Origin of the sequence: Paenibacillus sp. FSL K6-3182 (assembly GCF_037976325.1) — a bacterium.
In the GTDB taxonomy this organism is placed as follows: Bacteria; Bacillota; Bacilli; order Paenibacillales; family Paenibacillaceae; genus Pristimantibacillus.
Genome location: NZ_CP150265.1, coordinates 5,345,001 through 5,575,686 on the forward strand (window position 1 = coordinate 5,345,001; position 230,686 = coordinate 5,575,686).

The window sequence follows — 230,686 nt, forward strand, 5'->3', positions numbered from 1 at the left end:
TTGTTTATGATCCAAGGTCCTTTGAAGCCCTTCTTCTGCATCTTTAAGATCTGCATCATCAATCAGTATCGTACCGCAAGAGGAGCATTCCACAACCATTTGCCTGTTCGCGTCGACATCATTTTGGTTTCCACATTTGGGGCAAAGGGTAATAGTCATACATCCCACCTCCTTGATATAACTAATAATACTCTCCATCCCCTAAAATAGTTGCAATAAGGTTTGCGTATATCAGTAATAGTGTGCCATGCAGACGTTTAACCTGATTCACTCAGCATGCCATTATTAAGTTGCCCATTAACAAGCGAGCTGTAAAAGCCTTTTTGCATAAGGAGCTGTGAATGAGATCCTTTCTCCAAAATGGCACCGTCACGCAGCACTACAATCTGATCCGCTTGTTGAATGGTGTTCAGACGATGGGCAATGACAAAGCTCGTTCTCCCTTTCATAAGCCGCTGCAGCGCTTCCTGGATTTTTATTTCAGTGACCGTATCGATACTGCTTGTCGCTTCATCTAATACAAGGATTGAAGGATCTGCTAGAATCGCTCTGGCAATGGCAAGCAGCTGCTTCTGTCCTTGGCTAATTCCACTGCCGTCTGATTTGAGTACGGTCCCATAGCCGTCCTTCAGACGAGAAATAAAGGAATGTGCGTTTGCGAGTTTAGCAGCCTGTTGGACTTCTAAATCCGTTGCATCCAGCTTGCCGTAACGGATATTTTCATAGATGGTCCCCTCGAACAGAAATGGGTCCTGCAGTACAAACGCCATATGCGAGCGCAAATTTTCACGTTTGAGCGTACGTGTATCGTGCCCATCAATCAAGATGCTGCCAGAGCTCGGATCATAGAATCGGCACAAAAGCTGGATGAGTGTTGTTTTACCCGCTCCGGTTGGACCTACTAGAGCAATCGTCTCCCCTGGCGTAGCTTCAAAGCTTACCTCGCTTATCGTAGCTGTCCTTCCTTCATAAGCAAATGTTACTTTATCAAAAACGACTTTTCCGCTTACTTCTGCCAGTTCGCGAGCTGCTCCCTCATCTTTTCGTTCCTCGTCTTCGCTTAGCACATCAAATACACGTTCAGCACCAGCGACAGCAGACAATAGCGTATTCCACTGGTTAGCAAGGTCATTAAGCGGTCTTGTGAACTGCCTTGAATATTCCACAAATATAATAATTGTACCGACCGTTATTTGATCATTTAAAACAAATATCGCACCTATTCCTGCAATGATCGTAAAACTTAAGTTGTTTAACGCGTTCATCAGCTTCGGAATGAAACCAGAAATCGTCTGCGCCCAGAAGCCAGAAACTCGAATACGCTCGTTGCGCTCCTTGAAGGCGGAGATGACTGTTTTTTCCTGAGAAAAGGCCTTTACTATGCGTTGTCCTGACAATGTTTCTTCTATATAACCATTTAAGTCGCCAAGATTGCGCTGCTGAGCTTTGAACAATCGGCCGGTTTGCTTTGTGATCCATTTCATCCCCAGCACCATAAGCGGCACAACGAGGAAGGTTAATAGAGTCAAAAGCGGACTAAGGGACAACATAACGCTTACGGTTCCAACAAGTAGAAGGATGCTTGAAAACACTTGGATCACAGAGCTATTTAAAGATGAGCTTACGTTTTCTATGTCATTCGTAACGCGGCTCATTAGTTCTCCATGCTGACGCTTGCTGAAAAAAGGGATCGGCAGCCTGTGCAAATGATCAAACAATTCAACCCGCATGCGATAGACCGTTTTTTGCGAAATGGTTATCATCCAAATACTTTGGAGCCACATCGTGATCGAGTGCAGCGCATAAACGAGAGCCATCAATAGTAGAAAAACAATAATTCCGCTATCTCTATTCATCAAAAAGCGATCGATTGCGGTACCTGCCATATAGGGTCCCAGCAATGAGAACGCAGAGCTTAATATAACCATTACGATTACAGCTGCAAGTCTGCCCTTATAGACGATCAGGTAACTCCACATTTGCTTCAGCGTTTGACTCATATTTTGCGCGCGTGGTTTGCGTTTACCTTTGCCTGCTGCAGTGGATTCGACCGCTTCCCCAGATCTTTGGTACTGAAAAGGCTCCTTTAATTGTCTAAGCACGGGACACACCTTCCTTCCCGAACTGTGACTCGTATATTTTCTGATACAAACTGGATTCACGGATCAACTGCTCATGCTTGCCTTGTGCCAGCAATTGGCCTTCATCAAGCAGAAGAATTGAATCCGCAGCTACGGTTGAGCTTATTTTTTGCGTGATGAGGAATGTCGTACAGCTCATATTTTTAAGTGCTTGCAGAAGAGCAGCCTCAGTCTGTACATCGAGTGCACTTGTGCTGTCATCAAGCAGCAGCACAACTGGCTTTCTAACTAATGCCCTCGCAATCGTTAGACGCTGCTTCTGTCCACCTGAGAGATTTACTCCTTTTTGCCCCACTATCGTATCGTATTGTTCCGGCAGCTTCATAATGGTGTCATGGATTTGAGCTAGTTTGGCAGCCTCTATGATTTCTTCGATGCTGGCTTTCTCCTTGCCCCAGCGAATATTATCCGCCACCGTACCTGTAAACAGCATGATTTCTTGCGGAACATACCCAATCTGCTTGCGAAGCTGCTCAAGCTTCATTAAGCGATTGTCTTTGCCATCCACGCGAATCACGCCCGTCTGTACATCGTACAGTCTAGGAATCAGTTGAATGAGCGATGTTTTGCCAGAACCGGTCGCACCCATTATGGCAATCGTCTCACCCGGTAATACCGAGAAGGATATATCTCGCAATACATGCAGATCGGAATCCGGATATTCAAAAGACACGTTCTCAAAGGAAACGTAGCCATCGCGAAGCTTCACCGCTTCATCGCTGTCAACTGTATCTGTTAAATCGATATCCGTTAGCACAACCTCTTCAATTCTTTGAGCTGATGCGCGCGCTCTCGAGAAATTGACCACGATCATCGACATGATGGATAAAGCACCAATCGTCCTCATTGCATAGTTGACAATAGCAACAACTTCACCAACGGATGCTCCATTCCGATCGAGCTCGATTCTGCCAAACCACAGTACGGCTATAACAATTGCATTCATAAATAACAGCACGATAGGCATCGTAACTTCCGTTAAACGAAGAGCGGATACCGTACGATCCATCAGCTGCTCGCTGGAAAATGCAAAACGCTTCGATTCATGCTTCATCCGAACGAATACACGCACGATTCTCATGCCGATTAAATTTTGCTGCATCACGCTATTCACTTGATCCAACTGCTTCTGAACAGAACGAAAAAGCTTTTCTCCCTTTTTAAGCACCCAAAGCAGAAATACACCAAGAAACGGAATGACCGCAGCAAGCCATATGGCCAGCTTAGGCTGAACGATAAAGGCCATTACGATACTTCCGATTACGAGCAATGGGGCTCGAAGCATAATACGCAGTCCCATGAACACTGTATTTTGCAGCTGTGAAACGTCATTCGTTAATCTAGTAATAAGCGATGATTCCGGAAAACGATTAAAATTGGCAAATGAGAACGATTGCACTTTTTCATAAAGACGCTCTCTTAAATCAAATCCGAAACTCTGACTTACGTGTGAAGCATAGAAAGAGCTAAGTATCCCTACAATGAAAGCGATAACAGAGCAACCAATTAGAAAACCGCCCCATTGCAGCACAACCGATAAATTATTATTATCAATACCATCATCAATGATTTTTGAAATAATATACGGTTGAAGCAGCTCCACTACGAGCTCCACCAGCATAAGCAGCAGAGCAACGTAAGCAGCAAAACGATATTTTTTGAGAAAAGTGAACATAGTCAGCATCTTTGTTCCTCCGAGTAATAATGGCTTAGATTAGCTATCCTACTCATTATATCTTTTTGAACAGAAAATGGTATGCACGATTATAAACTCGGGGCATTCTGAGGGAGGGGACTTTCGCCTGCTTAAGGCAGTCAAGCTGCCTTAAACACTACGCGCATCTTCATAAAACACTCGGAACATAATATCGTGATTATAGTTGCCAAAGCCCTTGCCGTATAAGGTTAGCCCGCCTACGTTAACAGCATCTTCCTTCACGGCAATGCGGAATGTCCAGAAATTACGCTCCAGACCTATTTCACCGATACTAGTTGATGACATATGCTGTCCATCAATTAGCGTCCCGTCCTCTTGAATGCGTATCACTTTGAGCAGTCCGTATTGATTGACCCGCTCTCCCCACCAAGCTGGTGAGAAACGTCCTCTTACATCTCCATAATCACCAGGGCTCGTCCACATGCCGATATCCATTCCATTTAGAGAAAAATTAATGTCAGATGGCCAGTTATCGTTTACGCCTGGCGCTTCTGAGCCAAGCTCCAGTGTAATTTCAAGTGCTACAGGACGTTGTCCCGCTAGCAAATAATTCGGCACCTTGTATTCCACATAACCTTTGCCGAACCAAAGAATGCCTGCATTCATTCGCTCAGGCTCCAAGAAGAAACGCGGATCGTCAAATTGCCCAATCAGCTTCTCCGTTGTAGCAATGCCGCAAGTCGGAAAAACTTCAAATTCTGTAAAATGCCCAACTGGCACGCTAACGTCATGCACCTTCTTCACATCCAGCGCCTTAGGAGGCAGTTCAATCGTTATAGTACGTTCAGCAAGCGAGCAAATTTTATGTGTGCCTCCATGTTTACGAACCATCTTCGTCTCTACAATGCCAGCCTTCTCCAGCTTCCGAATATGCATCGTTACAATCGCGCTGCTTAGACCGATAGCTTCAGCAAGCTCCTTTACGTTCATCATATTTGTTGCAAGCAAATTAATAATGGAGAGCCTGACAGGACTAGCCAATGCCTCATATAAGGGCAGCCATGCTTCATCCGTATTCGCATTTATCATCACGATCTCCTCCTCTCTCTATACTATAATAATAGAAGGGCATCCCAAAAGCCGCAATCGCGGCTTCCGGATCCCCTTATTGATTTCATTATAGTTTAATACGAATAACGTTCCACGATGCTTTGCTAAGCGTCGCGGCAATTTTTCCACCGTCTTCAATCGCAGCATTACCTGCCGTGTGCGGCGTTACGCGATTAGGCGCGTCTGCTGTGTTCGTCATTTTCAAATCATCAGACTCAAGCACGATATGCTCAATGATTTGAAAAGCACCGAAGCTGCGCAAGTCGATTTCGAATGGAAGCGATTCTTCCGTGTTGCGATTAACCGCAAAAATCGTTACTTCCTCTTTCTCTTCATTATGAACGGCTACCGTTTCCAAGTATGGCACGTCTGTAAAATCCTTTGTATCATGCTTCGGCGATTTCACTAGCGGTACTAGCACTGTGCCACGACCGAAAATGCTTGCGTGCATGTATGGATAATAAATCGTTTGCTTCCATGCAGGTCCGCCATTTTGCGTCATGATTGGTGCGATCACGTTAACCAGCTGTGCAATACAAGCCATCTTTACACGATCTGCTCGTTTAAGCATACTGATCAGCATACAGCCAACAACAAGTGCATCTTCATGATTATACACGTCCTCAAGCTGTGGCGGAGCAATTTGCCATGGATCAAGCTTACGGTCTTGTACATTGGAATGGTACCACACATTCCACTCGTCAAAGGAAAGGTTTATTTGCTTCTTGCCACGTTTTTTTGCTTGCACATAATCACAGGTTGAAATGACTGTATTAATGTAGGAATCCATGCTCATAGACTGTGCAAGGAAGTTTTTCGTATCGTTATGAGGGTTCCCATAATATTGATGAATCGACACATAATCAATCGTATCATAAGCAAGATCAAGTACGGTAGCTTCCCATTCAGGGAACGTCGGCATTCCGATATGCGAGCTTCCACATGCGACTAGCTCAATCGTCGGATCAACCCATCGCATCGCTTTTCCCGCTTCGTTAGCAAGGCGACCATATTCTACAGAAGTTTTGTGTCCGATTTGCCAAGGTCCATCCATTTCATTGCCGAGACACCATGTCTTTACATTATGGGGATCTTTATAACCATGCTGGATTCGAAGATCGCTCCAATATGAACCTGATTTATGATTGGAGTATTCAATCAAGTTGCGTGCATCATCAATCCCGCGAGTACCAAGATTGACGGCCATCATAGCGTCTGTATTCACCTTTTTGCACCAGTCCATAAATTCATTAAAACCGATCCAGTTGGGCTCAACCGTTCGCCATGCAAGCTCAAGCCTCTTCGGACGCTGATCTACGGGTCCGACACCATCCTCCCAGTTGTAACCGGATACAAAATTACCGCCAGGATAACGGACGATCGGCACATCAAGTCCCTTTACAAGCTCAAGAACATCAGAACGAAAACCCTGCTCATCTGCTTGCGGATGATCCGCCTCATAAATGCCGCCATAAACCGCACGCCCAAGATGCTCTATGAATGATCCATATATACGTTTATCCACTTCCCCAACTTGAAAATCCTTATCCACTATCATTGTCGCTTTGTTTGTCATTATTATCCACCTCAATTAAATTAATAATAGTTATTTAGTCGTTAATAGTGATTTATACTACCATTTAACTACATGCTCGTAATTAATTCAAGTATTAATTTTAATGGTCTTGAATTTATATTAACATTAATTCAAAGGGACTTGGAACCGATTCTTTGTTCGATACGGGGGGAAGGTTTACAAAGTCACAAATTTATAGTTCAATTTGCCTAGTTATTATCAATTGTTTCTTGAGTTAGTACTCTTTTTAGACTACTATGGGACTATAAGGTAATTCCTTTGTTTCAACACTACGGCAGGAGTTGAGAGCATGAGCAGTACTATACGCTCACTAGAAGATGCAGCCGACCATATTATTGACACCTTGAAGCACTTTCTACAGGTTGACACTTTATTGATAGCTACAATTGATCATAATGGAAGCAGAATCATACGAGCGCTCAACCGACAAGAAAATGAAGGAACCAATAGCTTACCGTTACATTTGCTGCAAAGTTATTGCAATCTTGTTCTAGAGCAGGATTGTTCCATTCTTAATATCACCAATACACTCGTTGATCCGCGTACAGCCTCGTTACCTATTACCCAACAACTTGGAGCACAAGCTTTGGTCGGAATCGCAGTAAGAACAGCTGACCAGACAGCAGTTGGTACCCTATGCGCTATAAATAAAGAACCGATTCATCTAGATGAAAGGCAGCTCGGATTTCTCCAATCGATGGCCGCTTTTTTCGGATATATATTGGATTTAGAAAACGCAAGTGTTACGGACAGCTTGACCGGTCTTTACAATCGACGTTATTTATCTCATTTGGATCATGCTGGCTCGGACAAGCAGTTTAGTGTGATGTTCATCGACATCGATGATTTTAAAGAGGTTAATGATTCGTTTGGTCATGATTTTGGTGATTTGCTGCTGCTTCAAATTTCCAAGAGACTGAAACAAGACGTCAGAAAAACCGACATCCTCGTTAGATACGGTGGAGACGAATTCGTCATTTGCTTTCAGCATTTGGTGGACAACCAAGATATCGATTTTGTAGCCAGTAAAATAAAAAAATCGATTGACGAGCCATTCACAATCAATGGTCATATCATTCATATTTCCGCTAGCATAGGCATTAGTTCAACGCACGGCACGGCTAGCACGCTAAAAGAATTGATAAGCAACGCTGACCTAGCGATGTACGACAATAAGCAAAATGAAAAAAAACTTTGAGATCGTCTGATTCCACTTTGAGTATTTACTCGAAAAGGCAGACGTCCAAGGTTTTTTCTTTTTTTGATCGCCACCTACGCTGAGTCCATCCTGCACACTTCGTCATAACCTTGACCACCTGCTCATACACATGGTATGAATCGTATTTTCGCATGCGGAGGGATGACGGATGAGACAAGATGAAATTCGTGCACTGGAGCGATCCATTGATGAAATAACAGAAATAGCTACCGGCTTTGGATTAGACTTTTATCAAATGCGCTATGAGATTTGCCCGGCAGAAATTATTTATACCTTTGGCGCGTATGGCATGCCAACAAGGTTTAGCCACTGGAGCTTTGGAAAAACGTTCAACAAAATGAAGCTCCAATACGATTTCGGCTTAAGCAAAATTTATGAGCTCGTCATTAACTCCAACCCCTGCTATGCGTTTCTTCTAGAGGGCAATTCTCTAATTCAAAATAAACTCATCGTCGCCCATGTGCTCGCTCACTGTGATTTTTTCAAAAACAACGCTCGCTTTGGTGTAACCAACCGCAATATGGTTGAGAGCATGTCTGCTACAGCGGATCGTATTCATCAATATGAAATGGATCATGGCACAGAAGCAGTCGAGAAGTTTATCGATGCAATACTCGCCATTCAAGAGCATGTCGATCCAACGCTCATTAAGCCTTATCAATTAGATAAGAAACGTTATATCGAAATGGTGCAAAAGGACAGCGAGCGCTCGGAGTGGAATATCCCTTCCTCCTCTTACGATGACTTGTGGAATCTGGACCCGGATCGGACGGCTGCCGCCGCATCAGCCGCTCAATCACAGGCCGCTGACGCCAAACGGTTTCCGCCACGGCCAGAAAAAGATCTCGTCTGGTTCATTGAGGAGTACTCCCCTACTCTTGAGGATTGGCAGCGCGACATTCTATCTATGCTTCGCGATGAGATGCTCTATTTCTGGCCGCAAATTGAGACCAAGATTATGAACGAAGGCTGGGCTTCGTACTGGCATCAGCGAATCATACGCGAGCTTGATCTGACTAGCGATGAAACAATTGAGTTTGCTAAGCTAAACTCCTCTGTCGTGCAGCCATCCCGGCACACCTTGAATCCCTATTATTTAGGCTTGAAAATATTCGAGGATATCGAGCGCCGATTCGATAACCCAACGAAGGAAGAACAAGCACGCTTCGGGCGCGTCCCCGGCAAGGGCAGGGAAAAAATGTTTGAGGTACGCGAGCTCGATTCAGATATTTCATTCATCCGCAACTACCTGACGAAGGATCTGGTTAATGATCTCGATCTGTACATTTTCGAGAAAAAAGGCCCTGAGTGGAAAATTACCGATAAGTCGTGGGAGAAAATTCGCGATCAGCTTGTTTATTCAAAAGTAAACGGCGGTTTCCCTAGCTTGATGGTTAAGGATGGGGATTTTAATCGTGTGGGTGAGCTTTATCTAATTCATGAGTATGAGGGGATGGAGCTCGATCTGAAGTATGTGGAGCGTACGCTGCCTCATGTCGTTCAGCTTTGGGGGAAAAACGTTCATTTAGAGACGTTTGTTGAGGATAAGAAGATTGTGTTTAGCTGTGATGGGAAGAAGACGAGTAGGAAATTTGTTTGATAATAAGGATATTGCTTATTAACTCTTCATTGAATGCTATCATGCATAATGCTAAAAAACCCGATCTCATTCGATCGGGTTTTCTATTTCCGGCCAGAGGGGGCGAGGGGTGCGCCTCCCATTAAATACGGAATATATTCATGATCAATTTCAACAACCAATAAGCTGTAGTTTCCCTTTAGCACAATGAACATTTAAATTAATCCAAAGGTTGTCATCTGAGAGATGTAAAAACTAACTCATTTTTTTTATAACAACTGAAGCGTTTACGTTTGTTTGTGTGCCACCAGCCAAAGTCTGAAGGGTAACCGCTGCTGCTGAACTATGATTTCGCAGAGTAAGAATATCCCCCATTTCTAGAGCGATTGTAGCTTGACCTTTATTTTGCTGAGTGCCGGCACCTGAACCGTAAACGGTTCCCGTAGCCAGGACGCCATTTACAAATAGTGCGAATTGGTTAGGTTCAACTCCTGACACGGAAAAAGTAACCTCATAGTTTCCCGAATTGATAACTGCAATCTGAGTAGTTCCGAGGGTATGTGTAATTCCAGGTCTAAGAATACCATTTGAATCGAATGTAACATCAGTCTCTACAAGAACAGTTTGAGCACTTACATTGTAAACATATCCAGAAACTATGGGAGGAAAAATTGGATATATGATTGCCATTTTATATTCACTCCCCTATATTTCTTTTAATTTTGGAGAATATGTACGAGTACGTACAGATATACAACAATAGTCATTTATTTTGACTATGCCGACAATCCAATACAAATAAGGATTGTCGGCATCACGTCAATTTAGTAAATTAGTTTACAACAAATTCGATTACAATTGGAGTCGCAGGGTCGAGCGTATCACCATTTGGAATGGTAATAGCAGTAGTTGTAGCGGTTGAAGTATCAGCTGTTTGAATCTGTGGATTGATATAAAGATTATATGGAGTATTGACTGGTCCCCTGGGTCCTTGTATGCCTTGTGGGCCTTGTGGACCTTGTGGACCTTGTGGACCTTGTGGACCTTGCAGAGCAGTTACATTAATTACTGGCTTTAGACGGATTAATATTTTTCTTTTTGAAATAACCCTATTACGTTTATTTCTTTTCACAGGACAAGCAATAATCGTATTCTTTTTACAAATTTTACTTCGGCAGATATAAGAGCTCCTCAATTCTTGTTTAGCGGTTACACGAGTGCTCTTTTTTTTGACAATACATTTCTTTTTAAGTAGTGGTCTATTTCTTACTGGAGTCATTCGATTTTTTTATTGGTATTATCACACCACAAACTAAACACCTCCCTATTAACAACTTATATTATGATTTTGCTCCATTGGAGGTATGGACTTTAGTCTAACCACTTGTATACGATAAACTATTTTTATTGAAAATGGGTTTAATATTTTATAGATTTTCACCAGTCTATTGGATACACTTCGGCAGCCAAACACTCATTTGGACGGGCGGGTCCACAAAAGTTTGCAAGTTTGCCACTATCGTGTTCTAAAGAACATTTTCACAAAGGCAGTTGAATGGATAGTATTCACCACAATCCTATGATTGGCATCAGGTAACCTTAGACGATCTAATCTGAACGGTCCAGCGCCATCCAATGCAAATGTTTGTTTTATTTCATCACAAACATTACGTTCGTTTTCATACTTGATAGCTGAATAAGCTGCCGAATTATCGGCGGCAGCCTGTTATTATTGTACTGTCGTTATCTGTTAGATCAAGGGCATTGGTTGAATGAGAAAATTGTTCAGCGAATCATAAATCTCTTTCAGCTTGTGTTGCCAAGGTAGCCGATCTTTTTGTAAAAGATTGATCCTAAGAGAGTTGAATAGACACCTCATTACATACTACAAATCCATAAAAAAATCACAGTTCATACATAGGTTTAGCGAAATCGAGTGCGAAACATGTGTATTTTGAAAAAACTTATTATCTCTCAAGAACGAGAGAGATAATAAGCATATTCCAATGGTCTACTATAAATTAGATTTTTGTGTTTAAAACGCTTATGGTCTTTGTATATATTTTTTTGTGGTTTTCCGTTAAGTTCAATAATCCATAGCTTACTTTGTTCGTCTAATGCGAAATCCACACTCAATTCTCCCAATGAACCCATATGAGCTTCTGCTTCTTGCGCAGCCGTAATGCTTAACTCATGGAGAGATTGGAAAATCTCATCTATTTTGTCCTGACAAAATAAAAAGGGGAGAATTTCTCCAGCATTAAAGATGAATTCACACATACTCGTGTTGAAATAATGTTCATAGGCCACTCTGCATGCAATGTTGGAAACCGTCCACTCCCCCAATATATCTTTTTGAACAAGGACACGAATATCAAAATATCGGTGATTAAGCTGCTGAATACAAATCCCCTGCTGAACCATGTAGTTCTCTGAGCCGAGAAGCTCATCCAGTTTTTCCTGATAGCTTTCATTTTTTCTGCATATATACCTCGGAGCCAAACAATGCAAAGAAATATTGACATCCCCATGAGTCATTTGTTCAAGCCGGTATACAGACTTCCCCTTAAACCCATAAGTAGGCTTAATATATATGACATGATATTTCTCTAGTAGTTCTGATACATTTGCTTGTTCGTATAAAAATGTGTCTGGTACATAAGGTTTAAGCTCTGACTGTTTTAATAAGTTGTAAAGGCCCCATTTATTGAAAAAGTTGATATTATTGAAGCATTTGTTTTTGCCGATCACTTTTTCAAGACGTTGTATCGTTATTGTTTTTTTGTTAAAACAGCGGTTATAGACGACATGAGGAAAAGCGAAAGAGCTTTGTTTCCATACGCCCTTATTCATGCTGAGTCCGTTAATGCGTTGTTTCTCCCAAATAATATCCGCCGGAGTAAAGACGAATAGCTTTAAGTTTAAATGATCATATCGCTGATAAAGCTTCAAAACACTCTTTCTATTGCTTCTTTTGGCTACTAAAATCCCTACTAATGGCCGTTTCTCCAATCTCTTCACTCCTTGGCCTTCGATCTCTTTTATTATCTAATGCCAGCACAGACTTAATGGTATGGGACAATAACACAGCAGAGCATTTATTCAGCGTATATACTGGCTCTATTAGCCTTTTTTTCAGTTTGATAGGTACCTGCTGTGATTCTCTTAATAGGCTTTTAATATGATGGATAAGTCTAATAAAAAGGAGATGAGATTATGGGTAGATGTAATTGTCCTCCTGGACCTCCCGGACCTGAAGGACCGCGCGGGCCCCAAGGACCTCCAGCAGAAGGACAACAATTACTTCAAGCACTTGCAGGAGCAATCGGGGCAGCTGGACCAGCGGGACTTGCAGGAACACTTGGACCAGCTGGATTAGCAGGACTTGCAGGAGCAATCGGAGCAGCGGGACCAGCGGGACTTGCGGGACTTGCAGGAGCACTTGGTGCAGCTGGACTTGCAGGACTAACTGGAGCGACAGGTGCGACAGGTGCAATAGGACCAGCTGGTTCATCAGGGTTGCCAGGACCTCAAGGTCAACCTGGTCAGATAGGGCCAACTGGATCAACTGGACCAGCCGGAGCTGGAGGATTAATTCCATTTTCAACTGGGATCATCCTTAGTGGTGCTACAGTAGTATCCGCTGCTCCAATTTTAATGGGTTTTGGTAATCACACGGTCGAAGTTATTGACGGTTCTGGGGAATCAACTATGCCACCCGAAGCAGGTGGTTTTGCTTTCCCAATTCCCTTTGCGGGTACCGTTCAAAATTTACAAATAAGTGTAGATCTATTGGTTGCTTCTGTCGTTTCTATAAATACTCTCGGTCTTCAATATGATTTCACAGTATTCCGCGCTTCGTCCGTTCCTAATAATGGGATTGATCATAGTACTTCAGCTTACTTGACAACTCCATTAACTAGTTCAGTTAGATTCGGATTTCCGAATAATATTATTACAGCTGGTACTTTCCGAACCGCAACGAATATTAATGTTGGGGGATCGTTAGTAGTTGCAGCGGGAGATCGAATTGGTATTCGTATAAGGACACTTATGTCGACGGATCCCTCAGCAGCAGATATCACCCAACTCTCATTTAGCGCTAGTCTATCTTATACTCCTTCTTAATAGCCACATAATTTACTGAATTAATCCGGTCGTTAGTTGAGTATAGGGCTGCCACACGGCAGCCCTTTGCATTGAACTATCGTTACCAATCCCTCGGTTTTAAGGGTTTATCTCACATATACTCACTCATTCGCGGGATTTCATCACCTTGAATTAGGTCAATTTTAAGAAACAGCTCAGGTGATACCCGTTGAGGTGGTGGGCTGGGCATGCGGAAATAGAGGAACTATTAGGAAATATTCCCCAGGTAGTTTCTACTGCACGCATACTCCACAATCCCTTGGAGGTTCACCCTACCAAATCTCAACGGGTCACTGCCCATACATTCCTTCGTTATACCTGTCCAAGGTGTGGAGACCGATAGCGTTTAGCGGATGGGTCTGAGCCCTTATGGGTAACGAACTCGGTCCTCCGTGCTTTCTTTTTGAAATCCTGCGAATGAGTCAATATACGTGATTTCTACTTAATTTAAGCTGCTTCTGCCCATGCAAGGACGGTTTTCTCTGGCGTGAACTTTTCTCCTCGTTGTATAATACCAACTAGAATTCGTGCCAGCTTTCCTATTAACTTAAATATGGATTGCTGCTTTTTCATCTTCTTTTCTTGCACATTATGCTCATGCAGATGGCGGAACACGGGGTTATTCCAAACGAGCTGAACCGTCGCGAGATAGAGATATTCTTCCCGAGACCTTTTATGGTGCGAAGCTGCTGTGCCATAGGAATCTCAGAAAGCAGAGCTTCGATGTCCTCTTCAATCTGTTCAAGCATGGTGGTAACTCGTTCATATTCTTCAATGAGCCGTATTAAATCTGCCTTCGATTCTTCTACAGCGGTTCGATCTCCGACACTGCGTTTAGCATGCGCGATGAGCTGTGCAGCCTTCTCAATCCCCGTAGAACCCCCCGCGCGCTGCATATGGGCTCTCCAAGCTTTGATTACATCCGGTACTGCATACGTCTCCAAATCCTGTGGGCAAGGGAATATCTTGAGGGTCGCCAATGACCGCTTACAGGTCCAGTCTTTGAATACCGATGGATATTCAGGAAAACGGATGTCGAGCCAACGCACAATGCGGTTCTGCAGTCGAACACTGTTCGCGACCCAGAATTCTCGGTCACTCATTATGGTCCGTAAGCGTTGAAACACAAGCGATTGTCGCGTGTACTCATAGTAGAAGCCCCGACTTACTGAATCTGCGATGACAAGTGCATCTTTGGGGTCGTTCTTTGATGGACTGTTATCTCGATTTTCTTTATTTCGCGTTATTTTGAACATTATTGCCGTTAGTTTAATGAAATTTGAAGGCCACCGCAGCGCCTGGTATTACGGATACAACATTACTCTAATAAGGATAACGGTTTGGAGAAATACTATAGGGATAACACAGGAGGTGAACTATAAAATGAGTACTAAATCCAAACCAGATAAAAACAACCCAAAGAATAGCCCGTCACGATCTAACGACCCGAACGATCAAGGAAAACCTAGAGTGCAAAATAATGCGAAGTAAAGCTGACATGCTCAGATAATTATTATGAAAGCATCAACAAACCTGGTCTACATGACAGGGTTCTTTATTCAGGGATTTTTTCCGCATATTGAAATGACCTCCTAAAGTAAGTATAGTTTTTCTTTAAGGAGTATATCTCCTAATACAGAGTAAGACTACTTAGATTCAGAAAGAACTTTTCCCCATTAACCTTCCCGTTAGCTCAACGAGGTTGCCGATTTATACCGGCAGCCTCGTTCTGGTGGCAACCTTTGATTAGCTCTTGGGATGAGGATTTTAAAGTTGATGAAAGTGGAGAAAAAGTTAGCATTAACGGAATTGATGCAAGGTTTATACCTTGGGCTAATCATACCCATTGAGGATATTTAAGGTGGATACAAGGTGGAACGTATGTAGAAATGGACAGTGGAGAATTAACTAATGGAATGATGATTGAGCTTGCAAAAGGGCTTTGCTTCCTTGAATTCCTGAATAAAAAGCAAATATAAGGTTAATAATTGCCTAGAAAAGAAATCTACTCTTAAGGAGCCTTGCAATGACTGAAAACAACCAGCTTGATGAAGTCGAAGACTTCATGGGCTTTAAAGCCATGTCAGATATAACTTCTGCTGAGATGCCAGATAAAAGCGAAAACCCTGATGATCATGATCCAAAGAAAGATAATCAATTCTTATATCCGCCGATTAATCCGCATCCCCGAAATGACTTAGAATAGTGTCATCTATCAATGTACCCCGACTAATAAGTATCCGATGAAGTTTGGTTCTCGTCAAAGGGAACAATAGCTCGATTGAGCCTGCCGACACTGTGATATGCTACCCAAATAGTGGACAGGTGAAATAATAAAAACCTGCTGCTATGAGGGGAGCATTTTCATGTCTAGAGTTCAATATCATGCGAAAGAGAAACTCGCCATTCTTGAAGAGATCGAGAGTGGCGAACTTGGCCTTATGACTGCTTCGTATAAACATGGGGAGTAGCCGCCTTCTCAAGGAGCTTATTGAGTTATCGTTTCCCGTTAGAATTCCTGTAAAACCAATATTTTGGACTTTACATGAAAAAGAGCGCCTCTGTTATATGGGAGTTGGAAACGGGTCTACAGCCCTTTAATCTCACCATCAGGAGGTCTCTCTACTATGAAGTTTAAATCACAGGATAAACAAAATCAACGCATTGAAAACATCTCCTCATTCCATCTTGTTGTCGGAGTAGATATTGCCCAGGGAAATCATGTCGCTCGTGCAGTCAGCTATCGTGGTGTTGCTCTGGGATCGTCGCTAGAATTCGGCAGTCATGATGAAGGGTTTGGGCGGTTCGGCCTATGGATTCAAGATCTACTCAAATCATTCAAGCTGAGCAAAGTTATCGTCGGTATGGAGCCTACCGGCCACTATTGGTTCAGCCTGGCTCGCTGGCTTTCATCAAAAGGAATTGAGGCTGTTCTCGTAAATCCCCATCTCGTCAAAAAGAACAAGGAAAACCGCGACAATACCCCTTCCAAAAGCGACCACAAAGACGCACTCGTCATCGCAGATATGGTCAAAAATGGCTACTATTCCCCTGTCCGGTTCAACCCAAAAGCCTATGAGGAACTCCGGATTCTCATGGCCAACCGGGACAAGGTTACCAAACAACTTAACAGCACTGTTAATCAGATTCATCGATGGGTAGATATTGTCTTCCCTGAAGTCATTGCCGGCTGGAAGCAATACGTGAAACGCCATGCAGGATTGCATCGAGCCGAGCAGCTCATTCTGCTGGCTAAACGCAGCGTTGGCGCTACGCAGGCACTTCACGCCTACAAGCTGCATTTAGCCCATTTACTCGAAGAATACGACTTGGCGCAGCACCAGCTTGAGCAAATTGAACATGAGCTTCATCATATCTGGGGCGTATTCCATACGCGCAGAAACTGCTTGAGATTAGCGGTGTAAATGCGACCAGTTTAGCCAATGTGCTGGGCGAAGCTGGTGACTTGAGTGGATATACGCATGGAAACGCCTTGCTTCGCCACGCCGGTCTTAACCTAACGGAAGCCAGCTCAGGTAAATGGCGTGGAAAAATGGCGCTAAGCAAACGTGGCCGCCCTCGTCTCCGGCGTTTTCTCTTTCTCATAACCATGTGTATGGTCATGACCAATTCGGATATTAGAGCGCTACACTACCATAATGTCGAAGTGAACATGATGAAAAAAATGAAATCTATTATGAAATTATGCGGTAAAGTTGCCCGAATGCTTGTCAGTCTGGCCAAGAACATCGAAACTTACGACTCTAGTAAAGTGTTTCCGCAAGCAGCTTAAGCAGCCTTTTCTCACCAGCACATGCATTCGCAGGATGACAAGAAGCACGGATTATCGGGAGACATTACGCAAAAGGGCTCGGACCCGTTCCGTTAGAAAGACCGACCTCCACCCCTTAGTTAGATGTGACGAAGGAATGATAGCGCTTAGAATGTTGAGACATGGGAGTGAGAATCGCTAAGGGCAAATTGGAGACGTGCTTGATATGGATCACAATGCACGCAGAAGGTAGCATCATACCTATCATAGTAGAAAAGTCCGTTTTCATACGTATCACAATCAAAAGTAATCATCAATAATATTTTGCCTTTCATTCCTCAACAAGAACAAAGTATTATTGTCACAGCGCGAAATGGATCAACAAGGAATAAACAAAAATATTTGTGCTAAGTTTCCGCTCTCGTTTTGAGAGGGGTAAGGGCTTTACTGCGTGACACACCCATAATAAAAATTGGGTACGGTTGGTCTATGAATGACCGTCGCGCCCCGTTCTTTATATTATTATACTGTTTTCTTTTTCTGACTAATAGCGTGTATATATTTAATAGTAAGCTTCCATAAGACTTTCCCAAGCCAAAACATTAACACACCAATCACAATAGAAATTGGCAAGAACTGCATTGTGCTTGGTGTAAATGCTCCCATTTCGATTGTTATTCCGGCAATATCATATCCCATAAGATACCCGATAGATTTAACAATTCCGCCTATCGGCGTAATAACTCCACCAATCATTAAAGCAATGGAAAGAGTACTGATGAACGGCAAAAGTAACATACCGTTGATACCTGCAAAGCTGCTACAAAATGCAAATATTGCGCCAAATTTACGCCAACTAAATTTACTGTTCTTTGAAATGGCTTCACCTAAGTATGCTTTCGCTAATTCTTTTGGGTTTCCTAACCGTTCGATGATTTGCTCAGAAGATACACCATTATATTGCAATTCAAGCATTACACTTTTGATTTCTTTTACAATGTCAATACGCTCAGAATCGGACACAGATTTCAAATACTTTTCAATTTTTATAAGATAGTCATTTATAATTTTATCCATAATTTAACTCTCCTTTAATTTCTGATATAGCTGTTAATAAATTATCCCATTCTAAGGACATTGCGTTTAAGTATTCGTTCTCTTTTTCTGTAAGGGTATAATATTTTCTCGGTGGCAAGCCCTCTGTACTTCTTGCCAAAATGAAGATATGTATTTTTCTTTTGCAGCAACAATAGGATACTGCTCTAACTTACTTATGATTTCATACCCATAATATGGTCGTTGCTTTATTAGCAATAAATTGCGCGGGTTTTCCGGGCGCGTTTTGAGGGGGCAAGGTTTAAAAAGTTACACAATTCCAAAAAGCCCCAAATTTATTATTAGAAGTAAGTTGGGGCTTTTGAACCAGAAAGGTATATTTTTAACTATAAAAACTATGACAAAATTTATCCGTATTTTCCGTTTTTCCTACTTGCTAAATTCAGCAAGTAAAATATTTTTAAAAGGATTAGGACTGTTATCTCTTCCCAAACTGTTCAAACTGACGGCGAACGTATGCTTGCCTCCAGGTGTACCTCCAGCGAAAGTAGAAAACCCTAGAATGCCACCTGTGTGTCCCCATATCGAGACACCGTTTGGAAGCTTAGTTTCAAAGATTCCAAGACCCCATCTATCCATTCCTGCTCTTCCTGTAGGAACTGTAGTAAGCATTTGTTTTAGTTGCTGTTTCTTCAGTAACTTGCCACCGAGCAAGGAAGAGAAGAATTTATTTAAGTCGTCAGCAGTAGAAATCATATCTCCAGCCGAGCTACCTGCACTTGGGTTATAATAAGTAACGTCTTTTATCTCACTGGCTTCGTCTGGTTGGGAATATCCCTTAGCATGCTTGGTGCCTGGAATAACGCTTGAATTGCCAGGTAGGAATGTATCCGACAATTCAAGCGGTTCAATAATCCGATTTTCAATCTCTTCCGCGTAGCTGTTTCCGGTTGCTTTTTCAATAAGAATACCCAGTAATACATATCCTGTGTTTGAATAAGACCATCCCTTTCCCGGGTCAAAGTCTGGGGGCAGAGAAATCCCCATCTTCACTATTTCTTCAGCCGTATACGATTTTTTTGTATCCATAAAATCAGCGCCTTTGAATCTTGAGTATTCAGCGATACCACTTGTATGGTTCAATATCTGCCGGATGGTAATCTGTTTAGCATTATATCCGTTTCCTTGAATGACACCAGGCAACCATTTTTCGATGGAGTCGTCTAGATTCAAGCGGTTCTCTCCAGCTAATTGAAGTACAACCGTTGCGGTGAACGTCTTCGTCACGCTGCCAATGCGAAAGCGAAAATCTGTTTCCATTGGTTTCTTGGTGCTCAGATTCGCTACCCCAGCCGCATAACCCCACGTTTTTCCATCCACAGAATTTTTAGCAAGTATCCCAGGGAATCCAAGTTGCAATGAATCCCGCATTGCTTGCTTGACGGAATTATGATCTCGTTGAGTGCTTGTTTGTAACGAACTAGATACATTTTGAGTGGGCTCTGCTTTTACAATTGGGGTTGGCGATGTGTATACCAGGGAACTTCCAGTTATTAAAAGGGCCAGACTTGCAAATGTAATTTGACTACGTATTTTCATAAGGCATTCCTCTTCTCTATTAATATTGTAAGTTTGTAATCATCTTCCTAAAGTTGAGTAGTCTATTTATTCTTCAAATTAACTTTAAATACATCGCCCTCATTACCACCAAAAACGATCATTCCACCTTCAGGTAGTACTACCGAATGATTACTCGTTGCCTTTGAAAAGTTCAAAGCCATTCCATTCGCGTCATAAACGGCAAATCCCCCATTTACCGGAGTTTCAACGTTCATGACTTGATTGGCTGAGTTTTCATCAATTTTATACCATTTAGCCTGACCACCCGTTGGTATGGTGCAAAATGAATCATTCCCTGCATAAATGGGTTGAATCGCATCTTCACTTATATAGAATTCTCCATCGATCATTAATTGCTCTGTATGGTCCATGGTATAGAAATTTAAATCAAAAGCATCTCTTCCGCTAAAAATAGGAATATCAAATACATTTACTGCTTTATTCTTATCAACAATTTGAGTGCCGGATGCATATCCATGGTTGACATCAACGGATAAATTCAAGGCCAAAAACGCTTTATTCATATACTTGAATGAAGTTATCTTTTCATCCAGAGCGTAGTAATTTTTTCCATTTCTTTGTTCCCATACCGTTTGAGTTGACTGATTTAGAGGATTGGAATCTAACTTTTGATACTCATACGTAACCATAACCGTTTGACCTAATCCCGGAAAATTCAAATAATTGCTAAGTTTTAAATAGGTTTTTCCATTCTTCGGTTGGTCAAAGCTTATAGTTACATTCCCATCGTTGTTTTTGAATTGTCCTTTGCCTACATATACATATTTTTGAGACGGTATCAATCCGCTTAGAGCGGGTAAATTAATCTCTCCGTTCTTGAACTCCAGATTTACCGATTTACCTACGTTACCGTATAATCCAGAGTAAGCAAGCAAATCCGACGGCATATCCACTTTCAATGGAGGTTCAAATGTTTTTTCAGGCAGGATCTCTTTAATGATGCCTTTGACTCTTATATATTCCAATAAAACATTGGATGCAAAAATACCATTGTAGATAGATTTCCCTCCAGATGAAAGTATAGCTATAGAAATATCATGTTCGGGTAGAGTAGTCAAAACAGCGTGATACAGTTGCGTATCTCCACCTTTGGATAACGCGGTTATTCCGTGATCACTAAACGGTTCTAAACGAACGGCATCCCAACCAAGACCATAATTAATGCTGTTTGTCTCTTCAGAAACCCACACTCCCTTTCTATACTCATGACTTTGCATAGCCTTTGCTGACTTCTCAGATAAAATATCCGTTCGATTTCCGATTAATACTTCAGCGAACTTACTTAATTCTTCGGCCGTGGAGTAGAGGCCTCCTGACCCAATGAGATTGACATTCTCAACGGGTAAAGCCTGATCTATCGCAGGAAAATAAGTTTTTGCGAGCTTTTCTCTATCAAATGAATCACGTGGTGTTTTAGTAGAGCTTAAATGAAGAGGCTTGCTAATAAAGGTTTCAATGAATTCGCTGTAACTTAACCCGCTTACTCGTTCGATCAAGATTTCAAGCAGTTGAAAACCATCGTTACAATATACCGAGGATTCGCCTGGGTTTGACTTTAACCTTTCTGTTTGTAGTTTGACCAATAATTCATCATGATTTTTCGTATCATTGTCATCGAGCAAAAAGCTATTCTCGTAGTGACTACCATAAAGTCCTGAAGAATGATTCATCAACATGCGCGGTGTAATCTTTGTGTATCTTTCGTCTGCCATTTTAAAGTCCTTGATATACGTGGTTAGTGGTTTATCAATATCAATTTTATTAGAATCAGCTAGCATCATCGCTGCAGCAGTTACATACACTTTACTTACCGAGCCTATTCCAAACATCGTGTCTTTGTTTATCGGATTCTTGGTCGCTTTATCGTATACACCAGCGCTACCCGATAAAACAATAGATCCATGGTCCATAATTGCATACTGCAATCCACTTACACCATAATCGGACACGATCTTCGAAGCCAGCCCCTGTGCCTTTTCTTTTACAGTATCAGGATTCGTTTGAGCAAAAGCAGAGGTAACCGGTATTGCAATAAGCATAGTGGTCATTAATATAGAAACCATCTTCTTCATTATTTGTTCCTCCTCGTATTCTAACTAGACTTTACTTGCTGAATTCATCATACAAGGAAGAGGTCTGTTATATTAAAAAATCACCCTGAAACGAAAAAAACAATCCCTAAACAACATGTTGTTTAGGAATTGTTGGTATAAAATGGTACTAGTGCCATATTATTAAATACTTTATGTTTCATTTCAATGGTCATATGACCACCGTACTTGTCGCAGATTCTAGCTATGTTCGTTAATCCAATACCATGAAATTCCGGGTTTGATTTTTGGCTGTTTAAGTGGGCAACTTCATTCTCCATATGATTCATGATGTGAATGAGAAGGGTAGACTCGGTAGAATGTATTTTTATAAGAATGTACCTATCTTCTGCGATTTTCAACTTTTTAGAAGCCTCTATTGCGTTATCTAGCATATTTCCAATGACAACACATAAGTCATAACGGTCAATATGGACTACTTGTGAACATAAGTTAATCTTTGTATCTATTCTTATGCCATTGGCTTGTCCAATACTAAGCGTATTAGTGACAAGGGCATCTATAACGAGATTCCCCGTATTAACCCGTTGATAGGCTCCTTCGACTTTATTTAATGTCGTCTTAATATGTTCCAGTGCAGTTGTTAACTCATTTCGCTTAATACACTCTTCAATATACAAAAACTGCTGATTCGTATCATGAATGATTCTTTTAATGGATTTGAAGCTGTGAACGACTTTTTCGTAATTCGCATCCTGATAGTCCATCTGATGTTGCAACTGAGTATTCTCATGCATGAATTGAAATTTATCAATGATCGTATCAAAAATATAGAAAATCATAACGTTTAAAAATAGTAATACGATGACGGATATGAAAGAATAGGCGTCCTTATAAGTTAGAATATTCAGTTGGTTTATACTTACGATAGGAATAACCGAAAAAAATATGTAGTAACGATAATGCAAAGAGTAACTTCTACGTTTTGCAAGCAGTCGTATGATCTGAATGATAGCAAACATGATCATGCAACTGAGTAAAATAGCTTTCGTGTAGGCTATTTGATCATTTTCATTTACAGGGTAAAAGCTAAACTCAACTGAATATAGGGTATAAAAAATATAAAGGGATATAAAATTAACGAGAGATATTAAAACACCGTAAAACATAGAAAAAATGATCTTTTCTTTAATTTCTACTTGATAAGATTGTGCAAAACTAAAAATCATGAGCAAGGGTAGAATCAAAGATAAAATAGGAGAGATGGGAATAACCAGATAGAGGTAATTAAGCAACCCAAAGATAAGGAAGTAAATGAATCGGTTATGTTTTTTAGCTGATTTATCAAATACCGAGTTGAAGAAAAAATTAATTTGAACGCCCATCACAACTACAATGCTAAAGACAATAGGAAAATTATTTTGAATCATATCAATCGACCTTCATAATCATAAATTTGGTGTAAACATCTTTAACCTCTTTAATTTTAGAACGGCCTATGGGTAATTCCATACCATTGGACATGAGGACCACTCCGCTAGCAAATTTCTTCACATGAAGCAGATTAATAATAATAGAACGATGGATTTGCAAGAAGTTAAAGTCTTTTAAGGCCAAAGCATAATCTGAAATGATGCCTTTGCTTTCATAGGTTTGATTAGTAGTCGTAAAATGTAGTTTGCTTTTTATAGTTAAGCTTTTGGCAGCTTCAATACTAATGAGGTCATCATATTTTAAAACGATTTCTTCATAGTTTGACTTGATAACCATAAACTTTTTATCAAGTGCTTGAAAGTATTGGCATATCTTGATCATTTTCTCCTCCAAGATCGAAGGAGCAATGGGTTTTATCAAATACTGGAATGTCATGACATCAAAACTTTCCACCATATATTCAGGATAGCTTGTCAGAAAAATAATTTGTTCATCCAAGTTATTTAACCCTCTTATTTTTCGGGCTGTTTGAATCCCGTTCATCCCCCCCATTTCAATATCCAAAATTAAAATATGGAATGGAGTTTCATGGCGCTCATAATCGGATACCAATTGCTCTCCCGAGCCGAATAATTCAATTTCAAAATCTATATTTGTCTTTATCGACAAAGTAATCAGGATGCTTTTAACAAGCTCTCTTTGTTTTTCCTCATCATCGCAAATAGCCACTCTATACAAAAATGATACACCTCTCATTTCCAATGCCTTTATTCTAACTCTATATAAGCATGATACAACCTTTTGACTTTGTATAGATAGCTTTTGGATGAAATGCAAATTAAAATCCCTCAACACCAAAATACTTATCCCCCTAAATATTTCCTTGACTGTACCTTACCAATTTTCGTAGATAGCATAAACCCTAAGGGTAAACCTCCAATTAGAAGGAAGTATTAAACAATGTATGTAAAAATGGTTATGCAGGAGCTTGAAGCTCTCGGCAAGGAACGAACCAAGAAAATGTATGGATCCGATGACGCGCACGAACCGCTTTTTGGCGTGGCTACAGCCGATATGAAGCCCATCGCCAAGAAAGTAAAATAAATCAACGTTTGGCTAAGCAGCTTTACACCACAGGGAACTACGATGCAATGTACTTTGCCGGCATAATTGCAGACCCAAATGCAATGACTGAAGCGGATTTTGAGCGTTGGATGGATGCGGTTTCCTGCCCGTTACTTCAACAAGTTATTTCACTCATAAACATAGAAAAAATAATTGTTAGGATTCTTTTCATCATTAATCCCTTTTTCAACAGATACTTCTTTCCATTCATCAAAATCAACTACTGGGAAAAATGTATCTCCTTCGAACTCATAATGAATTATTGTGACGTACATTTCCTCGCCATATGGCAAGAACATATCATAAATCTGTTCTCCACCGAAAATAAAAATCTCTACTTCATTTTCACACAACTTAAATACATCTTCGATTGAATGGGTAATTTCACAACCCTCAAAGTTAAAGTCCTTATCTCTAGTCAAAATAATATTCCTTCTGTTAGGTAAAGCCCTTCCGATTGATTGAAGGTTTTTTCTACCTAATATGATGGGATGTCCTTTTGTAGTTTTTTAACATGTTCCCAATCACTGGGTATTCTCCAAGGAATGTCGTTGCCCTTGCCGATTACTCTATTCTTATCCATCGCGCTCCCATGTCCTTCCGTCTTCAAGAATAATCCTAAACAACCACTGGACATAATATCCTACGGAGGTGAGCTATGCCATGAGATGTGTATATTGTGAAAACTTGAAGCAATTAAAAGGAAGAAAACATAAATGCTACGTATGTTCCATCGTCAAGACCCGTTAACAGGCTATCAAACAACAATTTAATTCCATCGGACCCGTGCCTAAAAATATGGATCCTGTTGTAGGTTATCATCACTAAAGTTCTAATATTGGTATGATTATTAAAAAATTGTACAACTGGATATAATAAGCCAGTTCAAAATTTAAAAAATGAAGGAGCGAATTACATGGGAATTTTAAGCGGTAATCCTAAAGATGAACCAATGCACTATGGCGAAATATTTAGTGTATGGCAAGCTTCAACAGTAGCTAAAGGAGCAATATCCTGTTACCAAGCATACTTAAACCACTCCGGTGATAAAGAGCTAAAAAAGATACTTGAAGCTCTCATTGATCAAGCAGAACTAGAAATAAAAGAATGTGATACATTGCTTACCGATAATGGCATTGCGTCCGCACCTATGATGCCTGAAAGACCACCAGTAAAACTCGAAGACATTCCTGTAGGTGCAAGATTTACTGACGCTGAAATAGCTGCAAAAATTGCGAGTGACGCTTCATTAGAACTGGTTGCTTGTAGCCAAGTTATGGGTCAATCTGTTAGAGAGGATATTGGTGCTTTATTTGCTAAATACCATCTCACTAAAACTGCATTAGGCTTAAAAATACTCCAGTTGAGCAAGGAGAAGGGTTGGCTTATCCCACCACCACTTCAAGTAAAGAGACCTGAGTCAATTAACGCATAAATTTTAATTTAATCCTGCCCCTCGGGCGGAATTTTTTTACTTAATTTTAAGCCAATCAGATAGAGCTCATGAGAATGACCTGATACCAACAATTTATATTAGTGCAACCATGATTACTTTCGCCCAGGCTTTTGCAGACAATGGTGGGACGATCGCTCTTAACACGCTTATCACCTTCCATAAGCCGTAACCTGCGTGGCCAGGATCCTATCTCTGATAAAATAACAAATTGTCCACGTTATTGATTTTCCAGACGAGCTTATTATTCAAGAGTGGAACGAGTGTGTTATTTCGCTTTACGATTTGGGTAGTACCAACAAAGCTGAGGGCAGCCTTGTTTTCAAAATTGTAAAAAAAGCCTTTCCTTGGTAAAAAGGGAATGAACGACGACATATTTACCTCAGCCTATCCTGGTGGTGATCGAGATAGCTAAATCCCAAAATGTTGACGAAAGTCATCATCTACGCCCCGTCAAATCGCTAAGGCGGATTGCAAAAACATCATGTTTATGTGGATTGCAGGCCAGCAACGACTATCTTGAGCATTACTTTGTCGATGGTACGAATATTGAAGCGAATGCTAACCGCAATACGTTTGTTTGGGGAAACGTGGTTTTTGAAGTAGCTTTAGAGGAACAGTGAGGGGAGCGGCAACCTAGGACTTTATTTCTCAGACCATAGCTGCGCTGTTTTTATAGTAAGTCTAGTCTAAATAGCCTTGTGAGGTCGTTATGGCGATGAATTTCCTACATCCTGAGGTAGCCCCCATATCGATCAATAGGGATTTGTATATCTGAAACTCAACTCCACCAAAGAATTCGTTGCAATTTTTTCGGCCCTGTTGACTGTAAAGAATCCCGTATCTGACCGACCATGATAGCCTACATCGAATCGATCTAGGACCGGTATGTGAATCTAAACATGTCGTCCATATACTATAAGGGATGCTTACTGTTATAAAACATCCCTTTTCCTTACACATAGGTTTGTCGAATGTTCTATATGCAGAACATCCTGTTTCAGAGGTGATAGTGCATGCGACTCGTCGATATAAATAAAAGCATCGTACCTTTGCGAGATGATAGAAGGAACGTAGTTACCCCGATCATGCCATGAATTGTACACCACGCCAATCGCCCGATGTCCGACTGGTTCAACAAAGAGAGACTCCTCTCGGTCAAAAAGAAGCATTTTATCAAAGGCGCCCGCACGATGCATTATATCCTCCCAGCTGTTCTGTTGGGCATCCGGCACCTTCATGGTCTTGATTTCCCCGCCCCATCGGTCGGACGCGGTAACGGTTCCCCGATGCGTACCGAAACCGACCACATATACTCGCTCTTCACCGTACTTCTCCCGAACCAACTGTCCTACGTTTATCATTCCATCTGCGTTCATATCCGTTGCCCGAGCGTCGCCGATATGCGTATTATGCTCCCATACAATGGCCTTGGCTGCTTGACCGTGATATGATTTAATCCTTTCCAACGCTTCGACCATATGATGGTCCCGTACGTTCCATGAATCGGGTCCTCCTCGCACCATCGACCGGAAGTATCGTTCGGCATTCACCGCGACCAAAGCATTCAGCTCATCGCTGAGCAACGCATCATCAACGTTATCGCATCGCTGTCTTCTGGTCTGAAGATTGCCCAGTAGCTTCACAACCTCTTCCTCGCAGCTTTCGGATAAAAATGCGGCGGATACCCCATAATTTTGCGGCTCTCGGCCATAAGGATCAAAGCAGGCAAAAGCTTTGCGAGCTGCATCCAGTTCCGGAGAACCCGTCTTTTCCAAATGCTTTAAAATTTCATCAATGGATTCCCACAAGCTATACACGTCGATGCCATAAAAACCGACCTTATTCTTTACTAATTGAGGCTTATTGTAATCATAAAGCCATTGCGTAAACTGCAAAATTTCTTCGTTTGCCCACATCCAGGTCGGCCAGCGGGTATAATTGCGAAGCGCCTCTCGGGCGTTTGACGCAGACCCGACATATTGTTTCACATAACGATTCAGTGTATAACAAGACGGCCAGTCCCCCTCCACTGCGATAAAGGAGAATCCTTTCTCGGCAATCAACTTCTTGGATAACTCTGCTCTCCATGTATAAAATTCAGACGTGCCGTGAGATGCTTCTCCTAGCAATACAAAATCCGCATCCCCGATCGCTTGAACTAATGCGTCAAGATCGTCCACGCCTTCCAATGGAACCATGGTGTCTTCAATTTTCCCCACTGCATTCTCGCTATTCATTCATGATCATGCCCCTATCCATCAGTGTCGCAGTACGATTTGCCATCATTATATCGTTTCCTGAAAAAACTTCATTATGTAGACAAAAGTGACTGATCAGAAAACCTTAATTTACGTCATCACTCGACCGGTTTGGAAGTCTTAACTCACTTCTTACATGTGCACACATCGGTCTAACACCTAGGGTAGTTTGTTAAATACGTAGCTTGTCAAAGACAAATGAACGTCATAGAACCGTGCCATTGCGAAAAACCAAGGAGCTAGAAAGGACGAGCTATTCAGAAGGGAGCGAATTGAATCAAAAGAAAGAGGGGTGGCTACTTGCATTATTCGGGTTAGGATCTATAACCGGTACAGGATCAGGATTTATTTCTGCTTGGTCTAGTTTAGTAATCGAAAAAAAGCGGTTCTCAGTTATTTCTAATTTCTTCCTTGCATCTGTTGGTACTTTTTTAAGTTTTTCAAGCCTTAACGAAAACGTATGCCGAACACTCGGAGAAGGAATCATTCCTTATGTATTCCAAGCTAGCTCATCCATGGTCGGTTATATTGGGTTATCCGAAATGCATATTCTCGGTAGCCAATTGACAGACATCGGTATATTTGCAAAATTCAGTTCCTAAATATTCCGCTATGGTTACTAACAAGTGATACGCAGCTCCAGGCGTTGGGGTCATTTTGCTACCGCCTGTTTTGATAAATCCGTTAATATATTAGCCATCGTCAAATTGGCGGCCTCCGAGGATCATTTAACTGTAAGGGAGAGCGTATTGTATTTTTGAAACTCTCCGCGCCTGTATAGGTGAGTATGAAGCCACCGAACTGCATATGAATTGCGAGGAAAAGGCTGTCGACAATCGACAGCCTTACGAAAGTTACCTAAATCGAAATTCATTCCTATTCTGTTTCTTTCTTGGTTTCCTGATATGATCGATTAGCAGCTTGGTTGATGTTTTCATCGATCTCGGATTCACCTTGAATTTCGACAGCTGCCCCAATTTGATTATTCAACTGCTCTTCGGTTTGCCCTATTCCATGCGCTCCTTGATGGTTTCTGCTTGTTGTCATTTTTTATTTCCTCCAATTTTTAGTAGGCCTATATAAGCCTTAACCTTACAATAAACAAAATGACAGTTGAATATGCGTCTGCCTCAATGGAGAGCTTCTACTCGCATTTGAAGACAGAAGCGCTCTACCCTTATGTTAGTAGAAGAACAAAGCTGAATTGAAGAATATATACACTTTTACAACAATAAGCGTCCGCAAAGAAAACTAAACAAGCTGGCTCCGATTCAGTACCGGCTCCAGCTTGTTAGGTAGGGTCTTTTATTCAGTGTCCACTATATGGAATCTTGACCAGCATCATCGGTTTTCCATATGGGTTTTACCAATGTCTACTATAAGGGAGGCACTTCACTTGCTGTGAAGGTTCTTTAGCATCCCTAATTTTAGTATACTGCCTTCGCCAAATAAATTTAAGAGAAAAATGTAAACTTCAATCCCATACCTTTGGCCGCTTTAATCCGGCTACTCTTAAATAATCTAAAAGTTGACCTGAATGGACTGCTTCATGGTATGCAATTCTTAAAAGCATGTCGCCTAATGATCGAATGTAGCCTACGTCTTTTCTATCAATCTGGATTCTTGTTAAATCCTCTTGTGTATAGGATTTTACTGTATTCATAAATTCATTCCGATAGGTTTCTGAAAAGATGAGTTCCTCTTTGAGCGTTGTAAAAGTACGAGCCTCGTAAGGGGATTCATAAGCGGTTAGACTTCCTTCATTCAACAAGGCAAGATGGTAATAATGCTCACTATCCAGGACGTGGCGGATCATCTCTTTTATGCTCATTGCTTCTGAATCAGGCCTCCAGTCCAAAAACTCATGCGGAATACTTCCCCAAATAATCATGCTTCTGCGTCGAATCTCATTTAAATTCTGAATTATGGCTTCTATAGCGTTCATAGCTGCTTCCTTTGAACAGTCGTTATCTGCGGTGGGTTGCTCAGACTTGAAACCGCTCGAGAACTGCTTAAATTGCTTGGCTTAACGGACTTAATCGGATTAAGAAGCCGAGACCGAGAACGTACTTAAAAACGTTTTTCATGAACCCCTGCATTAATTGGGGGTTCCTTTGAGTTGCGAAATTGTTTTAATCTAGAACTCCCACTATTTTTCCAATTATCTCAGTGTTTACAAGTATTTTTGAGAATAAGCGGTAATCCAAAGGATGAACCAATGCACTACTGTGAAATATTTAGTGTTTGGCTGGCTTCAACTGTAACAAAAGGTATCGTTTTCTGTTACCAAGCATACTTAAACCACGCTGGAGACAAAGACTAAACAAATACTCATTGAACAAGCAAAGATGGAGATTAAAGAATGTGATACATTGCTTACTGATACGGAATTACTTCCGTACCTATGATGCCTGAAAGACCTCCTGTTAAACTTAATGTAAGATTCACTGATCCTGAAATTGTTGCTAAAATTGCCTCTGACACATCACTTGGACTTGTTGCGTGTAGCCAAAGTTATGGGTCAGTCTATTAGAGAGGATATTGGAGTTTCATTCGCGAAATATCATCTCACTAAAACTGCATTAGGCGTTAAAATACTCGAACTTAGCAAAGAAAAAGGCTGGCTTTTTAATACCAATTAATATTGAGTATAAATTTAAGCTTTACTACAAAATATATAATTGTATTAAAATCAAAACTAGAGCGAGGTAATCAAATGAAAAAGATTTTATTAATTGGCTTTATCAGCTGTTTAATGATGTTCAACTCAATTTCTGTATCAGCGGAAAGTAACGCTATTACACCGGGACAGGAGCTTCGTTACGATGTCAATCTCGTTACTAATGACACTAATCGTGCATTAAATACAGATGACTATCAAAATTATCGAATCAATAATTACAATACACCTTTGAATGCTAACAACTATAGAACAACTGCAACATCAGATAATCGTGGTTCAAATTGGGGTTGGCTTGGTCTTTTAGGTCTTCTTGGACTAGCAGGTATGAGAAGCCGAGCAACTGATCGTGACCGTGATCGAGCATAAATACTTATCCCCCTTTGTTAGTCAAAGGGGTTTTCTTTTTATTTTACATTCGAGCTTTAGCAAGATATGGGCTTAGTTTTGCTGTAATTACGAATGAAATAGACTTGATTTCCATTTAGCGGAACAGGTAGTTAGCACTTGTGTTTTTTTGGGTTTAGGCATTTGCGTTAGAATTAGCAATACCCGATCTCTATCAGTCTTTTAAGAATGTCAAAAACTTATCACATTTTCTTCATATTTATTGTTATTTGATAAAACGTTCAACAAAATGAAGCTCCAATACGACTTCGGCTTAAGCAAAATTTATGAGCTCGTCATTAACTCCAACCCCTGCTATGCGTTTCTTCTAGAGGGCAATTCTCTAATTCAAAATAAACTCATCGTCGCCCATGTGCTCGCTCACTGTGATTTTTTCAAAAACAACGCTCGCTTTGGTGTAACCAACCGCAATATGGTTGAGAGCATGTCTGCTACAGCGGATCGTATTCATCAATATGAAATGGATCATGGCACAGAAGCAGTCGAGAAGTTTATCGATGCAATACTCGCCATTCAAGAGCATGTCGATCCAACGCTCATTAAGCCTTATCAATTAGATAAGAAACGTTATATCGAAATGGTGCAAAAGGACAGCGAGCGCTCGGAGTGGAATATCCCTTCCTCCTCTTACGATGACTTGTGGAATCTGGACCCGGATCGGACGGCTGCCGCCGCATCAGCCGCTCAATCACAGGCCGCTGACGCCAAACGGTTTCCGCCACGGCCAGAAAAAGATCTCGTCTGGTTCATTGAGGAGTACTCCCCTACTCTTGAGGATTGGCAGCGCGACATTATATCTATGCTTCGCGATGAGATGCTCTATTTCTGGCCGCAAATTGAGACCAAGATTATGAACGAAGGCTGGGCTTCGTACTGGCATCAGCGAATCATACGCGAGCTTGATCTGACTAGCGATGAAACAATTGAGTTTGCTAAGCTAAACTCCTCTGTCGTGCAGCCATCCCGGCACACCTTGAATCCCTATTATTTAGGCTTGAAAATATTCGAGGATATCGAGCGCCGATTCGATAATCCAACGAAGGAAGAACAAGCACGCTTCGGACGCGTCCCCGGTAAGGGCAGAGAAAAAATGTTCGAGGTACGCGAGCTCGATTCAGATATTTCGTTCATCCGCAACTACCTGACGAAGGATCTAGTTAGAAGACGAGTCGGAAATTTGTTTGAGTTAATAGGATAGTGCTTCTTTGTTCTGCATTGAAAGTATAATACTGAGACAAAAAACCCGATCTATTTTGATCGGGTTTTCTATTTTTCTGATAGTGGAGGTGAAGTGGGTCGATAACTCTTATATACAAAATATTTCCTCCTTCATTTTCAAACACCAATAAGCTCTAGATTTTTAAAAAGGGCAAGTTATCGCAGCACCTGCTCATCGTTTTAAGCTATTCAACTAACGTTATCCGTTTGTTTAATAAAGTAAGCCTTCCTTGTCTGTTATAAATTTAGTCAACTTTGTGCTTATTATTTTCCGGTAAGAGCATGGTTCTTCAAGCTCACAAAACTTCTGGTAAACGGCTAGGAAGCGCATTTACATGAAAAAAGCAGCCTCAATCGGCTGCTTTTGACATGAACATTGATGTTTATTTCAAAGTGATTTCCTTTTTCCACGTTAATTCCTTGCCTTGCTCATTCTTGAACACGAATACAACCTGCCCTTTCTCGCCTTTCATCGCATCCGGATAGAAGAATCCGGTAAATTGTCCGTCGCCGCTAATATAGAAGCCGTCTCCACCGCTTGCTCCATGTTCAATGGCTACTTGAACCGAATTGATGATTTGGTTTTCCTTGGACACCCACTGCATTTCGGCAAGAGCAAATCCTTCCGGAAGCTGCTTCACGACAAAATCGAAGCTGTTGCCCTCAATTGGCTTTTCCGTCTGGTCAATGATAATTAATATTTCCTTGTCAGAGTCCGTATCCGCTGCTTGATCGCCTGTTGCTTCGTTCTCTGGCTTCGTTATAGGTGTCGCCGTAGCGTCTAATTCGTTGTTGGGCTGATTGCCGCATGCGCTGGCCAGCAGCAGTACGATCAAAGCTGATATCAAATACATATATTTTGTTCTAGTCATGGGTTGTTCCTCCGATTTCATCTAATGTAAAAGAAAATGCTACACCTTGCTTCGTGTTCTCCACGCCATACTCGCTTCCATGAAGCTCCAAAATATGCTTGGTGATGGCGAGTCCTAGTCCCGTTCCACCGGATTTACGATCCCGTGAACGCTCCGCTCGGTAAAAGTGATCCCAGACAAGGCTGATAGCCTCGTCGGGAATCGGCGGTCCAATGTTTTCGATGACGGTTGTTATTTTTCCTGGTGCCGTTTGCTGGATGCCGATCGTAATGACACTGTTCACAACGGCATGCCGAATGGCGTTGCTCATGAAATTCAGAATGACCTGCTCGAGGCGTCTGGGATCAGCCCGTACGAGCAGCTCTTCCTCTTTATCCGCGTTTATCAGCAATTGAAGCTGTTTCATCTCCAATTGCTGAGAGAATGAATCACTCACCCTATGAATCAGGCTTGCCATAGCTAAGCTTCTCGGCTGCAGCTGAATGGCCTTCGCTTCGAATTTGGATAGCTCCAGCATATCCATAATTAATGCATTCATCCGATCCGTTTCATTGACGATGAGAGCCAGATAACGTTCGCTTTTGTCGCTCGCCACGCCGTCCTGCAGCCCTTCCGCAAAGCCTTTCACAATCCCGAGCGGCGTCTTCAATTCATGGGAAATGTTCGCGATCAGCTCTTTGCGAAGCTGCTCGGACCGCCGTTTATCCTCCACATCCTCCTGCAGCATCGCATTCGCATGGGTAAGCTCCTTCATGGAGGCGTCCAAATTCCGCGACAACGCAACCATGCTTCTCGACAGCTCCCCGAATTCATCCTTCGAATCGATTGCTGGCTGCTCCGTAAAGTCCAGCTTGGCAAGACGCGCTGCAGAGCGGCTAAGCAGCACTAAGGGACGTGAGACAATTCTGGAATAAATCAAAGACAAAACAATCGCAAGCAGAACCATAAGCGGTGCCAAATAAACGACATATTGTTTAAGAATCCCGACAGCTTCCCCTACAGGCTGCATAGAGGTCATAACGAATAAATAGCTATTCTCTTCGTTGCCCTCTGAGAGCAGACGTATGAGAACCGTATAGGGGACACCACTCCATTTATCCTGCCAATCCAGCTGAACGACCGTACCGCTCCGCAGCCTTGACTGCCATTGTTCCATTTGCGAATTCCAATCTAGAAGCACATCATCGACAAGAGCATCCTGATAAAGCGGATTATATGACCGCCGCTCCGGCAGCATAAGATCCGTTACTTTTCCTCGCACGCGTATCAAGCCCTCTTTGAGAACGGTATCGGTCTGCTGGATAACAACAGGATGCATAATCGTATCTCCCTCATCCATGAAGATCCCATCGACCACCAGCGTCTCGCCTATTTGAATCTTTTGCGGGATTTGATCCACAGTCATGCCTTCTTTGGAAATCTGAATCATAATCGTCTTGCTGCCAGCTTCCAGTTCCAAATAATAAGGATGTGTGCTTGTTCGCTCAAATCGGCTATTCAGGATGTCGGCACTCGTATCATGCTCATTCATATATGCGCCTAGCAGTCGTGACACCTGTCGTTCACTCGATTGCGTCTCTTTGTATTGGTGAGCGAATTGATTCATGCTCTTCTCTAGAACATTAATTTTGGACATACGGTAAAACCGCTCGAAAAACAATCCTTGTGCAAGCAGCAATATGGTGAACACAAGCAGGATCAACACGGAAGTGACAACGAATAGTTTAAGGGCTACACCTCTTCTTTTCATCGTTCCATCTCGAACTTATAGCCAGAACGAATAACTGTCGCTATCGATCGTCCTTCATCTCCGAGCTTAGCTCTTAGTTTTTTAATGTGGGTGTCCACCGTTCGCAAATCCCCCAAATAATCGTACCCCCAGACAGAGTCCAAAATATACTCGCGCGGCAGCACCTTGCCGTAATGTTTGATGAGAAATAGGAGCAAATCGTACTCCTTAGGCGACAAATTGATCTTAGTACCCGCTACAAAGACGGTATATGCCGACCTGTTCACCATTAAATCACCATAGACAAGCGTATCTCCCTCGCGTCCCATCGTCCCTTCCGTTCTCTTCATCAAAGCAGTAGCGCGGGCTACCAATACCCTTGGGCTCAGGGGCTTCGTTATGTACTCATCGGCGCCAAGCTCGAACCCCATCAACTGGTCGTCATCCTCTGCTCTGGCAGTCATAATCATAATCGGGACATCCGATTTTTCTCGGATACGCTTGCATACCGACCATCCATCCATTTCCGGCATCATAATGTCGAGGACGACCAAATCAACGGAATTCTGTTCAAAAATGTCAAGTGCGACCCTCCCGTTTTCCGCTTCAAACACGTCCCATTGTTCCTTCTTGAAATAATCCGTTATCACCTCTCGCATAAGCATATCGTCTTCAACCAGCAATATCGTTCGTTTCATTCCACCGCACCCCGCTTCCGCCTGCATTTCTATGTTTTATTACTCCCACAACCTACTTTAAAGAACACCTGTGTACGTTGTGTGTATTTCAAATGAATGAATCAACTTTATGTACTTCTCCGACTCATTTATTGGCCAGCAGCTTCCCGTTAGCGGCAAATCCTCTGAATTACTTGGAGAATGCTAAGCCTATTTATTCTTAGAGGCATCACACCTGCATTTGGGAATCGCTCTTTATTGGGCTTTATTCACAATCTGGGCAATTGTCTATGCTTTCCATACGACAAAGAAGGCGAGCGTCTTATGGATGCTAAATTTTCTTGTTTTTAATGTCATCGGTTTCGCAGTCTTCCTTTTGACTATGGAAGCAAGGGGGGGCGATACCTCATATATACAGAATATATCCTCCATCATTTTCAAGCACAAATAAAAGTTATTGATTAGTGCATCATACGTCGCAGGTTTCCACTTTGCCGCCCGTAATGAGTTCACGGTGCTACGACACGTAGATGTTAATGCCCTTTGTCGATATTCAATTTCTAAAGTGAAGCAGGCTGTTTTCAGGGAGAGTTCAAACTCCAACTAATTGTATAAATTGGGCCCCACTTCTTAATAATATCCGGATTCGAAAGTTTTTTGAAAATGTCCAAGACATCTCAAAAAAAAAAAGCTTCGGCACAAGCCGAAACCTTCTAACAGTGACTCTCTGTGCCTATGGCAAATACGTTCCTCCGAGCGTCAACGCAGATTCTTTGCCCATACGGAAAGTATTGACTAAAAATCATCGCAGCGTCTACTCGACATAGACAGACGATCATACCTCGACATTAGGAAGCCTGACTCCACTTGTCTCCGAAAAAGAAGGAAAATCTCTACCAAGCCTATCTGCGCCAAGACAGTTTTATTGTTGATCCGGTAGACGTAATGCATTTTCTGAAGTTTGTGCTTGATCTAAAAATTCCTCTGCATGGGTCAATTGCTGCCGGGCCGTCTCCAAAGCTTGTGAATTTGTTGCCGCATTAGGTTCACTTATCGAGTTTAACGCCTGATTTAAAGCCGATTGCGCCTCAGATACCGCGTTAAATGCATGCTGCTCCAGCGTATTGCCGCTCGAGTTAAGTGTACCTTCTGCCGGTTTTCTTGCATTTTCGGTGGCTAGATCAATTTTGTTTTCATTGGGCAAAGCGAGTCATCCTCCCTTGAGCAGAGATCATTAATTTAAACAGAAATAAGTATGCGGATGAGATTTTGTTTATATTCCTGCGACTGCATGGGAATATCCGGATCCCACATTTCCGGCAAACAATTTTAGTATAAGATCCTGTGCCTCGGAAAATCTAACGTTGATGAAAAAACAGGAGGTGATGATTACTCAATGAATACGCCAACGCTAGCGCCGCACGAATCGATGGAACTACATGAAGCGTTAAACTTTAAAACGCTCTGCATCGCTAAGTCAAAACTTATGCAAGGCTTGGTCTTTGACCAAGAGCTTAAAGCGTTAATGCAGAAAGACGTAATTCAATCCACACAACAAATCACCGAACTGCAAGCAATCTACGCAAGAGTTCCTTTCCAAGCGCCTGTTCCGAATAGCCCGACACCTATAACACATTAAAGAGGAACGCAAATGAATACCGATTATTTAGACCCGATTAATTCATTAAATATGCCAGAAATGGCAGATATGACTTTTGCAATGGACTTCCTTCTTCGTGCCAAGGAGGGTGTGCGAAATTTGTCCATCGCCCTGACGGAAACGGCTTCTCCGGATGTAAGAGCGCTGCTGCGCAATCATCTTAAGCAGGGAATTGCAATGCACCAAGAAATCACGGAGCTCATGATTCGTAAAAAATGGTTCCATCCTTACGAGCTGAACGAACAGTACCAACTCGACCAGCTTTCGGCGAAAAATACGGTGATGATCGGGCAGATGAATTTGTTCCCGGGTGATACGTCGCGTAAAGGGATGTTTGATCGGACCCCAGATGAACATATTGGAGGACATAAAGCATGAAGGCGGTAACGTATCAAGGGATTAAAAATGTCGTAGTCAAAGAGGTGCCGGATCCGAAGATTGAGAAACCGGACGATATGATCGTAAAGATCACCAGTACCGCCATATGCGGTTCCGACCTTCACCTTATTCACGGGATGATCCCTAACCTTCAGGAGAACTATGTCATCGGGCATGAACCGATGGGGATCGTAGAAGAGGTAGGCCCAGGCGTGACAAAGGTAAAGAAAGGCGACCGTGTGATCATCCCATTCAACATCGCATGCGGAGAATGCTTTTTTTGCAAAAATCAGCTGGAAAGCCAATGTGACAATTCAAACGAACACGGGGATATGGGCGCATATTTCGGCTACTCCGGAACGACCGGCGGATACCCTGGCGGGCAAGCCGAGTATTTACGAGTCCCGTTCGCAAATTTTACCCACTTCAAGATTCCCGAAAACTGCGAACAACCGGACGAAAAGCTAAGCTTGATCGCCGATGCCATGACGACGGCATTCTGGAGCGTAGATAACGCCGGCGTAAAGAATGGTGATACGGTCATCGTGCTCGGCTGCGGTCCGGTCGGACTACTGGCCCAGAAATTCTGCTGGCTAAAAGGAGCAAAGCGGGTCATAGCCGTCGACTATGTCAATAACCGCTTACAGCATGCGAAGCGAACGAACAATGTGGAAATCGTAAACTTCGAACAGGATAAGAATATCGGCAACAATCTAAAGGAAATGACCAAAGGCGGCGCCGATGTCGTGATTGATGCGGTAGGAATGGACGGCAAGATGAGCGATCTCGAATTTCTAGCAAGCGGTTTGAAGCTGCAAGGCGGCACGATGAGCGCATTTATCATTGCGTCTCAGGCTGTCCGCAAAGGCGGGACTATTCAAGTCACTGGGGTATACGGCGGACGCTATAACGGATTCCCGCTCGGCGACATCATGCAGCGCAACGTGAATATCCGTTCCGGACAAGCTCCGGTCGTTCACTACATGCCGTATATGTACGAGTTGGTTACGTCGGGCAAAGTGGACCCTGGAGATATTGTTACGCACGTCATTCCGCTCAGCGAGGCCAAGCGCGGCTATGAAGTGTTCGATACCAAAACGGACGATTGCATCAAAGTCATCTTAAAGCCTTGAATATGGATAGATACATGGGAGGACAATCCGAATGAATTCCAATTATGCTTTGCATGAGATGCTGGAGGTTCATGAAATAGCTGCGTTCAAGACGGTTTGCATGACTAAATCCAAAACCATGCAAGCTCTGGTAACCGACCCGGAGCTCATGCAAATTTTGCAGCAAGATGTGCAATTATCACAGCAGCAGCTTCAGGAGCTCGGTGGAGTGCTGTCTAAAATGATCCTATAGGAGATAAAACATGAACACAATATTAGAACACATGGCAGGGCTTCATACGCTGACCGATGACGTGATAGCAATGGATTATTTGATGAACGCCAAGAGCGGAGTCAGAAACTACGCCATGGCCGTGACCGAATGTGCCACCCCCGAAATCAAGCAAATTTTGATGAAACAGCTCGACGAAGCCATAGACTCCCATGAAAAGATAACAATCTACATGATGCAGCGGGGCCTATACCATCCCTACCATATTCCAGAGCAAATTCAGCTCGATCTGAAAAACATTCAGACCGCTATGAACATTCCGTCCTGACACCGTATTTCTTCCATAGCCGGAGACTTCAGAGAATAAAATGTTCTCCGTGTCAAAAATCCAACAATACAATAAGGGCGGATACTGTCTAGGCAGATCACAAAGAAGTGCTCCTGATCGGCATCCTCAAGAAAGTGCCGTAGGATTTGGCTACATATACTGAGGTAAAGAGGATGGTGGACTCGCGGACCAACTTGAGGTTGAAAATACTAACCCGTTTCGCGGGAACTTTCTTTTCGTAGTGGTTTGCCGAGAAGAACACAAGTTGTTGATTTGCTTGTGTCATACGTTGTTCGCTCCTGGTTAGAATTAAAGATCCCCTACTCCATAAGCGGAATAGGGGATTTATTTTGGGATCAGCTCGGCCAGCCAAGAATCAATTTCAAGGTCTAACAACAGCCTCTTTATAATAGGGCAGTTGCGGAATCAATACAATTTTACAAAAATATAATATTAACTGACAAAATAGGCAGCTCCTGATGAGGGATATCTACCTTCGTTTATAATTATTATGAAAAGGTAGGAGCAGGGAATTCATCAATTCTCATACGAAGTAAACTATATGGTTTTTCCCGCAGGTCTCTTCCATAATGAAATCTCGCCTGCCGATGTAATTGATTCACAATGACATATAAGTATTGATCGGGGCCAATCGAAAAAGTATCAGGCCATAAAATTCTCGGGTCATGTGCGATGGTTTCCATTGTACCATTCGGCAATATCTTTCGGATACTGTTGTTTTCATAGTCTCCCGCATAAACGGTGCCGTTTGCGCCGGTGATCATTCCATCAGACGCACCTTTTTCCCCCCAATACTGAACATATTGGGATAAATTCATGTCCTGTATCCTTCTATCTCTTAGGGCTTCTGTTGAGATTGAGAACAGTTGACGGCTGGTTAGCGGAGCATAAAATAAAACCTTTCCATCAGGAGAAATCGCTAAACTATCGGAAGCCAATCTAAATGGGGAAGTCGAGCCGTCCGGGTTTCGATTCATCAAAATTTCACCTTCTACTTTCGGTAAAAAATAGGGATCAGGTGAAGTTGATATTGCCCCATTTAACCGTCTAAACGCGTTCCCATTTTCTAAATCTACGACGATAATAGCTCCTGGCCCTCTGGAAGAAGAATCCGTTATATATGCATAGCCTGCTCTTCCAACACGAAAATCCAAACGGACATCATTCAGATAAGTTGTTGGCAAGACAACATTTTCTGTAAAGGTATATACTCTTCTTATTGTATTCGTGCTTAAATCAACAGCAACTAATTTTGCTCCCCCTTGGATAGGTTCAGAAAAATTTGGTGCCCCTGTATCTAGTACCCAAAGTATTCCTCTCCCATCAGCAAAGATACTTTGGACACTAACGAAAGACATAATAATATTACCAGTATTAACCGAATTTATTTCTAAACTGGGATAAGGCTGCATTTCACCCTCAACAATTTCCGCCACAGTAAATTTAACGTCGTCTCCCCATTTCGGAAAGCAAACAAAAATACGGCCGGTTTCGGAAACGCTGACACCTGTAGGCATAGCCCCATAAAAAGCATGCACCAGTTCAAACTGTCCAAAATATTTTTCCTTAGGTAACATAGGTTGCATGATATCCTCCTTATCAAATCCGAACGGATATCAACTATATATGATGAATTTTTTTTGTAATGCCTGGTTCTTAATAAATTTTTCTATCGTGATGAATGCTGTGGGTTTCAACTTCCCATTATTAATGCTAGGAAGATATTTTTCCTCGCCTTGCTTGTACCTTGCTGCTTTATTGTTAGGTCTACTACATAATATGGTGGAACAAATAACCAACCATGCCCAGCACGCATATTATCATGAACATCTACAGACCAAAAATGCTTTCGTTGAATTTTTGATTCTTCTGGAAATTCAATGCTCAATGAACCAAGTACCATATAATTACATATCCTTTCCTCCTCTAAAATGCGAGAAAGAGTCGATGAAATATCAATACAAGCCCCAAGACGACCGTCCCTAACTAACACTCTTTGTTCAATAGTTCTGCTATTATTGGTAATTTCACTCTGACATTCTGTAAATAGTTAGGGTCATCATAAAAACCAACCTTGTCGATTTTAATTCTATTTGCGAGGAAGTCCTTCTCAATTGTATTAAAAGCCTCGTTATTTTTAGTCATGTAAACCTCCGATTTTTTAGGAACATATTAAATCTCTTTTTCTCTGACCTTACTGAATAGCTCCGTTACTACCCTATGCTTATATCCTTCAGCCACCTCAAAATATTTACTAGTTCTAGTCACCTTATAAATTATGCTCATCCTTCTTCCAATTCTATAATGATTGAACGATCTGTTCCTCGTTAGGATTCCTTAGTTGATGAGAACTACATAGGCCACGCAGACCGGAAATAACCGCCCTCTTCATTCGCTTAGCATGTCAAGGGCGGTGAATGTATTATATGGTTTGTAGGGGCGGTCGGATAATTATTTCGTTTACACTGGCATCCTCTGGTTCGTTAATGGCGTATGAAATCGCTCTAACGACATTTTACGGGGATATCGACTCTGGTTAACATAGTTGTTGCACACCTTTGAACCACACAGATTTGATCGACAAGGTATCCGAGATGTTGGTTGTCGGATCACCGGTTACTAGTATAAGGTCAGCGCGCGCACCTTCGGCAATACGGCCGCGATCGATAAGGCCAAAGCAACGGGCCGGTTTCGCTGTTGCCGACTGAAGCGCTTCTATCGGTGTGAACCCTGCCTTCACCAGCAATTGCATTTCATGATGGACGCTGGCTCCATGAGCAAGGCCGCCAAGATTAGGAACGGGAACAGGCGCGACATCCGTCCCTACTAGAATATCAACTCCGGCATGGTGAAGGTCCATCACATTCTTAAAACTGTTCTCCATATTGCCTTGCGGAAACGTATTGAAGCTTGAGTTCAAAATATTGATCCAATCCGGACTTAATTTGGAATGAACACGCGGATCATTCGCCAATTCCGATGCCGGATTTCCAATAATAGATGAATTTAACACCAAGCACGGTGTAACAAAAGCGCCTGAATCCGCAATGGATTTGACTAACTCGGGCGTGTACTCGGGTCTGTCGATAAACAAGTGGCCCAAACCGTCGACTCCAAAATCGATGGCTTCTTGCGATGAATGAGCAGTCAAGACATGGGCGATGACCAGCTTATCGAACTTGTGGGCTTCTGTCACGGCTGTTTTTAGTATCTCTTCGCTTAATACAGGTAGGCCAGGTACACCCATGACCGTTCCTTCTTCAATCATGATCTTAATATAGTCGGCTCCATTCTCGACTTGGGTATTCACATGTTTAATCGCTTCTTCCACCGTCGTTACTTGCGGTATTTCTTCGTGATCGTGAGCGTATGCAGCTAACATCGCTTCCCGGTCTTCCTCCGATAACTTCTCTAGTTCCTTTAATACGAATTCCGGTATTTCATCTCCATCCGGCAGTAATTCATCTGGGTGTCCGCCCGGAGCGGTAATCGCTGTGCCAGCAGAACGGACATCTGCGATGTCATTCACATTTTTCAACTGAATCTCGCGCCCTCTTTTAGTAAAATCGCCGTTCATTTCGAGTTCTGTTGTCACGCCGAATTTTAAGGCATCTCGTAATCCGCCAATTGAGGTGTGGACATGTGAATCAATCAGACCAGGCATTAGAGTCGCATTTTCTCCATCGATAATCGTTGCATCGGCCGGAAGGTCTCCGCCCACTGAAATAATGGACTCCCCTTTAATGACAACATGTCTGGGCGCAATCATTTGATCTCCATCAAAAATTCGTATATTTGTAATCGCCGTAACTTGTTCTAATGCAGCATTTTGTGTTAGATTTTCCATTTGAATTCCTCCTAAGTGTTTTCTGTCTAACAATTCGGAGTATAACTGTTAGTTATCTAACTGTCAACAAACTAATGTTTGTTTGACAAGCCAATAGGATCGCTGTATAGTTTAGTTGCTTACAGTTAGGTTCCTAACAATCGCAGGGGGGGACGATCATGCAATCCAAAAAGGATACGCCTTATCTGGATTTGTTTCAGATTATCGGTCTTAAGTTAAAGAAAAGAGCGGACGAGAGTATTAAAGAGCAGGGGTTAAACGCTCAACAAGGAAAATTAATCGATTACATTTACCAGAACCAAAATAATCATATTATTCAAAGGGACCTTGCCGATCGCTTTCATCTACGTGGTGCCAGCATTACAAGCATGCTTCAAGGTCTAGAGCAAAAAGGGTTCATCGAGCGCAAAATTCCGGCTAATAATGAACGACAAAAAAATATATATGTATTGCCAAAAGCGATTGAACTGATTGAAGACTTTCAAGACTCATTCCAAAAGGTGGAGGAAGAAATCGTTCAAGTCCTTACCGAGGAGGAAAAGCAAATCTTAAAGAAAATGTTGATTAAAATTAATGAACGCTTATAATAAAGGAAAAAACCTACTCGACGCCTACTTTCAAAGAAATGTTATTACAGGAAATCAAAAGAATCATTGTTCCCAAGCGACACGATAGCTCAATTATGACAAAGAGGCAGCCGATCATAACGATCGGCTGCCTTTTCTATCAAAAGGAAAACGAACAATACAAAATGGTTTGGGTTAATTGAAAAAATGATTGTGGTTTTCCTCTTCATGAACAGCTAAGGTTCAATTTTTTTGACCAAAAGCTGTACTTCATGCTCTTGTACAGAAGAATAACTACTTCTGTTTTTTTCACACCTATCCCCTATTCAATAATTATGTCATTTAGCTTCCTTTTCCGCGCACGCTCGCCTTCCATTTGCTCGCTTAATTCTCGTATCTCGGTTCGAAAATAATTCAAGCCCTCAGCAGATAAAAAGGGAATTAAAGTCACGATTTTTTCATTGCAAAATTGGTTGTAATCGTTAAAATCTCTATGGGATTACTTAGAGATCGATGAGATGAAAATGATGCTGCGCAAAATAGTTAAAAAGATAATACTTAAAAAGAAGAATGTACAACCGGAAATTATCTGGAATCTTTAGTAAAGCTAGTTAATCAACTCGCGTTTTCTAAAGTAAAAGAAGGACTCCTAAGCAAGAAAGTCAAGAGAAGAGAATAGAATTTTAACCGAAGTTAGAAACTTCAAATATTGTGGCGATTATTGATGTATAGTTTTTTAACTTTTTCTAGATTGCAATTACTTCTAGGTTACAAAATAAATATGTCTCAATCCCCTAATATATCTATTTAAACATTATATTTACGAATCCTTTCAGACTAGTTAGGACATGTTATTCATTATGTTACGGTACATATGTAGCAGCTTTCATTAAAACGAAGGAGTGAAATTAGTTGACTAAAAGCTAAGAACTCAATCGAAATGATGATTTTGACCGAAATAATACCAATCAGGATGGTGCTGACATAGGAAAAGCTGTAGGAACCGCGGGTGGTGGTGCTTTAGGCGCTGTCGTAGGTTCTGCTTTTGGTCCTGTTGGAACTGTTGTTGGCGGTATCGTAGGCGCAGCGTTGGGCAATAAGACGGGGGAAGCTGCAGAAGATAACAAAGACGGATCACACCGAAAAGATTAACTCGTTAGTAGGTATTAGGTGCTATGCAATTTAGATTGTTTTTGATTTAATATTTCTTAGATAGTTACAATAAATAATACTTCACTCCCTAATGCTGCATTAAATTGTACCAGCGCTTCAGACAACTTACATGCAAAAGAATAAAATCCTGTATGCTCATATGCAGGGTTTTATTTTTATAATTGATAACTTTTCGTTATCTAATAGTTTTGAAAAACATTTTAACTATGTAAGCATTATATGGATTAACGAAAATGTCAAAATATCAATATCTCATCCTTGCCAAGATTATGGATTCTGACCAGGAAGGCGTCTACAAATATAATAATGATCGCATAATAGTGAGTGTAACAATAATGTAAACAGCCACACACTGGCAATACTGTGGTTGAAAGATCACGCTTCCACCGCGTATGGCGCCTTGCCATTTGAATGAATTGTAACTTGATTTCAATGACAATTAATATTGAGTATAAATTTAAGTTTTACTACAAAATATATAATTGTATTAAAATCAAAAACAGAGCGAGGTAATCAAATGAAAAGTCTTTTATTAATTGGCTTTATCAGCTGTTTAATGATGTTCAACTCAATTTCTGTATCAGCGGCAAATAACGTAAATACACCTGAACAGGTGCTTCGTTACGATGTCAATCGCATAACTAATGACACTAAACATTTTATTGTTGATCATTGTCATATAACAGGGTTATGTGTACTCTTAAAACCGATTGAACTATTTTCAAAGCAAACTGCTCCTTATTTGTTGAACTATCGTACCCGTTAGTTCAAGAAAGGCAGCCTTTGTAATTAATTAGCACTAAGAAGATTACCGTCCTTATCATAATATTTATATTTAAATACAAGGGAACTATCCTTAGGTATATCAATCCATGTAACAGACTTTTGATTTACACTAAACTCTTGTTCAATTAACTGTTTATTTACTACCTCTAATTCCATTTTTGCAATATTATTATCCTGATTAGTCACAATCATAAATTTCAAATTGCTGGATTCATCTTTCGATTTGTGAATTAAGAATGTAGTAAATGATTGACCTGCTTGTTTTTCAATATTTCTCCATTCATAATTACCTTTTTGGTTTTTAGAAAATTGAATATATGCTGGATTATTATTTGATAAGAAGCCAACTATCCTTGCATCATTAATATCTTTAATCTCCAAAATCTCAACTGATTCATCTTCATAACCCTCAATAGACTTAATCACTTCTTGTATGGATTCTTTATCATTTCCATAAAGTACATAAAGTACATTTGAACTGTTTGAAAAATAAATAACAATCATTGTAATCAAAATGACTGCGATTAAAACATATACTATTTTGTTTTTCTTTGATATATCCATATGCCGAATTCCCTCCTTCTAAGGAAACATTATAATATCTATTTTATTTCGCATAACTGCCCGTTAGTTGAATGAAGGCAGCCGTCATTTTGACCAGCTGCCTTTAGAAGTTGTTATTGAGCTAACGTGTCCCGTTAGCGTAACAACTGGGGTTTGATGAGATCTTTGCCAATAACATTTGCTGACACAGGCTTTTTGCCAACTTCTCTTGCCCAGACCGATAGTTGGCCAATATGGTGGATTTCATGTGCGATTATGTGACGCATTACTTCACCCCACGCATCGACGGCCATTTTCCCGTCCGGTTGGGGATCGTAAAATGGGCGAGTCTCCATACCTACGTCCCAGGAATGTACAAACGGTTGCACTTCACGCTGGAACGCTGCATCCAGGTTGCGGACTTTCTCCAAACTACTGTAACTTTCAAAACTTTCTTGAAAATCTGATTTTCCCTGCAGGGAACGAATCCAACTCCACTCCACATCGATAATGTGAAAAAGAGTATGCAAAATCCCTCCGACTCCACCTGTACGAAAACGAAGCAGCTCCTCCTCCGGTACATCCTCACACCACCGGTACCATTCTTCCCTGATCAACCAATTGTAACGGAACATAATTTGCATGATATTCCTCCGCTTCTTTCACGATTTAATTTAAGCTTACTATTCTGTCGAACAAAGAACCTAATGTTGAATCGTCCTTCTCGTTATCTATATACTACCACTTATTGGAACTATTCTGACCGTTAACGTAATGAAGCAGCCGATCATTGTGGTCAACTGCTTCCGTGTTTTTATTGAACTATGTTTCCCGTTAGTTTTGTGAGATACGCTAATACTCTATGCAAAATTTGCACATTAGCGGTTCTGGTCGCCGGATAAATAAAGCTCCCTTGCGGTTTGCAGGAACAGCTTCACCCCGTGAGGAGCCTCCTTCAGAGACGGAACCGCCAATTGGATCTCTCTGAACGGCTGCGGTTTAATTGTCCGGACGCGGACATTAGGCGGTAGCACCGATAACGACAACGAAGTTGTCGATACGATCGCGACGCCCAGCCCTTCTTGAATCATGCTCAATGCCGTGGTTATGTTGTGGCCGTCATATTTGACGCGTAAAACGATTCCGAATTGCTGAAATAGCTCATAAATCGGCGTTACAAACCCGCCTTTGCATACAATCATAGGTTCATTGTCCAGATCGGTGATATGGATTTCTGGCCGGCTTTGCAATGGATGATCGTCCCGAAGGAGCAGACACAACTCGTCTTTAAAGAACGGTATCCCTTCCAAATCACCGTTCGGTGGAATAATCCAGCCGACATCGATTATTCTAGAAGACAGCCATTCTTTAATCTCGTCAATAGTTCCTTCGTACAGTTCGAACGTCAGCCCAGGGTGCTTCTCCCCGATCACCTTTAATATTTTCGGCAAGAAGTGTGCGGACACAATCGGGAACGTCCCAATACGAACGGTGCCGACTTCAAACCCTTTCTCGGCCGTTACCTCCTGCTCCACCTTATTGTAGCCGTGCAAAATCTCTCTGAATATGACAATTAGGCGCTTCCCAATATCGGTGAGAATGATCCCTTTCTTTTTATCCCGAATCATGAGGATGACCCCCAATTCCGATTCAAGCGTGGAGATGGCTCGGCTTACCGCAGGCTGTGTCATATTCAATTGCTCCCCTGCTTTTGTGAAATTGCCGGTCTCTGCGATTTTCACGAATAACATCAGTTGAGAATGTGTCATAACAGTTTTGATATCACCTCTATAGAAAACACTCATTTCATTTATCTTAGGAGGAATTGTATCATGGTAAATACAAATCCACAACAGGAGCTGAAGAACATGATGCAACTTTCGCGAACACGTACTATTGTATATTTAACGTTTCTAGTTACAATGTGGGGGGTGAACTGGCCGCTTTCCAAATATGCGCTCGAATTCGCTCCGCCATTGCTTTTTGCCGGCTTGAGAATATTTATTGGGGGTCTCATATTACTTCCTTTCGCTTTACCCCGCTACAAGAAGCTTAATCTGAAGCATACTTGGCGCGTCTACCTAATCTCCGCATTGCTGAATATTATTCTCTTTTTCGTCTTTCAAACTTTCGGACTGAAAGCTATGCCAGCCGGACTGTTTTCGACGATCGTTTTCTTGCAGCCTGTTCTACTCGGCGTCGGCGCTTGGTTGTGGCTGGGCGAATCCATGACCAGTTTGAAAATGGTCGGTTTGATTCTCGGCTTTCTTGGAGTCGCTGTCGTCAGCGTAAGCGGAGGCTCCGGTAGTATTTCGACCGTCGGCATCCTGCTCGGTTTAGCCAGCACGATCACTTGGACGTTCGGTACCATCTATATAAAGAAAACCGCGACAAAGGTCGATGCCATTTGGTTGGTCACTGTTCAGATGATCTTTGGTGGAATCGTATTGTTGGTTGCGGGTTCTACCGTTGAAAGCTGGATGGATATCGTTTGGAATCTGTCATTCCTTTCGTCTTTGTCGATTATTTCGATTTTCTGTACAGCCTTGACCTGGCTCGTATTCTTTCTGCTTGTCGGATCGGGTGAAGCTGGCAAAGTCGGTTCATTTAATTTTCTAGTCCCTCTCATTGCGATCGTGACCAGTGTCCTTTTCTTGGGTGAAACGATCACTTCCAAACTGGTAGCGGGACTCGTTCTAATTATCGCAGGCATTGCACTGGTGAACCTCAAACTGAAATTTCTGCAAAAGGGGAACAAATGACACATGGGAAATTAGAAGGAGGGAAGAGAACGCGTATGACGGCCCGTTGTCGATAGAAAATAAAGTATTAGACTGGGTATCTTTATTCCACGCGGATTCACGATTGTAATAACGTCAGACATCATAAAGTAAGTTTTAGACTGGCCTCAGAAATTGAAACAGCGACAGCCAAGGATGAGAAAATAAAGTCCTAGACTGTCGCTGTTTCATTGAACTTACGTATCCCTTTAGCTTAACGATGTTTCAGCTAAGATTTTCTCAACTCCCTTACCGATCAGTAATTTTGCTACATCTTCATCTACTTGAATAGGGGATTCCCCAGTATAGATTTCACTAAGTATTATGGAACCGTCTGGTTTTCCTACCATTCCCGTTTAACAAGATCTGCTGTAGACTACGATCGATAATTTCCGACAAATGTTTTTGCTGTTCTCTACTTTATTAATCTTCTGCCATTGTGTCTGTAAGTCAACATGGGCGTTATATCGGTGAAAGTTCGGGAACAGGGGCTGATAAGCGTCTACCATAGCTAAGGGCAGCTGTATTCCTCTCAAATTCGTTCCTAACCTTAGAAAATGTAGACAATCTCATCATTCAAAATGAACCTTCACACAAACAGTTTCATAAGTTTAACGTATATTGGGTTCACCATATACCCAGTCGGGCTTACCGAATATCTTGACCCTGTTCCCAAACGATGAATTCTCTCCATTTCTTCATCGCTCAACTTGAAATCGAATATCTCACTATTATCCCTAATCCTTTTTGGATTAGAGGACTTAGGAATCACGATAACATCACGTTGTAGATGCCATCGCAGAATTATTTGGCCTACTGATTTTTTATGATTGTGAGCTATATCAATAAGCGTCGGATGCTTCAGGAGTTTCTTGTTTCCTTGTCCAAGGGGTCCCCAAGCCTCATGCAAGATTTGATGCTTAATCATATACTCGTGCAATTCGTTCTGCGGAAATTCAGGATGGGTCTCGATTTGATTGATCATCGGTGGAATTGTACTGTGCTTCATGAGGTTTTCTAGATGAAAAATTTCGAAATTCGCAACACCGATTACTTTAATCTTCTGATCTAAGTAAAGCTCCTCTATAGCCTTCCATGCTTCTGTATAATGAGGCCCGGCAAAATGAATTAAATACATGTCGAGATATGTAACGTTCAACTTCTTGCAAGTTTGTTCAAAAGCTTTTTTCGTTGCCCGATACCCAAGATCCGTTGTCCATACTTTAGAGGTTATGAAAAATTGTTCGCGAGGAATTCCGGATTTGAGTATTTCACGCCCCAAGGCTTCTTCGTTCCCATAGATTTTTGCGGTGTCAAAATGGCGATAACCGGCTTCGATCGCTTCGCCAATCGCGCTATCAAAGGGTTCTCCCTTAGCAATTTTATATACACCAAAACCTAATTGAGGAATTGGGACTCCATTAACTGCCTTAATAATCTTATTCAATTATTCCCCCCCTAATTAAGGATATTCTTTGCATTGTATAAGAGCGTTCTCGATTTCCTGTACCAATTTTTTCAATATTTTAAGCTTGCTTTGCATGTCTAGCCTATAGTAATTAATAGTACCTTCTTTAAGAACACTTATGATTTCAGCTTCCTTCAAAATCTTTAGATGATGAGATACAGCGGGGCGAGAAAGGTGTGTTTTTTCTCTAATCTCCCCTACACGCATTCCTGGGTGCTGCTGTCCTTGTATCAAGGTAATGAGAATGGCTTGCCGGGTTTCATCACCGATCGCAATCAAGACTTTTTGATTTTTTTTGAATTCACCGGCTAGATTTGACACAGTTCCTAACTGCATATTGTCACCCCTCACTTCCGTTCAAATGTTTAATTCTTTGGACAGTCAAAGCTTATCATTCTTTTATTGCAGCTGCCATATTGGGAAAGTTATTCGAGATCCTGATTTTTCCATATTCAAAATCTTACTGGTTAATGATGCACAACTTTTATAATTTCGCTATTTTACCTGTATCCGTTTTTAAGACTCATTCGCTTGCCATAGTTCACTTAAAATCATAATAAACATCTCACGTGAGCAGTCGAATGTATAGTTTGCTCTTATGGGAGGCTTTGAACCATCGTTCCCCATCCCCCGGTTTTAAGGGCTTATCACACACACACTCACCTATGCGCAGATTTACTTTGTAGCTCATTCATGCCCCCTTTCCAAGGGAGGGAGTCAATGTTCCATCTACGAAACTATTCCGTTAACCTGCCCGTTAGTTCAACAAAAATTTGCCTTAACAAAGATAAAAAATACAAAAACCCGACCTCACGAGGTCGGATTTTCCTTGGTGGGTATGGAAGCGAGGGGCGCCACCCTTTATATAAAGACTTTTCTCACTATATGAGTGCTTCTCTGAAAATCTATCCCCCCCTTCCCTCAAGCGATATTTATCATTAGAAAGACATTGACATTATCCACGGTAATTGATTCTTGTGGGAGTGTACACTAAATTAACAATCAAAATAATAAAAGTAAAATTACATTAGTTAAAAAAGATTTACTATATGAAGTGAAAAATATATCGGAATAAAATATTCGCGTGGATGTTTGAAATAGAGGATAATACTATCGTGATGCTGGGCTATTCGATAAAATAGCGACTTTAAACACTTCGCGTGGATAAATTTTAAATTAATCGAATAAAAAATTTAAGACAGATCGTTAAAACGACCTGTCTTTTTTTATATTGAAATAATTTCACATGATTATTAACGTCCTGGTGTTCGTTACTTTATTCGTTAAGTTATTCTCAATTACGTTATACCCCTAGTTAATAGGATGATACGCCCAACTCATGTTCACTCCGAATTACATCTCCATTTGATGTAAGAAAGATAAATAAAAAAAAAAAGACTCAAGCATCAATCCCTCTTATAAAAAGCCACGTTCTTAAGCTCAGCATAATCCTATTATCATTGTTAATGTTCGATTCTTGTTCAGATGACCATGATCAAATTCTCGTTAGGGGTGAATACCATCACTTATTAATGATTATATTTTTTCATATTTATTGTTATTTGATAAAACGTTCAACAAAATGAAGCTCCAATACGACTTCGGCTTAAGCAAAATCTACGAGCTCGTCATTAACTCCAACCCCTGCTACGCGTTTCTTCTAGAGGGCAATTCTCTAATTCAAAACAAACTCATCGTCGCCCATGTGCTTGCTCACTGTGATTTTTTCAAAAACAACGCTCGCTTTGGTGTAACCAATCGCAATATGGTTGAGAGCATGTCTGCTACAGCAGATCGCATTCATCAATATGAAATGGATCATGGCACGGAGGCGGTCGAGAAGTTTATCGATGCAATACTTGCCATTCAAGAGCATGTCGATCCGACGCTAATAAAGCCCTATCAATTAGATAAGAAACGTTATATCGAAATGGTGCAAAAGGACAGCGAGCGCTCGGAGTGGAATATCCCTTCCTCCTCTTATGATGACTTGTGGAATCTAGATCCGGATCGAACCGCTGCCGCCGCATCAGCCGCTCAATCACAGGCCGCTGACGCCAAACGTTTTCCACCACGGCCAGAAAAAGATCTCATCTGGTTCATTGAGGAATACTCCCCTACTCTTGAGGATTGGCAGCGCGATATTCTATCTATGCTTCGCGATGAGATGCTCTACTTCTGGCCGCAAATCGAGACCAAAAATATGAACGAAGGCTGGGCTTCCTACTGGCATCAGCGGATCATACGCGAGCTTGATCTGACTAGCGACGAAACGATTGAGTTCGCTAAGCTAAACTCCTCTGTCGTGCAGCCATCCCGGCACACCTTGAATCCCTATTATTTAGGCTTAAAAATATTCGAGGATATCGAGCGCCGTTTCGATAACCCAACGAAGGAAGAACAAGCACGCTTCGGACGCGTCCCCGGCAAGGGCAGGGAAAAAATGTTCGAGGTACGCGAGCTCGATTTCGATATTTCATTCATCCGCAACTATCTTACGAAGGATCTAGTTAATGATCTCGATCTGTACATTTTCGAGAAAAAGGCCCTGAGTGGAAAATTACCGATAAGTCGTGGGAGAAAATTCGCGATCAGTTAGTTTATTCAAAAGTAAACGGTGGTTTCCCTAGTTTGATGGTTAAGGATGGGGATTTTAATCGTGTGGGTGAGCTTTATCTTATTCATGAGTATGAGGGGATGGAGCTCGATCTGAAGTATGTGGAGCGTACGCTGCCTCATGTCGTTCAGCTTTGGGGGAAAAACGTACATCTTGAGACGTTTGTTGAGGATAAGAAGATTGTGTTCAGCTGCGATGGGAAGAAGACGAGTCGGAAGTTTGTTTGAGTTACGAGGATAGCGCTTCTTAATTCTGTTTTGAAGAGTTATCATATTTAAAAATGTTACTGAAAACCCGATTTCATTGGATCGGGTTTTCTCTTATTCGGCCAGAGGGGCCTCCCTTAATACAGAATATAAAAAAAAAAATCTCAACGACCATTATGCTCTCGATACAGCGATGATTGGTATGTAGCAGTATTTTCCCAGTTAGAACGAGATATGATAATTGAACGGACTACTTCAGGAAGAAGAGTTCGTACTAAATCTGGTTTATGGCCTGGTGAGAGGATACCTTTTGGATACTCATGGGATAAACCAACGCAGCAACTAATAATAATTCCTGAAGAAGCTACTCTCATTCGTGCAATTTATAATAGTTATCTCGATGGTCATTCAAGGCTTGCTATTTCCGAATGGGCATCTCAAAGATCTAAAGCTAGAGTTTTTGATCATACAATTTTACGGGATATACTTCATCGTGCTATTAATAACGAGTTCTCTCTTATTTCGGTACCAAAAGGATGGTCAACATTTCAATCCTCGGCTCATCAGCGAAAAGCCGAGAGCAATTACAGGGATTTTGAAAAATATAAATAGCCAACCCGCGGATGCTATTCGTTTGATTAACAACCGCCCCCGAAAATGTCTCGGATGGATGTCGGCTCATGAAGCTTTCATGGAAGAGGTGTCGCACTTAGCTTGACAATCTGTCGTATAAAAAACATTGACGTTAAATGATATAAAGGCAGCCGATCGATGATGGCTGCCTTCATGCCGTTATTGCACATATACTTTGAATTGTGCTATTTATTTGTAAATTGCTCCATCCAATTCTGCATGGCATCAACAACCTTCTCCAACTGGTCATCTTCTCCGATTTGAGGATCACTATCTCCCTTTTGCAGGCCATAAGATCCGAATTGTCCGTGATTCCCCCCATTGATCGAAACATATTCCGTTAACTCGGGAAGATTGGCTTTTGAGCTTTCCCATACTTCAAGATTAAGAACCCCGTCAGACGTACCTGTAATTTGCAGCGCGGCAAGGTCGGTATCGGCAAGGTTTCCGCTCTCATCGGCATACGATGCTAAGAAGTAGATACCTGCCAGTTGATCGCTGTGCTCTGAAGCATATCTAGCCGCAAACGCGCCCCCTAGCGAGTGTCCTCCGATGACAAAGGATTCGCCCAAATGCTCCTTCACGAAGGAATCGGCTTTGTTTTGCCCAAAAATAGCCAGATTAAGCGGCATCTTTGCAATGTATACACGATGACCTAGCTTAGCAAGCTCGCTTGCAAACGGCGAATAGCTGCCCGGCTCAACTAATCCGCCAGGATAAAAAATAATGTTGGGCTGCATGATGCTTCCATCTGCAGGCTCGAATGTATACCCGTCTTTCCCCTCTGTTACATTTACCTCGCTGTTGCTTTGCAATGCCGACTCCGCTTTATTGCTTGGTGCGTATGTTTGAGATTTTAGATACAGAATTGATCCGGCAGCAACAAGCGCGATGATGACGAAGCCCGCGAGCAGGATGCGCAGCCATATGCGTTTTCGTTTTGTCTTTGTCACTGAGCAACTCTCCTTTGAATAACTTTCATTATTTTTCAATTGTTGCGGGCTTGGAAAGCCTCCATGTCAGATAGCTCATGTAGGCAAGCATGCCAAATAATACAGCAATAGTGGTCATATGGGCTAGAACAACGAACATGTACACTTCCGGGCGGCTAAGCGTATACAGCATACCTACGCCAGTAAGAATTTGGAACAAAATGAGACCAAAAGCAAACTGGGCTTGCATCGTCAATTCCCAATTGCTCTTGTAATTTTTGCAAATCCAAAACCACAACATGACAACCAGCAAAACCAGCAGAATACCGGCGATCCGGTGAGTCAACTCGATTGTTATCCCTCCAGCCACTTCCGGCAGCCGACTGCCTTTGCAAAACAATCCGGTACAGGAACCTGCCGAATCGGTATGACTTACAAATGCGCCGGTATAGACCACCAAATAAGAATATACGGTCAAGCACCATACAAAATTGCGAAATGCCTTGCTTGTCCTTGGCATCTGCTCGAATTTTACAAGTCCGCGCGCCTTCTGTTCTTGCCTCGAGCCAAGACTTGTCATTAAAGAACTCGCTAAAGCGATAAAAGCGAATCCTAAATGGAGCGCCATCACGGGGGGCGATTGTGAAAATACGACTGCTAATGCACCCATTGCGCCTTGAATGATCACAAAAACCAGTGTTAACGCTGCAAAAAATCGCAAATCTTTTCGCTGCTTCAAATACACTAAAAAAGTTAGCAGTGTAGCCACTGCCAAAATGCCTGCAGTCGTACTCACCAGCCTATGTGTGTATTCGATGACAGAAGCAAGTGTATGAGCCGGAACAAATTCCCCGTGACACAGTGGCCATTCCGTGCCGCATCCCAGACCGGACTCTGTTCTGGTGACGATGCCACCTCCAAACGTCGCGAAAAACATAAACAGCGTTGTTGCGTAACTAAGCCATTTCAAACGAGTAATCGTTGCCAGTATTTTTCACCTGCCTGTTCTTGATGCAACCATGACAATTTCCATGGAGGAGATACTTTGATCTCATTAAATTATATTTACCGGTAGGTAAATTATCAAGACGCTTTTGATTAAAATGATGAATTGTCATAAAATATTCATGGAGGTAGTTATGATAAAAAAACAATCGCAACGCGCGCCAGGTAGACCTAAGCATGCAAAAGATGATCCTTCCATACAAGAAATGATTATTAAGACTGCATCCAAACGTTTTATGGAGTACGGATACGAGTCTGTATCGCTGCTGCAAATCGCCGAAGAATGCCAAGTGTCCAAACCTGCTATTTATTATCATTTCATTAGCAAACCAGAATTATTTAAAGTGGCAGTTACGACCGTCTTAAATCAAGTACATAGGCATATATCTCGTATTCTACAGGAGGCCGATCACCTCGAAGAGGGATTGGTTACAGTAGCCGAAGCGCGGTTAACCAATCCCCATGCCGAAATCGAAACGATGCTGAGAGAGGCTGAGCCCTTTTTAAATGAGGAACAACTACAGGAAATAAGACAATCCGAGCATAGTATCTACCAGTTATTAGCAGATCATTTTCAAGCGGCAATGGACAACCATGTGCTTAGAGTCAACGATCCCATGCTTCTGGCACAAACCTTCTCCGCGATGATGCTGCTGGGAAACCGAAAAGACACCCTTCTAAAATACGCATCCAATAGGGAATTGGCAAAAGAATTGGTTGGAATCTTTCTGCGAGGCACATCCAATGCGGGTAAGAAAAAGTAAAAAAGTGAGCAAAATGACATTAATCGCATTTCTTTATGATAAATTTCTTCTAACAATCAAAGAAGGGTCACCTTTGTTTAAACTATGTTTATCTGCAGTTTGATTTGCTCAATAAATATATAGGTATTACCCCTTATGTCTCAATACACAATACTTTTAGCTTAAACTAAAATACGAAAACCCATAAAATCATGGGTTCAAGAAAATCAAAACTGGTGATCGCATCCAATTATGGAGGCTGTATTTGCAATCGGAGCAAAGATTAATGATAGTAAGCATCACTTCGCCCCTTTCTACATGAAGGGGCAACGTTTGCTGTTTTCTGCTGCAGCTTCCATCTCTAGTGCTTCCCACTGTTGATAAGTCAGAAACAAAGAAAAAATAATAAATTCTTAAATAAAAGAATTGTGATTTATTAAGATTTTTCAGCTTTTTTTCAAGGAATCCACTACTTCATAAAGAGCTATATTTTCTCTAAATAATCTCATTCTCTCTTTACTCATGCTCTCATTGTAACTCCACATATCTGAAAACAACTTTATAATTAATGTTCCGTTTTCCATAATTTCTATCTCATGAGCATCTTTGAAATTATCGAAGATATCTTTTTGGAAAAGCTGCATATATGCTTTCCCAAACCACATCAGCCACGCTGCGCCAAACCAGATCCCATTTATATAATCAGTATGGCCTGGAAAATATTGCACATCAATTTGTTGTTTATTTTTAATAAACCGGTGAGGGATTAACCAAGACGGATCAAGCTCTTTATTTGCATTTTCATAATATTTTGGGTCTTTTGCATTTTGCCAGGAGTATTCTTTACTTGCACATAGAAAGGAAACAATTGCTTTATTCTTGAGAAAGAGTTTATTTATAAATGATTTATTTTCAACTCATTTGTATCAAATAGATTTTTTTGAATTTCTACATGAAGTGAACAAATTTTATTTTCATTACTAAATGATAAAAAATTATCCTCATCATCCATTAATGTAAAAGTATTCGAATCTCTATCAAGTAAATTCTCTTTTAAGATATACTCGATCAACGAAGAGTTCTTTGTAATTTTTTCATGTTTATAATTTGTAGTTTTTGACCCAGTGTAAGAAGTTGGATTAAAAAGTAATATATCATTCATCCAAATTCCAATGTTTTCTTTTGTATTTTCACCTTGAGGATAATAGACTTTGAACATTACTTTTTTGTCATTATTAATTTCCACTAGAATACCTCCACATTAAATTGAATACCTTTAGCTCTGGACTCTAATGCATCTATTAAATTATTAAAAACTTCATCAGTCATGGAACCTTTAGGTATTCTAATGTCAAGAAACCTATTTTCATTTTTCATTAAAATATCCCTTAACTCATCTAAATATCCTCCTAAAGTTGATTTTAAGCTACTGAAAGAATATCCACTAGGATCAATAGTTTTCAAACTTACTACTCGGTTGTCTTTTTGAAAGTCAATTAGAGGGAATTAACCTTCGTTTTCTTCACCAGAGAAATGAATTACACATTCCGAAGCGCATATGATGGATACGACGCAATATGCCATTTACAGTTGTAATATTCTATATGGTTTTAGTCCTATACGCTGGCAAGCACCATTTCATTACAGACTACTTTGAAAGCAAACATACCCTGATATTTAAGAAGCTTTTCATTCTGGTCTGCAGTCAAATTCTCGTAATACGTGATTATCTACATATATTAATTCCTTAAACTTTCTTCATATGTATTATTATTTGATAAAACGTTCAACAAAATTAGGCTCCAATACGACTTCGGCTTGAGCAAAATCTACGAGCTCGTCATTAACTCCAATCCCTGCTACGCGTTTCTTCTAGAGGGCAATTCTCTAATTCAAAACAAACTTAATCGCTTTCATGAGTATGAAATGGATCATGGCACAGAAGCAGTCGAAAAGTTTATGGATGCGATTCTTGCCATTCACGAGCATGTCGATCCTACGCTCATTAAGCCTTATCAATTAGATACGAAACGTTATATCGAAATGGTGCAAAAGGACAGCGAGTGCTCAGAGTGGAACATCCCTTCCTCCTCTTATGATTATATTTGAGAATATCGAGCGCCGCTTCGATAACCCAACGAAGGAAGAACAAGCACGCTTCGGACGCGTTCCCGGCAAGGGCAGGGAAAAAATGTTTGAGGTACGCGAGCTCGATTCCGATATTTCATTCATCCGCAACTACCTGACGAAGGATCTGGTTAATAATCTCGATCTGTACATTTTCGAGAAAAAAGGCCCTTAATGGAAAATTACCGATAAGTCGTGGGAGAAAATTCGCGATCAGCTTGTTTATTCGAAAGTAAATGGCGGGTTTCCTAGCTTGAAGGTTAAGGATGGGGATTTTAATCGTGTGGGTGAGCTTTATCTTATTCATGAGTATGAAGGGATGGAGCTCGATCTGAAGTATGTGGAGCGTACGCTGCCCCATGTCGTTCAGCTTTGGGGGAAGAATGTTCATCTGGAGACGTTTGTTGAGGATAAGAAGATTGTGTTCGGCTGTGATGGGAAGAAGACGAGTCGGAAGTTTGTTTGAGTTAAAAGGATAGTGCTTCTTAATTCTGCATTTAAGAGCAATCACGTATAATGCTAATACAAAAAAACCGTTCATATTCGCTTGGGGATTGACCCCATAATTTGAGACAAATCAAAACACCTTCAAGAAAATGCAACCATCTCATAAGATATGGTGACAACCTTGGAGGTGTTTTTACGTTGGCAACAAGAGTAAGTTACCCAGTGGAAGTAATTTTTCACCATTTAATTCCTGTTTAAAGCAGGTTCTAAGACTACAAACTCAAAAATCCTGTTTGTTTCAGTTGCTGTGTTCCGTCAGGAATCCCTGGCCGATCCTCAGAATGTACGAGAATATGCCAAGTCCCTTTCGGAAACGCTTGTTCCATGAATAATGGCTGGGGCAGCCAAACCCTGAATAGATTTGATTCACTGAACTCATTACCCGCGGATGCATAATCACACATTACTAGCTTGCTTTCTTTATGTCCGACGAAATGAGACGGTCTAATAAGAAAAGGCACCTCAAAAGCCATCCATACTCCTTCGGGCTTTGTTGCAGCAGACACAAGATCAATGTAGGTTTCTTCATCGGAGCAGTTATCCAGGAGAACATAATCAATGTTCCAGTCTTGGTTGTGCTTTCGCTCCATCTGTTCATGATCGAGCCAAAGACTGACATGCTTCTCTGCGTCGGAAAGCCGGCTGTCTAACGCAAGTACAATCGGTCCCACCATGACGGCCTTATGGTTTATACTCCCCGGCGCCGTAATCACACGTCCCCTTAAATCCAGCTTCAGGTGAATTTCGTCCCCCGATTTCCATTCTCTGTGGATTTCCGTATACGTTCCGGGTATGCAGACAATCCGCTCGCCGTTTACTTGAAGCTCGGTTTGTCGGCTCCATGCTGGAATACGAAGCTTTATAGTATAAGTGCAGCTTTCACTCTGCTTAACCTTGATTCTAATTTTGTCCAGTTCAGGATAGGCTGTCTCCATCTCAAAGCCGACTTCATCTCCATTGTTCACTCGTCCACTCCAATTCCCTTGATAATACAAATTTATGGCTATACCAGAATCATCGTTCATGACCGCCCACCCGGACGCGGTGAGGAGTCCACGCGGACCATTCGCCGAACAGCAACTGCATTGCACGAGTGGGACCTGCATATGACTAGGTACACGTTCCCCAACCAATGGCGAAAAATATGCCCACCAGTTGCCGCTCGGAACCATTGCGCTGAGCAATGCATTGTATAGCGTAATTTCCATTTCATCTGCCCATTTCGGATCACCTGTAAGACGCAGCAACTGGTAGCAATATTTGATCCAGGTTGTCGTGACACAGGTCTCCATAGGCTGTTCCAGCAGTTCAGTCTGTCTTTTAGCCCCGTCGCACCACAATTCACCGCTGGAACCGGAACCTACGATCATAGTTTCCTTTTCTCTTACCAAATCGGCAAATTTGATAGCAGCTTCAAGGTACTCCTGTTTTCCTGTAGCCCGGTACAATTCGCACACGCCTTCATAACAGGACATCATCTCGTAACCTTTAGGTGATGCAATTTTCAAGGGTTCAATCCCCGCAATGGCATCCTCGATAAGCCGGATTCCGTTCGGATTGTAAATGTTTGGTTCGCTCCAAAGCAAAACGAGGTACTCGGCGAAATCCAGGTACTTCTGATCACTTGTTCGCAGAAACAACAATACGACAGGCTCCAGGATGGAACAAGACGATAATGCCTCCAAGAGCGAGAGCCCCGTTTCCGTCAGCTTTTTTCGGCCTGGACCAGATATCCGAATAAGCTCGTCCGTGGCTAAAACAGCCGCTTGCAATGCCTCCTGTTTTCCGCTCAAATCATAGTAGGCGATCAGTCCAAGCAAGGCATACTTTCTTCCCCAGATGTCCCAGTCCCCAAAATCTTTCTCATAGCTGCTGATACGGCCATCCTCCGACTGCGTATCTATCAAACCCTGAACCGCGTCAGCCAAAATCGCCCCGTGATGATCAGTTGGTTCAATCTGATAGGCCAGTACTGCGGAGGTAAACCATTTGCCCCAAAATTCCCCCCCCCAACTACCGCCTTCATCCGTTTTATCCCGAAACGGGATCTGGAATAAAGCATGGTTAGCGGCCATGACGCCGTTGTGAATACAGGAGGCAATTCTTTGCCCCAGATATCCTTCAATGTGTACGCTTCCTTTGTTGGATGGTGTTAAACGATCCGCTATCTTCAACTTCATCTACCAACACTCCTTAAAGCATTTTATAAATTCCTTATAATGCCGATAAAACCAAGCCGGAAATTTGTCCCCTTACAATTAGGGGTATTTCCATGCACCACTTCCAACTCAAACCGATGATGACTTTCTTGCAACGAGTCCGAAACAAGATAGAGGGAAAACAGCCCATCATCTGACAGCCACTCCGGCCTTGCACGGTCTGAGAAAACCCACTCCGAATCATCAATCCGGTAGTTAAATTCCGCCGCCTTCCAACCGAAATCCAGACCTAATGCCAGACCCTTCCCATAAAAGGAGAAGGCAAGCCTCGCTCCTACTGCCGATGTTTCAAGCACTTGATCGATCCAGACGTGATGCAGCCACCTTTTGAGTACCCAGGGACCTTCAATAGATGCGGTTTTCAGAGAAAGAAGAGATACTGAATGCCATAATCCATCAAACATGGGTACAGGCAATGATGTCGGAGCAGCTTGCGATTCAGCTTGAATGTATCTTGCACTCTCCGTCTCAAGAAATGCGATTACACCTTGGGCATAGCTCAAACTGCCCCGTGTCGATGGGTGAAGTCCGTCAGGCAGCCATTCTTCCCAACTGAATCTCCCTCTTTTGAGTTCGTTCAAAGCATGGAGCCCCACCCACACAGACCCGATTCCATAATGCTCCGCCAGTTGTTCGAATTCCGCTACGGAGGCCGGCAATTCTGCTTGCATCATGGCTGTATACATATCCTGATGGTAGGTGTATACAAGAATGACATTGCAATCCCCATTGGCAAGGATAGACCTGATCAACGTTTCCCTTGTTTTATTTCTCTGCTCGGATGCAACAAATAGATCATTAACCGCATATTCGATAAACACCAAATCACATCCGCGGTCAATGATATCTCGTTGCGATCTAAACACCGCCAAATCGCTGCCAGTAGCCCCAATAGCCGCGTTCTCAATGCATATTTTAGCGGAAGGAAATTGTTCGCTAAACCATGCGGCAACCGGTTCGGGCCAGTTGTTACGGGGCCTCCCGTCCGTTATTGAGCCGCCCATAAAGCCGATTGTTATTTCCCCTTCATTTAATGAACGCCAAACATGCGACATTACGTTTCTATTTGTAAATTCATTCAACCATACACACCTCGCGTTCAGCCTCTTAATTGATAAATTGCAAATATTGAAGCATCCGCTTCAGGATGGTAACTGCTTGAGCTCGTGTCGCTTCTTCCTTTGGAGAAAATGTGGAATCCGACAAACCTTGCATAACATTTGCATATCGGTTGATTGCTACCGATTCCAACGCCCAATCGGAAATGTCTCCCTGATCTGCGAATGGGTCAAGAACGAATTCCGCCGGATTAACCATTTTACCGGTGAATTCTATCGCTCGCGCAATCATCACAGCCATCTGCTCACGTGTGATGGTGTCGTGCGGTCGGAAAGAACCGTCTTCATAACCATTGATTATCCCTGCCTTACTGGCTGCTCCGACCGAACCTGAGAACCAAGTCCCTCCTCTAATATCCGAGAATTTCAAATCTGTTACAGTAGCGGACAAACCAAGGGATCGTACGAGCAGTGCTGCGAACTGTGCCCTTGTAATACTTGCATCTGGTACAAATTCCTTATTAGTGATCCCATTGATAATAAGTTTGTTTGCCAGCAATTTGACGTCCTCTGAAGCCCAGTGTCCAACAAGATTGTTAAAGGATCTCTCCGATTCAATTACCGTGTAAATACTGTTATGAGGGGAAAATATCGTTATCTCAAAACGATCATCTTCACGGGAAATTACCGAAGGCATAAAATGTAAGCCGTTATCGTCATCAACCCATACTGCTGTCACTTTCGAAATATCCGAAGCAGCAGCAAACGAAAGTGTTCGACTGATATAGATGCCGCCGAAATCCGTGGCTTCTTTACCATCATATTCGACTTTGAAATCTACAGGACTTGCCAACATCTGCATGGATTCCATTTTTGCAACTCTACTTTTAATGGCATCTGCCGTTTCTTCGGCTAATTTTGTAATCGTAATGGTGATCTTCGTATACCCGGGAATATTCTTAGCTATCTTTGCAGGAAGCAGATAACTGGCGCCAGCCACCTTTATTAGTAAGCCTGCATCAGACCATTTCTCTGCCGCATCGAGAAGAGCAGAAGCCGGAATATCAACCTTGACCACAGGATCCGTGTTCTGTACCTCGAGTACGAGTGCAGAATGTTTGCTCAAGGAGAAAGCTTGCGCCAGGACATCCGCAGTCACCGGAACTCTGACTACTGTTTGATTATTGTCATTCTTTTCTCTAGTCACAGGAACTTGAAGACTGCTGTTGCCTAATTTAACATCGGTAGTAATTGTCGATTTACCGGGATGGCCAGTAGGCTTTTCTCCTTCACTTGGCGGCAAAGCTTCTCCCCATACCTTAAACTCTCTGCTACTTGGCCAAGCGTTGGCATCGGTGAGCGTCATTCGTACATATCGGTAGATTCCTTCTACTTCTTCGGTAATCATTGGACCTTGCATGCCATCATTCATTCGATCAACAAGGGTCTCCCAGTCCGAACCGTTCGCCGAACCTTCGATCTTGTATTTGTAGGTCTTGATATCAGTGTCCGCAAACCATTGGAAGACATGAGTCAGGGAATACTTCTCGCCGAGATCGACTTTAAACCATGATGGATACTTCACACCATCCACCAGCCATCTTGTCTCAAGATTTCCATCTACGGCAAGATCCGGGGAGAACAACGCATCTCCTCCGTAATTGGCGTATTCCGAAGCGGTTGCCTGTTTTTTGTAAGCGAGATTCACTTTCTGCCCGATGATATTGACCGGAACGGTACCCATTACTCCCGAACCATCTCCAGCCTCCGCACGAACGAGAACCGTTCCGTTTTTATTCGGATAGAGCAGCCCACTGTTATTTATAAATGCCACATCTGTAGGCGATTTGCCGTCTTCTGCCCAGACAGACCATGCAACGGCTTTGTTTGTTGCATTTGCAGGCAGAACATCGGCAATCATCTGTAAACTCTGCCCGTTTAACGTGATTTCATTCGTTCCTCCCTCGCCCGAAACTTCAATGGCAGCTACAGGGATATTGTCCGGGATGACTTCACCGGTACTGCCATAGATTTCAAACTCTTTGCTGGACGGCCAGGCATTGGCTTGAAGAAACGTCATTTTTACATACCGATAGTTCCCATTGACCACTTCTTTGATCTTTTCCCCGGTGACACCCACTATACTGCGGTCTACCATCAACACCCAGTTTTCACCGTCTAATGAACCCTCTATTTTAAATTTATAGGTTTGGGGTACTGCCGCGTACTGAATGATTGTACCGAGAGCTTTAGGCTCTCCCAGATCAACCTGTAACCAAGATGGATATTGCACGCCATCTACCAGCCACCAGCTATCCATATTGCCGTCAACTGCGTTGGATGGATAATAGATTCCTGCTGCGCCATAATCGGCATAGGTAGAGGCGGTTACCGTCTTACCCCGCGCAAGGTTCTCAGGCTGATTGCTGATTGTGATGATTTTCTCGCCCTTTAATTCCGGCTGACTGTTGTCCGTCACTACCACTTTCACCTGACCGTTTGACTTTGCCGTTAGCAGACCGTCGCCAGATATGGAAGCCTTAGTTGTGGGCGTGACCCCATCCATCTCGTAAACTTCCCACTTGACGGACATAAAACCGTTATCACCCAGTGGCTCTGTTTGATAGTCCATTTGCAATGTGCCATACGGCTGGGGAATGGTGTCTGCTCCATTTTCAGTTGTTACAGTCAAACTTGTAGCATTCTTAATGGTAAGCAACTGCGGAATCTGATTTTTGTTTGGGAGCAGATTGTCCGGTTCGGTTGTCGCGTCGGAGAAAATTCTTCTAATTGCATTGATGTAATCGAAACCATACTTTTCTGTAGGGGCGATATAATGGCCCTCGGCATACTCATTCCAGTTGTCGAGAAGCAGCAATCTGCCGCCCAAATTCCCATCGGATTTAGAATTCATTCTGGTTTTTGCTTCGTCCAGAAGTCCTTCATACAAATTCGGGGGGATCTCCCAGACGGGTGCAGACGTGCCCCATGGCCGTGCATCCCAACCGCTTGATACAGTCATAATATAGGGAACTTCACTGTTAGAATCGAAATTATTCCACGAATCGATGTGAGACTGGACATAACTCTCAGACGTGATGTTCGCGTCAGTTGGATACGTGTCCATAAAGGTCGGGATGTGATAGGAATAAATATAATCGATTCCGATCTCTTTAGCGGCAGCGAAACTTTGTGTTGTATTCGTGTTTTCGGCTGTCATTAGGATAACGCCAGGATAGCCGGCAACCGCCACTGCCTGGCGGAATTGAGTGATGGCATTTTTGGCATTCTCTTCGCCACCGACATCGCTGATGAACTTGGACAAGCTGTAGATCGATACTATTGGCTTGCCTTCAACTTTCAGATAATTGGATTTGGAGAAATACTCCTCTATCCAGAAGGGGACCACATTGTTCAGGAAATCATTTATGTCCGAGACACCATCGGCTGAATCATTGGAATTTTCCCATTGTATGGCCCATTTCAAATACTCCCTATGCTGAGCGCTGTTGGCCAAGGAGTGCGTCAAGCCATCAAAGGAGGACATAACCGGGGCTTTGCCCCCATTCCCTTTTTGTCTAAACCAGCATGAAAACAAACCGTCTATGCCGTTCTCGACAGCCATCTTGATCTGCCAATCTGTAGAGACATCGTAATTTTCGTCATAATAACCCATGAGGGGAGTCCGCTCCGGATAAAGAACGGGGTTTGTGCTTTCCCAAAAATATCTGCTTCCCCACAAGTTGCACGACTGCGCCACTACGATTTTATCACCGGTATCAACAGGAACAGGGGTCGGAACCAGATCCCGAGGCTGAGCATAAGTTTCGCCTTTGACTTCGAGCTCCATGCTGCTTGCTGGGCTCCCGTCTCCAGAACCGGTAATCACAAGCCTGACAAATCTGTATCTTCCCTGTACAATTTCTTCTATTATGCTGCCGTTAACACCGGATTGGGTACGGTCAGCCAGAATGGACCAGGACCAGCTGTTTGGCGTATTTTGATTGGAACCTTCAATTCTGTAGTACCAAGTGGTATCTGTCTGAAAATGCTGTTTCACTACCCCCAGCGTGGAGATCGCATCCAAATCAACGATAATTGTTTGAGGGAATGTTGCATTCGCTGCTACCCATCCTGTGTTTAGATCGCCGTCTACTGCTTTAACTGCAGTATTGATCCCCAGGTGAGAGGATGAGTCGGCCCGGCTTCCCAGCGCTATATTGGCATACCCGTCCTCAGCATTTGTCGTTTCTGATGCCTCAACTTTATACTCTTCCAGACCGATAATGCCCAAACACGGCAAGAAAATTGAAAGGATTAAAATACAGACTGCGATTTTGTTCATTCGTTTCCGATACAAAAATCCCATCCCCTTCCACATATTTACTTCTATACTGTCCTGAACACTTCACGTACAGCTTCCAAATAGGAAAAGCCATATTTTTCAGTAGGAAAGATATAATGCCCTTCTCCGTATTCATTCCAGTTATCCAGCAGAATTATAGTACTTTCCAATCCACCGCTGTACCGGGCATCAAGCTCATGTCTAGCAGTTTCGCATAATCTTTGAAAATCACAGGGTTCAAGGCGCCACGTTTGGTCTGTGCAAGAATAACCCCACGGTTCCGAATCCCATCCCATGGAACACGTCACGATATTAGGAACAGCCCCCAGGGACTGTTCTTCCCAGCATTTCTTCTGCGCGAGAATAATGGAATCGGGATTGTCACCGAAAAATTCCGCTCCGGGATTGGTAGAGCCATCTGCAAACGTAGGCCAGTGATACGAGAAGCTATAATCCAGACCTATATCTTTCATAAGCTGATTCCGCTCTGTTATCGGCCCCCAGCAATATTGACCGAAAAGGATCAAACCTTGAAATCCAGCCTCTATACAGCGCTTACGCATATTCTCGATCGCTCTTGCAGCAGGAAGACTTCCACCTAGTTGCTCGACCAGCAAACCGATATTGTAAATCGATAAAACCGGCTTTCCATCCAGAACAAGGTAATTGGATCTGGAAAAGTACTTTTCCACCCAATATGGCAGCAGATTTTCAATGAGATCGCTTTCAGAATCCACTCCGGAAGCGATGTCGTTAGCGTTCTCCCACATGATCATAAATTTCATTTGATCCCCGTACCTGCTGTGTTCCAGACCTCTTAGCCAATGATCGTATTCGGCCGTAATCGGACGCTTCCCCAAATTATTCTTAGATCGATACCAACAGTTCATGAAGAAGTGAATTCCATGCTCTATCGCAAATTTTATCTCCCAGTCAATGACTCGTGGGTTCGCCTCATCATACCAACCAAGTACAGACTTTCGATTTGTAAAAGGCTTGATTTTCTCCCAAGCGGAAGGGCTGTTCCACAGATTGCATGCTTGTGCCCCCACTAGGTATTTACCTGTTTCAATCCGAATGGGTTGTATTGGCTGGCTGCTGTAATCCCGAATCTCGTCGCTTGCCATAAGTACCGCCCCTTTTTTATCAAGAGAACTCCGCCTTTATGTAGATGTAAGGGGGAGTTCTCATTTTGCCTGTCTTTGTATGAAGGTTAATAATCAGTTAAGCTCCGAGAGGGCTTTCTTCATTTCCCCGTCCCAGAAAGTGTAAACCTTGTCAATCCCCATCTTCTCAAGTTCCTTGATGATCTTCGCTTTGTGACCGACGAAGTCATCCGCAAGAATGAGCTTGATGACCTCCTGGTTCAGATAATTGACGATACGGTCCGAAATCAGCTTAATCTCATCTGGCTCACTGGGCGGCAGCAACGGAGTAAGTTCTGCCACGCGTGTTTTGCCGTACTCTTGGCCCTTGGGCGGTATCTTGTTCGGAAATTCTGCATTGTAGTACGAAGTGATTTCCTTTTTCAGCGCATTTTCGGGCTTTTCCAGTTGGATCTTCATGTAGGTTTGACTATTTCTGAAATCAAGTGGATTCTTAGTGCCAGGGATGAACCCCGTTATATCTAGTCCGGATTGGTTCGCATATTTCCGATATCCGAACTTCAAGGCATTTTCGGCGTCTTTCTCGTTCTCGAAATAAGTATCTGTATACTTATACTCACCGTTCTCGATTACCCAATCCTGTCCTTCGATCCCATTAATAATCGTAAGCACGCCTTCAACAGAATATAAGTAGTTGATCAATTCCATTGCTCTTTCTGGATTTTTCGAGTCTTTGCTGATTGCATACACAAAGTTTTGTCCTTTGTTTGCCGTATTGTAATAATAGTTTTCTCCACTCATAGGAATTGGGTTGTCTGCGGTCCAACCTTTGTCATAGATCTTCTTGGATTGGAAATAGGCGTTTGATCCGCCAATCACCCAGTTAATATAGGTGGCAAGTACCTGTCCAGTATTATATTTCTGAACAGCCTGATCATACTTTTGAGTCCAACTGTCCGGATCAATGAGCCCCGCTTTGTTGGCCTTATTCCAGAAATCAAGATCAGTCCAGAATCCCGAGTTTTCATTCGTGTATTTGTTGAAGTATTCGAAGGACTCCCTGTCGATTTGAAGAATATTCGTCAGTCCGCCTATCACCTCTGCTCCTTGACGTCTTACGTTCCAGTGATCGGCCAGTATTCCGTAGCCCCAGTCCAACCATAATGAGAACCCATGGTAAGGCTTTCCGTCTTCATTTTTAGGATGAAGCTTTTTCATCTCTGAGACAACCTTGATATAATCATCGGGTGTTTCGATTGCTGGGTAACCGAGCTCTTTGTAATAATCCCATCTTACATAGGGACCCGCCCAGATCGTTTCAGGCAATACTGGGCCGTCAGTGCTAATTTCGGAGCCAAGGAATTTCAATTGCCCATCTCCAAACATATCTTTATAATAAGAAATCGTTTCAGGACTGATGTTCTTTTTGATGTCTTGTCCATATTTTTCAAGAAGTGGTTCCATATCAATAACTAGGCTTTTCATTTGATCAAAGTTCTTCTTGGGAATAACCATAATATCTTTCAGATCGTTAGTGGCGAGAATGGCTGCCAGCTTCTCATCGGATGGCTGGGTTTCCATATCGAGTTCAATATTAAACTTTTCTTCGATATGCTTCATAATCGGATCGTCCTGACGTCCTGTCGGGGAACTGGCCCACAATTCTGCTGCCCAGAATGACAAGCCTATCTTTTCCCTCGGGTTTTCTTGAGCGACTGTCTCTCCTTGATTAGTTGGCGCTTGTTCACCTGCGTTCTTGTTTTTCTGCTCGCGATTGTTACTTGTGCACGCAGTGTTAAACGCGAGTGCAGCAATGAGGATCACAGTTGACAATTTTCCCATTCGCCTCTTCATACCCATACCCCCTGATATTTTTAAAATAATGCTTATTGTAACCTGCAAGCAGGGCAATAACGAAAGTTATCCTTTTACCGATCCAAGCATAATGCCCTTTACAATAAACTTTTGCATAAACGGGTATACAAGTATGATCGGAAATACCGTTACCATAGTGATTGTGGTCTTGATCGAAAACGAATCAAGTTGCTTGTTGCTCGCAACATTTTCCAGATTGATATTACCCTGCATTGCTGCTCTGGCAAGAGACTCCGCCTGCTGCAGGTAGTTGTAAAGCATGAGCTGTAACGTTTGAAGATTCGGATTGGATACAAGGAAAAAATTGTCCTGCCAGGCATTCCATTGGCTCACCGCATTAAACACCGCTACAGCTGCGATTACCGGCAGACAAACCGGTGCTGTAATCCTCCACAAAATCGTAAAGTATCCAGCTCCATCGACTAGGGCCGACTCCTCAAGCGCAGTCGATATCGATTCCATGTACGTCTTGATCAAAATAACTGCGAAGGGTGAAATCATTCCAGGCAGTACATAGAGCCAAAAGGTATTGTTTAACGCTAAGGTTTTCATGATAACGAACCAGGGTATGAGACCGGCGTTAAAGAAAAGCGTAATCACAGTAGCTCTATATATCCACTTTCTACCTGGAAGAACATTCTTAGTTACCACAAATGCCAACATTATGGAGAAGAACAACATCAAAGCAGTTCCAACGATTGTTCTTGCGGCAGAGATACCGAAAGCCATCAGGATTCCGTCCAACTTTAGAACACTTTTGAAATTATCTAGATGGAATCCGATTGGAAAGTAAAGCACCTCTCCCATAGCTACAGCGTGCGCATCACTCACAGAGGCAATAAAGATATAATAGAAGGGATAGATACACAAGAGAGTAAAAAGCAAGAAAACTGTTGTATTGATAATTTGAAATGTATAATCTCTCTTCTTCATCGTTTTTCCTCCTTGTTAAAATATCGACTGGTTTCTTAATTTCTTCGAAATATAGTTGGCACTTAACAGCAAAATAATACTGATAACTGTCTTGGCCATTCCGATTGCCGTAGACATCGGATAATTGTTGAGTGTGATGCCAAGCCTATAAACATACACATCCAGCACCTGAATCTTAGATTGGGTAAGCCCATTCTGAAACAGAAAGTATTGTTCAAATCCCGTATTTAGCAGCCCGCCGATATTCAACAACAACAGTGTGATGAAAGTGGGAATCAGACCGGGCATAGTGATATGCCACATCCGCGTGAATCGACCCGCCCCATCCACCGAAGCTGCATCGTATTGTTCCTGATCGATCCCTGCAATTGCAGCAATATAGATGATGGCTCCGAAGCCCAGCGATTTCCATATCGAGATGGCTGTTTGAAAATACCAGACAATGTCGGAGTTTGCTAGAGGGTTAAGCGGTTCAGAGATCCAACCCAGATTGAGCAATACTTTATTAAGAATGCCATCCCCTGGGGCAAATATAGCGTAAGCAAACGAGAAGACCAGAATCCAACTGATAAAATTGGGAAATGTGCTTATCGTCTGAATAAGCTTCCGTAGTCTGCTATTCGTCATCTCCATAAGGAAGATGGCGAATATTACAGCAATCGGCGTAGATAAAAGACTGAGAAAACTAAGAACAAGAGTATTGCGCAGCACGTTGGACAACTCAGGGTCGTCAAACGCGAACACAAACCACTTAAAGCCCACAAACTCGGTACCTAACAATTTGAGTCCTGGTTTGTAATCGAAGAATGCCATGGCCCAACCCGCCAATGGGAGATAAGAAAATACGATCAAGATAATAACGCAAGGAATTGCCATTAGCAGTAGGGTTATTTTCCCTGAATCCATCCTCTTATTCCTTTTGGCAATGTACACTTTCTGTTTATTGACCTGCAAGTTGTTTGTTGACATCTAAGTACCCCTAATCTATGATATGTTTGATTTCTGAAATCCTATAGGTTCATAGTAATACGATCTCATAATGGAATGCTATTCTTAGAATTTTAGGAATTTGCAATAATTATGAATTCTTTCCTGGAGGTTAACCAAACGATGATCTCACTGTATTCCAGGTTTATTAAACGAAAATTTTTCAATCGACTTCTTATCATATACACGGCGATCATTATCCTTACGGTCATTCTATTCAGCATGTCCGTCATTCACAGTCTGAAGCGGTCGGCTGAACAAGACGGTCTTCACAAGGTAAAAGAAAGCGCTTCCATAGCAATGAACTATATGGAAGAAAAATCCGAATCTGTAACTTTACTGACAAGACAGATTTATCTTAATCCAGTACAACACCAAAGTATGATGGACTTTCTTTCCAGAAAAATTACCAATTACAACGAAGTTGATTATATGGGAGCATCTGTGATCAATAACTACCTTAATGCAGTTGCATCCCTGGATAACGATATCTTTGATGCCGTACTGTATAAGAAGATCAGCGAAGACCTCATGTTTACTTCTAATTATTTGATCTTGAACAGCCAGAGTTTCATTGCGAACAACACATCCTCTTTCAGGAAAATGGACGATGCTTTTTATGGTCTCTCAATTACTCCCTCATATCTTCAAGATTATGCAAGTTCAAAGCAATTGCGAGTTTTTTCTATTTCATCGAACATCCGCGCACCCTTTGCCCTTTCCGATGAAGATAAGACTTCATTGTACAACCGAAGCATCGCCATCCTGACCGTAAACTATAACGCAGAACGAATTGTCCGCCATTTCGACAAAATTGTTAGCGGTAAGTTTTCACCTGAAATTATTGTGTTAAGTCAAAACGGTGACGTGATTTTGGACACTACCGGCGAGTATTACGGAAAGACATACTCTCATTTCCGACAAGACAGTCCGACACCGATTACCCATTTGGAGCAAGCCAGTCTCGTCAGTTCCTTTTATAATGAGAAACTAGGCTATTATGTCGTAGCTATACTGCCGCGCTCTCAAATTATGGTTTCTATCCAGTCCTCCATAAACACGGTTGTACTTATCGCTGCAGTGTGTGCGGCGTTTGCCTTATGTTTCGGTATAGTCAGTATTCGGTTATTCTCAAGAAGGGTTAATCTCATCAATAAAGCAATCCAGAAAGTACAGATGGGCAATTTGAATTACCAGATTCCTGTCAGCAAGAATCAGGATGAGATCAACAGCATTGCGGTTAATTTCAATCATATGTGCAATATGCTCAAGGATTATATCAATAAGATCTACATTTCTGATTTATTGCAGAAGGACGCCCAGATCCATGCGCTTCAAGCCCAAATCAATCCCCACTTTCTTTACAACACACTGGAAGTAATCCGAATGGAAGCATTGTCTTATGGAGATGAGAGTACAGGGCATATGATTGAGCTTCTTGCCCAACTATTCAGAAATAGCATCAAAGGAGAGTTGGTCGTTACGATCAAAGACGAGTTGGAATTCTGCAACAGCTATCTCGAACTGTACCATGTCAGGTATAGTAATAACCTGGTATTCGATTTCCGAATCGATGAAAGCATTCATCGATTCGGTATTCCCAAGCATCTTTTGCAACCGATCATTGAGAATGCTTTGATTCATGCTGTAGATCATTCAAGACCCGAAAACCATATAACGATCCATGGTTACAGACAAGAACAGCAGATTGTGATTGAAATATCGGATGATGGGCAGGGGATGAATGACTCAACGAGGGATCAAATCAGAGAACAACTCAGTATCACTAGTGAAATAAACCACAATAAAATTGGTCTTTCCAATGTTCATAGGCGTATTCAATTATTATTCGGTAAGGAATACGGCGTGGATATTGACAGCAAATCCGATAGGGGCACTACCGTACGTATATGTATTCCAACAAAAAGCCGAGAGGAGATGTTGAGTGATGTACAAAGTTTTGCTGGTTGATGACGAGCCGAAAATTATTCAAGGATTGCAGCGTTTGATTGATTGGGAAGACTTCGGCATGGAGGTAGTCGGTACAGTCCAATCCGCAGCGGAAGCGATGGCGATCATGGAAGGCGAAACGGTTCACGTCCTGATTACTGATATAAAAATGCCTAATGTGGATGGACTTCAATTGATCCAATGGACAAAGTCCTTCAATCGGCTAATCAAATGTGTCATTCTTAGTGGTCATGCCGACTTCCCATTGGTGAAAGAAGCAGCTGTGCTCGGAATTGAGAATTACTTGCTCAAACCGGTAAATCGGGAAGAATTGTCCGACACACTTATTGGTATATACTGGAAAATAGAAAGTTATTTATCTGAACAAACACAGTTGAGAAGCGATGCAGTCATTCTGAGAAATAATATTATCAACCGTTGGCTAGTGAATCGAATCGGACGCCAGGAACTTGAGCAAAGAGCCGATTTGCTAAACATCAAATTTGATTCTCCTTATATCATCGTCAGCTTAATAAAGATCTTATATAGAGATTCCGATACTGATCATGACAGGGATTTGATTCAATATGCCGCCGAGAATATTTGCTCAGAGCTTGCAACGTGGGCTGTTACAGTCTGTGATCCATATGGACATATCGTAAGTATATTTCCTAGCGAGTCTGAAGACAAAATCCTGCAAATCCAGAATGTTTTAAAGGACTGCTCTGAATCCATTACAGCCTATCTTAAACGTGATGTGTTTATCACGATCGGGACCCGTGAAAGGGAGCTGCCCGACGTCCATCTCAGTTATAAACGTGCTCTGCATTTAATGGATTATAGCCTTGTAATGCCAATGAATTCAATTATGGATGACTCGGAGCAGTCTCCCCTGAAAAGCATCATTCCAATCAACATCGATTATAATCAGCTACAGTCTTGTTTGATCAACGGGAATGGTGCCGGAGTATTGACCTTTATTGAGGAAACTTTATCCGAACTATCCAGTGTAGGAGGTGTTTCGCCTTCGCTCGTACAGAATGTCACTATTGAAATTGCCCACCACTTGCTTAGCTATACCCATAAAATAGACCCTGATCATGCGTTTCAGATGAAAAATCAGGGAAGTCTTGTAGCAGAGTTGCAGCAACAACAAAACATGGATGAACTAAGGATATGGCTTAGTTCGCTAGCACAGACAACTTTTCAGATTGCTCATCTGAGAGACGATGATATGAATCCGATCATCAAGCGCATACTGGACTATGTTGACCGTCATTATATGGAAAACATTTCACTCAAAACCATTTCCAACGCTTTTAATGTGAATGCGGCGTATATGGGACAACAATTCATAAAGGCCATGAATGATACTTTCTCCAACTATTTAAACATCAAACGTATCGAGAAAGCCAAGGAATTGATTATGACAACCGATTTGCATCTGCAGGAAATTGCGATCCGAGTCGGTTATCATAACCAAAGTTACTTTAACAATATGTTCAAGAAACATACCGGTGGTTACCCTACGAAATACAAAATAACTGCAAGAGCCCTTTATTCCTAGCTACTTACGTATTTTTACATGTATACAGATTGATGACGATTTTTTGTAGACAACTCGTCTATATTTTTCCTGTATTGTACCTATTGGAATAAACTATGCGCTTGGATGTTTGAAAAACAGGATAATACTAGCGTGATGCGGGGCTATTCGATAAAATAGCGGCTTTAAATACTTCGCGTGGAAAAATTTTAAAATAATCGAATAAAAAAAGACAGATTGTTAACTTATTAATATTAATTAGATAAGAAAACTAATATCGAAATGGTGCAAAAGGACAGCGAGTGCTTGGAGTGGAATATCCCTTCCTCCTCTTATGATGACTTGTGGAATCTGGACCCGGATCGCACCGCTGCCGCCGCATCAGCCGCTCAATCGCAGGCCGCTGACACCAAACGTTTTCCGCCACGGCCAGAAAAAGATCTCATCTGGTTCATTGAGGAGTACTGCCCTAAGATAAATCGTGGGAGAAAATTCGCGATCAATCTTTTGTGTAAACTCATATAGTGCTTCCCCGGCAATTTTTGACTACTGTTATAGACTTCAGTAATCCAGTTATCATTAGAACCTTTTAACGAAAATAGCCCCTAGAACGATGTATAAGTTCTAAGAGCTATTCATTGTACACAAAATGGCTTACCTGATAGGCTGATTTAACCTACCAAAATCATTTACCCAATCAATCCGCTGCGCTCTACGCTTTCTACGAAATAGCGCTGTGCAAACATATACAAAAGTACGATCGGTGCAATAAACAGCAGCTCGCCCGCGTTTTTAACCATATAGGCATAGAGTGGGTCCGTCATAGAGAAGGAAGCCCACATGACAGGCAACTTGGTCGATAATACATCTGTTGATGTCAGGAATAGAGAGACGAAATAATTGTCATTCCACTGCCACACGAACGAGAATAGGACAACTGTAACGATCGATGGAATGGCATTAGGCAGCATGATGCGGTAAAACGATTGAAAAACGGTACATCCATCAATGTAAGAAACCTCCTCCAGCTCCATAGGAATGCCTCGGAAAAACTGGAGAAAAATGAAGATAAACAAACCGCTCTTTATTCCCATACCGGTAGCAGATTGAAGAATAAATGGCCAATAGCTGTCTAGAAGATTAATCCCCTTCTGTCCGGTGAACAACTGGATAAGACCGAATACATCGAAGTAACGATAATTGAGATAAGTTGTAATCATAATCGTTTGCACAGGCACGATAATAGTAAAGATAACGCCCCCGAATAAAATCTTACTCCCTTTAAAGCGCAATCGTGCAAATCCAAATGCCGCCAGAGAACAGGAAATCACTTGCAGGAGAGTCGAAACTCCCGCAATCGTAAATGAGCTCATGAATGTCTTCGGATAGCGGAGCGCCTCAAAGGCAATTTTTAGCGTATCCAATGTGAAGTTTTTCGGGATCCAAAGTACGGTCGTATCATACAAATCCACACGATCCTTAAACGACACCGATAGTTTGAAAAACAGCGGATATAAAATCACAAAGCAAAAACCGATCACGAGTATCGTTCGAACAGTCACCCAGCTCCAATGCTTACTCCAATTAAGCAGGCTGAATCGCCTTGCACGTTCTCTCCAAGCTGTTGCGCTTGAACGGATGGCCAGCTTCACTGTATTCCCCCCTTTGCCTGTTAATCGTAATAAAATACTTTGCGTGAAACGAGTGTCATGGTCACAAGTAGAATGACGGATACGATAAGAAAGTACACCCACGCCATCGCTGCGCTGAGGCTGAAATTAAGTGTTTGAAACGCCGTATCGGTTATCATCTGGCTTAATGCGTTTGTACTATAGGAGTCAATAACGGTATACACGATATTCGTCAGTAAAATAGGGCTAAGCATCGGGAAAGTAATTTTCCAGAACGCTTCGTAGCCGGTCGTCCCCTCAATTTTCGCTGCTTCATACAAAGATGGTGAGATCGATTGGAGCGCTGCAAGGAATATCAGTATCTGCACACCAGATGAGCTGATAATTTCATAAATCCGATCCACTGATCCTGTAATGTAGCTAATAATCCCATTACCTACACCCGCCTCAACCAGCATTCGCTGAAGCTCAAAGCTAGTAAAAGCAAAGCCTCCATCCTCACTTGAAGAACCCGTAATCGTTGAGGCAATGGATGCCATCTCTGAGCTGTTCTCCAGTGATAGCACGGGTGCTGCAAGAAGTACCGGAAGAAAGAATACGGCTCGCGCAAATATCCTTCCTCTAAATTTCTGATTAATCAAAGTTGCGACAAATAAACTAAATATCGTAATAGACGGCACATTAATCAAAATATCAGAAATTGCCTCAATCAGCGTTCGATTAAACGTTGGATGCGACATAAATAGCTGCTTATAAAATAAAAATCCTTCATATTTGGTATCGAAGCCGCCCTTACCAAGAGTTAGCGTATTTAAGCTATACAGAAAAGACTTATACAATGGAATGCTAAACAAGAAAACAAAGCCTAGAAACCAAGGAGTTACGAAAAGAATGCCTAGTCTAGACTTTTTCTGCTGCAGCGTCGGACTTTTACGCTTCATCATCATCCACCGCCGATCACGCGGTAGCCCTGAGCTTCAATAGAAATATCGTCTACTGTTACCGCTGATTTATTGTAGTTCACTATTATTTTTTTGCCTTGTTCAAACGTTGTTTCGAATACTTCATCAGCTAACTTGCGGTGGCCCTTAATCGTCTGATCCTGCACATCTCTTAAGATGGCATTGGATTCGTTATATAGTTGAACGGCCTCCTCAAACCAATCTCCATAATGCGGAGAATATAAGCTGTTCAGCTTCGTATCACGAATCATAGTAGGCTGTGCGTAAAACCATTGATAAAATACATTGGATCCTGTCTCCAGCGTTTTTAGCAAGGCGGTTCTCTGATCTTGATCACGGCCGAGGTTTATAGGCGTTCCGGCATAGTCCACATATCCGTGCAAAACCATAGAGTAGAATGGCACATCTTCGTCAGCAATATTAAATTCACTGCTCGTGAGCGGAGCATTTACGATCGTCTTCGCATACGGCAATGTGTAAGCATTCCCTCCGCTAAGCATGATTTTCCCGGTTTCTCCTTTAATCTTCTGCAGATTTTCACCTATAATCCCTATGGCTTCCTGTCGGTTAACGGTTTCATGAGAGGTAACATCACTGTTTAAATCCTCTCCCAAATCACGTAAGGAAACGCCATCGGAGTCAAATGATTCATAGTTCTTCAGAAACTTATCTACCACGCCCGTCAATTTACGAGGTGAGAGCAAATAGTAAAGCATATCTGAAGGATTGGTTGTTACAATATCATCATCAAAGCTTTTAGCAGATTTACGATTAAGGAAGCGCGTGGCATCTTTTGATGCTTGAAAGCCCTTGCCATTATCATAAACTCTCTGAAAAGCAACGTCCGGATATACCTCGATATTGTTTTCCTCTGCATAATTTAATAATTTTTCAAACATCTTTTTTCCACCAAGAATAGAATCCGGCTTGATCGATGATGGCAGCCTGTGCTGAACGCCCTTGTTAAACCAGCCTGAATATTTGAGCTGGATTTGGGATATGTCACGTTGCTGCAAAGACTCCAGTATTTCTATCGCCTGTGAATAGGTGGTTACCGCTTCGGTAGATGGATAAGGAATACCTAGAAAGTTTTTACGAACAGGAATCGAGCCGATTAACTCCAGAACGAATGGCGTGTCGCCCCCGCTTTTTTGCCGAGTCAAGCCATCGTGCTTAATCAGATAGTCCCTGTAGTAATTAGCCATTCCCGTATAATCAGCAGAAGAGTCTTCTAAAAAAGCATAGCGAATTTGAAGGCCACTATCATACATCTCCGAATATTTAGGGACCTGCTTGGTAACCGAGCCCGTTCTAAACACAACTGGTTCCATGTCTTTCATTTTGAAAGTGGCACCTACCCGGTTATAGCTATTCAGCTTGCCGCTCGTATCCGCCGTTATTGTTGCCTGGGCATCACCCTGTTCAATAATGGCAAACATCGCGTGATTCTCCTGTTTCATTCCAAAAACAGGAAATCTAGAAACCTGTGTATATTGAACCTCAGTTCTCGAATTTTGCAGCGGTGTCTGATCGATGCCATACAGCGGAACCTCATAGGCACGTGCTGCATGGTTGTTATTGTTCAAATAAATGAGTGCTCCTGATCCATCCGGCACAAACATATAACCTTCAGCCTCATGATCAGTAGCTCCGAAAAATGGAAGTAATTGCATCGTATGAAGGGGGAATGCGTCCGAATCCATTACCTCGTCCGTTGCAATTCGTGCAATGAGATTCTCACCCTCAAGCTGGTAGATAAGCGGGATAGTAAATCGAGGTGCTACATTTTCTGCCTGATCCCCACTCTCCACCATCTGGTTATCCTCTTGTGCATCTTCAGCCGTATAGCCGATGGACTCAAGAACCGCCACGACGTCCTTTACGACATAATCCTGCATTTTTTTGCGCTCATACTGCTGCTTCTCCTCGTTGTAGAAAAAACGAGTACGAAGCTTATTTCTAACTGCTTCATCCGCAATTTTATTCAAGATTCGTTCTTCAAACCGTTCTTTGCCAACAGCTTTCGGGATAGAACTTAGACCCTTCTCTGAGCTTCCGATTTCGTAAGTGATTTTGACGCCGTTATCAACGAGAGCAATCTCAAACTGATTTTTCTTAATGCTCTCTTCTTCATTATTCATAAAGGACTCATGCCCTTTGTCATTGAAATACGAAATAATCAGCTGTGAGGCTAGATTGGTTTTATTAATTGCCGTTGCAATCGTATCTTTGGCATGATCAATGGGATTGGTCGACCATACTTGCCCGTTGCGTTTCTCCCTCACACTGACCTCAGTCGTCTTCTTATCGATAAATAGCTGCAAATACTCATTCTCAGCAATCATACCCATTCCATCGGGAAGCGCGCTCATTTCGGAAGCGATAGTCACTTCGTGGTTATCTTTCTTCACTTTCTGACTCTCGTTCGCAGCCTCCATCTCGCTCCTGAATATGGTTTCGTATAGGCATGATGCTGCAATAAGACAGCATAGCATCATCAATATCGTCCGTTTCTTTCCCTTATTCATTTACGCACCTCCTCACGCTCTTGCCCTGATTTCTGAATAGATTGAAAGTATGAAAGTGGTCATCTGCTGCAGTAAGCTAAAACACAGGATGCATAGAAAAACAATAAAAACCATGACTACAACGGTGAGGAATAAAGTCAGTAGTGTTTTGAAAATAGAGTATTGGTGAATGGTCATCATACCCACGAACAACAACCACAAAAACCAGCAAATAGCTGCAGACTCAATCAAATAATAAAAAGGGGCTTCTTCATGCGTAATCATATTACTGAATACGACTTGCGGCAGGTACAAAATAATGAACGGCAGCAGCGAATAACCAACAGCCGTAATAATCTCAAGAAACTTTCCTTCACCGTCCATTAATGTTGTCAGTGACCAGTTAGCCACACAAAACAAAATAAATGGCAGCACAATATAGATGAGCTCATCCACGCTGTTAAGTGTACTTAGCTTATTGAAATTAACAACAAAGCCCGAGTATTGCCGCTTCAAAATCATCGTCACGACAAGTAACAACAGAATAATCAGCGCAATTTTCACTCGACCCTTCTGTTCATACTTCATCTCCCAGAATCCGTTAAAAGGTCTCATCATTGTATAGAAAGGCGCTTTTACAATATTGGTTTCAACAAAGTAGAGCTTCGGCTTTCTTTTGACCCAATAGATACGGATCGCAACGAAGAGCGCGGCAGCGGAGAGTAGAACCGTCATAATGGTACCGAAATGATCCCAAACATATTGCTTGCGGTATTGTTTGAAAGCTTCTGAATAATACTTCCTGTTATTTCCGTTTTTGAAATAATTCATGGCCATCTTGTTCTCGTTTTTCTTGAGAAACGCTTTGCCCATACTAATATAAGCGATATCGAAATTAGCGTTTAACTGAAGCACCTTATTCCATGAATCAGCAGCTTCATCCACCTTGCCCGCATAATGGGCTTTTACAGCTTGCCGGATTAGTTTGCCATAGCGAGTCGGCGCAAAAATCGTCATCCGGTTCATCTCATTATCCAGAACTGCTATTCGCTCTCCGAGCATTGAAAGGGCAACCGGTTTTTGAAAGTTATTAGCCTGTGTGCCTATTCCCCCAAATTGATAGAGCAGGTTGCCATCGCGGTCATAGGTAAAGATGCGGTTGCGAGTGGAGTCTAAGCCGCTATACATGCCGCTTTCATCGGATACTACATCAATGAATCTAGAGCTTCCTCTATTTTTTTGGTCACTCACTACACTCTTTGTGGTGTCAAGACGAATAACCGAAATGTCTCCCATCGGAGGGAAATAGCCTTCACGGCGCAATATGTCCTCCCCACTTGGATTAAACCTCTTAATTGGTGTATTGGAATTAGCCTCCGAAGATACGGCATAGATTAGGCCACGATCATCGACATCCAAATTACTGAATTCAATTGGCAGGAATAACTCCATTTTCCCTACTTGCTCCTTGGTCGATAAACGTTTCCATAGCAAGTCGGTTGGATTAAATCTCACCTTGTTCGTGCCGATATAACCTTTAAAACCACCTGAAGCGTCAAGCTCCATAATTCCCTCAAAGGCACCTTGCGCAATCACGTAAATCCGATCAAACTTATCAACGAACAGCTTGAAGGGGAAATATTGAAACCCTTCCGGAATTATGCTGGACTCAGGAGCTCCGAACAATTGAATGAGAGTTCCATCATTGCTGAGCTTAACGATCCGATTGTTGTACGTATCCGCAACGTAAATATTTTGTGAAGCATCGACAAATACGCCATAAGGCTTGTTGAAGGTTTCCTTCTTGCCGTTATTGTCAAAACCGTCTATCGTACGAATAAGTTTGCCATTCTCATCTAAGCTGACGATACGATTATTACCTGTGTCTGCGATATAAATCCGATGATCCTTGGCAACAAATAAATCCTGCGGAACATTAAAATGGCCGATACCAAGCTCCGATCCATCCACATGCTTCTCGGCCAGATAAGGATACGGCGCAGGCTCCGCCTCTTCCCAGTAGGAATAGTTGTATCCGTGATCAGGCAGAGCATAAGCCGGAACAGCGAAGCCGGTAATGAAGCACATAAGGATAAGAAATGATGCAATGCCCCTTATGGACGCCAATTGCGTTCCCCCTTTCTCTTTTATTCTTTCAGGCCTGATGTCGACATTGTCTGAATCACGCTGCTTTGCGTCACGATAAAGATCGTGACCGGCACAAGCATCATAATAAGCGCAGCGGCAGCCATCGGTCCTGAACGAGCAAATCCTCCGGACAAAATTTGGCTAAAGGCATAATCCATCGTTTTTAACTGTTCACTAAACACATAGGAAGCGCCCTGGCCTCCGCTGCCTGTTCCCCATAAGCCTTTAAAGGAGAAAATAATAAGCGTTAGCCACGCTGGCTTAACCATTGGCATGACTATGGTCCAAAAGATCCGGTACTCGCTCGCACCATCAATTTTCGCGGCTTCGATTATAGCATCAGGGATTTGCTCCATAAATTGCTTCATTAGAAACAAACCCAGCGAAGTTGCTAGTGCCGGGAAAATCAGTGCCCAATAAGAGTCAAGCAAACCCAGCCACGTAATCGTTAAATAGTTGGGAATGGAAGTTACCTGTGAAGCAAACATCAGCGATAGAATAACAATCCCGAATAGGATATTGCCGCCTGGAAGCTTCAGCTTCGCTAACGGATACGCTGCCATGGAAGCTAAAATGACGTGCCCGACCGTACCGGTTAATGCAACAAAGACCGTATTAAACACATAACGAGAAAGCGGTACCCATGAATCAGAAAAAATAAGTAACAAATCATAAAAGTTATCTACTGTTGGAGAGCGTACAATAAATGTGGGAGGAAACAGGAACATCTCATCCAAAGGCTTTAACGCAGTGCTAATCATGAAAACGAAAGGCACTGCCATGAATGCTCCTGCTCCTAGCAATATTAGAAATAGAGCTATATCAACAGGAAGGGAACGATTGAGTTTCTTCTCTCGACGCAGACGAAAGCTTATATTCATGCTCTCTAGTCACCCACCTTCCGAAGCAATTTCTGCACGACCAAGTTTGAGCCTAGCATAATCGCGAATAATACGGTTGCAATCGCACTAGCATAGCCCATCTCGAAACGTATCGTCCCGAAATCATTCAGATGCGTTACTATTGTATGTCCCGCATACTGCGGGCTTGGGAAGCCGACTAGGCTTGTTGCCACATCTGCGACCGCGAACGAAGATGTAATCTGCATAACCGCGCCAAACATCAGCATCGGACGCAGTGAAGGCAATGTAATAAACCACAGCTCCTGCCAGCGATTTCTTATGCCATCGATCGCACCAGCTTCAATTAGCGTCATATCCATTCCTTGTAATCCAGCGATAAAAGCCAGAAAGGCTGTACCGAGGCTTAACCAGAGCTGAACCAGCATAATAATCGCCAGCATGTATTTGGGATCCTGCAGCCATTGAATCGGTTCAAGAATAAATCCCCATTTCATCAGGAATGCGTTGATATAGCCGAAAGAATCGCCAGAGAAGGCAACTTGCCATATCAAATATACATTTCCTGAAATCGAAGGCGCATAAAATAGAAGCGTAATAACAGACCTTATCTTAGGTGAAAGCTCGTTGATGAGCCATGCAAGAAAGAAGCAAACGATATAGCTGAGCGGACCGGTTATCGCCGCGAACAGTAGCGTATTTTTCAACGCAATTAAAAACACTTCATCCTTGACGAACAAGTTGGCATAATTTTCCCAACCCACCCACCCTGGCGCTTCAAGTACATTAAAATCCGTGAAGCTAAGTCCGAATGCCATAAGGACTGGGAAGGCGGTGAAGATAAAGAAGAGTATGAAATATGGAGCAAGGAGTACATAGCCATGCCGTTTCACACTAATCTCGCCCCGAAGATGAGCAAGCCTCTTCTGCCTCTCGCTAGGCTGCCTCTTCAATCTGCTTGGACCCTGCAATTCAACGCTTGCTTGATTTGGGCCTGACATAACAACCGCCCCCTCTCTCTAGTTTGGCAAGCCGAACTCTTTTCGTTTTTTCACAATTTCCTCATTAATAAATTTCGTATAATGGTCTATCGCTTCACGTGGATCCTCGTTAGAGATAACGACGCTGCGGAACGCATTGTCAAGATGACGGCCAGTGAAATATCCGCCAGCAACCTCTGGCAATCCCTTTGCCCATTTCCACTGCTCCATTAATACGTTGTAATCCTTCACCTGCCAAGGAATCCGAGCCACCGCTTCCAGATTAGCTGTGGAAGTTCTTCCAGCCGGCCCGAAAATGGCTTCAATTTCAAGACTGTACTTCGCCTGCACGTCCGTGCTGGTCCACCAGTCTAGGAAGGACCATGCTTCCTCCTTATGCTTACTATCCTTCAGCATAATAGCAGCTGTTCCAGTTGCAGGCACTTCTCGGTGAATACTGCCGTCAGCCTGCTCAAGTCCTGGAACAAGAGTGAAATTCCATAGTCCTTTCAGCTCCGGTGCAACGACGTTGATGAGATTGAATCTCGTATAGTCAGCAATCGCGATTGGCATCTCTCCACTGCGGAAACGGTTGACGAAGTCGGTCGTTAACGGCAGCTTATAGGTCGTATATAATTCCGTCCAATCGATAAATGATTTTACGGACACCTCAGTATCTAGTGCGCTGGCTTTATCACCTTTGCGATAAATTTCCCCGCCGTTTTGGAACAGCATCGTACCAAAGGTAAAGTTAACCGGCAATGTAGCGTTATCTTGTACGTTCGCCCCCGTTTTCACCAAAACCTGAATAGGGAAGCCGAATAACAGGTTTTGCTTCTGCAGCTCAGGAATAATCTCAAAGACATCCTCCCATGTTTGCGGAATTTCCAGATTCATTTCCTCAAGAATATCCTTCCGATAAAATAAAACCGGAAATTGCTGCTCAATAGGCAGTGCGAATGTACCCTTATTAAATTCATAAGGAACTAATGCGCTCTCATGGAAGCGCTGCTTCACCTTGTCGAACCCAGGATATTTGGATAAATCCTCCACTGCATTCCGTAAGGCATAATTGACTGGCTTATCTTCCGGCAGAGCGAAGGAAACATCAGGACCGCGTCCTGCCAGCATGGCTTGCATGAGCACGCCTTCACTGACCACTTTTATGTCGACGGCAACTCCGGTTTCAGGAGTAAATGACTCATCAATAAGCCGCTTTGCAATTTTTGCTTGATCAATACCCTGCGTCATCCACACCGTAATTTTTTTACTGCCTTTCTCCGTCGAACCGAGCACATTGTAGTCGGTGAAAAAAGAGAGCATGAAAGTGCCCACTTGATGCTTCATTCTTTTGAAAAACTTCGCTTTGACAGCAGGCATTTTCTTATCAGGAGAGGCAATGACAAGATAATCAATCGATAAAGGCATATAATTGATGGAATAAATCCAATCTCCTAATGAACTTGTATTGGATTTGAACGTCTCTAACCGGCGTGCTATTGTCTCTGGAGCATCTACCATGTCTTGCAGCTGAAAAATGAGCCGATTCAATGAAGCTGTGCGATCACTGCTGCCACCAGATATTTTCTCTACACGCTCAACTATAGATTTCAACACTTCAATTTGTTTGGTGAAGACTTCAATCATCTCTGGAATTTTTTTATCAAGCTGATAATCCCGATATTCATCCGGTACCGCGCCCGTCACCATAATAATGCGCCGGAAAATATAATTTAGATCCAGCACGCTGGACTCCACTGTTCGCAGCAGCAATGCCATTTCTCCGAGTGTCACTTCAAGCTTAATCTCATGCTTGCCTTTCGTTAAATAAAATTGGTACGGACTCTTCCCGTCTCCAAGCTCATTCATTTCCCAGTTCGTTGAGAAACCAAAGGCAATGCCATCAGCCTCCTGAAACGGCAGCTTGCCGTCAATATACATTTTGCGATAAGAAATCATACCTCGTTGAAAGCTTTGTTTATATTTAATGCCGATATGATAAAGTCCATCTTCCGGCACTTCTATATCCCAAGTCATCCACTGACCGGATTCCGCCCAGTTGAAGCCGCCGATCGTATTGAGTCGGATTTGAGACATATGATAAGGCTCGGTAGAAGGGCTACTGCGATCCATCATCGGATAAAGTACTTGACTTGACTTCAGATCCGCTAATTCCCCTTGAACCTTGATCATGACATCAGAAGCATCTTTATAACCATTCGACTCATATTCAGCGGCAACCGCTTCGTAATCCTTCGCTTGTTCAACTTGGTTCAGCTTGATAGAACGAATAAGCATCTTTTCCTTAGCGGAAACTAAAGTGATGCTGTGCTTCCCTTGTGTAAAGTAATATAAATAGGGTTCATTGTGGCGACCATCCGCACTTCGTGCGTACGTCTCCTGCCACATCGGCAGCTCTACCTGCTGGACATGGGTGTCATTCCCGCGCTTATCACGTGCAATTTCCGCTTTGCTCGTCCACACTCTTCCGAACACTAAGTTTCTGCTCTCAGCAAACGGCGCTTCTCCATCAAGCAGCAGCTCGCGGTCAATATCCGCACCCTTACCCTCCATTGGGTAAAAAAGTATTGCAATATTATATAAGCCTTCATTCGTTACATCGAACTCCCATGAGATACTTCCCGTTTCATCCGATTCAACCGCATTGCCCGCCAATCCAGCCATGTCGTTAACGACGTTAGCCTTCATGTCTACCACTTTAGAGAAGGTATCTCCTGGGATGATAATCTCTTGCCCTGGCCTAGGCGCATTCTGATGCTTCACCAAATATTGGTCGTATCCGTTCTCACTCTTACTACCGAGCATCTGCTCCGAGATAGCTTCAGAAGTATCAGCAGCATTTGAGGCTGCCTTTACCGTGGATATCCCCTTTGATTGAAAGCTCTGGGGCAGGATACACACAGCAGATAGCGTCACTAAAAGTACTACCTTGACTATTCCATATTTATTGACGCTTTCCATATGGAATCCCCCTTCCCGCTTATGAGCAGCACCCCAACCATAGAAAAGAATTGGGGTGCGCGCAGCGTTTTATACAACCAAACCTTATTTCTTCACAGTCACATCAATTGCAGCCTGAGCAAGCGGTTTAATTCTCGCAAGCTCACTTGCAGGTGTCGCTTTTCCAGTCATGATATTATTAATCGCTTCATTGAAATAGCCCTGAAAGCCATCATAGGCAAAGAACTGCATCACCGTTCCGTTACCAAGCATTTTACGCAGCGTATTGAGGCCCTCTTCACTTCTAAAGTTAGCTTCTTCTCCACGAATTACGCCATCATAGCCTTTTTCAGGGTTTCTCTCATAAAGCTCCTGCCAAACTGTCATAACTGCTTTTGGGTTTTCTACATCCGCCATCAGATGCCACATGTTTACAGTTATTGGAACAACATATTCGGTTGCTTTAGGACCCTTAGGAAAGAATACATAACCCCAGTCATCAGCCAAGCTGCCATTGAAATCTGCTGAAACCCAACGAGCTCCAGGATAGAATAGCGCTTTACCTTCCACAAAAGATCCGCCCACAACTTTATGAACATTGTATAAATCGGAGACAAACTGAATAGCTTCTAATGCTTCCGGTTCCTCGAATGTAATTTGGTCATCTTTCGTTACAGATCCGTTATTAGAGTAAATGAAAGGAAGCGTTAGGCTCGAAGCTGTATCATAAGGAGTTACGCCGAATACGCCATCCTTCGTAGCAGCTTTGGTCATCGCTAGAAACTTATCCCAAGTCCATTCGCCCTTTTCCTGCAATTCATAAGGATCTTCTAAACCGAATTTCTGAATTAACGTTTTGTTATAGTAGAATCCATTGCCGTTATTGTCCTTGTCGGTGAAGCTGTACTGCTTCCCGCCGTAGCTGCCATTCTTCAACATAACTTGATTCCAGTTAGGGTCTTTCATATCCACTAGGTCGTCAATATTGCGAAGATACCCCTCTTTAACCATCTTCGGAATAGCCCATTCCGTCGGAATCATAATAATGTCGGCAAAAGGCTGCCCTGCTACGGAAGTTGTTACTATTCTTGATTGAATCTCAGCGAAAGGTACGGTTACATACTCAATTTTCACATTGTATTTTTCCTCTGCTTTACGCTGCATTTCCTTCTCTTCCTCATTCAAATAGTTTTCCATTCCCCACCATTGCCCGATGCGAATCGTTCCGCCTTTGAAGTCAATCTTCTCATCGACTGGCGCAGTTGAAGGTGGCGCTTCCGTTGCCGTCTCCTCGACGGTCTCCGTTGTAGGAGACGGGGTTGGCTCATCCTTAGGCGCATTAGATCCGGAATTTTGCGAGCATCCAGTAAATACAAACATTGCAAAAATCAGCATCATCGTTAATAATTTTAGCTTCATTCTTCTTTCCCCCTTAATATCATTTTTTGGATACATTCCTTACTAAACCCAAATGAATGATCGCCTAATGTATAAGGATTGGAGTATATTTGAAAGCGGTTACATTTGGTTGTAATCCTAATTATAAGAGATTGGTTTAAAGTGAGGTATCTGTACAAATTCATACTTTTTCTACATAAAAAACCTAAACGATAAGGTCCATCAAATCTCATAATAAATAACGATAGATTATCTAAAAATTTTACATACTACTACACCGTGAACAGGTATACCCTCTAATAAAAGAAGCACCTACGCGAGCTTCATCTCCGCACGGAACCTTGATGGCGTGGTACCAACAACTTTTTTGAAAATTTTTGTGAAGTAGAAATAATCCTGATATCCCGCCTTTTCTGCAATTTCACCCACCATTAAATTAGTATTGCCAAGGAGTTTACAGGCATAGGTAATGCGTAATTTGGCGATATATGCTGTAAACGTCTCGCCTACTTCCTTTTTGAATAATTGACTGATATAACTAGGGTTTGTATAAAACTTGATCGATAAGCTCTGTATCGATATATCTTGAATGTAATTTTGATTCACATAGTTCAGAATAGCTCTAAAGGTTTCATTGCTAATTTCTTGTGAGACGTTTTCGGTCGCTTCAAGAATATATCTGCTTACATATTGACGTAAACAATGAATCATTTCAGATAGGGAGCCAAAAGAAGCAAGCAGCAGTTCATTGCTATATAACATCTTATCGGACAACTCAATTCCAAATTGGTACATGAATGAAAGTACGATATTATAAAGCTGGAGTGCATGGCTCATAGTCAGACTGCCTTCTCTGAACAGGACGAGTACTTGGTCAAAAGCAACATTCGCAGCAGCTATATCACCTATTCGAATAGCATCATCAATTCTCTTCAGCATTTCGTTAAAAGGTTTGCGTATCGGGGTTTTTTTGCGAAATATCGCTGCTTTACCAGCAATAAAATAATGATCAGCTAATGAATTCGCGATTTCAACCGATTCCTTTAGTTTCTCTATTTCTGTTATTTTTTCACTTACGCCAATTCCACGGATCCGATCAGGCATCCCTTTGCTTATTTCATTAATTGTCTTCTCCAATTGAGCCCATGCCACGAGATACAGAGACTTTGATCTTCCGATCTTAACCTGCAAATAGTTCTCTGAAGCCTGTACTGACTCATTACCGATAGTGGAACAGACGATTAGGCCAACTCCATCATTAAAGCCATCGATTAGGCCATATTGTTCGAGCTTGCGTGTAAGCCTAATGCGATTCGTTTCGTTTGGTTCTTCCAAAAATAATTGAAGTGGATTTTCAGCTGTCTCATGTTGTGCTTCATTATTTTTCTTAAATTTGCTTAGGATCGATATAATATCCTGTTCATCGAACGGCTTAAGGCAATACGCAAGCGCACCATAAGAGAGCGCCTTCTGCGCATAAGCAAATTCTGCATAGCCGCTTACGACAATAAATTGCGCTTTATGCGGAAGCTCACGTGCTTTTTTGATTAGCTCCAGACCATTCATACCTGGCATACGGATATCGGTGAATACGATATCGGGAAGTATAGCTTCAAACATGGTCAGTGCCTCTGTCCCGTTATGAGCCATTCCTACAACCTCAAACCCATTAGCATGCCAATTAACACTCGCCTTAAGACTCTCAGCAACCCATACTTCATCATCAACTAGCAGAACCTTATAATACATTCGAAAATTCCCCCTTCGTCGACAGCTTCACCGTTACCCGAGTTCCTTCACCTTCCTTGCTAACAATATCAAGTCCATACTCTGAACCACAGATCAGCTTGATCCTTACATTCACATTGGCAAAACCGATGCTGTTATCTCTCTCGCCTATCAGCAATCCATTCGGCTCCAAGTCCGACAATGTAGATTGGACCCGCTCCAGTTGAGCTTGATTCATCCCTACCCCATCGTCCTCAATGACGATAATCAAGTCTCTGTACACATCCAGATAAGCGCTTATCCTTAATAAACCTTGCTTCTCATTTAACTCTAGTCCGTGATAAACCGCATTTTCGACAATTGGCTGCAAAATCATCTTCGGCACATGGCAGTTGCGGGCAAGACCATCGATATCAAATATCACGCTAAAGCGGGTACCAAAACGCAGCTTTTGAATTTGTAAATATGACTCGATGATAGAAAGCTCCTTGTCCAGGGGAACATTTTCTCCCCCCTTAACGCTATAATGAAATATACTTCCAAGCAAAGCGGCAGCCTCTCTAATTTCAAGAACCCCTTTTACTGCAGCCATTCCTTTGATCATTTCCAGCGTATTATAGAGAAAATGAGGATTAATTTGGCAGCGCAGGTATGCAAGCTCAGCTTTCTTCTTCTCTAGCTGCATGAAGGAAAGCACCTCATTTGTATCCAGAAGCTCTTTCACTAAGGAATCGTTCTTGTGAAGCAAAATGTTGCTTGTAATAATAATGAACATAACTGCTGCGAAAACAGCTCCAAACACAAATATCCAAATAAAAGAAAAACGAATCGCGTTCAAGTCGCGCATCAGTGCGTCTTTAGGGATCATATCTACAATCTCGCTCGAATATTTTTCACTGTTTGAGCTAATGATCTTAGCCATTTGCAAATAACTGGTACATAAGATGAAAAGTAAGACAAAGGTGATGGATAACGCGATTATGGATAACTGTGAACGAATCGAAAGCTTACGCAGCAAGGACACGTCTATCGCTCCATTCTCATGCGTAGGTTGATGAAAGTGATGTGGGGACTCCCCACTAAGAAACTGATAAATAAAAATATCAAGCGCTTAGCAGGAAGTTATGGTGTTAGTAAGGTATGAATCAGATGGATGCGGCTTCTAGCAATCGTCGATGTACTTGCTGAAATGCTGCTGCATCGGTATTTGCTTCTGTAAAGCTTGTCATGCAGGAGTTTACTAGCTCATCCGCTATTTTACGGTCAGCTTGAGCTATCTGTTGAAGCAATTCATAATCCTCAATGCCCATCCTCATCGACTCCAGCCTCATGCTTAGCCAAGGTCCATCCGTACCCGGATAGACGATATGAGTATCGCCGGCAGGCACCCTTTTGGCGTGAACGCTTGGAGCAAGCATGGGATTTGTCAATTCAAATGGATCTTGGCCTTCCAGGTAATAATTCAATCCCCAGTGGAGATATCCATTCATTTTGTATAAGTAATTGCCCCAGTGCAGAAATCTTGTTTTGAGAAGCGGAATATCTAGAAAGCGATTCATATAATGACCGCCTGGGTTCCAACATGTATAAAACCATAGCGTATCGCCGCCAGCCTGGATTCTTTCGTAAGCTGATTTGTTACGATCATAGTCCCTATTCGTGGGCACCCAAATATCTAATGCCCCTTCCAGTTCCGTATGAATGATTGCGTCAATAAGTGGTACCCCCGGCATGTACTTTCTAACTATGCCTGCCAAGACCCGATAATCTTGAGCCGACTCTTCAAGCGGTTCATCAGCAATATGCTGTATGGTTAAGCTCAACCAGCCATTAGTGGCAAGGAACTTGTTCCAGGAAGATAGGTATTGCGATATAAATGTATAGCCTTCCGGGCTTGTTGCTTTTATGTTGGTATCATAGTTTAAAACGAAAAAAGAATCGTCCCAGCCTCTTCGACCAGCTATATGCCCGCCTTCTATACGGGTGAAGCCCAGACCTAGAAACATTTTGATTAACGTCTCGACACGCGAGAAGTCAAATTCATAGCTTCCGCTTCCCGTTTCCTTGATATCAACCAATTCCATGCCAACTAAGAAATGAGTTTGACGAGTCCGGCGCATCGCTTCTCCGTATTGGTAAACCATGTTCCAGAAGGGCTCCGACCATTTTTCGAGGTTATGCCACTTTGCAATATTGCCAAATGAGAACCAATTCGTAATCGACAGCGTTTCCTCTTTGGCAACTTTAGCTTTAAAGACCTCTATTTCAACAGGAATGACATAGCTATTGCCATCAATATGAAAACGGAGCTCTCCGACATGCTGATGTGGATTTGCGGATTCGTCCACTTTCCAGCAAACATATAGGGCATCTTTTTCAGCACGCGCTTGGAATTCCTCGCCGACCGGCTTTAGAGCATCGTACACACGGAACGGCGCAAGTCGTGTTACATAATCGGCTGGAGTACCTACAGGTACGGTGGAATAATCAGGCCCTGTATTCTCATTCACTTGAACATCAATTAGCTGATACATGGACGTATTCTTCACAAATTCAGACTCGGCCGAGACATATTCCCATGTTATTTTCACATTAGAAGGGAGCCCCTCCATCAATATTTGACAGCCAATATAGGTGCCTCGCGCCGTCTCTAGATTAATGCTTCTCGCCCCTGCATTTGATAATTCAGTATCCGGATAAACCCACTCATTCACATCGAATATTTGCCAATTCATCAACAAGCCTCCTCGCACAAGCTTTTATAATTAGTCGGACTGGTTCGGATAATGCTCAGGCAAAACCGCAATCGTTCCGTCATTTTGGCGAATCCATGTATCGAAATTCCGCTCGCCTGCCTTTAATCGGATAACTCTTGCTCCCGTTTGAAAATGATCCTTGCGGACATTATCAACATAACTCACATATCGCGTAGATCGGCCATAACAAAGGCGGATACCATGCAGCGTTCCGCTAAAGTCATTCGCATGATCATGACCAACAAATGTCCCCATTACATCTCCCATCTCCACCATCGCCGAGAAGAAACCGGAATTTATAACCGGTGCGCTTACTCCATCAAAGCAGTGTCCCAGACAAGTCTGATTATTCCATACCTCTTGATACTCCGGCAGAGGAATATGAAAGAACGCCAGTGCTGGTAAGGGCGAATCATTGTTAATGGACGACAATTTCTGCGATTCGGAGACATACCATTCAATTTGATCTCTTTGAATCCAGTCATAGCCGCCAACCGACGGGTTAGAAGAATAATCACCGCTGTCCAGGAAATACAAAGCAGCGGCCGTTTCATCATTTTGGTCAAGAAGAGTAATGATATAATTACCAGACCCGCTTACATTCGGTGGATCGGCTTCAGCGACACAGTAGCTGTGGGCTAGCTGTTCTTCATGCATTTGATCACGAGAAACGGCTCCTTCTGAATCATGATTGCCGAATACAGCTGCCCATGGTATGCCGCTCTCCTCCGCTACCGCGACAGCATCGCGTAAGGATTGAATCGGATCATTTCCTCTGGCGCTAGCTGTAACATCACCGGCAAATACGATTAGATCCGGCTTCTCTTGTTTGATAACGCTTTCCATTGTCGCCCTTGTCATGCGATTAAATTCCGGTGTATCCGGGTCATAATCTCCCGCGTCTATAAACTCCACATCGGAGAATTGGACAATGACGAAGGTACCATCCTCACGAAATTTCATTTTATTGCTCATCCGGCTGCTCTCCTTTCACTGTAAAGAATGCTGTACTTGAATTGTATGAACACAGCCCATTTCACTCTACCAGAATAATGACTATCTACTAACAGACTGGTGACTTCATTGCTTTCTATAAACTGCGGCAAAAAAAAAGCCGCCCAATTAATCGGGCGGTGATGAAAAACAACGAACAATTCAGCTATTCGAGCTGCTTGAAAGCTTCCTAAACTGCTGGGGGTTCGCTTGATAGACACGCTTGAACATTTTAGAGAAGTAGGAAAAGTTACTATATCCAATCGATTGAGCGATCTCTGAAATCGGCATTGTCGAGCTGGCAATCAACGCTTTGGCAATCCGCATCCTCTCGTTAAGCAAATAATCTGTAATACTCATCCCTACCTCCTTTTTAAACAAACGGGAGAGATAAGCAGGATTGAGATGAACGTATTCTGCGAGCATTTCCCGGGTGATATTCTCCCTGAGATGATCAGCAATAAATGCTTTAAGACGCGGAATGACTGACTCTTCCTGAAAGAGATAGCAATATACCTTTTGAATCAGATTTATCCCCCACTCTTCCATCTGCTCTAGCGTACGCGGAGGCGCTTTAATTTGAGGGACTTTAGTGTCTTGAAGCAGTTGATGGGCAGAGAGACCTTTCTTCTGCAGCAGGTAGTGAATCATCTGCAGAAATCCCTGATAATAGGCTTGCAGCGCGTTTGCACCAAATCGTCGATCCGAAGCCAGCTCCTGAAGACTATTCCTCAGCTGCTGAACCAGTTCTTTTTCTTTGCCGTTTTCGAGCAGCAGCGCCCAAGCCGTAAAGTCAGGCAAGCAAGGATCTGGAAAAGGATCTGGACTCTGCTTGCTAAGCCAGTTCAGCTGATTGGACTCACTGAGATTATTGTATTCCATGGACAACAACGTCTTATACATCACCGTTAGCTCATGCAGTTTCACAGGCTCACCGATGTAGCAGGATACCGTACAGTTTAAGTATTGACTGCAAGCATCAATATACATGTTGCATCTATCACCAATACGATCACGAAGCGTGAACTCCTCTTCCGGTGAGAAGTAGAGGATAGCCAACGTGACACCGTTCTTGGTCTGAACGACCTCTCCTCGTGAGTCGGCAATCAACAGCTCGGAGGAGGATTGACGAATGGCGTACTCCATCACTTCCTCATCCCGCGTGCTGAGTTCCCGCTTCCAATTTTCTACGCTGACTATGACTGGAAGCAGTCGATCATCCAGCTTCAATGTTATGCCGTACTCAGCTGGCAGGCTGCAGTTGTCATTCTCTCTAGCCACAATACGTTCTGAAAGCAGATCGTACCAGAAGCGTTCGCTAAGCAGCGTCTTTTTTTTGTTCCACAACTCATAATATGGTTTGTATTGTTCGCTCTGTACCAGTTCTGCACTCTTCTTATTCACACTAAGGATAGCTTTCCGGATCGCTTCTTCCAAGACTTCATATTCCACAGGCTTCATCATATAGTCAAAGCTGCTGAGCTGGACGGCCCGCTGCATAAACCTAAAATCGTCGTGAGCCGTCAAGAAGATCGTCTCCGTATTCGGGGAATTCTCGTTTACCCACTCTAGCAATTCGATTCCTGTGTTTTTCGGCATTTCGATATCACTAATCATGATTTGAATTTCTTGCTCCTCAAAGATCTTAACAGCCTCTCTCATGTTATAGGCATCGAATACCGCAGAGACACCTAGTGCATCCCAGTTGATTGCATCCTTTATCCCCATGACGGAGTACATCTCATCATCAACAATCAGAACCTGCAAGCTCTTCGCCTCCTGCTATCATGATAAATCTATTGGAATCAAAAACCTATCTATTATAATCCGAGTCAACGCTATACCCTAATCTACTGGAGCCTCGACAGGAATCTCCAACTCTATTAGAGCGCCAGAGCCAGCGCAATTATCGAATTCCAAGCGAAAGGTGTTACCGTAAAGAAGCTGCAAGCGATGATAGCTATTCCAGATGCCCAAATGCTGGTCATTTGTTTGATGGAAATAGTGACCACTCCGTAAGGAGTCCAGCAGCTCTTGCGAGAATCCACTGCCGTTGTCAACAATCCGAATGCGGCAACGTTTTTGATCGGTATCTATTATGGAATGAATCTCAATATGAAAAGGATCATCCATGAAGTCGAAACCGTATTTGATTGCATTCTCGATAAAAGGCTGCACGATCAGGGGAGGAATCTGTACCTTCTTCGAGTCCTCATCCATCACAAACCGATAGGTTATCCTTTCGGGAAAGCGGAGCTGCTGAATACGCAAATAACTGTCCATATGTTCCATCTCTTCGGAGAGAGTAACAAACTGCTTGCTCGTTTTGGTCGTAAAGCGAAAGTATTTCACTAGATTAAGGCACATCGCTTGAATTACGGAATAATTTTTGAGCTGAGCAAGGTTATAGACCACATTAATGCTGTTGAGCAGGAAATGCGGATTAATTTGCAGCTGTAAATGCTTAAGCTCCGCCTTATGAGCTCGAATATGTTCTTCATAAACGTTAATTTTCAGTTTTTGAATTTGATGCGCCATGTCATTGAAGGTTTCATTGACCATATAAAACTCCCTAGAAGGCGAATTGTTCAGCCTATATGCCCAGTCCCCTCTTTTGAGAGTGCGCATGCCTTTTATTAATTCATTCATCGGCCTGAGAATAATACCGTTAAGATAAATCAAATAGAGAGAGAGCATCACAACGGCAAATACCGGAATCCAAGCAATAATCATACGAAAACGAGCAAGATTATGAAGCATTCGCTTTTCCGGAATGAATGCAGCCAGCGTAACATCTGTTGAGATAATTGGATTACTGACGACAATGTAGGTATCTTTCTCTCCCATAATCCTCTGGTATTTCTCGTAGAAGTCAATAAGAGGAGGATCGGCGAAACCGCCAACATCGAAGCTTCCGGTGATCAGTTTCCCCTCACTATCCGCAAGAGCAGCAAAGCCTTCTCTTCCCAGCTGAATTAGATCCAGAGGAATCATCAGCTTTTCAAGGCGAACCCATGCTCCCAAGTATACACCAGCGCCCGAATCCACAATGCGTACCAAGCCATGTATGTTACCAGAGCTAACTACCCTCCACCCTGAAAATAATGGGCTGCCAGGCTTTACTGTGTCAAGCAAGTCCTGAAGGCCTTGCTTGATGGCCAGATTTTCATCGTAAGAGGCTGTTTTGATATTGGTATGAATCAGATCAAGATATGCGTTAGAATAGGCGAACTGAATATCTACAGTGCTGTCAAACCGATTATATCGGCTTAAGCTGTTCAGGATCCGCATCTTGGTCAATGTATATTCGTTAGAGTTGTAGACCATCTTGTTCAATGACAGAATATCCACATCCGCGGTTGCTAAATCGTATAGAAAATTAGTTTCTATGCCAAGCGCAGTCTGGATCTGGTTCGAATATAGTGTGATCATACTTTTGCTCGACTCCGCCGCTTGTTCTCGTACGGAATTGGAGGCCGTGTAATTACTGTAAAGCAGCAGACAGACTAGAGGCAACGTAATGGTAATAAAGCCGACCGTTAACTTGAAACGCAAAGAGCCTTTAGGATTCATCACAGTTCTTCCCCTATTCCTTCATGTCGGTATACCTTTTGCATTTTATTATGGCATATCTCATCAGGTTGGAAAAGAAGGAGGAGTTGGAGGTTTACTCTCCAACTCCTGCATATAACTTATTTCGTATTCGCTTTGGCCCACTCGTCTAGCTGGCGCTGCTGTTCTTCCAAAATTTTCTGGTATCCCGCAGCATTACGCTTAGCTTTATACTTGGCAATTGTTCCTTCCACATCATCGACAGCACCTGAGTTCAGAACCATCTGGAACTCTTTATCTACGTTACCGACTGCAGCCTTCTCAGCCTTAACTGGTGCCTCATCGAAGGTAAAGCCAAGAGCGATAGAGCGTTCGGAACTTTCGTTGAACTTCTCGAATTGTTCCCACTTGTCAGCGTCTTCGTTTGCCCACAGGTATGAGATGAACTGATTTCCGAACATCCAACCGCCTGGGCTCGGGTAGCCTTGTGTCTCAGCTGTTACGCCTTCTGGATAATCAATGACGTTGTCTGCTTTTTTAACATAGTGCGTACCTTCAATTCCCCAATCCAGCATATTAAGAAGCTTAGCATCCGTATACAACATATTAAGAAACATCATTGCTCTCTCAGGATCCTTGGAAGTACGGGAAATCGATAGCAATGCTCCATTTGCTTCACCTGTTGTTGTATAAGGTAGAGCTGTCTCAACTTGTACGAGCGGAAGTCCCATTGTTACAGACATTTCTTTATCTTTACCAGGCTTCAATGATGAACCGATTGCAAAGGCTTTGCCGGCTTTCATCATGTTCTCTGCTTGACCGCTAGAATCTGAAGTCATAACATCCTTATCGAACCAACCATTAAGATTCCATTGTCTCATACGCTTAAGAAAATCAATAAATTTTGGGTCTTCTAGGGTATCAATAGCTTTCAACTCTTTGCTGTCACGTGAAATTATACCGCTATCGTAATTAGCTGCTCCCCAAGTGTTTGCAAATTTATTACTAACAACGGGTACTATACCTTGTTCTTTTTCTTTAATTACTTTAAACATTTCTTCCATTTCCTCAAGAGTTTTAACTCCTTCAGTATTGAATTTATATTTATCAACCAATTCTTTGTTTAGAAGGAAACCAAAACCTTGTGCGAATTCCTTTTTGGTAGGAACGCCATAAGTCTTGTTGCTAATTTGTGCGCCTTTCATAAAATCATCGCCCAAAATGGCAGGGATATCTTTACCGTGTTTTGCAATGAGATCTGTCAGTTCTACAAATTGTCCTTTGGATACGTCTAATCCATAACCAAACCATCCGGCAGTAAAGATGAGATCAAAGGATTCGCCGGAAATTTTCATCAGGTTAGTCTTGTCTGTCCAAGAGCCCCAATCAATCGGTTTCAATTCGATAGTTGCGTTGATTTTTTCTGTTAAGTATTTGCTCATTTCATCCTGAACAAGCTTTAGATCCTTAGGCACAGCACCAGGATAAATCAATGTAATTTTGTAAGGCTTGAGACTTGCAGCATTACCAGTCTCATTGGATGGTGTGTTATTAGTATCCTCTTTTGGAGTGTTGGAACCTCCTGTTTTGTTCTGTGCGCATCCGGACAGAACTAGCATAACAATGATGATCAGGGTTAATCCGATTTGCAGCTTTTTCTTCAACGTAACCAATCCCTTCTTCTCTTTGTTTTTATCGGAAACCTAGATGCGTATTCTTAACCTTTAACCGCACCGCTGGTGATACCGCTGATGTAGAATTTTTGAAAGAATGGATAAGCGACCAGGAGCGGCGCGACGCCGATAATGGCGAGTGCCATTCGAACACCTTCAGTTGGCATTTTGGAAAGAAGTTCGCCTACCTGACTGGATGTATCCGCCTTCATAATTAGAAACTGTACATTATTTAGCGTCTTGGTCATAAGGTACTGGATATTCATCAAATCTGGTTTATCGATAAACAGCATACAGTTGTACCAGTCATTCCAATAAGCTAACAAATTGAAGAGAGCGACTGTCGCCATAATTGGCGCTGAAAGCGGCACCACTAGCTTCATGAAGATAGTCAGCTCGCTCGCCCCGTCGATCGTGCCTGACTCAACGATAGATTCTGGTATCGTGTTGGCAAAAAAACTACGCATCAACAAAACGTTAAAGGCACTTAGCAGCAGATTGGGTATAATCATGCCAAACAGTGTGTTTTTGAGCCCAATCATTGTCACATAGGTGATATACCAGGGCACCATGCCTCCACTAAACAACATCGTGAAAAATAGAAGAAATGACATCGTGCGGCGCAGCGGCAAGTCTTTGCGTGATAACGGATAAGCGAAGAGCGCCGTTATAAACAAGCTGACCGTTGTTCCAATAAGAGTTACGAGAATGGTTACTCCATAAGATCTCGCAATCTGACCAAAGTCATTAAATAAGAACTGATAAGAGGCGAAATTAATTTTGCTTGGAATTAAGCTGTATCCGTTCTGGGCAATCGAACTCTCATCTGAAATGGAGACCATGAATACTAAAATGAACGGGAATAGTGACGCTATGCTGAAGAGCACAAAGAACAGATGGATAAGTGGAGATCGCAAACGTGATGTAACTGGCATCTGCTTGATGCCTCCTCTCTTTATAAATTTTTATCGATTAGAATAACGCGTCATCCTTGCTGATTCGGCGAACTGCGAAGTTTGCCCCTAAGATCAAGAAGAAACAGACAACAGATTGATAAATACCAGCGGCAGTCGACATTCCAATGTCTCCACGCTCAATCATTGCTCGGTAGACAAATGTATCGATCGTATTAGTTGTAGGCATTAACGGACCTGAGTTCATCGGTACTTGATAGAATAGACCGAAGTCTGAACGCATAATCGAACTGATCGCTAGCAGCGTCATGATGATAATCATTGGCGAGATGAGTGGAATCGTAATTCGAGTCATCTGTTTCCATTTGTTAGCGCCATCGATGGTTGCCGCTTCGTAAAATTCCTTATCAATACCGATAATGGCCGCAAAATAAATAATTGCCAAATAGCCGACATTTTTCCACGCATTCACAATAACCAAAATATATGGCCAGTAATCCGGCTCATTGTACCAAGAGATCGACTCGGCGCTAAACCATTTGTCTAACTGTCTATTGATAAGCCCGCTATCGGTATTTAGAAAACTGTATACCAGATAAGCTACAACTACCATTGAAATGATATGTGGCAGCAAAAACGTGCTCTGGTAAAAACGGGTGATGACTTTATCTTTGATCTCGTTGACCAACAGTGCGGCAAGAAGCGCAAAAGTGGTATTCACAACGATGAAAAACACGTTATACATAATCGTATTTCTCGTTATCAGAAAAGCATCGGGAGAACTGAACAAAAACTTAAAATTGTACATTCCAGCCCAAGGACTGCCCCAAATGCCATCTACATAGTTCAGTTCCTTGAAAGCTAAGATGACTCCGTACATAGGAATATAATTGTTTAAAATCAAGTACGCTAGCCCGGGGACCATCATAATGAGTAAAGCCCTGTATTTCTTTATATTTTTTTTGAATGTTCGCATTCGGCTACTCATAGTTGTGGATGTATCGTTTGATGCAAACGCCGTCATAAGGCTCACCCTTTCATGTTGTCGTTCTCTGTCTCTCATTATAGTGGGCTGTTAATCATGTGAACTACTATAATAATGACATATCTTTATCACGCTAATGACTAGTTTTCTCAGAGCATGAATTAGGATATTGACGGTTATAACGGGTGCTCTTATGCTAAAAGCGTGAACCGGTCGTGCCGTTTCCTATTAATGGAAGACACGTCCTTCACGAGAGATTTAATATGAGGGAGTGAAATATGATGAAGCAAACTAAGGCTGTACAGCGGGTATTTATTCTTGGAATGGATGGTGCGGGTAATTTCGTACAGCAAGCAGACACACCGAATCTAGATGCTTGGCTTCCACGTGGAGCCTACACCTTTGATGCGAAGGCGGAAATGCCGACGATCAGTGCAGAATGTTGGGGATCTGTGCTTCATGGGGTACAGCCTGACAAGCATAAATTAAATAATGAGAAGGCAGCAACGCTATCCTATCCGAGTGATTCTCCCTTTCCTTCCCTCTTTCGACTAGTAAGAGAACAACAGCCAGAGGCTAAGCTTGCTTCCTTTAGCAGCTGGAGTCCGATTAACTCCGGTATTATTGAAGATAATCTCGGCGTACATAAAGTTTCTTTGCCGGATGCGGAGCTTGTCTCTTCTCTTCTCGTATACATGGAAGAGAATCAGGACGTTCGTCTGTTATTTCTACAACTGGATGAACCGGATGGCTCTGGACACCGTTACGGCTACGGAGATGATTGTCCGGAGTATTTAGCTGCGATAACGACTTGTGACGAACTAATCGGCAGTGTGTTGAAGCGATTAGAGAAGTTAGGTCTTATGGAAGACAGCTTAGTTGTACTTCTCACTGACCATGGCGGAGGCGGTGATAACAAATACAGCCATGGCAGCGCCCATCCAATGGACCGTGACGTATTCTGGGGCTGTATCGGACCTGGGATTAATAGCGGTCTTCTAAAAGGACCTGTATCCATTACAGATACAGCTGCAATTGCTGCACTTGCGCTAGGTTTAACCTTGACTCAGCAATGGGATGCTCGCTTACCAGATGGATTGCTTGATGACACATGGGCATTCAAGAGCATTACTATCGTCGATAGCAAAGCAGCTGCCGCTGAGGAGTCCCACAATGGCTAAGTCGCTGCGGTTTCGAGAAGATGGGAGCTTCAAAATTGTGCAGTTCACAGATCCCGAATTTTCTTCATACGAAGCGGAAGAACAAAGGATGGAAGCTATGATGCTAGATATCCTGAAAGACGAGCAGCCTGATCTGGTCGTCTACACAGGAGATGTTATCGCTTCAGCTGGTCACCCTAACCCGGTAGTCGCATTTCGACGCGCTTGCTCAGTGCCTGAGAGCTTGAACATCCCTTGGGCTGCTGTGTTCGGCAACCACGATACGGAAGGAACCGTCACGCGGGAGCAGCTTCATGCGCTGCAGCTGACCTACCCACATAATTATGCTAAGCCTGACCCACCTGGCATTCATGGCTCCGGTAATTATGTCCTTACCGTAGAAGGTAAAGAACGCGAAACGGCCGCAGCCCTTTATTTTCTGGATTCAGGCAGCTACTCTCCGCTGGAATATAGCAGAATGGGCTATTATGATTGGATTCGCCGCGATCAGATTGATTGGTACACACGTGAGTCCTATCGACTTACCGGAAGCAATGGCGGAACGCCGCTGCCCTCCCTCGCCTTTTTTCACATACCGCTTCCTGAATATAACGATGTATGGGACTTCGGTGTCTGCTATGGAGAGCGTAATGCTCCCTTCTGCTGCGCGCCTTGGGTGAATTCCGGCTTCTTCGCAGCTATGATCGAGATGGGCGATGTCATGGGCACCTTCGCTGGCCATGACCACGGTCACGATTTCTGGGGCGATTGGCATGGCATCCGTCTTTGCTATGGCCGGACGACCCGAAACGCATACCTGGATCGGCCCTTTTTAACAGGAGCGAGGGTCATTTCCTTGAAAGAAGGAGAACGAAGCTTCGATACTTGGCTGCACTTAGAGGATGGAACGGTGCTGTCAGAACAGCCTAAGCATGAGCCTGAGGGACGTACACCGGAGAATGTTGCTATTTACTTAACATAAGCAGCACCGATTCGAAAAGAAGCTACTTTATGTATTTATAATCATTAACGATAGTTGCAATTCATATAAAGAGTGGCCGATTCAACTGTTCAAACCAATCGCTGAGGAATTCCAAAGAAATACCTTCAGCATCCGACTGAACGGATATCGCTTACGTTTGGATTGATAGCAAACATAATTGTTATGGTTAACACAATCAAGTGGTTCTCTACCGAGTTCTTCGAAACTGTCAGTTTATAATGAAAGTACTGTAAAAAAAGGTTTAATAGAGCATCTGGAATTTAGTTGAGGCACCTTCAGATTAGTAGTTAAAAACACTTTCCGTAATATATACAAATTGATTGTATCTTCATTCAAGCTTCATAACTTGCCCAAAACCTGATGTTTCTTATAATAAGGTTTGGTGGATGAGAGGGCGATACCCTTTATAGTCAATTATTCGTTATTGACATCTATACTTTATAACTCGCAAAGTTGTTTTCTATCATCTTGAACCGGAGGATCTGAAGAAAACTCCATTCCTTGTTTCGCTTATTAGTGTCCTTCTGTATGCCTCGCCAAGAACCCATCCAGGATCTCTGCCATTGGTCCGTTTTCTAACGGTCCTTTTAGTTCGTTCCTAACCAACAGCAAAGCGGCTGCAGGAGGCATATGGATTGTCCGTAGCGCTTCGACCAGAGTATTCTCTTCGTCACTTAATCTTTTTATGTACTGTAACTCTATCGGTTCAGGTGTTATCACCAGTGTTTCACTCTCTTTCAGGGGTGGTTTGTCCTACCTAGTTCATGGCGTCATTAAATACCAAATTATTCTGTTTGACCATGTTTTTGTCATTCGTCCTGGCAAATTACAAGGAAGTGCTGTCACATTCACCTTTATCCAATAAAATGTAGCCCGTAGCTTTAGTATTAGCGATTGTAATCGCTATTAACCAAGAAGTACGTTAAAGAATTGTTTACCCACGTTCAATTAGGCATCAACATGGAGAGAAATAACTCGTCTTAAAAACAGTAACAGATGTTATTTTACACTTCTTATTTTGAGTAAGTCCTCTACAATTTCCGTTTGATGAAAAAGGCAGTCTGCCAGAACCTTTTGGTGGACTGCCTTTTTGCTGTCAAATATGTCGCCCTGGCTTGAGCACAGGTTAATCATCTTAATCTAGAGTAGTACTGACACTGATTGATCTGGCTATCCGTCGTCGCACTCCCGCTCTGGACTGACGGACAGATAGATGACTCAACCTTGGGAATCGAGTTCGAATGCTTGATCGTAGCGGTTTTCCGTTCGGAACGTTGGGTTGGTGGGAAGTCCGAAATTTCCGGATGAATGGTGATAATATGTACAACAGGGTTTTGTCACTTGGTATCATAGACTGAGTATGGATCAACGATCTTTTGGCAGACTGTTCTACTTGCTATGCGATGGCGTTAGCGCTATTGACTGGCAATTTCCTTGAAACACTTGGTTGGATAAATCAAAGCTTATTGGTCAATTTAAACAAGGTTTCCGTCATGGATTAGCTATGCTTGATAATTTTGGAAGGCGTAAAACTTTTCGAGTCTACAATTTTATTTTCTCTCAACATTTGGAACGTTAATTAACTATTAATAAAAACCTCGAAGCAGTCAATCATAATGATTGGCTGCTTCCTTAGATTAGATGGGGAAATGATCATTTTGATAATGCAGCAGACTACATTACTCAAGTGCATTAAATTCTGGTTTGAGAATAGATGCGAACCTAATGATCTCAAAGAATACTGTCCCTCTAATCTGACCTCATAAGCACTCCGTTTCCAAAAACGTTGATACGCCCAAAAGGCTGAACGACTTTGTACGTCCTTTGTTCATTTCGCCAATTTCGGTATTAATGCCTTTTGACTATGAATCGGCAGCTCATGGATATGAAAATTAAATTTAGAAGAAATTGAATATTCCATCTTAGTTTGAGTCATTCTAATCAGGTCAGAAAATCCAAAATATCCAACAGGAGGAATTCATTTGTACCAGTTTCAGTCCAACAATCAGATTTCGCAACAACTTGCTCATGCCGAACAACTTATCCAACAATTGGTGAACCAAACTCAGCAAGCATCAGGGCAATATCAACAATTGTTAAACCAAGAACTCAATAATGCAAAAGCACTGGAACAAATAGCACAACGTGAACAGCAAGCCGCTCAAATTATACAAACCGCTCTGCAAGGCCATCAAACAGCACTTCAACAATTACACCAAATCTCAACCATCTGCAACCAAGTGGCTCAGTCATCACAAACACAAATGACTGCATATTCAGCTATGAACAACCATCAACAACAACAAGGCTTTAACAACTATTCTCATTAATGAAATAGGAATAAGGGATAAATTTCATTTCTAAAAGAGGGTTTAATTAATGAAATCGCTGTAGTTAGACCCTATCTAGCCGTTGCTAATGTTCTTCAGAATACGCTCGGCAGTCAGTTTCGTGAACTGCGCACCATGATGCAGTATTCCTTCCAAAGCAACAATACTCGCGGAAAACTATACTTCCGAGTGAACATAGTCTAGTTTGTTACGATTTGAATGCTAGGATTTTTGAATATAAGCTGCTTCCTGATAGGAAAAACCCTGTTGAAAAGCAGGGTTTTTTCCTGTTTTGTATAGCCATTTACCAATGATGCGGAGGTTTGTTGGAGATGAATAATAAAGAGTTGAATAAACTATCTATTTTTGCCCTTGGCGGTGTATTCGAAATCGGAAAGAATATGTATGTCATCCAATACGCTGACGACATCATTGTCATTGACTGTGGCTCTAAATTTCCAGACGAGAGTCTGCCCGGCATAGATCTAATCGTCCCTGACATTTCCTATTTGCTGGAGAATCAAGAAAAAGTACGCGCATTAGTGATCACGCACGGACATGAAGATCATATCGGCGGAATTCCTTATATATTGAAACAGCTAAATATTCCTGTATATGGAACTCGTCTAACACTCGGTTTAATCAAGGGAAAGCTAAACGAACATCGTCTCAAAGGAGCCTTATTTCATGAAATTAAAACAGACTCATTTATTGAATTAGGAAGAAGCTTTCAGCTTTCTTTTTTTCGTACAAACCATAGCATTCCAGACTGTGTTGGTATCGTATTAAAGACGCCAGAAGGTACGGTCGTTCATACGGGTGACTTCAAATTTGATCTCTCTCCTTCCAATAAACAATTCCCAGACATTCATAGGATGGCGAAAATTGGTGAAGAAGGGGTGCTTGCTTTATTATCCGAGAGCACGAACGCTGAGCGACCAGGTTTTACTCCTTCTGAACGATTGGTAGGGGAAAAAATCGCAGATGCTTTTCAGAAAGCAACAAATAAAATATTTTTGTCCACCTTTGCTTCCAACATTAATCGCTTACAGCAGGTTGTGGATGCTTCTATTCTAACAAACCGCAAGCTCCTGCTGCTTGGTCGCAGCATGATCAACGTCGTAACGATTGCTCAGGAGCTCGGTTATATCCACATTCCCGAAGGCATGATCATTGAAGCAAAAGAAGCCAATCACCTCCCGAGAGAAAGAGTTGCGGTATTGTGTACGGGAAGTCAGGGTGAACCGATGGCTGCACTCTCGCGTCTCGCTAGCTCCACCTATCCACATACAGAAATATCTTCTGGTGATACTGTTATCCTCGCGTCATCACCAATTCCAGGGAATGAAAAGAACGTTGCTAGCATGATAGACCATCTGTATATGCTTGGGGCTCATGTTATTCATGGATCAGGTGTAGCGACAGGAATGCATGTGTCTGGTCACGGCAGCCAAGAAGAGCTTAAACTTATGCTTACGCTAATGAAACCAACCTATTTCATCCCTATCCACGGAGAATATCGCATGTTATACCAGCATCGCTTACTTGCTGAGTCTGTTGGAGTAGAGAAGGATAATATATATATAATGAATAACGGAGATGTTCTTGACCTATCAGGAAATCAAGTACAACAAACACGGAAAGTTACCGCAGGTAATACACTTATCGATGGTTTAGGCATTGGCGACATCGGAAACATTGTATTACGCGATCGAAAACATCTTGCCGAGGATGGCATCCTTGTTGTTGTTGTCACTCTTAGTCGTATAGAAGGCTCCGTACTATCCGGGCCTGATATTATTAGCAGAGGTTTCGTATACGTTAGAGAATCCGAAGCTTTATTAGGCGAAGTAGGTCGACTTGTGACGAAAACCATTGCTGACTTACAGGAAAATGGAAACGACGGTAAATGGTCTATATTAAAACATCGTATTAAAGAATCTACAAGTAAGCTGCTTTATGCAAAAACAAAAAGACGGCCAATGGTTTTACCAATCATCATTGAAGTGTAATGAATCCACATAATTACAAATCCCCCTTGCTTCAATTTAAGGTATGGTATTATCCCCTTTAAGTAGACACTCAAAAAACTTCGTGTTGTTACATGAAGATTGAGTGAACCTTGGTGGGGATATTTTCATTGCAAAAAAGAGACGTGTTTTTGTATCCATACTAAAAATCGTTTCCGAATTCGTGAGTCATCCTTCCAGTAAACGTCTCTGAATCTGTTGGGGCATCATATTTCATTTTTGTATCAAATCTTCCCCATATTACAGAATCCAATTCTGCATCCAAAATGGTTGCAGCATGTAATATACTCTCCGATTTTAATTCATCCAAGCATTGAAGCAGCGAATTCAGCATGCGAGACATCCTTACACATCCCTTTGTCCGGATCGATTACCGCGCAATAGCTTCAAGCTCATCAAGAAATGAATCCTTTCATACTATTTAGGACATGATATTCATTGTGACTACGGTAAATATAGCAGCTGTCATTAAAACGAAGGAGTGAAATTAAATGACTAAAAATGAAGAACTCAATCGAAATCTTGATTCTGACCAAAATAGTAACAATACGGATGAAGCTGACATCGGAAAAGCTGTAGGAACGGCGGGTGGTATTGCTGCAGGTGCAGTCGTAGGCTCTGCTTTGGGTCCTGTTGGAACTGTTGTTGGCGGTATCGTAGGCGCAGCATTGGGAAATAAGGTTGGAGAAGCTGCTGACGATAACAACGACGAAGCTCACCGAAAGGATTAAAATGGTTAGTCACCAGATTCAGTTAGGTATTAGATGTGTGAATGCAATTAAAATTGTTTTGAGATGGTCAAAATAAATAAATCTTCACTTCCTAATGCTGCATTTCGAAATAAATCGAATATGCAGCATTATTTGTTTTTAAATTAGGTGAAAATCTAAATATCAATGGCAAAATAAGCTAGTCAAAAAAACAAATTACAAAAACTTGGAGGAACAACAATAAGCAAACATTCAAAATTCACAATTCACAACAACTCGCTCATGCTGAACAACTTATTCAACTTATCTAAGTCCGTCTAGCCCTCCCAAACATCTGGAGGGTATTTTTTATGTAAGGTAGGACCGTTAGCTTCATACATTCGGCTGCTCGGGTACTTCTTCCGTTAAGCATCCCATTAGTCCTTCCATGTATTTCTGCATTCAACGAATTTTGTTGCTCTATCGCACTCACAGCAAGTCATCTATATAACCCTTTAGATACAACACTTTTGGCGAATGCACAGGCGATCTGCCTTCCTTAGACATAAAATAATCCATTATCATAAATTTCAGGAGGTCTTAGTGATTAGCATGAAGAAGAAATCAAAAAAACTAAAACCGTACATTCGATTAAAAGGCCGCCACATTGTAAGTACATTTAATGAGCTTGATCTTCTGGAACCTCGTCCAAATAAGCAATTAAAGTCTTTACTCCACCAGATCTATAATTACTTACCGTCTGGATCATCTAAATGACTTCTATTCCAATTGGGTTGTCTGGGATTAATACTATCCCAGCATCCCATTTAGAAAGCACCACGTTACTTCTCTTGCATCTAGCACCTCCCACGGTCTTAGGTATTCACTCTTTTTTTGCTCCGATAATTTTGGCTTCCACTAAAATTTGATTTGCTGATTCATTTCTTGCCAGCGTTCTGTATTTATTTTCCTATAACCGGGAATCATACGATCACCAATGTAAGGAGTGAAATTCCCATGACTAAAGAACGAATGGATTGGACAAGTACAAGCATTCCTTTTGCTCGAAATAAACCTTTAAAATTCATGATCTTCATCTTCATTCTATTTTTTGGTCTTATGGCCATATCACCCACTGAGCGATCTCAATGGCTAGCTGATAGCTTACCGCTAATCTTGGTTATCCTTATCCTTATTTTTACTTATAAATGGTTTCGTTTTTCAAATCTGTCCTATCTTCTGATGCTTGTTTTCTTTTGTCTTCATACTTATGCGGCACATTATACATATGAAGGCACACCATTTGACCATTGGCTAAAAACATTATTTCATACAAGAAGAAGCTATTACGATCGAGTCGTTCATTTCTTCTTTGGATTGTTCTTTGCTTTTCCATTCTATGAGATTTTAAAATCCAAAGTTAAGTTACACGGAATTTGGTCAATAGCTCTTCCAGTTGCCGTTGTGCTCAGTTTTAGCGCACTATTCGAGATCTTAGAAATGTCTGCGGCCTTAGTAGCCGGATCTGGTGGCGAAGCCAAATTTGTTGGAATGCAAGGTGATATCTTTGATACGCAAAAAGATATGGCATTAGGATTACTTGGTGGAGTCGTATCGATGGGTATTCTGGTATGGATAATTTGGAAAGGTGATAATGCTGCTTCAGTTTCAGACTAATCTATATTTCGCCCAAATTCAAGGCAATTGCGTTAATCTATGCATTATCCACTAATGGATATAATATCTCAGGAGGAGATATCAAAGACTTAAAAAAATACTGGATGCTCTCATTGATCAAGCAAAGATGGAGATTGAAGAATGTGATACATTGCTTACTGATAACGGAATTGCTTTCTACACCCCAATTCTTAGATACAAACTAACAAGGAATACAAAGTCGTATACAAGGGAGAAAACTGGGGTCCCTCTTTTGGTCCACGATGGCTAGGATTAAACGTCCCTTGGGGGAATTATGGCATTCACGGCACGAACAAACCGTTTTCTATCGGGCAGCATTTGAGTCACGGTTGTATACGTATGCGCAACAATGATGTCATTGAATTATTCGAAATGATTCCACTCGGGGCTAAAGTAACGATATATGGACACATATTGGGGGATCCGAATCATGAACCGAGGGATTTGGCGGAAGGTGACGTCGGAGAAGATGTACAACTAATTCAGTCTCGTTTAAAGAGCTCCGGATACTTTAATGGAATATGTAATGGAAAATTTCGCTCGAATACAACCACAGCTGTAAAACATTTTCAACGTGATCATCATTTGGCGCAGAACGGTGTTGTATCAAATAAGGTATATGAGGAATTGGGATTGTTGGAATAAAAGAAACGTGAGAGCCCAATGACGCAAAACATTTTCCGCCACGCCTTTAATGACAATTAATTTTTTGTATAAATTTAAGCTTTACTACAAAACATATCATTGTATTAAAATCAAAACAGAGCGAGGTAATCAAATGAAAAATATTTTATTAATTGGCTTTATCAGCTGTTTAATGATGTTCAACTCAATTTCTGTATCAGCGGAAAGTAACGCTAATACACCGGGACAAGAGCTTCGTTACGATGTCAATCGCGTCACTAATGACACTAATCGTGCATTAAATACAGATGACTATCAAAATTATCGAACCAATAATTACAATACATCTTTGAACGCTAACAACTATAGAACAAATGCAACATCAGATAATCGTGGTTCAAATTGGGGTTGGCTTGGTCTTTTAGGTTTACTTGGATTAGCGGGTGCTAGAAATCGTGCTCGAGATCGTGATCGTGCTTAAATGTTGAATTAGATTACTTAAATACCCTCAGTTTCACTGGGGGTATTTGTTTGCGATAATTGTGCTTGTATTCAAACAGCTATACAAGGACATCAAATGGCACTACAACAACTACAACAACTACAACAAATCTCCAATATCTTTGTACCCTAAACGAATCGAAGAAGTATTCAGCGGACAAATTAGCTGAAACAATGGTAATTTGGAAGTTGTACAGCCTCCCTAAGGCGCGCGGGTGTATTCATTTGATAGGTATTGACAGAGTCTGCGCGGTTTCTTCCCGATAAGTAGTTAACAAAAAAATCAGTGTTTTCATAAGAGGATGACCCTTTTTTTCCCATACGAATACCTCCTGACTTTTACAAACCGTTAATCAGATCAGCTTCTTCCAATATTCACGGCTTCGGGCATCCATCTGCTCTGGATCGGACAGCTCGAAGCGGCGGCCTTCATTGTCCGTTACCATCCAGCGGCTTTCCGTTACGGGTTGGATATTTTCATGAAGGTTATCCATGACCAATGCTGCCGGGCCATAATTCGTATCGACCTGCAAATACCACTTGCTGCCTCTTTTTCTAACAGTCAGGATTTGTTTAATGACAGGAATCATATAATTTCGGTCAAGCTCTTCTCGTACCGCCTGAAAGCTATCTTCCGTGAGAAGCTTCACATCCTGTATCATTGCAATTTCACGCCCTTCCGCCGAGCGAACCGAGATGAACCTGTCGGGCATTGTATACGGAAAACTGCGAATAAGTGTTACGCGGGCAAACCCCTTACCTTCCTGCTCCAAATGCAAAATACCTTCAGAAGATCGGAACAAACGGATTTGACTTAGCTCCGAGCGGCTTAAAAAGAATAACGGGTTCATCTTATCCGACCTCCGATGGTATTTTCGCTGTTTGTTTTTGCGATTCGACCAAACGATAATAATGCGTTTGTTTCGCGTAAAGCTCTTCATGCGTCCCCATTTCAACAATGCGGCCTTGGTCGAGGACTACAAGCCTGTCTGCATGACGTAAAGTGGATAAGCGATGGGCAATCGCGATAGTGGTTCTTCCCCGGATTAAGCGGCTTAACGCTTCTTGAATGAGCCGCTCCGTCTCCGTATCAACAGATGCTGTCGCTTCATCTAAGATCAAAATCTCCGGATCAAGCAGCAGCGCTCTCGCAATTGCGATACGCTGTTTCTCCCCGCCCGATAAACGGTGTCCGCGTTCCCCGACGCGCGTATCGTAGCCTTCCGGCAGACGACAAATAAAATCGTGGGCATTCGCGGCGTGGGCAGCTGCGATAATGGTCTCCGGCGGACTATCCGGACGGCCGTAGGCTATGTTCTCGGCAATCGTACCATCGAACAAAAACGTTTCCTGAAGCACGACGCCAATATGCTTCCGGAGACTCTCCTGCCGGATATCTCTCAAGTCGTGCCCGTCAAGCGCAACGCTTCCAGCATTCGGGTCATAAAATCGGCAAATCATGTTTATGAGAGTCGTTTTCCCTGCACCGGAGCGGCCAACCAGCCCGATCATTTCACCGGGACGTATAGTGAGGTTAATATCTTTTAGCACCGGTCGTTCCACTTCATACCCGTAACGTACACCATGAAAGCGGATCTCGCCAGACACGGAAGAAAGCTCTACCGCGTCCCGCTTATCAGGGACATCAACCTTCGCATCGATGATTTCGAGAATCCGTTCGGCCGAGCCAAGCGAGCGGTTAAGCCAGCTTAATAGCTGTCCGGAGGCTTGAACAGGCCCGAAGAACATGAGCAAATAGGTCGTAAAGGCGGTCAATGTTCCAATAGACATGGTGCCGGACATGACCGATCGTCCTCCCAAATACCAAACAGCGATGCCGAACACAGCCGTCAGTACCGTAAAAATCGGAGATACGCCAAGCCAAAGATTACCGAAGGAAATCGTGCGATTGATCCAATGATTATTCACCTTGTCAAAACGGTTTTTCTCGGCATTTTCCTGCGCAAAGGCTTTAATGACTCGAATGCCTTGTAGCGCTTCGCCAATCACATTGTTGACATGCAAAGCAGATTGCCATTGCGAATACCAAAGTGAGCTCAGCCTCTTCCACAGCCAATAGAATCCGGCAAACAAGAATGGGGTCGGGATCAGAATCATCGCTGCCAGCTGCCAATTCAGATGGAATAGCATAAACAGGATGCCTACGGCGAGCAGCATCTGCGTGACTAGATACACCATGCCGTTTGTCAAAAATTCTTTTAATTCATCGGTATCATCCTGGATACGGCCGATAAATTGAGAGACCTGGCGGTGATCGAAGAAGCGCATCGAAAGCTTCATTAAAGCGCCGAACATATCCCGGCGGATCGCCCCTACCAGTTTCCCGCCTATTCGAACGCCAAGGTAGCTTCGGATGACTTGCATCGCAGCAGATAACACCTGTACAAGGGCCAAACCGCTTGCCAAGGCAAAAAGCATATTCAAGCTTCCAGACGGTTTGGCCACTTCATCCACAATCATTTTGATCAAATAGGGTGGGATCACTTCAATAAATACGGATAAAACAAGCAGCAGCGCACTTACCAGCATGGGGCTTCGGTACGGGGTACAATAAGCCGCCAACCTGCGCAGCAAGGACCATTTGCTGCTGCAATTTAAACACTTGCTTGTTCCGGGAGAGGCGGTTTTGTCGCATTTTGAGCATCTATACGTTTCCGTACTTTCTTCTAGAGCTGGGAGGGTAAGACCTCCAGTTTCGTCCCCTTCCGCCAACCAGTTCCTTATCGCGGGAATAGCCTGTCGGAAAGGCTCGATGTACGGAAGTGAGAATCTCGCAGCTTCTATCTCGCCATCACCAGTTATAATAAAAAACGATGCTCCGCCGAAAGCCTCGCGAACGGATACATCGATCATGTTATTCTTATGGAAGGTCATGATGGTTTTCCCTTGCCCGTCCACCATTTCCATGGTCAAAGTCTTGAAAATAACCTCGTAATGCCGAAATCGTCGTAGGGTGAGATCCACATCCGCCCTTATACGGAGCCATGGATTCTCCGTATCCTGTTGTTTGACTGCGACGCCGTTAACAGGTTTACCAGCTTCCCGCTTCGCATTCTCCGTTTTCAATTTAAAATACTCCTTTGTCAATGTCACTTTCCGGCAGTTACATACGCTCGTTTCTTTCTGCGCACCATCGAATCACTTTGTGCCATTTAGGTACACGCAAAGCCAGTACAGCAAGCAGCCTGGATCTCCAATGATTCGAAGCTTGAAAACGGTTGTTACGGCGAACGCCGGACCATCGTCCCAGAATGCTTGTGAACGGTACGGGATCATCCGGCTCATAGCATGTATCTCCCTTGAAGATAAATAATTCCTTTGAGCCGTCCTGCTTTACGGCGTACAGCCTGTGTCCGATCAACGCACCTTGGTCCGTAACAAATAAACATATATCGCCAAGTTTCAATTTTTCCCGTTGCACGGACAAGAAAGTGCTTACGTTTCCTTCCTTGATCAAGGGATACATGCTGATACCCGCAGAGGGCAGCTCGATCTTTCCGGTTCGCTGGATTACTGCTGACATAACTGGCGTCAAATCATGCATTTATTAGCAGTCCGGCCTCAATCAGCATCTCAACAAACGCCTGAACGTCATCGAGGACAACTTCCATCTCAACGCCATATTCGGTATGTACTTTTTCTGCCAGCTCCGCGACAGTTGGAAATTCGGGAAGAATCGACCAAATATAACCTCCAAGCTCGTTCACTTTCGTGATGGCGTGGGTGTCGATGTTCAGCAGCAGCCACTCGCCATCCAGCTCAGCCGTCTCGATATTTTCCCGTCTCAGCAGTGTTTGGTCTGCCAGTATCGTCATGATATCACTCCCCAAAAGGTATCGTTTTTCTGAAAATATAGCTCATAAGCCGGTACGCCTTCTACCGCCTGCTTGCAAAGCGCAATCATCTTTGCCGTTTCCAGCTTGTTATGCTCCCAATAAAAAACCTTATCAAGAAGTGAAATCAGCGCGTCGCCTTTGCGGATACCTACCCGCCTTACATCCTGCGATTGGATCAGAAAATGAATGCCTGCCAAAGGACTGCTTGGAAGCTCGCATGCTTCTTCCATTTCACTCCGAAATGGGGAATCGTGGATTGTAATCGAACCATCCGGCTCAAACAATAGGAGCGTAGCCTCATCGGAAAGAATAGGACGGGGAACGGAAAGATCAGCTACCGTCGACTTGCCTGCTCCTGATGGCCCGGCGAACATCCAAGCGCGGTCATCCTCCACCACGCATGACGAATGGATGAGCAGCCCTGCGCGCCGATGGATCAGCCAGGCGCTGTAGAGATTGATTAAGGCGTGCTTGAGTGCAAGGTCATCGTGAACATAAATTTTTGCCTGGCTGTAATCAGGTGTTGTCACCAGCTTATAGTCCGCACGGATATAGACATATTCGCTGCCGTTCTCTTGAATCTCGACAGGACCGTCGTCGAAAGGTTTCCCGTAAAAGTCATAGACCTCCACGTGAATGTTAGGCGCTTCAAGATTTCTGCTTGCTTCAAAGGAACGAAAACGCGCGGTCAATTCATCATATAAAAAGGTAGTTTGAATTTGAAAATCGATCGAACTCCTGCCGACCTGTGTATGCAATGTGTACATCATTATGCACCGCCCGTTCTTCAGAAGTTATTCCTGAGAATAAAAAGGGAGCAAACTCGATCGTTAGCTCCGCTTCTCAGATAAAATCTATCATTGCTTTCTAGTTAACCTCCGATAAAATGCCTGCAAAACATAGGTTTAAAATTACGTTTTTGGCACCATTCGTAGCCACCGACTTTATCGCTTGGTCTTGCTGTTCCAAATTCGACAGTATGCTGCGTAAGTACTTTAGGAGCTTCATATTTTTTCATTTCGTTCACCTCCTTTCAAGGAATTTATGTCATATTATAGTTATAGTCAATGATATTTATGAAATTTAGTAAAATAATACTACGATAAAATGTATTAATACCTGCTTTTTGTATATCTAAAACGAGAATATTTGATTTAATTCTTCTTTTGTTTGGCACGAATGGTTCGAATCCAAAATTGTAGTCTTCTCTTATAGATTTTGGCATAGATTTTGCTCATCGGCGCATTCGAATCCGGGACATCTGATCTATTGGCATACTTTAATAGGTCTAAGGCATAATCTCTTGGCGGCAGCAGTAAATAACGCAGATGCGCCCACTGTTGTTTAACCGAATCGTAGGCGACGAAGGCAGAAAACAGATGGAAGCCATAAAATCGCCAGTTTCTGATCCCGAATTGGGCATTTCGCATCAGTTCGATATTCCAAAGCGGCCAGCGTCTCCGTACGTTTAGCGGCTTGGTTTCATGCAGCTCGGGAAACAAGTCATAGACAATTGTCAGCGCAATTAGTACTTTGGCATAGTTCCCATCGCTCTTTGCCTGTGCAAAGAGCTGGCCGTAGTCTATTTCTGCGCTGCAGCATCTCAGGACGTGCAAAATATCGATAACGTACTTCAGTGATAACATATTATGGTTATAGCCATGAAGGCATAGGTAGTAAAAGGTGTCCTTGGCCGAAAGCTCCTTCACCAACTGATAGGGAGAAATCGGTTCTGCATCCATCCAAAAGCTGCTCATATCCGTATCCGAGACATGTTCGCGCAAAATATTCCAATGCAGCTCCACCCCGAGCAGCGGGAAATCCTCATTCGCATAAAATTTATTCAACAGCGTATGGAAATGATCCGCATCGTCTTCTATATACCGGATAAACTCATGGCGCTCCAATAGGGCAACCGCCTTATCCAAATCTTCTGGACGTACAAGCAGATCGATATCGGATGTTCCCCTGCCCGAAAAATGTCCAAAAAAACGTTCAGACAGCCGAATGCCTTTCAGCACGATCACTTGAATTCCTGAACGCTCAAACGCATCAAGAAGCTTGTACATCTCGGAGCGGATCAGCATGTTTTGAAACAAAACAGCATCCACGCCCGATTTAAGCCTGCTTCGGTGCTCGGAAGGCACGGCTTCCAATAAGCCGCTGCTCTTCAATAAATAATAAACTTGGGGAGCGACTTGGAAAATATCGATATCGTCAATTGCTGCTTTAGCCGTCTCCTCGGAATCAAATAACGGATGTTGGTTTTGGTAGATCCGGCTTATAAGCGTTACCGCTTTCGAGTGTTTCATGAGCCGCTCCTTTCACTTTCGTTAATAAACTAGTTTCGGATTTATAATGTCGTTTGTGGGGGTATGCGTACGAAGCCAATTGAGAAAATTTTCTAATCTTCGAAGATAAATCGGTTATCCGGTGCTAAGATAAAGCGCCTGTCTTCAGCGTGCAGTAATAGCATTTCACCACCTATAAAACGAAAAGACCCACCAAAAAAAGGCAATTAGCCTTTCTAGACAGTCTTCTAATTCCGATCACCTGTTTAAAGGGAAGAAATATTATTTTAGTCATGAAACAATATCTTTTTCATCCGTAGTCTTAGAAGGCAAAATTTCAATTCAGGTAATTAAATAGCAAACACTTCCCCTCATACGTTCCTCAATATTCAGTGATGTTTCTATAGAGAAAGCCCACTCCCACTAATAGGTAACTGCATATGATGGGTTTGAGCCTAATTTTAAGGAGTGAATCTTTTGAATAGAATAAGTAATAGATTAGCATGGCAATATCATTTGAAACTGGCTTCAACTTACAAAATGCTTGCTGATAAATATGAATATATGGACCATCCATTGCATCTCTACTATGGCGGCGAATACCGCAAACACTTAAACGAAGTTGAAAAACATTTTCTTGCGTTAAATCAGACACAAAATCCTTCTGAAGATATGATGTTTATTGGTATTGAAGAATTATCAAAAACTTTAAATGGAGAATATTCTGCCATTTACTGCTATGAACAACTAGCAAATCAAGCTCCAACCGCTGATATTAAAAATAAAATACTCGAAATAAGAAATGATGAAATTAGACATTTTAACATGTTTTCGCAAATATACACATGGTTAACTGGAAAACAACCAATTCCAGAAAGAACAGAAGAATGCAAAACAGATTTTCAAAAAGGAGTATCCGTAGCATTTAATGCTGAGCAAGAAACTGTTGATTTTTATCATGAGATAGCAAGAAAAACTGATAATCCTGTTATTAAAGATTTGTTTACACAAGCTGCAGCAGATGAACAAAATCATGCAGTTTGGTTTTTGTATTTTATGAATCACCACTAATTAATTTAGCAGAAGCCGTTTCCTATTTCGGCTTTTCTTTTTACATGGTTTGGTATCTAACATACAATCCCATATTCCACTTGCTACTTGTCAAGTTTCTCCGTAATTACGCTGATACTTGAATCAAAGTAGTAACTCCTTACCTCTTAAGGCAATAAATTAACTTTTGATCTACGCAGGGAGAGAATGACTATGAACAACAATAAAAGCGAATTAAATGGAACATCTGATACAACAGATATTCAGGTTGCTAAACTTGCATTTATTGGAGCATCCATCACTACAATAGGAGATAGTATAACAGCAATCGCTGCTGGTCTTGCCCTAGAAGCATTAGTGAAATCCAGTAACAAGAGTTCTCAAAGCCAAAATAAACATTTAAAACAGTTAGAAACATCGCAAAAACAGTTAGACCATTTATTAACTGAATTAAAACAATTCAAAAAAACATTAAGTAATGCTTTTTAATTTCATTTTTCACACTTCTTATAATTAAAATAGTTCAATTTGTTTCTCATGGAATGACTGTTGCAGCAAAAAGAAGCCAATTCTTAATGATCTCATTGAATATTTTTTTGTTTAATAGCACCTAAAAAAGTAAACAATTTGAGATTCTTTATACAAAAACCAGCTAATGGTATGTCAAGCTAACCTTTTTGAGTGGTTTAAAATTTGTTATACTAAAAAATAGATACAACAAATAAACCTCCATATACATGGAAGTTTATAATCAAGCCCTGCATATGCCACTAATTGTTTAGCGTATCTAAATTGAGAGGCATCACCAATTTCTGCAATAATTGAAGCAGCTATCTTCATCCCTACACCAGGTATAGTCTCCAATAACTGTACTTCCTCAATCATTTCAGACAACTCCAATATGGTTTTCTCAAGTTTGGTTAGTTGCAATTGAAATTCAGGAACAACAACGAGCAGGCTGCGCAGAGCTGTTTCTAATCCGAAAGGGACATGTGTAACTGGATTCTGGATCAAAGCTGTCTTTAAGTGATCCACTTTACGTTTCATCAAAGCTTCTGAACGAGAGGCCCTTGTTGCCTCCTTTACAGCTTGAATCCATCCTTCTTCATCCCTACTTTGGATACCTTTTTGCGACAAATACATGTCGAGCAGGTTAAGAGAGGTTTTAGAAAACAAATCTTTAAACAATCCCTCGTATCCTGGAAATACTTGATCCAACAACGACCGCGTAGTGCAAGTCTCCTAAGTGCCAAGCATCTGAAGCATCTGTTTTGACCTTACGCAGACTTGTTCTTCGCGCTCTTTGAGCCTGCAAAGGATTAACAAGTATTTATGTCATACCCTTCGCTTTGTATTCGCTGAGCAAGAGTACGATGGTAGTGTGCGGTTGGTTCTAAAATGACAACTGGCTTCATCTTAGTCATCTTATCTAATTCGATTAAAACTTGAAGTAGTCGTTCTATACCATTCGGTGTATGCCAGATCACTTGGTCTCAACCATAGGGCACATTAGGTTTAATGAATGCTTGTATGACTGATTTTCCTTTTGCTACATCAATGCCAACAACAGGTCTCATTTATTTTCTCCAATTATTTCTTCACCGGCAACCCCACAATGGTTCCAACTCCACAGCTTAGCTTGTGATACGAGGTCAAATGCCTCAACCAGCTCAAACATTGTAGTAGGGAGTAGTGGGAGAACTGTTTTTAGTACAGAGTTATTCCCCAGGGGCTGTCACGTTCTCCCGACTACTTCCATCATAAAACGACCATAAAAAAAGGTTAATTGCGCCAAAAGATTGAATGGATCGAATAATTTTTTATGACTCTGTCGGTAATCACTCCAAGCAAATAAACATTCATCTACATCATCGTTTTGTGCAATTGTTTAGACAATGAACGCAGCGATGAGCTTATAAAATATAAAATAATTACTTATGAGAATTTGCAGCTCTTAAGAATTCCTCGATTTCCAATTTATTTGGAATACTAGCTAGAGCACCCTTTCTTGTAACCTTAATTGCCGCAGCAGCAGAAGCAACTCGCAGAGTCTCTTCCGAAATGTCCTTCGAACCAGTCGTTGCAGCTAATACTCCTATGAAGGTATCCCCAGCTGCTGTCGTATCAACGGCTCGTACGTCGAAGGCTGGGACATGCGTAACCGTATCATTACTATCCGTAAACAATGAGCCTTTATTTCCTAATGTCAGTACGACTTTACCAACTCCTTTATCTCTTAATTTTGCAGATGCTTGAATGGCTTGAATATTATTAGATACGGCAATTCCAGTTAAGGATTCGGCTTCAGATTCATTCAGAATTAACACATCAATGAAATGAAATATATCCAGCGGTATTTGTACTGCCGGGGCGGGATTAAAATAAACACTGACTCCCCGTTTATGGGACTCTTCCATCACATATCTCGTAGTTTCCCAATTAATTTCGTTTTGAAGCATCACAATATCGGCAGAATCAAACAACTCTAGAGAATCTTTTATATCATTTACCGTTAACAACCCATTAGCTCCCTCAGTAAGAATAATATGATTTTCTCCTGATGCATCTACTGTAATTGAAGCTAACCCCGAGTTCCCATCTTTATTAAACACAAAATCGGACTGGACTCCAATCCCACGGATTGCAGACAATAACTGCGAAGCGAATGGGTCATTTCCAACAGCTCCAATGAATATAACCTGAGCGCCAGCTAGTGCTGCTGCTGCTGCCTGATTTGCTCCTTTTCCTCCAGGATTATAATCCGTTTTCAAGCTCTTAATCGTTTCACCAGGAAGAGGATGTTTCAACACATGATTTACTACATCCATATTAATACTGCCTATTACAAGTATGTTTGCCACAAGGACACACCTCAAATCATTTTAGGATTCTTTCAGCAGCTACAACCTATTCATATCCGTGTTTTCGTACACATAAAGCTCACTTGGTTGAATCCGATGTTGGCCGGTATGCAGCAGCTCTGGCAAACGCCCCATCCGTTCAGTCAAACGGGAAAGCTTTTGCTCATGAAAATAAGATAACCCCGTATGAATCCGATCCTCAAAAGGCTCAAGCCATCTTGTTTCTAAGCTATTAGAACCAAAATAAACGCCTAGCAAAGACCCAGCTGTTGCCCCAAAGCTGTCCGTATCGTTGCCTTGCATCACCTGCTTGCATATCCCATCGCCGACATTTTCTGCGAATCGAAACGTATTAATTAAGGTCCCTATTTCCTGATAAACCTGACAGTGGGAATAATTCGCATACTTATGGTTAATACGCTCATAGGCTTCCAGCCAGTTATCTGCATTTGCAACCATCTGCTGGCAATCCTGAGCAGCCTCATAGAATCGGCTCCTTCTAGGTACGAATTGCAGTGCAGTACTAATAATTTCAATCGGATCGCGAAGCACATGTGCGACAGCAATCGCAGCAGCAATGAACATGGTAGCGTAGATACCGGTACGGCGGTGTGTAAAGCTTGCATCCCGCCATGCCAGCTCGGCAGCAAGAGCTGGTTGACCGGGGCAGGCATAGCCGTAAGCATCTGCACGAATCGCTGCTCCGCATAGTTCCGTGTCCTGTACCAAGAAGTCAGGCCAAGCTTCTATTTCAGCATGATTGAATATTTCCCTATCATGCTCCAAATAGCTAAACCCAGATCGTAGTAAGATGGCTCTCTCTGGACCCCAAGTTGTACTTATCGGAAGATGATTTATCCATAAATCTCTTATATTTCTTTTTGTAAAGCCTTCGCCGAATTGCTCTAGCACCATCATTCCCATTATTGTGTAATTGATATCGTCATCAGGTGCTACATAACGAATTTTTCCCCGAGCTGTCTCATACCAAGACCAATGACGACGACCCAACGCATCTAGCATCTCATCAGAAATATAATCGTTCAGCGGCCATTCCCCTACCGATGCAAGCGCTTGATGCAATTCCGAAAGGCTGGGGTTTACCTCAATAGGCTTGCCCAGCATCGAGCCGCATACGGAAGCTAGAAATCCCGCCTCTACTCGCTTAGCACTGTCCTTAAAATTCAGGATTCCGACCTGACCGAGAGGCCTTGTCGGATCACATTCCTGCCATATCTCCTCTAAATCGTTTGGCTCATAGTAAGTCCAATTCTCCCTCATTGGAATGGCAGCCAAACTATGGGCGAAGTCCAGATAGGCGTCATAGCTTTCGGGAAGCTGTACCAGCTTGGCTAAATAACCCGAGGTTTGATAACCTTGCTCAAATTTATTGCGTAGAATTCCTTCCAATTGACGTTTAAGAAATGTGAGTGATGGCAACATAATTTGTATCTCCTTTGTCCGATTATTGATCTGCATGACATATATTCTCAAATGCGAAGTGCCCTAAGTATGAAAACGATAGTAGATGGAAAAGCAGCTTACAAGACTATTGGTTATTCCTTTACAGATCCTAACGTAATCCCACTAATAAAAAATCTTTGCAAAAACGGATAAATAATTAAAACAGGAATCATCGCAATAAAGATTTTGGCTGCGTTTAAGGTCTGATTAGAAAGTTCACTCATCTTTTGAATTTGTTCTGCAGTCATCGTTTGCGCATCAATGATGACGACCAATTGTTGGATGTAGGTTTGCAGCGGATAATGATCGGCATTGGACATGAGAACAAGACCGTTAAAAAATTCGTTCCAATGATAGACAATACTGAATAAAGTAACTGTCGCAAGCACCGGAACAGCCAGAGGAGTGAAAATTTTAATAAGCATTTGCCACGGCCCTGCTCCATCCACTAATGCCGCCTCTTCTATCTCCTTAGGCAGATTGCGAAAATAGTTGATGACGAGAATAACATTAAATACCGGAACGCTTTGCCCTAGCACAAGCGCCCAAATATTATTGATCAAGCCGAGTGATTTAATCGTTTGATACCAAGGAATCAAGCCGCCGTTAAACAGCATAGTGAAAACCAAAATCCACATGAATACATTACGAAGAGGCAAATCTTTGGCATTTTTGGATAAGGGATAACCTAAGAGAAGGATAATGACAAAATTAAGACTTGCTCCTAACGCAACACGCTGTATTGAAATCCAAAACGAATTGAAAAACTTGCTGTCCCCCATAATTTCTTGATAGGCACCGAAATTAAACCCCACCGGCCATAATCCAACCTGACCTGCGGAAGCCGCTGCATTCTCACTTAACGAGATTACAAGCGTGTACCATAAGGGAAGTACACACAACAGTGCAATACCACCCAGAAGCACGACAAGCAAAACATCAAATGCCTTGGAGCCAAATGTTTTTTCTATAACCATAGTAATGCTCCTTTATATTAAACATGTCGTCGTGAATTTCGGTTCGTACGTTTAAAAAATACGATAATTTGCAAACTTAGCAGCCAAGAAATAGGAAGTCGCAATTAAAGTAAAGCTGATAACAGATTTTAACAGCCCCATTGCCGTTGCTAATCCATACTGCAAATTCAACAAACCAGTTCGATATACCCAGGTGTCAATGATATCCCCGCTAGAATAAACAAGAGGATTATAAAGGTTAAAGATTTGGTCGAATCCCGCATTTAAGACATTTCCAAGACTTAGCACAGTGAGCAAAATAACCGTTGTAATCATGCCAGGCAGTGTGATATTTCTCAAACGCTGCAAGCGCGAGGCACCATCGATCGCAGCTGCTTCATATAAAGAGGGATTGATTCCCGTCAATGCCGCCAAAAAAATAATCGTATTAAAGCCAAACTCTTTCCAGACATCGCTTCCAACAATGATAAAGGGGAACAAATCCGCTCTGGCAAAAAATAAAGTAGGACTTATGCCGAATACAGACATAATAGCGTTAATCGGTCCATTAAAAGAAAAAATATCCAGAAGAATACCGGAAAGAATAACCCAAGATAGAAAATGGGGCAAATAAACAATCGTCTGAATCCATCTTTTCAAGATGGTTACGCGCAATTCATTCAACAACAAAGCAAAGGTCAGCGGTACGATCAAATTCGCTACAATTTTCATCACAGCAATGAAAATGGTATTAAAAAATATCGTTTTACTATCATTAAGCGTAAACATATACTTGAAATTTTCCAAACCAATCCACTCAGAATGAAAAATACCTAAGCCAGGATTAAAATCCTGAAAAGCGATAACAATCCCAAACATAGGAACAATACTGAAAAGAGCCAACCAAATAAATCCGGGTAGGAGCATGACATAGTAATGCTTGGCATAACCCTTGGTTTTCATATTGTGAATCACTTCCATTCTCACTTGATCAAGGTGAAACGGCTGTTGCCATCAGTTGGCGGCGCAGTGCGTTTCATTCCGAGAAATATAAGACTTCTTAATCCTTTATAAGCTAACAAATTTATAAATTCTTATATTTTTAAAGAAAGGCGACAGATTTCACTGACGCCTCTAGGGATTTTACTGTTTTGCAATTTCGTCTACTTCTGCTAGAATCTGATCTCCGCCTTGCTTCTTCCAATCGAGTACAAACTGATCAAATGAATCTAATGGCGCAGCACCCATAATAATTTTGAGGAATGTTTCTTTTTCCAATTTATCTAATGCAGCCCATTTTCTTTCCATCGTTTTTGTCTGTGAATAGGTAACGCTATAAGTTTTCTTATACGGCTGCTGCAATGGCGATATGCCTACAAATGTTGAATACATTCGTTTCCATACGCCTATATCAGCATTCGGATTCCAATACTGAATATCATAATTGTCGTAGGGTTCTAATTTAACTTTTTTGATATTTTCAGCATCAGCCTTTAATAAATTATATCCGGGAAGATCTAGCTCTTCCGGTTGTTTCGTACCCGCTAAAACCTCTTTTAACATATTATAGGTAACATCCATTACATCCATCGAAGCATAAACCAAACGCAATGGATAATTGCTAATCGCAACATTCACATCGAATTTTGATTCGTCGCGATACAAAAGATTTTGCATTTTAATTGCTGCTTCTGGATGCTCATAGCCCTTGCGGACAACAAGATATTGATTCGACGGGTTACCCATATGTGGAGTGAATTCACCCTTACTATCAAGAGGTACAGCATAAGCCTGCCAGTTTGCTTCTGGGTTGTTCTTGATCGCATCCGCTAACGGGCCGTACCCGCCTGACCACCATACACCAAAATAAATACCTGCGGTTCCATTCTTGATCAATTCCTGAGCATTCTTACGAATACTCATTTCCTTGTCAATTAAACCCTTTGCATAAAAATCACGCAGTTTAGAAAGCGCTTGCTTTGTTTCTGGCTGAATAGAACCATAAGTTGTTTTCCCCTCAGAATCCTTCACCCAAAATCCAGGATAGGAATGAAAAGAAGCGAACACGGGATCAAACCCATAATTGTTATTATTCGGATTCATAAAATCCGCATTGATAGTTCCTCCCAATTGCGGGCCCGAGATAGCGACCGTATCTGCCTTTCCATTACCGTCGGGATCCTGTTCCACAAAAGCCTTAGCCACATTTTCCAGATCATCTATCGTTTTTGGCGGCTCTAGACCTAGCTTATCTAACCAATCCTTGCGGATCCACATGTAATGGACCATATCTGATTCCGGTGTTACATTTGGCAAGGCATACATTTTCCCATCTACTGTAACTGATTTGAGTGCGAGCCCATTCGTTGTTTCAACGATGCCTTTAATGGTAGGCGAAGCATATTTATTATAAACATCAGTTAAATCCTCAAGCTGGCCGCTCTTTACCATTTGCCTAAACTGCGTCTCTTTCACAACCATCGCATCAGGCAAGTCGTTACTGGCAATGGATAAATTGATCTTCTGTTCGTAATCTTTGCCTCCAGCAGCCTGCCAAACAATTTTCGTATCTATGTTCAATTGTTCTTTAATATAACGGGTATACTGGTTGTTCTCAGGAGATTCCCCGTCTGGCAAGCTTTTATCCGACGCATCAATTTCTTTTCCAATTCTAATTGTGATTGGCTCCTCGGATTTTCCAAAAGGATCTGCTTCTTCTTGTATCTCTTCCGTTTGTGCTCCTTCCGTTGAAGGCTTTGATGGTTCTTTGGAAGTACCTGAATTACTGCATGCCGGTAATACAACTAACATAGCTGCAAGTAACATTTGAATGCATTTTTTAGACTTGCTCATGCGTGTTCCTTCTTTCACTTTTGAATTTGTCCACACCTAAAAGGTAACACACAAAAGCTTCTCGTTTAGATAGACATAAGTACCACGTTTAGAGAGGTAAATGACCGAAGATTAGCAAGGTTTTGCGGCTCTTTTCGTAGCTATTTAGCATTTCCCCCCCTATTTCTCGGTCATATCTCTACCTATATCATGCGTTTTATCATACGCTTGTCGGTATTTACTCGGAAGCATATCCGTTTGCTCTCGAAAGGTGCGGCTAAAATATTTTTCATCCATATAACCAACGTTTTCTGCAATCCAAAGAATGGTCTTGTTGGTATAGAGCAGAAGCTCCTTTGCTTTCTCGATGCGAACCTGTCGTAAATAGTCACTAAAATTCATACCAACAATTTCTTTAAAGCATTGGCTAAAATAGCTTCGACTCATGTTGACCCTTTTAGCAATGTTAGCTGCAGTAATCTGATGATTCATCTCTTCATGAGCGATATGAACAGCTTTAATAATGCATTCCACAACCTCTTGGGAAAATGTGGGTTTAACAATGGCGCTGCGGGTCATATTACGAATGGTTATAAACCATGTATCCACTTGATCCCATGAATCAAAAGAATCTGGCAGCTGAATTTTTAATATGCCCACAGGAGAGAATATAAGATTCCATTTATCGATTAACGAATACAGCAGCCCAAGCAGCATCGCCTGAGGCAGCCGCATCATCTTCAAAGTATAGAGTTGATGATTAAATAGACTGTCTTGATAAATCCATTCATAAGACGACCATTGCTCCTTCGCATGATTCATGCTTTCTTCAGACCTTACTTGCTTGTGATTGTCCCCCTCTTGCAGCAAAATAGACTGAACGCTAGAATGCGGATCATAGTCGTAAAAGAAATCCTTCTCTCTATATTCTCTTAGCCGACGATGTACATCTTTATGACATTTACCATAAAGACCATTAAGCTTGATTAGATTCCAACCCGGTTTAGTACAGATGACCTGTGAAAACCGTTCCAGCCATAATTCGTTGGATTGCTCTAGCGGTTGCATCCAGAACCAAAGATTAATATCCACCTCAACTATGGATTGGTCTGTCTTATCGCTCCATTCTTTTACCCAATACTCTCCAACAGCCTTGTTATTAGAAAGCAATGCGTAGCCTCGATCCATTGAAAAAAGCTCATTTGCATTTGGATCTCTTTTTTGTTCCTGCATAATTCGGTTGTAGATTCTTTCAAGTACTTCCTCAAAGCGCTCTTTTTCAAGCTGAACTTTAGCAATGTAATCAATCGCGCCTAATCTAAGCGCCTCTTGGATGTACTCAAAATCCTGATGAAGCGTCAAGACTACAGTATAGATATGAGAGAACTCTTTACGGACCTTTTTTATTAATTCAATCCCCGACATCACAGGCATAGCTAAATCAGTAAGCAGTAAATCAACACGATTGGATTCCAAAAATTCCAATGCTTTTTTGCCGTTACTTGCTTCACCGACAACCTCCATATCGAAATTCTCCCAAGGCATTGCCGAAATAAGTCCCTTTCGAACTAATTTATCATCATCAACAATCATCACTTTAATCATGATTTGGTTCAACCTCCAAGAGGGGCAAGCTTAAGAAAATGCTTGTCCCTTTCCCTAGCACACTATTAATTTTCAACTCTGCCCGCTCGCCATATTGAGATTCAATCATGCGCTTCACATAGTTCATCCCTATGCCCATGCCAACCTTATTGTTTTCAACTTCTGAGCTGTTTAACAACTTTTCAATGGTTTCTTCTGACATCCCTGACCCGTTGTCATGAATGGAAATATTGATCATTTGTGTTAATTTCACATCAACTCGAATGAAGCCCTCATCACTTAAGCCATGATAAAGGGAGTTTTCTACGAGTGGTTGCAGGATGAACCGAGGAATCGGCATTTTCAATACCTCTTCATCCATATGAATCTGCACATCAAATTGAAAATCATAACGAATTTGCTGCAAAATAAGGTATTGCTTCAACGCCTCTAGCTCCTCTTGAATCGTTGAGGATTGTCCAAGCTTCCCCAAATTATAATGCAGCAGTTTATTTAATGACGATACAAGACGATCAATCTCGTTCTGCCCGTTCATGACAGCCAGCCAGTGCACCGTATCCAACGTATTCATCAAAAAATGAGGATTGATTTGATATAGCAGCTTCTCGACCTCAAGATCCGCTCTGCGCCTCTCCTTCTGTTCAACCTCCGCAAACAAATCCCAAATTTGAACTTTCATTTGCCGAAATTGATCCAGGAGGAAGTCAAACTCTGGTATTCTAGTTCTTGCTATACCTGTCTGAATTCCATTTTGAGCCATCAGCTTAATTTCTTTATTGAAACCGCTCAATGGTCGATACACCATTTTCCACAATAGCCATGCCATGAATAGACTCATCACCAAAAAAACAATCGAAAATAGCAGGATTTGAACGAACCATCGATTCATCTCCTTGTTATAATCGGCTTTAGGGATCACGGAAACAATGCTCCATCCTTGACTGCTTACTTTCCTAAACCATTTATACCCATTATGTGTACCGAAAGGCTTTCCCTCTTCAATGCCAGGGAACGTTGTATCTATTGCAAAGGCATCCGGTAATTCGCTATAGGCAATTCTACCATCATTATCAAGAAATATATGGGAGTTATTCCCACCGGTTTGATCATTGCTAAGGATGCTTTGCGTCAAATGTAATCCTGTTTCTATGTAAACATAAACATCATTTCGATTAGGCAGATCGACTTTTCTTAAAGCAGACAGCACATATTGATTTTCGAATCGGTTATTGCTCATATGCGGTCCATAATAGGAAATTCCAGAATACTTGGCAAGCAATGGCGATTTTTCCGGGAAAAAGTTATCCTTGACTCCCAAATTTTCAAGATCATAGGAATGATCGTCTTGGAAATAATACAAGGTTAATCCGATACTCGGATTCGTAAAAGTAATGAGGCTTAATTCTTCCTTCAGATTGCTTATCATTTTGTAGCGCTCGAATGGTTTGCGATCCGCACTTGTTAAAAATTCATCTAATTTCTTGCCTACACTGCCTTCAAAAGCAAGCTGTTGGGATACATGATTTAAATTACTGATCGTATTCTCTAACGAAAGCTCTACTTGATTTAAGTTGCTTTGAATGCCACTTTGAATTTTATTGGTAAGAATGGAGTAGATCGTATAGTAAGAAATCAGGCCTATACTAATAAACGGAATCAATGAGCTAAGCAGGAAGATAATAATAATCCTCTTCTTCAAGGTCAAGTAATCATAAAGAAATGCTTTGAACGTTCTCCTCATGCTGATAAACATCGAACTGCACACTCCCAAGAAAATAATAAATGCTTAATCAATCAAATTTAAATTTCCCCTTCACTATACTCAATCATACCATGACTGATTTCTTGTTATCTGAAATAGAAACTCCAGCAAGGCTAAATTGAAATAGGCAAAGCCTTATTTCTACAGCTTTGCCGTCTTTATTTAAACTAGGTGTTTTGCTCTTCGAAAGCCATTTGGCTAATACTATCTATTAAGGTCGGGCGGAGGTTCCGTCTGGCAGACGAGCCAGCGTCCATGCGGGAACCACGTTCTCACACTGGAATTTAGCAGCCATTTTCTCATCTATATCAATACCTAGGCCTGGTTTCTCGTTCGGGTACACATATCCATCTCTAGATTCAGGTATTCCTGAGAATACTTCGTGAATCTCGTCTTTAAAACCATTCCATTCCTGAATACCGAAATTGATGCTGCTGACATCCAAATGTACGTTTGCCGCATGTCCAACCGGGGAAACATCGCCAGGACCATGCCACGCCGTGCGAATGCCATAAGCCTCACAAAGCGAGATCATCTTTTGGGCTGGTGTGATCCCGCCGATTTGGCTTACGTGGATACGAATATAGTCAATCAAACGTCCTGAGATCAATGGCATCCATTCGTTCGGATTGTTAAACAGCTCGCCCATCGCGATAGGTGTCGTTGTGTGCTGTCGGATCAGTTTAAACCATTCGATTTGCTCCGGAGGCAGTGCATCCTCCAAATAGAACAACTCGAATTTCTCTAGCTGCTTAGCAAAGCCTACCGCATCGATTGGGGTCAGTCGTTCATGGATATCATGGATTAGCTCCACATCCCAACCTATTGTGCTTCGTAAATGCTCGAACATTTCAATAATACCTCTCCTATATACCTTAGGATCATAGTAAGCACCATCCAACGCATGATCCGGCTTCACGATCTTGTGATCACGTCCACCGTACAAACCCATTTGACATCGAACATAACGGTAGCCTTCCTCTAGGCAGGCGCGCACATTTTTTTCTACTTCTTCTTTACTGCTGCCATCGGCATGCTTATAAATTGCTGCACCTTCACGACACTTTCCGCCTAGCAGTTGATATACTGGCAGTCCAGCTATTTTCCCTTTAATATCCCACAAGGCCATATCGACCCCGGACAAAGCATTATTAAATTCCGGTCCATTTCTCCAATACCCGCTGACCATTGCTGTCTGCCAAATATCTTCGATACGGTGCACATCCTTACCGATTAAGAATGGCTTTAAGTGGTCTTCGATTGCCGAAGCTACGGTCAAATAACGCTGTGTAAATGTAGCACAGCCCAAGCCGTACAAGCCAGGCTCTGAAGTTTCAATTTTAACAACAACCAGATTAATTCCCTCTGGTGCAGTCAGTATTGCTTTAACATCACGAATTGTTATCATCTATTTTCTCCTTTATCCATACCCATAAATAATGTCTGAATGCATCTTACTTTTAATTTTGAATTTGCCACATCAAAAAGGTAACACAAAAAAGCCCACCGCTGGGATAGACATAGGTAGCACGTTTAGAGCGGTAAATGATCAAAGATTAACAAGACTGCGCTATTCTTTTCTCAGCTTTCTAGCATTTCTCCCCCTATTTATCGGACATATCTCTACCTATTTCCATACAAAAGCGACCATGCTCAGATGTGCATGATCGCTTAATGTTTTCCATTAATTCCTTACTAAGCATTATTATTTATACTTAGCAAAGTCAAAATCACATGGGTTAGCACAAGATCATTAAGATATTTATTGCCATTCCAATAGAGGCGATCGAACAGTTTATCGATGTGATCCTTGCCATTCAAGAGCATGTCGATCCCACACTCACCACGGCCAGAAAAAGATCTCGTCTGGTTCCTTGAAGAGTACTCCCCTACTCTTCAGGATTGGCAGCGCGATATTCTATCTATGCTTCGCGATGAGATGCTCTATTTCTGGCCTCAAATCGAGACCAAGATTATGAACGAAGGCTGGGCTTCGTATCGCCAAGGTGCTTAGGTTTCGAGGGACAAAAAATAACCGGTCGAGAGTTTATCTCGCCGGCTGATTGTGTTTGTTATTACAGACTGAATAGCGTGTTCATAGGCACTCGTAAATCTTTAAAGATGATGGATTGGATCGTTTCCTGCTCCATATATAAATGACGCACTTGGTAACTGCCATCCTGCAGAGCATAGACATGAACCGTTCGATTCCCAGGATCGACAATCCAATACTCCTGTACCCCATGCTTTTGATATAAGTTGAACTTCTCATTAAAGTCCTTCAATGCAGTGGAAGGTGACAGCACTTCAATGATTATAGTCGGCGCACCGTGACTGCCGTTCTTGGATATTTGGTCCTTAGAACAAACAACCGAGAGATCAGGTTGAGTGACGTGATCGGGTGATTGATACTCTTCACTTTCACTGAAAAACACATCAAACGGAGCCACAAACACATAGCAACTCCGATTCTGGAAGAACGTCCGTAGGGCGAAATGAAGCTCTCCTACAATAAATTGATGCAATGAGGTAGGAGCTAGAGACATATTATAAGCTTTGCCGTTAATTAACTCCCACGTTCCTTCCCATGTCAGCCAATCTTGATAGGTATGAATTTTCTTCTCATCTGGATTTGACACAATGTTCGACCTCCTTCTGATTTTGCGTGTGAACTTTTACTAATTGTACCATGATCAAACGAATTGTTGCTAATTTTCACTCGTTCATTATCAACAGTATTACCCGATTATTAGCAGTGTTTCACCTATCTCACAAATTCTGATAGGGGGTTCAACAATGACAATCTTAGATATGAAAGCATTGGAATATGCCATCGATGAAATTATGGAGATTGCTACTGGATTTGGTCTTGAATTTCTACTCTATGCGGTACGAATTTGTCCTTCGGATATCATTTACACCTTCGTTGCTTATGGAATACCTACCCGCTTCAGCCATTGGAGCTTCGGGAAAACGTTCAACAAAATGAAGCTCCATTACGACTTCGGCTTAAGTAAAATTTATGAGCTCGTTATTAACTCCAACCCCTGCTACGCGTTTCTTCTAGAGGGCAATTCTCTCATTCAAAATAAACGTCGTCCATCTTCGTATACTGAATTCGAATCCTCAGCATTACCACGAAATTGATATTATAAATTAACTTATAACTCTATTTTGTTTATAATTAACTCAATATTGATAGGATGGTGAATATCTTTGCTGGAATACCGTCTTCTGGAAAAAGTTCTGCACGGCTCCTCTGACTTTCCGTTCGCCGTCTATAACGTAGATTATCTTTCGGGAAATCAGTCTATTCTTCCGTTGCATTGGCATGAGGAAATCGAGTTGATTTATATTCGAGCGGGACAGGCTGTATTCTCCGTGAACCATGTGGAGATCCATGTGCAGGCTGGCGATTGTCTGATCGTCAATTCGGCAGAACTCCACAGCGGCTATTGCAACTCCGCATACGGTTGCTCCTACACCGCTATCGTATTCAAGCTATCGTGGCTATCCGCCCTGCATACGGATTTCTGCCAAGAGCAATGTTTGAACCCGCTTCTTCGAGGAGATCTTTTGTTCCCTTCCCTGTTGACTCGACGGCGAGTGCAGGATCGTCTATTGATCGACCGAATCGAAGATTTGCTCGCGGAATGCCGCGTCGAACGCGAAGGATTTCAGCTTGGCGTCAAGGGACGTCTTTATATGATTCTCGCAGTTCTCTACCCGCATTTGATTCCAAAGCAGCTATACGAACGTGCCAATCCGTTAAACACGAACAAATGGAAAAACATGATTCTAGTGCTGGAGTACATCAACAAAAACTACAAATCTTCGCTCACGCTCGACGTTTTGGCATCCATCGGATCCATATCGCCGTCCCATCTATGCCGGCTATTCAAGGAGCTGACGGACATGAGGCCACTCGAATATATTAATATGCTCCGCGTCAACAGCGCCGCGCTGATGATCCAATCCGGCTCGTGCAGCGTGCTGCAAGCAGCTCTCGAAAACGGCTTTCAGCAGCTTAGCTACTTCTCAAAGCAATTCAAGAAATATAAAGGGATTTCACCTTCAACGTTTAAACGCCTGCAAGGGAAAGCATCATTACCGAAAGAATCGCTGTAGTTAAATAGCCGTAGTTAAGGCCATAGTTGTGGTATTTAAAAGGAGGAAAAACCATGTATAAGGTGCTTATCGTGGATGACGAATTTTTTGTGCGCAAGGGCTTAATAAGTCTAATGGATTGGTCGTCTATGCAATTCGAAATCTGTGGCGAAGCGGAAAATGGGAAGCAAGCACTGGACCTTATCGAACAACAGACCCCGGACCTAGTCATTGTAGATATACGCATGCCCGTGCTAGACGGTCTAGAGCTGATTCAAAAGGTGAAAGCGGAGTGCGAGCATCAACCGCTGTTTATTATTTTAAGCGGGTACCCCGATTTCTCTTATGCCCAGCAAGCCTTCCGCTATAATGTGTCGGATTATATCCTGAAGCCCGTTGATGAACAGGAGTTTACATCCACTTTGAAAAAAATAGCCAATTCGCTGAATCAAAAACAGCTCTTATCGATAACGAAAGAAAAGCCGCTTATCGAAACCGTCATCGAAAGCTTGCTGCAGACCGAACCAAGCGAGCAAGTGATGGCGCGGATTGCCCATGCGCTGGAGCTTCCACTCTCCTCTTCCTATACGTATATCATTGCAGAAATACAAGATACGCTGCCTCAAGGGGCAATTGACTATTTTCCAGCACTGCAAACGGCACTCCAGCAATATCTTCATCATGAGGGACAAGCTCTGCTCATTCATGTACGCGCGTACAATCAATATGGCTTTATTGTGCCTCAGTTGTGGCTGGACGAGCAAAACAATGCAGATCGGACGAACTACACCAAGCTGCTTGACATGCTGGAGACGGAGCTTGCAACGACGATAGCTTTGTTTATAGGCCATTCGACAAGCCATTTAAAACAAATTGCTCAATCCGGAATCAGTGCTGAGGAATGCTTGAATTATCGTTTTGCTGCAGGCTTTAACGGCATCTTTATGGCATCGGACCTGCTTAAGCTGCCCTTATATTACTTTGATGTGGATGAAGAACTGCATAGCAAGCTCTTATATGAGGTTGAAGCCAATCAACTTAAAGGTTATCACTTCGCCATTGATGCTATTTTTATCGCCTTTCAGGAGCGGCATTTCGCTCCGGGTGCCGTTACGAATACCATTAGGCGAATCATGATTGCTATCATCAATATCATCCGGCAGCTGGGAGGAAACGAAAAAGATCTGCAATGGTTGGACGAATTGCTTAATTGGCAGATGAAATACCGCAATTTGAAGCAGATAAGGCATGTTTTCTTGCAGTTTATAGAAGAAGCGGCTAAATATATCGCGGAGAAGCGAGGCGAAAAGAACGAGGGCAGTATTGAAAAAGTGAAAAAATATATCGACAGCCACTACAAAGAAAACATCTATTTAAAAGGAATAGCTGCCGAATTCCATATGAATCCAGTCTATCTCGGTCAGTTGTTTCGCAAAAATTACGGCGTTTATTTCAATGAGTATGTGCTGTCGCTTCGCATAGAGGACGCCAAGCGGCTGCTGCGGCAAACGAAAAAACGCATGTACGAAATCGCGGATCTCGTAGGCTTTCAAAATGCCGATTATTTTGCCGCCCAGTTTGAAAAGCTGGAAAACATGACGCCAACGGATTATCGGAATAAGATTATCGGTAAAAAATAAGGAGGCTCCCCCGTGCTCAACTATCGGCTTCATCATCTGAAGCTCCGAAATAAACTGGTCTTCATTTATATTGTATGCGTATTCATACCGATCATACTGACTAACGTGATGTTCTATCATGTGACCACCATTAACATCAAAAATCAGAAAACGACAGATGCGGAACAAGCGATAAATCTTTTGAAAGCCGAATTTGGAGCAGTCATTGAAGATGCAGCAGGTATTTCCTATCTGTATTCGATTAACAAGCAGCTCAATAATCATTTAAACACCCTTCATGTTTCTCATGACCACTATGTGGAATCTCTAAATGCCATTTCCAATCTGTTCAACCGAGCCGACAAGGAGTACAAATCCATCAGCTCTGTTGTGATTATGAGCGACAATCCGTCGATACTAGCTTCGAGCCATATCATCAGGCTCGAGAACGAGATGCGGAATACGGATTGGTATCATCAAATTGAAAATTTCAATAACACGTATCCCTATTTATATGTGACGTCCGACAGTATCAGCGTTATTCAAAAGCTATCCGATCCCCGGTTTGAAACCTATGAGCATGTCATGAAAATCGACTTAAATATGAAATACATTAACCAAATTCTTGATTTATCCAGCTTTGAGGGGGATTTTTACTTTATGGATCCATCTTTTCAAGCTCGTTACAGCCGTCTGTCGAGCGGTCAACCAAGTGATCTGATCCAAACAGGACGGACACTAAGTCTCAAGGAAATACCCGTACCGAATAAGGCAATCATCATTAGCAAGCAATATCATAACAACCGCTATTTGGGAGACTGGACGATATACGGAGTTTTGGATGAAGAGAAAATTTTATATGATGTCCGGCAATCAGGGCAATTTATCCTCTGGTTTGCAGGGATTAATTTCCTTGTGCCTACGATTGTGATTGTTATTGTTTCCCGCTCGATCCATACACGCATTCAAAAGATTCTGAAACACATGAAATCCGTAAAAGGCAAAAACTTCGAACGTATTCCTTATCATCGAGAACGGGATGAGGTTGGCGAGCTTGCAGTGGAGTTCAACCGAATGAGCGAGCGGATTGAGAATCTGATCAATGATGTGTATGTTACAGAAATACAGAAGAAAGAGCTGGAGCTAAGCCAAAGACAAGCTCAACTGCACGCGCTGCACAGTCAGATCAACCCCCACTTTTTATTCAACGCGCTCGAAACGATCCGAATGCGGAGCCAGATGAAGGGCGAGCTGCAGACGGCCAAGACGATTCAGAACATGGCGAAAATTTTCCGTAAATCAATTCTTTGGAAGCGAAGCTTCGTTACGATTCGCGAGGAGCTTGAATTAATAGAAAGCTTCCTGGAAATTCAGAAGTACCGTTTCGATACGAAACTGGAGTTTCATATCGAGGTGGATCAATCCCTGCTGGATATTGAAATTCCGAAGATGACCTTTTTGCCGTTTGTAGAAAATGCAAGCATTCATGGCATTGAGAGTGTGCCAGGCATCGGTTATATTACGATTCAGATCGCGCAAGAGCAAGGTCAGATTGTCTTCCTTATTGCAGACAATGGGGTAGGCATGGATCAAGAGAAGATCAGCGAGCTTCATCATTATCTCCATGATGAAGCGATTATGGGTGATTCCATCGGAATGAAAAATGTCATTACTCGCCTGAAAATATGCTACGGTGAATCGTTCAGCTTCACGATTGACAGTTCTCCAGGGGGAGGCTCACGGATCATGCTGCGTCTACCGCTGGACAAAAAAAAGATAAATTCCGAGCAATAAGTACTTAATTATTCAAAGACCGATCTAAGCTTTACTATATAACAATCATAAACACTATCTTCTATACTGAAAGTGCTTACAATACTTTGATAGAGAAAGGGGATACAGCAATGCGCAACAAAAAATGGCTGCAATCCAGCCTGGCCGTTCTAACGGCTATGACAATCCTCCTTGCTGGCTGCTCAAATAATGATGCAGGAGGAAACAAAGCGGCAGAAGGAACGAAAAGCGAGGTAAGTACAGAACCGGTAACCTACGATTACTTCGCCTTCGGCACGAATAAAGACGTGCTTGCAAGCAACACAACCATCGGCAAGATCCTCCAAGGTCAGACAGGTGTCGATTGGAAGATGGAATATGTAGTAGGAGATGCAAGCACAAAGTCTGGTGTCATGATCGCCGGCGGCGATTATCCTGATGTCATCTCTCCAGTAGGCGAGCTTTCTAAGCTTCTGGATGCAGGCGCATTCATCCCGCTCAACGATCTGATTGAGAAGTATGGTCCTAACATCAAGCGTGTCTACGGCGATTATATGGACAAGATCACGAATGAGGATGGAAACATCTATATTCTTCCTTTCACGGCCAATGTAAACGGCTATTTGATGGAGCCGGACGCGTCCAGTACATTTTGGATGCAAAGACGTGTACTGAAAGAATTTGGTTATCCGGAAGTGAAAACGCTAGATCAATATTTTGATCTGATCGAGCAGTATCAAGCCAAATACCCTACGGTAGACGGAAAAGGTACGATTGGCTTCCTTACTTTCGCAGGCACCCCTGGCGAGTTTTTCACCATCACCAATCAGCCGATGCATCTAGCCGGATATCCGAACGACGGCAACGTCATGGTTGACATGCAAACTCATGAAGCCAAGCTTTATATGGCTAGCGAATATGAGAAGCGCTGGCTTTCTTCATTAAATGCGATGAACCGGAAAAGCTTGCTTGACCCAGAAACCTTTACTGCAAACAAAGACCAGTACCTCGCTAAACTTACGTCCGGCCGCGTGCTGGGATATGTCAACTATGCTTGGCAGATTGGCGATGCTACCAACAATTTGAAAGCGGCAGGCAATGACGACCTACGTTATGTGGCGCTTCCCATTGTCTTTGACGAAAGCATAACAGATGCCTATATCGATCCTCCCTCCTTTGTAAACAACCGAGGGCTCGGAATTACCGTGAGCGCTGAGGATCCGATACGAATCATTAAATATTGGGATAACCTGTTGACCGAAGAAAATCAGAAGCTCATTCAATGGGGTGAAAAAGATGTCACCTACTCGGTAAATGAAGAAGGCCGTTTCGTCATGAGTAAGGAGCAAGTAGCCAACCGCAACGACAATGAATTCAAACGCAAATACGGCTGGGCATACTTCGATTATGAGTGGCCGCGATATGGCAACAACTCGGTGTACGAGGACGGCAACGCTCATGTGCCTACTAGTCAGCCAGAGGTTGCGGCGGTCAATTACACGGAGGGCGATCTAGCCCTGCTAAAAGCCTACGGTCTGAAGACCTTCTCCGGCTTTTACTCCGAACCGGTAGAACGAGCTTGGTACCCTGCCTGGAGTATCGAGAAGGAACAAGGCTCTCCTGAACAGATCTTCAATCAGAAAGCAGGCGACCTACAGCAGAAATACTATCCAAAAATGGTGTTCGCTTCTGAGACAGCCTTTGAGTCCATTTGGAATGAATACATCGCAGAGTTTAATAAGCTAGGTTCTGCTGGATTTGAAAAATTTGTAACCGCCAAAGTAAAGGATCGTATCGAAGGAAATTGGTAGACAGCAGCATCTGAATGATAATAATGAACCGGGAAAAGTGAAGCCACTTCACTTTTCCCTTCTAAGCTTGCTCAAGAGAGACAGTTTTAGCCGGAAGGGAGACGGATCGGGTGAAGAAACATGCAGTACAGCTGGCAGGATCGACTTCTGACGATTCGCGCCTGAGAACCTTATTCAAAACATTATCCAAACAGAAAATGCTAATGCTGATGTCATTGCCTTTTCTCCTCTGGGTTATCCTATTTAAATATATTCCGCTCTGGGGATGGACGATTGCCTTTCAGAAATTCAAATTGGCAAAGGATCTTTTTGACCAGACCTGGATCGGCTTAGATAACTTCAAATCTTTGTTTCAGGAACAGCAGTTTTATCTCGTCCTGCGCAATACGCTCGTTATGAGCTCTATTAATCTGGTACTGGGATTTGCAACGGCCATCGTGCTGGCGCTGCTGCTAAATGAATTGCGTAAGGTTTATTTCAAGCGAACGGTGCAGACGATTAGCTACTTGCCGCATTTTATTTCATGGGTAGTCGCTGCAAATATTGTGCAAACAGCACTCGCGCCAGAGGGTATCGTCAATGTATTGCTGCTCCGATTGCAGCTCATCGATCATCCTATTTTGTGGTTGGGAGTTGGCGAATATTTCTGGGGAATTCTCGGAGTAACGGAAGTATGGAAAAATGTCGGCTGGAATACCATCATTTATTTGGCCGCTATTACAACGATTGATCCGACTCAATATGAAGCGGCTGAAATGGATGGCGCTTCGCGCCTTCAACGGATGTGGCATGTTACGCTTCCGGGCATGAAGCCGGTCATTGTCATCCTGCTCATTATGAATTTGGGCCATATTCTGGAGTCCGGGTTCGAAGCACAGTACTTGCTGGGGAACGGTATTAATGTTGAATTTTCGGAAAATCTGGATATTTTCGTCTTGAAATACGGGATGCAAATGAATAACTTTGGCTTGGCGACCGCCGCCGGGATGTTTAAAACCGTGGTCAGCTTCATCTTCCTCATCGCAGCCAATAACCTCGCCAAACGAATGGGCGAAAGCAGATTGTACTAATTGAAAGGAGGCAAAGGCTATGGAACAAGCCAAATCAGCTCGAAATTCATCGATAGGCGATAAAATATTCGATGTGTGTAATATTATTTTTATGATTATTCTGGTTATTTTGACCCTTTATCCCTTCTTGAACATGTTTGCCTTGTCATTTAACGATGCGAATGATTCGATTCGAGGCAGCATTTATATTTGGCCACGCGAATGGACGCTGAGAAACTTTGAATATGTGTTTAACGAATCCAATGTGTTTTATGCGACCTTTATCTCCGCGGCGCGGACAATTATCGGGACAATCATCTCCGTCTTTTGTACGGCGATGCTGGCCTATACCATTAGCCGTCCTGAATATGCATTAAAAAAAATGGTATCTATGATCTTTATTTTCACGATGTATTTCAGCGGCGGCTTGATTCCGACTTACCTGCTGACCAAAGAGCTTGGGATGTTGAACAGCTTCTGGGTATACATTATCCCCGGCATTATCGGCGTGTTTAATATGATTGTTATCCGTTCCTTCATTGAAGGATTGCCGGAGGGCATTATGGAGTCGGCCAAAATGGATGGCGCCGGAGATTTTATCACATTTACGCGCATTGTGCTCCCGCTTACTATACCGGCTCTTGCTACGGTGTCTCTATTCGTAGCGGTATCCCAGTGGAACTCCTGGTTTGATGTATTTTTGTACAACTCTTCCCGGCCAGAACTAAGCACCTTGCAGTATGAACTGATGAAGGTATTGTCTACATCAAGCGCTACAACGAGCTCAGGCGGCTCGGCTGCCGATGCCTTTGCTAATGCCCAGGGAAATGTAACGACGGTTACGCCAACATCAGTTCGCGCAACGATGACGATCGTAGCCAGCTTGCCCATTATTATGGTCTATCCGTTTCTACAGAAGTATTTTGTCAAAGGGATGGTCGTCGGTGGTGTGAAAGGTTAATGACAACTATAACAAAGCTTCAACTAACGAGAATATAACTTTTTAGCCCTTTCGCTTCCACCTGGGAAGCCGAAAGGGCATAATTTCAATTCAACCTTTTACCACTAGTTTATATTATTGGTTGTTGTAACGCATTTGAATATTAATCCATACATTTCTTCTACTTAATATAGTAGATCTAATTACAAGGAGGGGCTCATGACCCATATTCATTATGTAGAATGCAATACTACACACGAACAAAATTTTGTTATCGATGTCCCCATTGGCAATCACTGGCTCCTTGTCATCAACAAAACTCCCGCACAATTCTGGGTCAATGGCGAATTAAAGGAATATCCCGCCCATAGCGCCATTCTCTATTGCCCGCAACAAAAAGTATATTACCAGGCCTGTGCGGATCAATTCGTCAATGACTGGATTCGCTTCGAAACCAATGAACCCTATTTTACGGAATCTTCGCTTCCGTTAGGCGTTCCCTTTTTCTTAAATGATCCGGACTACTGCTATAAGTTATTTGAACTGCTCGTCATTGAACATAACTTTAATCGAGATTACAAAAAATCCTCCATTGACTGTTTGCTCCGTACGCTGTTCAACAAGCTATTAGAATCTTACTTTCAAGTTGACATTTTGCCTCAGCATTATCCTTTATTGAAGCTTCGCATCGCCATTCAAAACCATCCTGGCGATTATTGGACGGTTTCGAAAATGGCGGATTATCTCTGTATCAGTCCGGGCTATCTTCAGAATATTTACAAAAAGACATTTGGTACCTCTTGCATGGATGATGTCATCAACAGCCGCATTCGAATGGCCAAAGAATACTTAATTCACAGCAATCAGAGCATTGCTGAAATAGCCTCTCTTAGCGGTTATCATAATGTGGAACACTTCTGCAGGCAATTCAAACAAATAACGGGGTATTCGCCAAGAAAATTTCAAAAGCATGCAAATGAATAATTTCCATCCCGGACAGCTATGTCAAAATCGGTTCATCCGAATGAAAGGGCGCTGCGGTTCAGCCTGTTGTTCTTGAAATATTGTTCCACTAGAAACTTCATAATTTCGCTAGGCTGCTCCTTAGAAAACTCGGCCCGATCTGCGAACAGCATCCCATACGGGGCTTCGGGTGTATAGGGCTCCCATTGCGGCAATTCCTCTCCTGTAGCATCGAGTCCGTTCGGGTCTCCCGACTGGATGAAATTCACCCAGTAATTGCACATCTGGCGCGCCAAATCATAATGTTTGCCTACAAATGGTCTCCAGCATTTAGCGAGCGTCTCGAAGAAAAACCAGAGGTCCACCGAGTGAAAAGTGCCAGGGTTATCCCAACCCGGTATTACAGCATCAAAATTATAGTAATACAGCGGGGTATCGGCACCAGCATCGGCGCTCCCTTGCGCAGCAATTCGAATGGCATATTCAATGCCGCTCACCGAGGCCTTCTTCTTGCACTCCTCGAGATGATCAGCCTGAACGCTGCAAAGCTCCATAAAGGTATCGGCATCATTGCCAAACAAAGCGATGGCCATTTGCTTGAAGTCGTCAATGGTGTCGACTTGCGGAACGCTGAAAAACTCGGTGGACGTATGACCGAACATTACCGGTACCATCCAGCGCTTGTTTTGAAGAAACAATTCAAACGGGTTACCCAAGCTAAACACTTGATCTGCGACGGTGCCCCAGAATCCATGGTACTCCACCGCCTTGTCGCGGAGATACACCGCATCCAGCTTCCTCGCTTCTGCAAGCGAGGATATACCGAGATACTCAAAAAACTTCACACCGTCCTGTTCCGCTTCTGCCAAGCTGCTCCGAAGAAGCGGCATAAGATTTCCCGGGTATAACGGAGTAAAGATTCCGCTTTGTATAATTGCCCTTTGAAAGAGCCCTTCATTCTGAGGTGAAGTAAGCTGGCTCATGACGCTTCCACCGCCGGCGGACTGCCCTCCGATGGTGATATTGTCAGGATCGCCGCCGAAAGCTTCAATATTGCTCTTGACCCACCTTGTAGCCGCCTGCTGGTCGAGATTGCCGAAGTTAGCGGGAGCTTCTGGGGCTTCCGCCGTAATGTCGGGATGAGACAAGAACCCAAAGACATTTAAACGATAATTGATCGTAACCACCACGATGCCCCGTCTAGCCATGCGTTCGCCGTCAAACTCCATTTCGGAAGGATGGCCAACTTGCAGTCCTCCGCCAAAATACCATACATAGACTGGTAGTTTTTCATCTACACGATTGGCTGGTGTCCATACGTTTAGGTAGAGGCAATCCTCGTCCATCGCAATGTCAGGTTCCACGGCCCACTCCCGGGTATAGATATTATTTTCGTCGATTTCTTGTCTCACCTGCATCGATATCGGTGCGAATTCAAATGCTTTCAATATGCCTTCCCAATCTTGCGCGGGCTGAGGGGCACGCCAGCGGTTTTCGCCCACAGGTGGAGCAGCGAATGGGATTCCTTTGAAGCTTGTAATTCGCGGATCCGCTGCTGGAAGACCCTGGACCATTCCATTGTTAACCTTTATGACTCTAAGCAATGATAACGACTCCCTTCAATCTAAGTAATCTAGTAAAAGAGAGGAGTATGATTATTCATTCATACCCCTCTTGTTTGAAATTATGAAAGATTTTATTTATTTGCTTGCTAACGCTTCAGCACGCATTTTAACGATTTTTTTAGCTTTTTCCGTATCCGAGGCAACGACATCATTCCAACCCAGACCCACCACATCTGTCTTCATCTTTGCCCACAGCTGGTCGAAATCCCCTTGATTTTTTGCGAAAACCATTTTCCATGATGTGTTTTTTACATAATCCGATATTTGGCTTCGCTTGTTTTTGATATCTGATGAATCAACACCGAAACTTGTATTAATGTTAGGTACAATATCGATCATATTATTTTTCAGGTAGTATTCTGTTGCGTTCGTTGCATTAAATGTACTCTGCCAATCTGTCGTTAAAGTTGTCTTGTTAGCTTCTTTGGTTGAGCTCCAGTAATTATTGTTATAAAACTCTCCTGAATCGGGGTCCTTCACAAAATCGCTCATGATCATACTATTGATCTTGCTTTGGCCATCCTGGTACCCGCCGCCCCCGTATTCCTCCGGAACAGGTGTATTCTCCTGAAATGCCGTTTGACCGACTTGGGTCAGCTTAAACTTGCCGTCTGTTGTCTTTTCGTAGTTGAAGCCTTCAAAACCATTCGTCGTGTAGCGCAGGCCTTCAGGAGACACGAACCAATCCAAGAATTCCATAATTCTGTCGGGTTCCTTGGCTTTTGAACCGACTGCAAATACTCTCCCGCTGCCGTAATAAGCATCGCTGCTTTGAATGATTCGGGTGTCAGCGATCGGAACTGCGACATTCCCATCTCCGTTCATCCCTCTTTCAATCGAGTTGTAAAACCCTCTTTGCCATGAGTACCACAAAAGAAGTACCTGCTTGTTGGTAAGCTTCTCAGCAACCTTGTTCCAGTCCTGGGATGCCGAGTCTGGATCGATCAGACCCATTTGATTTGCAGTAAAATAGAACTGTACAATTTTTTTGTACATACTGTTGTCATCGATGAGCGGAACGATGTCGCCTTTTGCATTCAACTGTATCGTAGAGGTACCATTTGGCTGTTCATAACCGTACCAGTTGCTCAACCAGCGTACATTTTCCATCCCCCCGCCGTCCCAATCCTTCCACAGCGTGATCGGAACGATCGGTTTGCCGTCTGGAGTCTTAGGGTATTCTGCCTGCATCTGCTTCAGTACATTCAGTAGATCGGTCAGATTGTTCAGCTTAGGAGCTCCTACTCCCTTATAGTAATCCCAAGGCAGGATTGGACTGGAGTAAGGCAGTTCTTCTGAAAATGTCGTTGGTGAAGTATCCGCTACAAAAGTCGGCAAACCATAAATCTTGCCTTCCGGATTTACTTTATCAAATCCTCCATTAAAAGGCTTGAAGTGATTGTCCACATATTGTGACAGGTACTTCGTATTCGCAACCCGATCGGTGATATCCATAACAAGACCTACCGGAATCAACTCTTCCAACTGACTATTCTCGATGATCAGAATATCTCCCAGATCACCTGCTGCCGATCTTGTCTTGTATAACTGATCGCCGGCTACCTGAGGTGCAAGAATGTTCAACGTAATATTAAACTTGTCTTTGAGAAGCTTCCCATACCACCCGGTCTGCTCTCCTTGGTAGTTTGCCGCGTTGCTGAATACGGTAAGGGTTAGCGGCTTGCTGTGATCAATCGTGGTGTGGTTTTGTGGTCCCGATTCATTAGTGCTGGGCTCCGATTTGCTGCAGCCGGCCAATGCTGTTGTCACCATGAATATGCAAGTAAACAACACCACCATCGATTTTTTCACCGCTTTATGACGATTACTCAATGGTAAACCCCCTCAATTCATTTTTTTATTATAATGGTGCAGGTTAGCCTTTCACTGCCCCTATCATAATCCCTTTTACAAAAAACCTCTGGAAGATCGGATAAACCAGCAATATAGGCGCAACAACAATAATGGTAACCGTCATACGGATTGATGTTGTCGTTTGCTTGGTTGCCAGAGTTGCCATGGCTGTAGAACCGGCATTTTGAAGATTGACCATGGTAGATAATGAGCTTGCTTGATTGATATAGTTATATAAAATGAACTGCAGGCTATACAATTTGCTGTCAGTGACGAGCAGCAGCGTATCCTGAAAAGAGTTCCATTGATCCACCGCTGCAAATATGGAAACTGTAGCCAATATCGGCTTGCTTATAGGCAATATCACTTTGAAGAAAATGGTCATAACCCCAGCCCCATCGATACTTGCAGCCTGCTGCAATTCCTTAGGCGTTGATTCCACAAAGGTTTTTACAAGAATGATAAAAAACGGGGCTACTATTGTCGGCAAAATGTAGGCCAAAAAGTGGTTTGTCAGATGCAAGGAGCGCATGGTGAGATACCACGGAATAATTCCTGCATTAAAAAACATCGTAATTATTGTGAAGCGGTACCAGAACTTTCTACCCCACATATCCTCCTGAGAAAACATGAATCCCAAAAAGGCTGAAGCCCCGACGGTCAAAGAAGTCCCGATCAGCGTTCTTCCCAAAGATACAACGGCAGCGTTCCATAGTCCCGGAATCTTAAATACATCCAAGTAGTTCTGGAAATGGATTTGCTGCGGGTAGAATACAATATCACCTCTGGCGCTAAGATCATTGGCACTTATTGTATTGATAATGATAGAGTAAAATGGAAAAATACAAATTAGAGCAAACAGCGTATACAAGGTATAAATCAATGATGAGATCAAGATGTCGGTTATGCTTGAATGCTTTTTGTAGTTGTTAACAGTGTTCGCTGCCAGGCCTGCTGCTTTATCGCTCATACCACGCTCTCTCCTCTTATCATTTTTGATAATCCATTCACTGAAAAGAGAAGCACAACACTGACCAAGCTCTTCAGCATGCTGATCGCAACAGAAACGGAATAGCTACCGCCCCCCATGGCTTGGTTGTACACATATAAATCCAGAACCTGTATGTTTTCTTTGTTAAATGCATTTTGAAAAACAAAATATTGCTCCAAGCCGTTATTCAGGAAGCTCGCAATTTGCAGCATTAACAAAACAAAATAGGTTGACATCAGACTTGGTAAAATCACATGCCATATGACCTGCATCCTTGTCGCACCGTCTACACGCGCCGCTTCATAAAGGGATTCATCTATACTCATAATGGCTGCTATATACAGGATGGCTGACCAGCCCAATGTTTTCCATATTGACCACCCCCACATGGTGATCCATACATGTTCAGAGTCTTGAAGGAATAGGATCGGAGAATCGATGAGTCCCAGTTGATTCAATAGGCCGTTAATGATGCCTTCACTCGATAACATAGAAAAGGCCAGTGAATAGACCAGTACCCAGCTGATAAAGTTTGGCAAGGTCGTTACCGTCTGCACAAACTTCCGGAAACGCAAAGCTTTTATTTCATTCAAAAATATAGCAAATATCATTGGTAGCCATGAGAAGAGCAGACCCAAGCCGCTCATCCCAAACGTATTTTTGATAACCTGAAGCAATTGGTCTATCTTTACTTGGTTTTCAACTAAGGAACGAAACCACTTGAAACCAACATAAGTGGATTGAGACAAAGGTGTCGGCGGCGTATAGTCAAAGAAGGCATATACCCAACCATACAGCGGGTAGTATGCAAAGGTAGCAAGTAAACCCATGAAAGGCAGTATGTAGAGAAATTTTTTAATAGATTCACTTTTCATCCTGTATTCTTTTATACGCACCATGTAATCCCCCTATAAATAAGTTTTTTGGAAGCGCTTCCAACATTGTGGAAAAGAAATATTTCGCGATGTCCAGGCAACCAGCTGACAATCCCCTATCAATGGTTCCATTTCCTTTCCTGCCCATACACCTCCGTAAACGTATCATTTATTATTCAATTAATTACCAACTTTATGTTAAATAGTAAATTATCGGCCGCCTAAAAACAATGATCTATACTCACGTATAATTGATATATTCTGCGATGGAGTGATTGTAAATTTGATAGCCTACGATACTTCCAAGAAATTCTTAATGTGCAATAAAACCTACTTTTCAACATTTAGGATCTATCATATTAGTTGTTATGTAAAACAAGTACAGTACTCCTTTTCGTATAAATGGATGCGAATACTGCTAGCCAATCTATTTCGTTATCATGGCTCGAATTTCTGAACCTTTAACTATACTTTGACGGGTTTGCTGTTCGGTTGGTTTGTACTAAGATAGACTAATTGAAGCTAAGAAAGGGGAATCACAATGACAGATGGTCTATCCTTGAACGCAACTGAGAAGCTCGTTGATGTTAACTCGGAGGCTTATCATGAGATGATCGCCCAATCGCTGCTTGACAAAGGCAACAATAAGCGATTGAAAGCCGCCATTGAAAAGGCTAAGAGAGGCGATAACGTTACGATTGCTTTTATTGGCGGCTCCATTACTCATGGAGCTGGAGCAGACCCGCTCCATACGTCCTGTTACGCTCACCAAACATATGCCGCTTTTAAAGAGATGTTTGGTAAGGACGGAGGTAATCAGATTCGGTTTATTAAAGCTGGCTTAGGCGGTACGCCTTCTGAACTGGGCATGATTCGCTATGAGCGAGATGTGCTGAGAAACGGAACGGTTCAGCCGGACATCGTCGTCGTGGAGTTTGCTGTCAATGACGCTGACGACGAGACGAAAGGGATTTGCTACGAAAGTCTCGTACTGAAAATTCTGACCGCCGCCAATTTACCTGCCGTCATTCTGCTGTTCAGCGTGTTCGAAAACGATTGGAATCTGCAGGAACAACTTTCTCCTGTAGGCTATCATTATGATCTTCCCATGGTAAGCGTAAAGGATGCGGTTACAAAACAATTTCAAAAGTCGAAGGACGAAGGCAACGTCATTTCCAAGTCGCAATTTTTTAGCGACATCTATCATCCGACCAATATGGGACATCTCATCATGGCCGACTGCTTGCGCTCACTATTCATGGAGACCGATCGTTGCGCACCTAATCAAGAGGAAATCGTCCTCGACAAACCACCGATGTTCGGCAACGATTTCGCCGAAGTTCGTTTGCTTGATAGGGACAATGGTACTAGTGTAGCAAAGATTACGGAAGGCAGTTTCTACGCATCCGATACCGAACTCCAATTCGCGGAGATGGATGATCATCCATACGGCACAGCCCAATTCCCCGACAACTGGATGCATACATCTGAATCCGGCAGCGACAGCTTCACGATGACGATTCACTGCAAAAGCCTGCTTCTCATTCATAAAAATTCCGGAAGCAACGACTTCGGAAACGCCGATATTTGGGTTGACGGCAAGCTTGTGAAGGTGGCGGAATCCCAAACTGTCAAGTGGACACGTTGCCACGCCCTCATTTTATTTCGGGAGCAGCAATCGAAAGAGCATACCGTGGAAATCAGAATGGCGTCAGAGCATGAGAGCAAACGATTTACAATTCTTGGTTTCGGTTTCACACAATAGTCACTCGCAGCTCATTTTGCATTGAGAATTTCTTATTACTGATCTTTTCACCTGCTTATTCAAAAAAGCATATTTAGGGAATCGCCTACATCATATAAGCGACATTTCTATATATAATAAATGACCATACAACATGAAAGCCCTTCTAGCCCTGGTATAACCAGGCAGAAGGGCTTTCATGTTGTAGCGAATTGCATGATCACCTAAGCAAAGAAAGCTTTACGATATTCTTGCTTTTAAACGTTTCTGCTATCTGCTGACCAACTTGTGGTACGATCCTTTCGGCAGTTGTTCCTTGTCGAACAGCAATGGCCAATTTTTGCGCCCTCTGACTGGGAAGTTGTCCAACCAAGTATAATCGTCCGCGGCCCCCCAGAACGTCACGCTCGTCAGCACATTGCTATATTCGCAGAACAGCTGGAATAACTGGGAATACCTATCCTCCTGAAGACTCATCATCTCGGAAGTAGGCGATATCAGATCGGTTCGTTTATCTTCGAACTCGAACACCGACACGTCCATCTCCGTGATATGCAGTTTGAGCCCCAGCGAAGCGTAACGTTCAATTGCCGTTCGGATATCGTGCAGTGACGGATGGGATAGATTCCAATGCGCTTGAAGTCCGATACCATGAATTGGCACGCCCTTCTCCTTCAGAGATTTTACCAGTCTATAAATTTTTTCCCTCTTCTCAGGTACGGACTCGTTATAATCGTTATAGAACAACAGCGCTTCGGGATCGGCTTCGTGCGCATATTCGAACGCCTTGGAAATGAATTCCTCACCGACGATGTCAAACCATTTGGACGAACGCAGTTGTTCTTCGCTACTATCAGATACGGCTTCATTCACGACATCCCATGCATAAATTTGACCCTTATAACGCCCAACCACTGTATTGATGTGGGCTTTCATTCGCTCCAACAGCGTATCGCGATCAACTAGACCTCCAGTTTCATTCTCGAACACCCAAGCAGGCGTTTGATTATGCCAGACGAGCGTATGCCCTCTTACTTGCATTCCGTTTACTTTCGCGAAATTCATTATTCGATCCGCATCCTCGAAAGTATATTGGTGTTCTGCAGGATGCAAACGCTCGAACTTCATCTCATTTTCAGCCGTTAAACTATTGAAATGATAAGCCAGCAACTCGCGTTGTGTGACCAGTGTCTTCATATTTACAGCTGCACCAATTAAAAACTGCTGACTAAACGATTTATGAAGTTTTAAAGATCCTTCATATCGGGAATTGTCCATTTCTCCGATCGCTCCCTCTTCATGTTTAGGTTGACTTTAGACATAATATGATTACCAATTTAGTAGAATATAGCTTTTTCCAGGTAATATGGGAAAAGCTTTTATTGTTCGTATGGATAATTTGTTACTTTGATTCATAATCGAACCAGTCAAAATGGGCAAGCGACTTCGATTTGGCGCCATTTCCGGTCGCATACAAGGCAAAGAGCACGCCAGTAAATCCGCCAGCCACTTCCGTCGCAAGAAGAGAGGTCTCTCCATGACCGAACCAGAATGGTTCTCCGTTGCCATCAGAAAATCCGAAAGCATACAGGTCGCGATTTGCGCTCACATGAAGCACGATAGAATCGAACGGCCACGGCGCCTCGTTCTCGATCTTCCACAAGCTGCCAAGCTTTCTACGGAAAATTACTTTGCACACGCCAGCAATACGAGTCACAGCAATCTCATAATGGAAGCGATCGTTCATATAAACGGTAATGCCCGCTTCCTCTCCGTCACGCTGAGGTGCAAATTCCATATGCGTAGACACGCTGCAATCGAAATGCTGTTGTCTTCTCGCTAGAAATGCAGGCGCTCCGATTTCATTCAACGTCGTCTCGTTGCCCTGCAGCGTTAGACAACTATCCTTCTCGCTAAGAGACCAGTTATCCGGGTTGGGTGAACGCATAAAATTCCAATACGGAGCAAGCGCCGCCGCATCGAAGTTGTCCCGAACTGGGGCAGCGGCTACAGGCAGCAGCGGAAGATTGCCTGCCGGCATCGTCTCGCTGACCGTTCCGTTATCGCCAATGATCGGCCAACACTCTTCCGTCCATGTGACGGGAGAAAGAAACGTCTCTCTGCCGAGATGGTGTTTATTCGGATAGCCATGCGGCCTGATGCCAAGAAATACAGCCCACCAGTCTCCGTCCGGCGTTTGAACGAGGTCTGCGTGTCCCGTTGCATGAATCGTTTTCGACTGGCTGCGATGGGTTAAGATTGGATTGTGCGGACAGCTTGCGAAAGGTCCATTCGGACGTTCGCTTCTAGCGATCGTTTCCATATGGCCGTATTCGGTGCCGCCTTCGGCAATCATTAAATAGTACCAACTGCCGACACGATAAATATGCGGTGCTTCAGGGTACTGGCCTCCTGTTCCCGTCCAGAGGAAAGCAGGATCAGTCAGCCTTTTGCCGGTTTTCGGATCAATCTTGCTTTGATAGATGCCAGGCCCCTGATCCCCGTGAAAAGAGGAAGTGAAATATAATGTTCCATCCTCATCGAAGAACAAGTCTGGGTCTATGCCGGGATGGTCGACGAATATCGGATTCGACCATTCCCCGCGCGGATCATTCGTATGTACAAAGAAGTTACCGCCGGCGGTAACGTTCGTCGTCACCATATAGAACGTTCCGTTATGCTCGCGGATCGTCGGCGCGAATATGCCTCCGGAGCTTGGTGCACGGCTTAGATCGAGCTGCTCGGTCCTTGTCAGAACGTGGCCGAGCTGCGTCCAATTCACAAGATCCTTGCTGTGGAACAGCGGAACACCCGGAAAATATTCGAAGGAACTCGTTACGAGATAATAATCATCGCCAAAGCGACAGACGCTTGGGTCCGGATGAAAACCGCTTATAACCGGATTGTTATAATTCATGCAAGCGCACTCTCCTTATCGTTGCGTAATTAGTTAAATCAGACTCACATAGCGGAAGTAATCGAAATCAACGAAACCGCCAGCTTGCTTCGTGGCGTAATTGTACAGCCCGAATCGGTAGCCCATAAAGTGTTCAAGCCTATATTGCATATGAAACGGATCTCCGATCACAACCCAATTCACTCCGTCCGAGGAATAGCGGAACCAGGCAATATCCTCGCGATCGCCATTATCGAACTGGCACTCTATTTGCAAATAGATTTGGTCGCCCTCATACTTTACGCGTTCAACTGTGATTTCGCCTTGACCGTCGTCCACTCTGCCATTGACGCACATTGCTACGTAAAAATCGCCGTTGTCATCGACCTGAATACCGACCGAGCCGAAAGCATATTGCAGCGACACTAACCCTGCACGGTCGCCCGGTTTCATAGCCTTGATGTCCATAACCGTTGTACCGACACATGCCGGACCTTCTGTACGCTGTGTTAACGTATTGCGGGCAAATTCTACGCTATTCGTGATATGTCCCGTCGTTAGGCGCAAGCAGCCCGGTCGCTCCGTTACCGACCATTTACCATTGTCGGGATTATGATTCCATTGCCAATGAAGCGCTAGACGATTCTCCCCGTAATCAAACTCATCACTGATGACAAGCGGCTTTGTCTCCGAGCTGGGCAGCTTCACTTCGAGAGTCTTTGGCGCTTTGCCCTGTTGCCCCAGAACTGGCCAATCATAATCCCAAACGACCGGTAGTACGCATGGAATACGGCCAACGGCCCCGTGATCCTGGAACAGTACCGCATACCAATCCCCTTCTGACGTATCAAAAATGCCACCTTGTGCGATGCCATTGTTCCAATAATCCATTTGATCATCGAGTACTAGCTTGTGCTCGTATGGACCGAGCAGATCACGTGAACGATAGCATAGCTGTCTGCGGCGCTTGTTACCTGCATTTGGCCAATCGATGAAGAATAAATAATAATAACCATTGATTTTGTAGGCATGGCAGCCCTCGGCACGAAGCATAATTCCGTCTCGTTCCGTCTCGAGCAGCAATTGATTGATGCCGTCCGGCTTCAGAGCAGTTGCTTTCTCAGACAGCTCTGTAATCCGAATATCGCCATTGCCGTGGAAGACGAACACACGGCCATCGTCGTCGAACAGCATGCTCGGATCATGGTGAAGTCCTTGAATAACGCTTCGTTCCCATTTCCCGTTCTCGATATCCTCAGTCGTATACACATAGAACTGATTCATATCCAGACTCGAGAAACACACATAAAAGATACCGTCGCGATAGCGTAAGCTGGCAGCCCATGATCCCTTGCCGTAAATGCCTTTACCGTCAAGCAAATTGTGCGCGTCATTATCCTCGAACGTCTCGTATACGTAATTAACAAGCTCCCAATTCTGCAGGTTTTCGGACTTCATAATCGGGCAGCCTGGCATCGAATGCATGCTTGTACTGACCATATAGAAGGTCGATCCTACACGGATCACGCTCGGATCCGGAACGTCCGCCCAGATGACCGGGTTCGTTATTGTCGTATTGTTCATCGCTAGCTCCTCCTAGTAGGGCTGGATTAGTCCATCATCCAACCAGTCTAGCCTGTATGCGCCTCGGCAACAACCCGTCTATCTATAGGTTTTCCTACACAAATTATAGGCGGTACTTTTTATACTTTTATGGTCGTACTTGCCCAGATGGATCGACGACTGCCCAGAATGCCGGCTTCGCGTGGAGCTGCTTGTCGAACAGGAATGGCGCGTTGGTACGCGTCACCGGGAAGCTGTTCAACCATGTATGGTCGTCCGCGATGCCCCAGAATACAACGCCGCTAAGAATGTCCTTATTGTTTCTGAAAGCCTCAAACAGCTCGCGATATCTATCCGCTTGCTTCTGCAGCAGATCAACCGGTATATCGCTGCCAACATCGCTGCGATCGTTCCATGCGTAGAGACTCATATCCAGCTCGGTAACGAGATTATCAAGACCTAGCTCAGCAAACTTTTTCATCGATTCGATAATAGAATTCACCGTCGGCCCGAATAGGTCGATATGGGTCTGATGACCGACACCATCGATCGGTACGCCTTTATCCAGCATTTCCTTCACAAGCTCATACAATCGGTCTCGCTTCGCCGGATTGTCCGTTCCGTAATCATTAATGTACAGCTTTGCCTCGGCTCCGCCCGCTTCGCGTGCCGCTCGGAATGCCGTCTCGATAAAGTCTGTACCCGTTATTTTATACCATTCGCTAGCTCGCATCCCATCCGGATCGGCTGGCTCTATTACTTCATTGACAACGTCCCATGATTGGATATCGTCCTTGTATCGTTCGACAATTGTGCGGACATGCGCATCGACTCGCTGCAGCAGCAGCTTTTTGTTCGCTTCGCGCTTAGCCGCGTCTGTCTCCTCAACCATTGGCTTGCCCTCCGCATCCTTAAAGAACCAAGCGCCGACCTGACTATGCCAAAGCAAGGTATGGAAGCGCACCTCCATGTTGTTTTCTTTCGCGAACGCTACGATTCGATCCGCATTCCCCCAATTGAATTTACCTTCCGTAGGTTGAATCGCATCGGGCTTCATCACGTTCTCCGCAACAAGCCAATTCACGTGCTTCTTGAGCATCTCTGCCTTTAGGCCCTCCATCTGGGCCGGCTCGATGGCAGCTCCGACCTTGAAGTAATCAGCGAATGTCTCCGCAAGCGATGGAATATCCTGCTCGACCGATGGATCCGGCGTCGGAGTTGGCTTCAATGTTGGAGCCGGAGTCGCTTCAATCGTGCTTGTAGGCTGGCCATCTTCAGTATTGACGCTGCCAGCAGGTGCTTCCGTCTGAAGCGCAGCCGTTTCATTCACTGATTCCGCTTGATGCTTATTGAGAATAAGCACAGCAACAACCGCAATTAAGGTGACAGCAGCTACAATGCTGTATATTAGCTTGTTTCTTTTTTGACTCAATTCGTTTGCCCGCCTTTCATTCGTAATCTTGTTTTGCACACCAAACCTCTAAGCAGCAATAAGCGCCCTGCGGGCAGCTGACCGAAGTAGCTGGCCCCCCAAGGCGCTATACATGCGTCAGTACTTTTCTTAACCGACGATTCCAGTACGCTCGATACTTTCGACGAAGTATCTTTGAACGAACAAATAAAGAATAACGAGCGGCAGAATCGCAAGCAAAATACCGGTATCCTGCACCATGCTCATGAAGAACGGGTCTTTGTTGGTCGTTGCGCCGCCTTCTAGCAAAATTTGCAAGTTGTAAGGAAGGGACGACAACTGCGTGGACATCACTTTGCTCGACGTCAGATAGGTTGTCGTGAAGAAACTATCATTCCACTGCCACACAAAGGAGAAGAGCAATACGGTAACAATGGACGGAATCGCATTCGGCAGCATGATGCGAAGGAACGTCGAGCCAACGCCCGCCCCGTCGATGTATGCCGCTTCCTCCACCTCCTTCGGAATACCACGGAAAAACTGCCGGAAGATGAAGATGTACAGCCCCGCCTTCAACGAATTCGCCGTAAGGGAAGTTAGAATAAACGGCCAGTAAGAATTCAGCAGATTCAAGGACTTTCCGCCGGTTAGCAGCGGGATCACGCCTAGCAGCGTAAAGTCCTTCAAGTTCATATAGATCGGAATTAGGATGGTCGTAGGCGGAACCAAGATGGTTAATATAACGCCAGCGAACAGCAGATTGCTTCCTTTGAACTTTAACCTGGCGAACGCATAACCTGCGAACGCACAGGATGCGGCGGTCATGATCGTCGTCATGCTAGATAGAACAAATGTATTTGCCAGCGTTTCCCAATAATCCATAATGGAGATCGCTTGCTTGAAATTGTCGAGCGTAAAGTGCTCTGGAATAAACACGACGATCGGCGAATACAGATCCGCCTTGTCTTTGATCGCCGTCGAAATTTTTTGAATAATGGGATACAAGATAACGAACGACAATCCGATGATCAGCACGAGCCGAACGATCGTCCACAGCCCTCGCTTCCAGCTTTCCAACGATAACAATCGGGCCAATATCAACGTTTTCACTCTCCTTCTATTCCTGGTAGAAGACCCGCTTGGATATGAAGTATGCACTAACTAATAGAATGATCATGATGACCAGGAAGTAGATCCACGCCATCGCCGAGCTAAGCCCGAAATTAAAGGTGGTAAAGCCGGTTTCTTTGATTAGCGTCGTCATGTTGTTCCTGGAGAAAGAGTCGATAATCGTATAAATGACGTTTACGAGTATGAGCGGACTGACCATCGGAAACGTAATTTTCCAGAATGCCTCATACCCCGTTGCCCCTTCGATTTTGGAGGCCTCATACAGCTGCGGCGAGATGGTCTGAATCCCAGCTAGGAAAATAAGAATTTGCACGCCGGATTGACTGACGATTTGATAAATCCTTTGGACAGCATCCATCAGGTACAAAACAATATCTTCATTGACTCCGGATCTCAACATGATGTTCGCCAACTCTATCGTGCCGCTCGAGAATACGCCCCCGTTCGCATTTTGTTCATTGATCGCTTGCACCAGACTTGATGCCTCCAAAGTCGCAATGACGCCGGAAGCAAGTATAACTGGAAGGAAAAAGATCGATCTTGCCAGTGCTCTCCCGACGAACTTTTGATTCAGCAGCACAGCCAGAAACAAGCTGAAAATAACGATAAGCGGAACGTTTACGACCATATTAACGACCGATTCCGTTAATATTCGATTAAAGCTCGTATTGACCGTGAGCGCTTCAATATAGTTCGCGAATCCGATATATTTCATAGTCATCCCGTTCGCATTGGCCTTAATCGAGCTTAAGCTGTATTGCAGTGAAGTCAATAAAGGAATAAAAAAGAAAAATAGAAATCCAAGCAGCCATGGCAGCACGTAGAGAAAGCCCCACAAAGCCTTCTGCTCGTTGTACGTTCTTGATCTGAATACCAGCTTCGTTATCGTTTTCAAGATTGCTCACCACCCGTCACATAGCCCTCGGCTTCTATCGTTATCCCGTTTATTGTTGTATTCGTCGCATTGTAGTTAACGATGACGTACGTCCCGCTTTCATATACGGTTTTGAACAGGCCTTCGGCTAGCTTCTCGTGCGCAACGATACGCTCATTCTGAACTTTACTCAGTACACCGTTCACTTCAGCATATATGGATGCAGCCTGCTCCAGCCACTGCTCGTAATTGACGGCATATAGATTGCTGAATTCAGTATCCTTAACCTTATAATTCGGCGCGTGGATCCATTCGAAGTATACGCCGGAGCCATACTCGAGACATTTCAGAATATATTGTCTTACATTCGTGTAGCTGGTCAAATTATAAGGCGAACCTGTGTAATTGATATTTCCGCGAATCACCATTTGGAAAAATGGAATTTCTTGATCCTCGAGCTTATAGCGACTATTCGTTAAAGGCGCGTTTGTAATATCTGATAAGTAAGGCAGTGTGTAAGCATTGCCGCCCTCGGCCAAAATATTCAAGTTTGCTTCACGAATTTTGTTCAACGCCTGAGTAGAAATATCTTCCGACTCTGTACGGTCGATTTGTTTGTTTTTGCGGAAATCGCTATTCAACTTGTCGCCCATATCACGAAGCGAAATCCCGTCCGTATTGAAACCTTCCATGTCCTTTAGAATGGCATCCACGTAAGTACCGACACGCCTCGGCGATACGACATAGGATGGGGACTTCGAGCGGTCTCGTCGCCCTAGCGCAAGGTCAAGAGGATAGAATGACGAAGGTACGCCACGCAGAGAACGCGACGCTTCCTCCTTCTCGTCGAATCCCTTCCCCGTATGCGCGGTTAGAATTGCTACGTCAGGATAAAGGTCTACGCCCTGCTCCTTCGCGAACAACGCCAAGCTACGCAAGCCTTTTGCACCGCCAATCGCATTGTCTACCGACAGGTCATCGGGTACTTTATGATCGAGTCCGCCGTTGAACCAACCGGCATATCGAAGCTTAATATTGGCGATGCCGAGCTTCTTCATTTCGCTAATCATTTCCTGCGTCTGCTTGAAAGTGGTAAGCGGCTCGAGCGTCATGTACGGGACGCCGACGAAATGCTTCTGTTTCGCAATGCTTCCCACGACCTGAACGTAGAACGGAAGCTCACTATCCCCGCTCCCCTTCTTCGGAGCCGGTAATCCGTCCTGGCGCTCCAAATATTGACGATAATACTCGGCCATGCCCTGATACGATGCTGACTCACCCGTAAGGAAGGCATAACGCACCGTAAAATCACTTTTCATCGGTTGTTCTTGGAATTTCGGCAATGTTCGCTCCGATCCGTTCGCCTGGAGCGTAAGCTCCCCTTTGTTCGTAACGTTGAAGGTCGGATAAACATAATTGTAGCTGTTCAATTTGCCGCTGATATCCGCATTGATCGTCGCAACAGGCGCGCCTTCTTCGATAATGCCAAGAAATGCGTTGCCGTCCCTGATCATACCGAAAACCGGCAGCCTAACGGTTTGTTCGTTAACAGCGTTCTCGACCCTCTCCATTGCCTGGTCATTACCGTATACCGCCTGCTGGTACGCAGGGTACTTCGTCTTGCCGTTATTGAACGAGATGAGAGCGCCGGAGCCGTCCGGAACGAAGATCGAGCCTTTCTCCTTACTCCCCGCTGCGCCAAAGAAGCTTAGCATTGAGACGTTGCTGACCGGATACTCGCTAGGAGACTGAATTTCCTGTGATGGCACCCTAACAACAAGACAGTCCGCATCGAGCTTATACTCGATGGAAGCGAGGAAAATTCTCGGTGCAGGCGAATCTTGCGAAAAATTCAGTTCAGCCATATCCTTCTCCAGATCCTCTTGTGTATAGCCTGCATCCTCGAATGCTTTGAACGCACGATCAAGCTGAAGACCGTTCAGCGCTTGGTCATTCCGAGCATAGACCGCTTTATCTTCATTTTTTGTATACCCAATACGCAAAGCACGTTGACCTGCCTTATCCAGCTTGCCCGACAACTCATCAAAACGAGTCATACTTAACATGAGAGGCAGATCCATGGCAGATCTCTCGGCTTTACCGAATTTATAGGTTACTTTGACTCCGCTATCAATCGTTTCATATTTAACCTGTTCGTACAAGGCGCTGTCCAGGAACGTATTAATCGAATTGACCTGTCCGAAGCTGTTATAGTAATCTATTTTCAATTGCGAGGACAGCAAACCCTTATTCACCCCGGTTGCGACAGGATCAGCCTCCGCTTCGAGGGGATTGCTATGCCATACTTCGCCTCCGCTTTTGTTAAGCACGGCAATAGCGCCCGTCTCCTCGTTGATGAACAGCCTAAGCCGCTCATTCTCGGCGATTCCCTTCATATCGGCAAGACGCGCATCCGTGAACGAAGCGTTAAGCGCCTTTCCTTGCACGAATGCCGCCTCTAGCTGCTGCGCGTCTTCCGCTTGGTTTGCGGTACCCGAGCTGGAACAGCCGGCGACCAGCAGTCCGGTTGCGAGAAACGCGGACAAGATGGCATTTCTGGCCATACGCATCTAACGTTCCTCCTTTCCTAATTCCTCAAGGTGATTTCTTGATATAAGATCGTGATGAAGGTAATAATTTGTTGAATCAAGCTAAAAAACAATAAGCAGAGAAACGCCATGAACCCAATGGCAATCAGCGAGAGCATAATCGTTACGATTGTTTTGCTTGGTGTGAATTGATGAACGGTCATATTTCCAACGAACAGAAGATATACCGACCATAGAACGGCAAAGCTGTTGCAAAAATAATAAAACGTTGTCTCTTGCATGGAAATGACATTGCTAAGCCAAATCCACGGGAAGTTGACAATAACCAAAGGCAGTAGTGCGAAGCAGGTGGATGTGAAGATATCCACGAATTTACCTTCACCATCCATTAGAGTTGTAAGCGACCAATTCGCTACACACCAGAATAAGACTGGTACGAGAACATAAGTGATCTCCATTAAGCTGTTCATGTATTCAGGATTGTAGATGTTAACTAGAAACCCGCTGTACTGACTGCTTAGTACGTTAGTCAAGATAAGCATCAGCAGAATCCCGAACGACAAGATCAAGTTCAGCTTCTTGTTCTGTTCGTATTTCAGCTCCCAATAACCGTTAAAGGGATGCATGATAACATAAAATGGAAATGTAATGTACTCTTTATTCAAACGAAACGCCCCTCTTTCTAGCCTGCTTTTTCCGGTAGATCCTTACGGTCAGGGTAACGGCGGCTAATCCGATGACAACCGTCATAACGGTGCTGAAGTTTGCTCTTAGCACTTCCTTGCGGTAAAGGAGAAACGCCTTGGAATAGTTGGGTTGATCAAGGCTTTGCTTGAAGTAACGCATCGCATCATTGTAGTCGCCCTGCCTCAGAATCGCCTTGCCGATGCCGGAATAAGCGAAATCCAAATTCGTGTTCATATTAATAGTCTGCTCATAGAGCTGAAGCGCCTTGTCTTCCTCGCCCCGGTAATAGCTTCTGACGGCTTCATTCAACGTCCGGCCGTACTCCGTCGTCTGGAACAACGTCATTTCGCCGAACGCCTTGTCCAGAACGAGGAAATCGTCCCCAACCCGTTCAATGGCAACCGGCGTGTTGAACTCGCCAATCCGATTGCCCATGCCTCCGAACACGTACATGAATTGCCCGTCTCCGTTATAAGTGAAAATCCGACCTCTCTTCGAATCAAGAACCGAATAGATTTCACTGTCCGTAATATCGACGTCTATAAGTCTGGAAGGTCCAAGATCGTTCGTAAAGTTTATATCACCCTGCGGTTTGTAAAAACCGGTTCTTCGCAAAATATCATTGCCTTGGGCGTTCAGCTTACGAATGGTGTCACCCGAATCTCCGCTAGTTGCGTAAATGAAGCCTTCGTCATTAATGTCCATATTGGTAAACTCCGTTGGCGTGAACATCACCATTTGGCTGCGCTGCGCCTTCGTCGATAGCCGCTTCCAGAACAGCTCCACTGGATCTACCCAGACACGGTTCGCGCCGATGTAAGAAGTGAACGCACCCTCCGCGCTAAATTCCATCAGCCCGTCGAACACACCTATCGCCATGACATAGATGCGCTGCGCTTTATCCATGACGACCCGCACCGGTTGAAAATTGAAGTTGACCGGCAGCAGATCGGATTCAGGCTTTTCTACGATTTGCGCCAAACGGCCTTTCTCATCCAAATGAACGACCCGCTTGTTTCCTGTATCGGCGATCAGCACATGCTTCTGCTCGGTTACGAAGATACCTTGAGGATTCAGAAATGTATCGGTTACTCCGGCGTTATCGAAGGTGTCGATGATGGCCTTCTGATGATAATTGATGTCCAAAACGACAATCCGATTATTGCCGGAATCAAGTACATATATTTCATTGTCCGCCGTCACGTGCAGATCACTTGGATCTTTAAACGCACCTACACCAAGCGAAGTGCCGGTCATTAGAGTTGTCGCTTCATAAGCGGGAGGAGATACGACAGTCTCTCCCCAGACGGAATAGTTGTAAGAATCGCCACTCGCAGCAGAAGCAAGCGTTCCTCCCGTGCTTATGCCAATTAAGCAGCATATGGCCGCAAGGAGATAAGCTCTTCGTTTGTTTTTACTCTTCAACATCGTGCAAGTCTCCCTTCTACTCTTTCATCCCGGAAGTCGCCATCGTCTGAATGACGCTGCTCTGGGAGATAACAAAGAGCGTGATCGGAACAACCATCAAGATGAGCGCGACGGCCGCTCCGACGCCCGCGCGCGCGATTCCACCTAGCGTAATCTGTCCCAGTGCGTAATGAAGCGTCTTCAGGTTCTCACTGTAGATGAAGCTGCCTCCGTCTGTTCCCCATAGCATAGGAAACTGCAAAATCATAAGCGTGAGCCACGCTGGCTTCACGTTCGGCATCACAATGCTCCAATAGATCCGGTACTCGCTCGCTCCATCAATCTTGGCGGCTTCCAGCAAAGCCGTCGGAAGCTGCTCCATGAATTGCTTCATTAGAAATAGGCCTAATGGAAAAGCGAGCGATGGAACGATAATTGATGCATGCGTATTGATCCAGCCGAGCCAAGACATGACCATATAGTTTGGAATCGCTGTGACGTGACCCGAGAACATCAGCGACAGAACGACGATCGAGAAGAGCGTCTTCGAACCGAGGAACTGATATTTAGCCAGCGGATACGCCGCAGCGGAAGCCAGCAAAATATGTCCTACCGTTCCGATGAGAGTAATGAGCAGAGTATTGGCAATATAACGCGACAACGGCACCCATGAATTGCCCATCAAGGCAACTAGGTCATAGAAATTGTCCAATGTTGGATTATTCACAAAGAATCGCGGTGGGAATATAAATAATTCGTCCAGCGGCTTGAAGGCGTTGTTCACTGCATAAAGCAGAGGCAGCACCATAAAAGCTCCGAACACGGCGAGAAACGCGAACAAGATGAAGCTAACCGTAAACGAACGGTTCAGACGCTTCGTCGTCCGAAATACGGTCATCATTTTAACGACCAACGTTACTCACCTACCTTTCTGAGCAGTTTTTGCGTCAATTTGTTAGTCCCGATCATAATACCGAACAAAACGGTCGCAATCGCCGAGGCATAACCCATCTCGAATCGAATCGTGCCGTAATCCATCAGGTGGGTTACAATCGTGTGCGCCGCATAGTTGACGCTCGGGAAACCCGCGAGCGCGATCGTAATATCGGCCACCGCGAGAGATCCCGTAATTTGCAAAACGGCGCCGAACAGCAACTGCGGCCTCATCGAAGGCAGCGTAATGAACCATAGCTCCTGCCAGCGGTTTTTTATTCCGTCCACGACACCCGCTTCTATCAGCGTCCGATCAATCGTTTGCAGTCCTGCTATAAAGGCAAGGAAGCTTGTGCCTAAGCTGAGCCATAGCTGCACGATCATGACAATCATAAGAATGTATTTTTCATTAGTCAGCCATTGGATCGGCTCCAGAATAAATCCGAATTTAATCAGGAATCCGTTCAAATAACCATAGCGGTCGCCCGAAAATACAATCAGCCAGATAAAAAACACGTTTCCAGAAATCGCCGGCGCATAGAAGATCAAAGTCATAACCGCCCGTATCTTAGGCGACAGCTCGTTAATAACCCACGCAAAGAAAAAGCAGGCGATATAGCTGACCGGACCGGTAATGATTGCGAAGATGAATGTGTTCTTCAATGCAATCATGAAGATGTCGTCATTCAGAAATAATCTAGAGTAGTTCTGCCATCCGACAAACCGCGGAAATTCGAGCATGTTGAAGTAAAAAAAGCTAAGTATGAGCGAGAATACGACCGGAATGACCGTAAAGGTAAAGAAAATAAGCATGTATGGGCTCATCAGAAGGTAATAATGCTTATTTTTTTTCAGTTCCGTCCATACATGGGACAACTTCGATTTTTTCTTCGGATGGATAAGATTAGATACGGCTTGACTGGTTGTTTCGGCTTGCAATGAACTCCACCCCCAAACAATTACGGTAAATTAAATTCTTTCCGCTTAATCTCGATTTCATCGTTAATGTAGAGCACATAATCGTTAAGCGCTTCCCTAGAATTCTCGTTCGCGTTGACGACTCTGCGGAAGGCGTTGTCCAGATGTCGGCCGGTGAAATAACCGCCCGGCACTTGAGGTATGCCTTCAACCCACTCCCACTGACTGGACAGATTATTGTAATCCTTGATTGGCCAAGGCAATTCTGCAAGTGCTTCTACGTTAGCAGTTGGATAACGTGCAGCTTCGCCCATTAAACCTTCCATCTCTCTACCGTAAGCAATTTGCGTATCCTTGCTGGTCCACCATTTCATAAATTCCCAGGACGCTTCCTTATTATCGGCATTCTCCATCATCATAACGCCAGTCGTATGACTGGCTACCGCATGATTAACGGTACCGTTATCTTGCTCCGTACCAGGAACGAGCGTGAACTCCCACAGCCCTTTAATCTCAGGCGCGAGCACCGTCAGCATGTTATATGTTGTATAGTCCGCAATACCGATTGGCATCTCGCCCGTACGGAATCGGTTCGGGAAGTCTGCCAATACCGGGAATTTGTAGTTCGTATAAAATTGCGTCCACTTCTTAAACATTTCCATAGATAAATCCGTATCAAGCGCACTCTTCTTATCGTCATCACGATAGAATTCGCCGCCATTCTGATAAAGCAGCATAGAGAAGGTCGCATTCGGTACGAGACTTGCGTTCGTAGCCTCGATTGGCAGCCAGAACTCCATGTTGTGCTTCTGGAGGACGGAAATCATGTTGTAAATATCCTGCCATGTCTTTGGCGGCGCAAGCCCTAGCTCCTCAAGAATATCCTTCCGATAGAACAGCATCGGGAACGACTGCTGCTCAGGCAGTGCATAAACGCCTTGATCGTACTTGTAAGGCGTAAGTCCACTGTCATGGAAACGCGAGGCTACTTCATCGAAATCACTAAACTGGGTCAAGTCTGTCGCAGCATCCCGCATCGCATAATTCACGGGAATGTCCTCACCGATTTGCATGGCAACGTCAGGTCCCTCGTCTGCCAGTGTTGCCGGAAGCAAGATGTTCCCCGGTACAAGCCTTAAATCTATCGCGATATTGGACTCCGGCGTGAAGGAATCGTCGATTAAGCTCTTAAGCACCTGTGCTTGATCCCGCCCCGTTGTAATCCACACCGTTATTTTACGTTCCTGCTCTCCTCCCGTATTGCCGATGCTGTCATAGTCCTCGGTATAAGAAGCAAAGTACGCACCAAGCTCATGCTTCATCTCTTGAAAAAAAGTCGCTCCCGCTCTCGGAAGCTTCTTGTCTGGAGAGGACACAATGAGATAGTCCAGCTTAATCGGTTGCTCGCGAACCGTGAGAATCCACGTGCCTAATCCCCCGACATTCGTTTTAAATGCGGTTAAGCGATTGCCAACCGTTTCCGGATTTTTGATCATTTCCTTTAATTGACCAACCATTGTATGAAGAACGGCTACTTTGTCGCTCCGCTCTCCTGTCGATTTCTCTAAATAATCGGCTACGTTCTGTATGATTACGGCTTGCTCTTCGAATGTCTTAACCATATCCGGTATCCGCTTCCCTAATTGGTAATCACGGAACGGATCGGGCGTATTTGACGTGATCATCAATATTTTCCGATACATCTCATTAAGCTGCAGCACGCTGGATTCAATCGTTCGAATGAGCGGGGCGATATCGCCGAGTGAAACTTCCATTCGAATGCGATGCGTTCCCTTGGACAAATGGAACAAATACGGATCTTCTTCATCGCCCAGTACGTTCATCTCCCAATCCATGTTGAAATTAAAGCGTAAGCGCTTCATTTCCAGGAAAGGAGTCTCTCCGTCGATCGTCAGGCTTCGAGTGGCGTATATGCCGCGCAGTGTATCCTGCTTTTGCTTTAACGCGATCTGATATAAGCCGTCTTCTGGGGCCTCAAACTCCCACTCGATCCACTGTCCAGGAAGCTTCCAGTTCGTTCCGCCGATCGTATTGATTCGAAGCTTCGACACATTGTAAGGGATGACCGTCGGACTCGATCGGTCCGCCAGCGGATATAACGTAGGAGATGATTTGGCGACCGCGTCCTCCGCTTGTATTTCAAGGTATTGATCCGATACTGCCTTGATTCCTTTGGTCTCATACTCTTTCTTCATATCCTCATACGAATACAAAACTGGTTCCTGATACAGCTCAATATAATCAATCGCCATCGGTTCCCTTAAGGCCGTCAAGGAAAACGATTGCTGCCCGCTCTCAAAGTAAAAGGAGTAAGGCTCGTCATAATATCCATTTCGATCCGTGAAAATTCCGATTTGCCATGCCGGTTTTTCTACCTGCCTTGGCCTGATTTCATTGCCGCGATCGTCACGCTCGATTTCGTCCTGTCGATTTCCCCAAACTCGATCGAATAATAATATATCCGCTCCCTTAAAAGGGACTTTTTCGTTAATGGCAAACTGCCTTTCGATCGCAGAGCTTTTTCCCTCGATCGGCAAATAATGAATCCTTATGTTGTACAGACCCGCTTGTTTTACCAGTACATCCCACACAATGGAGCCGTTATCCGGAGTGACAACCGCCTTGCCAGACAGTCCTTCTAAATCGTCCGCTATGTCGAACCCTTCTCCAGTCGTTCCCGAGAACTTCTCGCCCTCTATTCGGATGACTTCTTCCGGCCGCCCAGCATTTATGTGGCTAGTCAAATACGCATCATAACTGTCTTCTCCTGCTGATGCCGTAACAGCGTCGAAATCTCCCATGGCCATTACACGTCTGCTATCCTTCGAATCTGAAGGGTAGAAAGCCCATATAGAAGTTGCCACTATAGTGAGAACGAGTATAATTGCGATGTAGTTCTTCTTTCTGAAGTTCAACTTTTCTCCCTCCTGCAGTAAGAAGTTAAATTCAACAACAGTCCCCATTAGAAATATTTCTAAAATGGGGACTGTCTCTCACACGTTATTACATGTTAAGAACCATACACCGCATCAATCGCCGCTTGGAATACCGGTTTATACTTCTCGACAACTGTAGATACCGATACCCCGCTGTTGATCTCTCCGACAAAGTCCCAGAACTTCAAAGCATCGCCGTACGTACCATGGTCGAATACAATCATGCCAGATCCTACTTGCTTAGCGTTGTTAATGTCATCCTCGTTCGCAAAATTGCTTTCAAGGGACGCTTGACCCGGATAGTCATATTCGGAGTCGATATCGTTGATTTTTTCCCAAATGTAAAGCAGCTGCTCTGGATGCTCCACTGCCTTTGGAATGGTTAGTGCTTGGTATGAGCCTTCGCCGGAATGATATTCCGTTGCGCTTGGTCCTTTAGGGAACGGTACGAAGCCGATATCCGCATCCGGCATATCCGTTTTGAAGCCATTCAGTTCATAAATGGCACCGGCATACATGAGCGTATTTCCTTGACGGAAAAATTGTCCAGGCTCGGTCCAATCTCCACCCTCAGTCGGTCTGTACACTTGTTCGGTTGCGAGTTTCGACAAGAAATTCAATGTTTCCTGCGTTGCTGGATCATCTAGGTTCTGCTTGTCGCCTTTCGTCAGGTGAGCACCGTTCGAATACATCGCATGTTCGACAACTTGAGAATTTGCAAGCCCCCAAGTATCCAGCTTGCCGTCGTTGTTTGTATCTTTATTGGCTTCTTTCGCTGCTTGAACGAATGTATCCCAATTCCAGTTGTCTTCTTTCACATAATCTTGAAGCGCCTTGATGCCAAGCTGATTCAAGAGCGTCCGATTGTAGAAAATGCCTTGAATCAGGTTGCCCTGGTCTTCTGTGAACGCATAGCCTTTGCCCTCATAAGTAAAGAATTCGCTTGTAGCCTTTTGATTGAACACTTTCGTGTTTTTCGTATACTCGTCGACCGGCCAAAGCAAATCTTGCTTGACTAATGTCGGAATCGTATAGTTTCTTCCCAAACGGACGATATCGCCAAGCGGCTCTCCAGCAAGCAAGGATGCTGTTACTTTTTGTTGATATTCGCCGAAGTCGACCGCTACGTATTCCATTTTGAAGTTATGCTTCTTCATCAGTTCATCGAGGTTTTTCTTGCGTTGTATGTTATCCGGATTGTCTTCTTGAATCGCCATATCCCACCAGGAAACGACTTTGATCGTTCTTCCACCCATGTCGAAGTCCATCTCGGGCGAGCTGTATAACTCTTCTTCTCCGTCGCCCTCAGGAACGGTCGTCTCCGTGCCCGCATTGCCCGAGCCATTGTTCGAGCCGCCGTTTGTTCCGTTGTTCTTGCTGTTGCCCGAGCCGCTGCTGCATGCAGAAAGAACGAGAACGAGCGCGCATAACAAAACCATTAATTTACGAATCTTCATTGCGAATCCCCCTTAACATATTGAACTACATCGAAAGTGTAGCGCTTTCATAAGGCAAGCAACAACCTGTTGAATATCAGGTTTATTACCCGTCATATTCTAGATTGGAAATCATTTACTTTCGCCAAAAGCCGATTTTTTTTCAACAAGTAAAAACCTGTGGGCAATGCAAAGAAAAGCACGTTGTATCCACTGCCCCCAATTTACATAATTAAAGCGTAGACTTATCTCCCGTCAGGGAAACCCCTAAGTACAAGTATAAGAATGTAAAGCATCTGTTGATTTACTGTGCTTATATTTCACAGCGAAACGTTAGCTTTTACAGCCAAAGACGGCGGTAGACGTTTACGCTCAAGCAAATGCAATTGGGAGGTAACCATCGTGTATAAAGTGCTGCTTGTCGACTATGACTCCACATCGTCGATGGAGATGTTGCAACATATGCCAGAGTGGAATGGAATTGGATTTGAATTGGACGCTTATGCGAACAGCTCTGCGGACGCTATCGAATTTCTCGATCGAAACTATTTTTCGCTCATCCTGGTCGGCATGAACGGCTCTCACCATGACGCCTTGTTTCTTTGTGATTACATTCGCCGGAAGAGCCGCGTACCTCTCGTCTTGATAGGCGGAAGCAACGACTTCCAGCTTGCTAGAAAGGCTCTCTATTACCAAGTAAATGATTATTTGCCAGACCCTGTTTCTTCTGTCGAACTGACTACATGTCTTCTGACCGTCAAAGGCGAGCTTGATTGTGTAAACGATAAAAATAAAGCGCTATCATGGACGCCTGTGGAAAATGATGCCCAGCTTCAGCCTAATATCATCGAGAGGGTCAAGGAATATGTCGATGAATCGCTGCATCAAAATATTACCTTAAAGCAAATTTCCAACAGTCTGCATTTCAATTGCTCGTATTTAGGTCAAAAATTCAAGTATCAGGAAAATATGACCTTCAATGAATATTTGCTGCAACAGCGCATGGAGAAAGCAAAGCTGCTGCTTGAGAATACGGACATGAAGGTGTACGAAATCGCGAATGAGATCGGATATTCGGAGATGGATTGGTTCTATAAGAAGTTCAAAGCGTATACCGGTGTAAGTGCTAACGAATATCGTAAGATGTTTTCCATTATCGCGTAATCGCTTACATTTTTTTTGCATAGCAGTATCGACTGACATTTCTAGCAAAAAAACCTCATCCTCGCCTAATAGCGGGAAATGAGGTTTTTGCTTTTGTATAGGAGGTTTCCAAATCACGTCATAATCTTTAAGATTGCTGCTACGTTAACTTTCCGTGCGTTCCTAACGCGGATAGAGGACAATGCGGCCATCCTCCATTTCTACCCGCACCTTGTTGATTTCTTTGAATCCTTCCGTGTCTAGGAAACCGGAAGGAATTTGCAGGCGACCCGCTTTATCCAGCACCGCATATTCCGTGTGGCTCTCCGCCTCCAGCATAGCGCTTTCGGCATCCAACATGGCCAGCTCATCAGCGTACGAGACTTTGCGGATCATCTCTGCCGACGTTTTGCCATCCCGAATCTGGACGACCCGGTCCACCTTGCGAGCCAGTTCCGGATCATGCGTTACAATTACGATCGTAATTCCGATCGATCGATTAAGCACTCGGAACAAATCGAGTACTTGATTCGATGTGTTCGTATCGAGGGATCCTGTTGGCTCATCGGCGAGCAGCAGCTTCGGATCGTTGGCAAGCGCGATCGCGATCGCCACCCTCTGCTGCTCACCGCCAGACAGCTCATTCAGCCTGTTCTTCATCCGGTGGCCAAGCCCAACCGCCTCCAGCAGCTCCATAGCCCGTGCCCGCCGGCGCTTGCCGCGAAGCAGCATCGGAAGCTCCACATTAGCCAACGCCGTTAAATAAGGAATAAGATTACGCGCATTGTTCTGCCATACAAAACCGACTGTATCCCGCTTATAGGCTACCAGTTCCTTTTCTCCGAACTTCAGCAGGTCTTTGCCGTCCACATAAAGTTTGCCGGCCGACGGCTTGTCAAGCCCCCCCAGCATGTTCAGGAGCGTCGACTTGCCGCTGCCTGAATTGCCGATAATCGCCATTAGCTCGCCGGCCTCGACCTGTAGATCCAGACCTTGCAGAGCGAACACCTCAAGATCCGCCATTTTGTAAATTTTGACGAGTCCTTCACTTCTAATCATCCTTTACTCCTCTCCAAGCTTGAGTGCTTGTGCAATCCGGATTCTCGACAAGCGGTAACCGAGAATAAGCAAACCCAGGGTCAGCGTAATGCCGACGATGCTGTACAGCTGCAGATAATCACTGAGCTGCTGAATCATTTCAAAAGGCGGCACTTGATCCTTCGTTGCGAAGGACATCTCGAAGAGCGGTACGAATAGCTCGCTTATCGAATTGCCAATGAAAACACCCAGAACAACTGCCGCTCCCGAAGTCAGCAATTGTTCGCTGACGAGCATGCCGATAATTTGTCCGAACCGAATACCCATTGCCCCGAGCACGCCGTATTGAAGTGTTCTGCCTGACAGCGTGAGCACCCAGAACAGCAAGAAGCCGAAAAAGCTGATGAGCATGGAGATAACGAATCCGAGCGTCATAACGCCATTGATTGCGAGTCTGAACGGATCGTTTTTCGATTCAATCAGCTCTTGCGTGGCATCCTGAAGCTGGATGATTCGCAGCTTCTTCTCTGCCAGTTGGTCGTAGACGAATTGGCTTGTAACGCCATCCTTCAGTTTCAGCCATACTTCGTATGGCTCTACAGCAAGTCTCTTCTGAATTGTTCCGAGATGGCCTACGATCAAGTTGGGCTGAACCGCTTTTTCATTATCCTTGCTGCCCGTAGGAAGCGGATTCCAGCTTGGCCAGTAGTCGATAATGCCATAGACGATGAATTGCGCCTGATCGAGCCCGTCCCAGGACAAGCTGATGGTGTCGCCTGGCTTTGCTTTTGCCTTCTTCGCGATTGAACGAGAGATCAGTACCGCCTTCGTATTAGGCGCGAGGAGATTAAGGTAGCCGTTAATGGGATAGTCAAGCAGCCCATCCTTCATCCATGTCGTCTGGCCGAAGTTCATCGTGTCGATGCCAAAGAGCGTCGTCGCTCCGCTTGCCCCGCTGGCAGGCGTGACGAAGCGCGCATTCTCTTTCTTAAATACTTTAGCACTCGCCTCAATGCCTTCCAGCTCTTCGAACGGCTGAAACGGCGGCTCGATGTAATTTACCCGGCTCGAGCTGGACGGTGTCGGTTCGGTCAGTGTTTGAGAGGCCGACGACATATAGGTTGAGGGACGCGCATCGCTTTCCCAGCGGGTCATAATCGACATATCCGCTCCGATGGCGTACTGAATCTTGCTCTCCATGTTGTCGTTTATGGTTCGGGCCGCATTCGCGCTAAAGAGTCCTGTCGCAACGGTCATGATCAGAAACAGCTTAATCGTCTGATATTGACCAGACGATCGGCTAATCTGTATTAGCGTGTTGTACAGCGCCGGCGACCACCATCTGCGGCCTGCCCAATAGATTAGACGTATGAACCACGGATAAACCCGCAGCAGCAGCAAGCCGCCCCCGAGAGCAAAAAGCGAAGGCATCAGAAACAGCATCGGATCGAGCTGGAAAGCATCCGAATCAAGCCCTAACCGCTGCAAATCCTCCTGCCGTTTGTTGAAATTATAGAGCAAATACATAGCAACGCCGACGAGGATAAAATCAAGTCCGGTCTTATGCCAAAACGTCAGCTTGTTATGGCGGGCATTCTGCTGCTTATGACTGACGATACTGACTCTGGTTGCCATGAAAGCCGGTATGAGAGTCAAAACCAATGCGGCAGCTACCGCTGCACCCGACATCAAGTAAGCGCTGCTGGTCAGACTGACCTCAAGGGCCGAACGATCGACGAACTCTAGGAAACCGTTCGAGGCGCCTAATACTTTAGTGAACAGAATGCCGAGAAAAGGACCAACCGCAAGTGCGCTAACGCCAAGAAACAGGCTTTCGAACGTATAGGCCGTCATAATCTGCAGACGACTTGCCCCTCTGCTGCGCAGGACGGAAATCTCCGTCTTCTGCCGTTCAATAATGAGATTGGCGGCCATGTAGAGATAAAAGGCGAGCATCAGCATGACCGGCGAATAAAGAGACAGCATCATGATATCAAGCTTCTCTTGCTTTCCTTGATAGGCATCCACAGTCGATGTGGCAGGGATATTGACTTCGTCGACGCCGATGCGACCACGGAAATATCGCCTGATGTCCTTGTCGGCCTGTACGAATGCATCAATCGAATCGATCGTTAACTTCTCGTAATCAAGCGCCACGCGCCAATCGAGGCTCGCGAGCTTCGTCTTACCTCCAATTATAAAATCGCTCTCGAATTGATCGAATGGAATAATAAAACCATCGCTGTCCTCTGAAGCGAGATAAGGCAAATAAGGATCAGCAGTCGGATCCGTCTCCATGATCCCTACCGCGATAAAGCGGAACTTCATTTTGTCCGGCGCTTCCGCGATCAATTCATCCCCGAGATCACGCTTCGTCGCAATAAGGAACTTCTGCGTAACGAGAGCCTCGTAAATGCCATCCGTGCGTACGGCTGGCATCACGCCGTCGATCAGGCGAACGCGCTTCTCAAGACCGGATAGCGACTTGATGCTGCCCGCCGCCTTTTGCGACTGCTTCTCCTGATCCGTAGCATCAGCTCCGTACACCTTCATTCGCTGCGTGAAGCGTTGTTGATAAGCGGATAAAGCTTCGAGTCCCGCTCTTCCCGGTATCGTTTGCACGAATCGGTCAGCCCGCCTGATGGCCTCTACTGTCTTCTCGTCCACGGTCGATGAGGATACTGTCGTTCCGATGCGGATATATCCCGGATACACGCCTTCTTGAAGCTGCACCGATTGAAGCTCCTTCTGCAGCGTCTGCTGCAATATGGCTTCGGAGTAAAGCGGCATGGAGCTGAACAAAGCCACGCACACAGTAAGGCCGATCCAAAGGTTCAACTGCAGCCACTTGTTGTTTGCCATCTTTCGAAGGATCATCGTCCATAAGGCCATACGTACACCCCATCCCAGCGCCGGATACATTGCTGTATCCGGTCTTCATTGTTAGTTAGTTGTTCAAGATGACCTTCTGGCCTTCCTCGAGTCCCTTAATGATTTCGGCCTCCGTCGGCGTTATCAGCCCCACCTCTACGTCGACCTCCTTGCGTCGCTCGCCTTCCGCCACCTGTACGTAATAGCGCCCCATGTAAGAACGAATAGCCGAGCGAGGCAGGATGATGACGTTCTCGCGCTTCTGAAGCTCGATCGTCAGCTCGGCGCTATCTCCGATTTGGATGCCTGCCGGGGCCTTATCCATGCTCATGTAGAGCGTTACAGCATTGCGCTCTGCTTTGGATCCGTCCGTTCCGATAGGCACAGTGGAAGGCGATTGCAGCACTTTGCCTGTATACGCCTTTCCCTTATATTTCAAATTGACCGGCATTCCTGCTTCGACCGGCTGTACCTCCTTCATGTCTGCGGCAACATAAGTAAGCTGAATGCGGGACGTATCCGCGATCGATACGATAGCCTGGTAGGCGTTCACAAAGTCGCCCGCATTCAACGTCTCCACGAACGTCACCGTTCCGGGTAGGGTCGCATAAAGACGTGATTTTGCAAGACGCTTCTCCATCGACTGAAGCGATATTCTCTCGCGTTCGAGATCGATTTCGCGCAAACGCAAGTCAGTGGTCGACGCGCCGTCAAGATATGCTTGCTTGAACAGCAGCTCTGCTCGTTCCACGTTAAGCTGTTGAAGGCTAACCTGAAGCTCAAGATCACCGGTTTCCTGCTCCACGAGCAGATCGCCAGCGTGAACTTCCTGCCCGGCGCTTACCTTGATTGCTTTGAGCCGGCCTCCCGATTCCTTGAATGACAAGTTCTCCGCGCTCGAGGAAACGAAATGAGCCGTTCCTTTCAGATATGTCTGAATCGATCCGCGGCTTGCTTCTACGATATCCAATTGCTCCTGCGCTGGCTGAACAAGCGGCGGCTGCAAAGCAGACTGCTCTGCAGGGAGAAGGCCGCATCCGGACAGCGCTAGCATCAATGCCAACACCACTGCCGATCGGCGCACGCCTGAAAGCAGCAGTCCGCCTCCCTTATTCGATGTTCGTTTGCGATACAATTCTTCCATCCTCCAATGAAATGACATGATCGACAAGCTCCATAATGCCCGGGTCATGCGTGGTCAGAACGACCGTCATACCAGAACGATTAACGAGCTCCCGGAATACTCTCATCACTTGAAAGCCCATTCGGCTATCGAGCTCCGCCGTCGGCTCGTCCGCGATGAGCAGCACAGGCTCGTGGGCAATTGCCCTTGCGATCGCCACGCGCTGCTGCTCTCCTCCTGAGAGCTCGGCCGGCCGGTGCTTCATTCTTTCCTTCATCCCAACCTGCTCCAATGCCCGTTCCGCCGCCTCCCGATTGCCCTTAAACGGCTTGCCCGCAACGCGCAGGCCGAATTCCACATTCTCGTATGCATTCATGAGCGGAATAAGTCCAAATGACTGGAAGACAAGGCCGATTTCTTTGCGCCTCAGAGTACTTCTCTCTTTTCCGGGCATACGCGTAATTTCTCTGTCTCGGAAAAACACTTGCCCTTCCGTTGGCTCGTCAAGCGCGCTGAGCATATTCAGCAAAGTCGTCTTGCCTGAACCGGACCTGCCCTTAAGCGCAACCATTGATCCGGCTGGTATAGCCAAATGAACATCCGATAACGCGGTTACGGCGCCACTGCCTCTACCGAATACACGCTTAAGGCCGACCGCCTTCAGAATCATCCCGCCGATTGTTTCTCCCGGCAATTCTAACTTCGCCAATACCGCTAACCTCCTCATTTTTCCCCGTTATTACTATTTATTTTAACGCTTTCATTTCTGTAGAAGTACCTGTTCATTTCTTGTTCGTTTACCCTATAAACGATAGCTTTGTTCTCGATTAACGACTAAAAAACAACAAATTGAACCCTAAATCGCAAGCTAAGGCCTCTTTTCAATTGAACTATATAAGTTGAACTAAAGTTTCTCGTTTTGGTCGCTGGGCGAGAAGATCATTCTTACGATCGCGGTTGTAACCAGATTTTTTGATTGACTAAGACATTTAAAGGTAAAAATCCGGCTACAAAGGCGAACTCTGCGTTTCTCCAGAACGATCTTCTCGCTTCGCTTAAACTGTATTCCTTTAGTTCAACCAATATAGGAACTCCACTAACAACAAAACCTCTGCTTTACATCAAAGAAAAGACTCGCAGCGAAGAGGCTGCAAGTCTTTATCTGTTCAAGGAAGATGAATCGATTTCATTAAGGGTAACCTTTTCAATTATTTAGAAAACTGCCATGCACGAAATGTGAACAAATCCGTATCGGCCTTGCCTTTGAACACAAAATACAGATCGTGAATGCCTACGGCGCCTTCAACCACCGTATTTACTTCTGTCCAGCCTGTCGATCCGTCATCAGCCTGTGGAACAGCAAGCGAACCTATCAAATCGCCATCCGGACTGTCCAAACGAAGCTCTATGACGGCAGCTTCGCTTCCGCCTGCTATGAACGCCGAGAACGTAGAGGCGCCGGCGCCGAAGTCCACACCTGACACAGCTGTCCAATCGCCGTTGTGAATAGCTCCGATTGCAACCTCTTCTACCGTCGTTCCGTTATCGTCCATCTTATGCGGCAACGCATCAATGCCTGCGCTCCAAGCAAGCGTCCCCGCCTCCACTCGCACGAACGGGTTAAGCTTATCGAGCTGCGGTACGCCTTTCAAATCCGCTTCAATTTCTAGAATCGAGCCGTCCGCGCCGAAGCTCACTTTGTTCAAATGCGTCGATCGATAGCCTTTCGGTACACCCATCGCCTTTGATAATGTCTGCGCGTGATACGCAATGTACCATTCGTCCTGGAATTGGAACATCGCATGGTGGTTATTGCCGCCCACGCCGAAGAAGTGTCCGGGATTTTTCAGAATGGTGCCTTGGTATGTCCACGGCCCCATAGGATGATCGCTTGTCATGTAAGCGATTTCCCCTGCTGGCGGGCTTCCTTCTGGACGAGTGCCGTCGTAGAAGTTCGAGCAGTATGTGTAATAATAAGTACCGCCTGCTTTATTAATGCCGGCATCCTCGAACATAAATGGCGCAGGAATGACAGCGGCTTCACCGACGACGCTGATCATGTCGTCCCCTAGCTGCATAACGCGAGCCGTATCCGGCTTCTCCTCTTTGCCCTCTGGGATACCCCCGCCAAAGTAGATGTACGCCTTGCCGTCATCATCGACCAGCACCGCCGGATCGAACAGCCATGTCACGCCTTCTGCGGCCGGCGCCGATCTCGCAATTAACGGCTTGCCGATCGGATCGATCCAAGGTCCCGTCGGGCTGTCGCTCGTGAGCACGCCAATGCCACTGGCGTTATTCGCAAAGTAAAGGAAGAACTTATCCTTGCCGTCAATCACCTTATGCGCCGCTGCCGGCGCCCAGGATTGCGTCGCCCACTTCGCCTCCCCTTCGGGACCAGCGGCAACTACGAAACCATGATCCGTCCAGTTCATTAAGTCCGAGGAGGAAACGATCGACAGCCGCTTGATTGATCCGTAAGAGTTATCCTTCACCTCTCCAGCGGAGTCGTATTCTAGTACGTCGTAGGTATTGTAAATATAAACACGGCCATTATATACGAGAGCATAAGGATCTGCGCCGAATTTATGGGATACGATCGGATTGCCGTACTGCGGAAGCTTCCCGACCGCGCTGGCAGGCGGCTCATAGCTCAGCTTCGAGGTTGCCTGGTTAACGTCATATGCCGTGTTATTATGATTGGACTCCAAGATTTCCAGACTGCTTACCTTCAATTCATCTTTCATTTTCACAATCAACTCCCGCTTTTGTTTTAATGTAATCGTAGCCAGCGCTTTGCTGCCGTCAAGATTCGTGAATGAAACCTTGGAACCGTCGTCATTGCTGATCCAAAGCTCCAGCCCTTCATCGGAAGGCTTTAAGGCGACATTTGCCGCCGAAACATTATTGAGGTTCAGAACGATCGAACCGACTTCGAATGCAACCGGAATGTGAAGCAAGGCGCGAATTTGTACAACCTCAGCCCCGATCGGGAAATCATCCATGAGTAAATCCACTTCATATGTGCTATCCCTCTTCTTGCTAAGCTCTACCGTCTCTTCCTTCAGATAAGCCGACAGCTTCACATCAGGCCGCTGCTCCGATTCATTCCGGTTAGCTTGCAATTGGCTTAGAAGGAATATCGCTGTGGCGGTCACTGCAAGGGCGGCAATGATTCCAAAGCGCTTCTTGCTTGTCAAAAAGCTTTCACCTCTTTCCCTATTATTGAACATAGTAAGGTTAACCTCGGCAAGGAACAACCCGCCAAGTTCTCAGTCATTACCCGTCAATTTCTAGTTGTTATGCAGATGAATCCGATCACGAAGCGAAATAGCAATTCGATCAGCACCGCCAACTAACAGCCTTCGGTCTTATTGCAGGTTCCATTTATTTCGATATTCGGAAGGTGACATTTGCTCCAGCTTATCGAATTGTGTGATGAAGTAATCGGAATTGTTAAACCCGACACGCTCTGCCACCTCGTATATGCGCAAGTCCTTAATCCTCAACAATTTTTTCGCTTCTGTAATTCTCACCTGCTGCAGGTATTCATTAAAGTACACACCGTATTTTTTTTTGAAAAGCTGTCCCAAATAAGCCGGATTCAAAAAAAATTGACCAGCAATGATTTTTAAACTAATATTTTTGCTGTAATTTTGGTCGATGTACGTTTTGATTTTGTGAATTCTCCCCTTCCCGTAGGTTCTGTATAGCATGTTGATCAAATCGCTTGCTTCGAAAACGAAAGCGTTAAGCAGCCGTTTGATCTCGTCTAATGTGACATTGTAATCATACCAATTAATAATTGGTTCAAAGGACGTCAGCTCGGTTTCATCACCTTCCATGCTTCTAATCGATATACAAATTAATAACACGCAGTGTACGATGCTTGTTTGGATCGCCTCGGACGAGAAACGTTTCTCGCGAAATTCAGAAAATATCCGATTAACGACCAGTTTGATTTCATATGAATCATTCTCCTCTACTGCCTCTACCAACTTCCGACATAGGTCGCCGTCTAATTGTCCGTAAACCAATGTTGTTTCTTTCACTTCGCTATATGCAATGAAACACTCGGCGCTTCTGTAATACTTGCTAGTTACTGCTTTCTTGGCGCTTGCATACGATTCCTTGATCTTATCCAATTGCTTGACCGTTGTTCCCGCGTAGGCACGATACGGAAGCCCATAGCGATGTTCGAGCCGCATTAATAAAAGCTCCATAAACGTCTTTATGCTTCCTCCAACGCCAGCAAGATACATTGAGGGAACGATCAACCCATAGGTTCTTCCGTGTTCGTATATAAACGGCTCTGTCGCTCTTGGGACGATTTGCTGTATCGCATCCCGAATGTCTGCCCGAATTTTCTCCTTTAACGGAAACTTCCTTCCGCTCCAAGGATGAACGTTATTCAGCTCAATTAACGTGTATGTAAACGCCTCTGATCCGATCGCCATTTCCAGCAGTATGCTTTCCTCTTTCGCAGTCCCCGTCGATTCTCCCCTGATCAATGTTTCAATCTGCTTCTGGTTCTTCAGCATGCGTTTACGCACTTGAAGCTGTTTTTTCTTCTCCAGCTTGCCGTGCAGCTTCACAAGTGCATAAACAAAGTCATCTTCGTCGATAGGCTTAAGCACATAATCCAATACGCCCAAACGAACGGCCTACTGCGCATAACAGAAATCGGTATGCCAGCTTATTATAACGAACTCGGTATCGAGCTTCTCCCCCTCCGCAGCTTGGATTAAGGCAAGACCGTCGAGTACGGGCATTCGGATATCAGTAATGACAAGATCGGGTTTTTTGTCTCTAATCATGGCAAGCGCGTCCTTGCCATTAGCCGCTTCACCGATCACTTGATAACCGTTGCCCTCCCAATCTATCTTTCCTATAAAGTCTTTGCGGAAAAATAGTTCGTCGTCGACAATAATAACGCTATGCATGAGGCAGCCCTCTCTCTTCGAAAATTGAAAAGTGCTATATTTTTTAAAGTAAACGCTATAATTCCTTAAGCATCGACCATGTTATGATATGTTCAAAAAAATGTACTGTGGAGGTTGCGACAATGTCAGACTCAAACCAAGGTGCTTTCCATACAGGCAGCTACAGAAATCTATTCAAGGAACTTGGGTATTCCTTTCAGGAAATCGAAAGCAAGCTCGAGCAGGCTTGGAACGAGCTGTTCTATGGCAACCCTGAAATGCGCATCTATTACCCTTTGGGCGACGACAAAGGGTATCTTCTAGATACCGGCAATCTGGATGTACGCTCAGAAGGCATGTCTTACGGCATGATGATGGCGGTGCAAATGAACAAAAAAGATGAATTCGACAGACTATGGAACTATGCGAAGACGTTCATGCAGCATAAGGACGGGCGTTACAAGCATTACTTTGCGTGGCATTGCAAGCCGGACGGCTCTCGTATTTCGCAAGGTCCAGCACCCGACGGGGAAGAGTTTTTCGCCATGGCCTTAATTTTCGCCTCCAACCGCTGGGGTAACGGGCCAGTGCCGTTTGATTATTCCGAGCAAGCCAAAACAATTCTGCGCGCATGCATCCATCAGGGAGAGAACGGCGAAGGCGACCCGATGTGGGATCCAGCAACTAAGCTGATTAAATTCATACCTGAATCGCCGTTTAGCGATCCCTCCTATCATCTCCCGCACTTCTATGAATTGTTCGCGATTCATGCCGATGAACAGGACAGGCCGTTCTGGAGAGATGCCGCAGAAGCGAGTCGCTCTTACCTGCATGCCGCCTGCCATCCGGAAACGGGACTCTCCCCCGAATACGCGAACTATGACGGAACGCCTGCAGTACCTCAGCGGCACGGCGACTTTCGGCATTTCTTCAGTGACGCTTACCGCGTAGCGGCGAATATCGGACTTGACTATGAATGGTTCCGCAAGGACCCATGGCAAATCGATCAGAATAATCGCATCCAGGCGTTCTTCCGCAACATCGATGTTTCCGACTATCGTCGCTATACAATCGAAGGCAAACCATTTGATGAACCGGCGCTGCATCCGATCGGCCTTCTCGCCACGAATGCAATGGCTTCTCTCGCTGCGGACGGACCCGATTCCGCCTATTTTGTCCGCTTGTTCTGGGACACGCCCCTCCGTACCGGCGAGCGGCGCTATTACGATAATTGCCTGTATTTCTTCAGTCTGCTGGCATTAAGCGGCAACTACCGTATTTATTAAACAATTTCACAAGGTGAAACGGCTGTCGCCGTCATTTGGCGGCATGGCTCGATTTATTCCGAGTTATATAAGACTTCTTTATTGTGTAAAACATATAAAGTCTTACATTTCAATAAGAAAGCGGCAATCGTCTCCCTTGCTAACACGAGGAAACGATCGCCGCTTTCTTCATCTTTCATCCATCCGCAAGATTGCGATCCGCGGCATCGCTCGGCCTCTCGTTACATCAATTTATCGTCTTCAAGATACATCCACAACCTGACGAATCATATGTTTTTACCCTTCAAATTGTAGTACTGCAACAACCGGCTGCGCGCAGAAACAATAAACAAGGCGAAAGGATAAGAGAAACCTTATCCTTTCGCCTTGTTCATTGGAATTCATCTATACGTTGAGTGAATCGCGATACTCTTGGGGCGTCATACCCGTCACCTTCTTGAAGAAACGCGTGAACGAATGAGCGGCTTCATACCCTACTGATACGGCAACCTCTCTTACCTTCAAATCGTTGTCATGCAGCAGTTCCTTCGCTTTTCTTGCTCTGCAGGTGTCGATATATTCAGATAGATTAATGCCTCGTTCCTGCTTGAAGAAACGCGACAGATAGGATGGATTGAAGTAGTGGATTTCCGCAAGCCTTACCAAAGAAAGGTCCTCCCTCAGATGGTCGTCGATGTACTGGCAGATTCGGTCAATAACTTGCGAGGTTCTGTCCCGCTCATCGCTCTGCTTATATCGGAAAATCGCTTCCGCGGTTTGCTTCAAATACTCGAACCCCTCCTTCATCGAGGCATGGCAGTCCAGTCGCATCAGCTTCCCGTGATCATCAAGGCGGCTTTGCAGCCCCAGCTTGTTCAAGCACGAGTAGAGTATCAGAGCAACCGAATAATAAGCTTCGATGGATCGCTGCGCTTGCTCGTTGTGAAGCAGCGCCACTCTCGACAATTGCTCCCAATCAGAATAAAACTCTTCCGCGCGGCCAGCCTCCAAATGTGCAGCCATAATCTCTACTTTACGGCTCGGTACGAATGCTTCTTTCCCCGAAAACCCGTCCATATTCTCATCATGATCCCTTAGAATCATGCAAATGCCAGTTCCGATCCTAAGCTGCTGCAGTCGGCGCAGTCTCTCATATTGCTGGGTGACGGCCGTCCAATCGCAGCTTGCTCCGCTTATTGTCAACGTGATTTCCAGTTTAAGAGAGGAGAGGCAGGCTTCTTGGATAAGCTCGAGTACCCCCTCGATATAACATGCAAAGTCGACCGCTGGTTTCTCACCGCTTTCACTTCCAGGCTGTATGAACCACATAAGGTCACCATGCCGATCGACAATTCCGATGCTCTTCACATGTTCCTTCAGCAAGGAATCCCATATCGTCCTGGCCGAAGCAAGCAGCTTGCTCCTCTCCGTATACGTCATGCCGGACGGGTACGACAACCTAGCAAGCACGAGCATGACAGTTTTCGTTGGGTCCAGTCCGATATTCAAATGGCCGAATTCCTCCATGAGCTCCTTCTGCTCCGAACAGAGCGAATCGCTCTCATGCAGCAGTTGCCTCATATAATCGCCTTGCGCCATGAACTCGTATGCATACTTCTGCTCACGTGATTGCTCAAGCAACATGTTCTCGACCGTGCTTCGCTGAATATCGAGCAAGGCGCCCCGGACGGCTTCCGTCACTTTCGCATACCCTTCTGTCTTCAGCAAATAACGGACATCCGGCATTTGAAATGCCCGGTAAGCAAAATCGAATTCGCTATGTCCCGTAAGGAAAATGACCTTGCATCTCGGCCAATACGTCAATATTTCTTCCGACAACTCCAGTCCGTTCTTGCCCGGCATGGCGATATCAGTCATTACAATATCGATGCGCGTTCGCGACATCCACTCCAAAGCTTCCTTAGCAGAATACGCCTTGCAAACGTCCAATTGATCCGGAATGAGCTTGCTCAACACCTCATAAAGTCCGTCGGTTATAATTTCCTCGTCATCGACGATTAGTAGCCGGTGCATCCCCATCCGCCTCCTTTGAATTTATGCGTATTTCGACTCGCAAGCCACCTAACTCACTTCTTGATAGAAACAAGCCGCTGCCTTCGCCATAGGTCAGTATAATCCGACGGTGGATATTAATGATCCCTGTCATTTCATGCGCTTCCCCGTTATTTGCCATTTGACCGTTCAAAGCGTCGATTAGATCGTCGTCGATCCGGCTTCCGTTGTCTTCGACGACAATCATAGACTCCTGCTCATTCCGTACAAAGAAGATGCGCAGAAAGCCCTCCTCCGACATTTTCTCAAGACTATGTTCATACGCGTTCTCGATAATCGGCTGAACGATAAGCCTTGGTACACGTATGCGCTCCATTTCCTTCGGCAGCTCGTCGAACTGTACGCTTATGCGTCTAGAAAACCTAAGCTTCTGGATCTCGGTATACATCCTTGCATGCTTGATTTCCTCCGAAAGGTAAACATTATCCTCCCCATTGCGCGTAATGAATCTGAAATATTCGCCCAGCATATTTGTAAAAAGCTCGATACGATCCGTATCGCCCGTTTTGGCAAGCGAATTAAGGATAAAGAAGCTATTGTACAGGAAATGCGGGTTAATCTGTGACTGCAGCTGCTTCAGCTCAGCCTTCTGCATCATCAGCTTCTGCTTAAAATCCTGATCGATCAGCGTCTGCAATTTGTTCAGCATCTGATTAAAACGATCATATAAATAACCGAACTCGTCCTTCTTCTCGTGATCGATCTGAATATCCAGCGTGCCGCCTTCCATTCTGCGGAAGCTCTGAACAAGCAGCAGCAGCGGCCGATGAACGAGCCTGTATGTCGAGAGAGAATAAACAACTATAGCGAGAATCGACGTGCCCGTGAACAGCCAAGCCCATAGATTAAACTTATTAAGCGGCCTTTTGACCGTCTCCTCCGGCAAATACGTGACGACCGAAAGCCCTAATTCCGGTGAATTGGCTTTGTCGACATGATACGATTGTCCATTTACTTTCAATAGCAGGGAACTTTCTTTCGAAAGACGAGTTGTTTGCAAATATTTGTCCAAAATAACGCTAGAATTGTCGTTGCCAAGCAGCGTAAAATCCACCTCATCGGCGATCAAAAAAGAACCGCTCTCAGCATAAACGCTCAGTTGATTTAACGATTCCTTCAGCTTCGCCGTATCGAGCTCGATCTGCACGATATAAAGCGGCTCTTCCCCCTTCCTTCCCCCGAACTTGGAGGCGCTTAGATGAAGTGAATCTCCCTGCCTGATGAGACGCTTCGCCCCGTTTCGTTCCGACACGGCACGGATCTGATCATACCTTCCTTGCTCGAGATCGTGAACGGCATTGCCGAATGAGAGCGTTTTGCCGATGGAGGGGATATGAACGTATATATCCTTCATATAAGCGCTGCTGTTCTTAATGGAGGTCAGCCGATGAACCAAGTAGTCCATGCTCTCCTTCTTCTCGACGCTGTCCATCATATCCCACGTTACCGCGACTTTCGTAAGCTCTCCTTCCTGCAGCATATCGAATTGCTGAACCTCCAGCCATTCCACCTCGCGGTTCATGTCCTCAAGATACGATGACAGCTGCGCCAAGGTGTTTCTGGAAATGTCCTGGCTCGCGTTGGTGTAGCTCCAGTTATATAAATAAACGCCAAGTAAGATAATAGGCAAAATAACGACGAGATGCATGATAACAAGCCTTAAAAACAAAGCATGGCGCATGGAATTGACGGGTATCTTAAGCAATCTTACACAACTCCTCGCAAGCAGCTTTATCTATGGAGGGAACAAGGAATACTAAAGGAACGCCATGAGAGAACCTACTTCTTATCTAGGATGTACCGTCTTTCTTGGTATACCACTCGTTTACCTCAGCCGTCATCTGCGATCCGCCTAATCGATGCCATTCTTCGACGAAGCGGTCAAATTCCTCGATAGGCCGTCCGAGAATAATGTTCATATATGTTTTATGCTTCAAATCGTCCAATATGGATTGCTTCTCGATAATCGCTTGCGTCGGAACGCCGACGAACTTCTCGTAGAGCAGCTGATTGTTTTTTTCATACTCCCTGAAGATGGAGAACGCCCCCTTGGGCCCGTAAGTACGTTCCCACCCCCAGCCGGTTACGTTGTTTTTAGTCAAATACGCATCGATATTTTTTTTGATCGCTTTAGCTTCATCATGCAGCACCGCTTCGTCTCCCGTGGTCCGGAATTCATCCAGCTGCAGAAAAGCCTCGTAATTTTTGAGCAATGGCGCGGGAGTAAAAGGCGAGAGCTGCCATGCTGGATACGGAGTGCTGTAGTAGGTTTCGTATTCCGCTGTAACGCCCCAATTTTTCTCTAGATGCAAATTGATCATTTTCACGATCGCTTCGGGGTGCTCTACCCCTTTTTTGACGGCTAGAAACTGCGTAGTCGCAAAGCGAAGCGGTACTTTGGGCTTCTGGCCGCTATCCGACACAATAGGGAATGGCTGCCAGTCCGCATCGGCATCCTTTTCGTAGCTTGCTTGAACCAAGAATGAACCCCATTGCTCTCCGAACATCATGCCGATTTTCCCTTCCGAGATCATCGCCTTCTCTTTACGGCCGTCCTTTAACGCAAATTCCGGATCAATTTGTCCATCGCGGTACATCTGCTGAAGAACGGCTAGCGCTTTTTTCACTTCCGGCTGAACGGCTCCATTCATAAGCTTGCCCGTATCATCCTCCAGCCAAATGTTTGGGTAAGCGCCGTAACCGGCCATAAAATCCAAAGCCCCCATAACGGGATCCCACAAATATTGCGTTAGCGCCAGCCCGTACGTGTCGTTTTCGCCGTTTCCGTCGGGATCGTTTTCTGTAAACGCTTTCGAAATTGCGAGCAAATCATTCATCGTCTCTGGCGGCTTTAAATCGAGCCGCTTCAGCCAATCGGTCCGTATCCATAAGTATTGGGCGCCTTCGATCGATGCCGACGTTTCTGGTATCGCCATCAGCTTCCCGTCAATCGTTGCCGCCTCAAACGGCCCCGTCCCTTCCTGGTTCAGCACATCCTTGGTGAACGGCGCTGCATACTGCTCGTACACGCTGGTTAAATCCTGCATGAGTCCTTCGTTTGCCAATTGCCGCAACTGCTGCGCATTCACTCTGACGATATCGGGTATGTTGCCCGATGCTAACGCAGATCCTAATTTTTGTTGATAGAGATCCCTTTTGGCAGTCCATTCGTACTTAACCCGAATGCCAAGCACATCCTCGTATAGCTGGCTCCACCGATTGTTATCGAGTGTCTCCCCCGGAAAATTGGCTATCAAATCCGTAAAGTCTTCGTCTATTTCCCGTACGAGCGAAATTTCGATCGGAGGATTATATTTGGTTAAGCCTAAATCCGAATACATCGATTGTTCCGTACCTTCGGTATCAGGCTTCTCTGCCGCTTCCTTATTTTCGCACGCCGTAAGCGTCTGCATAAACATGAATACGGCGAGCATGAGCGCAGCCTTATTCCAAATTCGCTTCCGCAAGATGACAACCCCATTTCTCGACAACGAATTAATCATGCATGTTTATTATTCTCCATGATTGATCACCAAAAAATCAAGAGCCAATCCTTTATAATGTTACCCAATCTTTACTTGATGAAAAAAACGAGGCACAAATCGGAACCCGATTGCCGATAGCATGCAAAAAACACGCCGGTTCTGGCGTGTTTCATGTAGGCCTATTATTCCTCTCCCAGCTTAAGCGCTTGGCTAATTCGCGTACGCGACAACCGGTAGACGAGAATCGACAAGCCGATGCCAATCGTGAGCCCAACAATGCCATAGAGCTGCACATAATCTCCCAGCTTGCGCACGATTTGGAACGGCGGCACTTGCTCCGTTGTTGCGAAAGACATTTCGAACAGCGGAACGTATAGATCGCTCGTCAAGTTGCCGATATAGACGCCGATAATGATTGCGGCTCCCGAGGTGAGCGCCTGCTCGCTGACAAGCATGCCGAATACCTGGTAGAACGGAATGCCCATTGCCTGCAGCACTCCGTATTGAAGCGTGCGTCCGGATAAGGTCAGTACCCAGAAGATCAAGAAGCCGAAGAAGCAGATGAGCATCGCAACGGCAAAACCAAGCGTCATAACGCCGTTCATTGCCATCCGCAGCGGAGCGTTCGCGGACTGTATCAATTCCTGCTTTGCGTCACGGACACCCACAAGCGGAATTCCTTTCTCCGCAAGCTGATCGTAGATATGCGAGCTGGAAATGCCGGCCTTCAGCTTATACCATACCTCGTATGGCTCGAGTCCAATCCGATTCTGAATTGTACCCAGATGTCCAACGATCAGATGAGGTTTCTCCGTCTCCTTGTCTCCGAACGACCTTTCGGAAGGTAGAGGATTCCATGTCGGCCAATAGTCGATAATGCCATATACAGTGAACAGGGCTTGGGATTGTCCCTGCCAATAAACCCGAATATTATCGCCCGGCTTTACGCCGTGCTCCTCGGCAATGGAACGAGAGACGAGCACCGCCATCGGGTCTGGCGCAATAAGATTAAGATAGTTGTTAATGTGAGAATCAAGCAATCCGTCTTTCATCCAGACCGTCTTGCCGTAATCCAACGTGTCGATGCCGATTATCGTCATAACGCCTGAGCTCTTGTTTTTCGTTTCTACGAAAAACGCGTCTTCCTTCCTGAACACTTTGGCTGCCGATTCCACGCCATCCAGCTCTCTCATCGGCTGGATGGGCGGCTCAATGTACTTCATTTGCTTCGAATTCGGTGCCAGACTTGCTTGACCTCCGGAATCGGACTCGTAGGTTTCCCACTTGGCCTTCACCGTGATATCCGCGCCGATAGCATATTGGATTTTACTTTCCATATTATCGTTAATTGTCCGCGCTGCATTGGCACTGAACAACCCTGTCGCTACAGTCATAATTAGAAACACCTTGATCGTCAAATATTGGCCGGATGAGCGACTGATCTGCACAAGCGAATGGTAAAGCGACGGCGGCCACCATCTGCGACCAGCCCAATATAAGAACCGAATGAACCATGGATAGACGCGAAGCGCCAATAGCCCCCCGCCAAGCGCGAACATTGCGGGCATGAAGAACAGCAGAGGATCAACCTGCAAGACATTGGCATCGAGCGCAAGCCGCTGCAAATCGTCCATTCGTTTATTGAAGTTAATCAGTAAATAGATGGCCAATCCGACCAAAATAATATCAATTCCGCTCTTGTACCAGAACGAGAGCTTAGCTCCTCGAGCCATCTTCTGCTTGTGGCTAACGATGCTGACGCGAGTAGCCATAAATGCCGGAATCAGGATCAGCACAAGCGCCGCACCAACGGCAACCGCTCCAATCTTGTAAGACTTGCTGCTCAAGCTGATCTCAAGCGCCGAACGCTGGACGAACTCCAGAAAGCCGCTGGAAGCGCCCAGCAATTGTGTAAATTTCACGCCAAGAAACGGTCCGATCGCAAGTGCACTGAGGCCAAGAAGCAAGCCTTCTACGGTATAAGCCGTCATCAGCTGCGTACGGCTTGCTCCTCGGCTGCGCAGCACGGATATTTCCGTCTTCTGCTGATTAATAATCAGGTTTGCAACCATATATAAATAGAAGGAGAGCATTAGCATGACGGGCGTGTACAACGCCAACATCATAACGGTCAGTTGACTCTCCGTCGAATGATATGATGCCGCTGTCGGCGTTGCCGGAATTTCGACCTCGGCAATGCCGATATAACCTTGGAAAAAACGTCGAATCTCGGTATCCGCCTTAACGAGCTGATCGATAAACTCAACGTTCAATTGCTCATATTCCATAGCATAACGCCATTCAAGGAAAGCGATTGCCGCTTTGCCTCCTTGTACAAACTCGCGCTCGAACGTCTCGAATGGAATCATGAATCCGTCAACGACCTCTTCTGCAACAAAAGGCAAATATGGCTCCGCATTTGGATCGGTTACAATAAGTCCAACAGGGATTACACGGAAGCGTGCACGATCCCCTGTCATCACTTCGGCGATCAGTTCTTCTCCGAGCTCCCTCTTCGTCGACAGCAAGAAGCGTTCTGTAACGAGCGCCTCGTAGACGCCGTCCGTTCGATCGACGGGCATCCGTCCCTCAATAAGAAGAACCCGATGTTCCATGTCCGTCAGCGTCCTAAAGCCGCCTGTCGCATTCAGCACTTTCTTCTCTTGCTCCGACGCGTCCGCCCCGTATATTTTCATTTTTGATGTAAATCTTTGTTGGTAGAACGCTCTTGCTTCCATACCCAACCGCTCGGGTATCGATTGTACGAATTGATCGGCCTCGGCGATCTGGCTTCTCGTCTTCTCGTCCGTCGTCTTGGAGGAGACGGTCGTACTAATTCCTACATATCCAGGAAATACAGCTTCCCTCTCTTGAAGCTGCTGGAGCTCCCTCAGCAACGTCCGCTGCAGGATGGCATCAGAATAAAGGGGCATCGAGCAGAATAGAGCCACACATACAGTCAGACCGAACCACAAGTTCAGCTGCAGCCACTTATTATTCACCATCTTGCGGAGAATCATCGTCCATAATGCCATATATACACCCCCGTCCTTGATATGAAGTTCATAGCAGGTTGGTTTGAAACCTAGATTATCGGTAAGCCAATGACTGCAATTCGAACATTCGGCTATATTCCCCTTGCAAGCTTAGCAATTGTTCATGTGAGCCTTGCTCGACTAGTGTGCCATTCTTCATGACTAGAATATGATCCGCCATTCGGCAGCTTCCGAGTCGATGAGAGATGAGCAGCGTAATGCGTCCTTCGGCCAGCTCCGTGAATCGCTTGAACAACTCCGCTTCAGCCATCGGGTCCATGGATGCTGTAGGCTCGTCAAGTACCATAATTGCAGAATCTCGCATAAACGACCTTGCGAGGGCAAGCTTCTGCCACTGGCCGACGGACAGCTCGTGCCCCCCATCAAAAATCGGGCCGAGCAACGTATCCATGCCGTCCGGAAGCCCTTGTACAACGTCCGCGGCACCGGACCGCGCGGCAGCCGCCTCAATTGCGGCCAAGTCTTCCATCCGGCCTACATCGCCGAACCCAATATTCTCCTTCACGGATACTTGGTACCTTAGAAAATCCTGGAATACCGCTCCAGTACGGTCGCGAAATGCGTTAACGTCCAGCTCCATCAAGTCAACGCCGTCGTATTTTATAGAGCCCGAATATTCACGGTAAAGTCCAATCAGACAATTAACGAGCGTGCTCTTGCCCGCGCCATTCTCCCCTACAATCGCTACTGTCTGATTCGGTTTGATTCGGAACGAAATATCGTTAAGCACGGGCTTCAGGCTGGTTGGATAGGCAAAAGTCAAATGATCAACGGTAATGCCTTCCGCAATGGGGCTGTTCAGCACATGCCGTCCCTGCCCGTTCTCTTCCTCCTCCGAATCCAAAAAGTCGTAATACTCGTTCATGACGAGCGTTTCCTCGTAGATGGACGATAAGTTCTGAGCAATCATGCGCATTGAAGCTTGAGTCGTGGCCAGCACTTGCGCGATCGCGACATAAGCCCCGAGCGATAGCTGCTGTGAATAACATACCCAGACCGCATAACAGGAGAATAAAAAGGCAAGCACTCCGTTCAGACCTTCAATTCCTATTCGCATCTTTTGCGATCGAAGCTCGACCTTCTTCTGCTCGCCAGCATTTTTCCAGAAATATCCGCCCCAATAGTGTAGCAGCTTATTAGCGTGCCGATACAATCTGACCTCCTTAGCGGACTGACGGTTGGTCATCAGATCGAAGAAGTAGAACAGGCGCCGCGAGAACGGCGTCTGCACACGCATCAGCCAATACTTCCATTCACCGATTCTCATATGTACAACAAGCGTCGGAACGACAACAAGCACCATTCCCAGCGACAATACAAAGCTAAAATGCCACAGCAGGGCGAAGAATGAAGCGACCGTGAGCAGCGATTGGCCAATGGAAAAAAGCTGCTCTATCAGTTGAAAACCTCGAAAAGAGACGTTCATCTTAGCCCTTTGCAGTTGATCATAGTATTGTGGCTCCTCGAATCGAGACAGCGGAATACTCATTGATTTCCCTGCCAGCATCGTTTCCATTTTGAATTGCGTCTTCTGTTTCATCAGCATCGTCATGTATTGGGCTGCGGCATCCAAAAGCGCGCCAATCAGCAGCAGACCGCCGCTTGCCGCCAGCCACTTGACGGGCTCCGACATCTCGCCATCACGCGTGAGCAATCCGGCGACCGCATCTGTTAATTCCTTCACGACCAATACCTGCATAGCCGGAATGAATGCGCTCACAACTCGCATAACGAGAAGCAGCAGCACAAGTGGCGCCGATAAACGCCACACGAGCATCAATGAACGCCCCAGTATGGCTATTATGCTACGAATCCCGATGTTCGGTCTCTGAGTTTGATTTGTCATATTCATCTTCTCCATTGCACGCATAGGATTCCGGCTGCTCAAGGTGATGCCATAAAGTCAGTTCAAGCATGAGACGCCTCCTTTTTATCTTTCACAGTTTCATAACACTTCGAAAAGTTGTTTCGCGTATGCAATTTCATTTCAACTCCAGCTCTAACTCTAAAGCATAATGGTGCAGGGATTCACGAATCGGCAGGCCATTATGAATGGCAGCTAACCGATTAGGACTGCTCCATTGCTCAAAGTAAGGCATGGAAAATGCCTCATGCATGAAGAGCGCTGCCGGAACGGAACGTTTCATTTCATGTATAATTAACGTTTAGAGGAGACCACATATTCGCTAACGCCTGTTTCATTCATATTCAGCGGTTCAATTGCGCCGCGCCGATACAATTCTAGCATCTGATTAGGCGCAAGTTCGAAGATATCCGGTACATCCTGTGCCCTCTGCGTTACTGTATACAAGTCGGCTGGCTTTGTAGTTTTTATCCAAGTCGGCACAGAATTAGAGCCTTGTGTCAAACTATAATCATTTATCCAACGTATCGTAATGTTCGTATTGGGATTGAGATCTCCAAATCGTTCGATTTTCCGCGCTAGCCGATGGTGCTCTACTCCGTAAAACGAGCCGTTACTGGAGACAAGCTGGATGGTCAGCGTGTCTTTCGACTTGGGTTCCTCACTGTTCCGTGCTGCTTCTTCAGCTGTTGTTGTCGACACGCAGCTGGATAATAAAGTGATGAAGAGCAATGCTACATTTATCATCATTGTGTATTTCACGACAGGGCTCCCACGATGTAAAAGTAATCTGTCAGATAACCGATTAGACTTGCTGCTCTGCATTAGATCTTTGCCGATAAAAGGCTAGTCTGCTTTTCTTCGACTGCTTTGGAGCCCACGTAAGGAGAAGGTCAAATTGCTCTTCATTCGTAATCAATCCTTTGGATGTGACTTTACCATCCGGAGATAGCAAATAGCCGAATGGGAAACGATCGGTCTTAATTGCTTTCAAACTTTCCTCGTTCTCCAGTTGAACAACCGGCACCATCAGGCTGTAGTTATGACCGATTGCCTTAACCTCTTGCAAATCACCATACATCATTGAGATAAACTCGTATTGATCGTTTTTGTTCTGCATGAAAGGATTGATCAGTGGATATAACGTCGTGCATGTGCCGCAGGTCGGAGAGGTGACCAATATAATTTTCTTTTTTCCTGAATCATTATGAACCGCAGCTTGTCCGCCAGTGATCGTCTGAAAGTGTGTTACTGGAAATTTCTCCCCTAGCGGCGCACCGAAATCGGAGTACAACAGTTCTTTTAGCTTGAAAGGCATATAGACCTTATTGCGCAACCGCAGCACACTGACCGCTAACATTATGACTAATAACCATAGAACAGCATTCGCAATGGATTGCATGTTATCCAACTCCCCCTTACTTGGAACCGTCACTTGCTAAAGTACCGAATGCCGCGTACGCCATTAAGCTGTAAACCAGAAGCACACCGATCGAACCAACTCCAGCATAATAGATATCTTCGATCGGATACTCCGCCCATACAGTTGTTGTTCCGGTTGATAAGAGATATAGGGTAATGACAAGTAACAGGACAACCCGTAGTACCGTATTCCAACCGAACGACTCTGGATTAATATTGCCGAAGCAATTACAGGCCACTTTCAGCTGGCGTTTATATGCCCGGTAGATAGACCACACAAAGCAGCCTAGTAAAAACAAGATTATTAAATACGCGAGATACTGAGTCCCTGAAAATATAAGAAGGATCGAAACAGATAATTCTAGCAGTACAACAACAGCTGCACTCGGTAAAACAAGTCGACGGCTGATTTCTAATTGTTCAATCGTCTTCTTAAAATCTGCGAAACTGATTAGTTTTCCGAATCCAGACAACAAAAAGGTAATCAATAACAGGAACTGCAAAAAGGGACCCATCACTTTATGATCCTCCTATTCCAACATGAAATATAATGAGAAAACACGGCATAAAGCCGTGTTTTCTCATTATTGTAAGCATGTAGTCCACTGATTTTAAAGGTTGCAGCAACCCGACGAAGTCTGGGATAGAATGACACCATCACATACGTAATTCACCAGTTGAACCCCCAGTTTAGAAGAACCTCCGCAGGAACTCGCCAGACAGCCCCCTGATTGATATCCACACATATAATCACCTCCGTTTCTATTTTTTTACCAAGACCAGTCCTTGGAGAGTACAGACTACAGAATCAACAAAACTCTCGGACTCACATTCATTTTAACATTTATGGAATAATTTATAATACATGTCTAATTATTGGTTTTTGACTCAAAAACATTATTTGTCTCTCGCATCGCTATCCAGTTGATCCGCATACTGTTTTAGCATATCTCTAATTGACTGCCCGTCCCTGATCGCAAGCAGTGGTTTTGGCAAAAATAATTGTATCGCGTCATAAAAACCGATTTCGGCTACCTCATGCGTATTAAGTATTGCTGGAACGGACCTTTTCATAGCCTTTATAATTATCAATTTCCGTGCAGCGTCCACTGGCTCCTTCAAGGTTCTTGTAGCGGTCTGAAGTGTATGCGAAGCAATGTCCGTATACAATGAATCTCGGTCTTCTGATAGATACCGAATTAACTGCATAGCCAATTCTTTATGTTCAGATTTCGAGGTTAGGGATAATCCCGATATTAAAGCCGGATTATGACCGTTCGTTCCCAAAGGTAACGCTGCCACTCCGATTTGGTTATTCTCTTGCGCAATCTCCTCATAGCTGTTTTTCATAGATATATTAAATCCATACGCATATTCTATCGCTAGCGCGATTTTACCATCGACCAAATCGTAAGGCATAGGGGGCCGTAAATCAGTTAAGGACATCGAGGCATATTCCATTTTCGTTCCGATAGTCATAATCCACTTGGCAGCTTTAATTGCATTATCACTATCGATATAACCGGCGAATGACCTGCCGTCTACTCCGACAACACGTCCACCGTACAGTCCCGTTGCCCACTCCAGTGTAAATGGCGATAGAGGAATATAGAGCGTCTCTCCCGCAGCCTTCAGCTTGACGATCGCATCGTTCAACATATCGATATCCCATTTTTCCGAAGGAACTTCAATCCCCAAGGTAGCAAAAATATCTTTATTGTAGTAAAGAATCATCGGGTTAATCTTGCTTTTCATACCCAGAACATATCCGTCATTAGTCGCAATCGCATAATCATCTAGATCCGATCCGTTCAAATTTAACGGCTCGATAACTCCCATCCGATACAATTCTCGCATCTGGTAGGGCACCAGTTCAACGATATCCGGAACGTTATTAGAGTCCTCATACAGCTCAGAAGGTACCTCAATTGGAGTCCAAGGTGCAAACAAAACTGGAGATTTGCTATACGGATTATTATAAGACTGAACCCACTCGATCTTAATTTCCACATTCGAATGCATATCGGCAAAACGCTGGATCTTCTGAGGGAGCGTATCCCCGCTATAACGACCAACCAGCTTAATTGTTAGCTGCTGTTTCTCCCCGACTCGAGCAGACGTATCGTTATTCTTGAGTGTATGCGATGACGACATACAACTCGATAACGTCATAACGAACATTAGCAGTATCCCCAGTTTTCTGATGTTTGACATGAACATATTTCTCCTCTACGCCTTTACTTCACATGACAATGTAATGCCAGATGTTAATCTCGAGAGCCAAATTCAATATCTAATTCTTTCGCATATTGCTAACGCCTCTCTCTCATTCTGTCCATTCACGATCACTTGAAGAGACTTGGTGCTGCTCAACCATATTTCTTGCTCAATATTCGACTTCCCTCCAACATTCACGGGTTCATCTAATTGATCGTAATTTGTACATTCGGATACTTTTCGCGGAAACGGTCAATCTTTTGCTTCAACGGATTATCCTCGTTTGACGAAGCTATCGGGGCCCAGGAAACAAGCTGTATGATCAATGACCGTTTTAGCAGTAAGATTGCAAATAACCTTTTGAATTTCATGACGCTCATCCTCCTTTTGCTTGTTCGTCAATGTATACGAAATATCTTCTTCATAAAAAAGTGTAACGTTTACATGTTTTGTAAACAACCTTTTGTTCAATGGTTTCTATACCTGTTAGATGATGGGATTTTCTACACAAGAGCATGGGTCAGATACTCATTTCATCGCACTAAAAAACAAACAAGCAGCCGACATGGTCGGCTGCTTGTTTGATCTATTCATTGCCACTATTCGGTTACGAATATGACTTTCTAATCGTGCGTTAAGCAAATTGATTCTCCCACGTAGCGAACCAACTTTGTTCAAGACCTGCTCCTTATGGGTCATCCATGCAGCTACAGGACCAACCAATGAAGCCGGCATCAAGATCTGCCTCGGTACAATCTCGAATGGAAACTATGAGACTCTCCTCCTCGTATTTTCAATTATTTCAGGTTCCTTCAGATAACATGCTTGCTTTAAAGACTCCGTAAATATGGTGTTTTAGGTAGAACAAACTCAGCATATACCTCACCAGAAGGGTGGGTATTTCCTGTTTCAACAAATCCTAATGAGGCATATAAATTTTTCGCAATGATGTTTTCGGGGTTATAGGTAACTTCTACGACCCTCGCTTCACCATGAGAAGATGTCTTAGCGAATTCTACAGCTTTTTCCACGGCTTCCTTCCCATACCCTTTGCCTTGATATCGCCCATCAATCATGATTTTAAAAACGCCATAGCTGCTGTATTCGAAATTCCCATTTCCATCGTCATAATACATCATGATAAAGCCGACCATAGTCTCATCTTTATAAATAGCAAATGTAATAATGACCTGCCCCTCTTTTGATGCAATATATGCTTCTGCGAGTGCATGTTGATTAGAGGAGATAAAGCGTTTCTGTTCCTCTGCAACTTTGAGCTCAATACATTCAATAAAGTTGTCCCACGTTATTTCTCTAAATTCCACTATCCAAGCCACCCCACAATCATTATTTTTCAAGCTCCTACAACCACGCGGTATCGTGAGGCCTGAAGGTTAAACATTTGAGCGTACTTCCCGTCCATTCTCATAAGCTCTTCGTGTGAGCCTTGCTCAATGATTTGACCATTTTCCATCATGAGTATGCGATCCGCCATTCTGGTCGTCGATAAGCGGTGTGAAATAAAAATGATGGGTCGATCTTCTGCCTTCTCCAGCATCACTTGATTCAAATGATATTCGCTCATTGGATCCAAGGCGCTGGAAGGCTCGTCTAATAGGATGAGAAGAGTCGGCTTGGCGAACACTCTTGCGATCGCTACCTTCTGCGCCTCTCCACCAGATAGCTCTATCCCGGCGTCGTCAAACTCCTTGGTAATGGAGGTATCGGTCCCCAATCGCAAAGTCTGCAGCTTATTGCCAAAATCACTTTTCTCCAGCGCTTCTCTTACCAGAAATGAATCGCCGGATGAAAACTGATTCATGACGACATTTTGGGAAAGCGTAGCAGCGAACAGTTGATGATCCTGAAACACTGAGCTAATCTTCATACGGTAATCATCCAGCTTGAACTGATCGATTTGTATCCCATTTAAACGAATTTCTCCCGAGCTTGCATCGTATAGACGCATGATCAGCTTCGTCAATGTCGTTTTTCCGGCACCATTGTAACCAACAATTGCAATTTTCTCACCTGGCCTAATGCTGAAATTAACATTATGAAGAATACGTGGCCCGGATGGACCATATTGAAACGATAACTCTTTTAGCATTAATCCAGTAAACTTATCCGGCACAGGCAGTGGATCTTCAACTTCCTTCAGAGCGTTCTTTTGCTCCAGGAAACTTCTTAACTTCTCAATGTACAAGCTGTTTTCTTGCATCTCACTGATGAGCGTCGTCATATATTGCATGTTGCCTTTTAGACGCCATGATGAATTCAACAGTGTAACCGCGCTGCCAAAGCTTAACGTTCCTTTCACTAACGTCATAAAGACAACATAAGTCACGTACAGGCCGCTCAATATCAACTCATTGAAGAAATACTCTGAGGTGAAGTTTAACCAAAACTGCTTTTTCGAACGTTTTTTAACAATCCCGTGCATTTCTTTATGCGTATCGGTGAAATCTCTAAAAAATTTCTCCTTGATGGAATAAAGTCTTAATTCCTTCGCGTAATCAGCCAAGTAAAACAATCGTTTCAGATAGATTCGTTTACGATCCTTTTCGTTAAGCTCCATTCTCATTTTGTACCTGATTTTATTGGAGATCATGCTGACAATCAGAGTTAGAATGAAAGACGCGAGCACAAATAGCAATCCAAGCTTGTCAACAAACAAGAAAAAGCTTATAGAGGTTATAATAACCGTGACGGATCGGCACAATTTTCTAATGTTGTTTATCGTAGCATCAATTCGATTATGGGCATCATTGGCGCTCCATACATAATCATTATAATAAACAGGATCATCATAGTTGGCCAAATCGGTGCTAATCGCTTTTTCGTAGAGATCCATCCTTATTTTTTGATACAGCAATTCCTTTCCTTTCGGTTCAACGCTTTGAAAATAGATGCTGTCCAGCACAAAGCAAATTGCGATAAACAAAATTGTAAGTCCGATATATAGAGCAACGGTAGAGAAGGAAGTTCCATATTGAACGCTGTCGAATACAAACTTAATCAAAATGACATGCTCAATAAAAATTTCTATTTCCTGCAAGCACGCATACAAGCATGTAAAGATGATATAGTTGCGGGAATGGCGCAGCCCGTATTTCATAATAAACCAATTATTTTTAAGGACCCTAGTAAAGCTATGCTTATTGGGCTTCATGCAGATTCACCACCCCTGCCAACTCTTCTTGATCAACATACTTTTCCGCTTGCTTTAAGAATAGCTCCGCATATTTCCCCTGCAGCTGCATCAATTCCATATGTGAACCAGACTCTCTGATTTCGCCATCCTCCATGAAATAAATACGATCTGCAAGCATAGCTGATGACATGCGATGAGAAATAATAACAACAGCTTTATCCTTGCAGGCTTCCATCATACTTTCAAAAATTTCATATTCCGCAATCGGATCCAACGCGCTCGTAGGCTCATCAAGCACGAGGATTTCAGCCTGTTGCGCAAAGATTCTTGCTATCGCAATCTTTTGAAACTCGCCGCCTGATAAAACAACCCCGTGTTCATCAAACTCCTTCGTGAGCATCGTATTTATTCCCTCCGGCAAAGAGGCTACCTTATCATAAACTCTGCTTTTCTTGAGCGCATCTATGACGAGCTTGCGGTCTGCTTCGGAAACCAAATCACGCATAAGCACATTCTCTGCAATCGTCATCGAAAAAATCTTGAAATCCTGAAATATGGTTCCATACATTGAGCGGTATGACAGGAGATCAAACTCTTTAATATTTTGGCCATTCCATAATATTTCGCCGTCAGTAGGATCGTACAATCGCATCATGAGCTTGATTAGCGTTGATTTGCCGGCGCCATTATGGCCGACTAGAGCAATTTTCTCATTCTTATTAACTTCTATCGTAATATCGCGAATAGCAGCCTCAGCTGCCCCATCATAAGTAAAGTTAATATGCCTAAATGTTAATTTCTGTATTGGCGGCGCAATTGCTTTAACTGGACCGGCATGCTCCTCGATTTCGGAAACGTAGCTTAAAAAGGTTTTTAAATTTTCAATGTAAATGCCGTTTTTATTAATTTCTACAAAACTATCAGACAATCGGATGAGCGACCACGCACCGCCGACCATTGCGCTTCCCAGAACGATAAAGGAACTGATAGAAATCGACTGCTTGACAATAGCCAAATAAGCTCCATACAACAGAACCCCTTGGAATATTAGTGTAAAGGTTGTAAATATCTTAAAAAAGGAAACAACTCCTGCTTTGACTCGATACTTATGAACGACCGAAATGGCACCGTCATACCCTTCTATATAGGTGTTTCTCAGAACTGAAAATATGCGGGACAGACGGATTTCCTTGGCAAAGTGGGATAAATAGATGACCCGGTTGACATAATCCATTTTCCGTTGGTAGGGTACCCGTTCATTATTTTGTTGAAACTGAATTCGGTTAAGCTTTTTTCCAAAATAAAAATTTCCGAAAATAGGCAATAAAGCAAACCATACCACCCATGGGTCAATGGCGTACATCACGGCAAATATGCTAATGGTTGCGAGCGATACGAATATCACCCTTGAGAGATTTTCAAGAACAGCGCTGACTCTTTGATCGGCTTCTTGAATGGCTTTTGTATACTTGTTATAAAACTCATAATCCTCAAAACATTTCAATTCTACGGATGCTGCCTTCCGAAAGAGAATGAGATACAGCTTCTCATATAACTTGAGATCACTTAAGGGTTTGAAGCGAATTTCATACCAATTGTCTAGTAAAATTAAAGCAAGTATCAACACTAACGTCATAATTATGAAATGGATAATTTGCTGAAAGTCCCTTTCGATTGAAATAGACTCAATGAGGTACTTCATGAAATATACAGAAAAAAACACATTGCCAATCATTCTACCGGCTTGAACTGCAAAATCCGCCAGCACTCTCTGTGGATGCATACTCCAAGCTAATCTGAACACAAATAAGTTATTGGCAATAATCACTTTAATATGTTGAATTGTAAGTTTAATTTTCTCCAAGGCCGTTTCTTCCTCCAATAATTAGTAATTCAAAATTTACTACATAGTGGAATTGGAAACAACCTGTCAATTAGCTGATCATTCACCCGTCAAATCATAGTTTATTTTACATTTTATTGAATTTACTGCCAATATCCCTTAAGATTGTTAAGCTGTAAATAATCGAAGTAGCGATAAATTCTAAAGGCAGGTGACGATGTGAGTATAATAGCTGTTAACCGAATTACTAAGACGTATCGGCAATACAGAAGATTTCCTGGACTGATTGGGTCCGTTAGAAGTCTATTTACAAGGCAATATACGGAAGAAGATGCTGTTAACAATATGTCATTTACGATCAATGAAGGAGAAGCCATTGGTTATCTGGGACCAAATGGTGCGGGTAAATCTACAATGATTAAAATGATGACAGGCATCCTGGTCCCAACGAATGGAGACATTAAAGTACTCGGCGCAGTACCGCATGAAGCAAGAAAAGCGAATGCACAGCAAATCGGGGTCGTTTTTGGACAACGAAGTCAATTATGGTGGGACCTTCCTGTCACAGATTCCTTTGATCTTCACAAATACATCTATAAAATACCGGATTCTGCTTTTCGTAAAAATCTGGAGCTTTGCATGAGCCTGCTCTCCATCCATGAATTTGTGCAGAAGCCCGTGAGACAGCTTAGCCTGGGGCAACGTATGCGCGTTGAGATCGCCATGGCGCTGCTTCATGAGCCCAAAATTCTATTTCTCGATGAACCAACGATCGGTCTAGATGTCATGGCCAAGGATCAAATTCGGCGCTTTCTTCGCACTGTAAATCGGGACCGTAAAGTAACGATCGTATTAACTACCCATGACATGAAAGATATTGAAGAAATTTGCCCACGTATGCTTGTCGTTAACAAAGGAAGCCTGGTCTACGATGGCTCTGTTGAAGATTTGCGAGCTAAGCTGGGAAGTGAAAGGAAAGTTATCATCGATTTCCGAGTCGATCCCGGGCTTATCGATATCCCTGGCATTACGATGCTTCAGGACGAGGGAATACGCAAAACCTTTCTAGTACCGCGAGGTGAATCAACCGTATTTGAACACGTCAGCCGGATTGCCTCCCAATACCCTGTAGAAGACGCCTCTATTGAAAGCCTGGATATCGAATCTGTCATACGCAAGCTGTATCTTCAACTGGCTAGCGAGGAACAAACGATCAGCAAAATCGGATGAGAAGGAGCAGACAATGTCGACCTATTTTATGTTTACGTTAAAGGCCTTTGTTAACCAGTTAGCATATCGTTCCGAAGTATGGCTTCGTCTGCTGGGCAACTATTTTGCAATACTCATCCAAGTGGAGATTTGGAGGGCCGTTATCGGAAATGGCGGTTCAGCCAGTACGACAGTCGAACAAATGATTACATATAGTATACTAAACACCCTCCTTTTTGCTCTTTTGCTAAACCGGGTTAGCAGTAAAGTTGACGGCAGTCTCAAGTCCGGCAGTATCGCATCAGAGCTCGTCAAGCCGCTCTCCTATCCTTTATATCTGCTTTTTGACGGGCTTGGACAATCGCTTTATCAGTTCATTTTCACAGTTATCCCCTCTCTGATGCTTGCATGGATTTTGTTCGGGATGCTTCCTCCTGCTTCCACGATACATTTCATTGCTTTCCTAGTGGCTCTGCTAATGGCTTTAATACTTTCTTTTCTTCTTGGTTATCTTGTTTCTCTTCTGGCCTTTTGGTTCTTAAGCCATTTTGCGCTCAGTTGGACGCTTGGCGGCCTAACTACCATTTTCAGCGGTTCGTTTCTGCCCTTGTGGTTCTATTCCCCTTCTTGGGCAGCGGTCGCCAAGTTGTTGCCATTCCAATATCTAGGCTATGTACCTGCGGCGATTTATCTCGGCAATCTGAACGAGGCAGAATTATGGAGAACCGTCGCGTTGGGATGTGTATGGATCATCTTGTTGCTTGTTGTTGCCTATTGGCTTTGGGGCAGAGCCGTACGGCGATTAATCGTTCAAGGAGGCTAATAAGAAAGGAGGCGTACTATGACTTTATTACTCTTCAGTAAGCTGGTTCGATTATTGTTGAAAGAGAAAATGGAATACCGAGCTGATTTTGTACTTTCTGCCTTCGCGCAAATCATTTCCTATGCAGGCGACTATATTGTCATTTGGCTGTTCATGAAGCAATTCAACTCGATTGCTGGCTGGAACTGGCCTGAAATTGCTTTGCTTTATAGCATCGGATTATTTACATATGCACTTGGCGCTTCCTTTTCTTACGTGCAAATGTCGGGTCTGGAAGGCCAAGTTCGGGAAGGCACCTTCGATACGCTGCTCATTAAACCTGTCAACCCTTACTTATACCTGATTAGTCGCGGCTTTAACCTGGCATACGTCGCCCATATCAGTATTTCCGGAACTGTATTGATTTGGGCCATTGCTCAATTAAATTTACAGTGGGCATGGACAGATTACGTCTATTTGCTGCTTGCATTAATCAGCGGTGCAATGATTCATGCTGGATTGCTCACTGCTATTGGCGCTACAACCTTCGTGTGGGTGAGGACGGGATATTTGTTTTCATTGTTTTTCCATTTGAAGGAGTTCATATCCTATCCTCTTCCAATATTCGGAACAGTGGTTCAGCTGCTCTTGACCGTTGGCGTTCCACTCGCTTTTGTCAATTTCTATCCTGCAGCCTTTCTTTTGTCGTACGAGACATCGCTAATACCGCATTGGGCCAAGTGGCTGGTCCCGCTCGCGGGTCCGCTGATTTATGGACTAGGCTACCGCTTTTGGATGTACGGCGCAAACAAGTATCAGGGAGCAGGCGGATAACTATTTGCCGTTCTTAAAGTCCGTTTCGTTGTGTAAAATGATTAATTAATCCCGTTTTTTCCGTGCTCGATATTGCTGTGGCGTTACGCTGACAATTCTTTTGAATAAGTTCGAAAAGCTTCCTAAGCTGGTATAACCTATACGCTCTGCAATGTCTGTAATCTTGTATTCGGTTTCTTCCAGCAATCGTTTGGCCTCTTGGATTCGTTCCTGAATGATGGCATCCGACAAAGATAACCCGGTCTCCTTCTTGAACAATCTGGATAAATACGCCGGGTTCAGATAGACATGGGCAGCCATTTCCTCCCGGGTAATCTCCTGGTTCAATCGTGAACGAATGTAATGTCTAATCTTGGTAACTACAGCAGAAGATACTTTGTTGCTTACCGTGAGAAGTCGTACGGTTGCCTTCAGGCAGCATCTCGTCCATTGTTGCAGGGCATCCGAGTGCTTGGGATAGCTTTCCTTATCTGTCAGGCTCTTTAATTCGGCCGACTTGTGAATGGATAAACCTTTTTGGGCCAATATGGTGTGAATAATGAAGAGAATACCGTGGATAAACTGATGATGAGATTCCTTTGTCCATGTATTTCCTTCACTGCTCCAGAACCATTGCTTCACTCGGCGATCCAGCTCTTCTAACTCGCCAAGCTCCATTATAGTGGACCACTCTGCAAATAAGCTTAGTGGAGCTACGGCCAGCAGTTGATTCATGCTTTTTTCCATAGGAGTAGAGGCAGGCATGAATACTTGCCGGGATCGAGTTAAATTGTGCTGCTCTCTCTCTGTCACATACGTGTAGGCGCTAACGATTTCCGGTAATACTACCGTCGGACTAATATAAATAGATAAGGAGCATTGAAGAAGCCGTTCACACTCGTTCAGAAACTGACGGCAATTGTAATTAAGCACCTTGCTAATAGAGGTTTCTTCACTTCTCACATATACGATCGCCAGATTAAGCCCTGTATGATCCTGAAATACAACACCTTCCAGCTCTAGCAGAAGCAGTTCTCCAGCCAAATTGCGAAGCGCGTATTCCATAATGGCTTCATCACGCGCGCTCAGATTATCTTTCCATTGCTCAAGTCCAAACAGAACCAGGATATAACGATCATCAGGCTTGATCGACAAGCCACAAGTTTGTGCGGATCTTTGCAGCGAGTCCGGGAGCAGAGATGCCCGCTGACTAAGGATGTCCTGCCAGAAGCGTTCCACCAATATAGGCAGCTGATGTTCCCATTTTCTTCGATAGTCCTGCATCAGAGCTTCAAACTTTTTTTGTTCTTTTTGCCTACCGACCTCTGCAAAAGCATCGCCGGCCACTTTCTTCAATTGCTCATAATCGACGGGCTTGAGCAAATAATGGAACGCTCCATGATGGATGGCGCGCTGCGCGTACTCAAAGTCCGCATGACAAGTAAGCATAATCGTCAAAGTGTACGGCGAATGCTGCTCCACCCAGGCCAACAAATCCAAACCGCTGCTCCCCGGCATTTCGATATCGCAAATTAGCAAATCGACAGTAGTGTTACTTAGCACCTTCAACGCTTGATCCACGTTCTCCGCCAAACTAATGTGCGTAACGCCCAGCATGCTCCAGTTCACGCCTTGCTGCAAACCGAGCAAGGCAAAATATTGGTCATCAACAATTAAGATTGTATACATACGATGATCAAAGCCTCCTTTGCATAGGCAAATTGATATTCACTATTCCACCGCCCTGTGGATCATTGCGGAAGGCTATATTCGCGCGTCCATCATAGAACATAATCAAGCGCCTGCGCACATTCCATATCCCCAGTTGACGGTCTGTCGGCTCTTTTTCATATAATCCAAGGTTGAGCATGTCCAATTGCTGCTTGGAGAATCCCGGTCCATAGTCGCGGATTTCGATGGCCATGCATGAATCCCCATCTTTACTAGTTGCTTCACTTACCGTGACGCTGACTTCAAAATGCTTGGTATTATTAATAAATCCATGCTTCATAGCATTCTCCACGAACGGTTGCACAAGCAAGGGCGGAACAAGGACGTTCTCTAATTCCTCGGGCAGCCGATCATAAAAACTCAGCTTGTTCGGATACATGACCATTTGGATTTCCATGTAGTTCCGGATATGATTAAATTCGCTAACAAGCGTAATCCATGTATCGTTGGTGCTCATGATGAACCGGAAATAGGAAACTAGGTGGCTGATCATCTTCTTAATCAGCGAATACTTCTGAAGCTCTACAAGATGGAAGACGATATTTAAGGAATTCATGAAAAAATGGGGATTAATCTGAGCCTGAAGATGCTTAAGTTCGGCTTGCTGTACTTTCATTTGCTCTTCATATACATAGATCTTTAGATTCCCGATTTGTTCAGCCATTCGATTGAACTGTTGTGTAATCAGTTGGAACTCCTTGGATTTCTCTTCCTTCAAACGGTATTCTAACTGTCCCTTGCCAAGTATGCGCATCCCGCTTGCCAACTGCTGAATGGGCTTAAATACAAGACGGCTTAATAGAAAGAACAATACAACTAGAATGACAACTACCGCTATGGGAATGACCTTAATTACGCTTTGGAACAGAGGCAGCTCGTCCAGCAGCAATTCTTCGTCCAATAAAATGAAAACGTTGAGATCCGAAAAAAGAGACGGTTTGCCTACGAACAAATAGCTGCTGCCGTCACTAAGTCGAATAGAAGCGCTAGAGCGTTTCGATTGATCGTTCAGATGGCTGCGGATGCGGACAAGATCTTCATTGGCGAATTGCCCCCACAACAGATGCCCCTCTTTGGATATAATGCCGATTTTCTCGTCGCTCTCTACAGACTCCAACCGGATTAGAGGCTGAGCTAAGGAGTCAATGCTGACAAGTACACCGATGAGCAGCCTTCCACTTTTATCCGGAAGTGCCTTAAATAAGACCGGCTCGCCACCGACGTTAATGATTTCCCACTTCAAGGACGTCGGAAGCTTGAACTTCTTCAGCCGAGCGGACAGACCGGCACGGATAGCCTCCTTCTCCTCGTAATACTCCTTTTGACTGCTGAGGAATAGCTCCTCCCGGTCAAGATGATACACGAATACACTGCGAATAATAGAGTAGTAGCTAACATCGCTATACCATTGATCCATTAATTTTCTGATAGATAAATAATAGTTTACACTGTCTGGGTCGCTCTCCGAGTATAGCTCAAGTAGCATGCTTTCATTTGCCGTTCGCAGCAAATAAGTACTGGTCTGCTCCAGCAGCTCATCAAGAGAGCCTAAATGAAGGGTCAACGTGTCCGATGCGGATTTCGCTACTTTCTCACGAACAATATTTGTGGAGTAGATATTGGTGTAGTAAAGAAAGAAAAAAAGTGGCGCCACTAATAGCAGGACGAGTGCGCTTACTTTAAATTGCAATGAAAGTCCCACAGTTCCACTCCTTTGCCTAGTATATGAACGCCCATGCGGCACGAAAGGGGAAAGACCATTTCGGTCTTTCCCCTGCCTGCTTATGACTGCTTCGCCTTCCACTCATCGTACTGCTTCTGAACTTCGGCGCGGATTTTCTCGATACCGTTGGCCTTTAGCTTGTCGTTGTATTCTGCCAATACCTTGTCGGCATCTAAGCTGCCCGTTTCAAGCAGCGGACGATATTCCTTGATAATGTTGCTGACGACGGACACCTCTGTTTTGACAGCGTCTGTATTGAAGTTGAAGCCAAACGACCTTACTTTGTGAGCTTTTTCGTTATAGGCTTTGAACTTCTCCCATTTGTCCGAGCTTTCGCCTTCCCATAAATAAGTGAGGGTCTGATTCCCAAACATCCACTCAATACCCGGAGCCCACCCCGTATCCGCACGGGTAGAGACGCCATCTTGCAGCTTAATGAAATTATCCTTGCCCTCTACCTTGACATATTGCCGTCCTTCCACACCGAAATCGATCAGGTTGACCAGATTTTTATCGGTATGAAGAAGGTTTAGAAGCATCATTGTGCGCTCCGGATCGACAGATGTGCGGCCGATTGCCATCATGGAGTTGCTGACGCTTGCTGTACTGATTTCAGGATCATTCCCCTTCAGCTTGACTAGTTCGATACCCGTCGCGCTGGAATCTTCCTTGTCGGAATCCGGTTTATCGGAACCGAATTTCATCCACGTTTTGCCGGCCTTAAATGCATCTTCGGCGCTCGTTTTGGTCGTCGCGGCATCCTGATTGATGAATCCCTTTTTGAACCATTCGCTGTAGAGCCTCAACCTATAAATAGTCGCATCGGATTCCAACGTGCTGATGATCATCTTATCTGTCTTAGTATCCAATACAATACCGGCAGGTGCTCCGGCCACCAGCTCGTATCGGAAGTTTTCTTCCATGCTCGGCTTTGTTTTGTCGAAGTAGCTCAGCGTATCGGAACCACTGCCTGAGAGCCAGATAGGTGCAAGGCCGGGTTCCTTATCCTTAATGGTTTGAAGCCACGGCTCTAGGTCTTCCAGTGTTTGGATAGAGTTGATATCAAACCCGTATTTATCAATAAGATCTTTCCGAAACATAATCGTGTGGCTCTCGCCGATTTCTTTGTTGGTTGGGATCGCGTAAATTTTCCCATTTACTCTGCCCCCATCGAGAAAACGAGGATCTAGCGTCTCCATTATTCCTTGCCCGTATTCGGTTAACAAATCATCTAGCGGGAGAAACGCCCCTTTGGTTACATTGTTGGAAAAATCTGCCCAGTTCGGAGCAAAAGTCAAGTCTACTTGCTCTCCGGACTGATAGGCCAGCGCCATCTTCTCAGCCCAGGAGGACCAGGGCAGTCCTTGGAAGTCGATCTCCGCATTAATTTTCTCTTTCAAGTATTTATTGATTTCTGCTACAACTGCCTTGGAGTCGTTTTGTGGAAAATTGCCTACCGTATAGACTTTGAGCTTGCGGTAGGTCGATGTATCGGGATTGCTTGTGCTTGATCCGATTTCCTCGGATGGCTTGCTTGTTGACAGCGGTTCTGCATTAGGTGAACCGGATGATCCTGAATTTGTGCTGCAGCCTGACATGACAAGCATGGCCACCGTTAGCCCAGCAAGCGTTTTGCCCAAACCTTTCGTTACCTTCATTTTTTTAACCCCCAATAAATTTTCATATATTCTAACCGGCCGTTAAGCCAGAGCTAGACGAATTAACCTTTGATGGCTCCAATGGTAAGTCCCTTGGTAAAGTACTTCTGAAAGAAAGGATAGACAAACAGAATGGGACCAATGGAGACGACTACCATCGCCATCCGTAAGCTTTCTGTCGGTACCGATTGCTGCACTAGCAGAGCTACTCCGCTGCCCGCCAATTGATTTTTGAAAAACTCCGCTTGGCGAATCATTTGAATCATGACGTACTGCAACGAGAACTTTTCGCTATCATTAATGAACAGCAAGGAATTGAACCAATCGTTCCAATACATTAGCGTAGTAAACAATCCGATCGTTGCCAGTACCGGAAGCGAAATAGGAAGAACGAGCTGAAAAAAAATTCGCCACTCCGACGCTCCATCCAGCTTACCCGATTCAATCATCTCTTCCGGTATCGTTTGCTGGAAGAATGTACGGGCAATGAAGATATAAAACGCGTTCGAAAGGCCTGGAAGGATAAGCGCGACATAAGTGTCCTTCAGATCCAAATAGTTGACGTACAACAGATAGAAAGGGACAAGCCCTCCAGAGAACAGCATCGTAATCAGAAGATAGATATTAAATATTTTCTTAAACGGAAAATCCTTGCGAAAGATCGGGTACGCATATAACGCAATTAACAATACCGCCAGCAAGGTTCCAATAAAAGTTACAGATAAGCTAACCCCATAGGCTTTCATAAGAGTCGACGAATTGGCAAATAGATGGTGGTATGCAGATCCATCGATTTCGTCAGGCCAGAACTTGTAGCCCTTTAGCGTTAGGAGCTTTTCATTTGAAAATGAGATGGCGACGATCAGCAAGATCGGCAAGATGCAGGCGAGACTGAAAACGATAAAAATAGTATGAAGCACTATCGCGGCTAGCTTAGATACCTTCTGATACGGTTTAACGTTCGTTGCTTTGTTCATATTGATTCTCCATTCTAGAAAAGTGCCGTGTCGCGATTAAGCTTTCGAGCCAGACTATTTGCTCCGATGACAAGGAAAAATCCAACTACCGATTGGTAGAAATTCGCTGCGGAGGCCATTCCCAAGTCATTGAGCTGAATCAGGCCTCTATAAACATACGTATCGATGACATCCGTCGTGGAGCGCAACGCGCCGGAATCGAGCGTAACATGATAAAATAACCCGAAGTCAGAGCGGAATAAGCCCCCCAAATTTAATATCGTCAGAATGACCATCACGGGAGTCAGGAGCGGAATCGTAATTCGGATGATCTGCTGCCATTTGCTGGCTCCGTCCATGACCGCTGCTTCGTACAGCTCTTCGCTGATTCCAGTTATTGCGGCCAAGTAAATGACGCTGCCTATGCCGACGGAGTGCCACATTTTCGTTAACCACAGAATATAAGGCCAAGCCTCCGGGTGCATATAAGCATTAACCGAAGAGTGTCCGAACAACGGCAACACGTATTTGACCAGAAAACCGTATTCGGGGTGTAAAAAGGCGTATACGATATAGCTGACGACAACCATGGACAAAAAATTTGGCATGATCATCACCGTCTGATAGAGTCGCGATGCCAGCTTGGCACGAACCTCGTTTACGGCAATGGCAATCGCAACGGAAAGAAGAAGACCGGTCACAATAAAGACAACATTGTAGGCAACCGTATTAATTGTTACTCGCCACGCATCGGAAGTAGCGAAGAGAAAACGGAAATTGTCGAGCCCTGCCCACGGACTGCCCATAATTCCGTCGATGTAGTTAATGTTCTTGAAAGCAATGAAAACGCCAAACATGGGAATATAACAATTAATGAAAAAAACGATGCTTGTCGGCAGCAGCATAAGCAGCAGCACGCGATACTTCACAATGTTCCGCAGCAAACGGACGTAGCTCCTCTGTCGCTGTGAATGTGCTTGCTTAGCAGAAAAATTTACAGATGATGGAATTGACATAGCATTTAACCTCACTCTATTTCAATAGGATAGATTTATTATAATGAAGTTGGAAATTGGAATTCTCTATCCCAGGTGATCTCATTTATTAGAAAGTTACCTCTTAACCTGATTTCCAAATATCATCCTCGTTGTCTATTCTTCGTGTTTCGTCTCACAATCAAAAGTGGAACAAAACATCACAAAAGCATCACCTTAATAAGGTGATGCTCCGATTGTTGAGAATCCAAATTGTCATGATAACATAGTTATTATTTCACTCGTGTACATCTAAGAAATTAGTCGCTAGACAGGCTATCTAAAAATGAGTTGGGAAAAATGGTATAAATCGTTTTTCCAAACCGGCCAATCGTGGCCGCCGCTCTCCTCGTACCAAATATGGGGTACATCGTTCCTCTCCAAATAGGCATGTGTCCGGTCGCTGACATGCTTAAGATTGTCCAGAAGTCCGCATGACAACCAGAGCAAACTCAGCTTAGCCGCCGCATCTTCCGGATTCGGGACAAGCAACTCGGGTTCCTTCGTGTTTGGAGCAGAGGAAAATCCTCCAATCCAAGCAAAATGATCTAGATTGCCTAATCCGATATTGAGCGATTGTCCTCCTCCCATCGATAAACCGGCTAGAGCACGGTTCTCTCTCCTCGTCAGAACCGTATAGTTCGATTCCACATAAGGAATGAGATCATAAAGCAAATCGAATTCGAAATCCTCAAACGCCTTTAATTTGTCCGCGTCGAATAAATTGCCCTCCGCCCGGTCGTTCTGCATGGCACGGCCGTTAGGTAGAACCACAATCATGCGCGCAAGCTTATTGTCTGCATACAAATTATCAAGAATCACTTGCGGACCCGCATGATTGTACCATTCCTCTTCGTCTCCGCCGATACCATGCAATAAATAAAGAACGTTATATTCCCCTTGACCATCCGGGTAACCTGGAGGGATGTAAATCATCGCTCTACGCTTGCATCCTATTGTTTTAGAGAAATATTCAACCGTTTCAATTTTGCCGTGGGCAATATCATCCCTGTACTGGTCATACCCGGTCGGAACGACACGTCTTAGCAAATCATAGTTAATTGGACTCATCCTTTTTCCTTCCCCTTCCTGTTTACACCTACTTAACTGCGAAAAGTATAAACTTTACATAATGAACAAACAACCTGTCAATTGTTACTATCACTTGTACGTTAAAGATAGAGTTAGAAGGGTTTCAGAACCATAATTAGACAGGTTGTTGATAGTGTCAAACGAATAGTAAACTCAATTTTGTAAGCGCATACATATTAATTTCACAAATAATATACCTCTTTCATCTTCTCCTTTCATGAAGTCTAAATGGTTATGAATCGTTATTCTTCACTTCTGATTCGTCTCTGGGTACCTCATCCGCCGTATGCTTCACCACACCCTTGTACTACCATGAATTAACATATGTAAAACAAAAAAAAGGAGATGAGTATTAATGATTAAAAAGAAAGTCAGTTTGGCAATGAAGCTTCTGCTGCTTTTGGCGCTAGTGATGTCGCCATTATTGCTGAGCGGCAAGAAGGCAGATGCGTGGGTTGGCATGCCGATGTCCAAGCTCCATGTAAGCGGCAACCAATTGGTGAACAGCAGTGGACAGCCTGTTTTGCTAAGCGGGTGGCATCAGCCTTCGGGCGCTTACTGGACGTACCAGAACAGCAATTACTACCTGAATCAGAATGGCGGGAATCGACATGCAGCGATCTTAGCGTATTTGAAAGATATCACCGACACCTTTACAAGCACCTCGGCCAAATACGGCAACAACCATGGATGGTATATGAATCAGGTACGTCTATTCATTGACCGGGAAGACATGGGCGACGTAGCGGCGGGCACGTACAATTTTGCCGGCCTGCAAGCCGTTACTCAGAACGTCATCATTCCTTATATCAACTATGCCAAGACCAAGGGCCTGTATGTCACCCTCGGCCTAGATTTCACTTTAAGCAACAACCAAGCAACAACCCCTGCCAATCTCGCAAAGTTTAATCAGATTTGGGGTTACCTCGCTGATCAGCCAGGAATCAAGAGCGCTGACAATGTTATGTTCGAGCTCATTAACGAGCCCGTGCTGTCTGATGTCAATGGCGTCTGGGGCGGTCATCCTTCCCAATCCAATTTCATTGCGTACTGGAACTCGCTCAAAAATTTCCAAAATTCCATGATCTCCACAATTCGCAGCAAAGGCGCGGATAACGTCATCTGGGCATCGGGACTTGGTTGGGATCAATACTATCAGCTATGCGCAGCCTATCCATTGACGGATTCACTGAACAATATAGGTTATTCCGTACATTGGTATCCTGGCTATGGCGCTTATGATGACTACACTCCTTTGCAACAGCAATGGGATACCAATATTAAGCCTTGCGCTGATAATTATCCAATTAATATTACGGAGACAACCTGGTTCAAGACCCAACCGGGAGACTCTTCCTACTGGGATCTGTTCAACGGCTCGAACGCGGGCTTCGGCAAAAATACCAAAGCGATCTTCACGGCAGCGGGCAATGTGAGCATCGCTGTCCATATGAATGGATTTTTGTTGAATCCCGGCACGAGAAGCTCATTTGCAGACCCAACAGGCGGATTGATGTATGATGGCAACACTGCCCGGGACGGCATGGCCCGATTTATATTCGAATGGTACTATGAACGTGCGCAGTTTAATCCTTGGAATGGTATATGGAATGGAGTCACGAATGGCACAACTTACAAGCTCGTCAACCGTGCTTCGGGTAAAATACTCGAGGTTCCAGGCGGCCAGAATACTAACGCGTTGCAGCTTCAACAGCGGGCAGACAATAATACGACAGCTCAGCGCTGGATCGTCACGGATCAAGGCACCTACAATAACTATTACGAATTGCGAAGCGTAAGCTCAACTGACAACAAAGTCATGGTTGTTCGTAACGGGACAAAAAACAACGGGGAAGCGATTCAGCTTATGCAGGATCTCTCCAATACCGCGCAGCAGTTCCGATTGATCAAGCTCAGCAACGGTTACTGGAGCATCTTGAATGTGAATAGCAACAAAGCGGTAGAAGTCGCCGGCTCCTCCACAGCTGATGGCGCGAATATTCAGCAAAACTTATACAGCGGCAATCTCAATCAGCAATGGCAGCTGGTACAAATCAACTAATAGAAATAATTTCAATATTTTAGCAAAAAAAGAACCTTCAGATTCACTCTCATAGTGGTTTTGAAGGTTCTTTTGCACATACTATGGGATTCTCTCACTCCGGTTTGCCCTTTTGGGATATCCTCTATATTAATTCGGCAGATATGCAATTCTACATTGTTCTTAATTATATTGATAGCTGCATCTTTCTCACACTTACGTGCAGCTATACTGTATTTCCTACAACATAAGCGCTGTTAAAGTGCAGAAATGGCAGATCATATAGCAAGTTATTGCATAAATACAACATAAGTATCCACACAGCTAAAAATGGCCGAAGTTCCTGCAATAGTGCAGGATAGCTGGACATAGATTGCGGAGAATGGTGTGGCGACTTCTCAAATAGCATCAAAACAAAGAAAAAGTGTAAGGATATGCGTTGTCGGTAAGACGAATGATTGAACACGAAAGTGTATTCGGGCAGATCAAGAATAACCCGGGATTTCGACGTTTTCTGCTTCGCGGCTTGCCTAAGGTAAGTCTAGAGGTCGGGTGGCTTTCGCTTGCCCACAATCTGATGAAACATGCAAATATAGACCAGAATAGAAAAATAGCCGTACAGGTATAGCTCTCCTGTATGGCTATTTTTCATACTTCCCAATATTTCCGTTCAAAGTGAGCTATCCCTTCACCGGGCTGAACGCTTATGGGACAGCCTCTTACTTTATCACTCTTATATGCAATTTAGTATTTTATCATGTACAAATATGGATAGCATACTACATTTCGATCAATTCAGTGCAGCAGTTATACGTCATAGCCGCATAGCGCTCGCTTGACTCCACGCAGCTGCTCAACGTAAACTCCCCCATGTATCATTGCTTTAAAGGTATAACCATGTTCCATGTATTGGAAGCATCCATAAAACCGTCGATGCCGTCCGAGACGGCAGCGAACAAATGAGTAGGCTTGCCGTTCTGGAAAAGCAGGAATGGCCGCTCCAGATTTCCCAGCGTCTGCACCGTGCCATCATCATAGCGTACCGTCCGGGAGTAGCTTTGCGGCTGTCCATGCAAGCTCCATTTCAACCCGTCTGGAGACTCCGCGTAGATGCCGCCATATTTTTCACCACATAGACGTCCTTCCATATCTTTGGCGATCAAATGGTATCCTTTCGCTGTTTGCCAGATGAACGGATCTTCGATATGGAACGACTCCGGAGGAAACACCGGCTCTCCGCTCAGCACCCGATATGGTCCCTCGTAGTGATCCGCATACGCGACGCCAATAGTCATGCCGCCATGCAGGTTGCCTTCGTAGCTTCGTGCCTTGTAGATCAGCAGCACGGAACCGTCCTCCCGGACACACGGAGCCGGATTGGAGGTCAGAAAGCTATCGAATCGGCCGGGACGTGTTGGCAATATCGGTTCATCTGCTCTGCGCCAAGGGCCGAATACGCTGTCCGCGACAGCCAGGCCTACCCGTTTGTTCGCCCGCGCCACGATGCATTGCGGATCGGTTAACCCGAAATTTCCGGGCGGCTCCGGATCGCCCAGCGGATGGGTCGAGCCCGTATAATAAAGTAAATATTTGTTGTTGTGCTTAACGATATGGGGGTTGTGCGTGCAGCGTCCGTCCCAATATTGCGCTCCCCTCGCCGGAAGCGCCACCTCGCGGAATTGGTACGGTCCCTCGGGCGTATCCGAGTCCGCCCTGACAATCTCCGAAGCCGTCATCCAGCCGGGGTGCATCGGCAAAGTCTTCGGCCAGCGCGAGGCAAACATATGGAATTTGCCGTCCTCGCCCTGCACGACGGAACCACACCATATCCAATAACCTTCCATTCGGAAGCCGCCGCCACGCGGAGCCGGCAGCATCGTGTTAGTATGCATGTAACGTCACCTCGCCTTTTCCCTCTGCTCCATAGCTTCTGCGAACCATGGTCTCCCATCCTTTCAAATAAAGTAAATAACCGGCATGCTCCGCACAGCTATGGAACGACATAGCCATGCCGGCGGACCGACCGCCGGCATGCTTGATCATTAATTACCCTAAGGCGTATTCAGCCCCACATCGCCTGCCGCAAGCGGGCGATTCAGCAGAGGCGCTCCGGAATATTCATCCGCTCCCACATCCGTTGTCGCCCGCATTTGGCCATCCATATCCGCCTGCAAGAACGCGTATGTCCCTACAGCGGCGTCAATCGCCGGGCTGCTTGCGGTCAGCTTCTGGATGCCGCTCACCGTAGTGAGCAGCGGATTGATATCTCGGATCTGCCCCGAGCTGCGCGATATGTTGCTAATGGTGCTGCCATACCCGATGTTGCCCTGAAACAGCGTATTCGTTGTCGCCGCCTCGTAATAAAGCGTGCCGGTGCTGTTGCGCACGATATTGTTCGCCACGACGGAATCCTGCGGAGCATACGCTTTGCCCGAACCAATGACGATGCCGGTTGTACTGTTTACAATCGTATTGTTGACGATTAGCGCCCGGTAAACTTTCCACTGTTTGCGTAATTGTTCGACCGTCGGGCTTGGAGGAGAGCCTCCAGTACCTCCGTCGAAATCGCCGTTTGGCAAGTAGATTGCTTCGCCTGTCAAATTCTCGAAGTAATTGTTATAAATCTTATGGTCATTGCCGAACATCCGGATGCCTTCCTGATCCGACTCCACACCGTCCCCGAGGAAGAAGTTGCCGTATACGCTGTTGTTATGGCCGTGCCGCAGCGTTAGGCTGCCCTTGGACGTGAGGAATGAATTGAAGCGCACCGTATTGCTGCTGCTCTTGACCGAAACAATTTCCGGCTCGCCGTCGCAATTCTGAAATACATTATATTGTATCGTATTATAGCCGTGGGAGAGCGTTAGACCGGACAAGCCGAGACGGATCGTCTCTTTGCCGTTGGCTACCCATGGGCCTACATCATGGAAATAGTTGTATTCAATAATATCGTACTGCGAAATTTGCCCTGAGCCATCCTGTCCTTCGTAAGCGATCAGCGGTTCGGTGTCGCTCTTCATTCCGAAGTCGTTCCGGTCGATGCGGTTATGATGGCTGTTCGTGCCCCGCACTTGCAGCCACATCAGGCCACCGCCCGAGCTTGGCAGCGCAAATGTATTACGGGTCAGTCGCACATGGTGCGAGCCTTCGAGCACCACTGCGCTATTGCTTACGTTCGTAAACTTTAATCCGTCCAGCACCACATGCGAGGAGTTCTCGACGCGGAAGCCCGACGCTCCCGAGATGATAGCTTGGCCGCGGTTTTTCGCCTTAATGACGATTGGCGCGTTGGCGGTGCCGTTTTTGTTCTGAACAGCAAACGGGCTTGTACGCGAATACGTGCCGTTTGCCAGAACAATCGTTTTACCCGCCGTAGCGGTTGCAAGCTCGGCAGTGAGCTGCGTGGAAGTGCTAACTTCGACGACCGTCCCTTCGCTACCGCTGCCGCTTGAATCGCTGCCATAAATTTCGACCTCTGCGAAGCTGTTCCATGCGTTCACCGAGTTGCCGTGGCCAACAATACGAACGTATCGGACAGGGACCACATCGGCAAAATCAAATGTCTGCAAGCTGTTGCTCAGACTGCTGACCGCTCCCGAAAGCGCTGTGCTGAAGTTGTAGCCATCATAGGAAGTCTGGATATCAAAGCTGAAAGTTCGCTCTGCCCCGTTGGTGAAGGCGATCTTCACATATTCCACTCGTTTGCTCGATCCAAGGCCGTATTGGACCCACTCCCCGTCGCCACTCGCCGCCCAGCGCGTGCCAAGATCGCCGTCGATTGTATTCGCGACGATGTTGCCGTCATCTCCACTAGCCATAAGCTGCGGTACGGTAACCGCCAGCTTGCTTGCACCCGGCGCAGGGCCGCTCGCGGTGCCGTACAGTTCAACTTCGGTATAGCTGTTCCACAGGTTGGAGGAATTTCCGTGCCCAACGACCCGCACATAGCGGGCAGGATCGACATCCGGGAAATCGAACGTTTGCAGGCCTTCCACAAGGCTGCTCACAACTCCACTGCTGACGGTCGTGAAGGCGGAACCATCCGTAGACGTCAAAATATCAAAAGTAGAAGTGCGGCTTGCCCCATTCAGAAAAGCAATTTTAATGGAAGACACTTTGCGGTTAACGCCCAAATCGTACTGAATCCATTGCCCGTCGCCATTCGCTGACCAACGTGTGGCGAAATCGCCGTCCACCGTGTTGGCCGGAACATTGCCGTCATGTCCACTCGCCGTCACGCTGGAGCTGCCAATTGTGAACTTCGCATCGGCCGCCCTCGCCGCTCCTGGCATTAACGCAACTAGCATACAGAGCAAAATCATGCATGTCATACTTTTGGTTCCCATAATTCTTCATCCTTTCCGTTATGAATTGATGGTTATTGAATCATTCCCTTCGTTCCGTCCGCACCTCCTCTCAAGAATACGGAAGCCGGGAGGTGCTTCCTGTCCTCCCGGCTTCGTTAATACTGCTCATGATCCCGCTCAAAAAATATGCTGGCTCCAGCCCTTGCTCTTCGCCAAAGCTTCAATATAATAGTAATCGCCGTAAATCAGCGATACGTTGATGTTGCTATTGACTGGTTTATGCCCGGTTGCACCGAGCAGAATGCCTTCATACTTCGGCTGATCGAACGTACTGTAGTTGTTCGACAACGAGCGCAGAATGCGCGTGGCCGCGCGCTGATATAAAGCGGCTTCCTCAGGAGGCACCTGCGACGCGATATCGATCAGTCCGGATGCCGCGCAGCTTGCCGCCGAGGTGTCGCGCGGCTCGTCCGTCAAGTCGGCCGCCGCACGGAAATCCCAATGCGGCACATCGTCTTCCGCCAATGCGCTGATGAAATAATGCGCCACCCGCTTCGCCGCATTCAAGTAACGCGCTTCCCCCGTATAACGGTAAGCGCAGCTCATCCCGTAGAGCGCCCAAGCTTGGCCACGCGACCAGGACGATTGCGGCGCGAAGCCCTGTCCGCCGTCATAACGCTCCACTTCGCCCGTCTCCGGATCGAAGATTACGATATGATGCACCGAGCCGTCGTCTCTTATAAACGAGCGGAGCACCATATCTGCATGAGCAACCGCAATATGCTTGAAGCGCGGATCATCACTTTCTTCGCTCGCCCAGAACAGAAGTGGCAAATTCATCATCGAATCGATGATCGACCATCCCGTCTGGTTGCGGGGCCACGCTCTAATGAACTGTCCGACTGGGTTGTACCTGCCTGCCAAATAGTTGGCGGCAAACAGCCCGCGCCGCCGTGCGTCCTCGTCGCCGGTCAGCTTGTAGCGAATAACCGATGTCGGCAAAAACTGAAAGCCAACATCGTGGTGGAAATGGTTGTCTCGCAAGTAACATTGCTCCATGCGTACATCCCAAGGCTCTGCCTCCTCCCGATAACGCCGCTCTCCGGTCATATCGTACAGAATCCACAGAATGCCCGGCCAAAAGCCCGATATCCACTGATCCACTTTGATCTGGTCATATTTGCCCGCTGCCGAAACATGCGGCGCTTCTGTCCAGCCCGCTTCGATCATATGATCAACTTTAATCTTCACTTTATCCCACCAATCCGACAGCTCGGATGGTTTCAGCTTCACATTTTCATGGCTCATCTCAAAATTCCACTCCTTATCCTAACCTTTGATAGCACCGATCAAGGCGCCTTTCACAAAATATTTTTGCAATAACGGGTATACCAAAAAAATCGGAAGGGTAGCTACCATAATCGTGGCGTATTTCAATGTCTCGCCGAGTATGATGATCTCATCCTGGGATGCTCCCTCCGCCATGGAGCTCGCCTCGCCGATAATCAATATTTCTCGCAGGATCAACTGCAACGGATACATCGACCGATCCTGAAGGAAGATCATGGCATTAAACCACGAGTTCCAGTGGCTTACTCCGTAATACAGGCCTACCACTGCAAGCACAGGCTTGCATAACGGCAGGAAGATGCGGAACAGAATGACAAAGTCGTTGGCCCCATCGATCTTGGCCGACTCTTCCAGCGCATCCGGCACCGCCTCGAACGAAGTCCGCATAATAATGAGGTTAAACGCGCTTATTGCGGTAGGCAGAATTAGCGCCCACAGTGAGTTCGTAATGCCTAGCCCTCTAACCAGCAAGTAGAACGGAATTAATCCACCGCTGAAAAACATCGTAAACACGATAAAGAGCGTAAGCTGCTTGCGATATTGCAACGTTTTTCTGGACAAGGCGTATGCGGCGAAGGAAGAGAGCAGCAAATTGAGAGCCACGCCTACAATGACAATAAATAACGTGTTGCGATAGCCGAGCAGGATCATCGGGTTGCTGAATACCGCCCCGTATGTTTCAAATGAGAAGCCCAGCGGCTTCCACAGAATACCCTTATGCGCCATCATCAGCGCCGGTTCGCTGAATGAAGCAAATGCCACGTACAGAATTGGGTACATTGTTGCAATCATGAGCACGGACAAAAACAGCGTATTGCAAACCCGGAATATATGTTCACCCAAGCTTACTCGCATGCGAACCCTCCTCTACCACAAGCCCGTATTGTTCAACTTCCGGCTTATCCAGTTGGAGCCGATAACGAGCGCGAAGTTAATCACGGAGTTGAACAATCCAACAGCTGAGCTGAAACTGAATTGAAAATCTTGAAGCCCGATTCGATACACATACGAGGAAATGACATCCGCTGTCACATAAGTGGTCGGGTTGTACAGCAGAATAACTTTCTCGAAGCCAACGCTCATAATTCGGCCAATGTCCAGGATGAGCAATATAACGAAGACGGGCAGCAGCCCCGGTAGAGTAACATTAAGCATCTGCTTCCAGCGTCCACCGCCATCGATCTTGCAAGCTTCATATTGCTCGGGATCGATCGCAGACAGCGCGGCCAAATAAATAATTGTACCCCAGCCTACATGCTGCCATATATTCGACGAGACGAAGATCGTCCGGAAAAAAGACGGCTCCAGCAGCATCGTGATCCGCTCGCCGCCGAAAAATGCGATAATATCGTTAATGACGCCGTCACTGCTCGTAAAATCCTTGATCATGCCGCAAATAATGACAAGCGAAATAAAATGCGGCAAATAAGTGATTGTCTGAACCGAACGCTTGAACAGCGCATTTTTCACCTCATTAAGCAGCAAGGCGAGAATAAGCGGAGCGGGAAAACCGAAAACGAGATCGTACAAGCTTATCATCAGAGTGTTTTTAAACACCCGCCAAAAATACATTCCGCCAAAAAAGTCTCTGAAATGCTCCAGCCCTGCCCACGCGCTGCCCCCAATTCCAAGCCTGGGATTAAAATCCTTGAACGCAATAATCGCACCGTACATCGGAAAATATTGAAAAATAATGAAATATGCCAAAACAGGAGTAAGCATGATGTACAAATACTTGTTCTTAACTATGTCTTTCGCGATATTAAGCGGCAGACGCCCGGCATGCGCGACTTTGCTGCGTCCCAGCTTCAACTGAGCCATCTCCTACTCCTCCTGTCCACATGCAGCATCATCGACAGGGGATGGTTGCGCCACCCCCTGTCCCCACGGCGGCCTGCAGCCTGCCGCAAGACGATACATGAAATTATCTTTTGTTGTAGCGTTCCAAGGCACCTTGATAGATGTCGATTACATCGCGAATGCCCATATCTTCCAGCTGCTTCACGAAGCTGTCGAACTTGTCGAGCGATTCGTTGCCCATTAAAAATTTGATAAACATTTCTTCCAAATACGTATTGATTGCCGTCATCGTCTGCGCTACCTTCTTGCTCTCATCTACAGTAGGCGTAATGAACGCGGGCAAAATATGTTTCTCCGCATCGGTCTCCGCCCAAACCTTGACCGCCTCATCCTGTTGTGGAAACGTGTTGGTCGTTTTTTGCTCATGCATCGGAAACGGACCATTCGGAACCGTAAATTGCGCCAGCATCTGCTGCGAAGTGTACTTTTCGTTTTTCACGATCATATCGGTAAATTTCGGAACACCGTTGTCCATCGTGTAGCTTTCGCCTTCAACGCCGAAGTTGTACATCATGGTTCCTTGCTCGCTAAATGCGAAATCCAGCCATTTTACGATCGTTTCCAGGTCTTTCGCTGATGTCGTCACGGCCGCGCTTGCTTTCGGGTTATATTTGAAATCGCGCTGTCCAGTGAATGGTTTTTCGCCTGCTTTCAATACCGGATAAGGAGCCGCTGCGAGATTAAAATCCGGATTTTGTGCTTTGCCGGACTCCAGCCATTTGCCCATCCCGCCGCCCAGCAGGTAAACAGTTGCGCCGGACTCGCCGTTCAGAAACCGCTTATCCAGCGTGTTGCGCTCTACGATTGGAAAGTCTTTATCAATCAGCCCTTCGGAATACCACTGGCGGAACAACGTCAAAACATCTTTGTATTGCGGATCTAACGGACCGTATTTCACTTTGCCCTGATCGTCAATATAGAAGCCGTGCGACGTTTTGTATGCGCCGAAAAACGCATCCTGTAAATTCATTTTGTTCGCGTATAGTGCCGTCAGTGGTGCCGCGGCGCCTTTTTTCTCTTTGAACGCTGTCAGGACCTTATGCCAATCATCTATTGTTACAGGCAATTGCAGCCCCAGCTCATCCAGCCAGTCTTTGCGCAGCATTGGTCCGCGGAAGACTACGCCTTCCGAGTTGCGTACCATCGGGAAGGCATAATATTGGCCGCTGTCGGTTTTCACCATTTTATCCAGATCCGGATTAGCTTCCAGCATCTTCTTTAGATTAGGCGCATATTGATCGATTAAATCATTGAGCGGTACGATAACCCCGTCTGCAATCGCCTTTTCTGGACCACCTGGATAGATGCTCCAGTCGTACTCCAGCACATCCGGCAGCTTGCTGGAAGCCAGCAACAAATTAAACTGCTCTTCCGCTTGACCATCGGTCGGGTGGATGTAGGTTACTTTCACGCCGGTAGCTTCTGCAATCGCCTTCCCGATTGGCGCTTCCGCCAGATTCGTTGTAAATGTAATCAAGTTTCCGTTGATTGGAGCCCAGTACGAGAACGTATCTTTGGTATTCAGCGGATAAACCGGCTTATTCGCTCCCTCGTTGCCTTTGCTTTCGTCATTGCCGCCCGTATTGCTGACGGCGCTTTGAGTTGGCTCTGTCTTGTCCTTGTTGCCGGAGCCCCCATTACTAGTGCATGCGGTTAACAACAATGAGAGTACCATTGTGATCCCCAGTGTAAGCTGCAGCCCTTTGTGCATCTTGCCGTTACGTTTTTTCGCCATTGTGCCCCTCCGTTCTTTTCGTATGAATATGTTGGTGTGAATACGCTTTCATCGTAACGCTAATTCAGTGTCACAAACCATTGTCAAAACCTCAAATATACTGCAATTTCTCGAAAATGAGGGTAGCAAAACCGCAAGTTAACCGCTTTTTCTTGAAAAAAAGCCCGAGAGCTACTTGACTTCCCTGTAGCGCCCGGGCGTAATGCCTTCGAACTTTTTAAATATGCGGTGGAAGGTATTCACATCGTTGTAACCGACCATCAGCGATATTTCGCTGACATTATATTTCTCACTGGTAAGCAGCAATTTGGCCTGCGCCAACCGCGTCTTGTTAATGTAGTCGAGCAGAGATTCGCCCGCAAGATCCTTAAACAGTTTGGAAACATACGACGGCGTCATGGAGAAGGCTTCCCCGATCATCGAAATGTTCAGGTTCTCGTCTTGGTAATACTCGTTAACATATTTCATGACCTTATCGATTAGCGGATTGCTGCAGTATTCGCGGTTATTATTAACGTAGCCGCACAAAAGCTCCAGCATATCGTATAGCTGGCTGCGCATCTCCCCAACCGTCTGGCATTGCATCAGGCGTTCGATGGCGCGCACTCCGTCAGGCATATCCGGCTTGCCCGCGATGCGGATTTCTCCGATTACTTTTTGCAGCGTTGCCATCAGATCGAACATGAGACATTTCGCTGTATGGAATGGATACGGCTCTGTCGTAACATTTTTCTGAACAATCTCCCCGACAAACGTTTTCGCCTTTTCGAGCTGGCCTTCGCGAACCATAACGATCAATTGCTGCTCGGCCTTGAGAGGATAAAAATAACCACCAGGAGCAGTCCCCTGGTTGTCGCTGCCGCTCAGGTCCGCATAATGAATAATGCCCCCGCTGCCTGCAATGATACGGTATTCCATCGCCTCGACCGCTTCCTGAAACGCCTGGAAGATGCCATATTCGCCCTCCTGCTGTGCACTGATGGCAGCGGTCAACTGGACATCGGCATGACTTGCGATGAACGACATCGTTTCTTCCGCGATGTGCTCCAGCTCCCCCCGCTGCTTCTCCGGCGAAACAAGCTGATGGTTGACGATGCAGGCGAGCAGCTCCTGGTCCAGTTCTACCGCATAGGCGTTAACGGACTTTCGCGCAACCTCCTCGACCACATTGGCGATCAGGAAGTGCAGCAACCGCTTGTTATGTACCTGATCCTCATCCTTACGATGGAACTTGCCGAAATGCTCGATGCGCAGCAAGATGACAGAAAATCCGCCCAGCGGGAAGCGCAGGTCATAGGCTGAGAACGATTCGTGCAGCGGGATATGGCTGTCGAGCTGCCCCTTCAGCAACCGCTGCAGGAAATGCGATCGGAGTGTATTGTTATGCTGATTCAGCTTGTTATGAAGCTCCTCCTTCTCATGGAAGGTGCTGCTCAGCGCCTGCTCCAGAAAGGAGTATTCATTAGAGCCGCGATCGAATGTAACACCTGCCTTGAACGACAAGCTCTGTATAAGCGCATGAATAGGCAGGTAGTTCCGCTTGAGCAGCCAATACGTCACACCACCGCCAATAATAAGGCAAAGCAAGATGCTTGCGATCGTCAATTGCTCTACCACGTTCATCTTCTGGTGGTATACGCCCGCCGGAAGCGTCATTACATATTTCCATCCCGTAATGGAGGAGGTCGTGTAGGATGCAACAAGCTTGCTACCGGAAGCCTCGATCTCCAGTTGCCCCGACTCTTCCGGCATATCGCCGTAGTGCAGAGCAGGTTCCGCCAGCGACTCGCCCGTAGACGCAATGAACCGGTTGTCTTCATCCAAAATAAAGATTGTGCCTTCCTCAGGCACCGACGCTTGCTCCAGCAGCTTGCTGCGGTCAATCATGAATAGCAAGACAGCTCCCGGCTGATTCATGATCGTTGACGTCGCATTTTGGGCATACATGACCGTAGGCCTCCACTCATTCTCTTCAGACACAACAACCGAGTGGTAGCCTTTAATGTACCATTGGTCAAAATATTCTTGAAACGACTGGAATGGCATTTGCTCTTCAAGGCGGATATGGTCGTATAACCCTTCGATGTTCATACGGTTGTTGCGGGCGATGACCGTATCGCTATTTTTGTAGTAAATATAAATGCCTTCAAGAAAATCGTTAGCGATTTCGTATACGCGCAAATCATTGGCGATTTGGTATATTTCATAGTGATCTGAATCAGACAACATGGGATCGGCAGAAATAAATGATGCGATTCGCCTGTTGAGGCTCACCTCGAGGCTCAGGTTCTCGATTCCTTTGAACTGGCTATCTATGGCTTGCTCCATCTGAACAAGAATGGATTGGTTGGCGCGGTTAATTTCGGCCTTTACAACGTTCAGCGTCGCGCCGTATATAACGCCGCTGATCAGAATGGGCACGAGCAGCACCGAAATGTATGAAAGCATCCAGGTCAGGAATACGCTGCGATTTTTGTGCCGGAGCTGCTTCAGATAGATCGTCCACCGGTTTCGAGTTTGGGCCATAGGTTCTCCTCCATGTTAGCTTTAGTCGGAGTCGGGACCGACGTCAATTCTTGTTAGAATGGCCGGACAACGAATATCCTCGACTTCCACTTTCTGATTGTTGATACATACCGCCGGAGACGGCCGGTATTCATATATGGCCTGTTGCTCCTTGCCGCATACACGATTGTAAGCGATTACACAATTCTCAGGTGCATAAGGAACCCGCTTGCCCAGCGTAATGCCATGACGACAATTCACAATCGTATTATTCACAACATGCGCGCGATAGACGCGCCAATGTTTCCTCATTTCCTGCTCCGTCGGAGCCTCCGGATAGCCGCCTGGACCCCCATCGTAGTTACCGCCGTCAATGAGCAGCGCATCCAACGTCAAGTTTTCCATATAATTATCAAAAATGTGATGGTCGTTGCCGTAAATGCGAAACCCGCCCATCTCTTCCTTCATGCCATCACCGATAAACACATTGTGATGAAAATGGTTTCCATGTCCGTGCCGTGCAGTCACTTGGCCGGCGGAGCTTTGGAATGTGTTGTACCGAATTGTATTATAGCAGCTTTTTACCGAAATAATCTCGGGCTCTCCGTCGCAATTTTCAAACAAGTTGTGTTGAATCGTAATATAACCGTTCGAGAGAGAGATTCCGGACAAGCCGAGCCGGATCGCTTCAAGCCCGTTGACAACTCGTGGGCCTATATGATGAAAATAATTATATTCAATAACATCATGCTGCGAAATTTGTTCCCCGTCGCCATCAAAAATGACGAGCGGTCCAAGGTCGGCCTTTGGCCCGAACTCGTTGCGTTCGATTCGGTTCCAGCCGCTGCCGCTTCCCATCACAGACAGCAGGCTATACTCCGCCCCAACCTGTCGCGGCTCAAATCTATTCCGCGCAATCCTCACATGCCGCGAACCGTCCAGAATGATAGATTCGCGCTGCTCGACCTGGAAATGCAGCCCCCATACCTCTACATAAGCAGAGTTCAAGATGCGTATACTTGATTCGCCAGCTATCGTCGCTTTTCCTTTATTGACAGCGCGAATGCTTAATATGGCGGTGTCCGATCCCACTTTGCCTTCAATAATATAGTCTTCATTCCGCTCGTAAACGCCGTCTGCCAACAAGATCGTGGAACCAGGTTCTGCCCGGCCCATGGCTGCCGCCAACTCGTCGCTACTCGACACCCAATAAATAGTAGTCATCTTCCCACCTGCTTCCTATTAAATAGGCTGATATGATCCGCAGCCTCTGCAGGATCATATCAGCAACTTCACAACCTCTATTATGAAAGATACGTTTCCCATGCCATAGTGTAAAAAAATGAAACAATCATAAAAAAGTAAACTGAGGCTTAAAAATAGCGAAAATAATCACCTTGCAACCTGTAAACCGCAACCTGCCGGTGGACAAAACATGAGAAAGGACGTATCCCGATATCAAATCGTGGATACGTCCCCATTGCAGTTGCCTGTTTACCAGCCCGCTTAACCGAAAAAAAAGTAGGCAACCTTCATCTCTTCTTCCTTCAACAGCAACTTTTGTGCTGCTTCAAGCAGAGGTGTGCGGTCATAGACAAGACTTTTCATTGCAATTTTGCCATCGGTAATCGTGAAATAGTGCGCTTCTTTCGACGGATCGTCGCGACGGCGGTAAGACACGCTTCCCGGATTCAGCCACAAACTGGCGTCGCTCAAATAATGAATGCATCTACGATGCGTATGTCCGAATATAATGCGGCGATCTCCTGCGGTTCCAGTTGCCTCGCCGCTGCGTTCCGCCCAGAAGGCGTCGTACTTGGGCAAGCTGTCAATCGTCAAATAGTTGTCGTACAGATGCTGCATCGTGTAACTATACCCGTCCATCTCGAATGTTCGGTAGACTGGTATGCTTTCTAGGAAGGAAATTTCCGCTTCACCGAGCAGCCTTGCATTGCAATGTGCCCACTTAATCCCATCCTCCGCCACATCATGACTTCTATTGCCGTTTCGGTATAGGTCGATAATAATGTCGTCGTGGTTGCCGCGAACGCAAATCGCATCGTTCTTATGCACCCATTCGATAACTTCCCGCGGGAAAGGACCGTAGTCTACGAGATCACCCGCGCAATAGATTAGGTCACAGCCTTGTTCTGCTTTGCGGATCGATTCCAATGCATAGACGTTGCTGTGAATATCCGAAATAATTAAAGCTTTCATAATCAGTTCAACTCCCAAAAATTCAAAATTCCCAGCAGTAACGTCACCGCTTCCGTCCGTGCAATGTATCCCCTGGCATGAAACGGTTGCGCTCCAGAGGATAAGCCATTAGCACCATGTCAGCCATCTCGGCGATGCCAACTTTACTCCCCTCGTCACCCGGCACGAACCCACTACAGCATTCGGATTTAAGTGTTCTCCCATTTGTCGAGCACACTCTCCCTCCTTTATATAAAAAGATGGAACTCTGATAAATCGTCAAAAGCTAAAACCGCCCTCATATATTTCTACTTCCTATCTGCAATTTCTGGAATGGGCATCAAATTTTAAAAAAGTCACTCATGAGAACGTACATTTTCGAGAAAAAGGGCACGTACGCTGCCTCATATTAGCTTCCATTAGCTTAAAAAATAGAGCAGGTTACCGTAGCACCTGCTCATCAATGTCTTTTATTCAACAATCGTGACTCGTTTGTGCTCGGCAACCCTCAAATGCAAGGGGGACGGGATGTTTTTCATCCTATTTAGAAGATTAAATGATTAACTTGCTATTCCTATCAATTTTCTTGCGAAATCCTTATACATAAAAAGTCCGGAAATTGTCTGATCATTAAGCTTGATATCACAAAGCAGAAATTGGTCTAATTATATACTGTTCACCTGCAACTGTAGGAAAAGAAATTTTCTTAATATGCTGCTCCGACTTAGCTATAACTACTCCATTATTGATAGCTTCAATTTCTACTTCAGCATCTATTGTACAATTGCGTCCTAGCTTTGAAACAAGCTTGGCCTGCGAAAGCCTACCGCTTGCCCATTCGATCCCTATCACGAATCCGCCGCGCGCACGCAAGCCTGTTATGCTTCCCGCCTGCCAAGTATCCGGCAAAGCCGGCAGCAGTTGCAGCTTCCCTGCATGTGACTGCAGCAGCATTTCAGCAATGCCAGCCGTTACCCCAAAGTTTCCATCAATCTGAAAGGGAGGGTGAGCATCGAAAAGATTCGGGTAAACTCCTCCAGTATGCCCTCTATCTGGGTCCCTCTCATCAACAATTCGCAGCAAATGACTAATTAATTTACGAGAACGGTTGCCTTCGCCAAAGCGTGCCCATAGTCCAACTTTCCATGCGAGACTCCAACCTGTTCCTTCATCACCCCGAATTTCTAAAGAGCGACGAGCTGCCTTGAACAAGTCACTATCGTGATCTTTCGTAAATTGACTGCCCGGATAAACACCATATAAATGAGAAACATGGCGGTGATGGGGATCCTCTTCATCGAAATCAACAGACCATTCTTGGAGTCTGCCTCCTCTTCCGATTCGAAGCGGAGCTAACTTATCTCTCTTGCTGAGCAGCTCCTTCTGCCACTCCTCATCCACCTGCAGCACTTCTGCAGCTTCAACGCAGTTTGTAAACAGCTCCCAAATAAGTTCTATATCCATAGCGCTTGCCGTCGACACACCAACCAAGCTGCCATTCGCAGGATTTTTGAATTTATGCTCGGGAGAAGTGGAAGGCGATGTGACTAACGAGCCTTGATGATCCTCCGTTAAATAATCACTTATGAACAGAGCCGCCTGCTTCATAATCGGATATGCACGCTCTTTAAGAAATAGGAGACTACCACCAAATAAATAATGCTCCCATAAATGACTGCATAGCCATGCTCCCGCCATCGGCCATAGTGCCCAGACTGGATCGCCATGCCCATAGTCGCCTACAGGCGCTGTTTGTGCCCAAATATCAGTATTTTGATGAGCTGTCCAGCCTCTTATGCCATAATGCACCTTGGCTGTCTCACTTCCTTTAATTTTCAAACTGTCAATCAAATCAAATAATGGGTCGTGACAATCGGGCAATCCGCAGGTCTCTGCAAGCCAATAATTCATTTGCGCATTAATATTCAGCGTCCAATTGCTGCTCCACGGCGCCCTCGTTTCTCGGTTCCATATCCCTTGAAGATTAGCCGGCTGACTTCCTTTCCGAGAGCTGGCAATAAGCAAATATCGTCCATATTGGAACAATAGCTCTATGAGTCCATGATCATCAGCCCCGTGCATCCTAATCCGTTTATTAATTGGTATCTCTGATTCATGTTCCGATGAAGCCGAATCTAATTGCAATTGGACACGATCAAACAAAGGCTTGTAGTCGGCAAGATGTTTATCCTTCAGCACATCGAAGGACTGTGCTGCCGCTAGCGATAATCGTCTTGCAACCTCCTCAGGCGGATTCTTCCCCTCATGAGTAGGCGACTTATCATAACCATTAAAGCTAGATGCAGCAGTCCATATAAGCATAACCGAAGAGGCTTTACTGACATGCAGACCGCTATCATCCAGCTCTATCAATCCACCATCCGCTGTTGCGGTTAGCCCCGCCTCAAAGCGAATAGCCTCACTTTCCACTTCTTCTTTATATACGATTGGGTTATCTGTACAATAATAGCTTGGATCCACATGATCCGGACAGCGGCCATTCATGACGAGACTATCGTCTCGCACAGACATTCGATATTTTAGCGGACTCTGCATCCTAGCAGAGAAGTTAAGCGACGAAGCTTTGCTGGCAGTTAATCTCATTACTAGTATCTTATCTGGGTAAGAACAGAACGTCTCACGAATGATTCGGTTATCTCCCACCTTAAACTCAACGCGGGCTATAGCAGTCCCCAAATCAAGGCTTCGTTTGTATTCGGTGGCTAGATCGCCATGATAAAAATCGAGTATGAGATCTCCTAACGGCAAGTAGGATTGTGTATAGGGGCCCAACATAGACTTCGCTAACTCGTCTGCTTCTTCATATCGCTCTTCTTGCAGCAGCTTCCTAACTTCGGGCAACACCGCTAATGAATTCGGATTATTATCTCCCATAGGGGGACCTGACCAAAGCGTATCCTCATTTAGTTGTAATCGTTCTCTTTCCACACCGCCGAAAATCATCGCCCCTAGATGCCCATTCCCAATAGGCAGCGCCTCTGTCCATACATCTGCCGGCTTGTCAAAATACATATTCATTCACGTTCACTCCTCTTTGTTGTTTCCCGATATCTGCCGGGGGTTACGCCAACATATTGTTTAAATACTTTATAAAAATGTCCTAGCCACACAAATATTTGAAACGTGATCTGCTTTCTGAAACGTCTGCTGAGTATGTCTGGTAAAGGACTGGTCATAGAGGTTCTTGTAACAGGATGTGAATTCGTTTTCATGTTTTCCTCCTTTCTATAGGCTTAATTATAAAACGTTTTCATTCAATGAATACAGATCATTTATAAGCACTTAGGTATCCGATATTAAGGTGCTTTACATAAAACATAAAAATCCCAAACCCCTAAGTTATTAGGGGATTTGGATTTTGCTTCAGTTGGGCTATTCGTTTGGTACGCCGTATCGGCCTAGCCTATGCTAATCGCATACTCCGCTTCCGCAGAAAGGGCCAAAATCTCTGGCTGGTGATCTTCCAGTGGTCTGGATGGCATGTAGATGTCTCTCTCCTTTAATAGAGGAGAAATTTTCAGAACAATCGAATGGCTCGCCAATTGATCACGAAATCTCTTTAAGCCTATTTTCCAAGGGACGCCGTTATAGAACTGATCTGCGACGCATTGTCCGGCAATATAGGCTTGTGCTACATCTCCTACGAAATTGACGATCAACGTGATTTCGCTCGCTTCATTGAATGCCGAAGCATCTATACGAATCTCCCATTCAGGTGCTGTTCCTTCTTGCCCCTTATCTTCGAATAAATAGTTGAAGAAATCTCCGTTTAGCGAAGAATCACGGATCCG

177 protein-coding genes and 12 pseudogenes (2 of these 189 only partly in view) are annotated in these 230,686 nt (G+C 44.3%); 55 read left to right on the top strand and 134 right to left on the bottom strand.

All coding sequences use genetic code 11. The features are described 5' to 3' along the window. The 5 genes from MHH56_RS23650 to MHH56_RS23670 form a co-directional block, all read right to left on the bottom strand. A protein-coding gene (locus MHH56_RS23650) for a DUF1232 domain-containing protein (protein ID WP_339204113.1) crosses the window boundary here: on the bottom strand, positions 1-159 show its 5' end (the start). Its footprint begins 402 nt before the window's first position; 159 of the gene's 561 nt are visible here — the first part of the coding sequence; its start codon is at positions 157-159; its stop codon lies beyond the left edge, outside the window. 98 nt (positions 160-257) lie between these two features. Beyond that, positions 258-2,102, bottom strand: coding sequence for an ABC transporter ATP-binding protein (locus MHH56_RS23655; protein ID WP_339204115.1), 1,845 nt, complete (start codon positions 2,100-2,102; stop codon positions 258-260). Beyond that, on the bottom strand, positions 2,095-3,825 hold the full coding sequence (locus MHH56_RS23660) for an ABC transporter ATP-binding protein (protein ID WP_339204117.1): 1,731 nt from the start codon (positions 3,823-3,825) through the stop codon (positions 2,095-2,097). Before MHH56_RS23660 ends, MHH56_RS23655 begins: the two co-directional genes overlap by 8 nt. Before the next feature lie 141 nt (positions 3,826-3,966). Then, complete coding sequence (locus MHH56_RS23665) at positions 3,967-4,887, bottom strand: ArsR family transcriptional regulator (RefSeq protein WP_339204118.1); 921 nt, start codon at positions 4,885-4,887, stop codon at positions 3,967-3,969. Positions 4,888-4,975: 88 nt separating this feature from the next. Then, entirely contained in the window at positions 4,976-6,484 is a 1,509-nt protein-coding gene (locus MHH56_RS23670) for an alpha-N-arabinofuranosidase (protein ID WP_339204119.1), read from the bottom strand. A gap of 310 nt (positions 6,485-6,794) precedes the next feature. On the opposite strand from MHH56_RS23670, the gene MHH56_RS23675 reads away from it, so the two are divergent. Both MHH56_RS23675 and MHH56_RS23680 read left to right on the top strand, forming a co-directional pair. Next, positions 6,795-7,703: a sensor domain-containing diguanylate cyclase gene (locus MHH56_RS23675; RefSeq protein ID WP_339204120.1), complete on the top strand. Its 909-nt coding sequence runs from the start codon at positions 6,795-6,797 to the stop codon at positions 7,701-7,703. A 169-nt stretch (positions 7,704-7,872) separates the two neighbouring features. Beyond that, positions 7,873-9,324 (top strand): SpoVR family protein, encoded by a 1,452-nt coding sequence (locus tag MHH56_RS23680; protein ID WP_339204121.1) that lies wholly within the window; start codon positions 7,873-7,875, stop codon positions 9,322-9,324. 234 nt (positions 9,325-9,558) lie between these two features. On the opposite strand, the pseudogene MHH56_RS23685 reads toward MHH56_RS23680, so the two are convergent. The 3 genes and pseudogenes from MHH56_RS23685 to MHH56_RS23695 form a co-directional block, all read right to left on the bottom strand. Continuing rightward, a pseudogene (locus tag MHH56_RS23685) lies at positions 9,559-9,954 on the bottom strand (collagen-like protein); the annotation flags it as partial. Positions 9,955-10,135: 181 nt separating this feature from the next. Further along, positions 10,136-10,267, bottom strand: a pseudogene (locus MHH56_RS23690) (DUF4183 domain-containing protein); the annotation flags it as partial. Between the two features lie 1,010 nt (positions 10,268-11,277). Next, a complete protein-coding gene (locus MHH56_RS23695; protein ID WP_339204122.1) occupies positions 11,278-12,324 on the bottom strand; it encodes a YheC/YheD family protein in 1,047 nt (348 codons plus the stop codon). Between the two features lie 195 nt (positions 12,325-12,519). Between MHH56_RS23695 and MHH56_RS23700 the strand changes: the two genes are divergently transcribed. Continuing rightward, complete coding sequence (locus MHH56_RS23700) at positions 12,520-13,431, top strand: hypothetical protein (protein WP_339204123.1); 912 nt, start codon at positions 12,520-12,522, stop codon at positions 13,429-13,431. 590 nt (positions 13,432-14,021) lie between these two features. Here MHH56_RS23700 and MHH56_RS23705 read toward each other — a convergent pair. Next, positions 14,022-14,708 (bottom strand): transposase, encoded by a 687-nt coding sequence (locus MHH56_RS23705; RefSeq protein ID WP_339204124.1) that lies wholly within the window; start codon positions 14,706-14,708, stop codon positions 14,022-14,024. Between the two features lie 770 nt (positions 14,709-15,478). Here MHH56_RS23705 and MHH56_RS23710 point away from each other — a divergent pair. Both MHH56_RS23710 and MHH56_RS23715 read left to right on the top strand, forming a co-directional pair. Beyond that, positions 15,479-15,658, top strand: coding sequence for a hypothetical protein (locus tag MHH56_RS23710; protein ID WP_339204125.1), 180 nt, complete (start codon positions 15,479-15,481; stop codon positions 15,656-15,658). 421 nt (positions 15,659-16,079) lie between these two features. Then, positions 16,080-17,245 (top strand): annotated as a pseudogene (locus tag MHH56_RS23715) (IS110 family transposase). Between the two features lie 501 nt (positions 17,246-17,746). Here MHH56_RS23715 and MHH56_RS23720 read toward each other — a convergent pair. From MHH56_RS23720 to MHH56_RS23740, 5 genes are all read right to left on the bottom strand, one after another. Then, on the bottom strand, positions 17,747-18,301 hold the full coding sequence (locus MHH56_RS23720) for a DUF1700 domain-containing protein (protein ID WP_339204126.1): 555 nt from the start codon (positions 18,299-18,301) through the stop codon (positions 17,747-17,749). 408 nt (positions 18,302-18,709) lie between these two features. Further along, a complete protein-coding gene (locus tag MHH56_RS23725) occupies positions 18,710-19,879 on the bottom strand; it encodes a serine hydrolase domain-containing protein (RefSeq protein WP_339204127.1) in 1,170 nt (389 codons plus the stop codon). A gap of 62 nt (positions 19,880-19,941) precedes the next feature. Then, on the bottom strand, positions 19,942-21,993 hold the full coding sequence (locus MHH56_RS23730) for a serine hydrolase domain-containing protein (protein ID WP_339204128.1): 2,052 nt from the start codon (positions 21,991-21,993) through the stop codon (positions 19,942-19,944). A 122-nt stretch (positions 21,994-22,115) separates the two neighbouring features. Then, the gene (locus MHH56_RS23735) at positions 22,116-23,402 is read right to left on the bottom strand and encodes a GHKL domain-containing protein (RefSeq protein WP_339204129.1); all 1,287 of its coding nucleotides are present in this window, start codon (positions 23,400-23,402) and stop codon (positions 22,116-22,118) included. 1 nt (position 23,403) lies between these two features. After that, a complete protein-coding gene (locus MHH56_RS23740) occupies positions 23,404-24,144 on the bottom strand; it encodes a LytTR family DNA-binding domain-containing protein (RefSeq protein ID WP_339204131.1) in 741 nt (246 codons plus the stop codon). 222 nt (positions 24,145-24,366) lie between these two features. Here MHH56_RS23740 and MHH56_RS23745 point away from each other — a divergent pair. Next, a pseudogene (locus tag MHH56_RS23745) lies at positions 24,367-24,629 on the top strand (DNA alkylation repair protein); the annotation flags it as partial. A 30-nt stretch (positions 24,630-24,659) separates the two neighbouring features. Here the strand turns inward: MHH56_RS23745 and MHH56_RS23750 are convergent. Then, positions 24,660-25,168: pseudogene (locus MHH56_RS23750) on the bottom strand (dihydrofolate reductase). A 279-nt stretch (positions 25,169-25,447) separates the two neighbouring features. On the opposite strand from MHH56_RS23750, the gene MHH56_RS23755 reads away from it, so the two are divergent. Together MHH56_RS23755 and MHH56_RS23760 are read left to right on the top strand one after the other, a co-directional pair. Beyond that, positions 25,448-25,966: a DUF3231 family protein gene (locus MHH56_RS23755; RefSeq protein ID WP_339204132.1), complete on the top strand. Its 519-nt coding sequence runs from the start codon at positions 25,448-25,450 to the stop codon at positions 25,964-25,966. 413 nt (positions 25,967-26,379) lie between these two features. Next, positions 26,380-26,607, top strand: coding sequence for a hypothetical protein (locus MHH56_RS23760; RefSeq protein WP_339204133.1), 228 nt, complete (start codon positions 26,380-26,382; stop codon positions 26,605-26,607). 312 nt (positions 26,608-26,919) lie between these two features. Here MHH56_RS23760 and MHH56_RS23765 read toward each other — a convergent pair whose 3' ends face one another. Then, positions 26,920-28,224 carry an erythromycin esterase family protein gene (locus tag MHH56_RS23765; RefSeq protein WP_339204134.1) on the bottom strand — a complete coding sequence of 435 codons (1,305 nt, stop codon included), beginning with the start codon at positions 28,222-28,224 and terminating at the stop codon, positions 26,920-26,922. Between the two features lie 293 nt (positions 28,225-28,517). On the opposite strand from MHH56_RS23765, the gene MHH56_RS23770 reads away from it, so the two are divergent. Continuing rightward, positions 28,518-28,847 (top strand): hypothetical protein, encoded by a 330-nt coding sequence (locus MHH56_RS23770; RefSeq protein WP_339204135.1) that lies wholly within the window; start codon positions 28,518-28,520, stop codon positions 28,845-28,847. A gap of 274 nt (positions 28,848-29,121) precedes the next feature. On the opposite strand, the gene MHH56_RS23775 is transcribed toward MHH56_RS23770, so the two are convergent. Both MHH56_RS23775 and MHH56_RS23780 read right to left on the bottom strand, forming a co-directional pair. After that, positions 29,122-29,292 (bottom strand): hypothetical protein, encoded by a 171-nt coding sequence (locus MHH56_RS23775; protein ID WP_339204136.1) that lies wholly within the window; start codon positions 29,290-29,292, stop codon positions 29,122-29,124. Positions 29,293-29,719: 427 nt separating this feature from the next. Further along, positions 29,720-30,190: a DinB family protein gene (locus MHH56_RS23780; protein ID WP_339204137.1), complete on the bottom strand. Its 471-nt coding sequence runs from the start codon at positions 30,188-30,190 to the stop codon at positions 29,720-29,722. A 273-nt stretch (positions 30,191-30,463) separates the two neighbouring features. Here MHH56_RS23780 and MHH56_RS23785 point away from each other — a divergent pair. The 3 genes and pseudogenes from MHH56_RS23785 to MHH56_RS23795 all read left to right on the top strand — a co-directional run. Next, positions 30,464-30,887 (top strand): annotated as a pseudogene (locus MHH56_RS23785) (DUF3231 family protein). A gap of 2 nt (positions 30,888-30,889) precedes the next feature. Continuing rightward, positions 30,890-31,294 carry a WGxxGxxG family protein gene (locus MHH56_RS23790; RefSeq protein WP_339204138.1) on the top strand — a complete coding sequence of 135 codons (405 nt, stop codon included), beginning with the start codon at positions 30,890-30,892 and terminating at the stop codon, positions 31,292-31,294. Positions 31,295-31,547: 253 nt separating this feature from the next. Beyond that, a pseudogene (locus tag MHH56_RS23795) lies at positions 31,548-32,489 on the top strand (SpoVR family protein); the annotation flags it as partial. A 445-nt stretch (positions 32,490-32,934) separates the two neighbouring features. Here the strand turns inward: MHH56_RS23795 and MHH56_RS23800 are convergent. From MHH56_RS23800 to MHH56_RS23815, 4 genes are all read right to left on the bottom strand, one after another. Continuing rightward, entirely contained in the window at positions 32,935-33,423 is a 489-nt protein-coding gene (locus MHH56_RS23800) for a hypothetical protein (RefSeq protein WP_339204139.1), read from the bottom strand. Then, a complete protein-coding gene (locus tag MHH56_RS23805) occupies positions 33,416-35,173 on the bottom strand; it encodes an ATP-binding protein (RefSeq protein WP_339204140.1) in 1,758 nt (585 codons plus the stop codon). The genes MHH56_RS23800 and MHH56_RS23805 overlap by 8 nt, the downstream gene beginning before the upstream one ends. Then, entirely contained in the window at positions 35,170-35,850 is a 681-nt protein-coding gene (locus MHH56_RS23810) for a response regulator transcription factor (protein ID WP_339204141.1), read from the bottom strand. The genes MHH56_RS23805 and MHH56_RS23810 overlap by 4 nt, the downstream gene beginning before the upstream one ends. A gap of 901 nt (positions 35,851-36,751) precedes the next feature. Continuing rightward, positions 36,752-37,033: a hypothetical protein gene (locus MHH56_RS23815; RefSeq protein WP_339204142.1), complete on the bottom strand. Its 282-nt coding sequence runs from the start codon at positions 37,031-37,033 to the stop codon at positions 36,752-36,754. Positions 37,034-37,225: 192 nt separating this feature from the next. Here MHH56_RS23815 and MHH56_RS23820 point away from each other — a divergent pair, with 192 nt between their 5' ends. The 5 genes from MHH56_RS23820 to MHH56_RS23840 are packed head-to-tail and all read left to right on the top strand — an operon-like array spanning position 37,226 to position 39,539. Then, positions 37,226-37,468, top strand: a complete 243-nt coding sequence (locus MHH56_RS23820; RefSeq protein WP_339204144.1) for a spore gernimation protein GerQ — start codon at positions 37,226-37,228, stop codon at positions 37,466-37,468. Positions 37,469-37,480: 12 nt separating this feature from the next. Beyond that, the gene (locus MHH56_RS23825; RefSeq protein WP_053376866.1) at positions 37,481-37,867 is read left to right on the top strand and encodes a spore coat protein; all 387 of its coding nucleotides are present in this window, start codon (positions 37,481-37,483) and stop codon (positions 37,865-37,867) included. Further along, entirely contained in the window at positions 37,864-39,000 is a 1,137-nt protein-coding gene (locus MHH56_RS23830) for a zinc-dependent alcohol dehydrogenase (RefSeq protein ID WP_339204145.1), read from the top strand. Before MHH56_RS23825 ends, MHH56_RS23830 begins: the two co-directional genes overlap by 4 nt. 31 nt (positions 39,001-39,031) lie before the next feature. Next, positions 39,032-39,232, top strand: coding sequence for a hypothetical protein (locus MHH56_RS23835; RefSeq protein ID WP_339204146.1), 201 nt, complete (start codon positions 39,032-39,034; stop codon positions 39,230-39,232). A 10-nt stretch (positions 39,233-39,242) separates the two neighbouring features. Beyond that, positions 39,243-39,539, top strand: coding sequence for a spore coat protein (locus MHH56_RS23840; RefSeq protein WP_339204147.1), 297 nt, complete (start codon positions 39,243-39,245; stop codon positions 39,537-39,539). Positions 39,540-40,048: 509 nt separating this feature from the next. Here the strand turns inward: MHH56_RS23840 and MHH56_RS23845 are convergent. The 3 genes from MHH56_RS23845 to MHH56_RS23855 all read right to left on the bottom strand — a co-directional run bounded on the left by MHH56_RS23845 (position 40,049) and on the right by MHH56_RS23855 (position 43,407). Next, positions 40,049-41,146: an L-dopachrome tautomerase-related protein gene (locus MHH56_RS23845; RefSeq protein ID WP_339204148.1), complete on the bottom strand. Its 1,098-nt coding sequence runs from the start codon at positions 41,144-41,146 to the stop codon at positions 40,049-40,051. A gap of 107 nt (positions 41,147-41,253) precedes the next feature. Then, a complete protein-coding gene (locus MHH56_RS23850; protein WP_339204149.1) occupies positions 41,254-41,448 on the bottom strand; it encodes a hypothetical protein in 195 nt (64 codons plus the stop codon). Between the two features lie 648 nt (positions 41,449-42,096). Further along, the gene (locus tag MHH56_RS23855; protein WP_339204150.1) at positions 42,097-43,407 is read right to left on the bottom strand and encodes an amidohydrolase family protein; all 1,311 of its coding nucleotides are present in this window, start codon (positions 43,405-43,407) and stop codon (positions 42,097-42,099) included. Positions 43,408-43,565: 158 nt separating this feature from the next. Here MHH56_RS23855 and MHH56_RS23860 point away from each other — a divergent pair, with 158 nt between their 5' ends. Then, positions 43,566-43,994 (top strand): MarR family transcriptional regulator, encoded by a 429-nt coding sequence (locus tag MHH56_RS23860; protein ID WP_339204151.1) that lies wholly within the window; start codon positions 43,566-43,568, stop codon positions 43,992-43,994. Between the two features lie 963 nt (positions 43,995-44,957). Further along, positions 44,958-45,125, top strand: coding sequence for a glycine zipper domain-containing protein (locus MHH56_RS23865; protein ID WP_339209713.1), 168 nt, complete (start codon positions 44,958-44,960; stop codon positions 45,123-45,125). An 810-nt stretch (positions 45,126-45,935) separates the two neighbouring features. Here MHH56_RS23865 and MHH56_RS23870 read toward each other — a convergent pair. From MHH56_RS23870 to MHH56_RS23880, 3 genes are all read right to left on the bottom strand, one after another. Then, the gene (locus tag MHH56_RS23870; protein ID WP_339204152.1) at positions 45,936-46,496 is read right to left on the bottom strand and encodes a hypothetical protein; all 561 of its coding nucleotides are present in this window, start codon (positions 46,494-46,496) and stop codon (positions 45,936-45,938) included. Between the two features lie 134 nt (positions 46,497-46,630). Then, complete coding sequence (locus MHH56_RS23875; RefSeq protein ID WP_339204153.1) at positions 46,631-47,119, bottom strand: DinB family protein; 489 nt, start codon at positions 47,117-47,119, stop codon at positions 46,631-46,633. Between the two features lie 234 nt (positions 47,120-47,353). Then, positions 47,354-48,244, bottom strand: a complete 891-nt coding sequence (locus MHH56_RS23880; RefSeq protein WP_339204154.1) for a LysR family transcriptional regulator — start codon at positions 48,242-48,244, stop codon at positions 47,354-47,356. Positions 48,245-48,343: 99 nt separating this feature from the next. On the opposite strand from MHH56_RS23880, the gene MHH56_RS23885 reads away from it, so the two are divergent. Next, positions 48,344-49,237, top strand: a complete 894-nt coding sequence (locus MHH56_RS23885) for a DMT family transporter (RefSeq protein WP_339209714.1) — start codon at positions 48,344-48,346, stop codon at positions 49,235-49,237. A gap of 607 nt (positions 49,238-49,844) precedes the next feature. Here the strand turns inward: MHH56_RS23885 and MHH56_RS23890 are convergent. Together MHH56_RS23890 and MHH56_RS23895 are read right to left on the bottom strand one after the other, a co-directional pair. Further along, entirely contained in the window at positions 49,845-50,702 is an 858-nt protein-coding gene (locus MHH56_RS23890; RefSeq protein ID WP_339204155.1) for an aldo/keto reductase, read from the bottom strand. A 15-nt stretch (positions 50,703-50,717) separates the two neighbouring features. After that, the gene (locus MHH56_RS23895) at positions 50,718-51,059 is read right to left on the bottom strand and encodes a metalloregulator ArsR/SmtB family transcription factor (RefSeq protein WP_339204157.1); all 342 of its coding nucleotides are present in this window, start codon (positions 51,057-51,059) and stop codon (positions 50,718-50,720) included. Between the two features lie 1,231 nt (positions 51,060-52,290). On the opposite strand from MHH56_RS23895, the pseudogene MHH56_RS23900 reads away from it, so the two are divergent. Both MHH56_RS23900 and MHH56_RS23905 read left to right on the top strand, forming a co-directional pair. Further along, a pseudogene (locus MHH56_RS23900) lies at positions 52,291-53,567 on the top strand (SpoVR family protein); the annotation flags it as partial. 213 nt (positions 53,568-53,780) lie between these two features. After that, positions 53,781-54,158 (top strand): hypothetical protein, encoded by a 378-nt coding sequence (locus MHH56_RS23905; RefSeq protein WP_339204158.1) that lies wholly within the window; start codon positions 53,781-53,783, stop codon positions 54,156-54,158. 206 nt (positions 54,159-54,364) lie between these two features. Here the strand turns inward: MHH56_RS23905 and MHH56_RS23910 are convergent, their stop codons facing one another. Beyond that, positions 54,365-55,132: an alpha/beta hydrolase gene (locus MHH56_RS23910; RefSeq protein ID WP_339204159.1), complete on the bottom strand. Its 768-nt coding sequence runs from the start codon at positions 55,130-55,132 to the stop codon at positions 54,365-54,367. Positions 55,133-55,160: 28 nt separating this feature from the next. After that, positions 55,161-56,081 carry a COX15/CtaA family protein gene (locus MHH56_RS23915; protein WP_339204160.1) on the bottom strand — a complete coding sequence of 307 codons (921 nt, stop codon included), beginning with the start codon at positions 56,079-56,081 and terminating at the stop codon, positions 55,161-55,163. Between the two features lie 169 nt (positions 56,082-56,250). On the opposite strand from MHH56_RS23915, the gene MHH56_RS23920 reads away from it, so the two are divergent. Continuing rightward, positions 56,251-56,880, top strand: coding sequence for a TetR/AcrR family transcriptional regulator (locus MHH56_RS23920; protein ID WP_339204161.1), 630 nt, complete (start codon positions 56,251-56,253; stop codon positions 56,878-56,880). Positions 56,881-57,305: 425 nt separating this feature from the next. Here the strand turns inward: MHH56_RS23920 and MHH56_RS23925 are convergent, their stop codons facing one another. From MHH56_RS23925 to MHH56_RS23935, 3 genes are all read right to left on the bottom strand, one after another. Beyond that, entirely contained in the window at positions 57,306-57,503 is a 198-nt protein-coding gene (locus MHH56_RS23925; RefSeq protein WP_339204162.1) for a hypothetical protein, read from the bottom strand. Positions 57,504-57,754: 251 nt separating this feature from the next. Further along, positions 57,755-58,105 (bottom strand): hypothetical protein, encoded by a 351-nt coding sequence (locus MHH56_RS23930; protein ID WP_339204163.1) that lies wholly within the window; start codon positions 58,103-58,105, stop codon positions 57,755-57,757. Then, entirely contained in the window at positions 58,105-58,323 is a 219-nt protein-coding gene (locus tag MHH56_RS23935; RefSeq protein WP_339204164.1) for a hypothetical protein, read from the bottom strand. The genes MHH56_RS23930 and MHH56_RS23935 overlap by 1 nt, the downstream gene beginning before the upstream one ends. A gap of 309 nt (positions 58,324-58,632) precedes the next feature. On the opposite strand from MHH56_RS23935, the pseudogene MHH56_RS23940 reads away from it, so the two are divergent. Then, a pseudogene (locus MHH56_RS23940) lies at positions 58,633-59,452 on the top strand (SpoVR family protein); the annotation flags it as partial. Positions 59,453-59,705: 253 nt separating this feature from the next. On the opposite strand, the gene MHH56_RS23945 reads toward MHH56_RS23940, so the two are convergent. The 7 genes from MHH56_RS23945 to MHH56_RS23975 form a co-directional block, all read right to left on the bottom strand. Continuing rightward, positions 59,706-61,673: a beta-L-arabinofuranosidase domain-containing protein gene (locus MHH56_RS23945; protein WP_339204165.1), complete on the bottom strand. Its 1,968-nt coding sequence runs from the start codon at positions 61,671-61,673 to the stop codon at positions 59,706-59,708. 23 nt (positions 61,674-61,696) lie between these two features. Then, positions 61,697-62,767, bottom strand: a complete 1,071-nt coding sequence (locus tag MHH56_RS23950) for an SGNH/GDSL hydrolase family protein (protein WP_339204167.1) — start codon at positions 62,765-62,767, stop codon at positions 61,697-61,699. A gap of 52 nt (positions 62,768-62,819) precedes the next feature. Beyond that, complete coding sequence (locus MHH56_RS23955) at positions 62,820-67,115, bottom strand: discoidin domain-containing protein (protein WP_339204168.1); 4,296 nt, start codon at positions 67,113-67,115, stop codon at positions 62,820-62,822. A gap of 44 nt (positions 67,116-67,159) precedes the next feature. After that, positions 67,160-68,242, bottom strand: a complete 1,083-nt coding sequence (locus MHH56_RS23960) for a glycoside hydrolase family 99-like domain-containing protein (RefSeq protein ID WP_339204169.1) — start codon at positions 68,240-68,242, stop codon at positions 67,160-67,162. Positions 68,243-68,335: 93 nt separating this feature from the next. Then, complete coding sequence (locus MHH56_RS23965) at positions 68,336-70,075, bottom strand: extracellular solute-binding protein (RefSeq protein ID WP_339204170.1); 1,740 nt, start codon at positions 70,073-70,075, stop codon at positions 68,336-68,338. 66 nt (positions 70,076-70,141) lie between these two features. Then, positions 70,142-71,029, bottom strand: coding sequence for a carbohydrate ABC transporter permease (locus MHH56_RS23970; protein ID WP_339204171.1), 888 nt, complete (start codon positions 71,027-71,029; stop codon positions 70,142-70,144). Positions 71,030-71,044: 15 nt separating this feature from the next. After that, positions 71,045-71,905, bottom strand: a complete 861-nt coding sequence (locus MHH56_RS23975) for an ABC transporter permease subunit (RefSeq protein WP_339204172.1) — start codon at positions 71,903-71,905, stop codon at positions 71,045-71,047. Positions 71,906-72,238: 333 nt separating this feature from the next. Between MHH56_RS23975 and MHH56_RS23980 the strand changes: the two genes are divergently transcribed. Then, entirely contained in the window at positions 72,239-73,987 is a 1,749-nt protein-coding gene (locus tag MHH56_RS23980) for a sensor histidine kinase (RefSeq protein ID WP_339204173.1), read from the top strand. Further along, on the top strand, positions 73,965-75,533 hold the full coding sequence (locus MHH56_RS23985) for a response regulator (RefSeq protein ID WP_339204174.1): 1,569 nt from the start codon (positions 73,965-73,967) through the stop codon (positions 75,531-75,533). The genes MHH56_RS23980 and MHH56_RS23985 overlap by 23 nt, the downstream gene beginning before the upstream one ends. 668 nt (positions 75,534-76,201) lie before the next feature. On the opposite strand, the gene MHH56_RS23990 is transcribed toward MHH56_RS23985, so the two are convergent. The 17 genes from MHH56_RS23990 to MHH56_RS24070 all read right to left on the bottom strand — a co-directional run bounded on the left by MHH56_RS23990 (position 76,202) and on the right by MHH56_RS24070 (position 101,455). After that, positions 76,202-77,164 (bottom strand): carbohydrate ABC transporter permease, encoded by a 963-nt coding sequence (locus tag MHH56_RS23990; RefSeq protein ID WP_339204175.1) that lies wholly within the window; start codon positions 77,162-77,164, stop codon positions 76,202-76,204. A 20-nt stretch (positions 77,165-77,184) separates the two neighbouring features. Next, entirely contained in the window at positions 77,185-78,090 is a 906-nt protein-coding gene (locus MHH56_RS23995) for a sugar ABC transporter permease (protein ID WP_339204176.1), read from the bottom strand. Then, a complete protein-coding gene (locus tag MHH56_RS24000) occupies positions 78,087-80,633 on the bottom strand; it encodes a DUF5696 domain-containing protein (protein ID WP_339204177.1) in 2,547 nt (848 codons plus the stop codon). The genes MHH56_RS23995 and MHH56_RS24000 overlap by 4 nt, the downstream gene beginning before the upstream one ends. A gap of 12 nt (positions 80,634-80,645) precedes the next feature. Next, a complete protein-coding gene (locus MHH56_RS24005) occupies positions 80,646-82,739 on the bottom strand; it encodes a YIP1 family protein (protein WP_339204178.1) in 2,094 nt (697 codons plus the stop codon). Positions 82,740-82,759: 20 nt separating this feature from the next. Beyond that, positions 82,760-83,641, bottom strand: a complete 882-nt coding sequence (locus MHH56_RS24010; RefSeq protein WP_076271716.1) for a carbohydrate ABC transporter permease — start codon at positions 83,639-83,641, stop codon at positions 82,760-82,762. A gap of 5 nt (positions 83,642-83,646) precedes the next feature. Then, entirely contained in the window at positions 83,647-84,621 is a 975-nt protein-coding gene (locus tag MHH56_RS24015; protein ID WP_339204179.1) for a sugar ABC transporter permease, read from the bottom strand. Between the two features lie 18 nt (positions 84,622-84,639). Continuing rightward, positions 84,640-87,582 carry an extracellular solute-binding protein gene (locus MHH56_RS24020; RefSeq protein WP_339204180.1) on the bottom strand — a complete coding sequence of 981 codons (2,943 nt, stop codon included), beginning with the start codon at positions 87,580-87,582 and terminating at the stop codon, positions 84,640-84,642. Positions 87,583-87,666: 84 nt separating this feature from the next. Then, the gene (locus MHH56_RS24025) at positions 87,667-88,980 is read right to left on the bottom strand and encodes an extracellular solute-binding protein (protein ID WP_339204181.1); all 1,314 of its coding nucleotides are present in this window, start codon (positions 88,978-88,980) and stop codon (positions 87,667-87,669) included. A gap of 291 nt (positions 88,981-89,271) precedes the next feature. Further along, positions 89,272-90,708 (bottom strand): response regulator, encoded by a 1,437-nt coding sequence (locus MHH56_RS24030; RefSeq protein WP_339204182.1) that lies wholly within the window; start codon positions 90,706-90,708, stop codon positions 89,272-89,274. Then, positions 90,698-91,711 carry a histidine kinase gene (locus tag MHH56_RS24035; protein WP_339204183.1) on the bottom strand — a complete coding sequence of 338 codons (1,014 nt, stop codon included), beginning with the start codon at positions 91,709-91,711 and terminating at the stop codon, positions 90,698-90,700. Before MHH56_RS24035 ends, MHH56_RS24030 begins: the two co-directional genes overlap by 11 nt. Positions 91,712-91,832: 121 nt before the next feature. Continuing rightward, positions 91,833-93,422, bottom strand: coding sequence for a DUF4091 domain-containing protein (locus MHH56_RS24040; protein ID WP_339204184.1), 1,590 nt, complete (start codon positions 93,420-93,422; stop codon positions 91,833-91,835). Positions 93,423-93,452: 30 nt separating this feature from the next. Continuing rightward, positions 93,453-94,418, bottom strand: coding sequence for a metallophosphoesterase family protein (locus tag MHH56_RS24045; RefSeq protein WP_339204185.1), 966 nt, complete (start codon positions 94,416-94,418; stop codon positions 93,453-93,455). 180 nt (positions 94,419-94,598) lie between these two features. Next, entirely contained in the window at positions 94,599-96,203 is a 1,605-nt protein-coding gene (locus tag MHH56_RS24050; RefSeq protein WP_339204186.1) for a helix-turn-helix domain-containing protein, read from the bottom strand. 78 nt (positions 96,204-96,281) lie between these two features. Beyond that, positions 96,282-98,009 (bottom strand): histidine kinase, encoded by a 1,728-nt coding sequence (locus MHH56_RS24055; protein WP_339209715.1) that lies wholly within the window; start codon positions 98,007-98,009, stop codon positions 96,282-96,284. A 119-nt stretch (positions 98,010-98,128) separates the two neighbouring features. Then, on the bottom strand, positions 98,129-99,652 hold the full coding sequence (locus MHH56_RS24060; protein WP_339204187.1) for an ABC transporter substrate-binding protein: 1,524 nt from the start codon (positions 99,650-99,652) through the stop codon (positions 98,129-98,131). A gap of 53 nt (positions 99,653-99,705) precedes the next feature. Further along, positions 99,706-100,596 (bottom strand): carbohydrate ABC transporter permease, encoded by an 891-nt coding sequence (locus MHH56_RS24065; RefSeq protein WP_076267726.1) that lies wholly within the window; start codon positions 100,594-100,596, stop codon positions 99,706-99,708. Between the two features lie 37 nt (positions 100,597-100,633). Further along, a complete protein-coding gene (locus MHH56_RS24070; protein ID WP_339204188.1) occupies positions 100,634-101,455 on the bottom strand; it encodes an ABC transporter permease subunit in 822 nt (273 codons plus the stop codon). A 383-nt stretch (positions 101,456-101,838) separates the two neighbouring features. On the opposite strand from MHH56_RS24070, the gene MHH56_RS24075 reads away from it, so the two are divergent. The 5 genes from MHH56_RS24075 to MHH56_RS24095 all read left to right on the top strand — a co-directional run bounded on the left by MHH56_RS24075 (position 101,839) and on the right by MHH56_RS24095 (position 108,065). Next, positions 101,839-102,741, top strand: a complete 903-nt coding sequence (locus MHH56_RS24075) for an alkaline phosphatase family protein (RefSeq protein WP_339204189.1) — start codon at positions 101,839-101,841, stop codon at positions 102,739-102,741. Then, positions 102,734-103,702, top strand: a complete 969-nt coding sequence (locus tag MHH56_RS24080) for a metallophosphoesterase family protein (protein WP_339204190.1) — start codon at positions 102,734-102,736, stop codon at positions 103,700-103,702. Before MHH56_RS24075 ends, MHH56_RS24080 begins: the two co-directional genes overlap by 8 nt. 2,003 nt (positions 103,703-105,705) lie before the next feature. Then, positions 105,706-106,053, top strand: a complete 348-nt coding sequence (locus MHH56_RS24085; protein ID WP_339204191.1) for an AMP-dependent synthetase and ligase — start codon at positions 105,706-105,708, stop codon at positions 106,051-106,053. A 54-nt stretch (positions 106,054-106,107) separates the two neighbouring features. Further along, positions 106,108-106,257 (top strand): hypothetical protein, encoded by a 150-nt coding sequence (locus MHH56_RS24090; RefSeq protein WP_339209716.1) that lies wholly within the window; start codon positions 106,108-106,110, stop codon positions 106,255-106,257. A gap of 128 nt (positions 106,258-106,385) precedes the next feature. Beyond that, a complete protein-coding gene (locus tag MHH56_RS24095; RefSeq protein WP_339204192.1) occupies positions 106,386-108,065 on the top strand; it encodes a ribonuclease J in 1,680 nt (559 codons plus the stop codon). A gap of 160 nt (positions 108,066-108,225) precedes the next feature. On the opposite strand, the gene MHH56_RS24100 is transcribed toward MHH56_RS24095, so the two are convergent. Then, entirely contained in the window at positions 108,226-108,426 is a 201-nt protein-coding gene (locus MHH56_RS24100; protein WP_339204193.1) for a hypothetical protein, read from the bottom strand. A 148-nt stretch (positions 108,427-108,574) separates the two neighbouring features. Between MHH56_RS24100 and MHH56_RS24105 the strand changes: the two genes are divergently transcribed. The 5 genes and pseudogenes from MHH56_RS24105 (at position 108,575) to MHH56_RS24125 (ending at position 111,765) form a co-directional block, all read left to right on the top strand. Continuing rightward, positions 108,575-108,814: a glycine zipper domain-containing protein gene (locus MHH56_RS24105; protein WP_339204194.1), complete on the top strand. Its 240-nt coding sequence runs from the start codon at positions 108,575-108,577 to the stop codon at positions 108,812-108,814. A gap of 975 nt (positions 108,815-109,789) precedes the next feature. Next, complete coding sequence (locus MHH56_RS24110) at positions 109,790-110,449, top strand: DUF2238 domain-containing protein (protein WP_339204195.1); 660 nt, start codon at positions 109,790-109,792, stop codon at positions 110,447-110,449. 210 nt (positions 110,450-110,659) lie between these two features. Beyond that, positions 110,660-111,115 (top strand): annotated as a pseudogene (locus MHH56_RS24115) (peptidoglycan-binding protein); the annotation flags it as partial. A 133-nt stretch (positions 111,116-111,248) separates the two neighbouring features. After that, on the top strand, positions 111,249-111,575 hold the full coding sequence (locus MHH56_RS24120; protein WP_339204196.1) for a WGxxGxxG family protein: 327 nt from the start codon (positions 111,249-111,251) through the stop codon (positions 111,573-111,575). A gap of 46 nt (positions 111,576-111,621) precedes the next feature. Next, positions 111,622-111,765 carry a hypothetical protein gene (locus tag MHH56_RS24125; RefSeq protein WP_339204197.1) on the top strand — a complete coding sequence of 48 codons (144 nt, stop codon included), beginning with the start codon at positions 111,622-111,624 and terminating at the stop codon, positions 111,763-111,765. A gap of 183 nt (positions 111,766-111,948) precedes the next feature. Here the strand turns inward: MHH56_RS24125 and MHH56_RS24130 are convergent, their stop codons facing one another. From MHH56_RS24130 to MHH56_RS24160, 7 genes are all read right to left on the bottom strand, one after another. After that, positions 111,949-112,446 (bottom strand): DUF1854 domain-containing protein, encoded by a 498-nt coding sequence (locus MHH56_RS24130; protein ID WP_339204198.1) that lies wholly within the window; start codon positions 112,444-112,446, stop codon positions 111,949-111,951. A gap of 1 nt (position 112,447) precedes the next feature. Continuing rightward, the gene (locus MHH56_RS24135; protein WP_339204199.1) at positions 112,448-114,682 is read right to left on the bottom strand and encodes an ABC transporter ATP-binding protein; all 2,235 of its coding nucleotides are present in this window, start codon (positions 114,680-114,682) and stop codon (positions 112,448-112,450) included. A gap of 37 nt (positions 114,683-114,719) precedes the next feature. After that, on the bottom strand, positions 114,720-115,139 hold the full coding sequence (locus MHH56_RS24140; protein WP_339204200.1) for a hypothetical protein: 420 nt from the start codon (positions 115,137-115,139) through the stop codon (positions 114,720-114,722). Between the two features lie 13 nt (positions 115,140-115,152). Continuing rightward, a complete protein-coding gene (locus tag MHH56_RS24145; RefSeq protein WP_339204201.1) occupies positions 115,153-115,431 on the bottom strand; it encodes a PqqD family protein in 279 nt (92 codons plus the stop codon). Beyond that, a complete protein-coding gene (locus MHH56_RS24150) occupies positions 115,428-116,222 on the bottom strand; it encodes a hypothetical protein (protein WP_339204202.1) in 795 nt (264 codons plus the stop codon). Before MHH56_RS24150 ends, MHH56_RS24145 begins: the two co-directional genes overlap by 4 nt. Positions 116,223-116,323: 101 nt before the next feature. Continuing rightward, positions 116,324-116,470 carry a hypothetical protein gene (locus MHH56_RS24155; RefSeq protein ID WP_179089784.1) on the bottom strand — a complete coding sequence of 49 codons (147 nt, stop codon included), beginning with the start codon at positions 116,468-116,470 and terminating at the stop codon, positions 116,324-116,326. Positions 116,471-116,606: 136 nt separating this feature from the next. Continuing rightward, positions 116,607-117,764 carry a nucleotidyltransferase family protein gene (locus tag MHH56_RS24160; RefSeq protein ID WP_339204203.1) on the bottom strand — a complete coding sequence of 386 codons (1,158 nt, stop codon included), beginning with the start codon at positions 117,762-117,764 and terminating at the stop codon, positions 116,607-116,609. Positions 117,765-118,220: 456 nt separating this feature from the next. Here MHH56_RS24160 and MHH56_RS24165 point away from each other — a divergent pair, with 456 nt between their 5' ends. Both MHH56_RS24165 and MHH56_RS24170 read left to right on the top strand, forming a co-directional pair. Further along, a complete protein-coding gene (locus tag MHH56_RS24165) occupies positions 118,221-118,814 on the top strand; it encodes a ferritin-like domain-containing protein (protein WP_339204204.1) in 594 nt (197 codons plus the stop codon). A 192-nt stretch (positions 118,815-119,006) separates the two neighbouring features. Continuing rightward, the gene (locus tag MHH56_RS24170; protein ID WP_339204206.1) at positions 119,007-119,282 is read left to right on the top strand and encodes a translation initiation factor 2; all 276 of its coding nucleotides are present in this window, start codon (positions 119,007-119,009) and stop codon (positions 119,280-119,282) included. 207 nt (positions 119,283-119,489) lie between these two features. Here the strand turns inward: MHH56_RS24170 and MHH56_RS24175 are convergent, their stop codons facing one another. The 9 genes from MHH56_RS24175 to MHH56_RS24215 all read right to left on the bottom strand — a co-directional run bounded on the left by MHH56_RS24175 (position 119,490) and on the right by MHH56_RS24215 (position 131,681). Further along, positions 119,490-120,014, bottom strand: a complete 525-nt coding sequence (locus MHH56_RS24175) for a transposase (protein ID WP_339204207.1) — start codon at positions 120,012-120,014, stop codon at positions 119,490-119,492. Between the two features lie 710 nt (positions 120,015-120,724). Continuing rightward, the gene (locus tag MHH56_RS24180) at positions 120,725-121,654 is read right to left on the bottom strand and encodes a ribokinase (protein WP_339204208.1); all 930 of its coding nucleotides are present in this window, start codon (positions 121,652-121,654) and stop codon (positions 120,725-120,727) included. Between the two features lie 39 nt (positions 121,655-121,693). Next, the gene (locus MHH56_RS24185; RefSeq protein ID WP_339204209.1) at positions 121,694-123,097 is read right to left on the bottom strand and encodes an ADP-ribosylglycohydrolase family protein; all 1,404 of its coding nucleotides are present in this window, start codon (positions 123,095-123,097) and stop codon (positions 121,694-121,696) included. A gap of 113 nt (positions 123,098-123,210) precedes the next feature. Continuing rightward, positions 123,211-124,095 carry a carbohydrate ABC transporter permease gene (locus MHH56_RS24190; RefSeq protein ID WP_339204210.1) on the bottom strand — a complete coding sequence of 295 codons (885 nt, stop codon included), beginning with the start codon at positions 124,093-124,095 and terminating at the stop codon, positions 123,211-123,213. Between the two features lie 51 nt (positions 124,096-124,146). Further along, positions 124,147-125,037: an ABC transporter permease subunit gene (locus MHH56_RS24195; RefSeq protein WP_339204211.1), complete on the bottom strand. Its 891-nt coding sequence runs from the start codon at positions 125,035-125,037 to the stop codon at positions 124,147-124,149. 180 nt (positions 125,038-125,217) lie between these two features. After that, complete coding sequence (locus MHH56_RS24200) at positions 125,218-126,927, bottom strand: extracellular solute-binding protein (protein ID WP_339204212.1); 1,710 nt, start codon at positions 126,925-126,927, stop codon at positions 125,218-125,220. 159 nt (positions 126,928-127,086) lie between these two features. Then, on the bottom strand, positions 127,087-128,511 hold the full coding sequence (locus MHH56_RS24205) for a response regulator (RefSeq protein ID WP_339204213.1): 1,425 nt from the start codon (positions 128,509-128,511) through the stop codon (positions 127,087-127,089). Next, the gene (locus tag MHH56_RS24210) at positions 128,504-130,264 is read right to left on the bottom strand and encodes a histidine kinase (RefSeq protein ID WP_339204214.1); all 1,761 of its coding nucleotides are present in this window, start codon (positions 130,262-130,264) and stop codon (positions 128,504-128,506) included. The genes MHH56_RS24205 and MHH56_RS24210 overlap by 8 nt, the downstream gene beginning before the upstream one ends. 220 nt (positions 130,265-130,484) lie before the next feature. After that, positions 130,485-131,681 (bottom strand): enolase C-terminal domain-like protein, encoded by a 1,197-nt coding sequence (locus MHH56_RS24215; RefSeq protein WP_339204215.1) that lies wholly within the window; start codon positions 131,679-131,681, stop codon positions 130,485-130,487. A 371-nt stretch (positions 131,682-132,052) separates the two neighbouring features. On the opposite strand from MHH56_RS24215, the pseudogene MHH56_RS24220 reads away from it, so the two are divergent. After that, positions 132,053-132,272 (top strand): annotated as a pseudogene (locus tag MHH56_RS24220) (SpoVR family protein); the annotation flags it as partial. A gap of 76 nt (positions 132,273-132,348) precedes the next feature. Here MHH56_RS24220 and MHH56_RS24225 read toward each other — a convergent pair. Next, the gene (locus tag MHH56_RS24225) at positions 132,349-132,912 is read right to left on the bottom strand and encodes a Uma2 family endonuclease (RefSeq protein ID WP_339204216.1); all 564 of its coding nucleotides are present in this window, start codon (positions 132,910-132,912) and stop codon (positions 132,349-132,351) included. Positions 132,913-133,069: 157 nt separating this feature from the next. Between MHH56_RS24225 and MHH56_RS24230 the strand changes: the two are divergent. The 8 genes and pseudogenes from MHH56_RS24230 to MHH56_RS24265 all read left to right on the top strand — a co-directional run. Further along, positions 133,070-133,366, top strand: a pseudogene (locus MHH56_RS24230) (SpoVR family protein); the annotation flags it as partial. A 123-nt stretch (positions 133,367-133,489) separates the two neighbouring features. Next, positions 133,490-134,401 (top strand): AraC family transcriptional regulator, encoded by a 912-nt coding sequence (locus MHH56_RS24235; RefSeq protein ID WP_339204217.1) that lies wholly within the window; start codon positions 133,490-133,492, stop codon positions 134,399-134,401. Between the two features lie 53 nt (positions 134,402-134,454). Continuing rightward, positions 134,455-136,020 (top strand): response regulator transcription factor, encoded by a 1,566-nt coding sequence (locus MHH56_RS24240; protein ID WP_339204218.1) that lies wholly within the window; start codon positions 134,455-134,457, stop codon positions 136,018-136,020. A 12-nt stretch (positions 136,021-136,032) separates the two neighbouring features. Continuing rightward, positions 136,033-137,793, top strand: a complete 1,761-nt coding sequence (locus MHH56_RS24245; protein WP_339204219.1) for a sensor histidine kinase — start codon at positions 136,033-136,035, stop codon at positions 137,791-137,793. Between the two features lie 110 nt (positions 137,794-137,903). Beyond that, complete coding sequence (locus MHH56_RS24250) at positions 137,904-139,583, top strand: ABC transporter substrate-binding protein (protein ID WP_339204220.1); 1,680 nt, start codon at positions 137,904-137,906, stop codon at positions 139,581-139,583. 131 nt (positions 139,584-139,714) lie between these two features. After that, the gene (locus MHH56_RS24255) at positions 139,715-140,653 is read left to right on the top strand and encodes an ABC transporter permease subunit (protein ID WP_339209717.1); all 939 of its coding nucleotides are present in this window, start codon (positions 139,715-139,717) and stop codon (positions 140,651-140,653) included. 19 nt (positions 140,654-140,672) lie between these two features. Beyond that, a complete protein-coding gene (locus MHH56_RS24260) occupies positions 140,673-141,593 on the top strand; it encodes a carbohydrate ABC transporter permease (RefSeq protein WP_339204221.1) in 921 nt (306 codons plus the stop codon). A gap of 198 nt (positions 141,594-141,791) precedes the next feature. Beyond that, on the top strand, positions 141,792-142,556 hold the full coding sequence (locus MHH56_RS24265; RefSeq protein ID WP_339204222.1) for an AraC family transcriptional regulator: 765 nt from the start codon (positions 141,792-141,794) through the stop codon (positions 142,554-142,556). Positions 142,557-142,588: 32 nt separating this feature from the next. Here the strand turns inward: MHH56_RS24265 and MHH56_RS24270 are convergent, their stop codons facing one another. The 4 genes from MHH56_RS24270 to MHH56_RS24285 form a co-directional block, all read right to left on the bottom strand. Further along, entirely contained in the window at positions 142,589-144,139 is a 1,551-nt protein-coding gene (locus tag MHH56_RS24270; protein WP_339204223.1) for a carboxylesterase family protein, read from the bottom strand. Positions 144,140-144,235: 96 nt separating this feature from the next. Further along, entirely contained in the window at positions 144,236-145,993 is a 1,758-nt protein-coding gene (locus MHH56_RS24275) for a hypothetical protein (protein WP_339204225.1), read from the bottom strand. Positions 145,994-146,036: 43 nt separating this feature from the next. Further along, on the bottom strand, positions 146,037-146,984 hold the full coding sequence (locus tag MHH56_RS24280) for a carbohydrate ABC transporter permease (protein ID WP_339204226.1): 948 nt from the start codon (positions 146,982-146,984) through the stop codon (positions 146,037-146,039). After that, positions 146,981-147,904: an ABC transporter permease subunit gene (locus tag MHH56_RS24285; RefSeq protein ID WP_339204227.1), complete on the bottom strand. Its 924-nt coding sequence runs from the start codon at positions 147,902-147,904 to the stop codon at positions 146,981-146,983. Before MHH56_RS24285 ends, MHH56_RS24280 begins: the two co-directional genes overlap by 4 nt. 517 nt (positions 147,905-148,421) lie before the next feature. Between MHH56_RS24285 and MHH56_RS24290 the strand changes: the two genes are divergently transcribed. Then, positions 148,422-149,645, top strand: a complete 1,224-nt coding sequence (locus tag MHH56_RS24290; RefSeq protein WP_339204228.1) for an SGNH/GDSL hydrolase family protein — start codon at positions 148,422-148,424, stop codon at positions 149,643-149,645. Between the two features lie 249 nt (positions 149,646-149,894). Here MHH56_RS24290 and MHH56_RS24295 read toward each other — a convergent pair whose 3' ends face one another. The 13 genes from MHH56_RS24295 to MHH56_RS24355 all read right to left on the bottom strand — a co-directional run bounded on the left by MHH56_RS24295 (position 149,895) and on the right by MHH56_RS24355 (position 168,407). After that, entirely contained in the window at positions 149,895-150,902 is a 1,008-nt protein-coding gene (locus MHH56_RS24295; protein WP_339204229.1) for an endo-1,4-beta-xylanase, read from the bottom strand. 124 nt (positions 150,903-151,026) lie between these two features. Further along, positions 151,027-152,541: a glycoside hydrolase family 43 protein gene (locus MHH56_RS24300; RefSeq protein ID WP_339204230.1), complete on the bottom strand. Its 1,515-nt coding sequence runs from the start codon at positions 152,539-152,541 to the stop codon at positions 151,027-151,029. Between the two features lie 33 nt (positions 152,542-152,574). Continuing rightward, complete coding sequence (locus MHH56_RS24305) at positions 152,575-154,104, bottom strand: glycoside hydrolase 43 family protein (protein ID WP_339204231.1); 1,530 nt, start codon at positions 154,102-154,104, stop codon at positions 152,575-152,577. A 127-nt stretch (positions 154,105-154,231) separates the two neighbouring features. After that, positions 154,232-155,515 (bottom strand): endo-1,4-beta-xylanase, encoded by a 1,284-nt coding sequence (locus tag MHH56_RS24310; protein WP_339204232.1) that lies wholly within the window; start codon positions 155,513-155,515, stop codon positions 154,232-154,234. A 129-nt stretch (positions 155,516-155,644) separates the two neighbouring features. Beyond that, positions 155,645-156,595, bottom strand: coding sequence for a carbohydrate ABC transporter permease (locus MHH56_RS24315; protein ID WP_339209718.1), 951 nt, complete (start codon positions 156,593-156,595; stop codon positions 155,645-155,647). Positions 156,596-156,611: 16 nt separating this feature from the next. After that, positions 156,612-157,520 (bottom strand): sugar ABC transporter permease, encoded by a 909-nt coding sequence (locus MHH56_RS24320; protein ID WP_339204233.1) that lies wholly within the window; start codon positions 157,518-157,520, stop codon positions 156,612-156,614. Then, on the bottom strand, positions 157,517-160,069 hold the full coding sequence (locus MHH56_RS24325; RefSeq protein WP_339204234.1) for a DUF5696 domain-containing protein: 2,553 nt from the start codon (positions 160,067-160,069) through the stop codon (positions 157,517-157,519). The genes MHH56_RS24320 and MHH56_RS24325 overlap by 4 nt, the downstream gene beginning before the upstream one ends. A 17-nt stretch (positions 160,070-160,086) precedes the next feature. Beyond that, positions 160,087-160,713: a Yip1 family protein gene (locus MHH56_RS24330; RefSeq protein ID WP_339204235.1), complete on the bottom strand. Its 627-nt coding sequence runs from the start codon at positions 160,711-160,713 to the stop codon at positions 160,087-160,089. Beyond that, entirely contained in the window at positions 160,706-162,163 is a 1,458-nt protein-coding gene (locus MHH56_RS24335) for a hypothetical protein (RefSeq protein WP_339204236.1), read from the bottom strand. The genes MHH56_RS24330 and MHH56_RS24335 overlap by 8 nt, the downstream gene beginning before the upstream one ends. A 16-nt stretch (positions 162,164-162,179) precedes the next feature. Next, positions 162,180-163,043 carry a carbohydrate ABC transporter permease gene (locus tag MHH56_RS24340; RefSeq protein WP_339204237.1) on the bottom strand — a complete coding sequence of 288 codons (864 nt, stop codon included), beginning with the start codon at positions 163,041-163,043 and terminating at the stop codon, positions 162,180-162,182. A 14-nt stretch (positions 163,044-163,057) separates the two neighbouring features. Then, positions 163,058-164,014, bottom strand: a complete 957-nt coding sequence (locus tag MHH56_RS24345; RefSeq protein WP_339204238.1) for a sugar ABC transporter permease — start codon at positions 164,012-164,014, stop codon at positions 163,058-163,060. A 20-nt stretch (positions 164,015-164,034) separates the two neighbouring features. Further along, the gene (locus tag MHH56_RS24350) at positions 164,035-166,929 is read right to left on the bottom strand and encodes an extracellular solute-binding protein (protein ID WP_339204239.1); all 2,895 of its coding nucleotides are present in this window, start codon (positions 166,927-166,929) and stop codon (positions 164,035-164,037) included. Positions 166,930-167,024: 95 nt separating this feature from the next. Next, a complete protein-coding gene (locus MHH56_RS24355) occupies positions 167,025-168,407 on the bottom strand; it encodes an extracellular solute-binding protein (RefSeq protein ID WP_339204240.1) in 1,383 nt (460 codons plus the stop codon). Between the two features lie 381 nt (positions 168,408-168,788). Between MHH56_RS24355 and MHH56_RS24360 the strand changes: the two genes are divergently transcribed. Beyond that, positions 168,789-169,550, top strand: a complete 762-nt coding sequence (locus MHH56_RS24360; protein WP_339204241.1) for a helix-turn-helix domain-containing protein — start codon at positions 168,789-168,791, stop codon at positions 169,548-169,550. Positions 169,551-169,712: 162 nt separating this feature from the next. Here the strand turns inward: MHH56_RS24360 and MHH56_RS24365 are convergent, their stop codons facing one another. The 7 genes from MHH56_RS24365 to MHH56_RS24395 form a co-directional block, all read right to left on the bottom strand. Then, complete coding sequence (locus tag MHH56_RS24365) at positions 169,713-170,588, bottom strand: ABC transporter ATP-binding protein (RefSeq protein ID WP_339204242.1); 876 nt, start codon at positions 170,586-170,588, stop codon at positions 169,713-169,715. 3 nt (positions 170,589-170,591) lie between these two features. Beyond that, positions 170,592-173,459, bottom strand: coding sequence for an ABC transporter permease (locus tag MHH56_RS24370; protein WP_339204243.1), 2,868 nt, complete (start codon positions 173,457-173,459; stop codon positions 170,592-170,594). Positions 173,460-173,514: 55 nt separating this feature from the next. Continuing rightward, positions 173,515-174,600 carry an HlyD family efflux transporter periplasmic adaptor subunit gene (locus tag MHH56_RS24375; protein ID WP_339204244.1) on the bottom strand — a complete coding sequence of 362 codons (1,086 nt, stop codon included), beginning with the start codon at positions 174,598-174,600 and terminating at the stop codon, positions 173,515-173,517. Continuing rightward, positions 174,548-175,231: an ABC transporter ATP-binding protein gene (locus MHH56_RS24380; RefSeq protein WP_339209719.1), complete on the bottom strand. Its 684-nt coding sequence runs from the start codon at positions 175,229-175,231 to the stop codon at positions 174,548-174,550. Before MHH56_RS24380 ends, MHH56_RS24375 begins: the two co-directional genes overlap by 53 nt. Before the next feature lie 538 nt (positions 175,232-175,769). After that, positions 175,770-177,761 carry a glycoside hydrolase family 43 protein gene (locus MHH56_RS24385; protein ID WP_339204245.1) on the bottom strand — a complete coding sequence of 664 codons (1,992 nt, stop codon included), beginning with the start codon at positions 177,759-177,761 and terminating at the stop codon, positions 175,770-175,772. 171 nt (positions 177,762-177,932) lie between these two features. Further along, positions 177,933-179,216 carry a helix-turn-helix domain-containing protein gene (locus MHH56_RS24390; RefSeq protein ID WP_339204246.1) on the bottom strand — a complete coding sequence of 428 codons (1,284 nt, stop codon included), beginning with the start codon at positions 179,214-179,216 and terminating at the stop codon, positions 177,933-177,935. Between the two features lie 9 nt (positions 179,217-179,225). Beyond that, the gene (locus MHH56_RS24395; RefSeq protein WP_339204247.1) at positions 179,226-179,504 is read right to left on the bottom strand and encodes a response regulator; all 279 of its coding nucleotides are present in this window, start codon (positions 179,502-179,504) and stop codon (positions 179,226-179,228) included. A 122-nt stretch (positions 179,505-179,626) separates the two neighbouring features. Here MHH56_RS24395 and MHH56_RS24400 point away from each other — a divergent pair, with 122 nt between their 5' ends. Next, positions 179,627-180,769: a glycosyl hydrolase family 8 gene (locus MHH56_RS24400; RefSeq protein WP_339204248.1), complete on the top strand. Its 1,143-nt coding sequence runs from the start codon at positions 179,627-179,629 to the stop codon at positions 180,767-180,769. Between the two features lie 384 nt (positions 180,770-181,153). Here the strand turns inward: MHH56_RS24400 and MHH56_RS24405 are convergent, their stop codons facing one another. The 14 genes from MHH56_RS24405 to MHH56_RS24470 form a co-directional block, all read right to left on the bottom strand. Next, the gene (locus tag MHH56_RS24405; protein WP_339204249.1) at positions 181,154-182,782 is read right to left on the bottom strand and encodes a helix-turn-helix domain-containing protein; all 1,629 of its coding nucleotides are present in this window, start codon (positions 182,780-182,782) and stop codon (positions 181,154-181,156) included. Further along, positions 182,757-184,502, bottom strand: coding sequence for a histidine kinase (locus tag MHH56_RS24410; protein WP_339209720.1), 1,746 nt, complete (start codon positions 184,500-184,502; stop codon positions 182,757-182,759). Before MHH56_RS24410 ends, MHH56_RS24405 begins: the two co-directional genes overlap by 26 nt. A gap of 109 nt (positions 184,503-184,611) precedes the next feature. Further along, positions 184,612-186,324, bottom strand: a complete 1,713-nt coding sequence (locus tag MHH56_RS24415) for an extracellular solute-binding protein (RefSeq protein ID WP_339204250.1) — start codon at positions 186,322-186,324, stop codon at positions 184,612-184,614. A gap of 164 nt (positions 186,325-186,488) precedes the next feature. Further along, positions 186,489-189,341 carry an FtsX-like permease family protein gene (locus MHH56_RS24420; protein WP_339204252.1) on the bottom strand — a complete coding sequence of 951 codons (2,853 nt, stop codon included), beginning with the start codon at positions 189,339-189,341 and terminating at the stop codon, positions 186,489-186,491. 55 nt (positions 189,342-189,396) lie between these two features. After that, positions 189,397-191,139: an ABC transporter ATP-binding protein gene (locus tag MHH56_RS24425; RefSeq protein ID WP_339204253.1), complete on the bottom strand. Its 1,743-nt coding sequence runs from the start codon at positions 191,137-191,139 to the stop codon at positions 189,397-189,399. Between the two features lie 205 nt (positions 191,140-191,344). Beyond that, positions 191,345-191,509, bottom strand: a complete 165-nt coding sequence (locus MHH56_RS24430) for a hypothetical protein (protein ID WP_339204254.1) — start codon at positions 191,507-191,509, stop codon at positions 191,345-191,347. An 11-nt stretch (positions 191,510-191,520) separates the two neighbouring features. Next, entirely contained in the window at positions 191,521-191,988 is a 468-nt protein-coding gene (locus MHH56_RS24435; RefSeq protein ID WP_339204256.1) for a hypothetical protein, read from the bottom strand. Between the two features lie 43 nt (positions 191,989-192,031). Continuing rightward, positions 192,032-192,628 (bottom strand): hypothetical protein, encoded by a 597-nt coding sequence (locus MHH56_RS24440; RefSeq protein WP_339204257.1) that lies wholly within the window; start codon positions 192,626-192,628, stop codon positions 192,032-192,034. 16 nt (positions 192,629-192,644) lie between these two features. Continuing rightward, positions 192,645-193,163 carry a MauE/DoxX family redox-associated membrane protein gene (locus tag MHH56_RS24445; protein ID WP_339209721.1) on the bottom strand — a complete coding sequence of 173 codons (519 nt, stop codon included), beginning with the start codon at positions 193,161-193,163 and terminating at the stop codon, positions 192,645-192,647. 382 nt (positions 193,164-193,545) lie between these two features. After that, positions 193,546-194,862, bottom strand: coding sequence for an extracellular solute-binding protein (locus tag MHH56_RS24450; RefSeq protein WP_339204258.1), 1,317 nt, complete (start codon positions 194,860-194,862; stop codon positions 193,546-193,548). 209 nt (positions 194,863-195,071) lie between these two features. Next, a complete protein-coding gene (locus MHH56_RS24455; RefSeq protein ID WP_339204259.1) occupies positions 195,072-195,236 on the bottom strand; it encodes a hypothetical protein in 165 nt (54 codons plus the stop codon). Between the two features lie 459 nt (positions 195,237-195,695). Beyond that, complete coding sequence (locus MHH56_RS24460; protein WP_339204260.1) at positions 195,696-196,190, bottom strand: GNAT family N-acetyltransferase; 495 nt, start codon at positions 196,188-196,190, stop codon at positions 195,696-195,698. Positions 196,191-196,219: 29 nt separating this feature from the next. Then, positions 196,220-198,037, bottom strand: coding sequence for an ABC transporter ATP-binding protein (locus MHH56_RS24465; protein WP_339204261.1), 1,818 nt, complete (start codon positions 198,035-198,037; stop codon positions 196,220-196,222). Further along, positions 198,024-199,883: an ABC transporter ATP-binding protein gene (locus MHH56_RS24470; RefSeq protein WP_339204262.1), complete on the bottom strand. Its 1,860-nt coding sequence runs from the start codon at positions 199,881-199,883 to the stop codon at positions 198,024-198,026. Before MHH56_RS24470 ends, MHH56_RS24465 begins: the two co-directional genes overlap by 14 nt. A gap of 198 nt (positions 199,884-200,081) precedes the next feature. Here MHH56_RS24470 and MHH56_RS24475 point away from each other — a divergent pair, with 198 nt between their 5' ends. Genes MHH56_RS24475 through MHH56_RS24485 form a run of 3 tightly spaced genes read left to right on the top strand, consistent with a single transcriptional unit; the run spans position 200,082 to position 202,707 of the window. Next, positions 200,082-201,092, top strand: a complete 1,011-nt coding sequence (locus MHH56_RS24475) for an ATP-binding cassette domain-containing protein (RefSeq protein WP_339204263.1) — start codon at positions 200,082-200,084, stop codon at positions 201,090-201,092. Between the two features lie 13 nt (positions 201,093-201,105). Next, entirely contained in the window at positions 201,106-201,894 is a 789-nt protein-coding gene (locus MHH56_RS24480) for an ABC-2 family transporter protein (protein ID WP_339204264.1), read from the top strand. An 18-nt stretch (positions 201,895-201,912) separates the two neighbouring features. Beyond that, complete coding sequence (locus MHH56_RS24485) at positions 201,913-202,707, top strand: ABC-2 family transporter protein (protein ID WP_339204265.1); 795 nt, start codon at positions 201,913-201,915, stop codon at positions 202,705-202,707. A gap of 45 nt (positions 202,708-202,752) precedes the next feature. Here MHH56_RS24485 and MHH56_RS24490 read toward each other — a convergent pair whose 3' ends face one another. The 6 genes from MHH56_RS24490 to MHH56_RS24515 form a co-directional block, all read right to left on the bottom strand. After that, the gene (locus tag MHH56_RS24490) at positions 202,753-204,375 is read right to left on the bottom strand and encodes a response regulator (RefSeq protein WP_339204266.1); all 1,623 of its coding nucleotides are present in this window, start codon (positions 204,373-204,375) and stop codon (positions 202,753-202,755) included. A 7-nt stretch (positions 204,376-204,382) separates the two neighbouring features. Next, positions 204,383-206,119: a histidine kinase gene (locus MHH56_RS24495; protein ID WP_339204267.1), complete on the bottom strand. Its 1,737-nt coding sequence runs from the start codon at positions 206,117-206,119 to the stop codon at positions 204,383-204,385. An 80-nt stretch (positions 206,120-206,199) separates the two neighbouring features. Then, complete coding sequence (locus MHH56_RS24500) at positions 206,200-207,798, bottom strand: ABC transporter substrate-binding protein (RefSeq protein WP_339204268.1); 1,599 nt, start codon at positions 207,796-207,798, stop codon at positions 206,200-206,202. 62 nt (positions 207,799-207,860) lie between these two features. Then, positions 207,861-208,775: a carbohydrate ABC transporter permease gene (locus tag MHH56_RS24505; protein ID WP_339204269.1), complete on the bottom strand. Its 915-nt coding sequence runs from the start codon at positions 208,773-208,775 to the stop codon at positions 207,861-207,863. A 14-nt stretch (positions 208,776-208,789) separates the two neighbouring features. Then, positions 208,790-209,698 (bottom strand): ABC transporter permease subunit, encoded by a 909-nt coding sequence (locus tag MHH56_RS24510; protein ID WP_339204270.1) that lies wholly within the window; start codon positions 209,696-209,698, stop codon positions 208,790-208,792. Between the two features lie 366 nt (positions 209,699-210,064). Further along, a complete protein-coding gene (locus tag MHH56_RS24515) occupies positions 210,065-210,859 on the bottom strand; it encodes an alpha/beta hydrolase-fold protein (protein ID WP_339204272.1) in 795 nt (264 codons plus the stop codon). Positions 210,860-211,235: 376 nt separating this feature from the next. Here MHH56_RS24515 and MHH56_RS24520 point away from each other — a divergent pair, with 376 nt between their 5' ends. Both MHH56_RS24520 and MHH56_RS24525 read left to right on the top strand, forming a co-directional pair. Next, positions 211,236-212,942, top strand: coding sequence for an RICIN domain-containing protein (locus MHH56_RS24520; protein ID WP_339204273.1), 1,707 nt, complete (start codon positions 211,236-211,238; stop codon positions 212,940-212,942). A gap of 433 nt (positions 212,943-213,375) precedes the next feature. Then, on the top strand, positions 213,376-213,549 hold the full coding sequence (locus tag MHH56_RS24525) for a transposase (protein ID WP_339204274.1): 174 nt from the start codon (positions 213,376-213,378) through the stop codon (positions 213,547-213,549). A 247-nt stretch (positions 213,550-213,796) separates the two neighbouring features. On the opposite strand, the gene MHH56_RS24530 is transcribed toward MHH56_RS24525, so the two are convergent. The 13 genes from MHH56_RS24530 to MHH56_RS24590 all read right to left on the bottom strand — a co-directional run. After that, positions 213,797-214,423 carry a glycoside hydrolase family protein gene (locus tag MHH56_RS24530; protein WP_339204276.1) on the bottom strand — a complete coding sequence of 209 codons (627 nt, stop codon included), beginning with the start codon at positions 214,421-214,423 and terminating at the stop codon, positions 213,797-213,799. A 379-nt stretch (positions 214,424-214,802) separates the two neighbouring features. Continuing rightward, the gene (locus tag MHH56_RS24535; protein ID WP_339204277.1) at positions 214,803-214,964 is read right to left on the bottom strand and encodes a hypothetical protein; all 162 of its coding nucleotides are present in this window, start codon (positions 214,962-214,964) and stop codon (positions 214,803-214,805) included. Between the two features lie 8 nt (positions 214,965-214,972). Further along, a complete protein-coding gene (locus MHH56_RS24540; RefSeq protein WP_339204279.1) occupies positions 214,973-217,267 on the bottom strand; it encodes a chondroitinase-B domain-containing protein in 2,295 nt (764 codons plus the stop codon). Positions 217,268-217,405: 138 nt separating this feature from the next. Next, positions 217,406-218,458, bottom strand: a complete 1,053-nt coding sequence (locus MHH56_RS24545) for a glycoside hydrolase family 88 protein (protein WP_339209722.1) — start codon at positions 218,456-218,458, stop codon at positions 217,406-217,408. Between the two features lie 99 nt (positions 218,459-218,557). Beyond that, on the bottom strand, positions 218,558-219,433 hold the full coding sequence (locus MHH56_RS24550) for a carbohydrate ABC transporter permease (protein WP_339204280.1): 876 nt from the start codon (positions 219,431-219,433) through the stop codon (positions 218,558-218,560). Between the two features lie 12 nt (positions 219,434-219,445). Beyond that, positions 219,446-220,399 carry an ABC transporter permease subunit gene (locus tag MHH56_RS24555; protein ID WP_339204281.1) on the bottom strand — a complete coding sequence of 318 codons (954 nt, stop codon included), beginning with the start codon at positions 220,397-220,399 and terminating at the stop codon, positions 219,446-219,448. 103 nt (positions 220,400-220,502) lie between these two features. Continuing rightward, a complete protein-coding gene (locus MHH56_RS24560) occupies positions 220,503-222,173 on the bottom strand; it encodes an extracellular solute-binding protein (RefSeq protein ID WP_339204282.1) in 1,671 nt (556 codons plus the stop codon). 171 nt (positions 222,174-222,344) lie between these two features. Next, positions 222,345-224,699: an AraC family transcriptional regulator gene (locus tag MHH56_RS24565; protein ID WP_339204283.1), complete on the bottom strand. Its 2,355-nt coding sequence runs from the start codon at positions 224,697-224,699 to the stop codon at positions 222,345-222,347. A gap of 21 nt (positions 224,700-224,720) precedes the next feature. Beyond that, the gene (locus MHH56_RS24570) at positions 224,721-225,902 is read right to left on the bottom strand and encodes a polysaccharide lyase 6 family protein (protein WP_339204284.1); all 1,182 of its coding nucleotides are present in this window, start codon (positions 225,900-225,902) and stop codon (positions 224,721-224,723) included. Positions 225,903-226,184: 282 nt separating this feature from the next. Next, positions 226,185-226,895, bottom strand: a complete 711-nt coding sequence (locus MHH56_RS24575; protein WP_339204286.1) for a metallophosphoesterase family protein — start codon at positions 226,893-226,895, stop codon at positions 226,185-226,187. Between the two features lie 43 nt (positions 226,896-226,938). Further along, positions 226,939-227,061, bottom strand: coding sequence for a hypothetical protein (locus tag MHH56_RS24580; protein WP_339204287.1), 123 nt, complete (start codon positions 227,059-227,061; stop codon positions 226,939-226,941). A gap of 455 nt (positions 227,062-227,516) precedes the next feature. Then, positions 227,517-229,913, bottom strand: a complete 2,397-nt coding sequence (locus MHH56_RS24585) for a glycoside hydrolase family 95 protein (RefSeq protein ID WP_339204288.1) — start codon at positions 229,911-229,913, stop codon at positions 227,517-227,519. Between the two features lie 380 nt (positions 229,914-230,293). Then, on the bottom strand, positions 230,294-230,686 hold the final stretch of the coding sequence (locus tag MHH56_RS24590) for a beta-galactosidase (protein WP_339204289.1). It continues 1,959 nt past the right edge of the window; 393 of the gene's 2,352 nt are visible here — the last part of the coding sequence; its start codon lies off the right edge, out of view — the gene reads right to left on this strand; the stop codon is at positions 230,294-230,296.

Excerpts from the sequence above, each read along its gene's own strand:
- MHH56_RS23660 (WP_339204117.1), bottom strand. The coding sequence starts at position 3,825 with ATGCTGACTATGTTCACTTTTCTCAAAAAATATCGTTTTGCTGCTTAC.
- MHH56_RS23665 (WP_339204118.1), bottom strand. The coding sequence starts at position 4,887 with ATGATAAATGCGAATACGGATGAAGCATGGCTGCCCTTATATGAGGCA.
- MHH56_RS23670 (WP_339204119.1), bottom strand. The coding sequence starts at position 6,484 with ATGACAAACAAAGCGACAATGATAGTGGATAAGGATTTTCAAGTTGGG.
- MHH56_RS23675 (WP_339204120.1), top strand. The coding sequence starts at position 6,795 with ATGAGCAGTACTATACGCTCACTAGAAGATGCAGCCGACCATATTATT.
- MHH56_RS23680 (WP_339204121.1), top strand. The coding sequence starts at position 7,873 with ATGAGACAAGATGAAATTCGTGCACTGGAGCGATCCATTGATGAAATA.
- MHH56_RS23700 (WP_339204123.1), top strand. The coding sequence starts at position 12,520 with ATGGGTAGATGTAATTGTCCTCCTGGACCTCCCGGACCTGAAGGACCG.
- MHH56_RS23705 (WP_339204124.1), bottom strand. The coding sequence starts at position 14,708 with ATGTTCAAAATAACGCGAAATAAAGAAAATCGAGATAACAGTCCATCA.
- MHH56_RS23710 (WP_339204125.1), top strand. The coding sequence starts at position 15,479 with ATGACTGAAAACAACCAGCTTGATGAAGTCGAAGACTTCATGGGCTTT.
- MHH56_RS23720 (WP_339204126.1), bottom strand. The coding sequence starts at position 18,301 with ATGGATAAAATTATAAATGACTATCTTATAAAAATTGAAAAGTATTTG.
- MHH56_RS23725 (WP_339204127.1), bottom strand. The coding sequence starts at position 19,879 with ATGAAAATACGTAGTCAAATTACATTTGCAAGTCTGGCCCTTTTAATA.
- MHH56_RS23730 (WP_339204128.1), bottom strand. The coding sequence starts at position 21,993 with ATGAAGAAGATGGTTTCTATATTAATGACCACTATGCTTATTGCAATA.
- MHH56_RS23735 (WP_339204129.1), bottom strand. The coding sequence starts at position 23,402 with ATGATTCAAAATAATTTTCCTATTGTCTTTAGCATTGTAGTTGTGATG.
- MHH56_RS23755 (WP_339204132.1), top strand. The coding sequence starts at position 25,448 with ATGGGAATTTTAAGCGGTAATCCTAAAGATGAACCAATGCACTATGGC.
- MHH56_RS23765 (WP_339204134.1), bottom strand. The coding sequence starts at position 28,224 with ATGAATAGCGAGAATGCAGTGGGGAAAATTGAAGACACCATGGTTCCA.
- MHH56_RS23775 (WP_339204136.1), bottom strand. The coding sequence starts at position 29,292 with ATGACAACAAGCAGAAACCATCAAGGAGCGCATGGAATAGGGCAAACC.
- MHH56_RS23780 (WP_339204137.1), bottom strand. The coding sequence starts at position 30,190 with ATGAACGCTATAGAAGCCATAATTCAGAATTTAAATGAGATTCGACGC.
- MHH56_RS23800 (WP_339204139.1), bottom strand. The coding sequence starts at position 33,423 with ATGACTAGAACAAAATATATGTATTTGATATCAGCTTTGATCGTACTG.
- MHH56_RS23805 (WP_339204140.1), bottom strand. The coding sequence starts at position 35,173 with ATGAAAAGAAGAGGTGTAGCCCTTAAACTATTCGTTGTCACTTCCGTG.
- MHH56_RS23810 (WP_339204141.1), bottom strand. The coding sequence starts at position 35,850 with ATGAAACGAACGATATTGCTGGTTGAAGACGATATGCTTATGCGAGAG.
- MHH56_RS23820 (WP_339204144.1), top strand. The coding sequence starts at position 37,226 with ATGAATACGCCAACGCTAGCGCCGCACGAATCGATGGAACTACATGAA.
- MHH56_RS23825 (WP_053376866.1), top strand. The coding sequence starts at position 37,481 with ATGAATACCGATTATTTAGACCCGATTAATTCATTAAATATGCCAGAA.
- MHH56_RS23830 (WP_339204145.1), top strand. The coding sequence starts at position 37,864 with ATGAAGGCGGTAACGTATCAAGGGATTAAAAATGTCGTAGTCAAAGAG.
- MHH56_RS23835 (WP_339204146.1), top strand. The coding sequence starts at position 39,032 with ATGAATTCCAATTATGCTTTGCATGAGATGCTGGAGGTTCATGAAATA.
- MHH56_RS23840 (WP_339204147.1), top strand. The coding sequence starts at position 39,243 with ATGAACACAATATTAGAACACATGGCAGGGCTTCATACGCTGACCGAT.
- MHH56_RS23845 (WP_339204148.1), bottom strand. The coding sequence starts at position 41,146 with ATGCAACCTATGTTACCTAAGGAAAAATATTTTGGACAGTTTGAACTG.
- MHH56_RS23855 (WP_339204150.1), bottom strand. The coding sequence starts at position 43,407 with ATGGAAAATCTAACACAAAATGCTGCATTAGAACAAGTTACGGCGATT.
- MHH56_RS23860 (WP_339204151.1), top strand. The coding sequence starts at position 43,566 with ATGCAATCCAAAAAGGATACGCCTTATCTGGATTTGTTTCAGATTATC.
- MHH56_RS23870 (WP_339204152.1), bottom strand. The coding sequence starts at position 46,496 with ATGGATATATCAAAGAAAAACAAAATAGTATATGTTTTAATCGCAGTC.
- MHH56_RS23875 (WP_339204153.1), bottom strand. The coding sequence starts at position 47,119 with ATGCAAATTATGTTCCGTTACAATTGGTTGATCAGGGAAGAATGGTAC.
- MHH56_RS23880 (WP_339204154.1), bottom strand. The coding sequence starts at position 48,244 with ATGACACATTCTCAACTGATGTTATTCGTGAAAATCGCAGAGACCGGC.
- MHH56_RS23885 (WP_339209714.1), top strand. The coding sequence starts at position 48,344 with ATGATGCAACTTTCGCGAACACGTACTATTGTATATTTAACGTTTCTA.
- MHH56_RS23895 (WP_339204157.1), bottom strand. The coding sequence starts at position 51,059 with ATGCAGTTAGGAACTGTGTCAAATCTAGCCGGTGAATTCAAAAAAAAT.
- MHH56_RS23905 (WP_339204158.1), top strand. The coding sequence starts at position 53,781 with ATGATAATTGAACGGACTACTTCAGGAAGAAGAGTTCGTACTAAATCT.
- MHH56_RS23920 (WP_339204161.1), top strand. The coding sequence starts at position 56,251 with ATGATAAAAAAACAATCGCAACGCGCGCCAGGTAGACCTAAGCATGCA.
- MHH56_RS23925 (WP_339204162.1), bottom strand. The coding sequence starts at position 57,503 with ATGCAGCTTTTCCAAAAAGATATCTTCGATAATTTCAAAGATGCTCAT.
- MHH56_RS23945 (WP_339204165.1), bottom strand. The coding sequence starts at position 61,673 with ATGAAGTTGAAGATAGCGGATCGTTTAACACCATCCAACAAAGGAAGC.
- MHH56_RS23950 (WP_339204167.1), bottom strand. The coding sequence starts at position 62,767 with ATGTCGCATGTTTGGCGTTCATTAAATGAAGGGGAAATAACAATCGGC.
- MHH56_RS23955 (WP_339204168.1), bottom strand. The coding sequence starts at position 67,115 with ATGAACAAAATCGCAGTCTGTATTTTAATCCTTTCAATTTTCTTGCCG.
- MHH56_RS23960 (WP_339204169.1), bottom strand. The coding sequence starts at position 68,242 with ATGGCAAGCGACGAGATTCGGGATTACAGCAGCCAGCCAATACAACCC.
- MHH56_RS23965 (WP_339204170.1), bottom strand. The coding sequence starts at position 70,075 with ATGAAGAGGCGAATGGGAAAATTGTCAACTGTGATCCTCATTGCTGCA.
- MHH56_RS23970 (WP_339204171.1), bottom strand. The coding sequence starts at position 71,029 with ATGAAGAAGAGAGATTATACATTTCAAATTATCAATACAACAGTTTTC.
- MHH56_RS23975 (WP_339204172.1), bottom strand. The coding sequence starts at position 71,905 with ATGGCAATTCCTTGCGTTATTATCTTGATCGTATTTTCTTATCTCCCA.
- MHH56_RS23980 (WP_339204173.1), top strand. The coding sequence starts at position 72,239 with ATGTCCGTCATTCACAGTCTGAAGCGGTCGGCTGAACAAGACGGTCTT.
- MHH56_RS23985 (WP_339204174.1), top strand. The coding sequence starts at position 73,965 with ATGTACAAAGTTTTGCTGGTTGATGACGAGCCGAAAATTATTCAAGGA.
- MHH56_RS23995 (WP_339204176.1), bottom strand. The coding sequence starts at position 78,090 with ATGATGATGAAGCGTAAAAGTCCGACGCTGCAGCAGAAAAAGTCTAGA.
- MHH56_RS24000 (WP_339204177.1), bottom strand. The coding sequence starts at position 80,633 with ATGAATAAGGGAAAGAAACGGACGATATTGATGATGCTATGCTGTCTT.
- MHH56_RS24010 (WP_076271716.1), bottom strand. The coding sequence starts at position 83,641 with ATGAATATAAGCTTTCGTCTGCGTCGAGAGAAGAAACTCAATCGTTCC.
- MHH56_RS24015 (WP_339204179.1), bottom strand. The coding sequence starts at position 84,621 with ATGTCAGGCCCAAATCAAGCAAGCGTTGAATTGCAGGGTCCAAGCAGA.
- MHH56_RS24020 (WP_339204180.1), bottom strand. The coding sequence starts at position 87,582 with ATGGAAAGCGTCAATAAATATGGAATAGTCAAGGTAGTACTTTTAGTG.
- MHH56_RS24025 (WP_339204181.1), bottom strand. The coding sequence starts at position 88,980 with ATGAAGCTAAAATTATTAACGATGATGCTGATTTTTGCAATGTTTGTA.
- MHH56_RS24030 (WP_339204182.1), bottom strand. The coding sequence starts at position 90,708 with ATGTATTATAAGGTTCTGCTAGTTGATGATGAAGTATGGGTTGCTGAG.
- MHH56_RS24040 (WP_339204184.1), bottom strand. The coding sequence starts at position 93,422 with ATGAATTGGCAAATATTCGATGTGAATGAGTGGGTTTATCCGGATACT.
- MHH56_RS24045 (WP_339204185.1), bottom strand. The coding sequence starts at position 94,418 with ATGAGCAATAAAATGAAATTTCGTGAGGATGGTACCTTCGTCATTGTC.
- MHH56_RS24055 (WP_339209715.1), bottom strand. The coding sequence starts at position 98,009 with ATGAATCCTAAAGGCTCTTTGCGTTTCAAGTTAACGGTCGGCTTTATT.
- MHH56_RS24065 (WP_076267726.1), bottom strand. The coding sequence starts at position 100,596 with ATGCCAGTTACATCACGTTTGCGATCTCCACTTATCCATCTGTTCTTT.
- MHH56_RS24070 (WP_339204188.1), bottom strand. The coding sequence starts at position 101,455 with ATGTACGGAGTCATCTTAGCTTTCAAGGAACTGAACTATGTAGATGGC.
- MHH56_RS24075 (WP_339204189.1), top strand. The coding sequence starts at position 101,839 with ATGATGAAGCAAACTAAGGCTGTACAGCGGGTATTTATTCTTGGAATG.
- MHH56_RS24080 (WP_339204190.1), top strand. The coding sequence starts at position 102,734 with ATGGCTAAGTCGCTGCGGTTTCGAGAAGATGGGAGCTTCAAAATTGTG.
- MHH56_RS24095 (WP_339204192.1), top strand. The coding sequence starts at position 106,386 with ATGAATAATAAAGAGTTGAATAAACTATCTATTTTTGCCCTTGGCGGT.
- MHH56_RS24100 (WP_339204193.1), bottom strand. The coding sequence starts at position 108,426 with ATGTCTCGCATGCTGAATTCGCTGCTTCAATGCTTGGATGAATTAAAA.
- MHH56_RS24105 (WP_339204194.1), top strand. The coding sequence starts at position 108,575 with ATGACTAAAAATGAAGAACTCAATCGAAATCTTGATTCTGACCAAAAT.
- MHH56_RS24110 (WP_339204195.1), top strand. The coding sequence starts at position 109,790 with ATGACTAAAGAACGAATGGATTGGACAAGTACAAGCATTCCTTTTGCT.
- MHH56_RS24120 (WP_339204196.1), top strand. The coding sequence starts at position 111,249 with ATGAAAAATATTTTATTAATTGGCTTTATCAGCTGTTTAATGATGTTC.
- MHH56_RS24130 (WP_339204198.1), bottom strand. The coding sequence starts at position 112,446 with ATGAACCCGTTATTCTTTTTAAGCCGCTCGGAGCTAAGTCAAATCCGT.
- MHH56_RS24140 (WP_339204200.1), bottom strand. The coding sequence starts at position 115,139 with ATGTCAGCAGTAATCCAGCGAACCGGAAAGATCGAGCTGCCCTCTGCG.
- MHH56_RS24145 (WP_339204201.1), bottom strand. The coding sequence starts at position 115,431 with ATGACGATACTGGCAGACCAAACACTGCTGAGACGGGAAAATATCGAG.
- MHH56_RS24150 (WP_339204202.1), bottom strand. The coding sequence starts at position 116,222 with ATGATGTACACATTGCATACACAGGTCGGCAGGAGTTCGATCGATTTT.
- MHH56_RS24155 (WP_179089784.1), bottom strand. The coding sequence starts at position 116,470 with ATGAAAAAATATGAAGCTCCTAAAGTACTTACGCAGCATACTGTCGAA.
- MHH56_RS24160 (WP_339204203.1), bottom strand. The coding sequence starts at position 117,764 with ATGAAACACTCGAAAGCGGTAACGCTTATAAGCCGGATCTACCAAAAC.
- MHH56_RS24170 (WP_339204206.1), top strand. The coding sequence starts at position 119,007 with ATGAACAACAATAAAAGCGAATTAAATGGAACATCTGATACAACAGAT.
- MHH56_RS24185 (WP_339204209.1), bottom strand. The coding sequence starts at position 123,097 with ATGTTGCCATCACTCACATTTCTTAAACGTCAATTGGAAGGAATTCTA.
- MHH56_RS24190 (WP_339204210.1), bottom strand. The coding sequence starts at position 124,095 with ATGGTTATAGAAAAAACATTTGGCTCCAAGGCATTTGATGTTTTGCTT.
- MHH56_RS24195 (WP_339204211.1), bottom strand. The coding sequence starts at position 125,037 with ATGAAAACCAAGGGTTATGCCAAGCATTACTATGTCATGCTCCTACCC.
- MHH56_RS24200 (WP_339204212.1), bottom strand. The coding sequence starts at position 126,927 with ATGAGCAAGTCTAAAAAATGCATTCAAATGTTACTTGCAGCTATGTTA.
- MHH56_RS24205 (WP_339204213.1), bottom strand. The coding sequence starts at position 128,511 with ATGATTAAAGTGATGATTGTTGATGATGATAAATTAGTTCGAAAGGGA.
- MHH56_RS24210 (WP_339204214.1), bottom strand. The coding sequence starts at position 130,264 with ATGTTTATCAGCATGAGGAGAACGTTCAAAGCATTTCTTTATGATTAC.
- MHH56_RS24215 (WP_339204215.1), bottom strand. The coding sequence starts at position 131,681 with ATGATAACAATTCGTGATGTTAAAGCAATACTGACTGCACCAGAGGGA.
- MHH56_RS24240 (WP_339204218.1), top strand. The coding sequence starts at position 134,455 with ATGTATAAGGTGCTTATCGTGGATGACGAATTTTTTGTGCGCAAGGGC.
- MHH56_RS24250 (WP_339204220.1), top strand. The coding sequence starts at position 137,904 with ATGCGCAACAAAAAATGGCTGCAATCCAGCCTGGCCGTTCTAACGGCT.
- MHH56_RS24260 (WP_339204221.1), top strand. The coding sequence starts at position 140,673 with ATGGAACAAGCCAAATCAGCTCGAAATTCATCGATAGGCGATAAAATA.
- MHH56_RS24265 (WP_339204222.1), top strand. The coding sequence starts at position 141,792 with ATGACCCATATTCATTATGTAGAATGCAATACTACACACGAACAAAAT.
- MHH56_RS24280 (WP_339204226.1), bottom strand. The coding sequence starts at position 146,984 with ATGAGCGATAAAGCAGCAGGCCTGGCAGCGAACACTGTTAACAACTAC.
- MHH56_RS24285 (WP_339204227.1), bottom strand. The coding sequence starts at position 147,904 with ATGGTGCGTATAAAAGAATACAGGATGAAAAGTGAATCTATTAAAAAA.
- MHH56_RS24290 (WP_339204228.1), top strand. The coding sequence starts at position 148,422 with ATGACAGATGGTCTATCCTTGAACGCAACTGAGAAGCTCGTTGATGTT.
- MHH56_RS24295 (WP_339204229.1), bottom strand. The coding sequence starts at position 150,902 with ATGGACAATTCCCGATATGAAGGATCTTTAAAACTTCATAAATCGTTT.
- MHH56_RS24300 (WP_339204230.1), bottom strand. The coding sequence starts at position 152,541 with ATGAATTATAACAATCCGGTTATAAGCGGTTTTCATCCGGACCCAAGC.
- MHH56_RS24305 (WP_339204231.1), bottom strand. The coding sequence starts at position 154,104 with ATGAACAATACGACAATAACGAACCCGGTCATCTGGGCGGACGTTCCG.
- MHH56_RS24325 (WP_339204234.1), bottom strand. The coding sequence starts at position 160,069 with ATGCGTATGGCCAGAAATGCCATCTTGTCCGCGTTTCTCGCAACCGGA.
- MHH56_RS24335 (WP_339204236.1), bottom strand. The coding sequence starts at position 162,163 with ATGTTGAAGAGTAAAAACAAACGAAGAGCTTATCTCCTTGCGGCCATA.
- MHH56_RS24340 (WP_339204237.1), bottom strand. The coding sequence starts at position 163,043 with ATGATGACCGTATTTCGGACGACGAAGCGTCTGAACCGTTCGTTTACG.
- MHH56_RS24355 (WP_339204240.1), bottom strand. The coding sequence starts at position 168,407 with ATGAAGATTCGTAAATTAATGGTTTTGTTATGCGCGCTCGTTCTCGTT.
- MHH56_RS24365 (WP_339204242.1), bottom strand. The coding sequence starts at position 170,588 with ATGATTAGAAGTGAAGGACTCGTCAAAATTTACAAAATGGCGGATCTT.
- MHH56_RS24370 (WP_339204243.1), bottom strand. The coding sequence starts at position 173,459 with ATGGCCTTATGGACGATGATCCTTCGAAAGATGGCAAACAACAAGTGG.
- MHH56_RS24375 (WP_339204244.1), bottom strand. The coding sequence starts at position 174,600 with ATGTCATTTCATTGGAGGATGGAAGAATTGTATCGCAAACGAACATCG.
- MHH56_RS24380 (WP_339209719.1), bottom strand. The coding sequence starts at position 175,231 with ATGATTCTGAAGGCGGTCGGCCTTAAGCGTGTATTCGGTAGAGGCAGT.
- MHH56_RS24395 (WP_339204247.1), bottom strand. The coding sequence starts at position 179,504 with ATGCATAGCGTTATTATTGTCGACGACGAACTATTTTTCCGCAAAGAC.
- MHH56_RS24400 (WP_339204248.1), top strand. The coding sequence starts at position 179,627 with ATGTCAGACTCAAACCAAGGTGCTTTCCATACAGGCAGCTACAGAAAT.
- MHH56_RS24405 (WP_339204249.1), bottom strand. The coding sequence starts at position 182,782 with ATGCACCGGCTACTAATCGTCGATGACGAGGAAATTATAACCGACGGA.
- MHH56_RS24410 (WP_339209720.1), bottom strand. The coding sequence starts at position 184,502 with ATGCGCCATGCTTTGTTTTTAAGGCTTGTTATCATGCATCTCGTCGTT.
- MHH56_RS24415 (WP_339204250.1), bottom strand. The coding sequence starts at position 186,324 with ATGATTAATTCGTTGTCGAGAAATGGGGTTGTCATCTTGCGGAAGCGA.
- MHH56_RS24420 (WP_339204252.1), bottom strand. The coding sequence starts at position 189,341 with ATGGCATTATGGACGATGATTCTCCGCAAGATGGTGAATAATAAGTGG.
- MHH56_RS24425 (WP_339204253.1), bottom strand. The coding sequence starts at position 191,139 with ATGCTCGTGTGGCGTTTATCGGCGCCACTTGTGCTGCTGCTTCTCGTT.
- MHH56_RS24430 (WP_339204254.1), bottom strand. The coding sequence starts at position 191,509 with ATGAAACGTTCCGTTCCGGCAGCGCTCTTCATGCATGAGGCATTTTCC.
- MHH56_RS24440 (WP_339204257.1), bottom strand. The coding sequence starts at position 192,628 with ATGCAATCCATTGCGAATGCTGTTCTATGGTTATTAGTCATAATGTTA.
- MHH56_RS24445 (WP_339209721.1), bottom strand. The coding sequence starts at position 193,163 with ATGGGTCCCTTTTTGCAGTTCCTGTTATTGATTACCTTTTTGTTGTCT.
- MHH56_RS24450 (WP_339204258.1), bottom strand. The coding sequence starts at position 194,862 with ATGTCAAACATCAGAAAACTGGGGATACTGCTAATGTTCGTTATGACG.
- MHH56_RS24455 (WP_339204259.1), bottom strand. The coding sequence starts at position 195,236 with ATGAAATTCAAAAGGTTATTTGCAATCTTACTGCTAAAACGGTCATTG.
- MHH56_RS24465 (WP_339204261.1), bottom strand. The coding sequence starts at position 198,037 with ATGAAGCCCAATAAGCATAGCTTTACTAGGGTCCTTAAAAATAATTGG.
- MHH56_RS24480 (WP_339204264.1), top strand. The coding sequence starts at position 201,106 with ATGTCGACCTATTTTATGTTTACGTTAAAGGCCTTTGTTAACCAGTTA.
- MHH56_RS24485 (WP_339204265.1), top strand. The coding sequence starts at position 201,913 with ATGACTTTATTACTCTTCAGTAAGCTGGTTCGATTATTGTTGAAAGAG.
- MHH56_RS24490 (WP_339204266.1), bottom strand. The coding sequence starts at position 204,375 with ATGTATACAATCTTAATTGTTGATGACCAATATTTTGCCTTGCTCGGT.
- MHH56_RS24500 (WP_339204268.1), bottom strand. The coding sequence starts at position 207,798 with ATGAAGGTAACGAAAGGTTTGGGCAAAACGCTTGCTGGGCTAACGGTG.
- MHH56_RS24505 (WP_339204269.1), bottom strand. The coding sequence starts at position 208,775 with ATGAACAAAGCAACGAACGTTAAACCGTATCAGAAGGTATCTAAGCTA.
- MHH56_RS24515 (WP_339204272.1), bottom strand. The coding sequence starts at position 210,859 with ATGAGTCCAATTAACTATGATTTGCTAAGACGTGTCGTTCCGACCGGG.
- MHH56_RS24520 (WP_339204273.1), top strand. The coding sequence starts at position 211,236 with ATGATTAAAAAGAAAGTCAGTTTGGCAATGAAGCTTCTGCTGCTTTTG.
- MHH56_RS24525 (WP_339204274.1), top strand. The coding sequence starts at position 213,376 with ATGATTGAACACGAAAGTGTATTCGGGCAGATCAAGAATAACCCGGGA.
- MHH56_RS24535 (WP_339204277.1), bottom strand. The coding sequence starts at position 214,964 with ATGATCAAGCATGCCGGCGGTCGGTCCGCCGGCATGGCTATGTCGTTC.
- MHH56_RS24540 (WP_339204279.1), bottom strand. The coding sequence starts at position 217,267 with ATGGGAACCAAAAGTATGACATGCATGATTTTGCTCTGTATGCTAGTT.
- MHH56_RS24545 (WP_339209722.1), bottom strand. The coding sequence starts at position 218,458 with ATGATCGAAGCGGGCTGGACAGAAGCGCCGCATGTTTCGGCAGCGGGC.
- MHH56_RS24550 (WP_339204280.1), bottom strand. The coding sequence starts at position 219,433 with ATGCGAGTAAGCTTGGGTGAACATATATTCCGGGTTTGCAATACGCTG.
- MHH56_RS24555 (WP_339204281.1), bottom strand. The coding sequence starts at position 220,399 with ATGGCTCAGTTGAAGCTGGGACGCAGCAAAGTCGCGCATGCCGGGCGT.
- MHH56_RS24560 (WP_339204282.1), bottom strand. The coding sequence starts at position 222,173 with ATGGCGAAAAAACGTAACGGCAAGATGCACAAAGGGCTGCAGCTTACA.
- MHH56_RS24565 (WP_339204283.1), bottom strand. The coding sequence starts at position 224,699 with ATGGCCCAAACTCGAAACCGGTGGACGATCTATCTGAAGCAGCTCCGG.
- MHH56_RS24570 (WP_339204284.1), bottom strand. The coding sequence starts at position 225,902 with ATGACTACTATTTATTGGGTGTCGAGTAGCGACGAGTTGGCGGCAGCC.
- MHH56_RS24575 (WP_339204286.1), bottom strand. The coding sequence starts at position 226,895 with ATGAAAGCTTTAATTATTTCGGATATTCACAGCAACGTCTATGCATTG.
- MHH56_RS24585 (WP_339204288.1), bottom strand. The coding sequence starts at position 229,913 with ATGAATATGTATTTTGACAAGCCGGCAGATGTATGGACAGAGGCGCTG.